This window comes from Myroides sp. NP-2, from assembly GCF_014145665.1.
Lineage (GTDB): Bacteria > Bacteroidota > Bacteroidia > Flavobacteriales > Flavobacteriaceae > Flavobacterium.
Window position 1 is genome coordinate 230,686 of sequence record NZ_JACHTD010000001.1, and the last position, 230,686, is coordinate 461,371.

General features: G+C 38.0%; 196 protein-coding genes and 8 tRNA genes (2 of these 204 running past the window's edge). 114 read left to right on the top strand and 90 right to left on the bottom strand.

Annotated elements, in window-relative coordinates:
- A protein-coding gene (locus H4K35_RS01000) for a DUF3078 domain-containing protein (protein ID WP_182625523.1) crosses the window boundary here: on the top strand, nucleotides 1-203 show its 3' end. Its footprint begins 1,015 nt before the window's first position; only the last 203 of its 1,218 coding nucleotides appear in the window; its start codon lies beyond the left edge, outside the window; the stop codon is at nucleotides 201-203.
- A 17-nt stretch (nucleotides 204-220) separates the two neighbouring features.
- A complete protein-coding gene (locus H4K35_RS01005) occupies nucleotides 221-919 on the top strand; it encodes a porin family protein (RefSeq protein ID WP_182625524.1) in 699 nt (232 codons plus the stop codon).
- A gap of 25 nt (nucleotides 920-944) precedes the next feature.
- On the opposite strand, the gene H4K35_RS01010 is transcribed toward H4K35_RS01005, so the two are convergent.
- From H4K35_RS01010 to H4K35_RS01035, 6 genes are all read right to left on the bottom strand, one after another.
- Nucleotides 945-1,556, bottom strand: a complete 612-nt coding sequence (locus tag H4K35_RS01010; RefSeq protein WP_182625525.1) for a hypothetical protein — start codon at nucleotides 1,554-1,556, stop codon at nucleotides 945-947.
- A gap of 65 nt (nucleotides 1,557-1,621) precedes the next feature.
- Nucleotides 1,622-3,076 carry an RNA polymerase factor sigma-54 gene (gene rpoN, locus H4K35_RS01015; RefSeq protein ID WP_182625526.1) on the bottom strand — a complete coding sequence of 485 codons (1,455 nt, stop codon included), beginning with the start codon at nucleotides 3,074-3,076 and terminating at the stop codon, nucleotides 1,622-1,624.
- A 111-nt stretch (nucleotides 3,077-3,187) separates the two neighbouring features.
- Nucleotides 3,188-4,621, bottom strand: a complete 1,434-nt coding sequence (asnS, locus tag H4K35_RS01020) for an asparagine--tRNA ligase (RefSeq protein ID WP_182625527.1) — start codon at nucleotides 4,619-4,621, stop codon at nucleotides 3,188-3,190.
- A 234-nt stretch (nucleotides 4,622-4,855) separates the two neighbouring features.
- Nucleotides 4,856-5,419 carry a ribosome recycling factor gene (gene frr, locus H4K35_RS01025; RefSeq protein WP_182625528.1) on the bottom strand — a complete coding sequence of 188 codons (564 nt, stop codon included), beginning with the start codon at nucleotides 5,417-5,419 and terminating at the stop codon, nucleotides 4,856-4,858.
- An 8-nt stretch (nucleotides 5,420-5,427) separates the two neighbouring features.
- Complete coding sequence (gene pyrH / locus H4K35_RS01030; RefSeq protein ID WP_182625529.1) at nucleotides 5,428-6,147, bottom strand: UMP kinase; 720 nt, start codon at nucleotides 6,145-6,147, stop codon at nucleotides 5,428-5,430.
- Nucleotides 6,148-6,193: 46 nt separating this feature from the next.
- Entirely contained in the window at nucleotides 6,194-6,988 is a 795-nt protein-coding gene (locus H4K35_RS01035; protein WP_182625530.1) for a patatin-like phospholipase family protein, read from the bottom strand.
- 70 nt (nucleotides 6,989-7,058) lie between these two features.
- On the opposite strand from H4K35_RS01035, the gene H4K35_RS01040 reads away from it, so the two are divergent.
- The gene (locus H4K35_RS01040) at nucleotides 7,059-7,661 is read left to right on the top strand and encodes a thioredoxin family protein (RefSeq protein WP_182625531.1); all 603 of its coding nucleotides are present in this window, start codon (nucleotides 7,059-7,061) and stop codon (nucleotides 7,659-7,661) included.
- 16 nt (nucleotides 7,662-7,677) lie between these two features.
- On the opposite strand, the gene H4K35_RS01045 is transcribed toward H4K35_RS01040, so the two are convergent.
- The gene (locus H4K35_RS01045; RefSeq protein WP_182625532.1) at nucleotides 7,678-8,301 is read right to left on the bottom strand and encodes a YiiX/YebB-like N1pC/P60 family cysteine hydrolase; all 624 of its coding nucleotides are present in this window, start codon (nucleotides 8,299-8,301) and stop codon (nucleotides 7,678-7,680) included.
- Between the two features lie 184 nt (nucleotides 8,302-8,485).
- Here H4K35_RS01045 and H4K35_RS01050 point away from each other — a divergent pair, with 184 nt between their 5' ends.
- Entirely contained in the window at nucleotides 8,486-9,991 is a 1,506-nt protein-coding gene (locus H4K35_RS01050) for an aldehyde dehydrogenase family protein (protein WP_182625533.1), read from the top strand.
- Between the two features lie 12 nt (nucleotides 9,992-10,003).
- A complete protein-coding gene (locus H4K35_RS01055) occupies nucleotides 10,004-10,384 on the top strand; it encodes a DUF779 domain-containing protein (RefSeq protein ID WP_182625534.1) in 381 nt (126 codons plus the stop codon).
- On the opposite strand, the gene H4K35_RS01060 is transcribed toward H4K35_RS01055, so the two are convergent.
- The 5 genes from H4K35_RS01060 to H4K35_RS01080 form a co-directional block, all read right to left on the bottom strand.
- Nucleotides 10,373-10,534, bottom strand: a complete 162-nt coding sequence (locus H4K35_RS01060; RefSeq protein WP_182625535.1) for a hypothetical protein — start codon at nucleotides 10,532-10,534, stop codon at nucleotides 10,373-10,375. The two genes, H4K35_RS01055 and H4K35_RS01060, sit on opposite strands and share 12 nt — an antisense overlap.
- Nucleotides 10,535-11,065: 531 nt before the next feature.
- Nucleotides 11,066-11,800, bottom strand: a complete 735-nt coding sequence (gene truB / locus H4K35_RS01065; RefSeq protein WP_182625536.1) for a tRNA pseudouridine(55) synthase TruB — start codon at nucleotides 11,798-11,800, stop codon at nucleotides 11,066-11,068.
- Between the two features lie 2 nt (nucleotides 11,801-11,802).
- Nucleotides 11,803-12,612: an undecaprenyl-diphosphate phosphatase gene (locus tag H4K35_RS01070; RefSeq protein WP_182625537.1), complete on the bottom strand. Its 810-nt coding sequence runs from the start codon at nucleotides 12,610-12,612 to the stop codon at nucleotides 11,803-11,805.
- A gap of 12 nt (nucleotides 12,613-12,624) precedes the next feature.
- A complete protein-coding gene (locus tag H4K35_RS01075) occupies nucleotides 12,625-12,870 on the bottom strand; it encodes a DUF3098 domain-containing protein (RefSeq protein WP_182625538.1) in 246 nt (81 codons plus the stop codon).
- 2 nt (nucleotides 12,871-12,872) lie between these two features.
- Nucleotides 12,873-13,754, bottom strand: a complete 882-nt coding sequence (locus H4K35_RS01080) for an ABC transporter permease (protein ID WP_182625539.1) — start codon at nucleotides 13,752-13,754, stop codon at nucleotides 12,873-12,875.
- A 659-nt stretch (nucleotides 13,755-14,413) separates the two neighbouring features.
- Here H4K35_RS01080 and leuS point away from each other — a divergent pair.
- Complete coding sequence (gene leuS / locus H4K35_RS01085) at nucleotides 14,414-17,227, top strand: leucine--tRNA ligase (RefSeq protein ID WP_182625540.1); 2,814 nt, start codon at nucleotides 14,414-14,416, stop codon at nucleotides 17,225-17,227.
- A 64-nt stretch (nucleotides 17,228-17,291) separates the two neighbouring features.
- On the opposite strand, the gene H4K35_RS01090 is transcribed toward leuS, so the two are convergent.
- A complete protein-coding gene (locus H4K35_RS01090) occupies nucleotides 17,292-17,627 on the bottom strand; it encodes an SPOR domain-containing protein (protein ID WP_255492327.1) in 336 nt (111 codons plus the stop codon).
- Between the two features lie 263 nt (nucleotides 17,628-17,890).
- Here H4K35_RS01090 and H4K35_RS01095 point away from each other — a divergent pair, with 263 nt between their 5' ends.
- The 27 genes from H4K35_RS01095 to tsaB all read left to right on the top strand — a co-directional run bounded on the left by H4K35_RS01095 (nucleotide 17,891) and on the right by tsaB (nucleotide 51,813).
- Entirely contained in the window at nucleotides 17,891-19,171 is a 1,281-nt protein-coding gene (locus H4K35_RS01095; protein ID WP_182625542.1) for a c-type cytochrome, read from the top strand.
- A gap of 37 nt (nucleotides 19,172-19,208) precedes the next feature.
- The gene (locus H4K35_RS01100; RefSeq protein ID WP_182625543.1) at nucleotides 19,209-22,259 is read left to right on the top strand and encodes a TAT-variant-translocated molybdopterin oxidoreductase; all 3,051 of its coding nucleotides are present in this window, start codon (nucleotides 19,209-19,211) and stop codon (nucleotides 22,257-22,259) included.
- Between the two features lie 40 nt (nucleotides 22,260-22,299).
- Complete coding sequence (gene nrfD / locus H4K35_RS01105; protein ID WP_182625544.1) at nucleotides 22,300-23,709, top strand: NrfD/PsrC family molybdoenzyme membrane anchor subunit; 1,410 nt, start codon at nucleotides 22,300-22,302, stop codon at nucleotides 23,707-23,709.
- A 6-nt stretch (nucleotides 23,710-23,715) separates the two neighbouring features.
- Complete coding sequence (locus tag H4K35_RS01110) at nucleotides 23,716-24,237, top strand: DUF3341 domain-containing protein (protein ID WP_158961518.1); 522 nt, start codon at nucleotides 23,716-23,718, stop codon at nucleotides 24,235-24,237.
- Nucleotides 24,238-24,244: 7 nt separating this feature from the next.
- Nucleotides 24,245-24,793: a cytochrome c gene (locus tag H4K35_RS01115; RefSeq protein ID WP_182625545.1), complete on the top strand. Its 549-nt coding sequence runs from the start codon at nucleotides 24,245-24,247 to the stop codon at nucleotides 24,791-24,793.
- Nucleotides 24,794-24,824: 31 nt separating this feature from the next.
- The gene (locus tag H4K35_RS01120; RefSeq protein WP_182625546.1) at nucleotides 24,825-26,129 is read left to right on the top strand and encodes a quinol:cytochrome C oxidoreductase; all 1,305 of its coding nucleotides are present in this window, start codon (nucleotides 24,825-24,827) and stop codon (nucleotides 26,127-26,129) included.
- 17 nt (nucleotides 26,130-26,146) lie between these two features.
- The gene (locus H4K35_RS01125) at nucleotides 26,147-27,316 is read left to right on the top strand and encodes a cytochrome c oxidase subunit II (RefSeq protein WP_182625547.1); all 1,170 of its coding nucleotides are present in this window, start codon (nucleotides 26,147-26,149) and stop codon (nucleotides 27,314-27,316) included.
- Nucleotides 27,317-27,343: 27 nt separating this feature from the next.
- Nucleotides 27,344-29,140, top strand: coding sequence for a cbb3-type cytochrome c oxidase subunit I (locus tag H4K35_RS01130; protein ID WP_182625548.1), 1,797 nt, complete (start codon nucleotides 27,344-27,346; stop codon nucleotides 29,138-29,140).
- Between the two features lie 84 nt (nucleotides 29,141-29,224).
- Nucleotides 29,225-30,247, top strand: coding sequence for a Holliday junction branch migration DNA helicase RuvB (ruvB, locus tag H4K35_RS01135; protein ID WP_182625549.1), 1,023 nt, complete (start codon nucleotides 29,225-29,227; stop codon nucleotides 30,245-30,247).
- Nucleotides 30,248-30,250: 3 nt separating this feature from the next.
- The gene (gene queG / locus H4K35_RS01140) at nucleotides 30,251-31,210 is read left to right on the top strand and encodes a tRNA epoxyqueuosine(34) reductase QueG (protein ID WP_182625550.1); all 960 of its coding nucleotides are present in this window, start codon (nucleotides 30,251-30,253) and stop codon (nucleotides 31,208-31,210) included.
- A 63-nt stretch (nucleotides 31,211-31,273) separates the two neighbouring features.
- On the top strand, nucleotides 31,274-33,553 hold the full coding sequence (locus H4K35_RS01145; RefSeq protein ID WP_182625551.1) for an NADP-dependent malic enzyme: 2,280 nt from the start codon (nucleotides 31,274-31,276) through the stop codon (nucleotides 33,551-33,553).
- 90 nt (nucleotides 33,554-33,643) lie between these two features.
- Nucleotides 33,644-34,225: a Holliday junction branch migration protein RuvA gene (gene ruvA, locus H4K35_RS01150; protein ID WP_182625552.1), complete on the top strand. Its 582-nt coding sequence runs from the start codon at nucleotides 33,644-33,646 to the stop codon at nucleotides 34,223-34,225.
- Between the two features lie 3 nt (nucleotides 34,226-34,228).
- Entirely contained in the window at nucleotides 34,229-41,596 is a 7,368-nt protein-coding gene (sprA, locus tag H4K35_RS01155; protein WP_182625553.1) for a cell surface protein SprA, read from the top strand.
- 57 nt (nucleotides 41,597-41,653) lie between these two features.
- Nucleotides 41,654-42,034: a glycine cleavage system protein GcvH gene (gene gcvH / locus H4K35_RS01160; protein WP_182625554.1), complete on the top strand. Its 381-nt coding sequence runs from the start codon at nucleotides 41,654-41,656 to the stop codon at nucleotides 42,032-42,034.
- Nucleotides 42,035-42,074: 40 nt separating this feature from the next.
- Entirely contained in the window at nucleotides 42,075-42,410 is a 336-nt protein-coding gene (locus H4K35_RS01165; protein ID WP_286466330.1) for a VanZ family protein, read from the top strand.
- A gap of 47 nt (nucleotides 42,411-42,457) precedes the next feature.
- Nucleotides 42,458-43,204, top strand: coding sequence for a deoxyribose-phosphate aldolase (gene deoC / locus H4K35_RS01170; RefSeq protein ID WP_182625556.1), 747 nt, complete (start codon nucleotides 42,458-42,460; stop codon nucleotides 43,202-43,204).
- Nucleotides 43,205-43,296: 92 nt separating this feature from the next.
- Nucleotides 43,297-44,211 (top strand): heme o synthase, encoded by a 915-nt coding sequence (gene cyoE / locus H4K35_RS01175; RefSeq protein WP_182625557.1) that lies wholly within the window; start codon nucleotides 43,297-43,299, stop codon nucleotides 44,209-44,211.
- Nucleotides 44,212-44,226: 15 nt separating this feature from the next.
- Nucleotides 44,227-44,811, top strand: coding sequence for a cytochrome c oxidase subunit 3 (locus H4K35_RS01180; RefSeq protein WP_182625558.1), 585 nt, complete (start codon nucleotides 44,227-44,229; stop codon nucleotides 44,809-44,811).
- 44 nt (nucleotides 44,812-44,855) lie between these two features.
- A complete protein-coding gene (locus H4K35_RS01185; protein ID WP_182625559.1) occupies nucleotides 44,856-45,830 on the top strand; it encodes a cytochrome c oxidase subunit 3 in 975 nt (324 codons plus the stop codon).
- A 21-nt stretch (nucleotides 45,831-45,851) separates the two neighbouring features.
- Nucleotides 45,852-46,211: a cytochrome C oxidase subunit IV family protein gene (locus H4K35_RS01190; RefSeq protein WP_182625560.1), complete on the top strand. Its 360-nt coding sequence runs from the start codon at nucleotides 45,852-45,854 to the stop codon at nucleotides 46,209-46,211.
- Nucleotides 46,212-46,323: 112 nt separating this feature from the next.
- Complete coding sequence (locus tag H4K35_RS01195; protein ID WP_182625798.1) at nucleotides 46,324-46,944, top strand: hypothetical protein; 621 nt, start codon at nucleotides 46,324-46,326, stop codon at nucleotides 46,942-46,944.
- A gap of 2 nt (nucleotides 46,945-46,946) precedes the next feature.
- The gene (locus H4K35_RS01200) at nucleotides 46,947-47,570 is read left to right on the top strand and encodes an SCO family protein (protein WP_182625561.1); all 624 of its coding nucleotides are present in this window, start codon (nucleotides 46,947-46,949) and stop codon (nucleotides 47,568-47,570) included.
- Between the two features lie 3 nt (nucleotides 47,571-47,573).
- The gene (locus tag H4K35_RS01205) at nucleotides 47,574-48,119 is read left to right on the top strand and encodes a DUF420 domain-containing protein (protein ID WP_182625562.1); all 546 of its coding nucleotides are present in this window, start codon (nucleotides 47,574-47,576) and stop codon (nucleotides 48,117-48,119) included.
- Nucleotides 48,120-48,125: 6 nt separating this feature from the next.
- Complete coding sequence (locus H4K35_RS01210; RefSeq protein WP_182625563.1) at nucleotides 48,126-48,350, top strand: hypothetical protein; 225 nt, start codon at nucleotides 48,126-48,128, stop codon at nucleotides 48,348-48,350.
- A gap of 101 nt (nucleotides 48,351-48,451) precedes the next feature.
- Nucleotides 48,452-49,885, top strand: a complete 1,434-nt coding sequence (locus H4K35_RS01215; RefSeq protein WP_182625564.1) for a TolC family protein — start codon at nucleotides 48,452-48,454, stop codon at nucleotides 49,883-49,885.
- A 3-nt stretch (nucleotides 49,886-49,888) separates the two neighbouring features.
- Nucleotides 49,889-51,139, top strand: a complete 1,251-nt coding sequence (locus H4K35_RS01220; protein WP_182625565.1) for an efflux RND transporter periplasmic adaptor subunit — start codon at nucleotides 49,889-49,891, stop codon at nucleotides 51,137-51,139.
- The gene (gene tsaB, locus H4K35_RS01225; RefSeq protein ID WP_182625566.1) at nucleotides 51,136-51,813 is read left to right on the top strand and encodes a tRNA (adenosine(37)-N6)-threonylcarbamoyltransferase complex dimerization subunit type 1 TsaB; all 678 of its coding nucleotides are present in this window, start codon (nucleotides 51,136-51,138) and stop codon (nucleotides 51,811-51,813) included. The genes H4K35_RS01220 and tsaB overlap by 4 nt, the downstream gene beginning before the upstream one ends.
- Nucleotides 51,814-51,817: 4 nt before the next feature.
- On the opposite strand, the gene H4K35_RS01230 is transcribed toward tsaB, so the two are convergent.
- Together H4K35_RS01230 and H4K35_RS01235 are read right to left on the bottom strand one after the other, a co-directional pair.
- On the bottom strand, nucleotides 51,818-52,585 hold the full coding sequence (locus H4K35_RS01230) for a mechanosensitive ion channel family protein (protein WP_182625567.1): 768 nt from the start codon (nucleotides 52,583-52,585) through the stop codon (nucleotides 51,818-51,820).
- 3 nt (nucleotides 52,586-52,588) lie between these two features.
- Complete coding sequence (locus H4K35_RS01235; protein ID WP_182625568.1) at nucleotides 52,589-54,586, bottom strand: thioredoxin domain-containing protein; 1,998 nt, start codon at nucleotides 54,584-54,586, stop codon at nucleotides 52,589-52,591.
- Nucleotides 54,587-54,774: 188 nt separating this feature from the next.
- Between H4K35_RS01235 and H4K35_RS01240 the strand changes: the two genes are divergently transcribed.
- Nucleotides 54,775-57,051 (top strand): inorganic phosphate transporter, encoded by a 2,277-nt coding sequence (locus H4K35_RS01240; protein WP_182625569.1) that lies wholly within the window; start codon nucleotides 54,775-54,777, stop codon nucleotides 57,049-57,051.
- A 131-nt stretch (nucleotides 57,052-57,182) separates the two neighbouring features.
- Here H4K35_RS01240 and H4K35_RS01245 read toward each other — a convergent pair whose 3' ends face one another.
- Nucleotides 57,183-58,082 carry a NifU family protein gene (locus H4K35_RS01245; protein ID WP_182625570.1) on the bottom strand — a complete coding sequence of 300 codons (900 nt, stop codon included), beginning with the start codon at nucleotides 58,080-58,082 and terminating at the stop codon, nucleotides 57,183-57,185.
- A 345-nt stretch (nucleotides 58,083-58,427) separates the two neighbouring features.
- Here H4K35_RS01245 and H4K35_RS01250 point away from each other — a divergent pair, with 345 nt between their 5' ends.
- Genes H4K35_RS01250 through H4K35_RS01260 form a run of 3 tightly spaced genes read left to right on the top strand, consistent with a single transcriptional unit; the run spans nucleotide 58,428 to nucleotide 65,993 of the window.
- Nucleotides 58,428-64,415, top strand: a complete 5,988-nt coding sequence (locus tag H4K35_RS01250) for a T9SS type B sorting domain-containing protein (protein ID WP_182625571.1) — start codon at nucleotides 58,428-58,430, stop codon at nucleotides 64,413-64,415.
- An 8-nt stretch (nucleotides 64,416-64,423) separates the two neighbouring features.
- On the top strand, nucleotides 64,424-65,434 hold the full coding sequence (locus tag H4K35_RS01255) for a type IX secretion system membrane protein PorP/SprF (RefSeq protein ID WP_182625572.1): 1,011 nt from the start codon (nucleotides 64,424-64,426) through the stop codon (nucleotides 65,432-65,434).
- 49 nt (nucleotides 65,435-65,483) lie between these two features.
- The gene (locus H4K35_RS01260) at nucleotides 65,484-65,993 is read left to right on the top strand and encodes a gamma carbonic anhydrase family protein (protein WP_182625573.1); all 510 of its coding nucleotides are present in this window, start codon (nucleotides 65,484-65,486) and stop codon (nucleotides 65,991-65,993) included.
- 84 nt (nucleotides 65,994-66,077) lie between these two features.
- Here the strand turns inward: H4K35_RS01260 and murI are convergent, their stop codons facing one another.
- The 8 genes from murI to H4K35_RS01300 all read right to left on the bottom strand — a co-directional run bounded on the left by murI (nucleotide 66,078) and on the right by H4K35_RS01300 (nucleotide 74,637).
- Nucleotides 66,078-66,857, bottom strand: a complete 780-nt coding sequence (gene murI, locus H4K35_RS01265) for a glutamate racemase (protein WP_182625799.1) — start codon at nucleotides 66,855-66,857, stop codon at nucleotides 66,078-66,080.
- Between the two features lie 63 nt (nucleotides 66,858-66,920).
- Entirely contained in the window at nucleotides 66,921-67,430 is a 510-nt protein-coding gene (locus tag H4K35_RS01270) for an OmpH family outer membrane protein (RefSeq protein WP_182625574.1), read from the bottom strand.
- A gap of 37 nt (nucleotides 67,431-67,467) precedes the next feature.
- Nucleotides 67,468-68,826, bottom strand: coding sequence for an OmpH family outer membrane protein (locus H4K35_RS01275; RefSeq protein WP_182625575.1), 1,359 nt, complete (start codon nucleotides 68,824-68,826; stop codon nucleotides 67,468-67,470).
- 29 nt (nucleotides 68,827-68,855) lie between these two features.
- A complete protein-coding gene (locus H4K35_RS01280) occupies nucleotides 68,856-71,522 on the bottom strand; it encodes an outer membrane protein assembly factor (protein WP_182625576.1) in 2,667 nt (888 codons plus the stop codon).
- An 11-nt stretch (nucleotides 71,523-71,533) separates the two neighbouring features.
- A complete protein-coding gene (locus H4K35_RS01285) occupies nucleotides 71,534-72,274 on the bottom strand; it encodes an isoprenyl transferase (protein ID WP_182625577.1) in 741 nt (246 codons plus the stop codon).
- Nucleotides 72,275-72,955, bottom strand: a complete 681-nt coding sequence (locus tag H4K35_RS01290; protein WP_182625578.1) for a DUF6089 family protein — start codon at nucleotides 72,953-72,955, stop codon at nucleotides 72,275-72,277.
- A 136-nt stretch (nucleotides 72,956-73,091) separates the two neighbouring features.
- Nucleotides 73,092-73,976, bottom strand: coding sequence for an NAD kinase (locus H4K35_RS01295; RefSeq protein WP_182625579.1), 885 nt, complete (start codon nucleotides 73,974-73,976; stop codon nucleotides 73,092-73,094).
- 1 nt (nucleotide 73,977) lies between these two features.
- Nucleotides 73,978-74,637 (bottom strand): HPP family protein, encoded by a 660-nt coding sequence (locus tag H4K35_RS01300; protein ID WP_182625580.1) that lies wholly within the window; start codon nucleotides 74,635-74,637, stop codon nucleotides 73,978-73,980.
- A gap of 94 nt (nucleotides 74,638-74,731) precedes the next feature.
- Here H4K35_RS01300 and H4K35_RS01305 point away from each other — a divergent pair, with 94 nt between their 5' ends.
- From H4K35_RS01305 to clpX, 9 genes are all read left to right on the top strand, one after another.
- The gene (locus tag H4K35_RS01305) at nucleotides 74,732-75,445 is read left to right on the top strand and encodes a pyridoxine 5'-phosphate synthase (protein ID WP_182625581.1); all 714 of its coding nucleotides are present in this window, start codon (nucleotides 74,732-74,734) and stop codon (nucleotides 75,443-75,445) included.
- The gene (locus tag H4K35_RS01310) at nucleotides 75,445-76,218 is read left to right on the top strand and encodes an alpha/beta fold hydrolase (RefSeq protein WP_182625582.1); all 774 of its coding nucleotides are present in this window, start codon (nucleotides 75,445-75,447) and stop codon (nucleotides 76,216-76,218) included. Before H4K35_RS01305 ends, H4K35_RS01310 begins: the two co-directional genes overlap by 1 nt.
- Nucleotides 76,219-77,265: 1,047 nt before the next feature.
- Nucleotides 77,266-80,208 carry a gliding motility-associated C-terminal domain-containing protein gene (locus H4K35_RS01315; RefSeq protein ID WP_182625583.1) on the top strand — a complete coding sequence of 981 codons (2,943 nt, stop codon included), beginning with the start codon at nucleotides 77,266-77,268 and terminating at the stop codon, nucleotides 80,206-80,208.
- Between the two features lie 304 nt (nucleotides 80,209-80,512).
- The gene (locus H4K35_RS01320; protein ID WP_182625584.1) at nucleotides 80,513-81,763 is read left to right on the top strand and encodes an OmpP1/FadL family transporter; all 1,251 of its coding nucleotides are present in this window, start codon (nucleotides 80,513-80,515) and stop codon (nucleotides 81,761-81,763) included.
- Nucleotides 81,764-81,781: 18 nt separating this feature from the next.
- A complete protein-coding gene (locus H4K35_RS01325; protein WP_182625585.1) occupies nucleotides 81,782-83,401 on the top strand; it encodes a hypothetical protein in 1,620 nt (539 codons plus the stop codon).
- A gap of 12 nt (nucleotides 83,402-83,413) precedes the next feature.
- Complete coding sequence (locus H4K35_RS01330) at nucleotides 83,414-83,770, top strand: phage holin family protein (RefSeq protein ID WP_182625586.1); 357 nt, start codon at nucleotides 83,414-83,416, stop codon at nucleotides 83,768-83,770.
- 98 nt (nucleotides 83,771-83,868) lie between these two features.
- Nucleotides 83,869-85,194: a trigger factor gene (tig, locus tag H4K35_RS01335; protein ID WP_182625587.1), complete on the top strand. Its 1,326-nt coding sequence runs from the start codon at nucleotides 83,869-83,871 to the stop codon at nucleotides 85,192-85,194.
- Between the two features lie 82 nt (nucleotides 85,195-85,276).
- Entirely contained in the window at nucleotides 85,277-85,936 is a 660-nt protein-coding gene (gene clpP / locus H4K35_RS01340) for an ATP-dependent Clp endopeptidase proteolytic subunit ClpP (protein ID WP_182625588.1), read from the top strand.
- A gap of 3 nt (nucleotides 85,937-85,939) precedes the next feature.
- Nucleotides 85,940-87,181, top strand: coding sequence for an ATP-dependent Clp protease ATP-binding subunit ClpX (gene clpX / locus H4K35_RS01345; RefSeq protein ID WP_182625589.1), 1,242 nt, complete (start codon nucleotides 85,940-85,942; stop codon nucleotides 87,179-87,181).
- 73 nt (nucleotides 87,182-87,254) lie between these two features.
- Here the strand turns inward: clpX and H4K35_RS01350 are convergent, their stop codons facing one another.
- The 6 genes from H4K35_RS01350 to H4K35_RS01375 form a co-directional block, all read right to left on the bottom strand.
- Nucleotides 87,255-88,661: a RagB/SusD family nutrient uptake outer membrane protein gene (locus H4K35_RS01350; protein WP_182625590.1), complete on the bottom strand. Its 1,407-nt coding sequence runs from the start codon at nucleotides 88,659-88,661 to the stop codon at nucleotides 87,255-87,257.
- Nucleotides 88,662-88,672: 11 nt separating this feature from the next.
- Nucleotides 88,673-91,789, bottom strand: coding sequence for a TonB-dependent receptor (locus H4K35_RS01355; protein ID WP_182625591.1), 3,117 nt, complete (start codon nucleotides 91,787-91,789; stop codon nucleotides 88,673-88,675).
- Nucleotides 91,790-92,275: 486 nt separating this feature from the next.
- Nucleotides 92,276-92,361, bottom strand: a tRNA-Leu gene (locus tag H4K35_RS01360).
- Between the two features lie 158 nt (nucleotides 92,362-92,519).
- On the bottom strand, nucleotides 92,520-92,873 hold the full coding sequence (locus H4K35_RS01365; protein WP_182625592.1) for a hypothetical protein: 354 nt from the start codon (nucleotides 92,871-92,873) through the stop codon (nucleotides 92,520-92,522).
- Nucleotides 92,874-92,986: 113 nt separating this feature from the next.
- A tRNA-Leu gene (locus tag H4K35_RS01370) sits at nucleotides 92,987-93,072 on the bottom strand.
- 17 nt (nucleotides 93,073-93,089) lie between these two features.
- Nucleotides 93,090-93,162: transfer RNA gene (locus H4K35_RS01375), tRNA-Gly, on the bottom strand.
- A 417-nt stretch (nucleotides 93,163-93,579) separates the two neighbouring features.
- Between H4K35_RS01375 and H4K35_RS01380 the strand changes: the two genes are divergently transcribed.
- On the top strand, nucleotides 93,580-98,043 hold the full coding sequence (locus H4K35_RS01380) for an MBG domain-containing protein (RefSeq protein WP_182625593.1): 4,464 nt from the start codon (nucleotides 93,580-93,582) through the stop codon (nucleotides 98,041-98,043).
- A gap of 52 nt (nucleotides 98,044-98,095) precedes the next feature.
- On the opposite strand, the gene H4K35_RS01385 is transcribed toward H4K35_RS01380, so the two are convergent.
- The 4 genes from H4K35_RS01385 to H4K35_RS01400 all read right to left on the bottom strand — a co-directional run bounded on the left by H4K35_RS01385 (nucleotide 98,096) and on the right by H4K35_RS01400 (nucleotide 101,673).
- A tRNA-Leu gene (locus H4K35_RS01385) sits at nucleotides 98,096-98,181 on the bottom strand.
- A 15-nt stretch (nucleotides 98,182-98,196) separates the two neighbouring features.
- A tRNA-Gly gene (locus H4K35_RS01390) sits at nucleotides 98,197-98,269 on the bottom strand.
- Nucleotides 98,270-98,480: 211 nt separating this feature from the next.
- The gene (mutS, locus tag H4K35_RS01395) at nucleotides 98,481-101,081 is read right to left on the bottom strand and encodes a DNA mismatch repair protein MutS (RefSeq protein ID WP_182625594.1); all 2,601 of its coding nucleotides are present in this window, start codon (nucleotides 101,079-101,081) and stop codon (nucleotides 98,481-98,483) included.
- A gap of 79 nt (nucleotides 101,082-101,160) precedes the next feature.
- On the bottom strand, nucleotides 101,161-101,673 hold the full coding sequence (locus H4K35_RS01400; RefSeq protein WP_182625595.1) for an aromatic acid exporter family protein: 513 nt from the start codon (nucleotides 101,671-101,673) through the stop codon (nucleotides 101,161-101,163).
- A gap of 200 nt (nucleotides 101,674-101,873) precedes the next feature.
- Between H4K35_RS01400 and H4K35_RS01405 the strand changes: the two genes are divergently transcribed.
- Nucleotides 101,874-102,413, top strand: coding sequence for an RNA methyltransferase (locus H4K35_RS01405; protein WP_182625596.1), 540 nt, complete (start codon nucleotides 101,874-101,876; stop codon nucleotides 102,411-102,413).
- A 58-nt stretch (nucleotides 102,414-102,471) separates the two neighbouring features.
- Here the strand turns inward: H4K35_RS01405 and folK are convergent, their stop codons facing one another.
- Nucleotides 102,472-103,608, bottom strand: a complete 1,137-nt coding sequence (folK, locus tag H4K35_RS01410) for a 2-amino-4-hydroxy-6-hydroxymethyldihydropteridine diphosphokinase (RefSeq protein WP_182625597.1) — start codon at nucleotides 103,606-103,608, stop codon at nucleotides 102,472-102,474.
- Nucleotides 103,609-103,730: 122 nt separating this feature from the next.
- Here folK and sppA point away from each other — a divergent pair, with 122 nt between their 5' ends.
- Nucleotides 103,731-105,488, top strand: coding sequence for a signal peptide peptidase SppA (gene sppA / locus H4K35_RS01415; protein ID WP_182625598.1), 1,758 nt, complete (start codon nucleotides 103,731-103,733; stop codon nucleotides 105,486-105,488).
- Nucleotides 105,489-105,578: 90 nt separating this feature from the next.
- Entirely contained in the window at nucleotides 105,579-108,215 is a 2,637-nt protein-coding gene (locus H4K35_RS01420) for an AsmA-like C-terminal region-containing protein (RefSeq protein ID WP_182625599.1), read from the top strand.
- 61 nt (nucleotides 108,216-108,276) lie between these two features.
- On the opposite strand, the gene H4K35_RS01425 is transcribed toward H4K35_RS01420, so the two are convergent.
- Nucleotides 108,277-109,074 (bottom strand): DUF2797 domain-containing protein, encoded by a 798-nt coding sequence (locus H4K35_RS01425; protein WP_182625600.1) that lies wholly within the window; start codon nucleotides 109,072-109,074, stop codon nucleotides 108,277-108,279.
- A 108-nt stretch (nucleotides 109,075-109,182) separates the two neighbouring features.
- Between H4K35_RS01425 and H4K35_RS01430 the strand changes: the two genes are divergently transcribed.
- A complete protein-coding gene (locus H4K35_RS01430) occupies nucleotides 109,183-110,709 on the top strand; it encodes a GH3 auxin-responsive promoter family protein (protein WP_182625601.1) in 1,527 nt (508 codons plus the stop codon).
- A 50-nt stretch (nucleotides 110,710-110,759) separates the two neighbouring features.
- Here H4K35_RS01430 and H4K35_RS01435 read toward each other — a convergent pair whose 3' ends face one another.
- The 3 genes from H4K35_RS01435 to H4K35_RS01445 all read right to left on the bottom strand — a co-directional run bounded on the left by H4K35_RS01435 (nucleotide 110,760) and on the right by H4K35_RS01445 (nucleotide 115,166).
- Nucleotides 110,760-110,978, bottom strand: a complete 219-nt coding sequence (locus tag H4K35_RS01435) for a hypothetical protein (protein WP_182625602.1) — start codon at nucleotides 110,976-110,978, stop codon at nucleotides 110,760-110,762.
- A 127-nt stretch (nucleotides 110,979-111,105) separates the two neighbouring features.
- On the bottom strand, nucleotides 111,106-113,262 hold the full coding sequence (locus tag H4K35_RS01440) for a S46 family peptidase (protein WP_182625603.1): 2,157 nt from the start codon (nucleotides 113,260-113,262) through the stop codon (nucleotides 111,106-111,108).
- A 656-nt stretch (nucleotides 113,263-113,918) separates the two neighbouring features.
- Nucleotides 113,919-115,166 carry a 3-deoxy-D-manno-octulosonic acid transferase gene (locus H4K35_RS01445; RefSeq protein WP_182625604.1) on the bottom strand — a complete coding sequence of 416 codons (1,248 nt, stop codon included), beginning with the start codon at nucleotides 115,164-115,166 and terminating at the stop codon, nucleotides 113,919-113,921.
- A 164-nt stretch (nucleotides 115,167-115,330) separates the two neighbouring features.
- On the opposite strand from H4K35_RS01445, the gene H4K35_RS01450 reads away from it, so the two are divergent.
- Nucleotides 115,331-116,461: a DegT/DnrJ/EryC1/StrS aminotransferase family protein gene (locus tag H4K35_RS01450; protein WP_182625605.1), complete on the top strand. Its 1,131-nt coding sequence runs from the start codon at nucleotides 115,331-115,333 to the stop codon at nucleotides 116,459-116,461.
- A 53-nt stretch (nucleotides 116,462-116,514) separates the two neighbouring features.
- On the opposite strand, the gene H4K35_RS01455 is transcribed toward H4K35_RS01450, so the two are convergent.
- The 7 genes from H4K35_RS01455 to H4K35_RS01485 all read right to left on the bottom strand — a co-directional run bounded on the left by H4K35_RS01455 (nucleotide 116,515) and on the right by H4K35_RS01485 (nucleotide 123,891).
- Complete coding sequence (locus H4K35_RS01455) at nucleotides 116,515-117,696, bottom strand: multidrug effflux MFS transporter (protein WP_182625606.1); 1,182 nt, start codon at nucleotides 117,694-117,696, stop codon at nucleotides 116,515-116,517.
- A gap of 69 nt (nucleotides 117,697-117,765) precedes the next feature.
- Entirely contained in the window at nucleotides 117,766-118,638 is an 873-nt protein-coding gene (gene fabD / locus H4K35_RS01460) for an ACP S-malonyltransferase (protein WP_182625607.1), read from the bottom strand.
- Nucleotides 118,639-118,746: 108 nt separating this feature from the next.
- Nucleotides 118,747-120,840 (bottom strand): peptidylprolyl isomerase, encoded by a 2,094-nt coding sequence (locus tag H4K35_RS01465; RefSeq protein ID WP_182625608.1) that lies wholly within the window; start codon nucleotides 120,838-120,840, stop codon nucleotides 118,747-118,749.
- A 284-nt stretch (nucleotides 120,841-121,124) separates the two neighbouring features.
- On the bottom strand, nucleotides 121,125-121,325 hold the full coding sequence (locus H4K35_RS01470) for a hypothetical protein (protein ID WP_182625609.1): 201 nt from the start codon (nucleotides 121,323-121,325) through the stop codon (nucleotides 121,125-121,127).
- A gap of 3 nt (nucleotides 121,326-121,328) precedes the next feature.
- The gene (gene lptC, locus H4K35_RS01475) at nucleotides 121,329-121,886 is read right to left on the bottom strand and encodes an LPS export ABC transporter periplasmic protein LptC (protein ID WP_182625610.1); all 558 of its coding nucleotides are present in this window, start codon (nucleotides 121,884-121,886) and stop codon (nucleotides 121,329-121,331) included.
- Nucleotides 121,887-121,898: 12 nt separating this feature from the next.
- Complete coding sequence (locus H4K35_RS01480; RefSeq protein WP_182625611.1) at nucleotides 121,899-123,164, bottom strand: hypothetical protein; 1,266 nt, start codon at nucleotides 123,162-123,164, stop codon at nucleotides 121,899-121,901.
- Nucleotides 123,142-123,891, bottom strand: coding sequence for a type III pantothenate kinase (locus H4K35_RS01485; protein ID WP_182625612.1), 750 nt, complete (start codon nucleotides 123,889-123,891; stop codon nucleotides 123,142-123,144). The genes H4K35_RS01480 and H4K35_RS01485 overlap by 23 nt, the downstream gene beginning before the upstream one ends.
- Nucleotides 123,892-124,018: 127 nt before the next feature.
- On the opposite strand from H4K35_RS01485, the gene H4K35_RS01490 reads away from it, so the two are divergent.
- From H4K35_RS01490 to H4K35_RS15645, 9 genes are all read left to right on the top strand, one after another.
- Nucleotides 124,019-124,091 (top strand) — tRNA-Phe (locus H4K35_RS01490).
- Between the two features lie 33 nt (nucleotides 124,092-124,124).
- A tRNA-Phe gene (locus H4K35_RS01495) sits at nucleotides 124,125-124,197 on the top strand.
- Nucleotides 124,198-124,222: 25 nt separating this feature from the next.
- Nucleotides 124,223-124,295, top strand: a tRNA-Phe gene (locus tag H4K35_RS01500).
- 236 nt (nucleotides 124,296-124,531) lie between these two features.
- Nucleotides 124,532-126,619, top strand: a complete 2,088-nt coding sequence (locus tag H4K35_RS01505) for a type VI secretion system Vgr family protein (protein ID WP_182625613.1) — start codon at nucleotides 124,532-124,534, stop codon at nucleotides 126,617-126,619.
- Between the two features lie 2 nt (nucleotides 126,620-126,621).
- On the top strand, nucleotides 126,622-127,479 hold the full coding sequence (locus tag H4K35_RS01510; protein ID WP_182625614.1) for a hypothetical protein: 858 nt from the start codon (nucleotides 126,622-126,624) through the stop codon (nucleotides 127,477-127,479).
- Nucleotides 127,472-128,962 (top strand): PAAR-like protein, encoded by a 1,491-nt coding sequence (locus tag H4K35_RS01515; RefSeq protein ID WP_182625615.1) that lies wholly within the window; start codon nucleotides 127,472-127,474, stop codon nucleotides 128,960-128,962. The genes H4K35_RS01510 and H4K35_RS01515 overlap by 8 nt, the downstream gene beginning before the upstream one ends.
- 27 nt (nucleotides 128,963-128,989) lie before the next feature.
- The gene (locus H4K35_RS01520) at nucleotides 128,990-129,526 is read left to right on the top strand and encodes a hypothetical protein (protein ID WP_182625616.1); all 537 of its coding nucleotides are present in this window, start codon (nucleotides 128,990-128,992) and stop codon (nucleotides 129,524-129,526) included.
- 29 nt (nucleotides 129,527-129,555) lie between these two features.
- Nucleotides 129,556-129,846 carry a hypothetical protein gene (locus H4K35_RS15640; protein ID WP_220497637.1) on the top strand — a complete coding sequence of 97 codons (291 nt, stop codon included), beginning with the start codon at nucleotides 129,556-129,558 and terminating at the stop codon, nucleotides 129,844-129,846.
- Nucleotides 129,809-130,066, top strand: coding sequence for a hypothetical protein (locus H4K35_RS15645; RefSeq protein WP_220497638.1), 258 nt, complete (start codon nucleotides 129,809-129,811; stop codon nucleotides 130,064-130,066). Before H4K35_RS15640 ends, H4K35_RS15645 begins: the two co-directional genes overlap by 38 nt.
- A 297-nt stretch (nucleotides 130,067-130,363) precedes the next feature.
- On the opposite strand, the gene H4K35_RS01530 is transcribed toward H4K35_RS15645, so the two are convergent.
- From H4K35_RS01530 to purH, 7 genes are read right to left on the bottom strand one after another with little or no spacing between them, the layout of a single operon-like run.
- A complete protein-coding gene (locus H4K35_RS01530) occupies nucleotides 130,364-130,846 on the bottom strand; it encodes a hypothetical protein (RefSeq protein WP_182625617.1) in 483 nt (160 codons plus the stop codon).
- Between the two features lie 45 nt (nucleotides 130,847-130,891).
- The gene (gene rodA / locus H4K35_RS01535; RefSeq protein ID WP_182625618.1) at nucleotides 130,892-132,145 is read right to left on the bottom strand and encodes a rod shape-determining protein RodA; all 1,254 of its coding nucleotides are present in this window, start codon (nucleotides 132,143-132,145) and stop codon (nucleotides 130,892-130,894) included.
- Nucleotides 132,145-134,007: a penicillin-binding protein 2 gene (gene mrdA, locus H4K35_RS01540; protein ID WP_182625619.1), complete on the bottom strand. Its 1,863-nt coding sequence runs from the start codon at nucleotides 134,005-134,007 to the stop codon at nucleotides 132,145-132,147. The genes rodA and mrdA overlap by 1 nt, the downstream gene beginning before the upstream one ends.
- Nucleotides 134,004-134,525: a rod shape-determining protein MreD gene (locus H4K35_RS01545; RefSeq protein WP_182625620.1), complete on the bottom strand. Its 522-nt coding sequence runs from the start codon at nucleotides 134,523-134,525 to the stop codon at nucleotides 134,004-134,006. Before H4K35_RS01545 ends, mrdA begins: the two co-directional genes overlap by 4 nt.
- The gene (gene mreC / locus H4K35_RS01550; RefSeq protein ID WP_182625621.1) at nucleotides 134,518-135,351 is read right to left on the bottom strand and encodes a rod shape-determining protein MreC; all 834 of its coding nucleotides are present in this window, start codon (nucleotides 135,349-135,351) and stop codon (nucleotides 134,518-134,520) included. The genes H4K35_RS01545 and mreC overlap by 8 nt, the downstream gene beginning before the upstream one ends.
- Before the next feature lie 8 nt (nucleotides 135,352-135,359).
- A complete protein-coding gene (locus H4K35_RS01555; RefSeq protein WP_060872609.1) occupies nucleotides 135,360-136,388 on the bottom strand; it encodes a rod shape-determining protein in 1,029 nt (342 codons plus the stop codon).
- A gap of 54 nt (nucleotides 136,389-136,442) precedes the next feature.
- Complete coding sequence (purH, locus tag H4K35_RS01560; protein WP_182625622.1) at nucleotides 136,443-137,969, bottom strand: bifunctional phosphoribosylaminoimidazolecarboxamide formyltransferase/IMP cyclohydrolase; 1,527 nt, start codon at nucleotides 137,967-137,969, stop codon at nucleotides 136,443-136,445.
- 181 nt (nucleotides 137,970-138,150) lie between these two features.
- On the opposite strand from purH, the gene H4K35_RS01565 reads away from it, so the two are divergent.
- Nucleotides 138,151-139,401, top strand: a complete 1,251-nt coding sequence (locus H4K35_RS01565) for an ABC transporter permease (protein ID WP_182625623.1) — start codon at nucleotides 138,151-138,153, stop codon at nucleotides 139,399-139,401.
- A 93-nt stretch (nucleotides 139,402-139,494) separates the two neighbouring features.
- On the opposite strand, the gene accD is transcribed toward H4K35_RS01565, so the two are convergent.
- Genes accD through H4K35_RS01580 form a run of 3 tightly spaced genes read right to left on the bottom strand, consistent with a single transcriptional unit; the run spans nucleotide 139,495 to nucleotide 144,077 of the window.
- The gene (accD, locus tag H4K35_RS01570) at nucleotides 139,495-140,352 is read right to left on the bottom strand and encodes an acetyl-CoA carboxylase, carboxyltransferase subunit beta (RefSeq protein WP_182625624.1); all 858 of its coding nucleotides are present in this window, start codon (nucleotides 140,350-140,352) and stop codon (nucleotides 139,495-139,497) included.
- A 45-nt stretch (nucleotides 140,353-140,397) separates the two neighbouring features.
- Nucleotides 140,398-141,465: a class II fructose-bisphosphate aldolase gene (gene fbaA, locus H4K35_RS01575; protein ID WP_182625625.1), complete on the bottom strand. Its 1,068-nt coding sequence runs from the start codon at nucleotides 141,463-141,465 to the stop codon at nucleotides 140,398-140,400.
- 47 nt (nucleotides 141,466-141,512) lie between these two features.
- Nucleotides 141,513-144,077 carry a BamA/TamA family outer membrane protein gene (locus H4K35_RS01580; protein ID WP_182625626.1) on the bottom strand — a complete coding sequence of 855 codons (2,565 nt, stop codon included), beginning with the start codon at nucleotides 144,075-144,077 and terminating at the stop codon, nucleotides 141,513-141,515.
- A gap of 42 nt (nucleotides 144,078-144,119) precedes the next feature.
- On the opposite strand from H4K35_RS01580, the gene H4K35_RS01585 reads away from it, so the two are divergent.
- Nucleotides 144,120-144,860: an RNA methyltransferase gene (locus tag H4K35_RS01585; protein ID WP_182625627.1), complete on the top strand. Its 741-nt coding sequence runs from the start codon at nucleotides 144,120-144,122 to the stop codon at nucleotides 144,858-144,860.
- Here H4K35_RS01585 and H4K35_RS01590 read toward each other — a convergent pair.
- The 7 genes from H4K35_RS01590 to H4K35_RS01620 all read right to left on the bottom strand — a co-directional run bounded on the left by H4K35_RS01590 (nucleotide 144,847) and on the right by H4K35_RS01620 (nucleotide 153,143).
- Nucleotides 144,847-145,644 (bottom strand): porin family protein, encoded by a 798-nt coding sequence (locus H4K35_RS01590; protein WP_182625628.1) that lies wholly within the window; start codon nucleotides 145,642-145,644, stop codon nucleotides 144,847-144,849. The genes H4K35_RS01585 and H4K35_RS01590 overlap by 14 nt on opposite strands.
- Nucleotides 145,645-145,646: 2 nt before the next feature.
- Nucleotides 145,647-146,375 carry a bifunctional demethylmenaquinone methyltransferase/2-methoxy-6-polyprenyl-1,4-benzoquinol methylase UbiE gene (gene ubiE, locus H4K35_RS01595; protein ID WP_182625629.1) on the bottom strand — a complete coding sequence of 243 codons (729 nt, stop codon included), beginning with the start codon at nucleotides 146,373-146,375 and terminating at the stop codon, nucleotides 145,647-145,649.
- Nucleotides 146,376-146,488: 113 nt separating this feature from the next.
- Nucleotides 146,489-147,055: a GNAT family N-acetyltransferase gene (locus H4K35_RS01600; protein WP_182625630.1), complete on the bottom strand. Its 567-nt coding sequence runs from the start codon at nucleotides 147,053-147,055 to the stop codon at nucleotides 146,489-146,491.
- Nucleotides 147,056-147,113: 58 nt separating this feature from the next.
- Complete coding sequence (locus H4K35_RS01605) at nucleotides 147,114-148,553, bottom strand: sodium:alanine symporter family protein (protein ID WP_182625631.1); 1,440 nt, start codon at nucleotides 148,551-148,553, stop codon at nucleotides 147,114-147,116.
- Between the two features lie 416 nt (nucleotides 148,554-148,969).
- The gene (locus H4K35_RS01610; protein WP_182625632.1) at nucleotides 148,970-149,497 is read right to left on the bottom strand and encodes an inorganic diphosphatase; all 528 of its coding nucleotides are present in this window, start codon (nucleotides 149,495-149,497) and stop codon (nucleotides 148,970-148,972) included.
- An 85-nt stretch (nucleotides 149,498-149,582) separates the two neighbouring features.
- Entirely contained in the window at nucleotides 149,583-152,075 is a 2,493-nt protein-coding gene (locus H4K35_RS01615) for a DUF5686 and carboxypeptidase-like regulatory domain-containing protein (protein ID WP_182625633.1), read from the bottom strand.
- 90 nt (nucleotides 152,076-152,165) lie between these two features.
- Nucleotides 152,166-153,143: a pyruvate dehydrogenase complex E1 component subunit beta gene (locus tag H4K35_RS01620; protein WP_182625634.1), complete on the bottom strand. Its 978-nt coding sequence runs from the start codon at nucleotides 153,141-153,143 to the stop codon at nucleotides 152,166-152,168.
- A gap of 540 nt (nucleotides 153,144-153,683) precedes the next feature.
- Between H4K35_RS01620 and H4K35_RS01625 the strand changes: the two genes are divergently transcribed.
- Nucleotides 153,684-154,055, top strand: a complete 372-nt coding sequence (locus H4K35_RS01625; RefSeq protein WP_182625635.1) for a hypothetical protein — start codon at nucleotides 153,684-153,686, stop codon at nucleotides 154,053-154,055.
- A gap of 639 nt (nucleotides 154,056-154,694) precedes the next feature.
- On the opposite strand, the gene H4K35_RS01630 is transcribed toward H4K35_RS01625, so the two are convergent.
- A complete protein-coding gene (locus H4K35_RS01630) occupies nucleotides 154,695-155,396 on the bottom strand; it encodes a nucleotidyltransferase domain-containing protein (protein ID WP_182625636.1) in 702 nt (233 codons plus the stop codon).
- Between the two features lie 5 nt (nucleotides 155,397-155,401).
- Nucleotides 155,402-156,571, bottom strand: coding sequence for an ATP-binding protein (locus H4K35_RS01635; protein WP_182625637.1), 1,170 nt, complete (start codon nucleotides 156,569-156,571; stop codon nucleotides 155,402-155,404).
- Nucleotides 156,572-157,292: 721 nt separating this feature from the next.
- Here H4K35_RS01635 and H4K35_RS01640 point away from each other — a divergent pair.
- The 8 genes from H4K35_RS01640 to H4K35_RS01675 all read left to right on the top strand — a co-directional run bounded on the left by H4K35_RS01640 (nucleotide 157,293) and on the right by H4K35_RS01675 (nucleotide 162,900).
- Nucleotides 157,293-158,039, top strand: a complete 747-nt coding sequence (locus H4K35_RS01640) for an electron transfer flavoprotein subunit beta/FixA family protein (RefSeq protein ID WP_182625638.1) — start codon at nucleotides 157,293-157,295, stop codon at nucleotides 158,037-158,039.
- A gap of 32 nt (nucleotides 158,040-158,071) precedes the next feature.
- Nucleotides 158,072-159,040, top strand: a complete 969-nt coding sequence (locus H4K35_RS01645; protein ID WP_182625639.1) for an electron transfer flavoprotein subunit alpha/FixB family protein — start codon at nucleotides 158,072-158,074, stop codon at nucleotides 159,038-159,040.
- A gap of 101 nt (nucleotides 159,041-159,141) precedes the next feature.
- Nucleotides 159,142-159,753 carry a bifunctional nuclease family protein gene (locus H4K35_RS01650; protein WP_182625640.1) on the top strand — a complete coding sequence of 204 codons (612 nt, stop codon included), beginning with the start codon at nucleotides 159,142-159,144 and terminating at the stop codon, nucleotides 159,751-159,753.
- A gap of 18 nt (nucleotides 159,754-159,771) precedes the next feature.
- Complete coding sequence (locus H4K35_RS01655; protein ID WP_182625641.1) at nucleotides 159,772-160,596, top strand: thymidylate synthase; 825 nt, start codon at nucleotides 159,772-159,774, stop codon at nucleotides 160,594-160,596.
- 19 nt (nucleotides 160,597-160,615) lie between these two features.
- The gene (locus H4K35_RS01660; RefSeq protein ID WP_182625642.1) at nucleotides 160,616-160,996 is read left to right on the top strand and encodes a 2TM domain-containing protein; all 381 of its coding nucleotides are present in this window, start codon (nucleotides 160,616-160,618) and stop codon (nucleotides 160,994-160,996) included.
- 4 nt (nucleotides 160,997-161,000) lie between these two features.
- A complete protein-coding gene (locus tag H4K35_RS01665; RefSeq protein WP_182625643.1) occupies nucleotides 161,001-161,486 on the top strand; it encodes a dihydrofolate reductase in 486 nt (161 codons plus the stop codon).
- A 2-nt stretch (nucleotides 161,487-161,488) separates the two neighbouring features.
- Entirely contained in the window at nucleotides 161,489-162,280 is a 792-nt protein-coding gene (locus H4K35_RS01670) for a hypothetical protein (RefSeq protein WP_182625644.1), read from the top strand.
- Nucleotides 162,280-162,900, top strand: a complete 621-nt coding sequence (locus H4K35_RS01675; RefSeq protein ID WP_182625645.1) for a deoxynucleoside kinase — start codon at nucleotides 162,280-162,282, stop codon at nucleotides 162,898-162,900. The genes H4K35_RS01670 and H4K35_RS01675 overlap by 1 nt, the downstream gene beginning before the upstream one ends.
- Before the next feature lie 38 nt (nucleotides 162,901-162,938).
- Here the strand turns inward: H4K35_RS01675 and gldA are convergent, their stop codons facing one another.
- Genes gldA through H4K35_RS01690 form a run of 3 tightly spaced genes read right to left on the bottom strand, consistent with a single transcriptional unit; the run spans nucleotide 162,939 to nucleotide 165,132 of the window.
- Nucleotides 162,939-163,850 carry a gliding motility-associated ABC transporter ATP-binding subunit GldA gene (gene gldA / locus H4K35_RS01680; protein WP_182625646.1) on the bottom strand — a complete coding sequence of 304 codons (912 nt, stop codon included), beginning with the start codon at nucleotides 163,848-163,850 and terminating at the stop codon, nucleotides 162,939-162,941.
- 37 nt (nucleotides 163,851-163,887) lie between these two features.
- Nucleotides 163,888-164,277: a DUF1634 domain-containing protein gene (locus H4K35_RS01685; protein WP_182625647.1), complete on the bottom strand. Its 390-nt coding sequence runs from the start codon at nucleotides 164,275-164,277 to the stop codon at nucleotides 163,888-163,890.
- Between the two features lie 12 nt (nucleotides 164,278-164,289).
- The gene (locus tag H4K35_RS01690; protein WP_182625648.1) at nucleotides 164,290-165,132 is read right to left on the bottom strand and encodes a sulfite exporter TauE/SafE family protein; all 843 of its coding nucleotides are present in this window, start codon (nucleotides 165,130-165,132) and stop codon (nucleotides 164,290-164,292) included.
- A gap of 157 nt (nucleotides 165,133-165,289) precedes the next feature.
- Between H4K35_RS01690 and H4K35_RS01695 the strand changes: the two genes are divergently transcribed.
- On the top strand, nucleotides 165,290-166,363 hold the full coding sequence (locus H4K35_RS01695) for a chorismate mutase (protein ID WP_182625649.1): 1,074 nt from the start codon (nucleotides 165,290-165,292) through the stop codon (nucleotides 166,361-166,363).
- A gap of 91 nt (nucleotides 166,364-166,454) precedes the next feature.
- A complete protein-coding gene (gene rsgA, locus H4K35_RS01700; protein WP_182625650.1) occupies nucleotides 166,455-167,420 on the top strand; it encodes a ribosome small subunit-dependent GTPase A in 966 nt (321 codons plus the stop codon).
- A gap of 54 nt (nucleotides 167,421-167,474) precedes the next feature.
- Here the strand turns inward: rsgA and H4K35_RS01705 are convergent, their stop codons facing one another.
- Complete coding sequence (locus tag H4K35_RS01705; protein WP_182625651.1) at nucleotides 167,475-168,338, bottom strand: hypothetical protein; 864 nt, start codon at nucleotides 168,336-168,338, stop codon at nucleotides 167,475-167,477.
- A gap of 646 nt (nucleotides 168,339-168,984) precedes the next feature.
- On the opposite strand from H4K35_RS01705, the gene H4K35_RS01710 reads away from it, so the two are divergent.
- The 9 genes from H4K35_RS01710 to H4K35_RS01750 all read left to right on the top strand — a co-directional run bounded on the left by H4K35_RS01710 (nucleotide 168,985) and on the right by H4K35_RS01750 (nucleotide 178,723).
- The gene (locus H4K35_RS01710; RefSeq protein ID WP_182625652.1) at nucleotides 168,985-170,967 is read left to right on the top strand and encodes a DUF3857 and transglutaminase domain-containing protein; all 1,983 of its coding nucleotides are present in this window, start codon (nucleotides 168,985-168,987) and stop codon (nucleotides 170,965-170,967) included.
- 17 nt (nucleotides 170,968-170,984) lie between these two features.
- Nucleotides 170,985-171,437, top strand: a complete 453-nt coding sequence (dtd, locus tag H4K35_RS01715) for a D-aminoacyl-tRNA deacylase (RefSeq protein WP_182625653.1) — start codon at nucleotides 170,985-170,987, stop codon at nucleotides 171,435-171,437.
- Nucleotides 171,437-171,643 (top strand): hypothetical protein, encoded by a 207-nt coding sequence (locus H4K35_RS01720; protein ID WP_182625654.1) that lies wholly within the window; start codon nucleotides 171,437-171,439, stop codon nucleotides 171,641-171,643. Before dtd ends, H4K35_RS01720 begins: the two co-directional genes overlap by 1 nt.
- A gap of 141 nt (nucleotides 171,644-171,784) precedes the next feature.
- Nucleotides 171,785-172,111 (top strand): nucleotide pyrophosphohydrolase, encoded by a 327-nt coding sequence (locus tag H4K35_RS01725; RefSeq protein ID WP_182625655.1) that lies wholly within the window; start codon nucleotides 171,785-171,787, stop codon nucleotides 172,109-172,111.
- A 12-nt stretch (nucleotides 172,112-172,123) separates the two neighbouring features.
- Nucleotides 172,124-173,371 carry a 3-phosphoshikimate 1-carboxyvinyltransferase gene (locus H4K35_RS01730; protein WP_182625656.1) on the top strand — a complete coding sequence of 416 codons (1,248 nt, stop codon included), beginning with the start codon at nucleotides 172,124-172,126 and terminating at the stop codon, nucleotides 173,369-173,371.
- 112 nt (nucleotides 173,372-173,483) lie between these two features.
- Nucleotides 173,484-174,533 carry a tRNA preQ1(34) S-adenosylmethionine ribosyltransferase-isomerase QueA gene (queA, locus tag H4K35_RS01735; protein WP_182625657.1) on the top strand — a complete coding sequence of 350 codons (1,050 nt, stop codon included), beginning with the start codon at nucleotides 173,484-173,486 and terminating at the stop codon, nucleotides 174,531-174,533.
- Nucleotides 174,534-174,657: 124 nt separating this feature from the next.
- Entirely contained in the window at nucleotides 174,658-175,938 is a 1,281-nt protein-coding gene (gene kynU, locus H4K35_RS01740; RefSeq protein ID WP_182625658.1) for a kynureninase, read from the top strand.
- Between the two features lie 61 nt (nucleotides 175,939-175,999).
- On the top strand, nucleotides 176,000-177,082 hold the full coding sequence (locus H4K35_RS01745; protein ID WP_182625659.1) for an agmatinase family protein: 1,083 nt from the start codon (nucleotides 176,000-176,002) through the stop codon (nucleotides 177,080-177,082).
- A gap of 294 nt (nucleotides 177,083-177,376) precedes the next feature.
- Nucleotides 177,377-178,723: an NAD(P)/FAD-dependent oxidoreductase gene (locus H4K35_RS01750; protein ID WP_182625660.1), complete on the top strand. Its 1,347-nt coding sequence runs from the start codon at nucleotides 177,377-177,379 to the stop codon at nucleotides 178,721-178,723.
- A gap of 4 nt (nucleotides 178,724-178,727) precedes the next feature.
- On the opposite strand, the gene H4K35_RS01755 is transcribed toward H4K35_RS01750, so the two are convergent.
- Nucleotides 178,728-180,290 carry a helicase HerA-like domain-containing protein gene (locus H4K35_RS01755; RefSeq protein WP_182625661.1) on the bottom strand — a complete coding sequence of 521 codons (1,563 nt, stop codon included), beginning with the start codon at nucleotides 180,288-180,290 and terminating at the stop codon, nucleotides 178,728-178,730.
- 336 nt (nucleotides 180,291-180,626) lie between these two features.
- On the opposite strand from H4K35_RS01755, the gene H4K35_RS01760 reads away from it, so the two are divergent.
- The 8 genes from H4K35_RS01760 (at nucleotide 180,627) to H4K35_RS01795 (ending at nucleotide 189,315) form a co-directional block, all read left to right on the top strand.
- Nucleotides 180,627-181,463 carry a MotA/TolQ/ExbB proton channel family protein gene (locus tag H4K35_RS01760; RefSeq protein WP_182625662.1) on the top strand — a complete coding sequence of 279 codons (837 nt, stop codon included), beginning with the start codon at nucleotides 180,627-180,629 and terminating at the stop codon, nucleotides 181,461-181,463.
- 61 nt (nucleotides 181,464-181,524) lie between these two features.
- Nucleotides 181,525-182,154 carry a biopolymer transporter ExbD gene (locus H4K35_RS01765; protein ID WP_182625663.1) on the top strand — a complete coding sequence of 210 codons (630 nt, stop codon included), beginning with the start codon at nucleotides 181,525-181,527 and terminating at the stop codon, nucleotides 182,152-182,154.
- Nucleotides 182,155-182,176: 22 nt separating this feature from the next.
- On the top strand, nucleotides 182,177-182,722 hold the full coding sequence (locus H4K35_RS01770; RefSeq protein WP_182625664.1) for a biopolymer transporter ExbD: 546 nt from the start codon (nucleotides 182,177-182,179) through the stop codon (nucleotides 182,720-182,722).
- 26 nt (nucleotides 182,723-182,748) lie between these two features.
- Complete coding sequence (locus H4K35_RS01775; RefSeq protein ID WP_182625665.1) at nucleotides 182,749-183,603, top strand: energy transducer TonB; 855 nt, start codon at nucleotides 182,749-182,751, stop codon at nucleotides 183,601-183,603.
- Between the two features lie 374 nt (nucleotides 183,604-183,977).
- Entirely contained in the window at nucleotides 183,978-184,931 is a 954-nt protein-coding gene (locus tag H4K35_RS01780; protein ID WP_182625666.1) for a PstS family phosphate ABC transporter substrate-binding protein, read from the top strand.
- A 35-nt stretch (nucleotides 184,932-184,966) separates the two neighbouring features.
- Nucleotides 184,967-186,646, top strand: coding sequence for a tetratricopeptide repeat protein (locus tag H4K35_RS01785; RefSeq protein WP_182625667.1), 1,680 nt, complete (start codon nucleotides 184,967-184,969; stop codon nucleotides 186,644-186,646).
- A gap of 114 nt (nucleotides 186,647-186,760) precedes the next feature.
- Complete coding sequence (locus H4K35_RS01790; protein WP_182625668.1) at nucleotides 186,761-187,930, top strand: glycosyltransferase family 2 protein; 1,170 nt, start codon at nucleotides 186,761-186,763, stop codon at nucleotides 187,928-187,930.
- A gap of 83 nt (nucleotides 187,931-188,013) precedes the next feature.
- Nucleotides 188,014-189,315, top strand: coding sequence for a dihydrolipoamide acetyltransferase family protein (locus H4K35_RS01795; RefSeq protein ID WP_182625669.1), 1,302 nt, complete (start codon nucleotides 188,014-188,016; stop codon nucleotides 189,313-189,315).
- Between the two features lie 98 nt (nucleotides 189,316-189,413).
- On the opposite strand, the gene H4K35_RS01800 is transcribed toward H4K35_RS01795, so the two are convergent.
- Both H4K35_RS01800 and H4K35_RS01805 read right to left on the bottom strand, forming a co-directional pair.
- Nucleotides 189,414-189,920, bottom strand: a complete 507-nt coding sequence (locus tag H4K35_RS01800; protein WP_182625670.1) for a DUF1648 domain-containing protein — start codon at nucleotides 189,918-189,920, stop codon at nucleotides 189,414-189,416.
- A gap of 175 nt (nucleotides 189,921-190,095) precedes the next feature.
- Nucleotides 190,096-191,118 (bottom strand): YafY family protein, encoded by a 1,023-nt coding sequence (locus H4K35_RS01805; protein ID WP_182625671.1) that lies wholly within the window; start codon nucleotides 191,116-191,118, stop codon nucleotides 190,096-190,098.
- A gap of 132 nt (nucleotides 191,119-191,250) precedes the next feature.
- Here H4K35_RS01805 and H4K35_RS01810 point away from each other — a divergent pair, with 132 nt between their 5' ends.
- The 5 genes from H4K35_RS01810 to H4K35_RS01830 all read left to right on the top strand — a co-directional run bounded on the left by H4K35_RS01810 (nucleotide 191,251) and on the right by H4K35_RS01830 (nucleotide 197,220).
- Complete coding sequence (locus tag H4K35_RS01810) at nucleotides 191,251-191,814, top strand: GNAT family N-acetyltransferase (protein WP_182625672.1); 564 nt, start codon at nucleotides 191,251-191,253, stop codon at nucleotides 191,812-191,814.
- 796 nt (nucleotides 191,815-192,610) lie between these two features.
- Nucleotides 192,611-193,705: a slipin family protein gene (locus tag H4K35_RS01815; protein WP_255492328.1), complete on the top strand. Its 1,095-nt coding sequence runs from the start codon at nucleotides 192,611-192,613 to the stop codon at nucleotides 193,703-193,705.
- Between the two features lie 212 nt (nucleotides 193,706-193,917).
- Nucleotides 193,918-194,670, top strand: coding sequence for a nucleotidyltransferase domain-containing protein (locus tag H4K35_RS01820; protein WP_182625673.1), 753 nt, complete (start codon nucleotides 193,918-193,920; stop codon nucleotides 194,668-194,670).
- Nucleotides 194,667-195,728, top strand: a complete 1,062-nt coding sequence (locus H4K35_RS01825) for a nucleotidyltransferase domain-containing protein (RefSeq protein ID WP_182625674.1) — start codon at nucleotides 194,667-194,669, stop codon at nucleotides 195,726-195,728. The genes H4K35_RS01820 and H4K35_RS01825 overlap by 4 nt, the downstream gene beginning before the upstream one ends.
- 58 nt (nucleotides 195,729-195,786) lie before the next feature.
- Nucleotides 195,787-197,220, top strand: coding sequence for an RtcB family protein (locus H4K35_RS01830; protein WP_182625675.1), 1,434 nt, complete (start codon nucleotides 195,787-195,789; stop codon nucleotides 197,218-197,220).
- Nucleotides 197,221-197,265: 45 nt separating this feature from the next.
- Here the strand turns inward: H4K35_RS01830 and H4K35_RS01835 are convergent, their stop codons facing one another.
- The 4 genes from H4K35_RS01835 to H4K35_RS01850 all read right to left on the bottom strand — a co-directional run bounded on the left by H4K35_RS01835 (nucleotide 197,266) and on the right by H4K35_RS01850 (nucleotide 200,171).
- A complete protein-coding gene (locus H4K35_RS01835) occupies nucleotides 197,266-197,913 on the bottom strand; it encodes a DUF4272 domain-containing protein (protein WP_182625676.1) in 648 nt (215 codons plus the stop codon).
- A gap of 44 nt (nucleotides 197,914-197,957) precedes the next feature.
- Nucleotides 197,958-198,833, bottom strand: a complete 876-nt coding sequence (locus H4K35_RS01840) for an alpha/beta fold hydrolase (RefSeq protein WP_182625677.1) — start codon at nucleotides 198,831-198,833, stop codon at nucleotides 197,958-197,960.
- Nucleotides 198,834-198,847: 14 nt separating this feature from the next.
- On the bottom strand, nucleotides 198,848-199,279 hold the full coding sequence (locus H4K35_RS01845; RefSeq protein WP_182625678.1) for a MarR family winged helix-turn-helix transcriptional regulator: 432 nt from the start codon (nucleotides 199,277-199,279) through the stop codon (nucleotides 198,848-198,850).
- 175 nt (nucleotides 199,280-199,454) lie between these two features.
- Nucleotides 199,455-200,171, bottom strand: coding sequence for a DUF1963 domain-containing protein (locus H4K35_RS01850; RefSeq protein ID WP_182625679.1), 717 nt, complete (start codon nucleotides 200,169-200,171; stop codon nucleotides 199,455-199,457).
- Nucleotides 200,172-200,220: 49 nt separating this feature from the next.
- Between H4K35_RS01850 and H4K35_RS01855 the strand changes: the two genes are divergently transcribed.
- Nucleotides 200,221-200,676, top strand: a complete 456-nt coding sequence (locus tag H4K35_RS01855) for a hypothetical protein (protein ID WP_182625680.1) — start codon at nucleotides 200,221-200,223, stop codon at nucleotides 200,674-200,676.
- Here H4K35_RS01855 and H4K35_RS15715 read toward each other — a convergent pair whose 3' ends face one another.
- Together H4K35_RS15715 and H4K35_RS15720 are read right to left on the bottom strand one after the other, a co-directional pair.
- Nucleotides 200,677-201,060, bottom strand: a complete 384-nt coding sequence (locus H4K35_RS15715; RefSeq protein WP_255492329.1) for a hypothetical protein — start codon at nucleotides 201,058-201,060, stop codon at nucleotides 200,677-200,679.
- Nucleotides 201,045-201,338: a DUF6266 family protein gene (locus H4K35_RS15720; protein WP_255492330.1), complete on the bottom strand. Its 294-nt coding sequence runs from the start codon at nucleotides 201,336-201,338 to the stop codon at nucleotides 201,045-201,047. The genes H4K35_RS15715 and H4K35_RS15720 overlap by 16 nt, the downstream gene beginning before the upstream one ends.
- Nucleotides 201,339-201,793: 455 nt before the next feature.
- Between H4K35_RS15720 and H4K35_RS01865 the strand changes: the two genes are divergently transcribed.
- Nucleotides 201,794-202,333 carry a hypothetical protein gene (locus H4K35_RS01865; RefSeq protein WP_182625681.1) on the top strand — a complete coding sequence of 180 codons (540 nt, stop codon included), beginning with the start codon at nucleotides 201,794-201,796 and terminating at the stop codon, nucleotides 202,331-202,333.
- 442 nt (nucleotides 202,334-202,775) lie between these two features.
- On the opposite strand, the gene H4K35_RS01870 is transcribed toward H4K35_RS01865, so the two are convergent.
- The 3 genes from H4K35_RS01870 to H4K35_RS01880 form a co-directional block, all read right to left on the bottom strand.
- On the bottom strand, nucleotides 202,776-203,300 hold the full coding sequence (locus H4K35_RS01870; protein ID WP_182625682.1) for a DUF4252 domain-containing protein: 525 nt from the start codon (nucleotides 203,298-203,300) through the stop codon (nucleotides 202,776-202,778).
- A 6-nt stretch (nucleotides 203,301-203,306) separates the two neighbouring features.
- The gene (locus H4K35_RS01875) at nucleotides 203,307-203,525 is read right to left on the bottom strand and encodes a hypothetical protein (protein WP_182625683.1); all 219 of its coding nucleotides are present in this window, start codon (nucleotides 203,523-203,525) and stop codon (nucleotides 203,307-203,309) included.
- Between the two features lie 155 nt (nucleotides 203,526-203,680).
- Nucleotides 203,681-204,709, bottom strand: a complete 1,029-nt coding sequence (locus tag H4K35_RS01880; RefSeq protein ID WP_255492331.1) for a YncE family protein — start codon at nucleotides 204,707-204,709, stop codon at nucleotides 203,681-203,683.
- Between the two features lie 776 nt (nucleotides 204,710-205,485).
- On the opposite strand from H4K35_RS01880, the gene H4K35_RS01885 reads away from it, so the two are divergent.
- From H4K35_RS01885 to dnaB, 8 genes are all read left to right on the top strand, one after another.
- Nucleotides 205,486-206,271 (top strand): lipopolysaccharide kinase InaA family protein, encoded by a 786-nt coding sequence (locus tag H4K35_RS01885; protein ID WP_182625685.1) that lies wholly within the window; start codon nucleotides 205,486-205,488, stop codon nucleotides 206,269-206,271.
- A gap of 187 nt (nucleotides 206,272-206,458) precedes the next feature.
- The gene (locus tag H4K35_RS01890) at nucleotides 206,459-207,598 is read left to right on the top strand and encodes an ABC transporter substrate-binding protein (protein ID WP_182625686.1); all 1,140 of its coding nucleotides are present in this window, start codon (nucleotides 206,459-206,461) and stop codon (nucleotides 207,596-207,598) included.
- 2 nt (nucleotides 207,599-207,600) lie between these two features.
- Nucleotides 207,601-208,611 (top strand): iron ABC transporter permease, encoded by a 1,011-nt coding sequence (locus H4K35_RS01895; protein WP_182625687.1) that lies wholly within the window; start codon nucleotides 207,601-207,603, stop codon nucleotides 208,609-208,611.
- Between the two features lie 74 nt (nucleotides 208,612-208,685).
- On the top strand, nucleotides 208,686-209,816 hold the full coding sequence (gene tgt / locus H4K35_RS01900; protein WP_182625688.1) for a tRNA guanosine(34) transglycosylase Tgt: 1,131 nt from the start codon (nucleotides 208,686-208,688) through the stop codon (nucleotides 209,814-209,816).
- 37 nt (nucleotides 209,817-209,853) lie between these two features.
- Nucleotides 209,854-210,927, top strand: a complete 1,074-nt coding sequence (locus tag H4K35_RS01905) for an LptF/LptG family permease (RefSeq protein WP_182625689.1) — start codon at nucleotides 209,854-209,856, stop codon at nucleotides 210,925-210,927.
- The gene (locus H4K35_RS01910; protein ID WP_182625690.1) at nucleotides 210,914-211,807 is read left to right on the top strand and encodes a DMT family transporter; all 894 of its coding nucleotides are present in this window, start codon (nucleotides 210,914-210,916) and stop codon (nucleotides 211,805-211,807) included. The genes H4K35_RS01905 and H4K35_RS01910 overlap by 14 nt, the downstream gene beginning before the upstream one ends.
- A gap of 63 nt (nucleotides 211,808-211,870) precedes the next feature.
- Nucleotides 211,871-212,824 carry an acetyl-CoA carboxylase carboxyltransferase subunit alpha gene (locus tag H4K35_RS01915; RefSeq protein WP_182625691.1) on the top strand — a complete coding sequence of 318 codons (954 nt, stop codon included), beginning with the start codon at nucleotides 211,871-211,873 and terminating at the stop codon, nucleotides 212,822-212,824.
- Between the two features lie 152 nt (nucleotides 212,825-212,976).
- Complete coding sequence (gene dnaB, locus H4K35_RS01920) at nucleotides 212,977-214,518, top strand: replicative DNA helicase (RefSeq protein ID WP_182625692.1); 1,542 nt, start codon at nucleotides 212,977-212,979, stop codon at nucleotides 214,516-214,518.
- Between the two features lie 83 nt (nucleotides 214,519-214,601).
- On the opposite strand, the gene H4K35_RS01925 is transcribed toward dnaB, so the two are convergent.
- The 7 genes from H4K35_RS01925 to rsfS all read right to left on the bottom strand — a co-directional run bounded on the left by H4K35_RS01925 (nucleotide 214,602) and on the right by rsfS (nucleotide 220,144).
- Complete coding sequence (locus H4K35_RS01925; RefSeq protein WP_182625693.1) at nucleotides 214,602-215,357, bottom strand: superoxide dismutase; 756 nt, start codon at nucleotides 215,355-215,357, stop codon at nucleotides 214,602-214,604.
- A complete protein-coding gene (locus H4K35_RS01930; protein ID WP_182625694.1) occupies nucleotides 215,354-215,623 on the bottom strand; it encodes an acyl-CoA-binding protein in 270 nt (89 codons plus the stop codon). The genes H4K35_RS01925 and H4K35_RS01930 overlap by 4 nt, the downstream gene beginning before the upstream one ends.
- A gap of 2 nt (nucleotides 215,624-215,625) precedes the next feature.
- Nucleotides 215,626-216,276: a phosphatidylserine decarboxylase family protein gene (locus tag H4K35_RS01935; RefSeq protein ID WP_182625695.1), complete on the bottom strand. Its 651-nt coding sequence runs from the start codon at nucleotides 216,274-216,276 to the stop codon at nucleotides 215,626-215,628.
- A gap of 3 nt (nucleotides 216,277-216,279) precedes the next feature.
- Nucleotides 216,280-217,068 carry a phosphatidate cytidylyltransferase gene (locus H4K35_RS01940; protein ID WP_182625696.1) on the bottom strand — a complete coding sequence of 263 codons (789 nt, stop codon included), beginning with the start codon at nucleotides 217,066-217,068 and terminating at the stop codon, nucleotides 216,280-216,282.
- A 3-nt stretch (nucleotides 217,069-217,071) separates the two neighbouring features.
- Nucleotides 217,072-217,644: a lactate utilization protein gene (locus H4K35_RS01945; protein WP_255492332.1), complete on the bottom strand. Its 573-nt coding sequence runs from the start codon at nucleotides 217,642-217,644 to the stop codon at nucleotides 217,072-217,074.
- Nucleotides 217,645-217,789: 145 nt separating this feature from the next.
- Nucleotides 217,790-219,754 carry an ATP-dependent zinc metalloprotease FtsH gene (gene ftsH, locus H4K35_RS01950; RefSeq protein ID WP_182625698.1) on the bottom strand — a complete coding sequence of 655 codons (1,965 nt, stop codon included), beginning with the start codon at nucleotides 219,752-219,754 and terminating at the stop codon, nucleotides 217,790-217,792.
- An 18-nt stretch (nucleotides 219,755-219,772) separates the two neighbouring features.
- A complete protein-coding gene (gene rsfS, locus H4K35_RS01955; RefSeq protein WP_182625699.1) occupies nucleotides 219,773-220,144 on the bottom strand; it encodes a ribosome silencing factor in 372 nt (123 codons plus the stop codon).
- A 102-nt stretch (nucleotides 220,145-220,246) separates the two neighbouring features.
- On the opposite strand from rsfS, the gene H4K35_RS01960 reads away from it, so the two are divergent.
- Complete coding sequence (locus H4K35_RS01960) at nucleotides 220,247-220,978, top strand: biotin--[acetyl-CoA-carboxylase] ligase (RefSeq protein WP_182625700.1); 732 nt, start codon at nucleotides 220,247-220,249, stop codon at nucleotides 220,976-220,978.
- A gap of 41 nt (nucleotides 220,979-221,019) precedes the next feature.
- Here the strand turns inward: H4K35_RS01960 and msrB are convergent, their stop codons facing one another.
- On the bottom strand, nucleotides 221,020-221,412 hold the full coding sequence (gene msrB / locus H4K35_RS01965; RefSeq protein WP_182625701.1) for a peptide-methionine (R)-S-oxide reductase MsrB: 393 nt from the start codon (nucleotides 221,410-221,412) through the stop codon (nucleotides 221,020-221,022).
- Between the two features lie 12 nt (nucleotides 221,413-221,424).
- Nucleotides 221,425-222,303 (bottom strand): alpha/beta hydrolase, encoded by an 879-nt coding sequence (locus H4K35_RS01970; protein WP_182625702.1) that lies wholly within the window; start codon nucleotides 222,301-222,303, stop codon nucleotides 221,425-221,427.
- Nucleotides 222,304-222,566: 263 nt separating this feature from the next.
- Here H4K35_RS01970 and H4K35_RS01975 point away from each other — a divergent pair, with 263 nt between their 5' ends.
- The 7 genes from H4K35_RS01975 to H4K35_RS02005 all read left to right on the top strand — a co-directional run.
- Nucleotides 222,567-223,376 (top strand): M48 family metalloprotease, encoded by an 810-nt coding sequence (locus H4K35_RS01975; RefSeq protein WP_182625703.1) that lies wholly within the window; start codon nucleotides 222,567-222,569, stop codon nucleotides 223,374-223,376.
- Nucleotides 223,377-223,444: 68 nt separating this feature from the next.
- Nucleotides 223,445-224,746, top strand: coding sequence for an MFS transporter (locus H4K35_RS01980; RefSeq protein ID WP_182625704.1), 1,302 nt, complete (start codon nucleotides 223,445-223,447; stop codon nucleotides 224,744-224,746).
- A gap of 92 nt (nucleotides 224,747-224,838) precedes the next feature.
- A complete protein-coding gene (locus H4K35_RS01985; RefSeq protein ID WP_182625705.1) occupies nucleotides 224,839-225,858 on the top strand; it encodes a hypothetical protein in 1,020 nt (339 codons plus the stop codon).
- A 187-nt stretch (nucleotides 225,859-226,045) separates the two neighbouring features.
- Nucleotides 226,046-228,514, top strand: coding sequence for an endopeptidase La (gene lon, locus H4K35_RS01990; protein ID WP_182625706.1), 2,469 nt, complete (start codon nucleotides 226,046-226,048; stop codon nucleotides 228,512-228,514).
- Nucleotides 228,515-228,708: 194 nt separating this feature from the next.
- Entirely contained in the window at nucleotides 228,709-229,731 is a 1,023-nt protein-coding gene (gene porQ / locus H4K35_RS01995) for a type IX secretion system protein PorQ (RefSeq protein ID WP_182625707.1), read from the top strand.
- 17 nt (nucleotides 229,732-229,748) lie between these two features.
- Nucleotides 229,749-230,432 carry a (d)CMP kinase gene (cmk, locus tag H4K35_RS02000; RefSeq protein ID WP_182625708.1) on the top strand — a complete coding sequence of 228 codons (684 nt, stop codon included), beginning with the start codon at nucleotides 229,749-229,751 and terminating at the stop codon, nucleotides 230,430-230,432.
- 75 nt (nucleotides 230,433-230,507) lie between these two features.
- On the top strand, nucleotides 230,508-230,686 hold the 5' end (the start) of the coding sequence (locus tag H4K35_RS02005; RefSeq protein ID WP_182625709.1) for an MFS transporter. Its footprint extends 1,156 nt past the window's final position; the window shows 179 of its 1,335 coding nt (coding positions 1-179); the start codon lies at nucleotides 230,508-230,510; its stop codon lies beyond the right edge, outside the window.

The window sequence follows — 230,686 nt, forward strand, 5'->3', positions numbered from 1 at the left end:
ATCAATTTGGCAATATTGATGTCATGTGGGATTTGAAACTGGATATGAAGGTCAATAACTTTGTTCGCGCCAATGTAGGGATTAACTTAATCTATGACGACAACGTAAAAAACAAAGTGGAACGCGGTGGAGTACAGGTGATTGAAGGACCTAAAATCCAATTTAAACAAACCTTAGGAGTAGGCTTAGTCTATTCGTTTTAATTTTATAAATTAGCGCTATGAAGCATCTTTATTTCCTTTGTTTTTTCTGTTTGATCAGTTCTTTTTCTTTTGCACAACAAGTGGAAGTAGATGAAGTAACCCGTAAACAGGATAGCATAGCAGCACTAGATTTTAAGTATAGAGAAGATCAGTTTTACTTTGGAATTTCTCACAATCTAATGCAGGGAAAACCCAAAGGTTATGCTTCTAGTACTGTTTCACTTGGGGTTGATTTTGGTTTTTTGAGAGATTTTCCCCTCAATAAAAGCCGAACGATCGCCCTTGCACCGGGTGTTGGATTTTCGTATCAGAATTTGCGCAATAACTTTGGTCTAACAGCAGACGGAGCCTATACCGTAGTAGACAATCAAAAGCGAAATAGTCTGTCGCTGCATATGCTAGATTTTCCCCTTGAATTGCGTTGGCGAAATTCAACCCCTGCTAGCCATAAGTTTTGGCGTGCCTATGTAGGAGTTAAAGCCAGCTATGTTATGGGGAGTCGATTGAAAACATCTACAGATGAATACTCGGTAACCTTACGCGGCGATGACAACATCAACAAATGGCTGTTTGGTATGTATGTAGGTGCTGGGTTTAATACTTGGAATTTTTACGCCTATTACGGGTTAAATACCATCTACAAAGACGCTCCAATTAAAAACGATCCTGAGAAGTTACGCCTGTTTAAAGTCGGCGTTATCTTTTATATTTTATAAGGAAAGAGCTTTCAAGCTCTTTTTTTTATGGCCGTAAAAGCACCCAACAAGCCAGTTGAGGCAGTAGGCCAATCAACCCACCAACAATCACCTCATAGGAGGTATGTGCACGCAAATACAAGCGGGCACTCGCCGTTAATCCCGTGATGAGAATACAACTAATCAACAAAATTAAAGCTGGGGTTTTTTGGTGAATGAGCAAAAGCGTGAAGAACGTTAAGCCTCCTGTGAGCATAGCCGTGTGTACGCTGAATTTTTGCCTAAAGATTGCGCCTAGTAACAAAAGGGAGTAGGTGACGATTAACCCCCAAAAATACAGCTTTAACTCATAGGCACTATTGTTGTATAATACCAGTGTTTTAAGGACGTAAAGCAAAGCAATATTGATGGCAAATGGAAAAATGCGCTCTTTGGTATCACTGACCATTACACTGGATTTGAGTACGCGCAAAGAACGCATCAAATAGTAGATAGAGATGGGAATAAAAAAAGTAACGATAGCCACTTGACTTAGGATAATGGATAGTTCTATCGGAGTAAAATAGTAGTACTCGATAATAAAATACAACCCAACCGTCTGTAAAGGCAATACTATGGGATGAAAAAGATAGGAAACAAGTTGAGCTAATTTTTTCATAATTGCCGACCATTTTTAGCGGTATCGTTTGTTTTTCAGTCTTTTTTAATCTGATTTTCCGTTTTTTAAATTCTCTTTCTCATACGCGCAACGGGAATATCCAGTTGTTCGCGGTATTTTGCAATCGTTCGCCTTGCAATGGGATAGCCTTTTTCTTTGAGTAATTCAGCTAATTTATCATCAGGATATGGTTTTTTCTTGTCCTCTTCTGAGATAATCGTTTCCAATATTTTTTTGATTTCAATGGTTGATACTTCTTCTCCTTGGTCGTTCATCATTGCTTCAGAGAAGAAGTTTTTGATCAATTTCGTTCCATAGGGAGTTTCGACGTATTTGCTGTTGGCAACACGAGAAATAGTAGAAATATCTAGGCCAACTAAATCGGCGATATCTTTGAGAATCATCGGTTTTAGTTTAGTTTCATCTCCAGTTAAAAAATATTCTTCTTGGTAGTGTACAATGGCGCTCATTGTCACATATAACGTTTCTTGACGCTGTTTGATGGCGTCGATAAACCACTTAGCCCCATCTAACTTTTGCTTGATGAATTGTACGGCGTCTTTTTGAGAAGCACTGGCTTGTGTTGAGTCTTTATAGGTCTGCAACATCTCTTGGTAATCACGAGAAATGTGAAGTTCAGGCGCATTTCGATTGTTTAAGGTCAATTCAATTTCGCCATCGACAATTTTGATTGTAAAATCGGGAATGACCTGTTCGATATATCGATTGGTACCAGTATAGGCCCCCCCGGGTTTGGGGTTGAGTTTTTCAATTTCGTCAATCGCTTTGCGCAATTGATCTTTGGTAATATTGTAGCGCGACAACAACTTGTCGTAATGTTTTTTGGTAAAGGCATCGAATTGATTTTCAATGATATCTTTGGCTACTGTAATGGCGTCGGTTGGAGTTTTGTGTTTGAGTTGCAACAATAAACACTCTTGTAGGTTACGTGCACCCACTCCGATCGGTTCTAATTCGTGTACAAGAGCTAGGATCTGTTCTACCGTTTCTGTATCGGTATAAACACCTTGAGTAAACGCAAGATCATCAACGATGTCTTGAACCTCTCTGCGGAGATAGCCCATTTCATCAACACTGCCCACTAAAAATTCTGCAATGATGCGCGCCTCTTCCGAAAGGATAAAGGTGTTTAATTGATTGATGAGGTTTTGGTGAAATGATTCTGTTGCAATAATTGGGGCTTCATAGTCCTCATCATCCGAACTGTAGTTGTTCGCCTGTAATTTATAATCGGGAATTTCATCATCGCTCAAGTAGTCATCAATATTGATGTCTTCTGCGTCGATGCGCTCGCTGTCAAAATCGTCGAACTCATTGTCCAAGCTATCAAACTCATCAGTTGAATCTTCTTTACCTGTTTCTAAAGCGGGATTTTCAATTAACTCCTCTTTCAACCGTTGTTCAAAGGCTAAAGTAGGTAATTGAATCAGCTTCATCAACTGGATTTGTTGAGGAGATAGTTTTTGGGATAGTTTAAGTTGTAAACTTTGTTTTAGCATGCTAAATAAAATTAACGAAATAAAAATGTTTACTTTTAATCATTGTTCTTCCTAATTTACAGAAAAAAAACGATAAAAGTAAACATTTAAAGGGTTTCTTTTTATGAATAATTAAAACGCTGCATTTTGAGGCGTTCTAGGGAAAGGAATCACGTCTCTGATGTTTGTCATTCCAGTAACGAATAGCACTAAACGCTCGAATCCTAGTCCAAATCCACTGTGTGGAGCTGTACCGAATTTACGCGTGTCTAGGTACCACCATAGTTCCTCTTTATCAATGCCCATTTTCTCAATTTTGTCCAATAAAACCTCATAGCGTTCCTCGCGTTCTGAACCACCTACAATTTCTCCAATTCCAGGGAATAAGATATCCATAGCGCGAACCGTTTTACCATCTTCATTCATACGCATGTAGAAGGCTTTGATATCTGCAGGATAATCAAATAAGATTACCGGACATTTGAAGTGTTTTTCAACTAAATAACGCTCGTGCTCACTTTGTAAATCAGCACCCCATTCTTCAATGATATAGTTGAACTTCTTGTTTTTATTCGGTTTAGACGCTTTTAAAATATCAATAGCTTCTGTATAACTAACGCGCTTGAAATTGTTTTCTGTGATAAAGCGAAGTTTTTCAAGCAAAGCCATTTCACTGCGTTCTGCTTGTGGTTTATTCTTTTCTTCCTCTAGTAAACGAGTTTGTAAAAAGGCTAAATCATCCGGACATTTTTCTAGGGTGTAGTTGATTACATACTTGATGAAATCTTCTGCTAGATCCATGTTGTCCGCCAATTTGTTGAAGGCAACTTCAGGTTCAATCATCCAGAATTCAGCTAAGTGACGCGAAGTATTTGAGTTTTCTGCGCGGAAAGTAGGTCCGAAGGTATAAACCGAACCAAGTGCCATGGCATAGGTCTCTGCTTCTAGCTGTCCTGAAACCGTTAGATTCGTCGCCTTTCCAAAGAAGTCTTCAGAAAAATCAACGCTTCCATCCTCTTTTTTTGGCAGCTTATTTAAATTGAAATTTGTTACTTTAAACATTTCTCCAGCACCTTCTGCATCCGAACCCGTGATGATCGGCGCATTGAAGTAGAAGAAACCATTGTCTTGGAAATACTTGTGTACCGCGTACGATAACGTACTTCTTACACGCATAATCGCACCAAAAATATTCGTTCTAATTCGCAAATGCGCATTTTCACGTAAAAACTCTAAAGAGTGTTTTTTCGGCTGAATTGGGTATTCCTCTGGATTCGATTCACCATAAACTTTTAAGTTTTCAACTTGGATTTCTACATTTTGCCCAGCTCCTCTACTTTCAATTAAGGTACCTCTTACAGAAATAGCTGCTCCTGTGTGAATCTTTTTTAATAACTCAGCAGGAAACTTATCTAAGTCAACAACACATTGAATGTTATTGATTGTCGATCCGTCATTTAAAGCAATAAATTGGTTGTTTCTAAATGTTTTTACCCAGCCTTTCGCTTTTACTTCATGCAAAAGTGCCTTTCCGGTAAGCAGATCGATAATTTTGGTGTGTTTCATTTTTGATTATATTTTTATTACCTAGTAGATCAAATCTTTGAATTGAAATACGAACAAATGTACTAAAAAAACAATAGATATTGATGTAAATAAACGGGTTATTCATCAAAGATTACACACCAAAACTAGCTTTTTATATGGTTTTGAATTGGCGTTCATTTGAAAAGTAGAAGAAGTAGCTTAAAATATCAGAAAAGTATATAAATTAAAAAAGCCCGCATCAGCGGGCTTTCTTTATACTTTAAGAATTTCTTCTTCTTTTCTCACTAAGATTTCATCAATCTTTTTCACAAAAGCATCTGTTAACTTTTGTACTTGCTCTTCAGCTTCTTTACAAACGTCTTCAGAAACACCATTTTTTTCTTCTTTTTTGATATCGTTGTTAGCGTCTTTACGCGCATTTCGAATACCAATTTTGGCATCTTCTGTTTCTGCTTTAGCCTGTTTTACTAATTCTTTACGTCTTTCTTCTGTTAACGCAGGAATATTGATGATAATGTTTTCTCCATTATTCATTGGATTCAACCCAAGATTGGCAATCATAATTGCTTTTTCAATTGGTTGTAACATGCTTTTCTCCCATGGAGTAACAGTTAACGTACGTGCATCGGGAACGTTTACACTCGCTACTTGAGAAAGTGGCGTTTGAGAACCGTAGTAGTCCACAAAAACACTACCAAGCATTTGCGGTGATGCTTTTCCTGCACGAATATTTAATAACGATTTTTCTAAGTGAGCAATAGAACCGTCCATTGCCTCTTTTGCACTCGCAATAATTAAATCGATTTCTTCTGTCATAACGTTTATTAATTAAGGTTTACGGAAACAGTAGTTCCTACTGTATCATCTCCTTTGCAAACTTTTAGTAAATTATTTTCTTTATTCATGTCGAATACCACAATAGGTAATTCGTTTTCTCTACTCAAGGTAAATGCTGTGGTGTCCATGACATTCAATCCTTTAGTTAGTACGTCGCTAAAAGTGATTTTTTCAAATTTAACTGCTGTAGGATCTTTTTCTGGATCTGCATTGTACACGCCGTCAACACGTGTTCCTTTTAAAATAACATCGGCATTGATTTCAACGCCGCGCAATACAGCCGCTGTATCAGTTGTGAAGTAAGGGTTTCCTGTTCCTGCACCAAAAATAACAATACGTCCTTTTTCTAAGTGACGAACCGCTCTTCGCTTGATGTAAGGCTCAGCTACTGCTTCGATTTTTAAGGCTGTTTGCAAACGAGTAAGCATGCCCGCATCTTCTAATGCGCCTTGAAGTGCCATACCGTTGATGATGGTAGCAAGCATCCCCATATAATCGCCTTGAACGCGATCCATACCCACACTTGCACCAGCTACTCCTCTAAAAATATTACCACCACCAATAACAATAGCTATTTCAACACCCAAATCATGTACTTTTTTTACTTCAGCTGCGTACTCAGCTAATCTCTTAGGGTCAATGCCATATTGATTCTCTCCCATTAAAGCTTCTCCACTTAATTTAAGCAGAATTCTTTTATATTTCATGGATATGATATTTTTAAAGTTTTGCAAATATAAAGATTATATACTACTATAAAATAGCTTTTGCGAATTTATCCTGATGAATTTTAAAGGTTCTCGCTGCCGCTTGGTATCCCAACTCAAATATTTCATCCATCCGCTGCTTATTGCGCTCAAAGGTTGAATATTGTGTAATGTGATGGGATTCAATTAACCAATCGCATAAAGCTGATTGGGTTCGATTGTGATTAGCAGCCATTAAATCATAGGCGCGAATCGCAACCGAGCGCAGTGAATTGAGGTTTTTCTTCTCCAGCTGTTCGATCGGACATACATTGCTCCCGATTAAAAAGTCGCAGTCCTTTCGAATTAAATCTGTCGCAAAATTATTGAGGATCCCACCATCACTGAACAATTGATCGTCAATCGTATGAGGAGAAAATATAGCAGGAAACGCACTGGAAGCCAGTATAGCGTCGATTACTCGGGTAGTAGGACTAAACACGTGGACTTCCCCTTTGGCAATATCAGTGGTATTCACCAATACTTTGATCGGCAAGTCATCGAGGGTACGGTTTTCGAACACGGAAAACAAATACTTTTCAAATGCATTCGAATCAATAAGTCCCGCTTTCTTAAACGTGAAAAAATGCCAATTTAAAATATTGACCGACTTGAAAAAATCCAAAATTTCACGTGGAGTCAAGCCCATTGCATACAAGCAGGCTACAATTGAACCTGCGCTTGTTCCTGCCAAGATTTTAGGTTGAATTTCTTGTTCTACTAAAAAGGAAAGAACACCTGCATGTGCAATCCCCTTATAGCCACCTCCAGACAAAGCCAAACCTATTTTAGGTGTGATCATAAATAAAAGTATTGAAAGATTTGTGTTTAAAAGATTAACTTTGAATTCAAACTAATAAAATTACACAAAAATGAACAAAGTCGACCAAAATGTATTGAATAATAGTTTTACGTATGATGCATTTCGTTCCTATGTAACAGAGGCTTTGCAAAATAATCCGGAGAAACTCCAACTAACAGCTGATTATTTGCCTTATGCTGAATTAAATGAAGCGCGCTTGCATCGCTTGGACAAAACCCTAAACGTAGAGCCTGAAGTGGCAGAAGTTATGGAAAATCTTAACAAGGAGTACATCTGGTTAGTGATTTCTGAGAGTTGGTGCGGGGATGCTGCTCAATCGGTACCTATGTTGAATAAAATGGCTGCTATTACCGATAAAGTGGATTTGCGCATTGTGTTTCGCGATCAAAATTTAGATCTGATGGATCAATACCTTACCAATGGAGGAAGAGCGATTCCCAAGTTGCTAATTGTCAATAAAGAAAGTAGAGAAGTACTTGGTGATTGGGGACCTCGCCCTGCTGATGCGGTACAGTTGGTCAACGACTACAAAGCAGAACACGGCAAGTTTGACGAAGATGGAATCATTGCGTTAAACAAATGGTATACAAAAAATAAAGGTCAACAAGTGCAACAAGAAGTGGCTGCGCTGATGACCGATATTGATCAATAAAGTAATAATACAATCACTATTGTACGATAGGTCCGACAATAGTGATGTTTTTGGACAAAGACATCCCTGCAGGATTGCATCCTAATGCACCTTCAGGGATGACTTGACCTAATTTCTCAAAGTAATCCGCCCAAACGGGGAAAGTTTCTCCTGTATATTTTGAACGATACGTCATCGGATAAAGGTGAAAGAACTCTTTGTTTTTATTCGCCGATTTAAAGGCGTCGTACAGCAATTCTGAACAATAGTATTTGCCGTTGGCATAGAGGTAATTGTCGTCATAGGGAGTGCCAATTTGTTGTAAGGCAAAGGCCTTCGCTTGGGGAATTAACTTCTCATATCGCGCTAATAGCCTTCCCAAATACATCGTTTCTGGTGTTTTGGCTAAAAATTCATTCAATGGGGTGAGGCAAACTTCTGGCCAAGTGGCTTCAATCACTTGAAGGGATCCTTCGTGCTCAACGACCATTCCAATGTGGTTAAAATTTAATCCTTCGTGTCCAAAGGTCACTTCGTTAATCGCATCACATAGAGGACCACATTTTAGGTTTTGAAAGATTAAATCTCCTTCTTTAAACGTCGTTTTTTGGGCGTAGCTCATGGTGCAAAGCAACCCAAGTAAAGCAATTATTTTTCTCATATTCATTTGTCGTTTGTACAAAAATAGAACTATCCCCCTAGATAAACAATCGAAGAGGCCAAGGTTTAGTCGAGGAAAAAGCCTTTTTTTTGAATTGTTAAAGTTTATAAAATGATTCGATCTCAACTAGTGACGAACTGTAATTAATTGTATATTAGGTGGATTAACCATAAAAATATACTATATGTCACAACATTTTCCATTTCCAGCATTCAAAGAAAAATATGGAAACTATATTGGAGGTGCATTCGTACCACCTGTTAAGGGGAGATACCTCGACTCTATTACTCCAATCAACGGAACGGTATTTGCGCAGGCGGCTCACTCTACGGAGGAAGATTTGATTTTGGCTATTGACGCAGCAGATAAGGCTTTTGAAACGTGGAGCAAAACTTCTGCAACAGAACGCAGTAATATCTTGTTTCGCATTGCCGATCGCATGGAGCAAAACTTGGAGTATATCGCAAAAGTGGAAACCATTGACAACGGAAAGGCTTTACGCGAAACACTAAATGCCGATATTCCATTGGCAATTGATCACTTCCGTTATTTTGCTGGTGTGATCCGCGCTGAAGAAGGATCTGTAGTTGAATTAGACGAGCACACGGTTTCGATGATTGTACACGAACCCCTAGGCGTTGTCGCTCAAATTATTCCTTGGAACTTTCCGATTTTAATGGCGGTGTGGAAACTAGCTCCTGCTTTGGCAGCTGGAAACTGTGTGGTGCTTAAGCCTGCAGAAAATACTCCAATTTCTATTTTGGTCTTACTGGAGTTAATTGGTGATTTATTGCCTGCTGGTGTAGTGAATATCGTCAATGGATCTGGTGCTGAACTAGGACAAAAATTAGTTGCTAATCCAAAAATTAGCAAAGCAGCTTTTACTGGTTCTACTGCTACGGGTCGTTTGGTGATGCAGTATGCAACTGAAAATATCATTCCAGTAACTTTAGAATTAGGAGGGAAATCGCCTAACGTATTTTTTGAGTCTGTCATGGATCACGATGATGAATACCTAGATAAAGCAATTGAAGGGGCTGTATTATTTGCGTTTAACCAAGGGGAAGTGTGTACATGTCCTTCGCGTTTGTTGATCCAAGAAAGTATTTACGACAAGTTTATCGCTCGTGTTATTGAACGCGTAAAATCAATTAAAGTCGGAAATCCATTGGATCCTACCACTATGATGGGGGCACAAGCATCAAAAATGCAATACGACAAAATTAGTTCCTACCTTAAACTTGGAAAAGAAGAAGGCGCTGAAGTATTAGTAGGAGGGGATGTCAATCACCTAGGGGGTGATTTAGAGCAAGGATATTATATCCAACCTACCTTGCTAAAAGGACACAATAAAATGCGCGTATTCCAAGAAGAAATTTTCGGACCTGTATTGGCTGTTACAACCTTTAAAGATGAAAAAGAAGCCATTGAAATAGCTAATGATACGCTATACGGATTAGGTGCGGGTGTGTGGACACGTGATGCACATCAGTTGTACCAAATTCCACGCGCTATTAAAGCCGGACGCGTTTGGGTAAACAATTACCACAATTATCCTGCGGGTGCTCCTTTTGGAGGCTACAAACAATCTGGTATTGGACGTGAAAATCACAAAATGATGCTCGGCCACTACCGTCAAACTAAAAATATGTTGATCTCGTACAACAAGAAAAAAATGGGATTCTTCTAAAATATATAAGAGATGTCGAAAATTAGCCGCATTGATGTTACGGAAAAAGCCAAGGCTTTGATTGAAGAACTGCATGCAGAACACGGAGATTTGATGTTTTATCAATCTGGAGGATGCTGTGAAGGCACACAACCCATGTGTTTTGTCAAAGGAGGTTTCCCTTTAAGGCTTCGCGATGTGAAAATTGGAGCGGTTTGTGGTTTTGACTTTTGGGTAGATCGCGATTTATTTGAGTATTGGAAACACACTCATTTTACATTAGACGTAGCCGATGGTTTCGGAACGGGCGGTTTTTCCTTGGAAATTCCCAAACAAAAAACATTTCAAATACAGTATCGTATGTTTACACCTGAAGAGTTGAATCAACTTGAGGAGGTAATTTTAAATGAATAATTGCTTTAATACGATGAATGTGAGGAGGCTATACGAAAGTATAGCCTCTTGTTGTTTTAGTCTAGGTCGATTACTTTTTAGTCGTATAATCATCTGTTGTGTTGTTCCTTTTCCTTTTTCCTGATCGCGCGGATTTGCAATCAGTGGCATCGGACAAAGAGTTTTGTTTCTTGCAGTACAACGGAAAAGGATTGGGTTTTGTTTGGGTCTTGTTCGAGTCATGTTCGAGTCAGCTTCGGTAAATGGGGGTTAAACCCCCGTAAATACGAAGGTTTGTCGAAGAAGACTCGAACAAGAGTAAAAGCAAACCAAATAAACGACTGAATAACAGTTGTTTGTATTGTTTGTTGACGGAAAAACAAACCCATTTGTGCTTTTGCTTTCCAAATAGTGGAAAAACGCGGAAGATATTCAGGTTAATTTCGTCTGATGTTGGTTTGTCGTGTATTCGTGCAGCTTGTGAATAGCAAAGAACGATTGTAAAAGAATAGTAACCAGTAAACCAGGTAAATTAGGGCAGATATTAAAAGAGGAATTTTAGGTGGCCTACGTGGGAAGGTAGGTGCAGTAGGTGCAAATGCGCGTCATCAGAGTTTTATACAATACATAAGAGGGTGTCCTTTTGGGACACCCTCCTTGTTATTTTAGTTTTGGTCGATTATTTTTTAGTCGTATAATCATCTATTGAGGGAGTTGTTCCTTCTCCCTTTTCCCATCTCCACTTTCTATTACACGGTCTTCAAATTCCTCTATACTCAATGCGTTTTTCACGTCATATTCCCCTATTTTAGTACGACGCAAGGCTGTTAGATGCCCTCCACTGTTCAATTTTTCTCCAAAGTCAAATGCAATAGAGCGGATATAGGTACCCTTTGAACAAGCGATTCTAAAGTCGATCTCAGGTAATGCCACACGCGTCAGTTCAAAGTCAGAAATACTAATTGGACGGCTGCTAATTTCTACTTCTTCTCCTTTGCGAGCGTGTTCGTACAATCGCTTGCCATCTTTTTTAAGGGCGGAGAAAATAGGGGGGCGTTGTAGGGTTGTACCCAGAAAACTCCCGCGGGTTTGTTCGATCATCTCCTCCGTAATATGCGCGATTGGAAAGGTTTGATTGATTTCAGTTTCCAAATCATAGGATGGTGTAGTGGCACCCAGCTGAATTGTACCGGTATATTCTTTTTCTTGTCCTTGTAATTCCGTAATGGTTTTAGTGGCTTTTCCCGTGCAAATCAACAATAATCCTGTTGCCAAGGGATCTAAAGTTCCGGCGTGACCGACTTTTATTTTTTTTAGCCCGTATTCTTTTTTCAATAGCCATTTAATTTTGTTAACGGCTTGAAACGAAGACCAATGTAAAGGTTTGTCAATGAGTAAGACTTGACCTTCTTGAAATGCTTCTGCTGAAAATTGCATGTTTATTTTTTTAAGTATCCGAAGTAAACTAGTAGGATTATCCCAGCGATGATGCGGTAATATCCCCAAGGTTTAAATCCGTATTTTTTGATAATTCCAATAAAAAATTTAATGGCAACAATAGAGACAATAAACGCTAAAACGTTGCCTAAAAGGAATAATTTTAAGTTGTCGCTGTTTTCGAAAAGTAGTTCGTACCCCATTTTTCCTGATTCGTATTTTTTTAATACGATCGAATACACGGTTACAGCTGCCATGGTAGGCACGGCTAAAAAGAAAGAGAATTCTGCCGCTACCTGACGAGATAACCCTTGTTGCATCCCTCCAATGATAGATGCTGCAGAGCGGCTTGTTCCTGGCATCATAGCTAAACACTGCCAGAATCCAATGCTTACCGCTTGTTTTACGGTAATGTCTTCTTCGCGTATTGTTTTTGGGTTTTTGAAGAATTTATCTATGAAAATAAGAACAAATCCCCCGACAATTAACATGATAGCAATGTAGATGGTTTCTCCAAGTACAGCGTCTATTTTTTCGTCTAATATTTTCCCTAATACTAAGGCGGGAAGGACGGCGAGCACTAATTTTTTATAGAACGAAATACGAGTGAAATCAAAAAACTTACGCCAGTAAAGTACTACAACAGCTAAGATTGCTCCAAATTGAATGGCGGTTTGGAAGAGTTTGACGAAATCGTCATCCTGAATCCCGTAATACGAGCTCAAGAAAATCATGTGGGCTGTAGATGAAACTGGTAAATATTCCGTAAGTCCTTCTACTATAGCTAGAAGGATGGCTTGTATTAAATCCATAAAATTAGTTTGTTATGATTGCTTTTTATCTTTTTTAAAAATGGAATAGATGGCTACACCAATACCGATAAAAAACACAGCCGGTGCAAGGTGAATTCTTCTGAAGCTGTAGATGGCTTCATTGAATTTTGTTGGGTCATCATTCGAAGCACCTCCCATAAGGATGAAACTCAGGGCTATAATGGCGAAGCTCGCCAATAGCAACGTGTAGTTTTGTTTGGAAAACAAAAAGCCAGAAGGGTTGTTGTCTTTTTTCATATTTAATAAAGTTCGTCTGATTTAAGGTTTAAGAATCGCTGTGTAGCGAAAAATGTACTAATTGTTGTGATGATAATTCCCGCTAAAATTAAGCCCAGTCCCACGATGACCAAAGGCATATAGTTTGTCGTAGGCGAAAGCTCTAAATCTGGGAATTTTTGATCGAGATAAAACGTTAAGGCCACCAGAGCAATAACGGCTAAAATGGATCCAATAAGCCCCAAACGCATGCTGTGCCAAATGAATGGACGACGAATAAAGGTCTTAGTCGCACCTACCATTTGCATAGTCTTGATCGTAAAACGACTGGAGAAAATTAATAAGCGCAGGGAACTGTTGATTAACAACATAGAAATAATGGTTAGCACTCCTGCAATGAGCAGTACCCAGTTGGTAATTCGCTTGATGTTTTCATTAACAAGTTCAACGAGCTGTTTATCGTAGGTTATTTCAGCTATATTCGGTGTTTTGAGTAGTTCAGCTTCAATTTTTGCCAAGCTGTCGGTTACAACATAATCTCCATTAATATAGATGTCATACGAGTTTTGAAGAGGGTTATATCCTAAGAATTCAAGGAAATCCTCTCCTAAATCTTCTTTTTGTGTCTCGGCCGCTTCTGCTTTAGAAACAAATTTGAAAGACTTTACATAAGGTGCTTCGCCTAGTTTTTTTGAAAATAAATCAAACTCTTTTTGGGTGGCATTGTCACTAAAAAAAAGATTGATCGGAATATTTTCGCGAAAATTATTCGAAATTCTCTCTGAATTAATGACAAATAAGCTCAAGGCTCCCAATAAGGAGAGAACCAAGAATATACTTAGTATCACAGAAAAATAAGACGAAATTAGTTTTCGCTTTTGGTATTTTTCATACGTTGACGTCATAGTGCAATTTTTAAAGCTGTAAAATTAAAAAACAAAAGTGTTTTTAAAAGATAATAACGATTAAACTTTTCTAATTGATATAAATATAGTTTATTTCTTTGTATTTTGTATGAGATCGGACAAAGAATACGCATTTGTTCGTTCAATTCTTATTTTATACTGCTACATTGGTATAGTTCTTCGATTCTTTTGGGTATACAGGTGTTAGATGTATCAAAAATTGAGCCTTAGATGTTGAAAATCAATTAATAAATGGGATGAAACAAACGGAAAAACGCAGGTTTATACTACATACCTTATTTTCTTCTTTATTTTTAGGGGGAATGTGCTACTTCTTCTTTTAAGAAAGGGAGATTGATAGTCATTGAAGAAGGTTGCTTACGCGAAGGAAAAAAAAGGAACTTAGCAGTGTTTTTCGCTAGCCGATTGGATCAGGTCGGCGTGCAACCAACAAGGTCTATTCCCAGTGAGGAGGCCTTGGATTATGTGCTTAAAGAACTGATCGGAAAAAGTGTGAAACCCAAAGAGTAGTCGTTTTATTGGTAGGAAGTGAATTAAAGTTTTCACTTTGTTATAAATATAGTTTATTTTTGCGTCAAGATGGCGTTTTTTTTCGAGCTCCTCGAAGAAGAACTGGTGTAATAAATGATATTTGTACTATGAAATACAATCCAAGCGAAATCGAAGCAAAATGGCAAAAGTTTTGGAAAGAAAATCAAACTTTTAAAACCTCAAATCAATCCGATAAACCTAAGTATTATGTCCTAGACATGTTTCCTTATCCTTCTGGAGCAGGACTGCATGTAGGTCATCCTCTAGGGTATATTGCCTCGGATATTTTTGCACGATATAAAAGACACAAAGGATTTAATGTATTACATCCTCAAGGATACGATAGTTTTGGATTACCTGCAGAGCAATATGCAATTCAAACGGGTCAACATCCTGCAATTACAACAGAAGTAAATATTGCGCGTTACAGAGAACAATTGGATCAAATTGGTTTCTCTTTTGACTGGTCTCGTGAGATTCGCACGTCAAATGCAGATTACTATAAACACACCCAGTGGATTTTCATTCAGTTGTTTAATTCCTGGTATAATAAGGAGTCAGATAAAGCGGAGTCGATTGCTACTTTGATTGCTTTATTTGAACAAAGTGGAAATGCGACGGTTAATGCTGTGTGTGATGAGTCGATTGTGGCTTTCACTGCACAGGAGTGGGCTTCTTTTTCTCCAGAAGAAAAAGAGCACCTCTTATTGGGGTACCGTTTGACGTATTTAGCAGAGACAGAAGTAAACTGGTGTCCAGCTTTGGGAACTGTTTTGGCGAATGACGAAATTAAAGACGGTTTGTCAGAGCGTGGAGGTCATCCAGTGGTGCGCAAGAAAATGAAGCAGTGGAGTATGCGTATCTCAGCTTATGCAGAACGCTTACTAGAAGGACTAAATACAATTGATTGGACAGAGAGCTTGAAAGAGAGCCAACGCAACTGGATTGGAAAATCGGAAGGTGCAGCTGTGGTGTTCAACGTAAAAGATTCAGCGGAAACGATCGAAGTATTTACCACGCGCCCTGATACAATTTTTGGTGTTAGTTTTATGACTTTGGCACCGGAGCACGATTTAGTGAGAAAAATTACAACGCCAGAAAAAAGTGGTGCAGTAGAAGCGTATATCGATGCAACTTCAAAGCGAAGTGAGCGCGAGCGTATGGCGGATGTGAAAAAGATTTCAGGTGTATTTACCGGAGCATATGCTGAACATCCATTTACCAAAGAGCCAATTGAAATTTGGATTGGCGACTATGTGTTGGCTGGTTATGGAACGGGTGCTGTGATGGCAGTTCCTGCTGGTGATACCCGTGACTATGCGTTTGCCAAGCACTTTGGTATTGAAATTAAAAATATTTTTAATCAAGATATTAGCGAAGAGGCTTTTTCAGAAAAAGAGGGATTTGTTTTAGAAAATTCAGATTTCTTGAATGGATTAGCTTATAAAGAAGCTTCGGCTAAGGCCATTGAAGCTATCGAAGCTTTAGGGCAAGGAAAAGGGAAAACAAATTACCGCTTGCGCGATGCTGTGTTTTCTCGTCAACGCTATTGGGGGGAACCATTTCCCGTGTATTATGTCAATGGTTTGCCGAAGATGATTGACAAGGCGTATTTGCCTATTCTATTGCCAGAAGTTGAAAAGTACTTGCCAACCGAAGACGGTCAACCTCCTTTGGGGAATGCGCATACTTGGGCTTGGGACACAGTAAATAACAAAGTGGTTTCCAATGATTTAATTGATGAAGTTACTGTATTTGGATTAGAGCTAAATACAATGCCTGGATGGGCTGGTTCTTCTTGGTATTGGATGCGTTATATGGATCCTACAAATGAAGAGGCTATCGCTTCAAAACAAGCCTTGGAATACTGGCAAAACGTCGATTTATATATAGGAGGAAGTGAGCACGCAACAGGTCATTTATTGTATAGCCGCTTTTGGAATAAATTCTTAAAAGACATTGGCGTGGCACCGACAGAGGAACCTTTTGCTAAACTGATCAATCAAGGGATGATTTTGGGTACTTCAGCTTTTGTATATCGCGTGGAAGGAACGAATACGTTCATTTCAAAAGATATGATTAAAGATGAAAAAGTACAGCAATTATACGCTTATGTTGGGTTAGTAAATAACTCGTCTGAATTGGATATGGAAGGGTTCAAGGCGTGGAGACCTGACTATGCAGAAGCAACTTTTATTTGCAATGCGAACGGAAAATACATCGTTGGACACGAAGTAGAGAAAATGTCTAAGTCATATTTCAACGTAGTAAATCCAGATGATATTTGCCAGGAGTATGGAGCAGATACGCTTCGTTTATACGAGATGTTCTTAGGTCCATTGGAGCAGGCAAAGCCATGGAATACTGCAGGTATTTCGGGAGTATTTGGTTTCTTGAAAAAACTGTGGAGATTGTATGCGGATGATACTGCTGTGGTGGTAGTGGATAAAGAACCAACAAAAGAGATGTACAAGTCTTTGCACAAAACGATCAAAAAGGTAGAAGAGGATATTGAAGGTTTTTCTTTTAATACTTCGGTTTCTCAATTTATGATTTGTGTAAATGAGTTAGGACAGCAAAAATGTCACCACCGTGCCATCTTAGAGCCTTTGGCGATTTTGGTTGCACCATATGCGCCACATATTGCAGAAGAACTATGGAGTATGCTCGGACACAAAGAGACGATTGCTGATCAACCGTTTCCTGAGTTTGTTGCAAGTTACTTAGTAGAAGATGCAAAAGAATACCCAGTTTCATTCAATGGGAAAATGCGTTTTAAAATTGAATTGCCTTTGGATTTAAGTGTTGAAGAAATTGAGAAATTAATTTTAGCAGACGAAAGAACCCAAGCGCAATTACAAGGACGCGAACCGAAAAAGTTAATTGTGGTGCCAGGAAAAATTATCAACATCGTGGGGTAAACAACCTGGAGCAAAGGAGTATAAAAAAAATCCCGTTGTAGTCATACAACGGGATTTTTTAGTTTTATTTTCCTGGACGTAAGAGCAAGGCGCTATCGAAATCTTTTTTGATGGATTTGAGGTAGCGTTCTGCTTCTAAACGCGTTTTGAAATTTCCTGCCAAAACTTTATATGAGGGATTGGAATAAATGACAGTTGCCTCCATGTCTGGATACATTCTTTTGAAGCGATTTAGGGCTTCTTTTGCTTGCTGGTTTTTACCGTAAAAAATCTGAATATTGTATTTATCCGTATTCAAGGTAGAGCTTGTTGTAGCTCTTTTGGCATCAACGAGCTTTTTTATGGCTAAAGACTCTTGAATCGCACTGTTTTTCTCTTGAGCATAACTTATTGTATGCATAAAAAACAAGCAAAAAAGGACTGGAAATATTCTTAAATTTCTCATAATGAAATGTATTTGAAGCAAATTTACAATTATTCTTGAAAATTGCGTGAGATCGCTTTATTTAGAACGCGTATAAATTAAAGATTAAGGTCGTTAAAGGTTTTAAGAGTTATCCATAAATTGTATTTTTGTCGGAGTTTGTAAATAAGGTGTATTGAATAATAGTTGATTATCACTGTTATTAAAAACCAAGTTTAGTTGAAAATCAATTTATAACTATGAAAAAAGTGGGTAACCATAATTCGTTTTCAAAGATTTTATTCTTTTGTTTAGCATTAATGCTATCGTTTTCTACAATTTCGTTTGCTCAAGATGTAGCAAAGGGTAAGGAATTGTTTAATTCTAACTGTGCGGCATGTCACAAGTTAGACGGGGCTTCTACTGGACCTGCACTTCGTGGAGTTGTTGAACGTCACGACGGAGATGTAGAATGGCTACACAAGTGGATCAAAAGTAGTTCGTCTTTGATTAAATCTGGCGACGCTCGTGCAGTAAAACTGTTCAATGAGTGGAACAAAGTTGTGATGAACGACTTCCCAGGTTTATCTGACCAAGATGTAGATGATATCTTGGCGTATGTATCTGAACCAAAAGCTGAGGCTCCGGCTGCTGCTGCAACTGCAGGTGGTGCTCAAGGACAAGGTGGTGGAGATGCGGTTTCTAATATGATTGTATTAGGTGCACTAGTAGTGGTGTTGTTATTATTGGTAACGATGCTTTTCCTTGTTAAGAAAGTACTGAATAAAGTTGTTGAGGCTAACGGATTAACTGAAGAGGTTCGTCAAACTGTTCCGTTGTGGAAAGCGTTTGTGAAAAATCAATTCTTGGTGATTTGTTCTACAATTGTATTTGTTCTAATTGGTTCGTATTTCGCTTATGGCTTTATGATGCAAATTGGAGTAGATAAAGGGTATGAACCAGTTCAACCTATCCACTTCTCACACAAAATTCACGCGGGAGACAATGGTATTGATTGTAAATACTGTCACTCTTCTGCAAGATCAAGTAAAACTTCTGGAATTCCTTCGTTAAACGTTTGTATGAACTGTCATAAAAACATCAGTGAATTCACTGGAGATGAAGGTGCAGATTACGGTAAATACACGCCAGAATTTTACACTGCTGAAATTCAAAAGTTATATGACGCTGTAGGATGGGATCCTGCGACTCAAAAATATACTGGTAAAGAGAAGCCTGTTAAATGGGTTCGTATTCATAATTTACCTGATTTCGTTTACTATAACCACTCACAACACGTAAATGTTGCTGGTTTAGAATGTCAAACTTGTCACGGACCTGTGGAGGAAATGGAAATCATGAGGCAACACTCTCCATTGACAATGGGATGGTGTATTGACTGTCACAGAACAACGGATGTTAAGTTGAAGGATAATGCGTACTACGCTAAAATCCACGAAGAACTTGCTAACAAATACGGTGTTGAGAAATTGACAGTTGCTCAAATGGGTGGACTTGAGTGTGGTAAATGTCACTATTAAGAATTATTTAAGAATAAGAAGCTAATATTTATATACAATGGCATCAAACAAAAAATACTGGAAAAGTGTTGAGGAGCTGAATGATAATAGTTCTATTGTTGAGACGCTAAGAAACAATGAGTTTGTTGAGGAAATTCCTACAGATGAATTTCTTGGAGACAAAAACAAATTGTCTTCTTCTTCAACAACTCGTCGAGACTTTTTGAAATATGTTGGTTTTTCAACAGCTGCAGCAACTTTAGCTGCTTGTGAGGGACCAGTTATAAAATCAATTCCTTACGTAGTTCAACCAGAGGAAATTATCCCTGGAATCGCGGATTACTATGCGACTACAATCGCGGATGGTTTTGATTTTGTGAATGTTTTGGTTAAGACTCGTGAGGGTCGTCCAATCAAAATTGACAATAATAAACTTGCAAACGCCTATTCAGGTGCGAATGCGCGTGTACATGCCTCTGTGCTTTCAATGTATGACAGCATGCGTCTAAAAGCGCCGAAAATCGAAGGGAAAAATGCTTCTTGGGATGAGGTAGATGCTAAAGTAAGAGCAAGTTTACAAGATGCTAAATCAACAGGAGGAAGCGTAGTTGTGTTAACGAATACAATGGCGAGTCCTTCGACAGATAAATTGATCGGAGAGTTTATTGAAACATATCCAAACGCTAAACACGTGATCTATGACGCTGTTTCATCATCTGCAGCAGCAGATGCTTATGAGCAAGCGTACGGTAAACGCGGATTAGCAGATTACGATTTTGGAAAAGCAAGCGTTATCGTTTCTGTTGGTGCTGATTTCTTAGGAGATTGGCAAGGTGGAGGATACGACTCTGCTTACGCTCAAAAACGTATCCCTAAAAATGGTGTTATGTCTAAGCACATTCAGATTGAAGCTAATATGAGTCTTTCTGGAGCTAATGCAGACGTTCGTATGCCATTGTCTGTTGCAGAACAAAAAGCAGCTTTAGTTAAATTGTACAATGTAATCGTTGGAGGATCTGTTTCTTCTGCTACTACAGCATACGATGAGGCTATTAATAAAGCAGCAAAACAAGTAAAAGCAGCAGGTTCAAAAGGAGTTGTTGTTACAGGTTTAGAAGATGTAAACGCACAATTAGTTGTATTGGCAATTAACGAGGCATTACAATCAGAAGCTTTCTTGCCAGAACAAACAAAATATGTAAGACAAGGAAATGCTGCAAAAGTAGCTGAGCTAATTAAAGAGATGAACGCTGGTAAAGTGCATACTTTAATTATGTCAGGTATTAACCCAGTGTATACTTTGGCAAATAGCGCTGCTTTCGTTGAAGGATTGAAAAAAGTAAAAACTTCAGTGAGCTTCGCATTAAAAGAGGATGAAACAGCTTTAGAGACTACAATCGCTGCTGCTGCACCTCATTATTTAGAGGCTTGGGGTGACGTAATGATCAAAAAAGGTCACTACTCTATTACTCAACCTACAATCAGACCTTTATTCGATACAAGACAGTTCCAAGAAGCTTTATTGTTGTGGAATGGAAATAATACAGCGTATTATGACTATATCAAAGCAACAAGCGCATCTTATGTTTCTGGATTAACTTGGAATCAATTGGTTCACGATGGTTTTGCTGTAACAGGTGAAAAAGCGAAAATCTCAGCTTCTGCTGATTTCTCTTCTGCTGTTTCTGCATTGAGCAAAGCTAAAAAAGGAGAAGGTCTTGAATTAGTATTGTATACTAAAACAGGAATGGGAGACGGACAACAAGCAAACAACCCTTGGTTGCAAGAGTTCCCAGATCCAATCACGCGTGTATCTTGGGATAACTACTTAACAATCTCTCGCGCTGATGCTGAAGCTTTAGGTATTGTAAACTTCCACGTTGCTAACGGTGGTTTAGACGGAAGCTATGTTACGATCCAAGCAAACGGCGTTACTTTAGAAAATGTACCTGCATTAATTCAACCTGGACAAGCAGCTGGAACAGTTGGTTTAGCTTTCGGTTACGGAAGAAAAGCTAGCTTAAAAGAAGACATGCAAGTTGGGGTGAATGCTTATACTTTATATCACAACTTAGATAACGTTCAACAAGTTACAGTAGAAAAAGCATCAGGAAACCACGAGTTTGCTTGTGTTCAGTTGCAAAATACTTTAATGAGTAGAGGTGATATCGTAAAAGATACAACGTTAGAAATTTTCAACACAAAAGATGTAGAAGAGTGGAATATCTTCCCAGTGGTTTCTTATGATCACCAAGAAGTAAGAGCTTCTTCTGTAGATATTTGGGAATCTTTCGATCGTTCTGTAGGTCACCACTTCAACTTATCGATTGACTTAAACGCTTGTACAGGATGTGGAGCATGTGTAATTGCATGTCACGCAGAAAACAACGTACCAGTAGTTGGGAAGTCAGAAGTAAGAAGAAGTAGAGATATGCACTGGTTGCGTATCGATAGATACTATTCATCAGAAGATACATTCTCAGCGGATGTAGATAAGAAAGTAGCAGCAAAAGGATTCTCAGAAGCTCGTTCTGCTTATATGGAATTAGAGCATCCTGCAGATAATCCACAGGTTGTATTCCAACCAGTAATGTGTCAACATTGTAACCACGCACCTTGTGAGACTGTATGTCCGGTAGCGGCTACATCACACGGACGCCAAGGACAAAACCACATGGCTTATAACCGTTGTGTTGGAACAAGATACTGTGCAAACAACTGTCCTTATAAGGTAAGACGTTTCAACTGGTTCTTATATGCTCAAAATGATGAGTTCGATTTCCACATGAATGACGATTTAGGACGTATGGTATTAAACCCAGACGTAGTAGTTCGTTCAAGAGGGGTAATGGAAAAATGTTCATTGTGTATTCAAATGACACAAGCAACAATCTTACAAGCGAAGAATGAAGGTAGAGCGGTTCGTCCAAACGAATTCGAAACTGCTTGTTCTGCAGCATGTTCTAGTGGAGCTATGGTATTTGGAGATGTTAATGAAAAAGAATCAGAAATTACTAAATTAGCTGAATCAGATAGATCATACCACTTATTAGAGCACATTGGTACAAAACCAAATGTTTTCTATCACGTTAAGGTTAGAAATATCTAGTTTAAAAAGAATTATTAATTAAAGAAACATATAAAGGATTATGTCGTCACATTACGAAGCACCCATTAGAAAACCTTTAGTTATCGGTAAGAAATCTTACCACGATATAACTGTGGATGTGGCTAGACCTGTTGAAGGACGAGCAAATAAATTATGGTGGAGAGTATTCGCTATAGCTTTGTTAGCTTTCTTATGGGGAGTAGGCTGTATGGCTTATACTGTAGGAACAGGTATAGGTACTTGGGGATTAAATAAAACCATTGGATGGGCTTGGGATATTACCAATTTCGTTTGGTGGGTTGGTATCGGTCACGCTGGTACATTAATTTCTGCCGTATTATTATTATTTAGACAAAAATGGAGAATGGCTATTAACCGTTCTGCTGAGGCTATGACAATTTTCTCAGTAGTTCAGGCTGGTTTATTCCCGATTATACATATGGGGCGCCCTTGGTTAGCGTACTGGGTATTACCTATTCCAAACCAATTCGGTTCGTTATGGGTAAACTTTAACTCGCCGCTATTATGGGACGTATTCGCGATTTCTACGTATTTATCAGTATCATTAGTTTTCTGGTGGACTGGTTTACTTCCTGACTTCGCTATGTTACGTGATAGAGCTATCACTCCATTTACAAAAAGAGTATATTCAATTTTATCTTTCGGTTGGTCTGGAAGAGCAAAAGATTGGCAACGTTTTGAGGAAGTTCACTTAGTATTAGCTGGTTTAGCTACGCCACTTGTACTTTCTGTACACACGATTGTATCTTTTGACTTTGCTACGTCAGTTATCCCTGGATGGCATACCACGATCTTACCGCCTTACTTCGTTGCAGGTGCAATCTTCTCAGGATTCGCTATGGTTAATACCTTGTTGATCATCATGAGAAAAGTATCTAACTTAGAAGACTATATTACAGTTCAACACATTGAGTTGATGAACATCATCGTTATGATTACAGGATCTGTAGTTGGGGTGGCCTATATTACAGAGCTATGGGTAGCTTGGTATTCAGGAGTAGAGTATGAACAATACGCTTTCTTAAACCGTGCTTCAGGTCCATACTGGTGGTCATACTGGTTGATGATGACATGTAACGTAATTTCTCCACAAGTGATGTGGGTGAAAAAAATTAGAACAAACATCATGGCTTCGTTTATCATTTCAATCGTTGTAAACGTGGGGATGTGGTTCGAGCGTTTCGTAATTATCGTTACCTCGTTACACAGAGATTACTTGCCATCATCTTGGACAATGTTCCAACCAACATTCGTAGATGCTGGTATTTATATCGGAACAATCGGTTTCTTCTTCGTACTATTCTTGTTGTATTCTAGAAGTTTCCCTGTAATTGCGCAAGCAGAGGTGAAAACTATCTTGAAATCATCAGGTGAATACTACAAAAAAGAAAGAGATAGTAAAGAAGGTCATCAATCATTAAATCACTAATTCGTTATGAGTAATAAGTTTATTCACGCAATATACAATGATGATGATGTGTTGTTAGATGCAGTTAAAGAAACAAGATCTGCTCACCATCACATTGAAGAGATATACACGCCTTTCCCAGTTCACGGACTAGACAAGGCGATGGGATTAAAACCAACTAGATTAGCTATTTGTGCATTCTTGTACGGTTTAGTAGGTTTAGCATTCGGAACAAGCATGATGTATTTTATCATGATTGTGGATTGGCCACAAGATATTGGAGGTAAACCTAGTTTTAGTTTTATCCAAAATATGCCAGCTTTTGTGCCTATTATGTTTGAGATGACTGTATTGTTTTCTGCTCACTTAATGGTGTTAACATTCTTCTTTAGAAGTAAATTATGGCCATTTAAAACAGCTGAAAACCCTGATGTAAGAACAACTGATGACCATTTCTTAATGGAGGTTGCTTTAAAAGGAGACGAGGATACTGCAATTGAATTCTTCAAAGGAACAGGAGCAGTTGAAGTTAAAGTAATTGAAAAGTAATAGTAGCATGAAATCGATATATAAAATAGTAACTTTAGCGGGTGTAGCTGTTTTGACTACGTCTTGTTTTAACAAAGAGCGTCCTAACTATCAGTTTATGCCTAATATGTACGAATCTGTAGCCTATGAAACATATGCAGAGGTTCCTACTACAGTTTTCAAAAATGGTAAAGAAGGACAACTTCCTGCAGAAGGATCAGTACCTCGTGGATTTCAACCGGAAGAGTATGCAGATACACCAGAAGGATTAGCTGAAGCGAGATTACATTTAAAATCACCCCTAACTGCAGAAGAGAAAGATCTAGAGAAAGGTAAAGCGTTATATGCAATTTACTGCTCAGTTTGTCACGGTGCAAAAGGAGATGGAAAAGGTAATTTGGTAAAAAGAGAAAAATTCTTAGGGGTTCCTAACTATCACGATAGAGAACTTACTGAAGGAGGTGTTTACCACGTTATTACTTATGGTTTGAATTCAATGGGAGCGCATAAAAACCAATTAACGCAACACGAGCGTTGGTTAGTTACTGATTATGTGCTTAAATTGAAATCAGAATAATAAATTGTAAAACTTAGTTGAAAGTTTAGATATGTACACATTATCAAAAAATTTGAAAACCTTTGCGTTAGTCCTGATGGTTCTAGGATTAGTAGGGATTGCGTATGGGTTTTTCAGTGCACCAAAGACAACTGCTGATGTAGAGCAGATTTTAAATGAGCAAGCGCACCACGGAGGTGGTCACCATGCCGATCATGGCGAGGTTTCGGATGCAGATCACGAAGCGCACCAAAAACATTTAGAGCATGTGTTGACGCAGATGCAAAATAAACCTTGGACAGCTGTATATGTGGCTTGTATTTTTGTAATGCTTGTTTCTCTTGGGATTTTAGCTTTTTACGGAATCAATTACGCCGCAGCAGCAGGATGGTCGCCAGTTCTTTTCCGCGTTATGGAAGGATTAACGGCTTATCTATTGCCTGGGTCTATCATTTTCTTACTACTTTTAATCGCAAGTGCTGCAGGAGGTAACCACCTATTTATTTGGATGGATCCTACCATTGTAGCGAACGACGCATTAATCGCTGGAAAAACTGGATATTTGAATATTCCTTTCTTCTTTATAAGAGCGATCATCTTCTTAGGTGGTTGGAACTTATATCGAGTGTATATGAGAAAGCAATCGTTGAAATTAGACGAGACAGGTGACTTAACATTCCACAAAAAAATGTTCAAAGCATCTGCTGGTTTCTTAGCTTTCTTTATTGTTACTGAATCAATGGCATCTTGGGACTGGATTATGTCTATCGATACGCACTGGTATAGTACATTATTCGGATGGTATGTATTCGCTAGTTTCTTCGTAACTGGTATTACAACAATCGCATTCGTTACCTTGTATTTAAAAAGCAAAGGTTATCTGGAATTTGTGAATACAAGTCATATTCACGATTTAGCTAAATTTATGTTTGGTTTAAGTATTTTCTGGACTTATCTTTGGTTCTCACAATTTATGTTACAGTGGTACTCTAACATTCCAGAGGAGGTTACTTACTTTATCTTCAGAATTCAAGAATATAACTTACCGTTCTTCGGCATGTTATTGTTGAACTTTGTGTTGCCTTTATTACTATTGATCAATACAGATTTCAAACGTCTATCTTGGATTGTTGTTATGGCTGGTACATCTATTATTGTAGGTCACTATTTAGACTTCTTTATTATGATCAGTCCGGGTACAGTTGGTGGATCTTGGTTTATCGGAATTCCTGAAATTGCAGCGTTAATGTTCTTCATCGGATTGTTTATCTATGTTGGATTTACAGCAATTTCTAAAGCTCCTTTATTAGCTAAGAACAACCCGCTAATTGAAGAAAGTAAACATTTTCATTATTAATAATTAAAAATAAACCAATGACTAGTTTATTAATAGTAGCGATAGTTGTATTATTGGGAATTGCAATCTGGCAATTGACAAAGATATTTGATTTAACGCAAGTAGGGTCTGGTCCTGATGACTATGAATCTCAACTAGCTAATCCAAAAGATAACAACATACAAGGATATGTAGTTTTCGGATTCTTAGCTTTTATTTATGTATTCACTATCTATTGTTTAGTAGAATACGGAAGTTTTCCATTAATGAGTGATTCAGCATCAGAACACGGAAATACAGTTGATAATCTAATGTGGATTTCAATGGCGTTGATTTTCTTTGTTCAAATTGTTACTCAATTCTTATTACACTACTTCGCATTTAAAGCTCGTGGTGTTAAAGGAAGAAAAGCAAGATATTTTTCTGATAATGATAAATTAGAAGCAGCTTGGACAATCATCCCAACCATTACTTTAACAGGTTTAATCCTTTACGGTTTGTTCGCTTGGAATGATATCATGTTTGTTAATGAAGAGGAAGAAGTTATCAACATCGAAGTATACGCAAAACAATTTGCTTGGGATGTTCGTTATGCAGGTCCTGATAATACATTAGGAAAAGCTAACGTTCGTTTTATCAAAGGTGTAAACGTGGTAGGTGTTGATATGACTGACCCGAATGCACAAGATGATAAAATGGCAAAAGAACTTCACTTACCAGTTGGAAAGAAAGTTGTTTTGAAATTTAGATCACAAGATGTATTACACTCTGCTTATTTGCCTCACTTTAGAGCGCAAATGAACTGTGTACCTGGAATGGTGACTCAATTTGCTTTTGTACCTAGCGTTACAACAGAAGAAATGAGAACACGTGAGTCGATTGTTAGTAAAGTGAATAATATTAACAATATTAGAGCTGATAGAAGTCAAGAGCTTATTGCTGAAGGTCATGAACCTTTAGATCCATATACATTTGATTACCTATTATTGTGTAACAAAATTTGTGGAGCTTCTCACTATAACATGCAATTAAAAGTTGTTGTGTCTACAGAAGAAGAATATAACGCTTGGTTAAAAGAGTTACCTACTTTAGCAGAACAAGTAGCTGCTGAAAATGGGGCTAAAGAAGAAGAAGTAACTGCACCTGCTGAAACAGAAGTTGTAACAGAAGAAGTAGAAACTGAAGCTATCGCTCAAGTAGTAAAATAATTCACGTATTTAATTAAAACTTATACTATGTCAGCAATAGGACACGAAATAATTAATGATCACGATCACGATCATCACGATAAAGGTAATTTCTTCACTAAATACGTATTTAGTTTAGATCACAAGATGATTGCAAAACAATACTTGATTACAGGTATTATTATGGGAATCATCGGGATTGTAATGTCCCTTTTATTTAGAATGCAAATCGCGTGGCCTGAAGAATCTTTTCAGGTATTCAAATGGTTATTAGGAGAAAAAATGGCTCCAGACGGAGTTATGCGAAATGATATTTACCTTGCTTTGGTTACCATGCACGGAACAATCATGGTATTCTTCGTATTAACTGCTGGTTTAAGTGGTACGTTCTCGAACTTACTTATTCCATTGCAAATTGGAGCACGTGATATGGCTTCTGGATTCATGAACATGTTATCTTACTGGTTCTTCTTTGTTTCTGCGGTATTAATGGTTATTTCAATCTTCGCAGAAGGTGGACCTGCTTCTTCAGGATGGACAATTTATCCTCCTTTAAGTGCACTTCCACAAGCAATCCCAGGATCAGGTATGGGAATGACATTATGGTTAATCTCTATGGCTATCTTCATCGTTTCCTCTACAATGGGATCGTTGAACTACGTAGCAACAGTAGTTAACTTGAGAACAAAAGGAATGACAATGACTAGAATGCCATTGACAGTTTGGGCGTTATTCGTTACAGCTATCATCGGTATCGTATCTTTCCCTGTTCTTTTATCTGCTGCATTATTATTGATTTTCGATAGAAGTTTTGGTACTTCATTCTTCTTGTCAGATATTTATTTAGCTGGAGAAGTTTTACATTACCAAGGAGGATCACCAGTATTGTTTGAACACTTATTCTGGTTCTTAGGTCACCCTGAGGTATATATCGTAATCTTACCTGCAATGGGTATTACATCAGAAATTATCGCAACTTCTGCACGTAAACCAATCTTCGGATACCGTGCGATGATTGCTTCAATCTTAGGTATTGCGTTCTTATCAACAATCGTTTGGGGTCACCACATGTTCGTATCGGGTATGAACCCGTTCTTAGGATCTGTGTTTACCTTCACAACATTATTGATCGCTATTCCTTCCGCTGTAAAAGCGTTCAACTATATCACTACAATTTGGAGTGGTAATATCCAAATGAACCCTGCTATGTTATTCTGTATTGGTTTCGTATCTACGTTTATCACAGGAGGTTTAACAGGGATTATCTTAGGAGACTCAACACTAGATATCAACGTGCACGATACGTACTTCGTTATCGCTCACTTCCACTTAGTAATGGGTATCTCTGCACTTTACGGAATGTTTGCTGGTATCTACCACTGGTTCCCTAAAATGTTCGGAAGAATGATGAATAAAAACTTAGGTTATATTCACTTCTGGGTAACTGCAGTTTGTGCGTACGGAGTATTCTTCCCAATGCACTTTATCGGATTAGCAGGTTTACCTCGTCGTTACTATTCAAATACAGCATTCCCATTATTCGATGAATTCTATGATGTGAACGTATTAATTACTGTATTTGCTTTAGTAGGATCGGCATTCCAATTAGTATTCTTATGGAACTTCTTCGTTAGTATTTTCTATGGTAAGAAAGCACCTCAAAACCCTTGGAGATCAAACAGTTTAGAGTGGACTACACCAGTAGAACACATCCACGGAAACTGGCCTGGTGAATTACCAGTGGTTTACAGATGGCCATATGACTACAGCAAACCTGGTTTACCAGAAGATTACGCACCTCAAACTATGCCTTATATGGAAGGTGAGGAGCAATTACACCACTAAAATTATTTAGTTTAGATATAAAAACGCCATTCATTTTTGAATGGCGTTTTTTTGTATCCCTTTTTTTGAATTATCTTTGTTTCTATGAATGAGCATCTAGATCCTACAACCAAACATTTCAACCAAGAAGAATTTGACGTTGAAAAAAAACTTAGACCCCTGTCTTTTGACGATTTTGCGGGTCAGGATAGTGTGTTGGAAAATTTAAAAATCTTCGTGGCTGCTGCTAATCAAAGGGGAGAAGCACTTGATCATGCTTTGTTTCACGGACCTCCGGGACTCGGAAAAACTACTTTAGCTAATATTTTAGCCAATGAATTAAATGTAGGTATCAAGATTACTTCTGGACCAGTGTTAGATAAGCCAGGAGATTTAGCAGGTTTATTGACAAATTTAGAGGAGCGTGATGTGCTTTTCATTGACGAGATACATCGTTTGAGTCCCATTGTAGAGGAATACTTATACTCTGCTATGGAAGATTTCAAGATTGATATTATGATTGAATCTGGGCCAAATGCGCGTTCGGTTCAAATTCACCTCAATCCCTTTACGCTCGTAGGTGCTACCACGCGCTCAGGATTGCTTACGGCACCGATGCGTGCGCGTTTCGGTATTCAAAGCCGTTTACAATACTACTCTAAAGAATTATTAGCCACTATTATCGAACGCAGTGCATCCATTCTCCAAGTGCCCATTGATCTCGAAGCTGCAATTGAAATTGCTGGACGCAGTCGCGGAACACCGCGTATTGCTAACGCATTGCTGCGTAGAGTGCGCGATTTTGCCCAAATTAAAGGAAATGGTACCATTGATATCGAAATCTCTAAATATGCCTTAAATGCCCTGCATGTCGATGCACGTGGTTTAGACGAAATGGACAATAAAATCCTTTCGACAATTATCGATAAATTTAAAGGTGGGCCTGTAGGTCTCTCGACCTTAGCTACTGCTGTATCTGAAAATGCTGAAACCTTGGAAGAAGTTTACGAACCTTATTTGATTCAAGAGGGATTCATTATTCGTACTCCCCGTGGTCGTGAAGCGACGGAATTGGCATTTAAACACCTCGGTCGTTCTAAATCTGTAGGCGGATTATTTGATTTGTAAGCAATGAAGGATAAACGCGCCCTTGATATCGTCTCTACTAGCGCTAAAGCTGCCCATTATGCTACCCTCATCAAAGCCGAAGCCAAGCGCTTGGGATTTATGTCTTGTGGTATCTCTAAAGCAGGTTTTTTAGAAGAGGAAGCACCGCGTTTGGAACAATGGTTGCATGCTAATATGCACGGTAGTATGCAATACATGGAGAATCACTTCGATAAACGACTAAACCCAACCTTGTTAGTAGAAGGAGCAAAAAGTGTCGTTTCTTTGCTTTTTAACTACTATCCAGAACAGACACAAAACGCAGATGCATTTAAGATCTCCAAATACGCCTATGGTGAGGATTATCACTTTGTGGTTAAGGATCGCTTAAAAGAATTGTTGCATTTTATTCACGAGCACATCGGTGACGTAGATGGGCGTGTTTTTGTCGATTCTGCCCCAGTACTAGACAAAGCTTGGGCCGCAAAAAGCGGATTGGGATGGATTGGTAAAAACAGCAATCTCATTGCCAAACAAGCGGGTTCTTTCTTTTTTATTGCCGAATTGATTATCGACTTAGATCTCGAACCCGATGGTGCAACCACCGATCACTGTGGTAAATGCACCCGTTGTATCGACGCCTGTCCTACGGGAGCCATAGAAAGTGCTTATGTCGTCAATGGATCTAAGTGTATTTCCTATTTTACCATTGAACTAAAAGACGATATTCCCAAAGAATTTTCGGGAATGTTTGACAATTGGATGTACGGTTGCGATGTCTGTCAAGACGTTTGCCCGTGGAATCGCTTTGCAACCCCCCATAAAGAAGCCCGATTTACTCCTAAGGATGAGTTAATGAACTTTTCCAATCGAGAGTGGGAAGAACTTACTAATGAGGTTTTTAATGATATATTTAAAAAATCCGCAGTAAAAAGAACGAAATTTACAGGATTAGTGCGAAATATTAAATTTTTAAAGGAATAAAATTCTAACAATAAATTATCTTTAAAAAGAGGTAACTTTGTTTATTCGGTTAAAATTATTTTTATGAATAAAGAAAGCTTACGCAGGGAAGCGTTGTTATATCACGCGAAACCAACGCCTGGAAAAATACAAGTTTTACCTACAAAGAAATACTCTTCTCAAAGAGATTTAGCCTTGGCTTACTCACCAGGAGTTGCCGAGCCTTGTTTAGAAATCGCTAAAGATGTAAATAACGTTTATAAATACACAGCAAAAGGAAACTTAGTTGCTGTTATTTCCAATGGAACAGCCGTTTTAGGATTGGGTAATATCGGTCCTGAAGCTTCTAAACCCGTTATGGAAGGAAAAGGTCTTTTGTTTAAGATTTTTGCAGATATAGATGTGTTTGACATTGAGGTAGATACCACGGATATCGACAAATTCATCGAAACGGTGAAAAATATCGCCCCAACTTTTGGAGGGATTAACTTAGAAGATATTAAAGCGCCAGAATCGTTTGAAATCGAAAGACGATTAAAAGAAGAATTGAATATTCCCGTAATGCATGACGATCAACACGGAACAGCAATTATTTCTGCAGCAGCTTTATTGAATGCTCTCGAACTGGCAGGAAAAGAGATTGACCAAGTGAAAATGGTGGTTTCTGGTGCTGGATCTGCTGCAATTGCATGTGCCAACTTATACGTTGCCTTTGGTGTGAAACAAGAAAATATACTCATGTTCAACAGTAAAGGGGTATTGAAGAAAGGGGATGACCGCATTTCGGATATGCAACGCGTTTTTGCGGTTGACTATGATATTTCCTTAAAAGATGCCATGAAGGGAAGTGATGTCTTCATCGGACTTTCAACAGCGGATGTTGTAACACCAGACATGTTATTGGGGATGGCAGAGAACCCTATTGTATTTGCAATGGCTAATCCAAAACCAGAGATTGATTACAACTTGGCGGTAGCGACGCGTAAAGACGTAATTATGGCAACGGGTCGATCAGATTATCCGAACCAAGTGAATAACGTTTTGGGATTCCCTTATATCTTTAGAGGGGCATTGGACGTTCGTTCAACAAAAATCAATGAAGAAATGAAGATGGCAGCCGTAGTTGCACTTGCTAAACTAGCAAAAGAACCGGTGCCAGAACAAGTAAATATCGCTTACGGAGAAACTAAACTTAGCTTCGGTCGCGAGTATATTATCCCTAAACCATTCGATCCACGCTTAATTGCCGTTGTTCCACCAGCAGTAGCTAAAGCAGCTATGGAGTCTGGATTAGCTGAAGCGCCAATTACAGACTGGGACAAGTATAAGCAAGAGTTAGAAGAACGCATGGGTTCTGATAACAAATTGGTGCGTATGTTGTTTAATCGCGCTAAAATTGATGCTAAACGCGTAGTCTATGCTGAAGCTGACCACTTGGATGTGTTGAAAGCGGCTCAAATCGCCTATGAAGAGGGAATTGCTATTCCAATCCTTTTAGGAGATAAAGAAACAATTCTTGAACTTAAGAAAGAAATTGAGTTTCACGCAGACGTAGAGATCATTGATCCCAAAGCAGATAGCGAAAAAGAAAGAAGAGCAACATTTGCAGATTTATACTGGAAAACAAGACAACGCAAGGGTATTACACATTACGAAGCAGCTAAACTGATGCGCGAGCGCAATTATTTTGCTGCCATGCTTGTAAATACAGGACAAGCAGATGTATTACTAACTGGATATTCACGTAGCTACCCAACTGTAGTGAAACCAATTTTAGAACTTATTCCTCGTGCACAAGGTGTAGATAAGATTGCTACGGCAAACTTAATGATGACCAAAAGAGGCCCTATGTTCTTAGCTGATACGGCAATTAATCCAAACCCTACAGCAGAAGAGTTGGCTAAAATCGCCGTTATGGTGGAGAAAACCGTGAAATTATTCGGATTAGACCCCGTAATTGCGATGCTGTCTTATACGAACTTCGGATCTGCACAACATGCCTCTCCTACAAAAGTAAAAGAAGCAGTGAGAATCTTACACGATCAACACCCTGATATGGTTGTAGATGGTGAAATTCAAATTGACTTTGCATTGAATAATGAAATGCTGAAATCTAAATTTCCATTCTCTAAATTGGTGAACAAAAAAGTTAATACGCTTGTGTTTCCTAATTTAGATTCTGCGAATATTACTTATAAAATGTTGAAAGAATTGAACAAAGCGACGTCAATCGGCCCAATTATTATGGGACTTGAAAAAGCAGTTCACATCTTCCAACTTGGAGCAAGTGTAGATGAAATGGTCAATATGACGGCAGTAGCTGTAGTGGATGCTCAAGTAAGAGAGAACCGCAAGAAAAAATAAAAAATAAAATAAAAATCTTCCTTGATCTGAGTGTCATTATGTTAGTAAATAGTTAAAATTATTTACTATTTTTGATGAAAATTAAAGACTATGATTGCGCAGATCCAAGGAAGATTGATTGAAAAAACACCTACAGAAGTAATTGTGGATTGCCACGGTGTAGGCTATCAAATAAATATATCTCTTTATACGTATTCGCTTATAGGTAATTCTGAGAACCTAAAGCTGTATACTTTTCTTCAAATAAAAGAGGATGCGCATACTTTATTCGGATTTATAGACAAAGTAGAGCGCGAACTGTTCAAGCTTTTAATCTCCGTATCTGGAGTAGGGGGGAATACCGCTCGTAATATTTTGTCGTCTACTGTACCCAAAGAATTATTGCAAATGATTGCCAATGCTGATGCGAAAGGCATTCAGCGAATCAAAGGTATTGGTGCAAAAACTGCCCAACGAATCATATTAGACTTACAGGAAAAGGTAATAAAACTTTACAATATAGACGAAGTTTTACCTACGATTAACAATACAAATGCGGATGAAGCGTTATCTGCTTTAGAGGTGCTTGGTTTTGTTCGCAAAACAGCAGAAAAAGTGATTGATTCGATTTTAAAATCGGATCCCAATGCCTCTGTTGAAGATATTATTAAACAAGCATTAAAAAAATTGTAAGTCTTGGGAGGTTTCTTAGTTTTTCACCGTAAGCTGGCTTTCTGTTTACTTTTTATTTTGTGTGGAGTCTTACCTGGACTTGCACAGCCTGTGGTATTGGATCAAGCAAACGATTCTCTGCCTCAACCCGCTTATGATTTTGGCAATATCGAACTGCCAGATCCAGAAATTATCAAGGAATCTTATCGCTATGATCCACTAACGGATCAATATTACTATTCGAAAGTGGTGAGTGATTTCAATTTGAGTTTACCTCTTATTCTCACCCGTGCAGAATACGAAAAGATATTAATGCGCGCCGAAATGCGTCGCTATTTTGCCCTTAAATTCAACGCCGTTAATGGAACTTTAGATGATCCGCAGGCTCAACGCGATATGTTGCCGCGTTACTACGTCAACTCCAAACTGTTTTCTGGCATTTTTGGATCGAATGAAATCGATGTTAGACCTTCGGGATCGGTTGAGTTTGACATGGGAATTCGCCATACGAAGCAGGAAAACCCATTAATGTCCAGCCGAAATAGAAAGTCTACGACTTTCGACTTCGATCAGCGAATTAGTATGGGATTGCAAGGTATGGTTGGTACGCGATTGGCGGTGAATGCCAATTACGATACCCAAGCGAGTTTCGATTTTCAAAACATCATGAAGCTAGAATATAGCCCAGATGAAGATGATATTGTACAAAAAGTAGAAGTAGGTAACGTCAGTATGCCAATAAGCGGTTCTCTTATTCGAGGAGCGCAAAGCTTATTTGGGGTGAAAACAGAATTAAAATTCGGAAAAACAACCATTACTGGGGTATTTTCTGAGCAAAAATCTCAAACTACGTCCGTCAATGCAGAAGGTGGTGGAATGTTGGAGGATTTTGAATTGTACGCCTTAGATTACGATGAAGATCGCCACTTCTTCCTCTCTCAATACTTTAGAAGTAAGTATGATGAAGCCCTAAAAAATTACCCTTATATCAACTCACGTGTGCGTATTACCCGCGTTGAAGTCTGGGTGACCAATCGCTACAATCGCGTGAATCAAACTAACAACAACTTGAGAAATATCGTGGCGATTCAAGATTTAGGGGAAGGTTTTTTGCGCAATGTTAAACCGGAAAATATCTTCTCGCCTCGCGTGGATCCTGCAGCATTTGTGTTGAACAAAACTATTGATGCTCCCGTAGATAACAAAAATAACCAATACGACCCTGGAAAAATTGGCAGTAACTATCTGACACCTTCCATTCGAACATCGGGGATTGGTGGAAGCGGGTTTACCAATAACGTACAGGAAGGATTGGATTATGCCCGTTTGGAAAGTGCGAGAAAATTGAGTCCTAATGAATTTACCTTCCACCCGCAATTGGGTTATATCTCCCTTCAACAACGGTTGTCCAACGATGAAATACTAGCAGTTGCCTTCCAATATACCATTGGAGATAAAGTATATCAAGTAGGTGAATTTGGAACCGATGGAGGTAGTTCAAATGAGCAAACAAGTATTCCAGGGCAAACAGACCCAGAGGCACAGGTGCCTTTAGCGCAAGCTTTGGTCGTGAAAATGTTGAAGAGCTCCTTGACTTTAACGAGTGCGCCTGTTTGGAATTTGATGATGAAAAACATTTACCAAATTCCCAATGCGATGAATATCTCTCAAGACAAGTTTCGCTTTAATTTATTGTATACAGATCCGAGTCCGCTGAACTACATCAGTCAGGCGGGGGATGTTCCATTGCCAGAAGGAGTCGATCGTACACCGTTATTGAAAGTGTTTCACCTCGATCGCTTAGACTCATCCAACAACCCACAGAACGGAGGAGATGGATTTTTCGATTACTTGCCACAAGGAAGTGCAACTAATGGATTAGACCCATCAACAGGTAGTTTTGGCACGAACAACAGCGGTGGCTATGGTGGGAATAACTCCTATGGAGGGGGCTATGGCAATAACTCCAATCGAAATCAGTACAACAGCAACTCCTTTGATGGAATTACTATTGATGCCGTGAACGGGCGGATTATCTTTACTACTGTTGAGCCTTTCGGTTCGCATTTGTTTGATAAATTAAAAAATAAGGTAGATGAAGATTATGAAGTGTCTGCCTCTTATAACTCCAATCAAAAGAAATACGTATTCCGCGAATTGTATGCCAATACTAAATCATCGGCAATACGCAACCAAAGTAGCAAAAACAAGTTCCAATTAAAAGGGAAGTACTCAAGCGTTAGCGGACAAGGAATTCCTATTGGAGCATTTAATATTGCCCCGGGATCTGTAGTGGTTAATGCCGGTGGTCGAATTTTGTCAGAAGGCGTTGACTATACCGTTGACTATACCGGTGGTCGCGTGATGATTTTAGATGAAGCCCTATTGGCATCTAATACGCCAATTAATATTTCTGTTGAGAATAACACCATGTTTGGCCAACAAACGAAACGCTTTTTTGGATTGAATGTCGATCACCAATTCAACAAAGATTTTAAAATTGGCGGTACGTTTTTGCGCTTGTCTGAAAAGCCAATGACGCACAAATCGATGTATGGACAAGAATCTGTGAATAATACGATCTGGGGATTCAACACACAATATTCGACAGAAGTTCCCTTCTTGACTCGACTAGTAAATAAATTGCCCAATATTGATACTGATGTTGAATCGAGAGTGTCATTGCGTGGAGAATTTGCGTACTTACAACCAGGAACGTCGAAAAATGACCAAATGAATGGAGAAGCAACCGCGTATATTGACGACTTTGAAGGCGCTCAATCTCGCATCGATATTCGCTCTCCTTTGGCTTGGAAATTATCGAGTACACCAGTGGGCTTCTTTAAAAAAGATAGCGACACTTATGAAGATCCAAATCAGTTGCCGCAGTCTATAGAAGATGGGTTCCGTCGCGGAAAATTATCGTGGTACACCATTGATCCAACTTTTTATGTGGGAGCAAAACCTACCGGAGTTGGTGAACGCGATATGTCATCTAACAGAACTAGAAGAATCTATAGCGAAGAGTTATTCGCAACAAAAGATATTGCCTATGGAGAAAGTAGGGTGATCACGACCTTGGATATGACTTATTATCCTGCAGAACGCGGTCCATATAACTTTAATCCAACCTATCTCAATAGCAGTAAATCAACTACTCCACGCAAAAACTGGGGAGGGGTAATGCGCGGATTGGCAACGACGAACTTTGAACAGGCAAATATTGAATTTGTGGAATTTTGGATCCTCGATCCTTATGTAGGTAGAGCCAATGACGTGATGCCAGATCGAAATGATGGAGAATTGCGCTTGAACTTTGGATTCATTTCGGAAGATATTTTGCGCGATGGATATAAACAGTATGAAAATGGTTTGCCAGGAGTAGGAAGTACAGTAGCAACCATTGAAACAATTTGGGGTAAAGTTCCTGCAGCTCCTTCGCTAATTTATGCATTTGACGTAAATTCCGAAAGTCGACGCCTTCAAGATGTTGGATTGGACGGATTGAATGACGAAGAAGAGAAAATTAAATTCAAAGACTTTGCAGGGTTCCCTGATCCCGCTGCAGACAATTTTGTACACTACTTGGATGCAGAAGGAGGAATCTTAGAGCGATATAAAGATTATAACGGGTTAGAAGGAAACTCACCTGTCTCTGGAACTAGAGGTGGAAATAATCAACCCGATGCTGAAGATATTGATGGTGACAACACCATGAATACTATTGATGCTTATTTTGAATACGCCGTAAAAATTAAAGCCAATCCAGAAGTTGGTGAAAATTATGTAACTGATATTAGAAATACAACCGCTCAATTAGCTGACGGATCTGTGACCCCAGTTCGTTGGGTCCAATATAAAGTGCCAATTGACGAAAATGGAAAGAAAATTGGAATGATTGACGACTTTCGATCCATGCGTTTTATGCGTATGTATTTAACGGGATTTGAAAGCGATATTACCTTGCGTTTTGGAAGTTTGGATTTAGTGCGTTCAGATTGGAGAAGATATAATGCAAGCTTACAAAATGACAAAGACAACAACCCTTTGCCTTTACAAGCTAATACAGGTTTTGATGTTACCTCTGTTGGGGTGCAAGACAATTACGACAGAAAACCTATTCCTTACGTAGTGCCACCAGGAGTAAAACGCGAACAGTATTATGTTAATAATACCATTGTAGCACAAAATGAGCAATCGCTATCTTTAAAAGTATATCCTGTAGAAGCAGGAAAAACTCCAGATGGATTAGCCCCAGGTGATTCAAGAGGGGTGTATAAAAACTTTAATTTGGACCTTCGTCGCTATAATAAGTTGCGCATGTTTATTCACGCAGAAGCACTTGAAAATAGCGCTGTGCGTTTACGTGATGATGAAATGGTTGCCTTTATTCGTTTAGGAACAGATATTACGGATAACTTCTATCAAGTGGAAATTCCATTGAAAGTAACCAATCTAGGTGAGGCAAATCCCGATTTGATTTGGCCAGAAGCGAATGAATTGGAACTGCAATTAGAACTCTTAACTAAGTTGAAAGTTCTCTTTATGAATGAAGTTGGAAAACAAGAACGCTTAACGGATATTTTCTTTAAAGAAGAAGATGAATTGTCGAGTGGAGCTTCGCGACCAAATAAGTTGCGCTACGGAATAAAAGGAAATCCAAATCTCGGAAATGTACGAGTAATCATGATCGGTTTGCGCAATGACCTGGATCGCTATGGAGCAACGGGAGATTTAGCTGGTGAGTTTTGGTTTGATGAATTAAGAATGTCCGATATGGACAATCAAGGCGGATGGGTAGCTACCTTGAGTATGGATGCAAACTTAGCAGACTTCGCCAATATTTCGGCAACAGGAACAAAGCGAACCATCGGATTTGGTGGATTAGAACAAGGACCAAACCAAAGAAGTAAAGAAGATTTTAAATCCTATAGTATTGTAACCAATATGAATTTGGGGCAATTACTCCCGAAAGATTGGAGAATCAATTTGCCGTTTAATTACGCTATTAGTGAGGAGTTTATTACGCCTGAGTTTGATCCAGCTAATCCAGATGTAAAGCTGAAAACGATGAAGTCAGTTTCCCCATCTTCCGCTATGGCTGAAGAAATTGAAAAACGCGCAACGGATTATACCAAACGCAGAAGCATTAACTTCATTGGGGTGAATAAACAGAAAAACCCAGAAAGTAAAAAGAGAGTCTATGATATTGAAAATATCACCCTCTCACATTCCTATAATGAAGTGGTTCACCACGATTTTGAAGTGGAATCTATGATTGATCAGCAAACGCGTTCATCAGTAGATTATGCCTATAGTTTTGAAGCAAAACCAATAGAACCTTTCAAAAAAGTAAACTTTATGAAGGGAAGATATTGGCAAGTATTGAAGGATTTTAATTTCAATTATATGCCTTCTAACATCATGTTTAGCAGTAATATTATGCGTCAGTACAATAGACAACAATTCCGCTTAATTGACGTGGAAGGAATTGGTTTAGATCCCTTGTATAGACGTAACTATTACTTCAATTACAACTATGGATTCAATTTCGATTTGACCAAATCACTGCGTTTAAATTATGTAGGAGGAAGTAATAATATCGTTCGAAATTACTACGATAGTCAGTATAATATTATTGAAAGTAGCACCATTTGGGATGACTATTTTAATACAGGAGAACCGAATCAGTTCACGCAACAATTGACGTTGAACTATGATTTGCCATTGAATAAGATTCCATTCTTGTCTTTTGTTCGTTCTACCTATGCGTATACAGGAACATACAACTGGCAACGCGCTTCTGATGCTTTTAGTCATATTGAATTTGACGGAATTGAATACGGGCTAGGAAATACTATTCAGAACTCCCGCAACCAACAGTTGAATACTACCTTTAGCATGGAAACTTTGTATCGCTACGTTGGTTTAGTAAAGACCAATAAAGCCAAGCGTTCACCTGCGAAAAAAGCAGCGATTGTGCCGGGGCAAAAAGTGGTACAAACCAAAGGGGATGAAAAAGAAGGAGCAGGAACGGCATGGAAAGATTTTGCTATCGGTTTGTTAACCTCCGTAAAAACGATTCAGATTAACTATTCCGAAAATAGCAGTACTGTTTTACCAGGTTATATGCCAAGTGTTGGGTTCTTTGGAACTGCCAAACCAACGATGGGATTTGTTTTTGGAGATCAAGCAGACGTGAGATACCGTGCAGCAAATAGTGGTTATTTGACCGATTTTCCAGAGTTCAACCAAGAGTTTACACAAGTGACAAATAAAATGTTGAATTTTACTGCAAGTGTAAGCCCTATTCCAGATTTAACAATCGACGTGACAGGAAGGCGAATGAAGTCCGAAAACTACACGGAGCAATTCCAGGTAATTGACCGTGAATACCAATCGCAATCGCCATATAATTATGGGAATTTCAGTGTGTCAACCATTATGTTAGCTAGTGCATTCTCTAGTAATTCCCTTGAGTATTCAGCAGCTTTTGAAGAGATGAAAGAAAACCGTTTGATAATCGCAAATCGTTTAGCTACAGCTAGAGGAATAGATATCAACGATCCAAACAACTTAGATAAGGATGGGTTCCCAATTGGATATGGCAAAGGAAATCAAGAAGTGTTGTTACCTTCTTTCTTAGCCGCTTATACCGGTCAAGGCGCTGGTAAAGTTTCTACGAGTATGTTTAGAGATATTCCATTGCCAAACTGGAATATGCGCTATACGGGATTAATGCGCATTCCTTGGATTAAAGATAAATTTAGAAGATTCTCCCTACACCATGGCTATACGGCTACCTATGCTTTGGGATCATTTACCTCTAACTTTGAATATCAGGCTAATCCAGATGAGATTAATCAATACGGAAATTATCCAGCTGAAACGGTCGTTAATAACGCAATTTTAACTGAGCAATTTAATCCGTTAATCCGCTTTGATTTAGAGACCAAATCGGCAATTAAAATTTTGGCAGAAATCCGAAGAGACCGTACCTTAGCATTGAGTTTCGACAACAACCTCTTAACGGAGACCACAGGACACGATTACGTGATCGGATTGGGGTACCGCATTAAAAATGTCGGTTTCAACTCGATGTATGCTAACAATGGAATGGGAGGGCGTATTGAGAGTGATATCAATGTTAAAGTTGATTTAACTCTAAGCCAAAGAGAGACAATCGTACGTTATTTAGATTACAACAACAACCAAGTGGGTGGAGGACAAAATATGTGGAAGCTTTTGATTACAGCAGATTATATGTTGAGCAAAAATCTAACTGCCATTTTCTTCTACGATCACTCGTTTTCTAAAGCAGTTATTTCAACTATGTACCCTATAACAAATATTCGCACGGGACTGACTATGCGATATAGTTTTGGAAATTAGTTGAATTTGTTTCGAAATCTATAAGATTATTATACATTTGCTAAAAAATATTACAAAATGAATTTACCAGCTAATTTAAAGTACACAAAAGACCACGAGTGGGTAGCTATCGAAGGTGATATTGCTACAGTAGGTATTACAGATTTCGCTCAAAGAGAGTTAGGCGACATCGTATATGTTGAAGTAGAAACGTTAGATCAAACGTTAGATAAAGACGAAGTGTTTGGTACAGTTGAGGCTGTAAAAACAGTATCTGATTTATTTTTGCCTTTATCAGGAGAAGTAATTGAGTTCAATGAAGGGTTAGAAACAGAGCCAGAATTAGTTAACCAAGATCCTTATGGAGCTGGATGGATGATTAAAATTAAAATTGCTGATTCAAGCGAAGTAGATACTTTGTTGTCAGACGCTGAATATAAAGAATTAATTGGCGCGTAAGGTATACTTTCTTGCCGGTCTGTTGTGGACGTGTTTCATTGTGTATGCATGTCTAGCAGAAGCAAGCACTATCCCTAAAACGAGCTTTTTCAATATTCCAAATAGAGATAAAATTGCGCATTGCGCCTTTTATTTTGTTTTTTCACTGATCTGGTTTTTATTTCACAGTAAAAAAAATACAGATAGAAGGACAAAAAGAAGAATAGGAATAGTTATCTTTACTATTGCAACGTTCTTCGGTGGGTGTATCGAGTTATGTCAATACTATTTCACCAGTTCTAGAAGTGCTGAATGGGCAGATTTTTTTGCGAATTCTTTAGGAAGCGCAGTAGGAATTATATTTGGTTTATTTATAACAACGCATAAAAAAAAATAGAGCCCCAGTACTGGGGCTTTTTTTATTAATATAAAGTACTTACAACTATGAGAGATTTGAGAGAATTTATGGATTCTACGTATTTGAAAACTGCAGAACAAGCGGGTTTGTCTGAAGTGGAGAATAAAAGAGTAGTAACCCAACTGATTCAAGAAGCCATCGACGAGCATTTTAAATTGGCGATGATTCGACCAGAAGAAGTAAAAGAGGGTAGAGTATTAGTTGATCAGCACAACGCCAGTGTTTTAATAGGTACAGTTATCGACTTTCCTTTAGGTGACGGAGGATTAGAAGCAAAGTTAGCTGAGGCAAAACAAGCGGTTGCTGATGGCGCAGATGAATTGGACTTTGTTGTGGATTATAAGGCTTTTCAAAACGGTTTAATCGATCAAGTGAAGGAAGAGGTTAAAGTGTGTACAACGTATGGTTTACAAGCTGGAAAAGTGGTGAAATGGATTATTGAAGTCGCCGCCTTGTCCCACACTGATATCATTAAATTGACCACGCTGATCAAAAATGTAGTGTTGAGCAATTGCAAAGAAACAGATTACGACAAAGTATTCGTTAAATCATCTACTGGTTTTTTCAAAACAGAGGGCGGTAAACCCAACGGTGCAACTATGGATACCTTGGTTCTTATGCTCGAAAACGCAGGCCCACTACCTGTAAAAGCTGCTGGAGGTATTAGAGATCGTGAAACGGCTATTGAAATGATCACTTTAGGCGTTAAAAGATTGGGAACTTCTGCTGCAAAAGTTATTGTTGAGGGGACGGGAAGTACTGAAAATTACTAAAAGATTAAAATAAGTGAATATTCAAAGCTCTAACAGATGTTTATAGGTGTAGTTCTAAAAATTGGATTATATTTGCAACTCATTAAAAACAAATGAAAACAGCTTTGAATATTTCTTCTGAAAATAAACAATCGGTTTCTATCCTTAAGGAATTTAAAGAAATGACTAAGATGGGACTTGCCCTGAGCGTAGTGTTTTCCACTTTGGCAGGTTATGTTTTAGCAGTTCCGGATATTAGAAGCATCAATTATATGACCATTCTCGCTCTAGCAATAGGGGGATATTGTATGGTTGGAGCATCAAACGTGTACAATCAAATCATTGAACGCGACTTAGATGCAAAAATGAACCGCACGGCCAACAGACCGATCGCTTCAGGTCGAGTTAAGCCAACACCCGCTTTTATTCTAGCAGTGGTGCTCACACTTTTGGGAATTGCAATCTTATATGCTATTAACCCCAAAACGGCCATGTTTGGCGCCATCTCTATCTTTTTATATACAAGTGTTTATACGCCACTGAAAACCATCACGCCTTTATCGGTATTTGTCGGTGCTTTTCCAGGGGCAATTCCTTTTATGTTGGGATGGGTAGCGGAAACAAATAATTTCGGTATCGAAGCAGGAACCTTATTTTTAATCCAATTTTTCTGGCAATTTCCACATTTCTGGGCAATCGGATGGTTCTTGTATGATGACTATAATCGAGGGGGATTCTCGATGTTGCCAACAGGAAAAAAAGACAATAAAACACTAACGCAAATTATCTTATATACCATTTGGCTGATCATCGTTTCCATCTTCCCAGTGTTTAACGTGACAGGACGACTATACTTAACGCCGATCGCAGCTGGTTTGGTGTTGCTCGCTGGTATTTGGATGCTTACAGCAGCTGTAAAACTCTATAAGCAAAGAACAGATAAAGCCGCTCGTAGATTAATGCTAGTAAGTGTGACCTACATCTCGTTAATTCAGATTATTTACGTGTTAGATAAAATTTTACGATAGTTTATACAAATGAATATGGAAAATAGTATAGCGCAAGAACAGTATGAGAAAAAAGGCAAAGCATTAAAAGTAATGCTCTTGTTCGCCATTGGGAGTATTGCCATGGTGTTTGCTGGATTGACAAGTGCTTACGTAGTAAGTAAATCTAGACCTGATTGGTTGGCAGACTTCGTTTTGCCCGTTGACTTTACAATTAGTACCGTTGCTATTGTTATCAGTAGCTTAACAATGCATCTCGCTTTGAAAGCAACTAAAGACGGAGAGACGAAAAAAAGTACGATTTATTTAATTTCTACTTTGATTTTAGGTCTCTTATTCGTTTTTTTGCAATTCAAAGGATTTGGACAAGTAATTAGCGAAGGCTACTTCTTTACAGGAAGTGAGAGTACTATTACAACATCATTTTTATATGTCATTGTAATTGTGCATATTGCACACTTGTTTGGAGGGATGATTTCATTACTAGTAGTAATTTATAATCATTTTAAACAAAAGTATAATGCTGAGCAATTCGTTGGATTACAGCTATGTGCATGGTTTTGGCATTTCTTAGATTTGCTTTGGGTGTACTTGTTTTTGTTTTTTACATTCTTTAAATAGAAAATTTAAATTAAATTTGGGAACTTTATAACTAATAACTTTTTATGGGAGCGACAGTTACTACAGAAGCTACTGAAGTAAGAGGCGATGCAAGAGGGCCTCTAAACGTAAGCTACGGTAAAATGATGATGTGGTACTTCATATTATCAGATTCATTAACATTTTGTGGATTCCTTGTAGGATACGGTTTTACAAGATACAAGTTTGTTGATACTTGGCCGATTGCAGACGAGGTGTTCAATCACTTTCCTTTCTTACATGGTGTAGATGCACCAATGTACTATGTGGCCTTAATGACCTTTATTCTTATTTTCTCATCGGTAACTATGGTGTTAGCCGTTGATGCTGGTCATCAAATGAAGAGAAAAAAGGTGGCAACGTATATGTTTTTAACAATCTTAGGTGGTTTAGTGTTCGTTGGATCACAAGCTTGGGAGTGGAAAAACTTTATCACAGGAACATATGGCGCTGTAGAAACTAGAGGAGGATCAATCTTACAATTCGTTGGAGAAGATGGAAAGCAAATTGCATTAGCTGATTTCGCTATAGTAGATCCAAATAGAGGTGAAGCTACCTTAACAAGAGCAAAAGCAACATGGTTCGTAAACGGACCTAGTCAATCGACCTATTCGTTAGCTGAAGTTCAAGCTGGTTTTGACGCAAATCCAAATATTAGAATCCGTACACAAAAAACAACAGAAACAAAACACAAAGAAATTCTTACTAGAGAAGCTTCTGTTGAGCGTTTGAAAGATGCAGTCTTAGTTGTTGAAGGTGCAAACTTAATCCGCAACGAATACGGACATAAAACATTCGCTGATTTCTTCTTCTTTATTACTGGTTTCCACGGATTCCACGTTTGTACAGGTATCTTGATTAATATCATTATTTTCTTTAATGTATTGTTGGGAACTTACGACCGAAGAGGGTCATACGAAATGGTTGAAAAAGGAGGATTATATTGGCACTTCGTAGATTTAGTATGGGTGTTCGTATTTACATTCTTCTATTTAGTTTAATGATATAAAATAATATTTGATATGGCAGCAGAAACAACAGCACATCACTCAGGTGCAAAGAGAATCTGGACAGTATTCTTTATCTTATCCGCTATTACAATCGTAGAGGTTGTTCTCGGGATTTTTAAACCAGAAAGCATTCACCACGTGCACATCTTTGGATTGAGTTTGTTAAATTATATCTTCATTATTTTAACAATCTGGAAAGCGTATTATATCATGTGGGCATTCATGCACTTGGAACAAGAGAAAAAAGCATTTAGATGGACCGTAGCGGGAGTTTTAAGCTTCTTATGTGTTTATTTAATTACTTTGGTTTTGATTGAAGGAGATTATGTTTATGAAGTATTCCAAAACGCACAATATAAGTGGATATTTTAATAAGTTATTATAATTTAAAAGGCGGTTTATTAACCGCCTTTTTTTATTTTTGTCTAGCTATTTAATTTATTGTAAAGTGAAAAAATATATCATACTCGTTTTGCTCTTTGTCATGCCGATCTGTGCATACCTTTTTTTCGCTACCGGCGTTAATCAATTTCAACGATTACCAATCATCAGCGAAAATGTCAATGAATTGCCTATAGGTGAAACTTCACTTGGAAAGCAACCCGTTTTAGAAGGGCGTATTACTGTGCTAGGGTTTCCTGGGGGACATCTTTACCGTGACCGCGGTGATGCCTTTAATCTAAACCAAAAAATATACAACCGCTATAAAGACTTTGACGATTTTCAATTGGTCATGGTACTGCCAAAAGGCTCAGAAGCCGAAGCTAAAAAAGTCGTTGACGACTTGAGTCCTATTTCGGATATGTCCAACTGGAACTACCTATTCCTAGAACCCGCAGAAATCCAATCGTTCTACAATAGCCTCGGGCTCGTTGGTAAGCTAGATGACGATTTAGCGAGTATCAATGTATATATCATTGATAAAGATAGAAACCTTCGCGGTCGTAAAGGAAAAAACAAAGCTGGTGAAACCGAATACAAAGAGGGCTATTCTACTATTTCGGCTGCTGAGTTACACAACGATATGATGGATGATATGAAAGTAATTTTAGCGGAATACAGATTAGCACTAAAAAGATATAAACGCATTAATAAAGAAGAATAGAAATGAAGGATAAATCATATATATGGATTTCTTTAGTAGTACTGGTTTTTGGTATTTGGGCGGTGCCTAAAATCATTCAGAAATTCCAAAAATCCGACTTAGTTGTTATTGGACAAGCCCCTAGTTTTGAGCTTGTGAACCAAAACAATAAAACAATTGACAATGCAAGCTATAAAGGAAAGGTTTACGTGGTTGAATTTTTCTTTGCCAACTGTCCAACTATTTGTCCTATTATGAATCAAAATATGTTGAAGTTGCAAGATGCTTTCCGTCCTCATATGGACTTCGGTATTGCTTCAATTACGATTGATCCTAAAAATGATACTGTGGAAGCATTAAAAGCTCATGCAGATGAATTGGGTGTGAAGATTCCGCATTGGAATATGTTGACAGGTGACGCAAAGTACATTTACGACTTAGCCGCTAAATTCAACTTGTATACGGGAGTAAATCCTGATGCGCCTGGAGGATTTGAACATTCAGGACTCTTTGCTTTAATTGACAAAGAAGGAAATATTCGCTGTCGCGCCGACCAATATGGCAACCCAATCTTGTACTATGACGGAACTTCAGATGAGGGGGTGCAATGGATTAAAGAAGATATTAAATTATTGTTAGCAGAATAAGACATGGAAAATTACAAAGAATTAGAGCAGAAATACACAAAGTGGATTTGGATCTTATCTATCGCAATTCCAATCGTAGTGGCCATTTTGTTTGGAGTGAATTTGCAAAAGTTAGGCTATGATGTTCAACCATTGAGTTTTTTACCCCCTATATACGCTACAATTAACGGCATTACAGCAGTTTTATTGGTTTGGGCAGTAGCTGCTATCAAAAAAGGAAATAAAACGCTACACGAGCGTTTAATTAAATTGTGTATTGGGTGTTCGATCGCTTTCTTAGCTATGTATGTTGCCTACCACATGACCTCTATCGAAACCAAATACGGAGGAGAAGGATGGATGCGTTATGCGTACTTCTTTATCTTGATTAGCCATATATTGCTGTCGATTATTATTATCCCCTTTGTTCTCGTTACGTTTGTACGTGGTATATCGGGTTCTTACCAACGCCACAAGAAACTTGCACGCATTACCTACCCCATGTGGTTGTATGTCGCTGTAACAGGGGTGATTGTGTATTTGATGATTTCTCCATACTACGTAAACTAAACGACAATGAAAAAAATTGGACTATTACTTACATTCTTTATGCTCGCTTCCGTTCAAACTGCAACAGCACAATGTGCCATGTGTAGAGCAGTTCTCGAAACTGAAGACGGTGGAGTAAAAGCAGAAGCCGTAAATAACGGTATTGTGTACTTGATGATATTTCCCTATTTACTCGTTGGATTTGCTTTGTACTTTAGCTACAAAATCTATAAAAAACAGAAAACTAAATAGGATTCAATATAGTAAACCGCCTACACAGGCGGTTTTTTTATTACCTTTAATGTAACATAAAGGCCAATTATACGTCTTATGGTTTATATAATTAACTTGCAATGAAGTCAATAAAAATTTACGGTTCTCTTTTGTTTTTTATGCTGAACTTGTCTGTCGAGGCACAGGATAAAAAATGGACGTTGGATGCTTGTATTCAACATGCCATTGACCACAACATTAGCGTAAAGCAAATCGAAATTAACGAACAAAACAAAAGTGTGAATCTCGATTTAGCGAAATACGATTTCCTTCCGGTTGTCAGCGCTAACAGCAATCACTCCTGGACCTTGATCGATCAGGCTGACGTACAATCGGGAATCATCAGTCAACGTACCCTACAAGAAACTACCGTTGGGCTGAATATTGGCATTGACATTGTTGACGGATTACAGAAGCAAAAAAAATTAGCAAAAGCGCGATTGGAACACCTAGCTTCCATCTACAGTGTTCAAAAGGTCAAGGAAGACATCGCCTTATCTGTAATTAATTCCTACTTGCAAATTATTTTCAATAAAGAGTTGGTTTACACCAATCAAGCCCAATTAGACTACGATAAAGCCGAAGAGACCCGCGTGCAAGAGTTGGTGGCTGCAGGTGTTGTACCAGCCGGGGATTTGTTGGATGTCAAAGCTACTGTAGCTTCGTCTACCCAACGGCTAATCAGTGCTGAAAACGAGCTGATCATTGCCAAACTCAATTTAGCCCAACTGTTGCAAATTCGAGACTACGCGAACTTTGATGTAATCGATTCGGATTATCCAATCAACGAATCCGAATTGATGATGTATACGCCAGAAGACATTACCTTGCGTGCCTTCGAATCTTTAACCAACATCAAAACAGCCGAAGTCAATGTTGCATTAGCAGAGAAAAACGTTCAAATCAGCAAAGGAGCTTATTACCCTAAGCTGACGGGGTTTTACAACTTTGGGTCTAATGTTCGCTACCAAGATCGAATCGTGGGCAGTGTAGCTACAGGTCGCTTGGATCAGGTGGGCTTTGTAGAAGGATCAGGACAACGTGTAATGCGAGAAGGACAAATGACAGTGTACGGCGGACCAGAATCGTTTTTTAGTCAATTGGATCACAATAAAAATTCTACCTTTGGCTTGAGCCTAAGTATTCCTATTTTCAATGGGATGAAGGCGAGAAAAACTGTGAAACTCAATCAATTGGCATTGGAGCAAATGCAGTATGAAAAAGAAGCAGAAGAGCTCAAATTGGAACAACTGGTTTTCAAAGCCTATACCGATACCAAAAGTTCCTTTCAGTCCTATGAAGCAAGTGTTGTAACCTTGGAATCGCGTGAAAAATCACTGGAGTACGCTAGAGAACGGTATGCTGTGGGCTTGATCAATATCTTCGAACTAAATCAAAATCAAAATTTATATGTAACGGCACAATCTAATTTGCTCAAAGCAAAGTACGATTACATTTTTAAAAATAGAATATTAGAATACTACTTTGGCGTACCGTTGTTTAAAAGTAATTAAGTTATGAAAAAAAAATACATATTTATCGTTTTAGCACTTGTAGTTGGGATCTTTATTGTGCTGAAGTTCTTTACAGGTAAGGATGATGCTACAGTTGTTGAACTGACAACGGTCGATCAGATTAACTTGGTGGAGACCGTTTCGGGTACGGGAAAAATTCAGCCAGAAATTGAGATTAAAATAACACCAGAAGTATCTGGAGAAATCATAAATTTGCCAGTCAAAGAAGGACAGGTTGTCAACAAAGGCGATTTACTCGTGGTGATTAATCCCAATTTATATGAATCTAATTTGGATCGTATGGTAGCGATGTTGTCAACTAGCAAGGCTGGTCTAGAACAAGCAGAAGCCCAATTGAAAGAGACCAAAGCGCTGTATGCGCGAAATAAAACCCTTTTTGAAAAAGGCGTTATTTCAGGGTCTGAGTGGGATCAAGTCGTTCGGTCATATGAAGTGGCAAAAGCCAGTAAGAATTCGGCTTATTACAACGTAGAAAGTTCAAGAGCAGCTGTGGAAGAAGCAAAAGTAAATTTGTTGAAAACCACAATTTACGCGCCAAGTTCAGGTACGATTTCTCGTGTGGATGTCGAACTAGGAGAGCGCGTACTAGGAACACAGCAGATGGCGGGAACAGAATTGTTGCGCGTTGCGAATTTGAACAGCATGGAGGTGGAAGTAAACATCAACGAAAACGACATTGTCAAAGTCAAAGTAGGGGATCAAACGAACATCAATGTCGATGCTTTTTTGAAGAAAGAATTTAAAGGGGTGGTGACGAGTATTTCCAACTCTGCATCTAATCAAACCTTGTCTGCGGATCAAGTGACGACGTTTAAAGTCAAAATCAAAATTCTACGCGAGTCATATGAAGATTTACTCGATGGAAAAATGGAAGACTATTCGCCATTTCGTCCGGGGATGACAGCAGCAGTGGATATTGTTACCAATCAAAAGAACAAGGTAATCGCAGCGCCAATTAGTGCATTAGTCATGCGAACGCCAAGTGATACGCTGGTAGGCGAAACAAGCAACACCGTTGTACAATCAACTGAGGTGCTCAGAGAAGCTGTGTTTGTGGAGTCAGCAGGTGTTGCCAAATTGCGCTTTGTGAAAACCGGAATCCAAGACGATAAAAATATTGAAATTGTGCAAGGGTTGAAAAAAGGAGATGTCATTATCACAGGGCCTTATTCTGTAGTAAGTAAAACGCTGAAGCACAACGATAAAATTAAGAAAGAAGAAACAAAAGAATGATTGTACTATTGAATATAGAGACAGCAACGAAAAATTGTTCCGTCTCTTTGTCTGTAGACGGTACGCCAGTTGGTGTTAAAGAAATAGCAGAAGAGCATTTTTCGCATGCCGAAAAATTACATGTATTTATTGAAGCTCTGTTGAAAGAAAACGGGTTTCAAATGAAGGACCTATCGGCGATTGCCGTGAGTCAAGGACCTGGATCGTATACGGGATTGCGCATCGGGGTTTCATCCGTCAAAGGTTTGTGCTATGGCTTGTCTATTCCGATGATTGCCCTAGATACGTTGCAAATTTTAGCCAAGCAATTGCAAGTGACAAGCGGATGGATTATTCCAATGATAGATGCAAGGCGAATGGAAGTGTTTTGCGCGACGTTCTCCCATGACGGCAACCTAGTTAAGGCAATTGAAGCAAAAGTGGTTGATGAGTCTTCTTTTGGCGAATTGAAAGGTGATACACCTGTCTACTTCATCGGTGATGGAGCAATGAAATGTGCGGAAGTACTGCAAGCACCGAATTTTCATTTTTGCGAAGCTGTTGTTTACCCTTCAGCAAAAGAAATGGTCGGTTTGAGTTACCAAAAATACCTCGACCAAGATTTTGTCGATGTCGCTTATTTTGAGCCGTATTATCTGAAAGATTTTGTTTTGCCCGCGAAAAAACAGAAATAAGTGATTATAATTGATCACTTATTTCTCTTGCTTTCAATAAAATAAAAGAATTTACAGCCGTAAAATTATCATTGTCCACCCAAACTTGAACCACATAAGTAATCTTCGTATCGAGGAGTTCTTTGATGAGAACCCGTGGTTTGGGTTGAGACAAAATCTTGTCATTCGCTTGGAGTGCATCCAACAATTGAGCTATAAAATCATTGGTATTTTTCGCTAGATTAGTCTGTACCAAAACTTCTGATCTCCTCAAGTTATTTTGAGAGATATTCTTGATTTTACTGTTGGACAACACCCCGTTGGGAATGTAAATCACATTGTTTTGATAGTTGACAATTTGGGTGGAAAAGATGTGAATACTCAGCACTTTTCCCGCTTCACCTTGGGCTTCAATGATGTCGCCAATGCGAAAGGGTTTAAAGAGAATAATCAAAACACCCCCGGCAAAATTACTCAAAGATCCCTGTAAGGATAGTCCAATGGCTAAGCTCATTGCTCCGATGATCGCAACAAAAGAGCTGGTTTGGATTCCCAATTTCGAGGCGATGATGACGAAGAGCAAAATGCGAAACCCCCATAGTAATGCGTCAAGGATAAAGCTGTTAAAAGTTGGGTCAATATTGCGCTTAGTAAGGATTCGCTTCGCTATTTTTTGCGATAACTTAATCACCCATAGTCCCAAGGCTAGAATCAACAAAGCTGTTACAATTTGAGGGATATATGCAATGGTGTTTTCGATATATGAGGTCAATAAATGATCAAATTTTTCCATAGGCTACAGTTTAATAAATTTACTTAACGCTGATGTAGGGGTTAAACAATGTCTGTTTTCACAGAGGTAGTACTGTGTGTCAATAGTTGCTGTGTATTTTTCGAAATAGGGGATTGTACTCGGCTCATTGATTGGAAAAATAAACGTTTTACTGATCAAATTCGCTTGTATGCGCAAGCTGTCTTCCAAGGCATTTTCACCTACAATTGCTAATTCAGCAGGTGATTCGCTGTACAACATTGCCAATAACCACTGGGAATATGCTGAAGGATAATCCAGTTGAGATTGCATGATTTCAATCATTTGATGAGCGAGTTCACTGTAGTATCGGTTTTCAAAAGCAACACCCAAATACAGTAAGCTATACGCCATAATGGCATTGGCGGATGGAATGACATTGTCTTCCGTTTCAATACTCCTCAAAATCATATCGGCCTGTTGCTCTTGACTGAAGTAAAAGAATGTGCTCTTGTCATCCAAAAAAAGATCTAAACTAGCATCCATCATTCGTTTGGCTTCCCATAAGTAGGTCTGTTTTGCTGTGTGTTCAAACAAGCGAATTAACGCTTGAATATAAAAAGCATAATCGTCTAGATAGCCAAGTGTTTGTGCCTTTTGGTGATGAGATGAATGGAAAAGCCCGCCTTCTTCTTCTACTAAATACGTTTGAATATAGTTGTCTATACGCACGGCTTGTTGCAGATAAGCTGTGTTTTGCGTAGCGCTGTAAGCATCGAGTAAGCCCGTGATTAACATGGCATTCCAGCTCGTAATAATCTTGTCGTCAAGCAGGGGTTTTGCCCTTAGATTTCTCTCTTGTAACAGTTTTGATTCCCACTGTTTTTTGCGTTTTTGTAACTCAAATTCTGAAATAGCATGGGTTGCAGCAAGAGAGGTTAACGGTTGATTTTGTATGAGTACGTAATTTCCCTCTTCCCAGTAACCATCCTTATTTATGTTGAATACTTGAGCGAATAAATCAAAATCTTCTCCTACAATACGGCGCAAATCCGGTTCTGTCCAGACGTAATAGGCTCCTTCTTTTGAAACACCTGCAGGGTTTAAGCTATCTGCATCTAAGGCAGAATAAACCCCACCCCAAGGAGATTGCCAATTGGTTTGGATAAACTGAGTTGTTTTCTCAATGATTTCCAAATACAGTGGGTTTGAAGTGCGTTTATACGCATCGCTATACACGCTCAATAGTTGCGCATTGTCGTAGAGCATTTTTTCAAAATGAGGAATATGCCACTTAAAATCAACGGAATAGCGGGAAAACCCGCCTTCGATAACATCAAATATCCCACCCCAAGCCATACGAGTCAATGTAAGATCAATATAATTGAGTAAGGCTTTATCTCGGTTTAGATCGCCTAGTTTTTGCAAGTAGAGTAAATTGGTAGGCATCATGAATTTTGGTGCACGTTGATAGCCGCCGTACTCTAAATCAAAGCTCTGTTTCCATTTATCTAGGAGCATCGTTAAATTGAACCGTTGCTCTTCCCTTGCAGTTGGCGCTAATCCCATGATGTAGATCCCTTCTTGTAGTTTTTCTGCAAATTCAAGGGTGGCCTCTGGTTTATTTTGATACAATTGTGCGAGTTGCTCTAAAGCGTCCAGCCATGTTTGTTTTGGGAAATACGTTCCGCCCCAAATCGGTCTACCATCAGGTAAACAAACCACATTTAACGGCCATCCTCCTTGTTTGGTCATCAGTTGTACTGCCTTCATATAGTAAGCGTCCACATCGGGATGTTCCTCTCGATCAACTTTGATTGAAATAAAATGGCGATTCATAACTTCTGCAACGGCTACTGCCGTAAAACTTTCGTCCTCCATGACATGACACCAATGGCAAGTTGAATAACCAATACTGACAATAACGAGTTTGTTTTGTTCTTTTGCCGTTTCGAAAACAGCGGTATTCCATGCCTTCCAGTGAATAGGATTGGTTGCATGCTGCTTTAAATAAGGATTCGAGCTGTGAATGAGTTCGTTCATATGTTGCGTTTGAAAAACAAAATTAGGGAATTATTTGCTTTGTTGCCGGTTTTGGGGCATAACCGATAGATTTTGCCAAGCCTTTTAAAATCTCAGAACCTAGGAAATATGGAAAGGATAACATTAAGTTAACGTTGGATTACGGAAATATAATGACTTTTGCAGTACGCTAAAAAATAAAAGAATAAATGGAACAAATTTTTATTGTAATGCTGATAGCCCTTGGGATATTAGCGATAATAGATTTGACTGTTGGGGTAAGTAATGATGCCGTAAACTTTTTAAATTCTGGAATCGGGTCGAAAGCAATGTCCTTTAAAGGGATTATGTTGGTGGCTTCACTGGGAATCATCGTCGGAGCCGTCTTTTCGGGTGGGATGATGGAAATTGCTCGGAGTGGGATTTTTGTCCCTAGCATGTTTACCTTCAACGATGTAATGATTATTTTCCTAGCAGTAATGATCACCGATGTCTTGCTGTTAGATGTATTTAATACCTTGGGACTACCTACATCCACAACGGTTTCTATCGTATTTGAATTACTAGGAGCAGCAGTGTGTTTGGCTGTAGTGAAAATTATTACCAGCGACGATAGTTGGTCTACGTTATCTTCGTATATCAATACGAAAAAAGCATCCGAAATTGTGGTCAGTATACTACTGTCTGTAATTTTGTCCTTCACCTTAGGGACAATCGTGCAATACGTTTCCCGTTTAATCTTTACCTTTCAAGTCGAGCGCAAGTTAAAGTATTTTGGCGCCTTGTTTGGAGGAGTTGCAATCAGTGCGATTTCGTTCTTTATCTTGATTAAAGGACTCAAAGGATCAAGCTTTATAACCCGTGAAACATCTGATTGGATCGATCACAATCAATTTTTAATATTGGCGGGAAGTTTTGTCTTTTGGACCATCTTCTCTCAGGTAATCATGTCGGTGTTCCGCGTAAATATATTGCGCGTCATTATTATCATCGGAACCTTTGCTTTGGCTTTAGCCTTTGCAGGTAATGACTTGGTGAATTTTATTGGTGTTCCAATTGCCGCTGTACAATCGTATGGCTTTTTTCAAAGCTCAGGTCAAGCAGCTGATGTTTATATGATGGGTAAATTAGCGGAAGAAAACGTAGTTGCTCCGTTTTATTTTCTATTAATTGCAGGAGGAATCATGGTTTATACCTTGTGGACATCGAAAAAAGCGCGTAATGTAATTGAGACAGAAATGAATTTAGCGCGTCAGAGTTCTGATTCGTCAGATGAGAAGTTCTCTCCCAATATCTTGTCTAAAGTAATTGTTCGCGCCATGGTTATTTTGGGTGGTATTGTCAATTACTTTTTGCCTAAATCATGGCAAATTCGAATGGATAAGCGCTTTGAACAACCTGTAAATACAACAAAAAACAAACAAGAAGAACCAGCATTTGACATGGTACGTGCTTCAGTTAACCTAATGGTGGCAAGTATCTTGATCTCGATTGGTACGTCTATGAAATTGCCGTTGTCTACTACCTATGTAACCTTTATGGTGGCAATGGGTACCTCTTTTGCCGATCGCGCTTGGGATAGAGATTCTGCTGTATATCGCGTGGCTGGAGTATTCAACGTAATCGGTGGTTGGTTTGTAACAGCTATTGTTGCCTTTCTCGCCGCTTTTATTACGGCTTATATCTTATATATAGGAGAGGTTTATGCTTTAGTAGCGATGTTGATCTTAGTAGGTATCTTATTATACCGCAGCAATAAAACGCATCAACGCTTGGAACAAGAGAAAAAATTGAAAACCGAAAAACTCAATAAGTTTGACATTGTTACCATTCACGAAGTAGCGTCAGAAAGCTCCGCACAAATCGCCAAAGTAATCGTTCGCACCAACGAATTGTATACGCGCGTAATTGATGGCGTAGCACTTCAGGATCACGCGGATTTAAAAGCGTGTAGAAAGAAGTTAAGACAGCTGGAGAAAGAGGTTGATAGTTTAAGAGGAAATGTGTATTTCTTTATCAAGAACTTAGATGAAACGACTGTAGGAGCGAGTAAGTTCTATGTACTCACCTTAGGGTTTTTACAAGATATCATTAAATCGGCTTTGTTTATCACACAAAATAGTTATACCCACGTGGATAACAACCACAAGAAGTTGAAGTTCAATCAAGTTCGAGATCTAAAGTTGATTGACAATAAGTTGCAAATCTTCCTTGATGAGGTTGGCGCTATTTTTATGGAAGCGCGTTATGATCGCATTGGCGAGGTGTTAGCTCAGAAAGAAGAGATCACACAAACGATTGATAAGTTGATTCAAAAACAGATTGTGCGTATTCGCACAACAGAAACGAGTCCTAAGAACAGTAAGCTGTATTTCTCTATTTTATTTGAAACGGACGATTTAGTAAAAGCTACTATTGGCTTGTTGGAATTGTTCGAACAGTTTGAAATTGATCAACGCAAAAAGAAATTTACTCCCATGAGTTAGATTTGTTAACCATATAAAGACGGCAGTACGAAAGTACTGCCGTTTTTTTTAGCATAAAAAATGCCCCAAAAAGTTGATACTTTTTGGGGCAGGTTTATTAAGACGCTTATCTATTATTTAAGGATAGGGTATTAACCATTGATGGCTTCTACTACAATTTTGTCGTCTGCTAGCATATGTCTCAACATGCTTTCAATACCGTTTTTCAGCGTAAACGTAGAAGAAGGACAACCGCTACAAGCACCTTGTAAGATTACTTGAACCACATTAGTTTGTCCGTCATAGTTTTGGAAGGCGATATTACCTCCATCAGCTTGAACGGCCGGTTTTACGTTTTCTTCTAAAATATTGATAATGCGCTGTGATTTCTCGTCTAAGGAATCAAAGTGAATATCCGCTTGTTTTTCTAGTTCTTCAGTATTGATAACCAGAGATTCATCAACGGCTAAATTTCCTTGTTCCAAAAATTCTTTGATAAATGAACGTGTAGGTTGGATGTGTTCATTCCAATCAAATGCCTCGTATTTTGAAATCGAAACATAGTTTTCATCAATAAAGATTTCGCGTACGAAAGGCAATTTGAAAAGTTCTTTGGCAAGTGGTGAAGACGTGGCTTCATCAATGTTTTTAAACTCAACTCCCTGCTTGGTTAATAGCTTGTTGGCTACAAATTTAATCACCGCAGGATTAGGTGTAGATTCAGCATAAATCGTTATCGGATGTTTTTTGGCATCATCTTTAGATTCTATTAAGATTTTCTTACCTTTAGCGATGAAAGTTTGGATTTGATCTGCAACAGTATCTTGTACGTCATCCCACTCAACAATTGAAAATTTTTCAATGGCAATGAAATTATTTGCAATAAATACCGTTTTTACAAAAGGTAAGTAGAAAAGTTCTCGGGCTAAAGGAGATTTTGCTGTTTCATCAATGTTTTTGAACTCAAAATTGTCTCCCTTAGTGATAAAATCAGATAGGATAAACTTTACAATTGCGGGGTTTTGAGTATTTTGAATTTTAATCTGTGACATTTTGTTTTATTTTTTTTCAAAATTAACAAACTTATATTCTACGAATCTGTATATTTGGTTTTTTAAACATATAATTAACATATAATTAAGTATGAATTAACAGCGAGTCGATGACGTAAGTAATTCAAACGAAGAGAAATAAGTACAATTTTTAAATTTTGCAATAATGTGTAGAGAAATTAATTATGAGAAAAGTAGTTGTTGTAACTATGCGCGGAGCGATGGTTATACGTTGAATAGTGAAACAATGATTGATTTATATCATCAAAGAACCATGTACTTTGATCTTAATTAAAGTCTAAACATATGAGTAAGAGTAATATTTATATACCAATAAAATCATTTATGAAACGATTTTTATTATTTATTGTTTTTCTATTAAGTGGAGTATTAAGTGCTCAAACGACTGGAGATGCTATTATATTAGCTGACGGTCGTTTTCAAGCTTGTAGTGGAACATTGTATGACAGTGGAGGTATAGCAGGTAATTATCAAAAGGATGAGATGATTACAATGACATTATGCCCAGAAGGTACTGATGGAACTGTTCGACTGAATTTTACTAGTTTCTTATTGGGCGAGGGAGCTTCATTAGAAATCTATAATAATACAGGAGCAACTGATCCTTTTCCTGGAGGTCCATTCACAAGAGATAATCCCATTGAAAATGGAAGAACATTTATCTCAGATAATTTTGCTGGGTGTATAACACTGATTTGGAGAACAGGTGATGCTCCAACAGCACCAGGATTTAGTGCAACTGTATCTTGTAATGCAGAACCTTGTCAAGTTATTACACCAAGAGTGTTGAGAACTATTCCAGCTTTTGATCTGGGAGTAGAACCTGCATGTGAAGAAGATTTAGGGGTTATTCGTGCCTGTATAGGAGAAGAAATTCAGCTGTTTGGGGACGCTGAGTTCTCTAATAGCGACGTTGGTGCGACTTACACATGGGATTTTGATAATGGACATACGTCTAATACAAAAAACACATCCGTCATATATGACGAGAAAGGAGCTTACCGTGTTCGCTTCATAGTGAAAGATGCACTTAACTGTTCTAGAATAGTTAGTTTTGTGATTCAAATTGGTGAAAGTGAAGCTGATTTTACACTAGCGGCTGATAAGCAGTCTTACTGTGTGGGAGAATCCATCAAATTAACTGGTAGCGTTGCCCTTCGAGAAGTTATTTATGAACCAGAAGAACCTGAAAGTAATCCGATTGCCTTACCAGATGGTACAGGTGAATTGTTTTACAGTGATATTCTTTTTAATCAATTCTGTGCTAGCGCAGAAATTGAAAGTCTTGACGACATATTGAGTATTTGTATTGATATTGAACATACTTATTTAGGCGATTTAGATATTATTTTAATTGCACCGAATGGTGCACAAGTATATTTACTGGATCGAGACTCTCCTGAGACTGGCGGAGACGCTAGATCGAATGTGCTTCTTGGGGATCCGAGCAATCGTTCTGCCCAAGAACCTTTTGGTAGTCCACTTACTTACTGTTTTAGTCAAACTGCATTGAAGACGTTAAGAGGGGCTCCTGAACAACCAACCACGGGGTCTACCACTCGATTTACTAATACTAAATCCCCAGGAACATATTTACCTGCACAAAGACAAACCGGAAGACCTGCAAACACGTTGAATAATTTAATCGGCGCGCCGTTGAACGGAAAATGGAGTGTGAGAATTGAAGATAGACTTGGAGTCGATGAAGGCTTTTTCTTTGGTTGGTCAATTAAGTTTAATGACCGTTTTAACTTACCTGATTTGTCATTTGCACCTCAAGTTGTAAGTCAACGTTGGTTGCCAGCTGATGGTTTAGTTGAAACTGGAAATGGAAATGCAACGGTTACTACGAATGTTCCTGGAACCTATACTTTTACCTATGAAGTTGTTGATAATTTCGGTTGTACTTATACGGAAGACATCACTGTTGAAGTAAAAGATACTCCTATTCTAGGACAAATAAGAAACTTACAAGCTTGTATTGATACCCCAACGAAAAAGGCAACTTTTGATTTGACAGATGTAAATAGTAGTATTGACGCGTCAAATAGTTACGATATTACTTATTTTAATACAGAAGCTGATGCAAGAGCAAATCAAAATGCTTTAGGAAATTTGTATGAGTTAGATACAACAAATGGAGTTACTGAGAAAACAATTTGGGTAAGAGTTAAACACAGAAATACAGATTGTTTTACAGTAGATTCGTTTAGATTAATTGCAAGACACTGTGATATTGACTTAGTTACTTTAGATGATTTAACTGTATGTAAGAACGTAGATGGAACTATTCCTACCTTCGATTTAACTCAACAAAATAACATCGTATATCACGGTAATCCGAATTATATCGTACAATATTTCGTATCTAATGAAGATGCAATAGCGAATACTTCTCCAATTGCAAATCCAGCTAATTATGCACTTGCTCAAGGAGAAACAGACCAAACAATATATGTTCGTGTTCACAATAGAGCAGAAGTGAGTGAGTTTGCTACAACATCGTTCATAATTAAGGCTCTTGATTTACCTGTTGTCCCTACTTTAGATCCATTGTATGCTTGTCCTATGGGAGATAAACAAACAGGAATGTTCAATTTAAGTTTATATAATAATCTATTAATTGGAGGGGCTACGAACAAAGAGGTTACTTATTATAAAACAGAACAAGGAGCTATTACGGGTAATCCACAAGATCTAATTGTGAATATTACACAATACGAGTCCTTAGGCGGACGCATAGGTGTGCGTATTACCGATCTTGTTACGGGATGTTTTAACTATGGATCTATTGAATTGATGGTTGTTGACTTACCTGATTTAGATCATAATGTGGTTTCTGTTTCATGTAGTTTATCGACAGCTGATAACGGAATTGCTTCTTTTGATTTAGGTAGTTTAATACCTCAAATACTTGTAGGAAATGTAAATCCTCAGGTAGAGGTTAAGTTTTATAAAACAATTACAAATGCTGAGGCAGAGACAAATGCAATACGAACTAATACGTTTGTAAACGATGTTCCTTTTAATCAAATTATCTATGCTCGTGTTAGTTACTTAAATAGCACTTGTTTTGAGATTGTAGAAGTCGAATTAGTAGCTGCACCTAAAGTTAAAATTGACGAAAGGGTAGATATGCAAGTTTGTGTTGATAACTTGAATCGCGAGATGATAGTTGATTTAACTCAAAACGAAACAACTATATTGGATGGATTAGATCCTGCTCAATATGAAATAACATATTACAGTCGTCGCCAAGATGCAGAGGCAAAAGTTAGAAGAATTACCAACCCTACCTATTATTCAAGTATTGTTTCAAGAAGTGTATGGGTACGAGTGGAATCTAATCAAACGGGATGTTATGGAATATCAAATGTAATTTTAGTACCTGTTTTACAACCAACAGTTGCTGATTTACCTATATACTCCGTATGTGAAGAAACAGGGGGGGAAGGTCTTGCTAATTTCAATTTGAATAGTTATATACAGCAGTTATTAGGTGGAGGTACAGGTTATGGAGTATCTTTCCACAGCTCTGCTAATGATGCGAATACTAACAGTAATCCATTACCGAGTAACTATAGAAACACAACCCCGTATCAACAAAATCTTTATGTACGATTTGTTGCAGATTCTGGATGTGCTACTGTAAAACTATTAGTGTTAAAAGTTTTAGCAGAACCAGTACTTAATATTCCAGAGGAACCAGTGTCGATATGTTCAATTTCTAATGATGGGTTTGGTACATTTAACTTATTAGCCTTAGTGACTGATTTGCAAAATGGTGATCCTAGTATTGCACTGAAGTTTTATGAAACAGAGCAAAATGCTTTAAATGATACGCATGTTATTCAAAATCCAAATGCATACACGAATATTACGCCAGGAGGAAGTACAATTTATGTAAGAGGAGAATTAGCAGGTGGATGTTTCACGGTTCAGCCAATTCAATTACAAGTCATAGCATCTCCAGTACTGCCAATTGCACTTGATGATTTAGTTTTATGTTCAGAGAGTGTACTTGTCGATACTGCTGTTTTTGATTTGACTGTGCAAACAATACCAATTATTTCTGCACAAGTGGATGGGAACAACAATACAGGAAGCTTAGTTGTGCGTTACTTTTTAAACGAAGTTGATGCACAAGCAAACCAAAATGCTATCAATATTCCTACACATTATGTGAATGTAACTAATAACCAAGAAATATGGTATCGCGTTTATCATAAAGGGACGAGTTGTTTTGCTGTAGGGAAGTTCCATTTAATTGTAAATAAACCATTAGCATTAACAACTCCTAGAGAGATTTCTATCTGTCAGCCGGAGATTCCAAATACAGGACGAACAATTTTTGACCTTACCATTCGCGAAACAGAAATTTTGGGGAGAGATATTGATCGCGTTACATTCAAATATTATGAAAACTTAGCAGATGCGAAACAAGATGTAAATGCAATTGCTACACCTACTAGTTATTCGAACACGTCGAATCCGCAAACGATTTGGGTAGCTGTAACAAGTTTTAATGGTTGTCGTGATTATGTTCCTTTAGTCGTTAAAGTATCACCTCTACCAGATGTAAACGATACGCCTAGTCCTTTACATTCATGTGTGATCGATCTAGCCACGAACGCGGCTGTATTTGATCTAACAAGTAAAGCATATGAAATTGCACAGCAATCGAGTGGGTATTTCTTTAAATATTATACAACACCAGGAGGGGCAGCAGCAGGAGATCCAAATGTAGAAATCTTGTTCCCAGCAACCTTTACTAGTCCAAATACGACAGTATATGTTAGAGTAACGTTAGGAAGTTATGCAAACCCATGTTATGTTGTTGTGCCACTGATTTTAATTGCTGATCCACAACCTCGTTTTGATGATATTGTATTTGCTCATTGTTTAGAAAATGCAACAGGCTTTTCTACCTTTAATTTATTAGATAAAAAATCTGAAATTTTAAATGGTAATGATGAAGCTAACATGGATATTTTCTTCTATGTAAAAGAGGCTGATGCTCGTACTCATAATATTGGAAACGCAATTCCACCAGATTATACGTATACCAATACTACTGAAGATAGTCAAACAATTTGGGTTCGTGTGGTGAATAAAACTTCAGGATGTGCTTATGTTGGTAAAATACTATTGGTTGTTGAAGAGCAAGTTAAAGCATTCGATATTGACTTAACAGATTTAACTCGCATTCAAAAATGTGCTTCACCTACAGGACCGAATGGCGTTGCAAGTTTTGATTTAACAGCTTTTGGTCCTGAAATTATAGGCGCACAAAACATTCCTTTAGGGGAATTGGCTCTTATTTATTCGTATAACAATACTGATATTCCAGCTGCGCAATTGGCTAATTTTGAATTGCCGATTGGGACACACGAAATCATAGCTAAAGTTGTACATTTACCACAAACAGATGCTAATGGAGTCGTGACGGAGTACTATTGTACCGCTGAGGTAACTTTTACATTAACTGTAGAAGAAAGCCCAATAGCACCAGTATTACAAGGAGCAATTGTTTGTATTGACTACAATACAGGTAAATTAGTAGATCCTTACACTATTGACTCGGGATACAAAGGAGAAGATTACGAATTCCAATGGCAACATACGAGCCAAACAGGTAGATTTACTGATATTCCTGGAGCTACTAAATCGTACTACGTTGTAGAAGATACGGCACTAGGAAATACGTTCAGAGTTGTTGTGAAGTACAAAGGGCAAAAATGTTCTACGCCTAGTAGTTCAGTAGTATTGACTTTTGTTGACGAAATTCCGATCAAAGTACAAGGAGCTGATTCAACGGGAATGATCAATCAATTAGACGGAGAGGAGACGATCACAGTTACCATCACTTCACCACAAGAGTCTAGTTTATTTGAGTATGCTTTAGATGAAGGAGCTTATCAAGATTCAAGAATGTTCTATGATGTAGCAAACGGTACGCATAGAGTTTGGGTAAGATATAAAGATAACAAGTCGATTTGTCCACAATATTTAGACATATTCGTATTAGGCTATCCGAAGTTCTTTACACCAAATGGAGATGGATTTAATGATACCTGGAATATTTCAGCATTAAAAGGACATCCAGAAGCGGTAATCTATATTTATGACAGATTTGGTAAACTATTGAAACAACTTAGCCCTTCTAACGAAGGATGGGATGGAACATTTAATGGAAAATCAATGCCGTCAACAGATTACTGGTTTACTGTTGAATATTTAGAAGAACCAAGACAAGCGAATCAAGTGCCTCGAAAAGTTCAGTTTAAAGGACATTTCTCACTAAAACGATAATTTAGGATATGAAGATATTTAAGAAAAGATATTTAGCAGTGGCGTTATTAGTTACTCAAATGAGTAATGCGCAAGACGGTGGATTACCTATCTATTCGGATTATTTGTCTGATAACTATTACTTGCTTCATCCAGCAATGGCGGGGTTGAAAAATAGTACACAGGTACGAGGAGCTATAAGACAACAATGGGGAGATGTAGATGACGCTCCCCAAACCCAAACATTAACAGTTAATACCCGAATCGGTGAAAGATCGGGTATTGGTATCATCGCCTTCTCAGATAAGAACGGTTATCATGCTGAAACAGGAGCCAAGCTTACCTATGCGCATCACATTACTTTTAGTGAATCGCGTTATGAGTTGAATATGTTATCTTTTGGTATGAGTGCTGGTTTTTCACGTATCACACTGGACGAAACTAAATTTGGATCTGTTTACGACCCAATTTTAAGCGGTGGACTCGAAGTGAAAGACAGTTACTTTACTGTAGATTTTGGTGCGGCGTATCACAGAGAAAATTTCTTCTCTATGTTTACTGTTAAAAATGCAGTTACTAGTAAAAGAGAACTTTATTCAGATGTTGAAAGTGATAATTCACGCCGTTACTTATTAGGTGCAGGTTACACTTTTGGCGATGCAAAATTCAATGGTGGATGGATGTATGAGCCTTCTGTTTTAGTTCAATACGTAGAAGAAACTGAATTGAAACTCGTTGACATCAACATGAAAGTGTATAAGACATTCGAAGATGCAAAATTATGGGCAGGTGTTTCTTACCGCCGTGATTTTGACAACGCAGAATACGTAAAAGGCGGATCAACTAAAAAACAAGCCCTTCAAAGTTTAAGCCCCCTTCTTGGAGGTTCTTATAAAAACTTTAGCTTGACGTATACCTATACGCATGAACTAGGTGACCGTACGTTTAATAAAAGTGGATTCCACTTGTTTACACTCGGTGTAAATATATTTTCAAAACGCAGTTCGTTGGATTGTAATTGTCCAAACTTACACGATTAATAAAAAAAGTCCCGATATTTATCGGGACTTTTTTTTTTAGTATTAAATTATGATTATAAAAGAAATAAGAGGAAAGTATCCTCAAATCGAAGCGGATTGTTATCTCGCAGAAAATGTTACTATCGTAGGGGATGTAACAATAGGTAAGCAATGCAGTGTTTGGTTTAACGCGGTCATCCGCGGTGATGTAAACACAATTACCATTGGAGATAAGGTCAACATCCAAGACGGCGCTATTATTCACTGTACCTACGAAAAACATCCCACTGTGATTGGGAATAACGTTTCTATAGGACATCAAGCCATGGTCCACGGTTGTGTCATCCACGATAATGTATTGATTGGAATGGGGGCTATTGTCATGGATAATTGTGTTGTACACAGCAACACTATAATTGCTGCTGGAGCGGTTGTCACACAAAATACGGTAGTCGAGCCTGGAAGTATATATGCCGGAGTTCCCGCAAAAAAAGTTAAGGATATCGACGCTTCAGCCTTCGCTGGCGAAATCCAACGAATCGCCGATAATTACGTCATGTATTCGAGTTGGTATAAATAAGATGGAGTGGGGGCGGCGTTGACGAAGCAATGAGCTCATCACTCCCTTCAAAAAAAGCATGGAGAAATCGCCATGCTTTTAGTATTAGAACTGAATTTCTCGAACGAGATGTGAAGAAGGAACAAATGTTTTTAAAACAGTTGTATCCACATTGCTGTAAAAAATACAACTACCTGGAGCGGTGCTGTCATTTAGCAAATCGTGTTGCTGTAGTATTTTTTGCGTGTGTTTAGCAACGGCTGCTCCCGAATCAATAATGAGAACATCTTCGGGAATAATGGTTTTTATGATAGGAGTCAGATAGGGGTAATGCGTACACCCCAAGACCAAGGTGTCCATGCCTTGTTCAACCATGGGTATAAGATACAATTTCAAGAGATCTTTAATTTCTTGCGACTCTAACTTTCCCGCCTCGATGAGCGTAACTAAATTATAGCCGATTTGCTCAATTATTTTTACGTTAGGGTATAGTTTTAGCTTAGCGGTGAATAAATCGCTTGTAATGGTTCCTTTGGTGGCTAAAACGCCTATGGTTGAGGTTTTGGTCAGTAGAGAAGCTGGCTTGATCGCCGGTTCTATACCAATAATGGGAATAGTAAACGAAGCTCTTAGTTCGTCAATGGCGTTAGTCGTTGCGGTGTTACATGCAACCACAACTAGCTTACACCCTTGATCTACAAGGTGTTTAACGTTTTTGTGCGAAAGTGCAATGATCGCTTCTTTGGTTTGTGTACCATAAGGTGCATTTTTTTGATCCGCTAAAAATACAGTGTTTTCACTTGGCATTAATTTGTTTATTTCTTGCCATATTGTGGTTCCACCTATACCAGAATCAAAGAGTCCTATTGGATTTGTTTTTTTCATAAGTAGAACAAAAATAAAAAAGTCCGTCATAAAAACGGACTTTTTTTAGTTTATGATAGTAAATTATTTTATACCTAATTCTTTTTTAACATCAGCAGCTAAGTCTGTACCGTCAGCTAATAATACTCCAGAACCCATTGAAGAGTCTAATACGTATTGAACACCTTGTGCACGTGCTACTTTTTGAATGGCAGTTCTAGCTTTTTCGAAAATAGGTTGAGTTAAATCAACTTCTTTCTTTTGTAACTCTTGTCCAGCTGTAGTTTGGAATTGTTGGATTCGCTGTAAAAGATCTTCTACTTCTTTTTGTCTTTCTTCGTTTACTTTGTCTCCAACTGTTGCAGCTTCTGTTTGGTATTTTTGAGCTTTTGTTTGATACTCAGTTACCATTGTTCCGTATTCTTTTTGATATTTTTCACCTAATGCTTTCAATTCAGCCTCTGCTGATTTCATAGCAGGCATTTCTGTAATCAAAGCTTGAACATCGATGTGTGCAACTTTCGTTTGTGCTGTTGCTGAGCTAACGCCTAAAAACACTACTGCTGCAATCAATAAGGATTTCATTTTTTTCATTGTATTCGTTTTTTATATTATTTTACTTGTTACGTGGTTATTTATTTTTTGCGGCTTCAATTTGTCGTTTTAATTCTTCTTGTTCTTGAAGCTTTTTTTTGCGTTGTTCTTCTTGTTCTTCCTGCACGCGTTTTTTAATTTCTTCTTGTTTGCGTTGGGTTTCTTCTATTTGTCTACGACGTTGTTCTAAAGCGTCTTTTTTTCTTTGTTCTGTTTCTTCTCGGCGCTTTTCTTCTAAGGCTCTTCGCTCGGCAATAAGCTTCTCTAACTCTTCGTTTTTGTCGCTTTTTTGTTGCTGTTCAACCTCTTTTCGCTTGCGCTCTTTTTCCTCTAACAACTTTCTTTCGCGTTCTTGCTTTGCGCGTTCCGCTTCCTCTTGTTGCTGCTTGAGTTGATTCTCTCGATCTAGTTGCAGTTGTTCTCTCTTTTGCTGCTCTTCTTTCTTCTTGCGCTCAGTTTCTTCTTGTTGCTGCTTGAGCTGTTTTTCTCGTTCTAATTGAAGCTGCTCTCTGTTTTCTTTCTCCTCCTTCTTCTTGCGCTCCATTTCTTCCTGTTTTTGCAGGAGTAATTGTTTTTGAGCTTCAATCTTTTCTTTTCGGATGCGCTCTGTCTCTGCTCTTTTTTCCTCCAACTCTCTGAGTTTCTCCTCTTGCTGGCGTTTTATAGACTCTTCGCGACTTAATTGCTCATGATCCGAAGTGTTTTGCTGTTTTTGTTGCTTTTCTTCTTTTTGCTCCTGACGCATTTGGCGTTCTGCCTCTTGTCTGCGCTTTTGTTGTTCTTCGCGTCGACTTTGTCTCAGGGCAATTGCATCTTCTTCTTTCTCTTCCTTCTCAACAGCTTCTACCTGTTCTGCAGTCATGTTTTGCTTTCTGCGCGCTGTTGTCATACGACGAATGACTAAATTACTAATATCATATCGTTTATCGGCAATCAACATCGTAGTTTCTGCATTTTTATCTAATACATAATCGTACTTTCGCGCTTCAGCAATATCCTGTACCATAGCAAATACTTGATCCTGAATCGGTTTCGCTAAACTGATTTTTTGCGAAAAATACTCCCCATCCGTGCCAAAATATTTTTGTTGGTATTTTAAAAGATCGTCTTCGAGTTCGCCAATAGTCTCTTCTTTTTCGTTGATTAAATCACGAGTCAGCAGAATTCGCTCATTGGCTAAATCTGTTTTGAGGTTTTTTATCTCTTCTTTTTTCTTGTCAATTTCTTGTTTCCAGCCTTCCGCACGTGAGGATAATTGCGCACTTGCTTCTGTGTATTCTGGCACATGTCGCAAGATGAGTTCCATATCGATATAGGCAACTCGAGCAGACCCTCCTTGTGCAAAGGAAAAGGAATAACCAAAAATACTGATTAAAAAAATAAAAAGATACCTCATAAGTTGTTAAATTTTAGCAAAGTGTATCACTAAAACTGTTGTCCAAGGATAAAGTGAACCTCCCAACCATTCTTCTCACGCAATCCTGGAGGTGCGTCAAATCCATATCCAAAGTCAATACCCAATAGACCAAACATCGGCATAATCACACGAACACCTAATCCTGCTGATCGTTTTAAATCAAACGGATTGTACTCTTTAAATGAATCGAATGCTGCTCCAGCCTCTGCAAATGACAATACATAAACAGACGCACTTGGTTTTAGTGTAATAGGATAACGTAATTCTAGGGTGAATTTATTGTATATCGTACCTCCAATTTGTTCACCGTTCTGATTTATTGGTGTCAAAGCTTGATTTTTATACCCTCTTAATTGGATCACTTCACGTCCATCCAAAGAGAAGTTTGCCAATCCATCTCCACCAACGTAGAAACGCTCAAACGGCACAACCCCGCGGTTGTTGTTGTAGGCACCCATATAACCAAATTCCCCAACTGTTCTGAATACTAATTTATCGTAAATTGTCGTATACCAATCCCCTTTGAATTTTAATTTGTAAAATTCTAACCAATTGAATCGTTTTTGATCCACTTTACTAGCGTCAGCAGTTGCATCTTGCCAATTGTTTACTGGTTGTCCGGATGCGTTTAAGTAAGTGCCCTCTGGAATAACTAAGCCCGTATTCGGATCTACTTGTCCAGGTCTTGATTTGTATTTGTATTCTTGCTGATTCGCAAGATCTTTGTAATCTACATTGTTGAATAAAGAGTATGGAGGAGTGAATTTTCCACTGATACTAAAGTAAGAACCAAAAGTTGGGAAGTTAGGATCCATTCCGCGGTTATCTCTCTTTAATTCTATTTCGTACGATAAGTTTCTCGAAGAACCATCACCGAATGTAAACAATCCCGTGTTGTAGTTTTTCATATCATAGTATTGGAAACTCAACGTATGTGATAAAACGAAGAAATCATCTGGAACGCTTAATTGCTTGGCAACCCCTAAGTTAATTGTCGTAATATCAAAACCTCTACTACGGTCAGTTCTTCTGCTGTAGTAGTCGTATAAATTCTGTTTACTGTAGGCAATCGTACCAAATAAGTTTACCGGTTTCTTTTTACCTAACCAAGGTTCAGAGAAACTAATACTATACGTTTGGAAGTATGAACTTCCTTGTAATCTCAATGCCAATGATTGACCATCTCCCATAGGGAATGGGTGGTATGCTTTTTTGTTGAAGATATTGCGCAAAGAGAAGTTGTTGAATGATAATCCCAAGGTTCCGATGAAACCTCCTCCACCGTATCCTCCTTGTAATTCAACCTGGCTCGATCCCTTCTCAGCGATTGACCATTCTACATCAACCGTTCCAGCAGCTGGATCTGGATTTAAGATATCGGGTACAATAGCTTGGGCATCAAAAATATTTAATTGACCTAGGCGGCGCATTGTTTCCATAACCATGGCTTTACTCCAAATCTCACCTGGTCTTGTACGCAATGTACGGTGAATCACGTGATCATGGGTGTATTCGTTTCCACGTACGGTAATATTGTTGAAGCGCGCGATAGGTCCTTCAGTAATTCGAATTTCAAAATCAATTGTATCATTCGCTGTTTTTACCTCTACAGGGGTAATGTTAGAGAATAAATACCCGTTGTTTTGGTACTGATTGGTTAAGTTAAACCCGTCTGGATCCGTTTGATCGTTGATTCGTTTGTTCAACAAAACACCGTTGTACACTTCGCCTTTTCCAATACCCAAAATTTGGTTTAATTCCCTATTGGTATAAACCGTATTTCCAATAAAGCGGATGTCACCAATGTAGTATTTGTTTCCTTCTTCTACATCAATGTTAATCGCCATGCGATTCGTTTTTGGATCGTATGCCGTAGTATCTGCTATAACACGTGCATCGCGGTATCCTTTTTCTTTGTACTTGTCTACTAAACGACCCAAATCTTCTTCGTACTTCGTTTGGATAAATTTAGAAGGTTTGAAGATTCGCAAAGGATTAAAAGGGCTGCGTTTTTTCGTGTCTTTTAATGCTTTGCGCAATTGTTTGTCGGTTAATTGTTCATTTCCTTCAAATACAATGTCGGAAATACGAACTTTTTTACCGCGATCAATCCCAACGATTAAATCCACGTAACGACCTGTTGAATCAGTCGGTACTGTATTTAAAGTTACTTTGGTGTTGTAATATCCGTCTTTTTTATACTTGTTTAAAAGGTAGTATTTAGTTGTAGAAAGCAAGTTCTCATTGACAATTTTTCCCTTTGTCAATTTAGCTTCTTTAATTACCGTTTCTGATTTGGCCTTTTTGTATCCTTTTACTTTAGCTGCACTTAAACGAGGTAATTCGTTTAAAGACAATTCTAAGTTAATCGTATCATTAACAACCGATGTTTCGTATATGTTGATATCTTTAAAAAAACCAAGTTTCCATAGTTTTTTCAATGCATCACTTATCTCTTCTCCAGGAACAGAAATTTTTTGTCCTTTACTTAAACCTGTAAAAGTAACAACTGTTTGGGGGTTGTAATTGATTTTACCGGTAACTTTTATATCTCCTAAAATGTATGTTTTAGGGGTTTCTAAAGTAGGAATATAGTCCCCTTGTTGTGCGTGAGCACTACTACAAATTAGACCTGCAATAAACAGGGCAAAAAGTGAGATGCCTTTTTGAAACATTATTTTCGTTTTTATTTAATTTGTTCACTAGTTTTTCCATATCTTCTCTCTCTTTGTTGATACGACAGTATCGATCGATAGAGTTCTTCTTCAGAGAAGTCTGGCCATAATACCTCCGTAAAGTACAATTCAGCATAAGCGATTTGCCAGAGCAAGAAATTGCTAATTCTCTGTTCCCCGCTGGTGCGAATTAACAAATCAACATCAGGCATATTATGCGTGTAAAGATGCTCATTAATAATTGATTCGTCAATATTGTCTTCTGAAATTATATTATTTTTAACTTTAATAGAAATTTCCTTAATTGCGTGTATTATTTCTGCTCTAGCGCCATAACTTAGTGCTAAAGTTACAGTCATCCTTTTGTTTTCTTTCGTTTTGTCAATTGTTGTTGCCAAATTTTGACGTACTTTTTCTGGAAGTAACTCAAGATTTCCAATTGCGTTTAAGGCAATTTGGTTTTCCATAAAGGTAGGGAGTTCTTTAGCAAGTGATTTTACAAGCAATTCCATCAGTTTATCTACTTCAAATTTAGGTCTGTTCCAATTTTCAGTAGAAAAAGCGTAGAGTGTCAAGTATTCAATGCCTATTTCTCTGCATTTTGTAAGGGTGGTTCTCAGGGATTTAACGCCATTTTCATGCCCGATTGTTCTGAGGAATCCACGTTGTTTTGCCCATCTACCATTGCCATCCATTATAATTGCAATATGCTTTGGTAGATTGCTCATGTTTATTTGTTCTTTCAATTTCATTTAATCTGCGCAATAACAAGGATTATGTCCAAAAGTATAACTTATTGTAATTCCAGAGTAGAAAAACCAATCATTTCCGTTCTTTCCAAATCGAAAGTTTTCCAATTTTGATTCAGCAGGGTAACTCCCATCTAGATTATTTGTAAAACTATACGTAGCGGTAACTTCTGCATTAATATTAATTTGAGGATGAACCCTGATTTTCATTCCTGCTGCAAAGGGGATAGCCCCTGTATATTTTTTGTCTCCTTTAGAGAGCCTTGATCCTCTATAGTATAAATCCGTATAGCGAACACCTGATATTCCAGCAAACAAATAAGGGGTCATGGCAAAATTCTCTTGGTGTAAGTCGAACTCAAAAAAATTAAATTCAATCCCCAAGCTCAATTGCTGAATGGTGTTGTCAAAACGTAACCCCCTTGCTTTTCGGCTTTCACTTGAAGCATCAGCGTCATTGCCAACCAACTTTTGTTGACTGAAACTCACGCGATAGGAATGCCTCGGGCTTTTATTCCATCTGTAAAAAACGTTATAGCCTAGGTTCTTTGGGTTAATAAACTGAGTGGAACCAATGTCGCCCACATAGTTTGTGCCACCTAAACCGAAGCCCACTTCATGAATCTGAGCGTGTGCTAAAGGCATGCTAAGCAGTATGATAAATGTAAGTAAAGCCTTTTTCATTTTGTTAAAATAATTCACAAATATAATAATAATGCCTTCTCTTTGTTTGAAAAATAATAATTTGTTCTAAACAAATTCAAACAAATATGAGTGATAAAAAATAAATGTAATAAAAAAAAGAATGCCTCCCGTTTTTTTAATTGCGTTTATCCTCTCCCCAAAGTAGCTTATTTCGCAACGTTTTGATAAAACTTTGTTGTGGGAATTCCACCAAATTAATGGTAAATGGCGCTTTGGTAATCGTTACTTCTGTTTCGTTGTTCACCGCTTGTGTATTGCTGTCAACCGATAATAAAAACTGACTTTCTCTAGCGTTTACTTTTAGTTTGATTGTTAGATTGTCGCGTATCACTAATGGTCTTACATTGAGATTATGGGGAGCCAAAGGCGTTAGCACAAAACACCCCGTCTCTGGTTCAATTATCGGACCACCACAGCTCAAAGAATATCCCGTAGAACCCGAAGGGGTCGAGATAATCAATCCATCCGCCCAATAGGTGGCTAAATATTCGTTGTCTAAATACGTTTCTACTGTGATCATTGATGTCGTGTTCTTTCTAGAAACCGTAATGTCATTCAGCGCAAAATTGATGTCGAAATTCGAATTTGACGCCGGATCACAAGCAATGTTAAGCAAGGCTCTGCGCGATAATTTGTACGTGTGCGTAAACAAATGAGGTAAATGCTCCTCGATGTTGTCTTCCTGAACATTAGCCAAGAACCCCAAACGACCCGCATTAATCCCCACGATGGGAATATTTTTGTCTTTGACGAAATTTGCAGCGCGTAACATAGTACCATCTCCACCAATACTGATGAAAAAATTGACGTCTAACGGTAATTCATTCGCCTCGCCGAACGTCTGGTAAGTCGTTGGCAAAATGTTTTTTTCGTTTAAGAGATCATAAAAATTACGCTCAAAAATAATAGTTGGCGCATACGCTTCGAAAACGTTTAAAAGACGATGAACGATTTGTTGTACTATTGTTTTATTGGTTTGCCCGTAAATTGCAAATTTCATGCTATATGTTTAAAAATTTGTTTAGATAATTAGAGTGATCCATGAGTTTGTTTTGATGCAAATCTTCGTCGTGTTGAGAGATTATCGTAAAATCAAAACGTCGTAAGTCATAAATAATTGTCTCTATGTTTTTTTGTGTCAAGCGCAAAAGAAGTTGGGTTTTGTTTTCGTGCGTACTCAAAACAAGGATGCCCAATAGTTTATTGTTATTGCTTTCGACGATTTGCGTAATGTTGGCAAAGCTGCAAGCAACGGTATTCGTCTCGATGATTACTGTAGTGCCGGTTTCCGTCAAAAAAGTGCTTTCTTGCAAATAAACCATCAAAGCCGCTTTGGGCAACTGCCCTAGTAGGTGTTGATCTTCGTCTACAACAGGTAGTAGATTACATTTGTTTTGAATAAAAGTGTCTGCAATTTTAGCTAAACCATCCGTCGTCTTGACAAAGAAGGGTTCTGCCTGATAAAGTAGCGTTGCTAGGGTTTGAGCTTCATCAGCGTCATAGAGCAACGCAGACGCAAGATTGCCCATCCACCGTTGGTCTGCATCAACAATGGGAAGATGAGAATAATCCTGCTCGTCCAAAAAGGCAATAACCTCCGCCACCTCGGTTGAAGGGGTGAAGGCAGGTAGGTGAAGTAGTAAACTGTCTATCGTTGTCAAAATCGCTTCAATTGAATTGTGACTGCAAAATAATTAAAAATAAACCAATAAGCCTTAATTATACTTTGTATTTTTGTTTTTTAATATCTTAATTATGACAAAGCTATCTGTAAATATCAATAAAATTGCTACCTTAAGGAATTCAAGAGGAGGTAATGTACCTAATTTAATAAAAGTAGCTGAAGATGTTCAAAAATTTGGAGCAGCAGGGGTAACGATTCACCCTCGTCCAGATGAACGACATATTCGCTATCAAGATGCCAGAGATTTAGTGCAGGTTGTGTATACAGAATACAATATTGAAGGGAATCCGATGGATAACTTTTTAAAATTAGTTTTTGAATGCAAACCTACGCAAGTGACTTTAGTGCCTGATGCTGTGGATGCGTTGACTTCTAATGCAGGATGGAATACTGTGAAACACAAAGATTTCTTGACTGAAGTAATTCAAGAGTGTAAAATACAAGGAATTCGCACCTCTATTTTTGTAGATCCCGTGCTGGAGATGATCGAAGGAGCAAAAATTGTCGGTACAGATCGCATAGAGTTGTACACGGAAGAATTTGCTACGCAATATGGATTGGGAAATGAAAAGGGCATTGAACCTTATATTCGCGCAGCTGAATTGGCTGTAGCCTTAGATTTGGGAATTAATGCAGGGCACGATTTGAGTTTGGACAATATCGCTTTTTTCAAGGCGAATATACCCAATTTACTAGAAGTGTCTATTGGACATGCACTCATCGCTGAATCGCTGTATTTAGGATTAGAAAATGTAGTTAATATGTATATTCAAAAATTGAGTTAATGGAGGAGATTTTATATTCAAAAATTGAAGGAGAAGGCGGTAAGCCGATGATTGTCTTGCACGGTTATTTCGGTATGTCAGACAACTGGAATACTTTCGGTAAGCAAATGGTAGAAAAGGGGTATGAAATGCATTTGCTGGATTTGAGAAATCACGGGCGAAGTTTTCACTCCGACGCTTGGTCTTATGAAGTAATGGTTCAAGATGTCATTCGCTATATGGATCATTACAATATCACAGAAGCAATTGTCTTAGGACATTCTATGGGAGGGAAAGTTGCCATGCATTTGGCCACAAAATTTCCCAATCGCGTAGAAAAGTTGATAGTGGCAGATATTGCGCCTCGCGCTTATGCACCTCATCATCAAGATATCCTAGAAGCGTTGAATGCTGTGGATTTCTCTCAAAAACCTTCGAGAAAAGAAGTCGATGATCGCATTAGTACCTATATTAACGATGTTGGAACTAAACAGTTTTTGTTGAAAAGCTTGTACTGGAAAGAACCAGATCAATTGGCATTCCGCTTTAATTTGGAGGTGTTTAACAAAGACGAACAAGTCGTTGGAGAAGGGATAGCCGAAGATGCACGCTATGACAAACCAACATTGTTTATTCGTGGAGGAGCGTCAAAGTATATTCAAGAAAAAGACGAAGCGAGTATTGCACTACACTTCCCACAGGCTGTTATTGATACAATCCCCAATGCAGGACATTGGTTGCATGCGGAAAACCCCAAATTGTTTTTCGAGAAAGTTTTGGACTTTCTCTCTTAACTTGCTCAAGGAACAATAGCGATAAAAGTACAACCATACAAAGAGGGTGTCCCAAAAGGACACCCTCTTTGTATGGTATAAAACGCAACTTTTTCTTTGATTAATTCTTCTTGCAAGTAAAACGAATGTTAGACTCCGATCGCGCGGATTTGGCAATCCATGCTTTTAGCTATTCCGACAGCGCGGATTACTATTTTTTTACAATCGTTTTGTTCTATTCAGGTTCTGCACGAATACGCTACAAAACTATATCAGTAGGAATTAACCTGAATGACCGCCTTCCGTGTTTTTCCATTATTTGTAAAAAAAAAGCACAAATGGGTTTGTTTTTCCTTCTATATACAAGACAAACAGTTGTTATTCAGTTGTTTATTTGGTTTTGTTTTGCTTTTGTTCGGGTCTTCTTCGGTAAACCTTTGTATTTACGGGGGTTTAACCCCGATTTACCGAAGCTGACTCGAACATGACTCGAACAAAACCCAACCCGTTACCGATGTACTGCAAGAAACTAAACACTTCTTTTTCGTCTAAATCATGGAAAAACAATAATCTGCCCGATCGGGAGTCCGCGCGATCGGGACAAACAATAAAAAACCCCGTCTAAAAAAGGTGGGATTTTGTCTTTTAAGCTTTTAAGACAGCCTCTTTTTGTATGTTATAAAACGGGACTTTTCTCATGTCCCATCCTGAAATAATGGTACACAACTGCAACAGAAGTAGGATAATTCACTATTGCTTGATCGGTGTAGTCGTTGAGGTTTGTTCAATTTTATTTAGATTGATTAAATCAATGGCAAAATATGGGGGTGAGTAAGGATGAAAAACTTTTATTTTTAAATGAAATGCTTGTTTTTATGTGAATAATTATATTTTGATTGTTAAATTTTCTTTTTAATTGATATTTCATTTTGTTTATTTTTTTTGAGCTCTTGTTATTTAGTTTATTTTAACTTAATTTAGGCGGCTTTGAGAATGCCTCTTATCAAGTCAAAGGGAAGGTCTCAGGTAGAATCCTTTTTTTAATAACAAACCTTATTATACTCAATTATGAAACAGAACTACGTCTTCCTACTCGGTATTTTTTTGCTATTAAGTACTTCCGTTTATGCGCAATACTATAAAAATCATCATATTGCTCCTGCACCTTGGCAGTATTGGAGTACAGCGAATCAAATTGTAATTGGTACACTGTCATCAGATCCTGTAAATGTGACATTGAAAAAGAGCGATGGGACGAATTTGACAACTTTAACGGTTACAGTTAATAATCCGGTTACTTATCGCTTTGCTGGAGAGGCAAATACGCTGACTAGAAATGTGTTAGATACAACGTATGATGACCGGGGATTATTGGTCGAGGCGAGTGAACCTGTTTTAGTAAACCTTCGAAATATAGCTTCGGATGCTTCCGTGGGTTGGACTTCCTTAGGGGTTGAGAACATAAAGGGAAACGCTTCTCTAGTTAGTTTTGGGGAAGAAGGATTAGGAGTAGAATTTCGCTTGGGCTACTACAGACAGAGTACGCAAGGACTTTATTCCAATGCACCAGTATATTCCGTATTGGCTACGGAAGACGAAACTGAAGTTGAAGTGGAACAAGCAACGGGTGTGACTACCTTTACCTTAGAAGCTGGACAAAGTCGATTGTTTAAAGCGCCATTAGGAGCCTATTTAAAATCCAATAAATCCGTAGTTGTCAATGTGGGAAACTGGGGTGATACACCGGGCTTATGTGGTCCAGGGGGAATTAATGGTCAAGATGGAACCTTTGATCAAATTGCACCAGTTCACATGTTAGGTAATCGATATTTGGTTGTACGTGGAGAGGGAACCATTCCCAATACAACACAACGCAATCAGTTTCTGGGATCTGAACAAAGCTTAATCGTCTCAACAAAAGACAATACTACTGTAACCATTTCGAGCTTTAACGCACAGGGTGCAGCAACAGGAGCTACTATTACTCAAGTCTTGGCCAACGCAGGGGATTACTATTCATTCTATCACGGAGATGGAATAAATGCCAATTCTTCGAGCTTGATCGTTTCGGATAATGAAGTCATTGTATACGCTGGAACAGCTGTAGAATGCGAAACAGATATTTCTACCGTATTGCCAATTGGCGGGTGTGCGGGATCAATTAATATTCAAACGACAAAATTTGTCAATTACAACAATGGCGGACTGCCTTATATGGGATTTGCCATTATTGAACATCAAACAGAGGTTGTTTATCTCAATGAACAAAATATAGAAACACTGACCAACAGAACACGTACTCCTCTCGGAAATAGTGGACTCTACATGATTACATTTGATCGCACGTCTATCGGAAACCCTGAAAATATTATTTTGCGCTCTGACTTGCCTTTAACCGCTAGTTTGGTTCAGCAAGGAGACGGGTTTTCCATGTCCGCTTTTTTCTCCTCTTTTGGGCAAGCTGCACAAGTACCTGTCGAGGTGAAACAAAATGAAAATTGTACCGTGCGATTAGAATCAACAGAGGATTCTATCGAGTATGAGTGGTTCTTAAACGGAGAGCTAATAGAAGTGACAACTGAGAATTTTCTGGATGTGGCAACAAGTGGTTTGTATTCGGTGAGAATAAAAAAAGATTGTGGTTGGAGTAATCGCTCTTTGCCCTTGGATGTAATCGTTAAACCTTGTACTGACTTATCTATTACCAAAGCGGTGAAATCACAAGAAGATGGTTTTGCAATTTTTGTAATTACGGTCAAAAACTTAGATGAAATTTTTACAGATCCTCAGGTAATGATGACGGATTTATTGCCTTCTGGATACGAGTTTGTAAGTTATACTGCTGATAAAGGAACCTACGATGCTGCAACAGGAGAGTGGACAATTGGCGCACTTGCTCCTCAAGAGGAAGTGCGTATCGAAATTAAAGTAAAAATCAAAGAAGCAGGCGAGTACCTCAATAAGGCTACAGTAAAAGGAGATAATATAGACCCTCATCCAGACAACAATGAAGCACAAGCAATCGTCGCTTTAGGTAAATTGGCCTTTACTAAAAAAGTAGTTGATCGCGAATACAACCGCATTGGCGACAAGATTGAATACGAAATCCTAGTGGAGAATATTGGAGAAACAATCGTTACTAATATCGTGCTTACGGATGAAAATGCGGATGCTGCCTCCTTGAGCCCTTCGCGTATTGCTGAATTAAAACCTGGAGAATCTCAAGTCGTTGTGGCTTATCACACCATTACAGTCGAAGATTTTAGAGCTAAACACGTGATTAATCAAGCGAAACTCGTAGCGCAAACCTCAAGTGGTGCAATGGAACAAGTATCGGATGACCCAACAACACCAGAGCGCAATGATCCTACTATTGCTACTATTTTGTATCAAGCCGATTTGCACGCAACTAAAGATGATGGTATTGCTTACTATATCCCTGGACAAGAAACGACCTACACTATCACAGTAGAGAATAAAGGACCAGGATCAGCTGTAAATGTAGAAGTGGTTGACTATATGCCTGTGGGGGTACAACAAATGCGATGGTCTAGCTCTCTTGGAACTACAGGTACTGGAGATTTGATCGATATGCTATCGCTTTTAGATGTTGGAGATACCGTAACCTATGAAGTGACGTTGACTATTCCGTTAGAACACACCCAGGCGTTTATCAATGTAGTGAGTGTAGAGGCTGCTGATAATGAGGATCCTGTGGAGGCTTGTGATACTTGTATGGACATCAACTACCAAAAAGTATTTATACCGAAGGGAATCTCACCAAATGGCGATGGGTTAAACGACTTTTTGGACTTGAGTAACTACAATGTTGAGCGTTTGAAAATATACAATCGCTTAGGTAAATTAGTGTACAAAGCAGGAAAATATCAGAAAGAATGGTATGGACAATCTGAGTCAGGAAACAAGTTGCTTCCATCTGGAACGTATTTTTACGTGATGGAAAACATTTTAAATGATACCTATACGGGTTGGATTTACCTGATATATTAGAATCGTCTTTTTATATTTTTAGTTTATAGTTCAACAGAGCTGCTTTCCCTTGGGAAGGTAGCTTTTTTTATTTTGTCTTCACAAGATGTAAAGGGTTATTAAAAAAATAAAAGGCGTATGCTCAAAAGAAAGAGAGAGACTAAATAAATGGTGATAATATTGTGTGATTTTTGTATATTTTTTTAAAAAAAGAGTATAAATGTTTCTAATTGATGTTTTTTGTTGTTAAAGTGTGTATTAAAAATTTGTCAAATTATTATATATTTTTATATTTACTAGATAAGAAATAAAATAATAGTTAATTATGATAAAAAAGGTATTGTCATTATCCCTTCTAACTTTAATTACCGCCTCTACCTATGCAGGGGGTTACAGAGTTAGTATGCAAGGAAACAGACAGCTTGCGATGGGACATGCTGGAGTAGCTGTTATTAGTAGTGGTGCAGAATCACTATTTTTTAATCCTGCAGCATCGGTTTATCTGGACGATAAGTTCAATTTCTCTGCGGGGATGAACTATTTGGTCGCAGATACCAAGTTTCAAAATGAAACATATGGTTGGGAAAATGAAACGCGTAACCCAGGGACGCCCTTTTACCTCTACGGGACCTATAAGGCAACGGATTGGTTAACGGTTGGTTTAGCTGTTTATACGCCTTATGGAAGTGCAGTTGATTGGGATCGCGATTGGCAAGGATCACATTTGGTCAATAATATCGATCTAAAAGCTTTTTATTTTCAGCCGACTATCGCTGTTAAAGTAAGTAAGCATTTTAGTTTTGGTGGAGGACCTATTTTTGTCAATGGTGGCGTTACCTTTGATCGAAACGTTTCTCGCAGTATGACCAATGAAGAGGGCAAGAGAACAAGCGTAGAAATTGAAGCCAAAAATGTTACCGCTTGGGGATGGACAGCTGGATATCTCGTAAATGTCGATGACCATCTGCGCTTAGGGATGAACTACCGCTCTGAAATTATCATGAAAGAAAATAGTGGGAAAGCGCGTTTTTCCAATGCGCCAGCTTTTGGAAGTGCGATGTTTAAAGACGGCAAAATTAAAGCTGAAATGCCATTGCCTGCTGAGTTAACCGTTGGTGCTTCTTACTCTTGGGATAAATGGGTGCTTGCTTTCGACTACAACAGAACGTTTTGGAAAGTTTACGACGCTTTAGTAATTGACTTTGTTAATAGCCCATTAGGAACATCGGTAAACTCGAGAAATTATAAAGATTCGAGTACCTATCGCCTAGGAGCACAATATGCGGTAAACGATCAACTGACACTTAGAGCAGGATGGTATTACGATGAAAGCCCTGTACAAGAAGGGTATTTCGCACCAGAAACGCCAAGAAACGACTCCCGTGCCTATACTGGAGGATTGACGTATAAATTTAAAAACGGTATTGGCGTGGATCTAGTATTCTCTTACTTGCATTTTAGCGATACGCATAATTCATATGATTACTACCACGAAGATGGGCAAAATGTTTCCTTTGGAGGAACCTATAAATCTGCAGTAACTAGTGGAGGAATTGGTGTAACTTATAGTTTTTAATGATTAAATTGAATTAAGATGAAAAGAAAATATTTATATATCGCACCTCTTTTAGCTTTTTTAGTTGCTGCCTGTGAGCCTTCTATTAAAGATGAAATTAACTCAGGGACGTATTATGCTGGAGAAGCGGACTTCTCCTCTTATGTGGCTATAGGAAACTCATTGACTGCGGGCTATATGGATGGAACGCTTTACCGCTCGGCACAAAAGAATTCCTTTCCTAATATTTTAGCTCAACAATTTAAAATTGTCGGTGGCGGTGATTTTACACAACCTCCTTTAGATGACGATGCTAACGATGTAGGAGGAATGTTAGTGGCCGGTAGCCCGCTTCCAGGATTCGATACCAAACTGGTGATGAATATGTCAACCAGTAGTCCAGAAAATAAAAAAGGAACAGTAACCTTAGACGTTGCCAATAGAAGCCAAAAAGCCTATCACAATGCGGGAGTACCTGGAGCAAAAACCTTTCATTTACTCGCACCTGGTTATGGAAGCCTAAGTAATTTAACCCAAGGTAAGGCCAATCCCTACTTTGTGCGTACAGCAACTTCGGACGAAACAACCGTGATGGCAGATGTAATGACGTTACAACCGACCTTTTTTACCAACTGGATTGGAGCAAATGACGTTTTAGCTTATGCTACATCTGGTGGTGAAGGTTTAGATCAAAATGAAGAAGCAACAGGAACAGATCTTACCCAATACGGCGGGAATGACATTACCCATGTAGGGGTGTTTAAGATGGCGTATGAAGGAATTGTCAATACCTTGACAACCGGCGGAGCAAAAGGAGTAGTAGCTACTGTTCCCGATGTTACAACCATTCCATTCTTTACAACCGTACCCTATAATCCTATCACTGCGGATGCTGTAGTGAAGCCAGGACAAAATCCAGATGAGGTTTTTGGTCAAATCAATATGTTAGTTGGAATGTTCAAAGAAATCTTAGGACAGTTTGGTCAAGGCGATCGCTTGCAATTATTGGATAAAAATAAGCCAAATCCACTGTTGATTCAAGATAAAACCTTAGTTAACCTAGAACCTCAAATCGCAGCGACAATCAAGTTTTTAATTGCATCAGGAAAATTTCCGTTTGCACTGTCAGACCAAGAAATTGGATTTATTGCTAAAAGCTATGGTCAAGCGAGACACGCGACAGCGAAAGACTTAATGTTGTTGACGAGTAGAGCGCAAATTGGCGCGACTTTTACAACAGGTAATCCAGCAATGGACGCTATGTTAATCAAGGGAATTACGTTTCCAATTGAAGATAAATTTGTGTTGAATCCAGTAGAACAACAAAAAGTACAAACGGCTACAATCGCCTTCAATTCTATTATCCGTGGAATAGCAGAGGAAAAAGGATTGGCAGTAGCCGATATGAATGAATTGTTACACAAAGCAGTTAGTGGCTTGAGAGTAGAAGACGGACAAATTTATACCGCTGATTACTTTAAAGGAATGGGCAACCTAAATACAGTGCTTTTTTCATTGGATGGAGTACATTTGAATGCCAGAGGGTATGCTTTTATCGCTGCTGAAATCTTACGCGTGATTAACAGACACTATAAGTCAAATATTCCATTAGTGAATCCTGCTGTATATCCAGGACCAACCTTAGTAGTACAGAATTAAAAAAGAAAATAGATGAGTTTTATCGTTCGATTATTAGTTACAACAGCCTTAGTTGTTTTCCTTTGTTGGCTGTTGCCAGGAGTCCACGTTGAAGGGTGGACCTCTGCCCTGTGGGTAGCTGTAGTGATGGGATTGTTGAATGTGTTCTTACGACCTATTCTGGTCTTTATGACACTGCCAGCAACGATCATTACCTTAGGGCTTTTCCTATTCGTTATCAATGCCATCATCATTATGCTTAGCGCTTATTTTGTCGGTGGATTTTATGTAGACGGATTTTGGTATGCCTTATTATTCAGCTTGATCTTGTCTTTTTGTCAATCCATTGTAAATGGGATTCTCTTAAAAGGGGAACCGAGAAACGGGTGAAAAATTTAATAGTTGAAATACAAACACTTAAAAAGTTGGATGGGTTGTAAAAATAATTTATTTTTGCAACCCAATTTTATATGTAAATACATCAAAAAATGAATATTACAAGAAATAATGTAGATGCTCTTAATGCAATTGTTACTATTGAACTTGCAAAAGAAGATTACCAAGGTAATGTAGATACTGTGTTATCTAACTACAAAAAGAACGCCAATGTTCCTGGATTTAGAAAAGGTGCTGTACCTATGAGTTTAATTCAAAAACAATATGGAAAATCAGTATTGTTCGAAGAAGTAAACAAAATTTTGCAAGAGAAATTGAACAATTATCTTGTAGATGAAAAATTAGATATTTTAGGAAATCCTCTACCAGTAATGAATGAGAACTTTGACTGGGATGCTGATGTATTAAAATTTGATTTCGAATTAGGTTTGGCTCCTGAGTTTTCTTTAGACTTAGAAGCAAAAACAAATGTTACTAAATTCAACATCGTTGCTGATGAGGCGATGTTAGATGAGCAAGTAGAGTATATCCAAAAACAATACGGAAAATTAATCTCTAAAGAAGCAGTTGAAGAAACTTCTGAATTAGTAGGTACTTTCGTAAACGAAGAAGAAGGAATCAACAAAGAGGTAACAATCGCTGTTACTGATTTCAGAACAAAAACAAACCAAAAGAAATTCTTAAACAAAAAAGTTGGTGACCAAGTTACAGTAAACACAAAAGGTTTATTCGAAGACGATCACAAATTAATGGATGTTTTAGGAATCGATCACGATGCAGTTCACGGATTAGAAGTTGATGTTGTATTTACAATTAACGAAATCAACGAGTCTGAAAAGGCAGAATTAAACCAAGAACTTTTCGATAAATTATTCGGTAAAGACGTTGTTACTTCAGTAGAACAATTGAAAGAAAAAATCAAAGAAGACGCTGAAAAACAATTCGCTTCTCAAGCAGATCAAAAATACTTAAACGACGTTTTTGAGTTCTTGTTAGAAACAACTTCTTTTGAATTACCTGCTACATTCTTGAAAAAATGGTTAATGACAGCTGGTGAAACTCCAATGTCTGCTGAACAAGCAGCTGAAGAGTACGAAAAATCTGAAAAAGGATTGCGTTACCAATTGATCGAAGGAAAAGTAATGACGCAATATGAGTTACAATTAACGTTTGAAGATATTAAAGCTTACACAACTAAATTGATCAGAGAGCAATTGGCTCAATTCGGTCAAGCGGATGCTGATGATAAAACAGTTGAAGATATCGTTGCTCGCGTAATGTCAAACCAAGATGAGGTAAGACGTATTTCTGAACAAGCAATGAATGAAAAAATGTTGGCTTTATTCAATGAGAAAGTAAAAGCAACAGTGAAAGAAATTTCTTACAAAGATTTCGTTAAGGAAATGTACGGAGAATAATTCTTTCCTGAAAAATAAGTATATTTGAGCGTCTATTTGAATGAATAGACGCTTATTTTTTTAATCATAAAAGCAATAGTTTATGGACTACGGAAAAGAATTTCAAAAATATGCGACCAAGCATCACGGTATAAATAGTATGTATTACGATAAAATCGTAAGTAGTATGACTCCTTACATCATTGAAGAACGCCAAATGAATGTGGCTTCAATGGATGTTTTTTCTCGTTTGATGATGGATCGTATCATCTTTTTAGGAACGGCAATTGACGATTATGTAGCAAACATTATTCAAGCACAATTGTTGTTTTTATCAAGTGTTGATAGTGATAAGGATATCAGTATTTATGTAAATTCACCAGGAGGTGGGGTATATGCAGGATTAGGTATTTACGATACTATGCAGTTTATCAAACCAGATGTTGCTACGATCTGTACGGGTATGGCTGCTTCTATGGGGGCTGTATTGCTTTGTGCAGGTGCAGACGGAAAACGTTCTGCTTTACCACATTCGCGTGTAATGATTCACCAACCACTAGGTGGAGCACAAGGACAAGCCTCTGATATTGAAATTACAGCAAGAGAAATTTTAAAATTAAAAGACGAATTGTATCAAATCATATCGAAACACTCTGGTCAACCGATGGAAAAAGTACATCACGACAGTGATCGAGACTACTGGATGATTGCCGAGGAAGCTAAAGCTTACGGTATGATCGATGAGATTCTAATTAGAGAATAATTTATGGCTAAAGAAGAGATGAGATGTTCCTTTTGTGGACGTCCAAAATCAGAAACCAATATTCTTATAGCGGGTATTGATGCTCATATCTGTGATCGTTGTGTGGATCAAGCCTATGGTATTGTACTGGAAGAAGAAGATGCAAAACATTTAGAAGGTCTTTCCAATGAGTTGTTGTTGAAAAAACCAATGGAAATCCGCGCCTTTTTGGATGAATATGTTATCGGTCAGGATCAAACCAAAAAAGTAATGTCCGTTGCGGTGTATAATCACTACAAGCGTTTATTACAAGAAATGAATGGTGAAGATGAAGATATTGAAATTGAAAAGAGCAATATCTTGATGGTAGGCCAAACGGGAACAGGTAAAACATTGGTAGCTAAAACAATTGCAAAAATGTTGAATGTACCCTTGGCTATTGTCGATGCAACTGTATTAACAGAGGCGGGATACGTAGGAGAAGATGTAGAGGGTATTTTGACTAAGTTGTTGCAAGCCGCAGATTACGATGTAGAAAAAGCGGAACGCGGGATTATTTTTATTGATGAAATCGATAAAATTGCCCGTAAAAGTGACAACCCTTCCATTACGCGTGACGTGTCTGGAGAAGGGGTACAACAAGCCTTGCTAAAACTTTTAGAAGGAAGTATTGTCAACGTACCACCTAAAGGAGGACGTAAACACCCAGACCAAAAGTTTATTGAAGTGAATACCAAAAATATTCTCTTTATAGCGGGTGGTGCTTTTGATGGTATCGAACGTATTATCTCTAAACGCTTGAATTTCCAAGCTGTAGGGTATAGTTCAATTAAAGAAGGTGAAAAAGTAGATCGCACCAACTTGATGCAGTATATTATACCAAAAGATGTCAAAGACTTTGGTTTAATTCCTGAGATCATTGGTCGTTTACCTGTGTTAACCTATATGAATCCTCTGGATAAAGAAACGTTGCGCGCCATCCTTACGGAGCCTAAAAATGCACTAATTAAGCAGTATGAGAAATTGTTCGAAATGGACAATATCGCGTTCTCTATTACAGATGAAGCTTTAGATTATATAGTAGATAAAGCCTTATCTTACAAATTAGGGGCTAGGGGATTGCGCTCGCTTTGTGAGGCGATCCTAACTGACGCGATGTATGAGTTACCTAGTAAAGAAGATGTGACGGAATTAGTCGTAGATTTGGCTTATACCGAACAGGCATTGAATAAAAACTTAATGCAACGATTGGAAGCAGCTAGCTAAACCATCGAAGCAAAGGAACATACAAGTATAAAAAAATCCTACAGCCCAATGCTGTAGGATTTTTTTATGCCTGTTAGGTTGAGGTATTTTGCTTACGCGCATCTAGTTCTTCCTGAGGTATTGCCAATTGAAAGCGCTTGTCTTGAGCAGGGAGAGAAATAGGAGTTCGGTGATTTCCTGAACGCGTAATGCCTCTCAGTAAACGCTTGGCATCAAACCACTCCACGCCACATTCGCCGTACAATTCTTTTCTTCTTTCCAATAAGATTGCCTCCAGTACAGCTGACCCTGTGCTTGTTGTTACTGCTGCTTCCTTGTCGCGATTCTGGCGTAGGAGGTCGAGTGTCTTTTTTGCTTGAGTTTCATCCCCTAGGTGATAGTCTGCTTCAGCTTCGATCAGTATTAATTCCGGATATCGAATCACGGGTAAATCGGCTTCAAAAGTGAATGTAAATTTCGAGGTTACATAAGCTTGCCAATCACCTGCTGGTTTTTCATAGAAGTTAGAAAAGAGGTTGCGGACATCTGTCGGACTAAATTGTTTGACAAAATTATCGTTGATAAATGTGCCGTGATAAGCTACAGCAACGTGATCCATCATCGCATGTGGATGGGAGCGATAATATACAGTTTGATCTGCACTTTGAGGCAAAGCCCATAACCATTCTTTAGCGCTCATTGCATCAAAGCCAGCCGCGTATTCTTCTGGATGTAAAACGCTTTGCGGTTGACCGCCATAAGCCAAAACAGCGTTTTTCTTGGCGAGTTCCCATTGCCCTGTGTATTGATATACCTGGGCTAAAAAGGCCTGAACAACCGCTTGATTGATATAAGATTTATTGATTCTCTTTTCGTTCAAGCGTTGGGATGCGTCTTCTAAATCTCTTATAATGCGATCGAAAAATTCCTCCTTAGTCGAAAAGGGATTAGGGGTTGTAGTGGGGTGAGTATAAATAGGAGGAAAGGGGATATTTTGTTTGGACGCATAGGCATCTCCAAATTCAATTGCTAGCTGAAAATAGTAGTATCCACGTAGGGCTAGCGCTTGTCCTATTAATTCATTTTTGTCTGAAGGATTGATTTTTGTACTCGCTTCAACCCCTTGGATAAAGTTGTTTACCTGATCGATAATCTTATAAGGCAAACGCCAGGAGAATTTGGATCGCGTGCCTGTACTTAAATACACCTGATAGTCATAATCATCTCCAAACCAGATTTGCTTTTGTATTAAGTCGGCTCCTTTTACACTTCGCGCAAATAAGATACTGTGTAAACCAGAGGCCTCATCGTTGATTAGAGAGGTGCGCTGAAGGCGTAAGATTCCTGATAGAAAAGAAGTGGCTCCTTCTTTACTGCCAAAAACGATATCGGGAGAAATGCTGTCTTTGGGTTGTGGTTCGTCTAAGAAGTCCGAAGAACAGCTAATTGTAAGGCTCAGTACAAATAACAGGACAATACGTTTTATATATAATTTTTTCACTTGTTTGCTTTTTAGAAATTAATAGTTAAACCAGCAGATAAGGTAGCGGATAAGGGAACGCGATAATTAGTTACCCCGTTGATGGCTTGTTCTGGGTCGATGCCCTTATGTGATTGAAAGGTTAGTAAATTTTCCCCTTGAATATAAACACGGGCTTGTTTTAGCTTTAATTTGCCCAATTGTTCGATTGGTAGGGTGTATCCAATTGTCAGCGCCTTTAATCGCGCGTAGTCATTTTTATATAAAAAACGCGTGGAGGTCGCTGCAAAATTGTTCGACGAATTTAGGAGGATAGGCATATTAGTATTATCTCCAGGTTTTTGCCAACGGTCAGCAATATCGGGCGAACTTTGGTATCCTTTAGAAATACCGCCTAGCAAGCTGGCGTAATCGCCGTCGTAGATGTATCCACCTAAACTAAAAGAAAAGAATGCGCTAAAGTCGAAGTTTTTGTAGGATAAGCTAGTATTAAATCCTCCAACTATCTTAGGTAAGGCTGATTGGTTGTAGTAACGCGTAGCTTCATCGTAGTCTTTGGTAGTTTCTCTGCCCGTGACGCGACCATTGGCATCAACTACATCTTTATACCACAGGCCATAGCCGTCGTTGGGGTCCACACCAGCCCATTCTCTTAGGTAAAAGTCATATAAGGAACGACCTTTTTCCCAACGGTTTAATCCACTGATAAAACTGTCTTGTGTTAGGGAGGTTACCTTATTTCTGTCGATAGAGAAATTTAAAGACGCATCCCAATTCCACTCTGGCTTGCGGATAATATGTGTAGTTACACTCACTTCTAAGCCATAGTTTTCTACTGTACCTGCATTGGATAGTATTTCTAAGTTTCCAGTAGAAGACGCTTGTGGAATAGCGAACAACAAGTCAATAGACCGCTTTTTGTAGTAGTCGATCGATCCTTCCACGCGATTGTTGAACAAGCTAAAATCTATCCCAGCATTGAAGGAGGCTGTTTTTTCCCAGCTTAGCAAGGGATCCGCTAAATCTCCTAAAATAACACCAGGATTGTCTAGTTGGTTGTACCCTGTTTCAAATAAACGCAAATAAGGAAAATAGTTGTCTTTTAGATTGTTATTTCCTAATTCACCATAAGAAACCCTTAATTTAAGAAGATCGATATAAGGGCTATCAGCTAGAAAATCCTCTGATGAGGCAATCCAAGATCCTCCTATGGAAAAGAAATTGCCTGCTCGCACATCTTTGTGAAAACGCGTACTTGAATCTCGTCTGAAAGAACCTTCAGCGAAGTATTTGTTGTTATAGTCGTAGCTAAGTCGGCCTAAATAACTTGTCAGTCGATCTTCTACGGTATAGCCATTGATGTTCTCTAGCGAAGTACCGCTACCAATTTCTGAATTTCCCGGTAAGTAGCCCGTGGCAGAGGCATTGAAAAAATCCTTTTTAAATTGGTAAGCCTCTATGATTCCGTCTGCAGCAAGATGGTGATTGCCAAAAGTTTTATCATAGTGTAATGCATTGATGAAGTTGAGTGTTTCAGCGGTGTTTTTGGTTTTGTTTACTCTCCCTTTTACACTAGAGGCTTGACCGTATTGTGAATTGTTATACGCTTTGATGTCCAAGTCGTACTTCTCATAGGATAGATTAGATTTAAAGTAAAGACCCTCCGCGAGATCAATTTTTGCGAAACCATTCCACGTAATGCTACTCCTGCGGTTTACTGTTTGGTTGTTGTATAGAATTCCCACAGCATTTTCGCCACTCATAATTGGTCGTACACTATTGGGATCTTTACTCGAAGCGTTGCCATAATCATAGATAGATTGGCCTTGCGGATCATAGGCGATTTGCCCTGTAGCATCTCTTTTGTATACAGGGTAGACACTTGGCATTGCGTAAATCCAATTCATAGGGCTATATAAATCTGTACCGCTTTGAGTTGGGAAGTTTTGATTGGAAACGGCATAGGCGGTGTTAGCACCCAGTTGTAACCAATCTGTCAGTTGACTTTCTAGGTTTAGTCGTACGGTTGTACGTTCAAAGTTTGCGGTTTTAATTCTTCCATCTTGGTTGAGGTAGTTTCCTGCCAAGAAATAGGTGGTTCGATCACTTCCTCCTGTCACATTAAAATTGTATTCTTTTCTAAACGCTTGGTTGCGTTCTAATTCTCTTTTCCAATCCGTTTCCCATAGCAGGGGTTCCTTTACGGTCCAATTGCCGTTGTAATCAATAGGCTGATCGGTTCCGAAAGGGTTGTATCCAAAGTAGCTTACAAGGCCATCTGAGGCATTTTGACGGGCTGTACGTTCATCTTGTCCGATGACATACTGATAATTGTTCTTTCTGCCTTCCCATAAATAACTTGTATAATCTTGAGTGTTGAGCACTTTATGGGTTTTTACTGCATCAAAAGCTACACCTGTACTTAAGTTAATGCTTACAGCAGGTTCTGCATTGCGCTTGCCCATTTTTGTTTTGATTAAGATGACACCATTAGCTCCTCGAGAGCCGTAAAGTGCGGTAGAAGATGCATCTTTTAAAACGTTGATCGTCTCAATTTGATCTGCACTAATGGCATTGATATTCCCCATAAAAGGAGCGCCATCCAGAATGATCAAGGGATCAGCAGCGGCGTTGATCGATCCAATTCCGCGCACGCGAATAGTTGGATTTTCACCAGGTTGAGCGCTGGAATTGACGATGTTAACTCCCGATACGGTTCCTTGCAAAGCCGTAACTACTGATGTCGCCACCTGTTTTTCCAATACATCGCTCTTTACTTGACTTATTGCTCCTACAATTGCCTTTTGTTTTTGAGCGCCATAGGCGACAATTACGATGTTTTCTAAGCTGACTACATCTTCGTGTAGGGTGATGTCGATTTGACGCTTTACACCTACTGAAAGTGACTGAGATTTGAACCCTACATACTCATACTGTAAGATATCTTCTGGGGAAACTTCTATCGAATAGTGTCCGTTAAAATCTGTTTGAACCCCCTTAGTGGTGTTTTTAATAGTAACTAACACACCGGGAAGTGACTCTCCGTTGGATTCACTTACTGTTCCTGTTACCTTTACCTGTTGTGCTAATGCTATATTACACAACAAGAGCAAGCTACCAATGAGTAGCCGAAGTTTACATTTTTTCATTATTACTAAAAATTTTATTATTTTTAGCAGCAAACACATGACTATCGTTTTTTTGCTGCTATAAAAAACGATACAAAAAAAAGGAGGCTGTACGAAAGCCTCCTTTTTTGTTTTAAAACAAAAAATGCAGAAAGCTTTCCTTTATGGAATATCCATTTTCGCCATTGCTGACATAGCAAAATCAGTCCATTGAATCGACAGGGTATATTGACTTAGAAAAGGGCTTACTGTTTTTTTCATTTCATTATTTTTTTTGTGATTGGAAATCAACAGTGCAAATGTAAGTAGTAGTTTTTTTGTCTGCAATACTTATTGAAATAAGGAAAAAATATCTTTGTATTGGTTATATTTAAGTGTAAAACAATTAAAAGAACAGGCGAAAAGTGAACAATTAGAAAAAATGACTAGAAGGAGGGGTAAACTGTGTTTTATAGTTTTCGTTTTAGGGCAAAAAAAAAGTTCCAAGTATTAACTTGAAACTTTTTGTACTCGAGGCGGGACTTGAACCCGCACGAACATTACTGTTCACTGGATTTTAAGTCCAGCGTGTCTACCACTTCCACCACTCGAGCCTCTGCTCACCAGTATTAGAACTGTTTTGCGAGTGCAAAGATAGAATAAAAATAGAGCTTGACAATAAAAAAATAAAAAAAAAGCTATTATTTTTTACCTTCTATTTTTAGTTGTTGACTATCAGTATTTTGATAATTTTATTTTTTTTTGAAAAGTATTAATCTCCGGGTAAATCTCCAAAGATATCAAGTGAAAAGTCGAGTGTTTCTGCGGCAACAAAATTTTGAACTACTTCTTCAATTCCGTTTTCAAAGCGCAATTCCGTATTAAATCGGCGACTTGTTCCATAGGTATTACCGTCAATGACGATTTTAAAATAAAACTTACCACTAGGTGTTTTAAATCGGATACTCTCTACTGAGGCGAAATTGTTCTTTAAGAAATCGATTGTTTCATATACTTCGTCTTTGGTTGAGTGCTCTTGGCTGGTTAATAGGGTTCGTCCTCTACGGTGTTCAAAAGTGAACTTATAGGTTTCATTTTCTTTCTGGCTAATAACGATTGCGCTCATAATAAAAATGTAATAAATTCAATGCTTATATAGGTTGGTGCTCTTGGGTGTTATAGGGGGTATTGGTCACTACAGAGCAAAAAAAAATCCTAAGCGTTAACTTAGGACTTTTGTACTCGAGGCGGGACTTGAACCCGCACGAACATTACTGTTCACTGGATTTTAAGTCCAGCGTGTCTACCACTTCCACCACTCGAGCGTAAATAAATTTACGTGAGCGAAAAACGGGGTTCGAACCCGCGACCTCAACCTTGGCAAGGTTGCGCTCTACCAACTGAGCTATTTTCGCGAATGTTTGTATGATCGTGCATTACTTCCGTATTGCGAGTGCAAATATAGAATAGAAAAAATTGTTTTGCAAGCTTTTTTAGATATAAAAGTATGAGTCTTTCGTTTTGGATTGATAATGAAAGCCTTGGCTTTTTATTTTTTTGTTGAAATTCAATCATAATCACAGTACGTTCTCCTCCTCACTCTCCAATAAAAGGAATTTTAACGGGTAAATCGGCTGAGCAATAAGGAAAGAAATAAATGGTGTTTACTAAAATTAAGTTAAAAATTTAGGGTTATTCCTAATGGTAGTTTGGATATTAATTACTAAATTGATGGTGTTTTGCTCTCTTTGTGTATGACTAATGAATTATAAAGTTAAAACAATGAGCTTTACCTATATGTCTTTATGATAGTTTCAATTAAATAGAAAAATATGAATATCACTACTAACCAAACTATTTCTTTTGATAAAAAGGAAAAAAAAGCAAGGGGACTACACTTGTTCTTCTTGTTTGTTATTTGTTTTTGGGGACAAGTATCTTTTGCCCAGTTTCCCGCACCCTATTGTGATGTGGACGCAATAATGGTAGAGGAAATCACCAAAATTCAGTTTGCTGGATTGACCATTGTCAATACCAATGATGAGGATTTATTGCTTAATCACACCGCCAGAGTTGCTAACGTAACCCCTGGTCAATCCTACACCATTCAAGTTGAAGGAAATACGTATGGAGACTTTAATGAACTGATTGCCTTTATTGATTGGAATCAAAATGGGGTGTTAAATGATGCGGGTGAAGTCTTTTACCTTGGCGAGCTTGATGGATCTGATGGGTCGGACGGTCAACATGTTTCCTTTAGCATTCCTATTCCAGCTACGGCTTTAGCTGGGCAAACTCGTATTCGAGTTACCAAAACATGGACAGATCCCGAGTATGATGTTGCCCTTATTGAGGATCCCTGTTCCATTAGTATTTACGATTATTACTTTGAGGAAACTGGACTTTCTTATGGTCAGGCCATTGACTTTACTTTAAATATTGGCGATGGTACTACTCCTCCTGAAACATCAGAGGGCTGTGAAATTGGGATAACCTTGACCTTTCCCGAATATGGTGATGTTACTACTTGGTCATTATTAGATGCTGATGGGGTTGTTGTTCTCAGCGGTGGACCTTATGAAGAGGGGGAAGATTTTTCAATCACAGCTTCCTATTATGGCACCAATCATCCGTATGCATTGGAAATTGAAATTGATGATAGTTTCCTTGGATTTTGTGATAATGAAGTGCAATACGCTATTATTATAGGTGACGTTGAAGATCAGTCAGGAACAGTATCGGCTTGTGAAGAAGTTGTTACTGAAAACATAGTATTAGGTTCTTGTCCTCCAGGTTGTTTAAAGCCGAGTATGTTGAGTAAAACTAATATTACCCCTACGGGATTCACTCTTACTTGGATGAGTGGTGGTAATCAGTTTGAGATAGAGTATGGACCTGAGGGTTTTGTACAAGGAAGCACTGAGGGAACTGTTATTTCAGCTGTTGAAACGACTTCCTATACCTTTTCGGATTTGGACCATGATACAGCGTATGAGTTTTATGTACGTCGCATTTGTTCGGAGGAAGAAGGTGATCAAAGCCCATGGGCAGGTCCATTGACTTTTGACGAAATACTAACTACCCCATCGCCTTGGCATGAAAACTTTCAAGCGAGTGAAACTTATCCTTTAGGATGGGGGGCTATCAATAATTCGCCTTGGTTTTTTGAAGAATATGATACAGATCACCAAAGAAGTATGGGCGTGTATTTGTATGATTTTTCAATTTTTGGTAATTATTTAAAAGCAGAATTCAAAACGATTGCCGTTGGACCTATTCGCACAGGAGATGTGTTTTCATTTAACTATCTTATGCTGGATGGCTTAGAAAATCCCGCTTTTGACGAATTAGGAAAAATGGATGTTCAGCTGTCCACAGATTTTGGTACGTCTTATTCAACTATAGGATCGATTCTTAGTAATGGGGAAGCAGGGTGGCAAAACTTTTCTTTTGAACTCGATGAGTATGTAGGACTTTACGTGACCATAAAGATTACAGCTAAAATTCAGGAGGTCTTTGAAGATCTGTTTGTTATTGTAGATGATTTTGATATTTCGAGTGCTTTTACTTGTATGGAGATTGAGGAGGCTGAAATAGAAGGAGGAGGAAGTGTTGAAATACAATTGAATATTACATCTGAAGCAACTGAATTTGTTGTCGAATATGGTCCCGCAGGATTTGAATTAGGAGAAGGAACAACCGTAAATAATGTTGGATCAAGTTATGAATTTACGGATTTAGAGGAGGATACGGAATACGAGGTTTATGTGCATGCTTTGCCTTGTGGCGATTGGTATGGTCCTGTGGCTTTTTCAACGCAACCTTTGAGGTCACAAGTGATCACTGCAGCAGATGTGACCAAAACCTATGGTGATTTACCTTTTGAGCACGGGACTTCTGATAGTGAATTAGCCTTGACCTATGTTGTTGCTGATGAAACAGTAGCTAAATTTGAGCATAATACCTTTGTCATTAAAGGGGTTGGAACAACTACAGTAACCGCTAGTCAAGCTGGTAATCACCAGTTTTTACCTGCTGAGGATGTGACGTTTACCCTAACTGTAACAAAAGCAATGTTAACCGTCACTGCGGATAGTACTCTTAGTAAACAATATAATGAGGTAGATCCTATTTTTACCTATACTGTTGGGGGATTACAATATGCAGATACACCGGATGTGATCACTGGATTGTTGAGTAGAGAAGTAGGAGAGGAACTGGGTACTTATGCCATTACACTAGGAACCTTGCAAGCTGAGCCTAACTACGATATTAGCTATGTAAGTGCTGATTTTATCATTAATGCGAAGGAATTAATCGTTCGGGCTAATGCAAGTCAAAAAGTGTATGGAGAAACAGATTCAGCTTTGACCTACCAAGTGATTGGTTTGGAAGGAGGAGTTGATGCAGCAACTGTTGTAACGGGAACGCCAAGCAGAGATGCTGGTGAAAATGTGGGACGTTACACTATTGGTGTAGGAACGGTACAGCTTGTGGATGAGCATTACGTTATGGTGTTTGAAGAAAATCAATTCACAATCACCCCTGCTGTGTTGAGCTTGTATCCCGTGGCAGGGGTACAAAAAGTATATGGGCAAGCGGATCCTGCTGTATTTGAATTTACGGTGACGGGATTCAAGTTTGACGATACTCGTGAATCTGTATTACAAGGGCTTTTAGGTAGAGCAATTGGTGAAAATGTAGGAGAATATCTATATCAAGCAGGAACCTTAACCACAACACAGGGGAATTATAGTTTTGTGATGGGCAACCAAGAAAAATTTAAAATTACGGCTGCTCCTATAGCAGTTGTGGTCCATGCCAATCAAAGTAAACGCTTTGGACAAGCTGATCCTGTATTTACTTATACCTTGGAAGGATTGCGTCCAGGGGATTATCCGTCCAATGTAATGGTAGGCAATCTCGAGCGTGAACCAGGTGAAGACCTCGGCTTATATGCCATTCATCAAGGGAGTTTAACATCGCGTCAGAATTATTATATCACTTCTTTTATCGGTGCAGATTTTGAAATTTTGCAAGGCCAAATTTCAGGTGTAACCTTGCCTTCTCAAACCTTTGTTTATGATGGAGAGGTAAAATCCTTAACCTTAGTAGGTGTGACGGATCCAGAGGCAATCATTACTTATGTCAACAATGATCAAGTAGATGTAGGAGTGTATCAGGTAACCGTAACAGTGGATTATGGTCCCGCATACCAACCTCTGATTGTAGTGGGAACTTTAACCATTACAAAAGCAGATCAAGTGATTTCGTTCGGCAATGTATCGACGGTTGTGATTGAAGATACACCAACGCTTCAGCTTTATGCAATAAGCAATGTTGGATTGCCTATTTCTTATCGCATTGATAATGCCGCTGACCTTGAAGTAGCAACAGTAGAAGAAGATGGTTTGATGCGTTTCTTGAAACCAGGCGATGTAACAGTAACGGCTTACCAAGATGGGAATGCGAATTACAATGCTGCTATACCTGTTTCTAAAACCATTGAGGTTACAAGTAGAGCGGTGGAAATTGAAAATCTACTGATCGACGGCATTTCTTATGGAACACCAGAACAAGAGGTCTTTGTAGAGCTTAGTTGTGATACACAACAAGACCAAGTGATCATTGAAGTTCAGGTTGCGGAAGGTATGCAAGTTAGCCCATCGAAGTACATCGTTGTGCCTGTGAAAGAATACGGGTCTTACACACAAGAAATTACAGTAACTTCTTCTCGTGGAATTGAGCATAAAACCTATACTGTACACTTGGTGAAGCGCATAGGGACCGAATCTCTTATCTATCAGAAATACACGAATTTACTCTTGGTCAATAACAACAAAAACACCAATGGAGGGTATGTGTTTACGGCTTATGAGTGGTTTAAAAATGGCGAGTCAATTGGGAAAAAGCAAGCGTATTCTGCTGGTGAAAACTCAAGTGATGCACTAGAAGCAGGAGCTGCGTATCACGTGGTGTTGACCTTGCATTCAGGGAAGCAAATGGTGAGTTGTCCAATTTATATCGAGAATAAAACCGAAGCAAATTGGGGTGTTTATCCAAATCCAGTACAAAAAAATCAACGTTTGTTTGTTCGCTTGGATGACGATCAACAACAAGCAGTTAGCTATAGTATGTACGACCTAAAAGGGCAAGTTATCCAAACAGGTGATTTTGTTGAGGGTACTGCGGAGAAGGGAATTCAAGTACCTGCTACAGTAGCAGCGGGATCTTATTTCTTAGTGCTCAAAGGAAATGGAAAACAAAAAAGCGTTCAGTTTATTGTGAAAGAATAAGTATAGCAAATGCAAATAAAAAAAGGCTGTCTCAAAGAGACAGCCTTTTTTGTACTCGAGGCGGGACTTGAACCCGCACGAACATTACTGTTCACTGGATTTTAAGTCCAGCGTGTCTACCACTTCCACCACTCGAGCAAAAAAATACTCTCGAGCGAAAAACGGGGTTCGAACCCGCGACCTCAACCTTGGCAAGGTTGCGCTCTACCAACTGAGCTATTTTCGCAAGCGTTGTATGATCGTGCATTATTTCTGTAATGCGAGTGCAAATGTAAAATATTTTTTCACTTGTACAACTACCATAACCCGTTATTTTTTGTCTTTTTTTTCAAGCGGTTGGCAGTCAGGAAGTAAAAGCTTGTGAATTTTTATAAAAAAAACGCTTGTTCCAATAGAAACAAGCGTTTTGCCTTATTTTTTCGATCGATCAAAGCGATTTATTGGATCATTTTTTTCAATTCATGTAGTTTCATTAAAGCTTCTACAGGTGTTAAGGTATTGATGTCAAGTGCTGTTAATTCATCTTTTATACTGCTCAACAATGGATCGTCTATATTAAAAATACTCAACTGCAAGTCTTGTTCTGCTGGTTTTAATCCTAGTTCTCCTTCTGCATGGTGATTTTTTTCTAATTGTTTCAACATCTTTTGAGCACGATTAATTACCAATTGAGGCATTCCTGCCATTTTTGCTACGTGAATTCCAAAACTATGTGCGCTTCCTCCAGGAATTAATTTTCGAATAAATAGCACGTTGTCCTTCAGTTCTTTAACGGAAACATTGTAGTTTTTAACGCCCTCAAAATACTCTTGCATATCGTTTAATTCGTGATAGTGTGTAGCAAAAAGTGTTTTGGGTTTTGAAGGGTGTTGATGCAAAAATTCAGCAATAGCCCAAGCGATAGAAATTCCATCATATGTGCTCGTACCACGTCCAATCTCGTCCAATAAGACTAAACTGCGATCTGAAATATTATTCAAAATAGAAGCCGTTTCATTCATCTCTACCATGAAGGTTGACTCTCCCATGGAGATATTGTCCGAAGCCCCTACACGAGTAAAGATTTTATCAACAACGCCCATGCGTACAGCTGCAGCTGGAACAAAACACCCCATTTGTGCCAATAATACAATCAAAGCAGTTTGACGAAGAATGGCCGATTTTCCCGACATATTCGGTCCCGTTATCATAATGATTTGTTGGGTAGAATTGTTGAGAAACACATCGTTAGTAATATAGGGTTTATCAAATGGCAATTGCTTTTCAATAACCGGATGACGACCCTCTTTTATTTCTAAATCATAGCTGTCATCTAGCACCGGACGTACATAATTATTTTCTAATGCCAATTGAGCAAAAGAGGACAAACAGTCCAACTGTGCAATCAGATGCGCATTTAATTGAACCGGCTGAATGTATTGGCCACACCAATGAACAAACTCATCATATAGCCTGCTTTCAATCTGGCTAATCTTTTCTTCTGCGCCTAATATTTTGTTTTCGTATGCTTTTAATTCCTCCGTAATATAGCGCTCCGCATTGACCAATGTCTGTTTGCGTATCCAGTTTTCTGGTACTTTGTCTTTGTGGGTGTTGCGCACTTCAATATAGTATCCAAAGACGTTGTTGAAGGCGATTTTTAGCGAAGGAATTCCCGTGTTTTGACTTTCTCTTTGTTCCATTTCATCGAGGTAGCCCTTGCCTGTAGATGAAATATTGCGCAATTCATCCAACTCTTCATTCACCCCAAAAGCAATGGCATTCCCTTTGCTAACCGCTACAGGAGCTTCTGCATGAATGGTTTGCTCAATGCGTTCGCGCAACAAGCCGCAATCGTGTAATTGATCGCCAATGCTCTTTAAGGATGCGTTTTGGATTTTTAACGCTTGCTCCTTAATCGGAATAACAGCATCTAATGAATCCTTTAAATACAAGAGTTCACGTGGGGTTATTTTTCCCGTTGCAATCTTTGAGGTCAAGCGTTCTAGATCGGATATTTTTTTTATTTGCCCTTGAAAAAATGCAAGGGTATCTTGTTTTTGTGTTAGTAGTTCCACAATTTCGTGTCGATCAACAATACTGTTCTTTCTTTTCAGAGGCAATGCCAACCAGCGTTTGAGTAATCGACCACCCATAGGGGAAAGCGTTTTATCAATCACGTCAAGCAAGGTAATTGCGTTGAAATTACTGCTTTGGTAGAGCTCTAAATTGCGAATGGTAAAGCGATCCATCCAAACGTAAGCATCTTCTGCAATGCGTTGAATGTTTGAAATATGCTTGATGCGCGTGTGCTGTGTTTCTGAGAGATAATGCAATACCGCACCACAAGCAATCACGCCTTCTGTTAATTCTTCAATGCCAAATCCCTTGAGGGAATTGGTCTGAAACTGTTTGGTTAGCGACTCAAAAGCGAAGTCTTCTTTAAACACCCAATCGTCTAAAAAGAAGAGGTTGTAGGCAGAACCAAAGTGCTGTTGAAAGAGAAGTTTGTTGTTTTTCTGTACTAATATCTCGCTGGGGTTAAAGTTTTGCAGTAGCTTGTCGATGTATTCTTCATCTCCTTGTGCCGTGAAAAACTCTCCAGTAGACACGTCTAAAAACGCAATTCCTAAGGTTTTCTTAGCAAAGTGTAAGGCGCATAAAAAGTTGTTAGACTTGGATTGTAACACTTCGTCATTTAAAGCTACACCAGGGGTAACTAATTCTGTTACTCCGCGTTTAACAATGGTTTTTGTCATCTTGGGATCTTCCAACTGATCGCAGATGGCTACGCGAAGTCCGGCTTTGACCAACTTGGGTAAATACACGTTTACCGCATGATGAGGAAACCCCGCCAATGCAGTTTCACTAGACGTTCCCGCCCCGCGCTTAGTTAACGTAATACCTAAAATTTGTGCGGTTCGAACGGCATCTTCTCCAAAAGTTTCATAAAAATCTCCTACGCGAAATAACAAACAAGCATCGGGATACTTTGCCTTGATATCGTTGTATTGTTTCATTAATGGAGTTTCTTTTGTCGCTTTTTCTTTAGCAGCCATATCTTTTGTTTTTTTGGAAATAACACGAAGTTACAAATATACAGTAAGATTGGCGAGATAGCTAAAAGCAAAAGAATTTTTACGACAGCGGAATCTGATAGTATCGCTTTAAACGACGAAGGGGAAGAGAAGTAAATATAACGATTAACAGCCCAATTAAACAGCCAATAGTCACCGCCAAAAAGCGATACAATGGCGTCATTTCTGTGATGCCCGTAATGGGCTGTACCAAAATGATCACTAAAGAAACTAAGGCAACCCGCGCCATGTTTAGTATCTTGAAAAAGTAACAAATCAAAATGGTTAAAACAATGCCAAAGAGAATCACATACAGGTTTGGCGTATGAATCTCCAAGCAGATTAATCCCACTACCGATCCTACTAAATTGGACTTGAATCGTTCAATTGATAATTTCTTCGAATTTTGTCCCTCTGGGGAGATTACTAAAATGATAGAAATAATAGTCCAAAGCGTTTCGTGATCCTCAAACCGAAGAAAAAGATAATAGCCTATACAGAATCCAATTAGGCATCTAACGGTGTAAATTAGTACTGCTGAGGTAATTATTCTCTTGATTAAGTCGTGGATCATCTTCAATTTTTAACCTACAAAATTATTGAACTTCAATAGGGTGGACAAGTATTCTCTATCAAAGATTAGTTAAAAGTTGACTATTATCAGGTGTGATTTAGATAAAAACTTAGTTTTTTTACTGTTTTGTATTTTCCTCCCCTAAATAATGGACTAGTATCGCTTTAATCAATATTTTTGCAGAAATATAGTAACTACCTATGCGAAAATTAGCCAATAGCGAATTAGAGAGAAAGAGTATTGACGAGTTTAAATCATCGGATAAAACACCAATTATCATTGTTTTAGACGATGTACGAAGTTTACACAATATTGGATCGGTATTTAGAACCTGCGATGCTTTTTTGATTGAAAAAGTATTTTTATGTGGGATAACAGCGACACCACCCAATAAAGAAATACACAAAACCGCACTAGGTGCAACAGATACAGTGGAATGGGAGTATGCAAAAGACGTGGTGGAAGTAGTGCAACAATTAAAAGCAGCAGGCGTTTGTGTGCAAGCCATCGAACAGGTGGAAAATAGTGTTATGCTCAACGATTTTCAAGTACAAGATCAAACGCGTTATGCTTTGGTTTTTGGAAATGAAGTAAAAGGAGTATCTCAAGGCGTTGTTGACCTGAGTGATGGGGTAATTGAAATTCCGCAATTGGGAACAAAACACTCCCTTAATATTTCAGTAAGCGCGGGCATTGTTATTTGGGATTTATTCCAACAAATGCAACAAAAGGCACAATAGTAACAATACGATGACAGATCATAACAAAAAGCTCCAACACTTTGTATTGGAGCTTTTTTTAAGATGTTAGCTTTGCAGCTATTTGATTTAGTATATGGATGTAATCCCCTTGATTGGCGACAAAGTCTAAATCTGAGATGTCGATCAACAAGACTTTTTCAGAAGGAATAGTTTTCATAAAATTGAAGTAGCCTTGGGTCACTTTATCGAGGTATTGTCCTGAGATATCACTCTCATAGGAACGACCTCGTTTTTGGATATTTTCCAATAGACGATCCGTATTCTGGTATAGAAAAACGTATAAATCGGGTTTAGGCGTCTCTTTATACATAATGTCAAAGACTTGTTGATAAAGGCGAAACTCATCTTCTTCTAGGGTGATCTGTGCAAAAATCAACGATTTAAAGATGTAGTAATCGGCAATAATAAATTCTTTGAACAAGTCAAACTGCGCCAAATCATCCGATAATTGAGTGTAGCGATCAGCTAAGAATGACATTTCCAATGGAAAAGCATATCGACTGGCATCTTGATAGAATTTAGGCAAAAAAGGATTGTCGGCAAAACCTTCAAAAATACTCTTAGCGTTAAAGTCCTCAGCAATGCGATGCGTAAGCGTCGTTTTTCCTGCGCCAATATTGCCTTCAATAGCTACGAAATTCAACTTTCTTAACGGGTGATGTTGCAAGTGAGATTCTAGTAGATCCACTTGCTTAAAAGTCGTTACATCCGGGCATTCTGCTAGTAATTGCTTACAGCTCTTTTTGAAAATCGGATGAATCCAATCCAAGTGCAAATCATATAAAGGCTGCAAGACAAATAAGCGTTCCTGCATCAATGGATGTGGAATCGTTAAGGTTGGTGTATGGATGATGTCGTCATTAAACGCAATGAGATCAATATCAATACTACGGGCAGCATATCCTGCTTGTTGCTTGCGGATGCGTCCTAATCTTTTTTCTATGGCTAATGTTTTTTCTAGTACCTGTTGCGCATCTAAAAGACTGTGGATAACCAAAGCACAATTGTAAAAAGGCTCACTTTCAAAACCCCATGCTGGAAATTCATAAATGGGAGAAATTGTAATAACAGTACCTACTTCATTGTGAATGAAGTCTATAGCTTTATTTAGATTTGCTTTTTTGTCCCCTTGATTCGTACCAAGAGATAAAACTAGCATGTTTTGCGTATTCATGTCACAAAAGTAAGTAAAAGAAATTTTAATTAATGCTAACTTTGTGCAGATATTAAATGAAAAGTATAGGGCAATGTAACATTTGTTTGCTAGGCTCTACTAATTGGATAAAAAATAATACTATGAAGTTTTTAAGAAATTTATTAGCAACGTTACTGGGATTATGTATCTTTTTCGGCATACTGTTTGTTGGTTTTATAGCCATTATCGCGGTAGCGGGAAGTAGTGAAACTGTACTTGTAAAGAATAACTCTGTATTGGAGTTGGACTTGTCAACGGTACAATATGATTATGGAGGAAAATTTAGTTATAAAGACTTTAATTTCAACGACCAGCGTAAGGATGGTGTTTCGGATGTAATAATGGCAATTGAACAAGCAAAAAACGACGACCGTATCAAAGGAATCTCCATGTTGAATACGGTTTCTTCATTGGGATTTGTTCAGCGAAGAGAGATTAGAGAAAAATTACAAGAGTTTAAATCAAGTGGAAAGTTTGTGGTCTCTTATTCCAATGCGTTATCACAAGGTGAATACTATTTGAATTCAGTGGCAGATACTGTATTTGTTAATCCTGTGGGAGCTGTTGACTTCCGTGGATTATCAACTGAGATTTTATATTTAAAAGGATTACAAGATCAAACGGGAGTACACATGGAGGTTATTCGTCATGGGAAGTACAAAAGTGCGGTAGAGCCTTATTTAGAAAAGCAAATGAGCGAAGCCAATAGGGAGCAAATTACAGTATTCCTAAATTCAATTTGGTCTACGTTGGTAGCTGATGTTTCTAAAAGCAGAAGTATAGCAGTTGATAGTTTAAACGATATTGCGACGAACTTAGCAGCAAGAACACCAGAGCGTGCCTTAGCTTTAAAACTGATTGACAAAGTAGCCTACGAAGATGAGTACCACGCCGGCATCAAAAAAGCGTTGGAGATGACACAAGACAAAGATTATAATAAAATCAGTGTCTTAGAGTATATCAAAGCAGATAGCCCAACAAAGAAAGCTAGTACAGATCAAATTGCCGTAATTTATGCCCAAGGGCAAATTCTAAATGGTGAAGGAAATGTAAACTATATTGGAGAGGGGTCTATCAATAGAGCTTTAAAGAAAGCGCGTAATAACGACAAGGTCAAAGCGATTGTTTTGCGTGTCAATAGCCCTGGAGGAAGTGCTTTGACTTCAGAGTTAATTTGGAGAGAAGTGGAATTGACTAAAAAAGTAAAACCTGTGATTGTATCTATGGGAGATCTAGCGGCTTCAGGAGGATATTATATCGCTAGTGGTGCAGATCGTATTTTCGCTGATCCTGCGACCATTACTGGTTCAATTGGGGTATTTGGTATGTTGCCTAATTTCAGTACGCTAGCAACTAAATACGGCGTAAATGCAGAACAAGTAAAAACGCATCAAAATGCAGCTTCCTATAGTCCTTTCCGAAAAGTAGACGACTCGTTTAAATCCGAAGTAACAGAAAGCATAGAGTTTATCTATGAAACATTTGTTAATCGCGTTGCTGCAGGCCGTAATATGACGTTTGAAAAAGTAGATGAGATTGCTCAAGGACGTGTTTGGACAGGTGTTGATGCCTTAGAAAAAGGGTTAGTTGACGAATTAGGTGGATTGAACGCTGCAATTGCCTATGCTGCCAATAAAGTTGAAATCGAAGACTATAAAGTGGTAAACTATCCAGAATACGAACTAAAAATCAATGATTTGTTGCGTAATTATTTAGGCGCTTCGATCATGCAAACGCAAGATGAATTGCTGAAGGAGAAAATTGGACAAGAGAATTTTGAAATGATGGAACGTTTAAATTATTTCCAGTCGCTAAAAGGGGCACAAGCGATTATGCCTTTCGAAATTAAAATTCAATAAGATAAGATTTTCACAATATATGGAAAGAGTCAACTCATGTCATTTGAGTTGACTCTTTTTTTTGTTATTTTGTATGAAAATTAATTGATTATGAAAAAGAAAATTTGGTTGTGGATTGGTGGAATTGTCGGTGGGATTTTCCTGCTACTGCTCGCTGCTCCATTTTTGTTCAAAGGGAAAGTTCAAGATTTAGTACTTAAAACCATTAACGATAACCTCACAGCAACGGTGTCGTTTGATCAGGTGAATTTGAGCTTGTTGAAAAACTTCCCCAAAGCGACGGTAACTATTGACGGATTGACGATCGTCAATACAGCTCCTTTTGACGGAGATACTTTAGTGCATGCACAGACGATTGGCTTAAAAATGTCGGTGATGGAATTGTTCAACGGGGAGAAAGAACCCATGAATATTGAAGAAATTCTACTAAAAGAAGCAAAGATCAATGTCTTGGTGAACGAAGAGGGAATCGCCAACTACGATATTGCTTTGAAAGAAGAGGACGAAAAAGAGGAGGATAAGGATAAAGAAGACACTCCTTTTTCTTTAGCGTTAAAGCACTATCAAATTGAAAATACCAAACTTGTATACACGGATTTAAGCTCGAAAATGCAAGTAATCATTGAGGAGTTTAATCACGAGGGAAAAGGAAACTTAACTGCAAATGTGTTGGATTTAGATACCCAATCAAAAGCTAAGGTTTCTTTTGTTATGGATGGAACTTCCTATTTGAACCAAGTACAGTTAGCGCTCAATGCTATGATTGGCATGGATATGGATCAGCAAATCTACACCTTCAAAGAAAATAAAGCGCTGATCAATCAATTGCCGTTAAAATTTGATGGTCAGGTGCAATTGTTGGAAAATGGTCAAGCTTTTGACTTGTCTTTTGCTACACCTGATTCAGACTTTAAAAACTTTTTGGGTTTAATTCCGGAAGCCTATGCCGGTGGTCTAAAAGGGGTAACGACAACAGGAGAATTCAAAGTAGCGGGTAAAGTAAAAGGAAATTTGACGGAAACGACAATTCCTACTTTGGCCATTGAAATGGCCGCGAATAACGCGTCCTTCAAATACCCTGATCTGCCGAAATCGGTAGAGAAAATCGTATTGGATATGAAAATAAATAATACGACAGGGTTGATGAAAGATACCTATGTTGACTTGAATAAACTGTCGTTTAAAATTGATCAAGATGTATTCAATGCCAGTGCCAATATCAAAAACCTGACAGAGAACCCATTAGTTGATGCAAAATTAAATGGGGTAATTAATTTAGCCAATGTGACCAAGGCTTATCCCGTGAAACTCGATGTTCCTTTAACGGGAATCTTAAAAGCCAATGTTACGACTAATTTTGATATGAATTCCGTTGAGAAAAGTCAGTATCAAAACATCAAAAATGCAGGAGATATTAGCTTAACGAATTTCCATTTTGCTTCAGTTGCAATGGCTAAGCCATTGGATATTAAAGAAGCAGCTATTTCGTTTAATACCAATCATGTGAGTTTGAATAAATTTGCTTTGGCAACAGGACAAACGGATATAGCTGCTGATGGGCGTTTAGATAATTTATATGGCTTCTTGTTCAATAAACAAACGCTAAAAGGGAACTTTAACGTGCGTTCTACGAACTTTATTCTAGCGGATCTCTTGAAAGAGGATATTGGCCAAGCAGCTGAAAAACCGAAAGAAGAAAAAGCTAAACCTACTCCACAAGGAGAAGCTTTGAAAATACCTGCGTTTTTAGATTGTACAATAAATGCAGATGCTAAAACGGTAGTCTATGACAACCTCACTCTGAAAAACGTAAAAGGTCGTTTGATTGTCAAAGATGAAACCGCTCGATTAGAAAACATGACTACGGATATTTTTGGCGGTAAATTGTTGTTTGTGGGAGATGTATCAACAAAGGGAACACAACCAAAGTTCAATATGGATTTAGGTTTGAAAACCTTGGATATCAAGGATACATTTACTCAATTTGAGTTCTTGAAGAAAATTGCTCCTATTGCAGGAATTATTGCCGGTAATATCAATGCCAATGTCAAATTAGATGGACAATTGGAAAGCAATGACTTTTCACCTATACTGAATACACTTTCTGGGGATTTAACGGGAGATATTTTAAATTCGCAGGTGAATGTCGCTCATTCAAAATTGCTTTCTTCTCTAGATTCAGCAGTAAAATTTGTTGATTTAAGTAAATTAGATTTGAATAATAAACGCATCCATTTGAAGTTTAAAGACGGAAAAGTACAAGTTTCTCCTTTTGATTTGAAATTGAAAGATATGAATGTACAAGTTTCAGGAGAGCACGGTTTTGATCAACAGATGAATTACGACTTAGATTTCAACGTTCCTGCTAAAATGTTAGGACCTGATGTGGCGAATCTCTTGGCAAAATTAAGCCCTCAAGAAAGTGCCAAATACGATGCAATTCCGGTGAAAGTAGGGTTGACAGGTGATTTTAGTGCGCCAAAAGTAGGAACCAACATGAATGAGGTTATTACCAATCTAACCAAGCAAATTGCAGAAGATCAGGCTAATAAATATATTGATAAAGGAAAAGATGCTTTAAAAGATTTGTTGAGCGGTGGAAAAAAAGATAAAACAGAAGGAGAACAGGGTGGAGAAGGAGAAAAGAAGAAAACAGAAACGGAAGAAGCTGTAGATAAAATAGGGAAAGGATTGAAAGATCTTTTCGGCAAAAAGAAAAGCGAATAAAAGCATTGATCCAAAAGTAATAGCTATGCCCCAAAAAGTGTTTAACTTTTTGGGGCATTTTTTATTTTATATCTAGTTGAACAACATAGCCTTCATAGGTTCTAATATTGAACACTGTACCATCATCAAAGAGTAAGTACTGCCCTTTTACGCCTTTTAATATCCCTTGATAAGAAGGTGTTTTATCTAGGTTAAGGCTTTTTATTTTGGTGGGAAATTCCAACACAGGATAATGTAATTCCCATAGATCAGCTGTGGTTTGATCAAAGTAAGGTTGTACTTCTTCGGGCAATTTGGACGCAAGTGTATTTCGAATTTCCAAGAGATCCGTATCAATGATATCGTTTTGCAACATTTTACGCCAATTGGTTTTATCGGTAAAGAGGTCTTTTAGAGCGACTTCTGTGATTCCTGCTAAATAGCGATTGGGAACTTCTACAATGGGAATTGCACGGGAAGCGCCTTGATCTATCCAACGCGTAGGGACTTGAGTTTTACGCGTTACACCAACTTTCACATCACTTGCAGCGGCTAGGTATACAATATGTGGTTGCAACTGCACTTTACACTCATAGTCCAAATCGCGATCGGCAATACCTAAATGAGCCGTACTCAACTCGGGGCGCATAATCCAATCACCCACAGCCGGACTTGCATAAAAACAGTCATAACAAAAGCCTTGACGGAATATTTTTTTGTGCCCCCCACAGTTTAAACACTGATAATCCACAAATGAAATTGATATAGGACGATCCAATACCTGATTTAAGTTGATGAAGTTATTTTGAAACACTAGATAGTATTCAATTGGGCTACTCCATTCCGTTTGCATTTTGTTTAAAACTCCTTCGTATAGCATAAATAAAATTGTTATTTTTGGGTAAGGAGTAAAAGTACAAAAACAATTTTTATTGTTTAGTTACTCTTTTCACAAGGAAAAGGTAGTTACCTTATTAATAATATAGATATGGCGCTGACAATTGTTAATTCTATTGCATCCTGGATTCTGAAGAAGAGAATTCATCAAATAGATTTATTTCGAAAATACCCAAATGAGGTACAAAACGATGTGTTTTTAAGTTTGATTAAAGCAAATGAAAAGACACTAGTAGGAAAGCAGTATGATTATGCTAGTATTAAAAGTTATGAAACATTTTCAGAACGAGTTCCAATCTATACGTATGAGGCATTTGAACCATATATAGAAAGAGCCAGAAGAGGGGAGAACAATATTTTTTGGTCCGACCCCATTCGTTGGTTTGCCAAGTCAAGTGGAACGACCAATGCTAAGAGTAAATTTATTCCTGTAAGCAACGAAGCCTTGGAAAATTGTCATTACAAGGCGGCTAAAGATTTGCTTTGTTTGTACTTAAACAACAATGAAAACTCACAGCTGTTCACCGGAAAAGGCTTGCGTTTAGGTGGAAGTAAACAGCTGTATGAGGACAATAATACGGTCTTTGGCGATCTATCGGCTATCCTCATTGACAATATGCCGTTCTGGGCCGAATTTAGCAGTACACCATCAAACAAAACCTCGTTAATGTCAGAATGGGAAACCAAGATGAATGCTATTATTAAAGAAGTTAGGGATGAAAATGTTACTAGTTTTATGGGGGTTCCCTCATGGATGTTAGTGCTATTCAATAAAATTATGCAAGAAACGGGAAAAGGAAGTTTGCTTGACCTTTGGCCTAATGCTGAGGTGTATTTTCACGGCGGCGTTAGTTTTGAACCGTATAAAGATCAATACCACAAATTATTGCCAAGTGCTGATTTCAAATACTATGAAATTTACAATGCCTCAGAAGGGTTCTTTGCCATTCAGGATCAAAATGGATGCAACGAGCTATTGTTGATGCTAGACTATGGTATTTTCTATGAATTTATTCCCATGGATACCTTTGGATCAAGTGCGCAAAAAATCGTTTCCCTACGCGATGTTGAATTAGGGAAAAACTATGCCATGTTGATTACAACAAATGCAGGTTTAGTGCGCTATTTGATAGGGGATACCGTTCGATTCACGAGTTTATTGCCATATCGCATTAAGATCACAGGTCGCACCAAACACCATATCAACGTTTTTGGAGAGGAATTAATGGTAGAAAATACAGATCGCGCCTTAGCAAAAGCATCTGCTTTGTTTCAAGTTGAAATTGCAGAATATACGGTTGCTCCAATCTTTATGGTTGATCGAGAAAAGGGAGCACATGAGTGGATTATTGAGTTTACAAAAGCACCAGACGATTTAGCCAAGTTTGCTACAGTATTAGATCAGTGTATACAGGAAGTAAATTCTGATTACGAAGCTAAACGTTACAATAATATGACACTAAATCCTTTGGTTTTACACCAAGCGCGTCAAGGGTTATTCTATGATTGGTTAAAAGAGCATGATAAATTAGGAGGTCAACACAAAGTACCACGTTTATCCAATGAAAGAGGGATTATCGAAGAACTGCTAAAATTGAATCAAACGAAACGAGTATAAAAAAGAAAAGCTCCCACCTTGTGGGAGCTTTTTTTTATTGCTAGCTAAAATTATTTAGCAACTTCTTCAGTAGCTGGAGCTTCTTCAGTAGCTGGAGCTTCTTCAGTTACAACCTCTTCTTGAGCAGGAGCCTCCTCAACTGGAGCTACTACTTCTTCTTGAGTTGTTGTTACTTCTTCTTGAGCTGGTTCTTTTGCAGTGTCTTTACAAGAAACAAAAGATACACCCATCATAGCTACTAAAGCAATGCTTAATGCGATTTTTTTCATTTTACTAAAGTTATAAAAGTTAATTATTAATTCGATACAAATATAGAAAATAAATCATTCAATGATTTGTTTTTGTAAAATATTTTTATATAAAAATTTATTTTGCAAATACCTGAAAATCAGTTATTTATTTTTTATCATTTTTGGGATTTACCAATTTCATCTCATTTATTAGGTGTTTTGCATCTGCAAACTTGTCAATAATAAACAAAATATAGCGTGCATCGACCATAATATTGCGACAGATCGCTGGGTCATAGTAGATATCACTCATAGTACCTTCCCAAACGCGGTCAAAGTTCAATCCGATTAGGTTTCCATATGCGTCAATGGCCGGACTTCCTGAATTTCCTCCAGTTGTATGGTTGGTCGCAATAAAGTTTATAGGAAGTTTTCCATCTTCTGCATAGGCTCCATAATCTTTTGCATTATACAAGTCAATCAACTTGGCTGGTACGTCAAATTCGTAATCGCCAGGAACGTATTTCTCCATGATTCCCTCTAAGTGAGTTACAGGCTCATAGTAAATAGCATCTTTTGGAGCATAGCCATCAACTTTACCATAAGTTACGCGTAAAGTACTGTTTGCATCAGGGAAGATTCTAGCATCTGGATAAAGTTCCAATTGCGCTTTCATATACGTGCGTTGCAACGCTTTAATTTCAAGGTCTAATGCTTCGTATTTTGGCAATATATTCGCTTGGTAGTTTTGGATTAAACTTTTGGCAAATACATATCCTTTATCCGCTGCTAATGCCGATTTTACTTGGCTGGCATCACCGTGTAATAATTCTTTCAATCCTTCATAAGACGTCAATTTACTTTGGCTGTAAATTTCTTTCGTAAGGGCAGCAACGTCTGCATCAACTAAAGTTGGCGCTAAATGTTCTTTTGGTGCTTTTTCTTTATAGAGTTGAACAATTGCTTTGAACACATCTTCATCTACATTTTTATTGTAGTTTTTGTAGAAGCGCTCCTGTGATTGCAACAAATTGTTTCTTCTGCTTTGGAATTGAGCCTCGTTGTTCAACGCATTTTCTACCGCAAATAATCTCCAAGCTGTAGCTAATAACTCACCATTTCTCAAGGCAACCTCCATGAAATAATCTCTACTTAAAGCATAAGGAGCAATGTCTTGGTATAATTTTTCGAATTTAGGCAGTATAGTCGTATATTCTTTAGCGTTTTTACTTTTCTTCGCTCTTACAGTAAAGTCTTGTTCAAACGCTTTTTTAGCTGCTACTGCATGGCTCTTTTTTAAGCCTTGACTCTCGCCAATCCACTTTTTCCAGTAGTTTGCAGTTCCTGCGTATTTAGATGCATACTGAATTTTGATCGCTTGATCATTGCGCATATATTCATCCGTAATTTTTAAAGCAACATCACGTACTCCAATCTTAGCTGGATTCAAATCGTTGATGATTTGCTCAATAGCATAAGAAGGCAAGTATTCTTGTGTTTGCCCAGGGTAACCAAACACCATGGTAAAATCATCTTGTGCTACACCATCAAGTGAAATAGGGAAAAAGTGCTTGGGTGTATAAGGAACGTTGTCTTTAGAGTAGGCAGCAGGGCGGTTATTTTTGTCTGCATAGATGCGGAACAAAGCGAAGTCTCCCGTATGACGCGGCCATACCCAGTTGTCCGTATCCGAACCAAATTTCCCAATAGATGATGGCGGAGCCCCTACTAAACGAACGTCTGTAAAGGTTTCTGTTACAAATAAAATGTACTGATTCCCCTCGTAAAACGATTTAATTTTGTTCGCTTGCCAATCTTTTTTAGGGAAAGTAGCAACGGTACGAGAAATATTTGCATTAATTTTTTCTTGTTTTTGAAGTTCCGTGTCTTTGGCTTTTACTCCGTGCATTACAGCTTCCGTAACATCCTCAATGCGCACAATGAAGGTAACTTCTAAATTGTCATTCGGCAATTCGTCCGCTTTTGTTTGTGCCCAAAAGCCATCGGCCAAATAATCGTGCTCTACAGAAGAGTGCGATTGGATTTGCCCATATCCACAGTGATGATTCGTCAACAATAATCCTTGTGCCGAAATAACCTCAGAGGTACACCCTCCATTGAAATGAGGTACAGCATCTTTCATGCTCGAATGATTCACATCATAGATGTCTTGAATGGACATTTTCATTCCTAATGTCGTCATTTCTTTCTCATTCATTCCCTCTAACAATGACGGAATCCACATTCCTCCTTGTTGTGCATAAACGGGAACAATAAGAAGTGCAACGAGCAGTTTAAATGCGTGTTTAAGTCTTAAGTTCATAAAATTGTTCGTTATGTTTTTATTCGAGGCAAGATACAACTATTCGTTTAATAGGGAAGAACGTTTGATTGTACATCCTTTATTTTATGTCTATTTTGACAAAAAAATAGATGTTTGTCAAAGCAAAATAGAAGAAAATTGATATTTTAATAAGGAAGGTAAGTAAAAACGTAGTAAAACGGAGTTTGAGCTAGTGTTTTTTATACCACCTAGGTAATGTCCTGGGGCAGTGGATACTTTAGCCTGTTAAAAAAAAGAGGATATTACAGGGGTTTGCCTGTGCAGGATACAAATAAAGCGATGGGTTTCGTAAATAGAAGGGGGAACAGTAAAAATGAGAACTTCGATTCGATAGCTTCACATTATTTAGACTCGAGCTATTGTGACAATGAATATTTTGACTTATCTTGCTCGTTCGGTATTAAACTAATTTATATATACCTCTAACTTTCTATAAGTTACCTATAGTGTAATTATTAATTCATAGTATAAAAGGTAAGTAAACAACAGCGTTTACTTACCTTTTTTTATGTGCTATTCTCGTTTAACTTGGAATTTTCAGATAGTTATCAACAATTATAATACTTGTTAGTGCTAGTGGTTGTTAATAACTATGTACAAGTGGTTAGTGCGATATTTTCATTATAAGTAATTGGCTATATGTTTGTTATGTGTGTTATGATCTTAGATGTTGCCTCTTTATTCGCTAGGATAAAGTCAGAACTCACCTTACTTAATTCACAACGCAAGTCATCATTTGTTAATAACTTTGATAAATTGTTGATAAAGTCAGCTTCATTGTTAATAACTATACAACTTCCCAGTTGAATCAAGTCTTTGGCTTCTTGGAATTTCTTGTAATTAGGACCAATTAAAATGGGTACACCAAAAGTGGCAGCCTCCAATATGTTGTGTATGCCAGCGCCGAATCCTCCACCAACGTAGGCGATACTCGCATAACTATACGCTTTTGTCAATAAGCTATAAGCATCAATGAGGTAAACTTGTACATGCGTCAGATCTGTGCTTCCTGCTTGATATTGTGAATGAAGTTGCTTGGGTTTTTGAATTGATTCGTATAATTGTTTGATTTGATCGGGTTTGATATTGTGCGGAGCAAGGACTACTTTTAATTCTTGATCGGTTGTTTGATTGATGTAATCCAGGATTATTTTCTCATCTTGCGGCCAAGAGCTTCCTACCACAAGAGTTTGTTTTGTTTTTCCATGGGTCAGCTCCTCTAAAAAAGGAAGTGTATTGTCTTGTTCTAAGATCTGACTTACTCGGTCAAAGCGCGTATCGCCCACTACCTGACTGTGGTGTATGTCTAAACTAGCGAGTAATTGTTGGGACTGTTTGTTTTGTACAAAGAAGTATGTAAAGGCGGATAATGCCTTTCTATAAAAGCTGCCATACCATTTAAAAAACACTTGATCTGGTCGAAAAATTCCAGACACTAAATAGGTTTCTATTCCTTGTTTTTTGAGCTGGTTGAGGTAATTCGGCCAATATTCATATTTGACAAAAAACACTTTTTCGGGATGGGTAAGTTTTAAAAAAGTCTTTGCATTTTGTTTGGTATCCATCGGAAGGTACAGGGTTGCATCTGCCAAAGCGTTGTTTTTCTTTACTTCATAACCCGATGGTGAAAAAAAGGTCAATACAATTTTATGGGTAGGGAATTGCTGTTTTAGGGCTTCCATAATCGGTAAGCCTTGTTCGTATTCTCCCAATGAGGCAACGTGAATCCAAAATACGCGGTCTGTAGGTTGGATTTTTTGGCGTAAAATAGAAAAAGACGCTTTTCGTCCCTGAACAAATAACTTAATCTTAGTATTGAATAAAGCAACAACAGGCAAGAAAGCCGTCGCGATATGAATAAGTAGATTGTAAAGAAATAACATATAGAATAGTTTATCTAGCGAAATTACACTTCTTTTAGTAAAGAAAAGATTTTTGAAGTAAAGAAATTAGTATTTTTGTGGTTGTAAAACATATCGATAACCAAGTTATTTTGCCCCAAAACAATAAGAGGAGCAGGAGACTTAGAGATACTAAATCCAAGGCGATGAAACAAATTCAAATGGTTGACTTAAAAAGTCAATATGAAGGAATTAAAGAAGAAGTAAATCAATCGTTCCAAGAAGTGTTAGAAACTTCGGCATTTATCAATGGCCCACAAGTACACACTTTTCAAGCGAATTTAGAGCAGTATTTAGGAGTGAAGCACGTTATTCCTTGTGCAAATGGAACAGATGCATTGCAAATTGCAATGATGGGGCTAGGGTTACAGCCTGGTGATGAGGTGATTACTGCAGATTTTACTTTTGCTGCTACAGTTGAGGTAATTGCATTATTGCAACTAACACCCGTATTGGTTGACGTTTGTCCTGATAGTTTGAATATCTCTGTAGATGCAATTAAAAAAGCGATTACACCTAAAACAAAAGCGATTGTTCCAGTGCATTTATTTGGGCAAGTAGCTAATATGGAAGAAATCATGAATATTGCAGCGGAACACAATTTATTTGTGATTGAAGACAATGCACAAGGGATTGGAGCTAGCTATACGTTTTCTGATGGTAGAAAAGTGAAAACAGGTGGGATTGCACACGTTGGAGCAACGTCTTTCTTCCCTTCTAAAAACTTAGGTTGTTATGGAGATGGTGGTGCTATTTTTACAAATGACGACGCTTTAGCTCATATTATTCGCGGTATAGTAAACCACGGAATGTACGAGCGCTACCACCACGATGTAGTTGGAGTAAATTCGCGTTTAGACAGTTTACAAGCAGCGGTGTTGAATGCGAAATTACCGCGTTTAGACCAGTATAATACAGCAAGGAGAGCAGCAGCTACTCAGTATTCTGCAGCTTTGGCTAATCATCCAAACATCATTACACCAAAAGTAACAGGTGACCAAGACAGCCATGTGTTCCACCAATATACATTGCGTATTGTCAATGCAGATCGCAATGCTTTAATGGCGCACTTACAGTCAAAGGGAATTCCTTGTGCGATTTACTATCCAATTCCTTTACACAATCAAAAGGCTTACTTGGATCCACGTTACAAAGAAGAAGATTTCCCAGTTACGAATCAATTGGTGAAGGAAGTATTGTCTCTGCCAATGCATTCTGAGCTTGAGGAAGATCAAATTGCATTTATTACAGAGGAGATTAAAGCGTTTTTCGCCTAATCGTTTCAAAAGAAGTATAAAAAAAGCCTTGAGTGATCAAGGCTTTTTTGCGTTTATATTCTTTTGGTTGTTGTATTAATCAATAACGAACACAGGGCACAAGCGGCCAAGGATAAGGCTACAATGGGCATGGATCCGTTGTTTAAGGTATTCAGCAGTACCGAGGTTAAAAAGGTAAAGGCTAATTGAGACGCACCGAAAAGGGCAGAGGCAATTCCGGATTCTGCTTTAAATGGCGAAAGGGCCAATGTAGTAGATGTAGGGAAGAGCATTCCTAAGGGCAGTACAAAAAAGAAAAGGGGTACAAGCTGGTAATAAATCGATGCTTCTATCAAAATAAATCCAAGTAATAGAAGGGCAGCAATCAGCTGTATGCTCGTTCCTAAGGTGATGATTTGTTTAGGTTCTAGACGTTTTCTCAAAAAAGAAGAGGTAAGGAATGAGCCCAACATCAATCCGCAAGAATTCACCATAAAAACAAGGCTAAAAGCACTGCTGCTCAATCCCCCTACTTCCATTACTAAAACGGGTGAATTGGAAATATAGAGCATCAAGCAACTGAAGGCAATACTCCCAATAAGGGTATAGGTGATAAATGTTTTGTTTTCAAATAACTTGATATAGTTTTGGGCGATTGACTTAACTTCTAGCGTAGGTAGGCGATTCGAAAAGTCTTCTTTTAGGAAGGTAAACGTCATTGCAATACTGAATAGCGCAAATAACCCCATAGCGGTAAAAATATGCGGCCAATCGTAGTGTTCCAATACTGCATTTCCAAGGATGGGCGCAACAATAGGAGCAATGCCTCCTACGAGTGCCAAGATGCTGAATATTTTTAGGGTTTTGTCTTTGTCAAAACGCTTGTTTACAATAGAGCGTGCAATGACTAGTCCACCGCTACTTCCAAAGGCTTGTAAAAAGCGATACACCCACATCATTTTTATATCTGTGACATAAAGACAAGCAAAAGAGGTGAGGATAAAAATGCTTAGCGAAAGGATAATCGGTTTTTTCGCCCCATATTTATCCGAAATTGGCCCCCAAAAGAGTTGACCTACAGCCAAACCCCCTAAGAATGTTGACAAGGAAACTTGAACATAGCTAACCTCGGTTTGTAGATCGGCTGCTATTTTAGTAAAAGCAGGTAAATACATGTCAATGGCTAATGGTCCTAATGCTGTAAGACTCGCCAAGGTAAAAATTAATACCCACTCTTGAAGTGATAATTTCTCCACAATTTATAATGAAATAGAAAATCCTTGATGTTTTGGGATCAAGGATTTTTTGTATTGTTAATTGATTTTTTAGCTATTGAATGTTTCAGCGTCTTTGTCAATTTTCTTGATTAAGCCTGTTAACACTTTTCCAGGGCCTACTTCTGTAAAGCTAGTAGCTCCGTCAGCAATCATTTGTTGAATGGATTGCGTCCATTTTACAGGTGCAGTTAGCTGTACAATTAAGTTCTTTTTGATTACCTCAGGGTCATTTACAGCAGCTGCAGGTACATTTTGATATACGGGACAACTTGGTTGGTTAAATGTAGTTGCTTCAATTGCAGCAGCTAATTCAGCACGTGCAGGTTCCATCATTGGCGAGTGGAAACCACCACCAACAGGAAGTAATAGTGCTCTTTTTGCGCCGGCTTCTTTTAATTTTTCACAGGCTTGTTCTACTGCTCCTGTTTCACCAGAAATAACCAATTGACCAGGGCAGTTGTAATTCGCAGCAACCACTACGCCATCAATCTCCTTGCATACTTGTTCTACGATTGCATCATCTAAACCTAATACAGCAGCCATGGTAGAAGGAGTGATTTCACATGCTTTTTGCATTGCCAGGGCGCGTTGAGAAACTAAACGCAAGCCATCTTCAAAAGCTAAAGTCCCATTGGCAACTAAAGCAGAGAATTCGCCTAATGAATGTCCAGCAACCATCTCCGGCTTAAAGTTTTCGATTGTTTTAGCTAAAATCACCGAATGTAAAAATACAGCAGGCTGCGTAACTTTTGTTTCTTTTAATTGTTCTGCAGTTCCTTCAAACATAATGGCTGTAATATCGAAGCCAAGAATGTCATTTGCTTTGTCGAATAACTCTTTTGCAATCGGCGAGCTTTCGTATAAATCTTTACCCATTCCTGTGAATTGAGCACCTTGACCAGGGAAAACGTATGCTTTCATATGTATAGTATTAATATATAGGTTCGGGGGCAAAAATAAGGTATTTTTCTTAGTTAAACGAAAAGGAATAAAAAAAGCCACCTAAACATAGGTGGCTTTTGGTATGATTTATTGGATAATTCCAATGCGATTGTCTTTAATTTTTGCTTGATCTTTTAAAGCTTGTAATGCTTTACTCGAAGCACTTGCGCGAACTACGTTATCCGTTTTTGTTCTGTAGCTATTATAGTGATCTAATTCTGGTGCAGGATTAATTCTCGTTGTTTTTACCATGTAAACTCCTTTAATACCATCGATCAATTTTGAGTTTTGGTTTACAGGTGTTCCAAATGCAGTACCTACTACTAATGGTTCGTTTCCGATATTTGTAATTAATGGATTTTGTCTTGTTACATCCATGATTACTGCAACAGAAGCATTGGTTTGTTTTGATACTTCTTCAACGGTTGAAGCAGTCATTTTTTGTCTGATGATTACTGCTTTTTTCTCGTTCATTAAAATAGGTTCTACTATTTTTCTAGCCTCTTTAATCGGCAATAAACCAGTATCGTTTTTCGACGTTAATTTTGCAATGATGTATCCGTCAGGAATATCAAAACGCTTCACATCTCCGTCTTTAGAATCTTTGTTAAATGTCCATGAAACGATTTCGCTTCTAGATCCAACTGCTTGTAAGTACTCGTCAAAAGGACGAACAGTTACATCTTGTTGAACGATTGCATTTGCTTTTTCTGCTTCTGCCACAAAGTTAGCTGTGCTCGCTGCAGATTCAATTGCTGTTGCTTTTGCGAATGTTTCATCAGCAGTCGTTTCAGAAGCTTCTACTTTTCTAGCTAAAGTAGCAATTTGTACTCCTTCAGACTTTCCTAACACTTGAATCACGTGGAAACCATAATTTGTTTCTACAACACCTATTTTACCAGGGGCATTGTTGAAAATGAAATCTTCGAATGGTTTCACCATTTGACCTTTGGCAATATCTTCGTATTTACCTCCGTTCGCTTTTGATCCTGGATCTTCTGATTCAGCACTTGCTAATTCAGCAAAGTTAGCAGCAGTAGCTTTTTTCAAAATTTCGTCTGCTTTAGCTTTAGCTTCTTCTTTTGTTCTTGTTGCTGCACTTTGTGGTGCCCCAGCATAAGAAATCAAAATGTGAGCTGCGTTTACTCGAGCACCTGGTTTTTTACCTACGATACGAGAAATACAGTAGTGGTCATTAAATAAATAAGGACCGAATACTTCTCCTGCTTGAAGGTTGTATAGTTGTTCTTGGTACTCTAATGGTAGATCTTTTTTCGCGTAGTATACACTGTCAAATTTCACATCAGAATTCGCGTTAACGAAAGCAGCTAAGTCTTTAGTTGCTTTAAATCCTGGGATTGTATCGTTCTTTTTTGTTTCCGCATTGTACTGCACTGTAGGTAGTAAAAATGCTTCTACTTTTTCTTTGATCTCTTCTTTGTCTTTGTCTGACGGTTTGTTCTCGATGTAAGCGTAAGTCAATTCACGTGTAGGTTCAGATTTGAATCTATTTTCGTGTTTTTTCATGTAGCTAACGATTTCATCATCGCTTACTTTAGCTTCGTCATCGTTGATAGTGCTATAAGGAACCGTAACGTAATCAAAAGTTACTTTGCTGTTTTCTCCTTGGTATGAGTATTTCGCTTCTGTTTGAGTAGTGTAAATACCACCTTTAACCATAGCGTTATACATTTGTTGTAAACCAAATTTCTCTAGTTCAACTTCGTAATTTAACCAAGCTTGCCATTGCTCAGGACCGGCTTGTTTCATTGCCATCACCCAAGCGTTAAACTTAGCCATGTCAAATTGTCCCAATTGATTTTGGAACTCAGGACTATTAGCAAACATAGGGTTGGTTTTCACTACGTTTATTAATTGGTCTTTTCCAATTTGCAAACCTAATTTTTCGAATTCGGTTTGTAGCAGTATATTATTCACTTCGTTATTCCAAACCATTTGAAAGGCTTGATTTCTGCTCATTTGATTCCCTTGCTCTGCTTGGGAAACTTTTTGCTGAAAGACTTGCGTATTGATGTCCTCACCATTCACGCTTCCAATATTTCTCGAAGTATCAGCACCACCGCTTCTAACTACGTCTCCAATAACGAATGCTAATAACGCAATACCAATTACTGCAATTAACAGCGCCGACTTTTGTCTAATTTTTGATAAAACTGCCATGTTTTTTTATTATGTGTAATTTTTTTCAGAGAGCGAAAATACAATTATCTCTTTAATAATAAAAGGGGTAAACCCATTATTTTGAAGAAAGAATGCCTTTCTCAATGAATTTTACTGTTAAAAAATAAAATTTTTTACTTAAAGCTTGATTCTAGCTCGTAAAAATCAGTCTTTAGGTAAGGGAAAAAGATAAAATTATAAAAAATAATAGACAAGCGAATGCACAAAAAAAAATCGTCTAGCTATATATTGCTCGACGATTTCTTGATATTTTGTATTGAAAGTTATTTTTTCTTGTAGTGATCTACCATTCGCTTACTGTATTTTCTTCTGAAGAAAAACATGAAAATACACAAAGCGGCGGCGGCAAAACTCAACCAATAGGCTGAGAAAGGTTCATTTACTGCAATTTTTGTGATTGCGTCATATATGAATAGACCGGCAATGAATAGGTAAAGGAACGGTATAATTTGTAGTGCTTTCATAATCTAGTTTTCTTTTTTAATACTTTCTGCGTAGCTGTTTCTAGCTTTAATTACGTTGAGTTTTCCATCAAAATCAACGCCTACGCCTTGGGTAAAGTTTTCTTTGTCTGTCGACGCTTTATATTTTCCGTTGGTGTAAAACCAATCGCGCTTTTGATCGTAATACAGCTGATCTGACTCGAGCTTTTTATTGTCGTGGGTGGTAATAACCACATTGCCTTTTAAATCTACAAGCTCAGTTGTAGTATACTGAATAGCATAATCCGCTACAACTGTATTTTTATTGTTGGATTCGTCAAAGAACGTTAAGTGTATACCCTCAGGAAATTCAGTAAACTTGTATTTTACCGTGGAGTAATCGAGCATTTTTTTGCTCACTAGAATGGCTTTAACTCTTCCTGAATCTACAAATTGACCTTGCATATTCTCCGCGATTCCCGCAGGATAAAACGGTGCTTTGTTGTGTATTTTTTGAATATCTCTAAAATTGCTTTCACAAGACAACAAGCTAAGGACACAAAGTCCTAAAAGAATAAAAGGTGTTTTCTTAGTGAATAACATGCGCAAACGGGATTAGTCAAATTTACGTTTCATAAACCAGAAATCGTTCAAAGATAAACCAATCGATAAGTTGAAATAGTTTTCTTTGATCAATCCACTGCTTTTTGTTCCTCTGTTTCCGTATTCAAGCCCGATATTTACATTCGATAAGGTGCGTCCAAATAACGGGAATCCAGCTCCAACAGATACTGCATAGTCGTCTATACTTTGATTTTTTAACTCCAATCCCGTGTTTTCATAACGGAATCCTGCGCGATATACAACGCGATCGAAATAGCTTGTAAACGAGTTGTATTTCGGGATGTAGAACCCACCAATTGCATAGCGTTTAGTATCTTTAAAGCCAGAATAAGAAGATTGATTCCAACTATTGGCTAATTTGCTGTTTTCAACATAAGTAAATTGTCCTGAAACAAACCATTTTAAATTTTCACCAATACCAGCTCCAAGAGAGAATTCTTGGGGTTTCTTTAAGTTAGTGCTCCCGTTGAAAATTTCTCTTGCGTCAACAATTCCACCATTGGCATTTAAGATTCTTAAATTCGTCAGGTTGTCCGCAGTCAGTTTGGTCTCTGGGCTATACGTTACATTTGCTTGAAAATCATAGCCTTTCAATTTTCCTTTATATTGAACCGCTCCTCGGATTTCGTATCCTTTGTAGTCAATTCTTCGCATTTCGTTTGTGCGGTACGTCAAGGCAAAACCATCTCCAGCATCAATCATGGTTATTAAGTTCATGTGTTTGGTGTTACCAAAGAAATAGCTCGCTTGCACACCTACCTGAAAATTCTTGTTGATTTCATATCCAGCACCTAAGAAAACGCGGTTAATTCCACCTTCTCCTTCTAGTTGATTGTTGGTGATCTGGTTGAGTTCGTTGGTTTTTACACTTTCGATTTTATATCCAACATTTGAATACGGTTGCAATCCAAAAATTACGCTGTATTTCTTAGATAGGGGTAATCCTAAAGCAAAATAATCAAGAGATTGACGTTTGATATTGTCCGAACTTTGATCCGATTTGAAATTATAGAATTTTGAGGTACTTCCAACCGAAAAGGTCGTAGCCTTTAGTTGGCTAATAGCAGCAGGGTTCAGTAAGTTTAGGTGTAAACTATCTGAATAGACACTATTACCTCCCATAGCTTTATATTCATTTGTACCATTGTAACCTAAATCTCCAATTCCGTAAAACGAATAAGGAGACGCAGTTCCTTGCTGAGCGAAAGCTTGAGCGGATAAAATAAGGCTAAAGCTAAGAATGATTCTTTTTATCATTTTCAATTATGTATTGATATATATGGTTCAAACTTTCAGAAAGAAAGTTTGGATTAGCAAATATTATATTTTTTAATCTTTTTGCCAAAAAAACTGTATCACCTCCCGTTAAAATTATTGTTAAATCAGGATATTCTTTTTTATAACGGTCAATAATATTGTCAATTTCTGCAACAATTCCATTGATAACGCCAGATTGAATCGATTCGTGTGTATTTTGGCCAATGAAATACGAAATATCTTCCATTTCCAATAAAGGCAGTTTTGCGGTATAATCATTTAAGGCTTTATACCTCAGTTGCAATCCTGGAGAAATTGATCCACCGAGGTATTCATTGTTCGCATTGACAAAGTCGTACGTAATACAAGTACCTGCGTCTATAATCAATCGCGCTACCTGAGGGTATTGAATAGAGGCGCCAGCAGCAGCAACTAATCGATCCATGCCTAAGGTGTGAGGTGTTTTATATTTATTGATCAAAGGTAGGGGCGTACTAGGTGTAATTTGGGTTAATTCTGTGTTTTTTTTAAGCCAATCAAGCAAGGAAGTATCCAACTGTCCCACGCTAGCCAAGACAATTTTTGGCTTTTCGCTATTTTTTTTTAAAAAAAACAATAATTCTTTCTGAATGTTTTTCGTCGAAAGGTACTCGGTTTTTAAAAGGCTATCGTTTTCAAACATAGCGAGTTTGGTTCTTGTATTACCAATATCAAGGGTGTAGATCATGTTTACTTTGCTTTGTTGAACAAAGATAATTAAAGAAAAATTGACTTAGATGTTTTGTAAGAATAAAAAAGTATTATATATTTGCAACCGCTTAAGAGAACAAAAGTTCACTTACTAAAAGCCAATTGGTGCCTTAGCTCAGTTGGTAGAGCAAAGGACTGAAAATCCTTGTGTCCCTGGTTCGATTCCTGGAGGCACCACAAAATTAGCTTTTAGTATCTTAGTTTAAAACTGGTGCCTTAGCTCAGTTGGTAGAGCAAAGGACTGAAAATCCTTGTGTCCCTGGTTCGATTCCTGGAGGCACCACAAATTTTAAACTAAACAAGCACTGGGTGCCTTAGCTCAGTTGGTAGAGCAAAGGACTGAAAATCCTTGTGTCCCTGGTTCGATTCCTGGAGGCACCACACAAGTAAAAAACCGAAAACATTTGTTTTCGGTTTTTTTTTGTTTAAAATTTATTTAACCGTATACAAGATCTCCTATAAGTCATCCCATACCTATTTTAAGGACTTTAAAAAAATAATAATTTTTGCCAAATGCTATATTATTTCAACTATTTCTCTGTAGGGGCTTAGTTGTTGTGTTTTACTTCTAAAAAGGAGTTGTTTTTGAACAACAAACGAATAGAAGCGTAACCAATATGAAAGTAAACACACAAAAAAATCAAAGAAACAAAAGCGATCAGATCGATACAGTGTATCAGCATGATATCGAAGATGTTGTATCCCAGTTTGCAGCTTTGTCAATTCAAGATCAAGGGGAATCCAGCGCAGAACTATCTAGGGATGAATCAACTAATGCAACGGCTATTTTAGATCACTATCTGCCAGGGGTCAACCATCTTGTAGCGTTGACGATTGTTGTAGAGGGAGAGGTAATACGACAGTATAAGAAATTAGTGCTCAAACAACACATAAAAACGCATCATGAATTTGTCCTAGAACTTGCTGTTGATTCATTTAAGGATGAAACCTATGAAATGAAGCAGACTCAAAATTTGTTGGGCAAACGCATTTTAATTACAATTCATTATAAGCATATCCTGGATAAACCTGAGCGAGATTTTTATGGAGTTATTACAGACGTTTGTTTCCAGCAAGCATATGGGAGCCAAGGATATGTAGTATTAAAAGGAAATAGTCCTACTATTTTGTTAGATCGAGCTCCCAATATTCAAAGTTTTGGAGGTGATCAACCAGCTTCTCTTACCTCTATTGTAAGTGATCTATTAAGAGAAGGCTATGAAAATAACGGAAAATACAAGTCTGTTGTTCGGTCGAGTAAAAACTGTAAAATCTCTTATAGTTGTCAATACAATGAAACCCCTTATAATTATTTAGCACGCACAGCAGAAGCTTATGGAGAGCAGTTTTTTTACGATGGAGAACAGCTGTATTTCGGGGACTTGCCTGCGGGTGAAAAACCAATTAAACTGGTGTATGGGCGCGATGTTGAGAATATAGAAATTCGCATACAAGCCCGACACGTTACTCGTTTGTTATATGGGTATAACAGTGAAACAAATAAAAAATTAAGCGCTTCGAGCAATACTTCCTTGAAGCTAAAAGGGGCCTTGGCCCAAACGGCTTATCAAAAGTCAGAACGTATATTTACCACTCCTTCTTTGCAGTTAGTGCCAGTCGATGCCTCAACCGATCAAGAGGTACAACAGGCACAAAGGGGAGTCGTTGGGAGTGAGGGACTTGATGTGTTTGTTATATCAGGGGAAACAACGGTTCCTTTTCTATATCCAGGTTGTATTGTGATGCTCGATATGCTCGATGGAGTAACTAAGGAACTCAATCACTTCACCACATTGATGATTACAGCGATAGTTCATTCTGTTGACACATTAGGTCAATATCAGGGACGTTTTGAAGCAGTAGATGCACAAGCAGAGTTTATTCCGCGAATCGACTATACGTTGCCCTTAGCTGAACAGCAGATCGCTACAGTTGTAAGTCATGCAGATCCATTGCAAATGGGACGCGTACAAGTACAATTTGACTGGCAATATAGGGATCAACATACAACGTGGATCAGAGTGATGTCACCCGATGCAGGTCACAGCGATCAGGGCGGTAAGAATAGAGGTCTAGTAGCCATTCCCGAAGTGGGGGATCAAGTTATGGTGGGATTTGTGGGCAATCATCCTGATCGCCCTTTTGTATTAGGTGGATTGTTTCACGGAGAAGCTGCTGCAGGTGGCGGAAAAGATAACAACAATAGGAGCTTTAGTAGCAAAAGTGGCAATGCATTGAAATTTAACGATGCTGAGGGCAGTGTAACACTCCATGATAAAGGAACGGTAAATCAACTCTTTGATGGAGATGGAAATGCCGTTATACGAGCAGATAAAAATCATACCATTCATGCAGGTAATGCCCATATCCTATCTGTCGGGGCAACAGAAGAACAACCCCCTCAATCTGCGATTAAAGCCGATGCTGAAGGAAACATCCTCATTGAAGCAAGAACGAGTATTTCCCTTCAAGTTGGAAAAAATAGAATTTCCATCGACAAGGAGGGAGTAGTCACTGTGGCTGAATGTGGAAATATAGAAACCCTTGCAAAAAATGGAGGAATAAGTATCAAAAGTACCTCTGATAATGTAACGGTTGAAAGTGAAACAGCCGTATTATGTGTAAAAGGGGCAACGGAGACCAATTTAGGAGGCGGTTCTACTACGAATCTAACAGGAGGTGTTGTAAATACGAATGAGATATAAGGATGGAAGAGCATAAACCACATTTCAGTAGGCTGAATGAAACAAGTGAAATATTCACTTATCTCGTTCAGGGCAAATCTCAAACAAGAGTGGGAACAATCTTTATCGAAAATGAGTATTCTTCGACTGTTCATTATAAAGAGGTCGTTAGGAAAAACAAAAGGTTTGTAACTTACCAAGAAGAAGATTTCCAGCAGACTTGTACTGGACTTGTATTTCAACTTACTGCTAGATTAAATCGCATTCTTTCCAATTATGAGGTGAGATTGAACGAAAATTACGAAGTTGAAGAAATCGTTAACCATCCTGCTATTTTAGCTAAATGGAAGCTAGAAAAAAATGAACTCAAAGAGCAATTTAAGGTCATACCTGATAGTGAAGAGTTATTTGATCAGTATGAACAGGTTCTTCAAGAGGAAGAAAAACTCAGACAAATGTTGTTTTACACAGGATTCCCTCCACTTTTTTTTCCGCGTATTAAACACCTGTTAAACGCGATTGATGCGTCCAAAAAGTATGAGCGCAAGAAAGTGTTGGCAGAAAACTCATTAGGATTAGAGCTCCCCATAGTAGAGGAATTATGCATAGAGAAGATAAACCAAAAGCAATTTGTGGCTACAATAAAAGGAACATTGGATGTAGATGCAATTCCTGATGAAAAAGAGTTTTTGTTTATTTTCCAATCGCTCTGTGGAGAAGATAAAACGTTAACTGATTTACTCTTTAAATCTAAAGCATACTATGTGTTTGATGCATTTCGCTCCTATCAGACCGCTGCAATAAATGAGCACTTTGAGGTTAAAGGCATGTGCTTTAAGAAAGAGGAGTACTCATTTATCAAAAAAGGAAAACATGAGTGAAGAACATAAAAAGTACGTTCCTGAGGGAGTTTTCTTAGTCTGTGACAAAGGCGGTATGCCTTCTCAGTTAGTCGCCAATAAGCGCAATGTAAAAGTTTATGGATTAACTCAAGTAACAGCGCAAGACAATGTTTTTGGTAAAAATATACTTCCTTTTGGCAGTTGTACAACTTTACAAGGGCCATGCGCTTTTAGCCGTGTGCTTTGGTCTAAAGAAAAGAAAGGAAATTATTATATCAATGGAGAAAAGCCCCTATTAGAACATTCCGAAGCAAGTTGTTCAGTTGGAGGAGGGAGTATTAAGTTGTACTTCGATCAATACGATGCCGAAAAAGCAGGAAAGAAGAACCAGGAGCAATCCAGTGATTCAGCTGCGACATCCTCTGTTTTATTGGATGTTTTTTTAACAGGGAATCTAGCGACGATATGGAAGTTAACCTCAAGTGATTGTAGGACTGTGGAAGGAGCAAATTGTGGAGGTAAAAAAGGAATAGAAGGGGCCGCAAATTACCTAATGGAAGATATGTGGAAGACAGAAGTATGGAAATTCACCCAAGACAATCATCTAGTTGTTGGGGTGTCTTGCGCCTTATCAAGTGCTACGCCTGGAGTAGATACTTCCGATTTTTTCTTAGGTTGGCTGGATGTTAGCTGTAATGCTAACCTGACAAAGAATAAAGTTGCACTAGAAGCAGGGCTTGAACGTGCGGTTCATAAAACGATAGAAAACTACAAGCAAGAGTATTTAGAGACTGATGTCAAAACTGCGGTATTGGTAAATTACGCCGTTGTGGAAATTACAAGGGGACCCCAAGCAAGGGGAGAAGTGTCTCAAGCGTTCAAGCATTCGGCAGAAGCTTTGGTCGGTCAAGAAAGAATAGCGCAAGTATCGGCAAATGTTAGTAAATTTGTTAGAGCTGTTCGAGGGGGTATGCTGAGGGTAGTACGTGTTGGAGGAAAAGTAATTGCGTTTTTTTATCCATTGACGCAAGAGGTACTCGACGAAGCAATACGAGTTGTAAAAACTACGTCTGCCAACAATAGAGGACCCTGCTTGTCTGGTTTATATGACCCTGCTTCTAAAAAAACGTTTTATGGACTTAATTTTAAGAAAAACGCAACCGGTAAAGCGGACTATTATAAATGGATTGAAGCCCCATCTATTGAGGGTGGAGCGGATGATATCATTAAACAATTAGTTAAAGGGTATGACGAAAAAATAAAGCGGGGAGAAATTGTATTAAGTGAAGTGACGGATAGGAAGTATGCCGCACATTCAGAGCTCAGAGCTTTAGATCAGGCAATTAAAGCAAGACGAGAAGCTGGTATTCCCGTCGACCATAACGCTATAAAAGAGATGAGTCTAAGTAATAGGGATTTACAACCCAAAGTGATAGAAAGAAATAATACCCCTCCACTTAAAGCTAGATGTCAGAATTGTGAATATTTGACCAATGGCGTTCAACTTAATGGTCATAATTAAAAAAGGAAAACAGTGAATAAAAACAGCATGAGATTAGAAGATACTGACCGTTGTCTTTATGTAGAAGATGATGTAAATGGAGAATCGGTTTATTATTTAGATCCAGCCTTAACTCTGCCTTATACAGGAGTGATTTATACTACATATAGAGGAAAAATAGAAAGTGAAGCAGTTTATTTTCAAGGACTAAAGAACGGATTAGAATATGTGTATAATGAGGAGGGGGAAATAATACAAATTGATGAATGTAGAGGCAATGTACAGTTCGGAATTTCTAAAGAATTTGAAAACAATAGATTGAGCTCGATCTCTATTAATTATAATAATAGCTGGGTGAAAGTGCTGTATGTAGGGGAGAATTGTGAAATAATAGATACTCAAAAATACTACTATGATGTGACTAAAGGGGATGAAGTTCCTCAAGGAAATGCGTCTTTGACACGGATGCCCTATGAGTGTTTGCCTAGCTACATCCGATTATTGTTGGAATTATCAGATCAGGAGTTAGTTGATTACGAGTTTAAGGATGAGAATCCCTATTTAAGACCGCCATATACTATTTAGATAGAAGTATAATCACAGCTAAGAAAAATATGATCGCAGCAGTAGACGTGTATTATTGTGACACGAGAGCAAAAGTAGTAGCTGTATTGTTTGAATCTTTTCAATCAGAAACACCTACAGCAATCATAGAAAAGATGATGTCCCCTCAAAGAGCGTATGAAGCTGGGGCGTTTGATAAACGTGAATTGCCTTGTGTTCTAGCAGTACTTGATACGATTAAACAAGAGGATATTGAGGTTATCTTGATCGATGGATATGTCTATATAGATGAAGCTAAAACGGATGGTTTTAGGCAGTTATCTCTTTCAAGCTCTAGGTGAAAAAACTCCTGTAATAGGAATCGCAAAGTCTTACTTCTTTACGGCATCGAATCTTGTAAAAGAAGGGTACAGAGGCACAAGTAAAAAACCATTATATGTTACGGCAGTAGGTATTGATTTAGATGAAGCGCACCAAGCTATTCAGCAGATGTATGGTGAATATAGAATTCCCTATCTCTTAAAACTAGTGGATTCAGAAACGATGAAGGCCGAAGGCTAAAGCTTCCGTTTTTTTATTCTTATATGGACCATTGAGGTAGGAAATGCATCATGTTATAAGTGAAAAAGCATCTTTGTTGAAAGTGTAGGACCAAAGGAATAGGTATGGACATACAAATAAGTTAAGCATATTTAGCTGTTCCAATAGGCATACGAGGCTCAGTAGTACTATGAGTATAGTTCAAATGCTGTAGATATAGCAGAATAAGGCTCGGTTTAAAATAATTTTGAAAAACAACAGAAAAGCGAAAATTCATAAAAAGGAAAAGCGAAACATCAGTTTCGCTTTTCCTTTTTCTTATTTTGTTAAGGCTTCATATTTGTATTCTTCCGCTTTGATGTCAAATTCCAAATTAGCTATTTCTGTTTGGTATTTGTGCAATTTTGTTTTGATTTTTAATTCCTCAATAGGAGCAATTTTACCTAAAGCCATATCGCGATTATACGCATCGTTCTCTTTGTTGTATTTGATCGTGATTTTATTCAATTTAGCGGTTGCTTTTTGAATGTTTTTTTGCGTCTTAGCAATTTCCTTTTGCTTTTTAATTTCAGCCTTTCTCTCGCGTTCAATTTGCTTTTGCTCTTGTTTGAAAGCTTTGAGTTCAGCTGCACTCATTGTGGCCTCAGTAGTAGGTTTTTCTTCTACTTTGCTCTCCACTACTTGGTAAGCCGGAACTTCTGGTAAAACAGTTGTTTCAGTGTTTGTTTTCTCTGCTTCTTGTGCGTGAATGCTCGTTGAGCCAAGGAGTAATAATCCAGCGATAAAAAATGTTTTTTTCATTTTCTTCTTCTCTATTTTTGTTTTTATTGTTGTTCAAAGTAACTGCTACCATTCATTAATTCTATTAGCATCTAGCTTTAAAAAGATGAATAGCAATAAGGTAAAGGCAATTAAACTCGAACCTCCATAAGAAAAGAAGGGAAGTGGTACACCAATCGTAGGAAAGAGTCCTACGAGCATGGTGATGTTAAAGGCAAAGTGAATGAATAAAAAACTCACAACGCAATAACCATAGACTCTATTGAATCGTTTTTTCTGTTTTTCTGCTAAGTAAATCAAACGAAAAAATAAGCAAAGAAACAAGACGATAATTGTACTAGAGCCGACGAATCCCCATTCCTCTCCAACTGTTGTAAAAATATAATCGGTGTGTTGCTCAGGCACAAAGCCACCTTTGGTCTGAGTTCCTTGGAGGAAACCAGTGCCTTGCCATCCACCTGAACCAATGGCAATTTTCGATTGATTTAAATTATATCCTTCGGCTTGGAGGTCTACATTTTCGCCTAGTAATACGTTTATTCTATCCTTTTGATGGGGTTCAAGTACATTGTCATATACATAATCAACCGATAGAACAAAGCCGGACATTACGGTGGCTAAAATAAGATAAATAAAGGGGTTTCTATTGATGTTTTTGTTAAAATAGTAGTGTAGGAGTGTTAATAAAGCAATGGTTGTGATTATTAACGAGGGTTTTACTACTAAAGCCGCAATAAATAAAGCAATTGAAATAAAACCAGACCACAAATACCAAGAGGGAAGACCTTCTCTATATAGTACAAAAACGAGGGAAGCAAATAACATAGCACTTCCTGTGTCGTGTTTTAAGATGAGTAGGGTAGGTATTCCAATAATGATAAAGGCTGTTGCTTGTTCTTTGAACGTCTTTAGCGTTCCTTGGTGATCGGAAAAATACTTGGCCAAGAGTAGGGCAGTGGTGGTTTTTACAAACTCAGAAGGCTGTATTCCCAATCCCCCTATCTGATACCAGTTGGTTTGTCCCTTTACAGACTTACCAAAGACAAATAATCCCAAAATGGAGACTACCCCTAGGATGTAAAAGATCAAGGCGTATTTTTCGTAAAACTTAGTATCAATAGCAAGGATGACAATGATTAGGGGAATACACGTCAATATAAAGACTAGTTGTCGACCGTAAATTTGACTAAAATCAAAAATACTAGCCTCTTCACTGGGCAGTGAGGTAGAGTAAATATTTATCCACCCTGCAACAACAAGTAAAAGGTATAACAAAATCGTTATCCAATCGATGTGTTTTTGTACGCTTCCGCTTCTCATTATTTTTTCTGCTTATCGGCTAAATTGTATAATTGTAAAACTTTGTTGTATTCGCTTTCTAAACTTCCTTCTAACATTCGCTTTTCCAAATCGGGGCGAACAATTTCTGGGAGTAAATATTTTTGTATCATCAAGCTCGTAATAGGCGCGGCCCATCGTGCTCCCCAAACTCCATTTTCAATGAATACAGCCACGACAATTTGTGGATCATCAATTGGTGCAAAGGCAACGAATACGGAGTGGTCAGCTAACTGATATCGCTTTCCATTAATACGAGTAAAGTTCTCCACCGTCCCTGTTTTTCCTGCCATTTCCAATTGAGGAACCGCAACACTTCGGCCTGTTCCGATGTGGAATACTTGGTTCATCCCTTGGATAATGGGTTCAAAGTGCTTGGGATCAATAGTCGTTACTTGTTTAGTTACAAATTTTTTATCAATCTTGTGATCTTCAATATCCTTGATGATGTGAGGGGTGTAGTAATATCCGCGATTGGCTACGGCAGCTACCATATTGGCAAGCTGTATAGGCGTGGTAATTACTTCCCCTTGTCCTATGGAATTGGAAATCGTAGTTGTACTTTTCCATCCTTTGTTAGGATACCAACGATCGTAATAGTCAGAATTGGGAATGTGTCCTTTTCGTCCTTCTGGTAAATCATACCCCAAGAACTGACCCAGTCCAAAACTCTCCAAATGTTTACTCCAACGATCAATACCTTCTGCTGGCGTTTTGTATTTTTCAATGATCTTTTTATAGGTTTGTGCAAAGTAGGTATTGCAAGACAGGGCTAAGGCATGACGCAAACTCCAAGTCCCTGAATCGTGACACCCCATCCAAGCTCCACGTCCATAATAAAAGCCTCGGCTACAGCTAAATGCAGTGTGTTCATTGATTACACCTTCTTGTAAGCCAATGAGTCCCGTTAGGATTTTAAATGGTGAACCAGGGGAATACTCTCCTGACAATACGCGGTTGTACAGCGGTTTGGCTAAGGAGTCATTGTAAAGTTTGGTGTAATTTTTAGAGCGTTCTCTCCCTACTAATAAGCCCGGATCATACGAGGGTGCATTAATAAGCGCTAAGATTTCTCCCGTTTTGGGTTGAATGGCCACAATTCCTCCGCGCTTGTTATTCATTAAAAGCTCCCCATAGGCTTGTAATTCCTGATCGATGGTCAGGGTGATATCACTACCTTTGATGGATATTGTATCATAAATACCGTCCTTAAAGGAGCCAATTTCACGATTAAAACGATCGCGTTGAATGTATTTTACTCCTTTTGTTCCGCGTAGAATCTCTTCATATTGTTGTTCAACTCCTTGAATACCAATTAAATCTCCTGATCGGTAGTAAGGGTTTCTCTTGATGTTATCTTCGTTTACTTGTCGGATGTAACCAAATATATTTGCACCTGTGTTAACTTGATAGTCTCTTAACGAACGTTTTTGTACGTAAAATCCGTTGAAATGGCGGATTTTTTCTTGAAAAGCCGCATACTCTGACTTGCTTAATTGAGCTAGAAATACAGAGGGTAAGCGCGGGCTGTAAACCGTTGCTTTTTGCAGTTTTGTCTTGAAATCATCCAGGGATACATCCAATAGCTTGCACAACGCAAGGGTATCAATATCCTTTACCTCACGTGGAATAACCATAATGTCGTACGAGGGTTGATTCGCAACGAGTAATTTTTTATTTCGATCGAATATATAGCCTCTTTCAGGGTATTCATAGACGATTTTTAAAGCGTTGTTTTCCGATTTTTTGATATAGGTGTCATCTACGACCTGTAAATAGAACAGTCGAATAAGAATGGTTATAGTTACTGTAACTATGATAATAGGTAGTAATAACTTTCTCATCGCTTAGATGGTTTAATCAAGTACAAGATAAGAATACAGCTGAGCAAAGTCGATAGCGTCGTTAGCAACGTGCGCAATAAGATTTCTAAGATGAAATTAAATCGAAGAAATTCTAAGGCGAATAAAACGACATGGTGAATTACAACGGTAAAAATTAGGTAACCGAATACCTCCATCGAAGAAAATAGATCATGGGTTACTTTTTTTAGTACGTTGAGGTTGTGGTATTGGTAACTAATACCAAATGAAAATTTTAGGACCAAAGGCCTACTAAAAGCGAGTAGGAGAGAAGCGGCTGCATGTACGCCCCCAGAATTCTCAAACATGTCTATGGTAAGTCCCAATAGGAAACTCGATACATAGAACAAGGCTTTATTGCCATCTGTAGGATACAAGATGATAAAGAGAATGTAGGGAAAGGGATTTATAAAAGAAAATAAATCCAGGTTGTTAAATATTAATACTTGCGCTATTAATAAGATAACAAAGCGAGTTATATTTGAAATAGCACTATTCATTGCGCGTTGCTTCTTCTAGTTCGTTAATTTCTTCAAGGTCGTTATTTTTAATCACATATACATACCCTAAGTTTGTCATGTCATTAAAAAGTTTGACTTCAATAGTAAAGTAATTCGAGCTTTCTGTAGTATAAGCCTTTTCAATGGTACCAATGGGGATATTTTCTGGGAAGATATCTGAAATACCACCCGTAACGATTGTGTCTCCTTGAAAGAGTTCAGCTAAGCGGGGAATATCATTCAATTGAACGTATCCAGTGCTTTTACCGTCCCATTGTAGGGTTCCAAAATGATTGGAGCCTTTAATTTTGGCGTTAATTTTTGATTTGGCATTCAAAATACTTTGTACGGTAGAGTACTTTTTGGAAGATTTTTGAATAATTCCGACAATTCCGTTGCTATTGATTACTCCTAAATCTTTTGTAATACCTTCTCGTTCTCCTCCTTTGATTGTTAAATAGTTTTCTTTGGTATTGAATTCGTTTTTAATGACTTTGGCTACGATTACGTTGTAAATCTGTTCTTGTTGATCAGGAAGTGGTAATTCGATGGCCACGGAATCCAAAGCGATTGAACTATTAAAGGCTTGTTTTTTTAGTAGGGCATTTTCCAGAACTAAGGCGTCATTTTCTGTCTTTAGACGCATATATTCCTTCAAATCATTTACATTTTCATAGACGTAACCCGTCACACCATTTGCCGAACTAATAAAGGAACTCTTGTGAAAAGTATGGGTTCTCAGTACTAGGGCAAATGATATAACTAAAAGCAGCAAAAACAGTAGTTTCGTACTGTTTTTTATAAAGAAATTAATTATTTGCTGCATAGGTTAGTTTATTTTATCAATACACTTTTGTATTTGTCAATATTTTTGATTGCTAGACCTGTTCCTCGAACAACTGCACGAAGCGGATCCTCAGCAATGTATACTGGTAAATCTGTTTTTTGTGAGATGCGTTTGTCTAAACCGCGCAACATTGAACCTCCACCTGCAAGGTAAATTCCGGTGTTGTAAATATCTGCCGCTAATTCCGGAGGCGTTTGTGATAGGGTTTCCATTACGGCATCTTCGATACGTTGTATTGATTTATCTAATGCTTTTGCGATTTCACGGTATGAAACAGTCACTTGTTTTGGTTTCCCTGTTAACAAGTCACGTCCTTGTACGAGCATATCTTCAGGGGCTGTTTCCAAATCCTCTGTTGCAGCACCAGTTTGAATCTTGATTTTTTCTGCTGTACTCTCTCCAACAAACAAGTTGTGTTGTGTACGCATATAGTAAATGATGTCGTTAGTAAAAACGTCACCAGCAATTTTTACAGACTTATCACACACAATACCACCAAGAGCAATCACAGCAATTTCTGTTGTTCCTCCTCCGATATCAACAATCATGTTCCCTTTTGGCTGCATGATGTCTACACCAATACCAATAGCCGCAGACATTGGTTCGTGTATTAAATAAACCTCTTTACCATTCACTCGCTCACAAGATTCTTTTACCGCACGCATTTCTACTTCAGTAATTCCTGAAGGAATACATACAACCATGCGCAATGCAGGGGTAAACATTTTCTTTCTCAAGGCTGGAATGCTTTTGATAAAGAGGCTTATCATTTTTTCTGATGCGTCAAAATCTGCAATAACTCCGTCTTTTAAAGGGCGTATCGTTTTGATGTTACCATGAGTTTTCCCCTGCATCAAACTCGCTTCTTTACCAACGGCTATTATTTTTCCCGTTGTCCTATCTCTAGCAACGATTGATGGATTGTCAACGACAACTTTGCCATCGTGAATGATAAGGGTATTCGCAGTTCCTAAGTCAATTGCGATATCTTCCGTCATGAAATCAAAAAATCCCATAGATATAAAAGGCTTTTAGAGTTAATATTTATGTTGTTTTACAAAATTAGTAAATTAATGTTTAAAATGACGAGTTCCAGTGAAAACCATTGCGATTTTATTTTCATCGCAATACGCAATACTCAAATCGTCTTTTATTGAACCACCTGGTTGGATAACCGCTGTAATTCCTGCTTTATCTGCAATTTCCACACAATCAGGGAAAGGGAAGAAAGCATCACTCGCCATCACTGCGCCTTGTAAGCTGAAATCAAATGAATTAGCTTTCTCAATCGCTTGACGTAATGCATCTACTCTTGATGTTTGTCCCGTTCCAGATGCGCATAACTGCCCGTCTTTAACTAGAACAATCGTATTTGATTTAGTGTGTTTACAGATTTTTGAAGCAAATAGTAAATCCTCTACTTCTTTCGTTGAAGGCGTTAGTTTTGTAACGGTTGTCAGGTGATCTTTATTGTCAGTCACTGAATCTTTATCTTGTACTAAGATACCGTTTAAACAAGTACGCACTTGTTTTGCAGGTAATTCAATCTCGTTTAAGATCAAGATAATTCTGTTTTTCTTTTCTTTTAGAATTTCAACTGCCGCTGCGTCATATGCTGGTGCAATGACTACTTCGCAGAACAATTGGTTGATTTCTTTTGCCGTTTCAACGTCAATTAAACCGTTTGCAATTAAAACACCACCAAAAGCCGAAGTAGGATCGCCAGCTAAGGCATCTACATAAGCTGCTTTCATCGTGCTTCGCTGTGCAACACCACAAGCGTTGTTGTGTTTTAAGATCGCAAATGTAGGTTGCTCTCCTTTGAACTCATTCATCAAGTTTACTGCCGCATCAACATCTAATAAGTTGTTGTATGACAATTCTTTTCCGTTTAATTTCTCAAATAATTGATCGAAATTTCCAAAGAAATGCCCTTTTTGGTGTGGGTTCTCTCCATAACGTAACTCGATTCCATTAGCATGGCTGATCTTTAAGGTGTCATCTGCTTCGTTGAAGTAGTTGAAAATCGCTCCGTCATAGTGTGAAGAAACGTGGAATGCTTTTGTTGCTAATAAACGTCTTTGCGCTAATGTTGTTGATCCGTTGTTTTCAATTAACATCTGTAAGAATAAATCGTACTCGTTTACCGAAGGTACAATAACAGTGTCTTTGAAGTTTTTCGCTGCTGCGCGGATTAATGAAATTCCACCAATATCAATTTTTTCAATGATATCCGCTTCATTTGCACCGGATGCAACTGTATTTTCGAAAGGATATAGGTCCACAATAACCAAATCAATTTGAGGAATATCAAATTCTTGCATTTGTTGAACATCTCCTTCGTGGTCTTGTCTGTTTAAGATTCCTCCAAAAATTTTTGGGTGCAAGGTTTTAACTCTTCCACCTAAGATTGAAGGATATGAAGTAATGTCTTCTACTGCTACTACTGGAATCCCTAAATTCTTGATGAATGTTTCTGTACCCCCTGTAGAGTAAATAGTTACTTCGTTTTTGTGTAATTCGCGTACAATTGGTTCTAATCCATCTTTGCTGAAAACAGATAGTAAGACCGATTGAATCTTTTTAGTTGTGTTCATTGTGTGTTATTAATTAAAGGGCAAAAATAACTAATGTCTAGGTATTTATAAAGTTAATACAGAAGTTTTTATTTTAATTTTAAGATGAGTAAATTGTCTTGTTTTTTCAGAATAAAAATAACACTAAGTGTAACTTTTTAAATCTTCGACTACTAATAGGTTTGACGTTGAATTTGTTGCTATGATCGTATATTTTAGGCTTTTATATAGTAGTTTTCAATTCGCTTTTAACGCATTGAGAACAAATAAACTAAGAACCCTGCTTTCTCTTTTGGGAGTTACTGTAGGGATTTTTTCCATTATCGCCGTTTTAGCAGCTGTCGATTCAATGGATCGCACTATAAAATCGGAGTTAAGTGGCTTTGATCGCAATATGATTTATGTGTTCAATCACTCCTTTGGACCTTCTGAGATTCCGCGTTGGAAAGTGGATCAGTTCCCCAATGTTACCTATGAAGAATACGACTACTTAAAAAGAAATTTAAGAGGATTAGAGTATGCTTCGTTTAATTTTTTCGTTGGAAATGAAAATATGAAAGCGGAGCATAATTATGTCAATGGCATAATTATTCGGCCGTGTAGTTCTGATATGCAATACCTCGACAACGTTAAAATGGCAAGTGGGCGTTTTTTCAATGAATCGGAATCAGTGAATGGCAATGCTGTGATTGTTATTGGGCATGAAATTGCCCAAACGCTTTTTCCAGGTCAAGAGGCGTTGGGGAAAAATGTTCGTTTGTACGGACGTAAATTCGTGGTTATCGGTGTGTTGGAGAAACAAGGCGCTATTTCTATCGGAGGGGGACAGGATGAAACGGCCTATTTGCCAGTAAACCTATTTAGGCAAATGTTTGGCGATAATATCAAGGCTTACACCCCTGTTATTATTGTAAAACCAACTAAATCGGTAGATATCAAGCAATTTAGTGATGATATTACCCTGCGCTTACGCACTTTTAGAGGGTTAAAACCTGGAGAAGATTCGAATTTCTTCGTCAATGAATTTGGTGGATTAATGGAATTTATGGATAATATAATCGGTCAAATGAATCTAGTGGGCTGGATTATCAGTACTTTTTCCCTACTAGTCGGTGGATTTGGAATCGCCAATATTATGTTTGTTTCAGTGAAGGAGCGCACGCATTTAATTGGTATTCAAAAGGCGATTGGCGCCAAACGACGTATTATTTTACTGCAATTTTTGTTTGAATCGATTATATTGGCACTTATCGGAGGAGTAGTTGGTATTCTTTTGGTTTGGCTCATTGCCTTAGGGGTTAGTTCCTTGCTTGATTTTCAATTCGTATTGAGCTTTTTTAATATCGCAATCGGTTTGGTCTTGTCGATGATTATCGGATTGATCTCAGGTTATCTACCTGCGCGATCTGCAGCTAAATTAGATCCAGTGGAGGCGATTCGATCGGGTATGTGATTTTAGAGGGTGTAAGTAGGTAGATGAGTAAGTGGTAGTAAGAATAGTAATAGATAAAAAAAAGTCTTCCCGAAGGAAGACTTTTTTTTATGATTAGTGTCTCAATGGACGATTTAAAATCAAATCGAGATATAGATTTACGTTTTTCTTTAATTCTTTACGGTGTGTAATGAAGTCCAAGAATCCGTGCTCTAATAAAAATTCAGAGGTTTGGAACCCTTCAGGTAAATCTTTTCCTGTTGTATCTTTTACGATTCGCGGTCCAGCGAAGCCGATTAAAGCTCCTGGTTCAGCGATATTGATATCACCTAACATAGCGAATGAAGCCGAAATACCTCCTGTCGTTGGATCCGTACAAAGTGAGATGTAAGGAATCTTAGCATCACTTAGCTGTGTCAACTTCGCAGAAGTTTTAGCCATTTGCATTAATGAAAAACCAGCTTCCATCATACGTGCTCCTCCTGATTTAGAAATCATTAGAAAAGGAATGTTGTGCTTTAAAGAATAGTCAATTCCCCTAGCGATTTTTTCACCTACTACTGACCCCATCGAACCACCAATGAAAGCAAAATCCATGGCTGCAACAACTAGTTTTTCTCCTTTTGAATTACCAACAGCTACACGCACAGCATCGTTCAGTTGCGTTTTTGAAGTAGCTTCTTTTAAGCGATCTACGTATTTTTTTGTATCCTCAAATTTCAACATGTCTTTTGAAGATAAGCTTTTTGCTATTTCTTTGTAATCGCCATTATCAAAAAGAATTTCAAAATACTCTTTACTGCCAATTCGAACGTGGTAACCATCTTCTGGACTTACCCAAAGATTTTTTTCTAATTCTTCAGAGTCAATTATTTTACCCGTTGGTGATTTATACCATAATCCTTTAGGTATATCCTTTTTATCCTCCGTTGGTGTTTGAATTCCTTTTTCTTTTCTTTTAAACCAAGCCATAAATGTCTGTTTTGTTTATACTATGTTCATAGGTTTCGCAGGAAACTACAACGTGTTTACATTGTTTAAGTCTTTAAATGCCTCTTCTAAACGAGTATTGAAAGTTACTTCTCCTTGTCTTACCCATCCACGAGGATCGTAGTACTTTTTATTCGGTACATCGGCTCCTTCTGGGTTACCTATTTGTGTTTTTAAATAATCAATTTTGGAAGTCATATAATCTCTAATTCCTTCTGTGTAAGCAAATTGAAGATCAGTGTCGATATTCATTTTAATTACACCATAGGAAATAGCTTCTCTAATTTCTTCTAAGGATGAACCCGAACCACCGTGGAAAACAAAATCAACAGGATTGTGTCCTAAGTTAAATTTTTTAGCCACGTAGTCTTGTGAGTTTTTTAAGATGATTGGCGTAAGCTTTACATTCCCTGGTTTGTACACACCGTGAACGTTTCCAAAAGCTGCTGCAATAGTAAAACGAGGGCTGATTTTGCTTAGTTCTTCGTAAGCATAAGCCACCTCGTCTGGTTGTGTGTAAAGTTTTGAAGAATCAACACCTGTATTGTCTACTCCATCTTCTTCTCCTCCTGTGATTCCCAATTCAATTTCTAATGTCATACCCATCTTGTCCATGCGTTCAAGGTATTTTTTAGAAATTTCAATATTTTCTTTTATTGGTTCTTCTGATAAATCGATCATATGTGAACTGAATAACGGCTTTCCGTATTTAGCCATATGTTCTTCACTGGCATCTAGTAAGCCATCAATCCAAGGCAATAGTTTTTTAGCACAGTGATCCGTATGTAAAATCACAGACACGCCATAGGCTTCCGCTAAGGTATGTACGTGTTTTGCTCCTGCAATAGCTCCTGCGATAGCAGATTTTTGATTTTCATTTGACAAACCTTTTCCTGCCATGAAAGAAGCACCACCATTCGAAAATTGAATAATAACTGGTGCATTGAGTTTTGCTGCTGTTTCCAATACTCCGTTAATAGTACTAGAACTAGTCACGTTAACAGCGGGTAAAGCAAAACCTTTTTCTTTTGCATAGTTGAATATTTCTTGCACTTGGTCGCCAAATGCTACTCCAGGTTTAATATTGTGTGCCATAGTCGTGTTGTTTAATTTATTGGACAAAAATACTAATTATTATTTGATTAGAATGGATAATTAATACCAACATTCCAGACAGCCTCTTTCAGACTAAATTCTCCAAACCATTTGCGTTTGGTATAAATCGAAGGATCATAGGTTTTGAATCCTGCATCCAATCGGAATACAAAGAAACTAAAGTCGTACCGAATTCCCAAACCTGAGCTCACAGCCATGTCCTTTAAGGAACTTAGACCGTTAAAAGTATAATTTTTATCTTCCACATTATCAAAGACATTCCAAATGTTTCCTGCATCTACAAAAAAGGCAGCATTCCATTTTCCACTGATGTTAAAACGGTATTCTGTGCTGAAGAAGAGCTTCATATTTGCCTCGTTAAAGTCGTTGATTCCCCCACTTTTTCCTGGCCCAAGGCGATAGGACTGCCAACCGCGATTGTCGTTGGATCCTCCTGAAAAATAACTGCGGGAGAACGGAATGGAATTCGCATTGCCATAAGGCACGGCAAGACCTCCAAATAATCGAATTGCCAATACTTGTTGACGACCTAAATCCCAGTATTTGATGTAGTCTAACTCTGTTTTGAGGTACTGTGAATACTCAACGTCAAAGAGCGTTTTCTTTCCTGTGTTTCCCTCTTTGTTGCTTACGCCATTCATAAAGAGGTTGAGTAATCCACCAGCTGCCTCAACTTTGGCGCGTACCATATAGAAACTGTGATCGTTGATCCCCGTACGCGTCGAAGAATTAAAAGTGATGTTTGAGGCTAAGATCAGGTTGTTTTCAGACAGCCTAACTTTTCGCTCTTCAATACTGCGGATTTCACTGTAATCATCTGGTAGAATCCCCATCGGATTTTCCGGAGATAAGGCGTCTTTTATGAATTGATTAGCCCCTTCTCCTTGTATGGATAAATTGTCGTTTTCATCTTTATAATCCGCTGGTACATCGTATGCTTTGGAAATGCTATTTAAGGTGTTATAGGACGATTTGTAAACACTAAAATAATTGTTTGGGTTCGTGTTTCTAACATATTGAATATTAGCTACGTCTACACTAAATGAATTGGTGCGCGACGGATACCAGCTGTAGTTGATAATTCCTGTAAAATTGTCTTTGTCTAATCCAATATTTCGCTGTCTAGCAAAACCAAAACTCATTGCAGTTGTGGGTAACATCGTTTTCGGGATGATTTTATTCGAAGCAAAAGGGAATAAGAAACGAGGGAAGGTCAATTTAACATCAGCTCCATACTCCGTTACATTGAAAAAAACATCATTGGGATTGCTCATCTGACGAGAAGATCCAATGGTTCCCCTTAAACCAAATTCTAAGATCTCCGCTCCTCTAAAGACGTTTCTATACAGCAACCCCATACTTCCTCCAATACCAAAATCTTGAATATTAGAGTGGGTGACATCGAAGGATGGATTAAAAGTCATCTTCTTTCGAGATGTCAGGTAGATATTGCTAATTAGGGTATTGCCTTCTGGATCTGTTGGATCTTCTACATACTCAATAACTGGGTAGTTGAAGATGCGTAAATTACTAATGGAACGAGAGGTTAAGATACGTCTCGAATCACTAAAAGTACTTTGAGGTGTGATAAAGATGGCGTCAGTAAGCGCTTTGGGTTTGTATTGTAATTTCGTTGAACTGTAAATAGAAAAACCATTGTATTGCAAACTGTCCAATACATAGGCTTTGTTCTTAGAAACGTTGTCTGTAAAAATATTTACCTTGCTGATTTGATATATTTTAAAGGGAACTTGGGCAAGGGTGTCTCCTGATTTTACCGTTTGTTGGTCAACAATAAGCACGACATTCGCTTTGTTTTTGCTGTCTAAAATCGTGTCTACCTCATAGCGGATATTGATCTCTTGGAAGTGGTAGGCCCCGTTATTCCTAAAAATAGAGGTCAAGCGTTTGCGCTCTTCTTCAAAGTTAGTGACATCAAATACCGTATTGGTTTTGAGTGTGCTCTTTATTTTATTTTTTTCGTATAAGTCTTTTAGGGCAGGCGTAGAAATGTGATCCGTAATACTGTCAATGTAGTAAGGGGTACCCGTGGTAATATAGTAGGCATTCGTTATTTTCTGATTTGCGCTACGGTTGGTTTTGTTGCTTACTTTGGTGTCAAAATACCCTTTGTTGAAGTAGTAGTTCTTTAAACGCGCCAGTGATTTGCTCGTTTTGAGGCTGTCGTAAAGTACGGGTGGTTCACCTGTTTTGATTAAAAAATTGTTGAAACCCGAAATTATAAAAGACTCTCCTAAGCGGTTAACTTGCTTGCGTGAAAGTAATCCTTCCAAGGCTTTGTCCGTTTTAGGGTGTTTGTCTAACCAAGCGTGGTAGTTGGAATCTGCATCTTGTCGTGCTAAGTTGTATAGATTTAAGCGCAAACGAGTTCCTATCACAGGAAATTTACTATTTGGTTGCTGGTAGAGCTGATTGTGAATTTCTTCTTTTGAGGTTTTCTTATCGTTGACTACAATGGTGTTTTCCATTAATAGATCGCGGTCCTCTGGCACATTCTTCGTCAATGAACACGAAAAAAAATATGCAGAGAGTATAAGAATAAATACTATTTTTGATAAAAATTTGCCCAACTTAATTACATCGATATATACAGATCAAAAATACATTTTTTTATGGTTACCAAAAACCAAATTAAACGAATAAAAAGCCTTCATCAAAAAAAATATAGAAAAGAACACCAATTGTTTATCGCAGAAGGGGTTAAAGTTATTGAAGAACTCTTGCAATCATCTTTTGTCTTAGAGCATTTATACGTGACAAAAGACATGGGGTTTGAAGTAGCTGATAATCAGGTAACCCTTGTGTCTACAGAGGATTTGAAGAAGATGAGTGCCCTAACTACAACGCCAAATTGCCTTGCGGTTTTCCATTGTTTGGAAAGTGAAGCGATTGATTTTTCGGATTGGGTTGTCGCTTTGGATGATATTCGTGATCCTGGTAATTTGGGCACGATTATTCGCTTGTGTGATTGGTTTGGAATTCGTCAATTGCTGTGTTCTCCAGAAACGGTAGACGTTTATAATCCCAAAGTAATTCAGGCAACCATGGGATCCGTTTCTCGTGTGAACATCGTTTATACCGAACTTTCTGACTTGCTTTCTACTCAAGCAGTACCTGTATATGGAACTTTTTTGGGTGGAGAAAATATCTATGAAATGAAGGCGGTACAGCCCGGAGTAATTGTCATGGGTAATGAGGCCAATGGAATTTCATCTACCATTGAACAATTAGTTACGAGAAAAATAACCATACCGCGTTTCGGAGATTTACAACAAACGGAAAGTTTAAATGTTGCTATGGCAACCGCTATTGTGTTAAGTGAATTTAGACGTACGGTTTTTAATGCACTGTAAAGTTTAAGAATATACCTTTTGTTTTCATCGAGCTCACATGCCCCGTCCAAGGACTGTCTGGATTGCGATCGCGAATTAACTCGTCACCTAATCCAAATACACCGCGAATAGAAGGACTGAATTTAAAGTACTCGAAATAAATATCAATACCTACACCCAATTCATAATTGGTGGTCCACTGTTTCATGCGCCACACACCTTCGTAATTATCGTCGTCAGATTTGTGATTGCTACTCAGGTTTAAGTCAGCTGAAAACCCGCCCAATACATAGGGACGAATATTTCCTGTGCGCAAAGCCGAAAATTTTAATAACAAAGGGAAGTGAATCAGGGTTGTGCTAATTGATTTTGAACTGGAGTTGAGCAATTCCTGAACTGATGGAAGAGTCTCTATCGGTTTATTGGCGTAATAATCCATAATAAGTGCGCTAGGAAACTTCAAGTCTCGTTTTGAGTACACCAATCCTGGCTCGAAACGCAAGTCTAAGTATTCGGTAATGCGCAAGTTTCCAACAAGCCCCACGTTAAATCCCATGCTACTGCTAACTTGGATTTCGGTATGATCGGTGCCATACTCTTGACTTAAGTGGCGTATTTTATCGTAATACTGTTTATCGTAAGAATAATTGAAATTCAGGAAATTCGAACCAATGTAGTATCCATAGTGGACGCGTTGTTTGTCCCAATCAGCTTTGTTGCGAATGGGGTTTTTTCCAAAGATCCACTGTGCAGATACATTTGCAGAGGTGAATAAAATGATAAGTAAAATAAACAGTTTTCTCATAGCTACTTTGAAGCAGAATAAATAGTTGCAATACCCATCGTTTGCGGACGGTGTTTCACAGTCTTAAACCCAACTTTCACTAAAATATTGTTCAACTCTTGTCCAAAAGGAAAATTTTTGGCTGAATCGGATAAATATTTATAAGCATCTTGATCTTTTGAAAACATTTTTCCCATAATTGGCATGATGTTTTTTGTGTAAAAGAAGTACCCTTGCTTAAACGGAAATTTAGTCGGAACTGAGGTTTCTAAGATAATAAAAATTCCATTAGGTTTTAATACTCTTAAAATTTCTGTTAAACCTTTTTCTAAATTTTCAAAATTTCGTATTCCAAAGCCAACGGTAATTGCATCAAAGGAGTTGTCGTCAAAGGGTAAGTTTTCAGAATCACCTTGAATCATGTTAATGCGATTAGAGAGGTTAAGGGCTTCAATTTTCTTTCTTCCCACCTCTAACATTCCTGCAGATAGGTCTAATCCCGTGATTTGTTGCGCGTTTGTTTTCGACAGTAGAATTGCCATGTCACCTGTTCCAGTGGCAATGTCCAAAATGGTAGTTGGATTGGTTTCCGCAACCAGTTTTAAAACTTTTCTTCTCCAGCCTTGATCCGTCCCTAATGAGATCATTCGATTCAAATTGTCATAATTGCCAGAAATTGTATCAAACATTTGCTCAACTTGTTGTTTTTTTCCTAGCTGAGAATCTTTATAGGGCGTAACATTTTTACTCATTGTGAATATTTTTAGGCAAATATAAATAAACTCTAGTAAAAAGTAGGTTTCTAGGACGGAATAAAGCGTGGAGACAAAAAAAGGGAATATCCATTCGATATTCCCTTGTATTATTAAAATTGGATGTACATATGATAGTATTCACCTCCGACAAAATCAAGTTGTTTGCCTTGTACAAAGCCCAATCTTGAGTAGAGTTTCATTGCATTTGGATTTTCTAAATCTACAATCAATCCGATTTGTTTGTGTTGTTGCTCTCGCGCAAAATCAGCTGCCGCTTTCAACAGATGACTACCAATGCCTTTTCCTTGTGCTAAAGGAGAAACGGCTACCGTATCGAGATAGTATTCGCCTCCTTCTGTTTCTGGTTCAGGAATCATCTGGTTGTTGTATTTCGTTCGCATCAATTCGAGTACGGGCTCTCTTAGTTTGAGAAAGTCATCTCCGTTATATCCAGTAATGGATCCTACCACATTGTCTTCTTCATCCACTGCAACAAAGGTGTTTTGATAGCTGTATAGGTTATTAGGCTGTTTGAATAGGGTTGTAATAAAGGTAATGGCTTCTTCAATATCTTCTTGTTGAATGAAGCTGAATACGATGTCTTCCATCGCTTGTAGCATTAATTCAGGTACAACATCAAAATCTTCTTGCTGAGCCGGTCTAATGATATACTGCATAACTTTTCTTTTTTGTTTGCTGCAAAGGTAGGAAAGAGTTTGGAGCTCTTCAACAACTTTATTTTTCTTTTAAAAGTCTTTGCCAAACAGGACTTGCATTCTTTATCTTCAATCGCTCTGGGTCAAAAACGGGATTGCGACCTTGTTTGTGTTGTGCGATATAATCATGTAGGGCGACGATAGTAGGTTTGTGGAGGAAGAGGATTACGATAAAGTTGATCCAAGCCATGAGCCCAACGCCTATATCTCCAATGGCCCATGCGACAGAAGATTCGTTGATAGAAGCATAAAACACAGTGGCTAACAACACGAGGCGCATCAACCAACGCAAGATTTTTTTAGGTTCGTCTGTCAAATAATTAAAGTTAGATTCCGCAATAAACACATAGGCCATAATGGTGGTAAAGGCAAAGAAAGTTAAGGCTAAGGCGATAAATTGGCTGGCGATCATTGGAAAGTGAACAGCAATAGCTTTGACCGTATAGGCTGAACCAACGTCAACGCCAGGTACGTTTTCTACAATATAGTTTCCTGCTTGATCAAACACATTGTATTGGTGGGTAAACAAAATCATCAACGCAGTAGCAGTACAGACAAAAAGCGTGTCAACATAAACGGAAAAAGCTTGAACTAACCCTTGTTTTACAGGGTGAGAAGATTCAGATGCGGCAGCGGCATGAGGAGCTGTTCCTTGTCCTGCCTCATTGGAGTAGATTCCTCGTTTAACACCCCAAGCAACAGCAGCACCAAAAATACCGCTGAAGGTCGCTTCTAAATTAAAAGCAGAACGGAAGATTAAGGCAAATATGGATGGAATTTCTTTGACATTAATCGCGATGATGATTACTGCCATAATAATGTAAATCAGTGCCATAAAAGGCACGACTATTTGGGCAATATTACCGATTTTTTTGGCTCCTCCAAAAACGGTCAAACTCAAAACCACACAAATACCAAGGCCTGTTATCCATTGGGGAACATTAAAAGCATCCTTGATGCTAATTGAAATGCTGTTTCCTTGGATACTTGGTAGGAATAATGTACAGCTGATGATGGTAAGAACAGCAAAGGCGATGGCTAGTTTTTTGTTGTTTAGCCCTTTTTCGATGTAAAAGGCTGGACCACCGCAATATTGTCCATTTTTTTCTGTCTTGTATATTTGGGCAAGGGTTGATTCAACAAAAGCCGAAGCACTCCCTAAAAATGCAATAGTCCACATCCAAAATATGGCACCAGGACCACCATAGGCAATAGCTGTGGCAACACCTACTATATTTCCTACTCCTACGCGTCCCGCAATGGCTATGCTAAAAGCTTGAAAGGGACTTACCCCTTTTTCTGAAGAACCTTCTGTAAATAGTAGCTTAACCATTTGCTTGAGGTAACGCACTTGGATAAAACGCGTTTTAATAGTAAAGAATAATCCAGTTGCTAAACATAAGATGACGAAAACATCCGACCAGATTACATTGTTGATCGCTTTTATTGCTTGTTCCATGTGATTTATTTTGAACTGAAAATAGTAATTATAAATCAATTAACGTTATTTATTTGTTAATATTGTATGTAAAAGCAGTTTGATATTTGTATAGTTTACTTTTTTGTTGCGTATTCCTTGTAAAAAAATCGATTTTACTGTCTGGTTGTTGTGTAATAAGTAATTTGTCCTTAGGTTTTGCTTTGGCTTGTTGTGCTGAACAGGAGTAAATAAGGGTACGTAGAACTAAGCAAGATAAATAGAAATAAAAAGAGGCTGCCAAATAAGCCTAACAAAATAGAACCCACTTAAGTTTAGGTGGTTTTTTTGTGCTGTACAAGTTTAGTATCCTTAGTTTAGGGCGGAACCTATACAATACAAAAGAGGGTGACCTTTTGGGACACCCTCTTTTTCTATATTAAATTGCAGCTTGTTTATTAGTAGCGGATGCTGAATAAACCTTCTGCTTTGTTTTCTAATTTGTCAAAGCGATCTTTACATTCTTTGATCATTTGGATGGCAGCTGCTTTATCTCCAAAACCGTTTGTAGTCACTTGTTTGTTTTCTAAGTCTTTGTATACTTTGAAGAAATGCTCTACTTCTTTTTTGAAGTGCTCGTTTACATCGTTGATGTCGTTTAATTTGTTCATCAATGGGTCAGAAACAGGAACACATAGAATTTTTTCGTCTTGTCCTTTATCATCTGCCATATAGAAAATACCTACAGGTTTTACTTCAACAACCATTCCTGGAAGAGATGGCTCAGTAAACATAACCAATACATCAAGTGGATCTCCATCTAATGCTAAAGTTTCAGGAATGAAACCGTAGTCTGCTGGGTATCTCATGTTTGAGTAAAGTAAACGGTCGAATCTCAATCGTTTTAAATCGAAATCATATTCATATTTATTTCTACTACCTGCTGGAATTTCAACAAAGGCGTCAAAAGTTTCGAATGTACTCATATTCATTTATTTTATAATCAAATAACTTAATAATGGGGGCAAAAATACTTCAATTCGTGCGTTTTAGCAAGTATATTTTTTATTATTAGAAATAAATTGCAAATGAGCCTCGAATGGCAAACTTTCGAGCGTCAGGCATGTCCAAATAATTTCCTCTCCAGCTTAAGTCAAGTCTAAATACCTTGAATATATTACCAATTCCAACGTAGTATTCATAATAGAAGTCCTCTGGTGCTTTATAAACCAATTGAGAGGCATTGAGGTCTATGTTTTCTTGGGAGATCTTTCCGTAAATTCCCCTAAAGCCTACGATTTCTCTTAGGTTTAGGTCTCTAAACCACGGGATTCTCGAGAGTAATCGACCGCCAAAATTGTGTTCTAAGTGAATAGAAGCATATTCATTGGTTACAAACTCGTAGTAGTTTAAGTTGGCAAAGGTATTTTCGATGTTAAACCACGATTGGTTTCCGGGTACCACACTCAGTAGGCCCAGCGGTACTTCGCCAAATGTTTTTCCTGCTTCAACAGTCGTTGTAAAGGTCCCAAATCCGCCGAGTAGAATTGGTTTTCTCGCGTATAATTGCAACTTGTCATACTGGAAATTACTGTCAAAAGCCCCTTTAAATCCATGGCTATAGCGCAGGTATAATTTCAAGTATTTTTGATCTATTTCGTTTCGATCCACCCCATATCCAATAGTTCTCTTTCCAGGCGTATAGTCTACTGCCATTTCAATCTCCGATTGTTTGGTTTCATTTGAAATCAACGTGCGTTCTTTGTCAATATAGTAATCGAGATTAAAAAGATCCGAGGCTGGTTTTAGTGTTCGGTAGCTAAAGGTGGTTAAGAAACGCAAGTTCTTTACGGGTTCAATTTCCAAACCGACAGTTGATAAATTAATATCCGTCAGTTTAGAGTTGTCTCCACTAGCAAAAAGGGAGCTAGAGGCGAAACTTCGTCCCAATACGTCGTTGGTTTCCGTTAAACTTACCCCGATTTGTTCTACATCTCGGCGATTTCCTCCAAATAGAATAAATCGAGAAGGACTGTGTAGTAGGAGTCTTCCGCTCATTCCGTATTTGAATTTATTATCTTTAAAACCATAGGCCCCATAACCTTCTAACCTCCATTTGTCATTCGGTCCAAAGTACGTTCGCCCTCCTGCACGCAGGCGCAAGCCCTCAATATCATTATAACCAAAGGTGGAGAAAATCGGACCATAGTCTAACTTATACTTCGGAATGTTGTAGTAATTACTCGCGATAGTAGAGGTTAAGTTAAACAAAAACCTAAATTTTGGTACAGTTTTCAGCGTATCTAACATTTTGTAGATCCCGTATTCATCTTTACTTAAAGATTCAAAACGGTAGGTCTGCCAAAACTCATCCGATCGACTGTAGATCGACTCATCGTATTGGTTGACATCCACGCGATAGAAATCATCTGGATGTTTAATGTTGAATTGGTGATTCTGGTATATCGTGGTGCGTTTTCCGTAAATACCCTTTGATTTTTCCTTTTTTGACAGGGCAAAATCAGACATAAAATGGTCGCGTGTCAACAAGAAAACGGAATCATTTAGCACATCAAATTCCTGTTCAATATAGATTTCTTTGATCCAGTTGATGTTGGCATCTCGGCTGGCTTCCATATTGATTTTTTTGATGGCAAAGGTGGAGTCATTCACCCAAAAGTCTCCTTTAAAGGTAAGTTCCCCTTTTCGTCTAGGATAATAGACAATGTTGTAACACCATTTGTCATCAATATAAGCACTATCTGCTAATACGTAATTGTACACGTTAATTCCAGTACGCGACAAGGGGCTGACAAAGTCTTTGTCAAATATTTTAATATAGTTGTTATAGATGTTATATTCAGCATATAAATCTTTTACGAACTCAATTATGTGTTGGTTTGTATCAAATCCGGAGTTTTTGTTCCCCAGGGTTTTTTCAATTTTTTTGTTGCCTAGATTATCTCCGTAAACCTGTCCAATATTTTCATTGATAAAGATAGGAAGGTAGGTTTTACCCGTGATGCGGTTGGTATCCACTTGATCGAAGATAAATTCCATTCCCCTGAAAATTTTGCTTTTGCGATAAGCGCTGTCGATAGAGTTTAGGTCGAATTCAATTTTTTCGTATTTGTCAAATTCGTATTGATCAAACATATACAAGCCATTTTTGCGCTTGCGCTCCCATATTTTTCTTAAAATATCGAGGGCAGGGTTGTTTTTTTTGGAGGTTTTTCCCGTGAAAATACGCACCTCTTCCAACATATTATCTTCCTCTAATGTGATGGTTAAGTCAAGATTACTATGGCTTTTAAGCGGAACATAGGTTGTTTTATAGCCAACGAAAGACACCACTAGCGTATCGTAGTTTTTTTCAGTTTCCAAATAAAACTTTCCAAGCTCGTTAGCGATGACACCTTGGGTAGAATGCTTGAAATATACACTGGCATAGGAAACCTCTACATTGTTGCTATCTTTAATTTTACCACTTACTTTTGTTTGTGCAAAACCTTGGAAATGAGCAAATAAAAGGGGGATTAGGTAAAATAATATGTTTTTCTTCATAGTCAATATTAGGCATAAATACAAAAAACTCCATCCTATAAGATAAGATGGAGTAATTCAAATATACAATTTTTTTTTACTTAAAAAAGTTTATCTGTATAGTACTTTTTTCACTGCCTTGATTACGTCATTGGAGTTCGGTAACCATTGCTCTAGCAATACAGGTGAATAAGGTGCAGGGGTATCTGCAGTAGTAATTCTCTGGATTGGAGCATCTAAGTGATCGAAAGCCTGTTCTTGGACTAAGTAAGTAATCTCTGACGATACACTTCCAAATGGCCAAGCCTCTTCCAAAATAACCAAACGGTTGGTTTTCTTTACTGAAGTTAAGATGGCTTCTTGATCCATTGGACGAACCGTACGCAAATCAATTACCTCACAAGAGATTCCGTCTTTCTCTAATTCTTCAGCCGCTTTTAATGCCTCTTTGATGATTTTACCAAACGACACAATTGTCACGTCTTTTCCTTCTCTCTTAATATCAGCAACTCCAATAGGAAGCGTGTATTCTCCTTCAGGAACTTCTCCTTTATCCCCATACATTTGCTCTGACTCCATAAAAATAACAGGGTCATTGTCGCGAATTGCTGATTTCAATAATCCTTTTGCATCATAAGGAGTAGAAGGAACTACCACTTTTAAACCTGGTACGTTGGCAAACCAATTTTCAAAGGCTTGTGAGTGCGTAGCACCTAATTGTCCAGCTGAAGCAGTTGGTCCGCGAAATACAATGGGAATGTTGAATTGACCACCTGACATCTGACGCATCTTAGCTGCGTTGTTTATTATTTGGTCGATTCCTACTAAAGAGAAGTTGAATGTCATAAATTCAACAATCGGACGGTTTCCATTCATGGCAGAACCAACAGCAATCCCCGCAAAACCTAGTTCTGCAATAGGAGCGTCAATTACGCGTTTAGGACCGAATTCGTCCAACATACCTTTTGAAGCTTTATAAGCACCATTATATTCAGCTACTTCTTCTCCAATTAAATATATGGTTTCATCGCGACGCATTTCCTCGCTCATAGCTTCACATACGGCCTCTCTAAATTGAATCGTTCTCATAAGTTCTTATTTTCCGTAAAATTATTCAATAGTCACAAAAGTATGAAAAAATATCATTACAACGCTTATGTTCTATTCTGTTTTGTTTTTTTTAACTGCGTCTTTGAATTGTATAGGTTTTTGGGTGGAAATAGGGCAATTACAAGCTCGGTACTTGCAGATTTAATGGGCTTCTTTCACAAGTATCCCTCCTATTGCCCCTATACTTTTGCCTGCTGTCTGATGAGATTACCCAAGCAAAAAAAAGATGCTGTAATCCGAAATTGGATGTTTGTGACAACAAATCATCAACTACCTTATCTTGTTCAATGCTATAGGTGAGCGTATTGGTTGCTATATTAAGTAGGGATTCACTCTTTTCGTAGTGTTTTTTTTTGTTTTAGTATTCGAAGTTAACCCTGTGTTTTAGAAGAAGAATTGTGGACTTTTGTGGAAATAATACACAATATGATGTTGTTTTGCCGATTTGAATAAATTAGTTGTAAATGTTTTTTTTACTGATATATATTTGTACGGTAAAACATTAAAAAAAACAGAATTATGTTAAGAAAAGCAAAAGTAGTACTGGTTTGTGCGATGGTCTCTATGGGACTATTTTCATGTAGTAGTGATGATAATACATCGAGCAATGCTGCATATGAAGTTGTAGCTAAAACATCAGATAATGCCGTATTGAGAAATATCGTTGTTGTTGAAGGAGATGGAACAACAGAATCAATTGCCGATCTAGGTAAAAAAGAATGGTCAAAATCATTCGCAGGAAACAAAATTGTTGCGGTTTCTGTTACAGCACAAACAATTGATTCGGAAGATAATAATGGTGAATTGACGTTAGAAGTTGTACAAGGAGGGAAAGTAATCAAAACATCGAAGGCTAACGGAAGCGTGCTTGTTGCTAATATTTCGATGTAAGTAACAATTGTTTTGTACAACCTAAACCAAGGTGAAAGAAATAAAAGGAAGAGTTCAGTCAAACTGAACTCTTTTTTTGTTTCATTCTACACTACTGTTTTTAACTAAAGCAGAAATTTTTTTATAGATAAAATTAAAACATTATTCAGAAGAAAGTTCGATCTAAGCTAAATGATCTCGATCGCGTGGATTGCGTTTTGTTTGAGTCTTGTTCGAGTCATGTTCGAGTCAGCTTCGGTAAATCGGGGTTAAACCCCCGTAAATCCGCATGTTTACCGAAGAAGACCCGAACAAAAGTAAAACTATACCAAACAAACAGCTGAATAACAGTTGTTTGTGTTGTTTGTTGAAGGAAAAACAAGCCCTTTTGTGCTTTTTTCTTCCCTATCATGGAAAAACACGGAAGGGGACAGTTCAGGTTCATTTGGACTGATATAGGTTTATAGTGTATTCATGTAGAAGGCGAATAGAACAAAACGATTGTGAAAAAATAGTAATCCGCGCGATCGGAGTCTAACATTCGTTTTACTTGCAAGAATAATTAATCAAAGAAAAGAGCTCCGTTTTATACCATACAAAGAGGGTGCCCCAAAAGGACACCCTCTTTGTATGTTTCGCTCTTCATCTTTTATAATTTTTTTAGGTTGAAGGTTCAGTATGCCACTCTTGTGGCTGTATAGGAATGTCGAGTTGATAAAATAGCGCATGCAAAGCTTGAATGCGTTCTTCATTGTTTTTGGCTCTGTAGAAATCTGTAAAAATGCGTTGTAATTCAGGGACTTGAATATCTTGTATTCTAGTTTTTATTCTTGGTAGGTAGTGTTGGTGAATATTATAATAGTAGGTAATAACTTCACTTATTACTGTATTTAAAATATAAGTGCAACAGTTAGTATCTGTTTGCAAAATATCTGTAGCGTCCTCCAGTAAAGTAGTAATATAATAGCGTTGTTGTTGTAATTCTTCTGTTGAATACTTTCTTGGCGTTTGAAGATAATAATGGGCAAGTTTGAGGAGATCCTTTAGGTATTCTTGACCAAATAGAACGATACTAGTCGTTAACAGATGAGCTGTCGAAGGCCGATTCTTTTTATGCTCTTCTATAAAATAGTTCTTAATATGCTCTGGATTGTTTATGAATATATCGCAAGCAATTTGGTTGAAATATTTAAAGTGTCGCTGCCTAAATGAAGCATCATGGATTACATGAATATCCAGATCACTGTTTGTATCGTGTTGATTTCTAACAATACTGCCTCCTACAAGGATTGCTTTTGGATTAAAATTTTGGCTTATCCATTCTTGAGCTTGCTTTAATGCTTGTTTGTGTTTGCTTTCCATTATATTTAATTATTCGTGTAATACAACCATTTTTGTATTAAATGATGAGAAATTTCTTCTGTAACGCTGAATCCTAATTCTTTTATGTATATAAATGGGGATTTGTTAAGTGTCGATAAGTTTTGAAATCCATCTAGTAAGTCATATTCGAAACCAGGAATAAGAGAACTTGTAATTTGTGAAAAATAGTAAGGAATCGCTCTGTTTACTAGTTTGTCAGCATGGCGTTGTTCATAGTTTTCTAAAGAGAGTTTAGGGTAACAACCGTCAAGTATTTTTTTAGGAATACGATATAAGGGATACCAAAGTTGCGTATGATCTATTTCTCTAATAGGAAATGGAAGTGGCAATTTTCCTTTTGATACTTGAAAGATAGATTCTGCCAGTAAATCTTCTAGATTTAATCCAGTTATCATTGCTTGCGCGTTGTGGGTCTTTGAATAGTGTTGTAGCACTTCTCTTATTACAAAAGTGCCTAATACATCTAGGTCACTGTCTTTAAAAACGTCAAAAAAATCTGTATCCCAAGTAAGAGCATTCTTTTTACCTATGATCTTGCATATTTCGTTGGGAGCAACAATATTGAGTTGTATATCTGCTTCTTTGCATATGTATTTAGCTCTATCTACTGCTAGATCCCACACATCTAAACCACAACACATAACAGCGATAAGTTGAGTTTTATGGATCTTTTTTACCTGTAGTAAAGCTTTTAGTAGAGTGTTTGAGTCACCACCACCACTTATTCCAACTATGATTGGGCGATTATCTACACTAATGTTATTAAAAAAAGCTGTAACTTTTTTATAGATAAAGTCAAAACATTGCTCAGAAGAAAATTCAATGTAGGCTAAATAGTCGAAATTTTCAGATTGGAAGATGTATTCAGTTGATTTAGTGTTATTATAGCTTACGAGATAATTCTTTAGTATCACTTTCGGCAGATTTATATTTCGATTGGTCTGTAAGATTATTGCATCATAATTGTCTAAAATGTAATCATCAATTGTAGTATTAAGTGTTTTAGGAAGTATTTTTAGTCTATCTCCTTTTTGGCCATAGAAATTAATGGACTGAAAAGGTAATTTGTTTACTAGACAGATATTTTCTAACGTTTGTTGTTTATTATAGTTTAAATCAAATTTTCCTTGAGCTGTATTGAGGATTATATTCATCGTCTTTAGGTTTTTTTAGGGGAAAGCTTCACAAACCTCCCCCTTGTATTACTAATTATTACTAAGAATTATTTGTTCGAATAATTACATGGATATAATATTTGAACTTGTTCCACAAAGACAACAAATTTTAGAATCTGTTAAATATGGTTGTTGATTTTTGTACGCAGATTCAACTGTTTGAATTGCGTTGGATGGAATAGGAGCAGAACTTTCCCATTTTCTGATTTTTAATAATGTTTGCATCATATATAGATTTAAAAAATTGTATTAGGTAGTAGACTAGAGTTAAAAAATAGGAATCAAATAGGTTGCCAATTAAGGGGCAAGGGAGAGATTTAGTTGATATAGTAATACTTTTAGATGTATATATGTTTCTTTTGAATATTCGGGTCTATACTTACGTGATTTACTTTTAGAAGTAATAAGATTAGAATTAAAAAAGTATAGGATAGTCTAAGCTTTATTCTGGTTTAGTTGATGCGCTTTATTTTTATCTAGTTCGAATTAAATTGCAAACTTTTTAAATTTTTGTCTTTTGTTTCAATAAATGGATATTTGATGGGGGTAATTCCACAAAAGATATTGAATTATTGGGTGATTTAGTAAATTATTTTTGGTTAATTCAAACTAAATTAGTATGCTTGCATAGTAAAATATTGAAAATTAATTCTTATTTTCGTTCACAAGTAATATTGTAAAACAAAAAACTATAATAATAATGAAGATATTAGTTTGCATCAGCCACGTGCCTGATACTACATCAAAAATCAATTTCACGAATGGTGACGCTGAGTTTGATACCAATGGAGTGCAATTTGTGATCAATGCTAACGATGAATATGCATTAACACGTGCCATTTGGTTTAAAGAGAAACAAGGAGCTACGGTAACAGTAGTTAATGTTGGAGGCGCTGACACAGAGCCTACCTTAAGAAAAGCATTAGCCATTGGTGCTGATGAAGCAATCCGTGTAAATGCAGTACCTACTGACGGTGTATTTGTTGCAAAACAATTAGCTGAGGTAGTGAAAAATGGTGGATACGACTTAGTACTTGCAGGAAAAGAATCATTAGACTATAACGGTGGGATGGTTCCAGGTATGTTAGCTGCTATTTTAGGTTATGATTTCATCAATTCATGTGAAGGATTGGACGTAGACGGAACAGCGGTAAAAGCAATTCGTCAGATTGATGGAGGAAAAGAAACAATATCTGGAAAATTACCAGTAGTGATTGGCGGACAAAAAGGATTAGTAGACGAGAAAGACTTGCGTATTCCAAATATGCGCGGAATCATGGCTGCTAGAACAAAAGCCTTGACTGTGCTTGAGCCAGTAGGAGCTGAAGCTGCAACTAAAGCAGTAAAATTTGAAAAACCAGCTGCAAAATCAGCTTGTAAAATGATTGCTCCGGATAACTTAGATGAGTTAATCAACTTATTGCACAACGAAGCAAAAGTGATCTAATCTAGTAATTTTTAACCTTAAAAAGAAAAAGTATGTCAGTTTTAATATATGCTGAATCAGCAGAAGGAAAATTTAAAAAAGTAGCATTAGAGTTAGCTTCTTATGCGAAAAAAGTAGCAGAATCATTGGGAACAACAGTTACAGCAGTAACGGTTAATGCTTCTGATGTTAGCGAATTAGGAAAATACGGGGTAGATAAAGTTTTAAAAGTATCTAACGATAAATTAAATACATTCAACGCTAAGGCTTATGCAGATGTGATCAAACAAGCGGCTCAAAAAGAAGGCGCAAAAGTGGTGATCTTATCTTCTTCAACTGATAGTTTATATGCAGCACCAGCGGTTGCTATTGGCTTAGATGCAGGTTTTGCTTCTAACGTGGTAGCCTTGCCAGAAAGCACTGCTCCATTTGTAGTAAAAAGAACTGGTTTTTCAAACAAAGCATTCAACTTTACAGAGATTTCTTCTGACGTTAAGGTATTGGCTTTAGGGAAAAACTCATTCGGCTTAGTAGAAGCTTCAGGAGCTGCAGCAGCAGAAGATTTTGCACCAAGCTTAAACGATGCAGATTTTAGTCTAAAAGTTGAAGGAGTAGAAAAAGTATCTGGAAAAGTAACGATTGCTGATGCGGATATTGTTGTTTCTGGTGGACGTGGAATGAAAGGTCCTGAAAACTGGGGGATGTTAGAAGATTTAGCGGAAGTATTAGGCGCTGCTCTAGCTTGTTCTAAACCAGTATCTGATGTGGGATGGAGATCACACGAAGAGCACGTAGGACAAACGGGTAAACCAGTAGCGGCTAACCTTTATATCGCAGTAGGTATTTCTGGTGCAATCCAACATATTGCGGGAGTAAACTCTTCAAAAGTGAAAGTTGTAATCAACACAGATCCAGAAGCTCCTTTCTTCAAAGTAGCGGACTACGGAATTGTAGGAGATGCTTTCCAAGTGTTGCCTCAATTAGTGGAAAAATTAAAAGACTTTAAAGCGAAAAACGCTTAATAGCATTTTTTGATTTAGATAATTTACCAAGACAGTAACTAAAATCTAAAGATTGTTTATCTTTGATTTAGTTACTGTTTTTTGTTTTTATAAAAAAGATTATGAGTTTGATTAAGCTGACAGTTAAAGGAATTTCATATAGCCATTCCCAAAATGGAGCCTATGCCTTGATCTTAGATGAAGAGCACGGGGATCGAAAATTGCCTATTGTTATTGGAGCTTTTGAAGCCCAAGCCATTGCAATCGCAATTGAGGAGGAAATTCGTCCTCCTAGACCTTTAACACACGATTTATTTAAGAGTTTTGCCGATACATTCGATATTCAATTGAAACACGTGATCGTTCACAAATTGGTGGATGGCGTGTTTTTTTCAAGCTTGGTTTGGGAGAAAAATGGCATAGAAGAACTTATGGACGCCCGTACTTCCGATGCAATTGCCCTAGCTATTCGCTTTTTTGCCCCTATCTACACCTATCCTGATATCATGAACAAAGCAGGGATTATCTTAAGTGGAAGCCCTGAAGTAGAAGAAGAACCGGCAGAAGACGATATCGCCAGTCAAGTGGAACAGTTTTTAGAGCTAGACATCGAAGGAAAAGGCTATAACAAATACGGATTATCCGACTTACAGCGTTTACTCAATGAGGCTATTGGCAATGAAGACTACGAAACAGCAGCGCGAATTAGAGATGAAATTAGTAAGCGATCATAGATAAAAAGGAGTAAAGGAATGAAACAATATTTGAATTTAGTACAGGAAGTTTTAGATAAAGGCGTACAAAAAGGAGATCGCACAGGAACGGGAACAAAAAGTATTTTTGGCCACCAAATGCGCTTTGATTTAGCCGAGGGGTTTCCACTGGTTACAACCAAAAAAGTGCACTTGAAGTCTATTATACACGAACTGTTGTGGTTTTTAAAAGGAGAGACTAACATTGCTTACCTCAAAGAAAATGGCGTTCGCATTTGGGATGAATGGGCTGATGAGCATGGTGATTTAGGCCCAGTGTATGGATACCAATGGCGCAACTGGAATGGAGAGGGAATTGATCAAATTAAAGAAGTGATCGATACGTTAAAAACAAATCCAGATAGCCGACGTATAATGGTTTCTGCTTGGAACCCAAGCGTTCTACCAGATACTAGCGTTTCTTTTGCCGAGAACGTCGCAAATAACAAAGCCGCTTTACCACCGTGTCACTCGTTTTTTCAATTCTATGTTGCAGAAGGTAAATTGTCTTGTCAACTATACCAACGCAGTGCAGACGTGTTTTTAGGTGTGCCATTTAACATCGCTTCTTATGCGCTACTAACGATGATGGTAGCACAAGTTTGCGATTTAGAAGTGGGGGATTTTATTCACACTTTTGGCGATGTCCATATCTACAACAATCACATTGAACAAGTAAACTTGCAGTTGAGTCGCACTCCCTATGCGTTGCCAAAAATGAAAATCAATCCGAAAGTAAAAGATATTTTTAGCTTTACTTATGAGGACTTTACGTTAGAAGATTACGTATCACATCCCGCTATAAAAGGTAAAGTATCGGTATAAATTCTAATCCAAAAATGCTATGGAAAAAATAGAAGCAATTAAACAGTACGAGTACGCAAAGAACCGAATCAAACAACGCAAGATGTTATTATTTCACTTCGTTGTTTTTCTATTGGGTTCCCTTGTTTTATACGCAATTAATATGTGGGTAAAAGACCCGCAAATAGTTGGGGTTTGGTGGCCCTATGTCGTTGGTGCATGGGCATTGCTTTTGCTCTTTCACCTGATCAATGTAGTGGTCGTTAATCGCTTTATGGGACCTGCTTGGCAGGAACGCGAAATAGAACGACTCGTCTCACTCCAACAAGAAAAAATAAAACAGCTACGCGCGAAAGTAGAAAAAGACTTTCCTCTAGTAGATGTTAAACGAGATTTAAACCAAGAAGATACAAAATACTAATTCGATGGTCATTCTAATTGCTGCTGTAGCAGCGCATAACGTATTGGGCAAAGACAATGCAATCATCTGGCATTTGCCCGATGATTTTAAACACTTTAAAGCCTTAACTTCTCATCATCATATCATTATGGGACGCAAAACCTTTGAGTCGTTTCCCAAGCCTTTACCTAATCGAACACACGTAATTATCACTAGACAAAAAGACTATGTCGCTCCCGAAAATTGTATCGTTGTTCACAGTTTAGAAGAAGCGCTTGAACGAACCAAAAGGGAAGAACAAGTGTATGTAATTGGAGGTGGTGAAATTTATACCCTGGCTTTGCCTTTTGCAGACCAATTAGAATTAACCCAAGTACACGCTTCTTTTGAAGGAGATGCCTTTTTTCCTGAATTCTCACCCTCCGACTGGCAATTGGTCAAAGAGAGTTATCATCCCATAGATGAAAAACACGCCTACGCTTTTACTTTTCAAACCTATATAAGGAAGTAAATATGAAAAAGTTAATTGCTTTTCTCTTGCTTTGTGGTAGCATATCCACTCTTGCACAAGAAACAATAAACACCCAACTCTTAAACAGTGAATCACTGAGAGAACAAGAAGTTTTTATCAGTAAAGATATCTTTGACAATACATTTACACGAGAAGAAAATACGCTGCGCAAACGCAGTAAGTATTCTTCCGAAAATTTTAGCCTGCCCAAAATGGGGACGTTGAAAATGATTGATTTGACAAATTCACTGTTTCCTGTATTGTTTTATGTCGATTTTAATTCCATCGTCCTATTGAGTAAGGAGTTAGCTTTATTAAATACCATTGAGCTAACAGGGCGATTTTCTGCTATGGATCCCGCTTATGTTGCTAGCAGTACGCAAAAGAATTTGTGGATTGTCAATCAAGCGAATCAAAGCGTGTTGCGCTATAATTTAAGTACCTTAGAAGTGCGCAATATCTTTACCATTAAGGAAGAGATCAAAGCCTATCAATCCACCTTGAATTACCTCTACCGCATTACAATAGATAATAAGATTAAGGGAATTGACATCTACGGCAATGAAGTGCTGAACTATGCTTTGCCTTCTGACTATGACCATATTCAAATACTAAATAATAAACAGGTATTTTATTCTCATCTAAATAAGCTCTATTACGTTGATATGGAGAAGAATATGGTTTACCAAATTCAAGTGGATGCAAAAAGCATTTCAGGCTTCTTTTATAACACTCAAAAATTGAGTATTTTTACCGAACAAAAAGTAAATAATTATCAAATAAAATTACCGTAATGCACATAGCGATTGCTGGAAATATTGGGGCGGGAAAAACAACATTAACAGACTTATTAGCAAAACATTATGGATGGGAAGCACATTATGAAGATGTCGTGGACAATCCATACTTAGATGACTTCTACCATCAAATGGATCGATGGTCATTTAATTTGCAAGTTTATTTTTTGAACAGTCGTTTTCGCCAAGTACTTCAAATCAGACAGAGTGGAAAAACAATCATTCAAGATCGAACGATATATGAGGATGCTCATATCTTTGCACCCAACTTGCATGCGATGGGGTTAATGTCTAATCGAGACTTTAAAAACTATGCTTCCCTTTTCGATTTAATGCAAGAGTTAGTAGCGGCACCAGACTTGTTGATTTATTTGAGAAGTAGCGTACCTAATTTAGTAGGGCAAATACACAAAAGAGGGCGTGAGTATGAAAACTCTATTTCGATTGAGTATCTCAGTGGATTAAATGAGCGCTATGAAAATTGGATCAAAGGATACGACAAAGGAAAACTATTAGTCATTGATGTAGATCACTTGGATTTCGTAGATAAGCCAGAAGATTTAGGGCAGATTATCGACAAAATCAACGCTGAAATCAATGGATTATTTGAGATATAAGCATAAAAAAAAGAGCCATGGCTCTTTTTTTTGTTTTGTTATTCTTGACTTTCTGTTGCGGTAAAATCGTGAAAAAGCTTTTCTAAATTCTTGTTTTTCGGTTGTAGAGAAAGCGTTTTTAAGCCTTGTTGTTGAGCGAAGTCATACACGGTTGCACGATAATCTTGTCCTATTGGAAAAACCAGGTCCCATTGGGTGTCGTGTATGTGATGGGCTTGTAGCAAGTGTGGCATGCGATTGATAAATTCTATTTCAATTTTAAAGTCAAACTCAACAGAAATAATTTGCTCATTTTGATTTTCTAACAAATCGTGTAGTAATTGATCTGCGACAATTTGCCCTTTTTTGATGATGATTACGCGTTCACAAATGGCTTCTACTTCTTGCATTATATGCGTCGAAAGAAAAACGGTTTTATCTTTCCCTACGGATTTAATCAACGCTCTAATTTCAATCAATTGATTGGGGTCAAGTCCAGTTGTTGGCTCATCTAAGATCAACACTTCCGGGTTGTGTAGCAAAGCAGTAGCGATTCCCACACGTTGGCGATAGCCCTTCGATAATTGGCCAATCTTTTTATGTGCTTCTGGCGTTAAGCCCGTTTGTATAATTACTTCTTCAATGCGCTCTTTTTTAACTTTGTAAATCGAAGCGTTAAATTGCAAATACTCCCTTACGTACATGTCTAAATACAGCGGATTGTGTTCGGCCAAATAGCCAATGGATTGCTGTACTTTTTTTGCTTGTGTAGCCACGTTGTATTCATTGACATAAGCCGACCCTTCATCGCTGTGAATAAAGGTGGTTAGTATTTTCATCAAGGTCGATTTACCAGCGCCATTTGGACCTAGAAAACCGACAATCTGCCCTTTAGGCACCGAGAAATTAATAGACTGTAACGCTTGTTGTTCGCCGTAATATTTACTAATATTTTCTACTTTAATAGACATATGCAAAAAGTGGTTAGTAAAAACAAATGTAGGTAAATTAATGAGAAAAACCGAAAGACATACTGAGAATGATCACAGCCATAACGATTAAAGTAATTATGATATACAAGCTGTCTTTCTCGAGGATAAAGGAAAATAAGGACAAGATAAGACGTAGGATAGGGGTAAAAAACAAAAGTAAAATACCAAGAAAAATAATCGATTCCCCATCCCAATTCGCAACGCCCTCCAAGATGTTGTGAAAAACTTCAACTAGGTTGCGATCATTCTCGACAAAAGTGGAGAAAGAAACCGTTTGTTGTGCGTCTTTCACAAGCAGAATGATACCGCCAATCAGCGTTACAGTTAACGCACTTAAAACGCCATAACGCAACACATTTCCAATTATCGTTTGCAGTTGATTATCTGTAAATTTTGAAGTACTCATGGTGTTTAGTTTTTAGATTTTACCTGTAATTCCGTTGTAAATCATGTTGAGTGCAATGATGAAGATGAGGACAGCAAAAAACATTTTTAGCTTTTTGGTATTGGCTTTCATCAATACTTTAGCACCGACCATCGAACCAATTAATACACCAATAATAACGGGCATACAAATGGTAGGTTCGATATAACCCTTTTGGATGTAGATCACCGAACTGGCGATTGCCGTTACCCCCATCATAAAGTTACTCGTTGTAGTAGATACTTTGAAGGGAACTTTCATAATGGTGTCCATCGCAATTACTTTAAACGCTCCGGAACCAATGCCTAATAATCCTGACATCATACCTGCTACGCCCATCATGCTAAATCCACCGAGAATATTCGTCATGCTGTAGTGTACTTTCTCGCCACTCGCATGAGGATAATTTCCCGCTAATTTTAGTTTTTGAGCTAATACACTCCCTTGGTTGGGGAGGACTAGGTGATCTTCTTTTTTACGAATGGAATTCAAGGAAGAAAAAATGAGGGTAGCTCCGAATATAATAGCTAGCAATGATGTTGGTGCATTGGTTGAGAGAAGTGCGCCAACTACTGCCCCAATGGTGGTGGCAATTTCCAGAAACATACCCAATCTCATATTGGTAATCCCCTCGCGCACATAGGCAGATGCAGAACCAGATGAAGTCGCAATTACTGCAACTAAAGCTGTTCCAATGGCGTAGTGAATGTCCACGCCTAAAAATACGGAGAGTAAAGGAATTATAATAATCCCGCCCCCAAGTCCTGATAATGAGCCGATAAAACCAGCAGCAAAGGCACCTAGGAATAGGATTAAGATAAAAGTTAGTACTGACATGTAGGTTGAATTTTTGATGAAAAGTAAAAGTATTAATTATTATAAAAAACAAAGAACAAAAAGTGACTTATCTGAGAACTTGAGTTTGAACAAATGGGATTAATTCCTTTTTTTTGGAATATAACTCGTAAATTTGTATGAAATGAAAATGTAAGAAATGAGTAAAGATTGGTTAACTGCTTTTCAAGGTCAAGCGCCCGCAATTATTGCTGGTCCATGTAGTGCTGAAACACCGGAACAATTGTTGCAAATTGCTCGCTCTTTGCCCGATGAGGTAAAAGTATTTCGTGCAGGTATTTGGAAACCCAGAACTAAACCTGGTGGTTTTGAAGGGGTAGGTGCCATTGGGCTGGATTGGATGAAACAAGTAAAGGAGGAAACAGGTTTGTTATTGGCAACAGAAGTTGCCACAGCGGAACATGTGGATTTATGCCTTGCCAATGATATCGATATCTTGTGGATTGGTGCGCGTACCGCAGTAAATCCTTTTTCAGTGCAAGAAATTGCAGAAGCTTTGAGAGGAACGGATAAAATCGTTATGCTGAAAAATCCAATTAACCCCGACTTATCGCTGTGGATGGGTGGACTAGAACGACTCGAAAAAGCGAATATCAGTAAGCTAGGACTGATTCACCGTGGGTTTAGTACCTATGAAAAAACAAAATACCGCAACATACCCGAATGGCAAATACCCTTAGACATTAAAACAGAACTGCCGCATATTCCCATTTTTTGTGACCCCTCTCATATTACAGGGCGCAGGGATCGCATTTTAGCAGTTTCTCAATTGGCGCTAGATCTCAATTTTGACGGACTGATGATAGAAACACACCTGAATCCCGATAAAGCTTGGAGTGATGCCGCTCAACAAGTGACTCCCGAACAATTGAAAACCATTTTGCACACACTCAAGTTGCGCAATATGACCGACGAGACGGAAGATTATATGCAGCAATTGCAAACCTATCGCATCCAAATTGACGATATGGATAGCAAAATACTAGATTTATTGAAAAAGAGAATGATGATTTCTGATGCGATCGGCTCGCTAAAACGCGAAAAAAATGTCGCTGTTTTTCAACAAGAACGATGGAATAGCATTGTGGAAAAAATGATGAAAGAAGGGGAACATCTCGGATTTACAGATGAATTTATTCGCACGATTTATAACGCGATCCACCAAGAAAGTATTTATCGACAGGATCAAGTCATCAATAGAAAGGATGCATAGACACACATAGATGTAATAAATACAAAAGAGACAAAGTGATTTTCTACTTGGTCTCTTTTTTTTGCAGGAATATTTAAAATATATTTGCCTTATGAAAGGAACAGTTTATAAATCAACGGGAAGCTGGTATGTTGTAAAAGGTGAAGATGGGCAGTTTTACAATTGTCGCATCAAGGGAAAGTTTCGTATTAAGGGAATTAAGAGTACGAATCCCCTTGCAGTAGGAGATCATGTTGTCTTTGAACTAGAAACAACCAATGACACAACAACAGGTGTGATTCATGAGATCGCTCCTCGTATGAATTATATTGTGCGTAAATCAGTAAACTTATCCAAACAGGTGCATATTATCGCGTCAAATATCGATACTATGTTTTTGATTGTGACGATTGACAACCCTGTGACAACGACAAGTTTTATCGATCGATTCCTAGTAACTGCGGAAGCCTATGGCATTAAAACGGTTATAGTGTTCAATAAAATCGATACCTATTCAGAAGAAGCTTTGGATGAACAATTGTATTTACAATATATCTATACGCAGATTGGGTATGAGTGTTTGCGCGTTTCCGCTATTGAATCAAAGGGATTAGAACAGATTAAAGAGCGAATGATTGGGAAGGTATCCATGTTTTCTGGTCACTCAGGTGTTGGGAAGTCAACCCTAATCAATGCTATAGAACCGGGCTTGCACTTAAAAACAGCGCAAATCTCAGAGCAACACAAACAAGGGCAACACACCACCACTTTTGCCGAAATGTTTGATCTGACATTTGATGCAGCTATTATTGATACCCCTGGAATTCGCGGTTTTGGCGTGGTCGATATGGAGCCTCAAGAAGTGGGAGACTACTTTCCGGAGTTCTTCGCGTTAAAAGACCAATGTAAATTCAATAATTGTTTACATCGTGAAGAACCACATTGCGCAGTTAAAGCAGCTTTAGACAACGATGAACTTGCCTGGTCTCGCTATAAAACCTACATCCAAATCCTCGATGGGGAAGAAGAACATTATCGAACAGATATTTATAAAGACGGCAGAAACCAAGAGGAATAACCGTAGATTAGATAGAGAAGAGCTGACCCTCCTGGGATCAGCTCTTTTTTAGTTCTATTCTTTGAGGTAATACGTGAATCCATAGCGATAAGTAGCCATTTCTAACAATAAAACATCTTTAACGGTTTGTGATATAGTAGTATCTTCTACAACTGCTAGTTCCATTTCTTTAGAATATGCCGTAAATACAAAAGGATTATATAGTTTGGAAAATGTACTGGAGTACAGCTTAACTATATTTTTGTAATCGTTGAAATCTTTGGCATTGGTAAATGCAAATAGGGTAGTATAATAGGCATCACTTTGATCATTCACTGTCGTTTCAAGTGCTGTTAATACCGCAATCGCCTCTTGTTTGTCGTAGGCGGTGGTGATGTTTTGCTTTTGCGCTTGATGATACACTTTGTCGTATAGTACGCCTTTTCGCTCATTGGGACTTAGAGCGGCAAGGGTGGAGTCTTGGAGCACCTCATTGACGAGCGTATAGTGTAAATAACCTAAGTCGTCCATACTATTGGCGCGAAAGGAAGCTTCTTGGATGGTTTGTATATCGGTTAGAACAGGCAATTCTGATGGTTGAATGGCCATTGCTGTACTTTTACCAGAAAATATAGCTGCAAGTGAAGCAGACGCTCCAATGATTAAGGCTTCTTTCCAATCCGCTTTTAATCCCTTTTTAGCCAAGTACATGGCCGAGGCTTTTGCATCTGCCGAAGCAACAGGTTTGAACCATTTCCAAAAAGAAGAGGTCCTTAGTTTTGGTGTTTCGTCCCTTCGCTGCTGATAGGCAGTGGTGATGACTTCATAACGATTGGTCTCTGGGGTCGGTTGCTCCAACCGGGCGGAAGAAGCTTGATCTGAACTGCATGCCGTACCTAAAAATGCAAGGCATAGGAATAGGCCATATATCTTTTTCATGGTCGTAATGATTTGGGCAACATCAGAGCGATGTTGCAGATTAATAAATACACTGTTTAAAATCGTCTTTGGAACGCAGGAGAGACAAGTTTTACAACGTAAAAAAGCTCAATACCCTTGCGTTAAGGACAGTTTAGATTTTTTGCATAGGCGTACCATGCGGGTAATGGAGTTGAATAAGTGGACAAGTGCCGGCAACTTTATCGAAAATGCACTACTCTGTAAAAAAGTGCATCACAAATTCTAAAAAACTACAATCATATATCTATTTTCGATTGTGGTTTTTGTTTAATATTTGTGTTTTTATTGTGTTTTCGTTAAGTTTGTAATTGTAGTGTAGTTAAATATGTTGTTATTTTATATTATTGCTAAGAAGTGAGTAATATAAAGCTAAGGCAAAAAGATAGTTATATTTGTTAAAGTAAGGTTAAAATGCAGGTTAAAAATTAGCCTATTTGTTCAGCTCTTTTACTCCTAGAAAATGGAGGACGACCTACACTTTAGTTTAGAACTTGCCTTTTCTTCGTTTCTCCTATCTCTTCCTTCTCCTTGTTTTACGCCTTCTTCCTAAATCGTCGCTAAATTTGGAGGTCAAACTGTTGGAGTTTTGTATTTTTGAGATGGATAATAAAATGTAAAACACGAAATGAAAAAAGTTGTATTAATTACGCTAGGAATTTTTAGTTTTAATTGTTTGGCTCAGCAGAAGTCAATTCCACCAGCTGATCTAGTACAAACAGCACCGTCAATTCCAGTAGAAGAAGAGATGTTTAGTAAAGCTAGTGCTGTTGTATTAAATGAAGAAGGGGGAGTAGACTTTGAATTTTCAGAAGAAAGTGGATTTGCAGTTGTACAAAAAGTCAAGCGACTAATTCAAATTAATACAAAAGAGGGGATAGCCCATGCGAGCTTACTCCTGCCTTATTACGTTAATCGCTACACGACAGAGTCGGTTGAAATCGACTCGTATAAAATTTACCGCACTACCCAAGGGAAAGAGGAAGTTATTGAAGTGAAAGCTGCCGAGAATCGCTTCGTGCACGACGGCCTTTACAGTAAAGAAATTATCGTAAATGACATTCGAATTGGCGATCGAATTGCATATAGCTATACCAAAAAAATAGACAATATAGACGTGATTCCTACTTGGTATTTTCAAGGGGATATTCCAAAACTTCAAAGCAGCTATACCGTTAATATACCTGATAATTTAACCTATTTTCTAACGAAAACAGGAGGGTTGACTTTACGAGAAACAAAAACCGTAACGGAAACTGCACGTGATCTAGCTCGAAATAAATGGGGAACATCCTATCGCTATAAAGAAGCAATTTTAGGTTTTCAAGCCAAAGCGGTTCCAGCATTTGAAAATGAACCTTTTTCGATTAATGCACAGCAGAATATTAGTTCCGTTCGCTTTGATTTAATCCAATTTCAATATCCCATGAGCCCGTCTGTAGTAATTCCACACGAAAAAGAAGCGGTAGCCAAAGAAATATACAAGGATAGAAAATTTGGAAACGAATTAAAACAAGATAAATACTGGAATAAAACGCTAGAGCATATTGACCTAAGTGGATTAAATGCCATGGAGAAAGCCCAAAAAGTAATTGCCTATGTTCAGCAACACATCAAATGGGATCAGCACTATGGCTATTGGACAGATAAGGGAGTGAAAAGAGCAATGAGCCAGGGACAGGGAAATAGTGCAGATCTAAATTTGGCGCTAATAGGAGCCTTGCGCGCAGCGGGCTTTCAGGCCAATCCCATTGTCCTTAGTACACAGTCTAATGGGGTTGCCCCCATTTTATTCACGCGTTTCTTAAATCACGTTATTGTAGGACTCCAAATAGAAGATCAGTTTTATGTTCTCGATGGGACAATGGAAGACGCCCTGCTAAATGTATTGCCCTTTGAAGATTTAAACGGATATGGATGGATGATTACCGATAAATTTAGTGTGACACAAGTGGATCTAACACCAAGGCAGATTTCGTTTAAACAAGAAGAATTTCAGTTGACGCTAGATGAATCTGGACATGCAACTGGAACGATGAAAGGCCTCCTCACGCGTTATGAAGCATTGGCCTTTAAATCCAACTACGCAGAGAGTATGCTGAATAGAAGCCGCAGTGATATTGAAGGGCGTAGTTCACAATTATTTTTGAGTCATGGGGAGATCAAATTAACCGAAAACAAGGATATCGATCTAGGGTTCCAGGTGCGAAAATTTAACTTTGCAACAGTAGATCCAAAAAATAATACCTTGACCTTTACTCCTTTGGAGTTGTATCGAGATAAAGCCAACCCGTTTGAAAACCCGGTGAGACAAACCGATATTCACTTTCTTTATCCCTTTATGGATATGTATAAATTAGTGGTTCAGTTGCCTGAAGGGTATCGATTGAAATACTATCCTAAGGATGAGGTGTTTGCCAATTCAAAAATTGGGGCTAATATGATTTATGAAGTAAAGGTGTTAGAGGGGAATCAACTGCAAATAGGGTTGAGTTTGCGCCTGCAAAAAACGGTCATCCCCAAAGAAGATTACGGCGAGCTTCGCCTGTTGTATGCGATGATACAGCAGCAGATCAAAGAGCATCATGTCGTACTAGAGCGAATAAAATAATTAGAAAAATAGATACATTGAGAATAGTAATACAACGCGTAACTGAAGCCTCAGTTACAGTAGAGGGAGCGCTTACGGGAAGCATCGGCAAAGGGTTGCTTGTTTTAGTCGGAATAGAAGAAGTCGATGGAAGACAAGATATCGAGTGGTTGTCGGGAAAATTAGTGAATTTGCGTATTTTTGAAGACGAACAGGGGGTGATGAACAAATCAGTTTTGGACATTGATGGGGAAGTGTTGCTCGTCAGTCAATTTACCTTACACGCATCGACGAAAAAAGGCAATCGCCCTTCGTATATTCGCGCAGCAAAACCCAATGTAGCCATAGAAATGTATGAGAATTTTATCGCGCAACTAACACGGGATTTAGGTAAAAAAGTTCAAACAGGGCGATTTGGCGCAGACATGAAAGTGGCACTGCTCAACGATGGACCTGTAACGATTTGTATCGACTCTCAAAATAAAGAATAATGAAAAATGTAGTAATCAAATTTAGTCTGTTCACGGTAATCTATATCTTGTTTTCGTGGATCATCGCCAATGATTTTGTTTGTGCCTTAAAAGGAGATCCTTTGTGCATGCAAAACGTAGCTATCCGCTATATAATTTTCATCGTTTTGATGGTTGTGTACGAAAAATGGGTGAAAGATAAAGTGTTTAAAAGAAAAGAGAAATAGGAGAGGGGAAGGCGAAACTTAGAAAAGATCCTTCGAACGCCCAAACCAATAGAAGCTAGGTGAACGATCGGAATGAGGATGTGTCACCCCAAAGCTGAAAAGGAAGAATATTCAGATAAAACTAAATCATAACGAAAAGAAATGAAGATAGAAGACGCACAATTAGCAGTAGATACGTGGATCAAGGAACACGGGGTTCGCTATTTTAACGAGTTGACAAATATGGCTCAATTGACAGAAGAAGTAGGAGAAGTGGCGCGTATTATTGCCCGTCGATATGGAGAGCAATCAGAAAAAGAAAGCGATAAAAACAAAGATTTAGGTGAGGAATTAGCGGATGTTGTTTTTGTAGTTTTGTGTTTAGCCAATCAAACGGGAGTAAACTTGCAAGAGGCTTTCGATAAAAAGATGGACCTAAAAACCAAACGCGATCACGATCGCCATCACAACAATGAAAAATTAAAATAAGCCTCTCTAACTATGCAGGTTCACCTACGACAATCATCACTAGATGCTAGACTTGATTTTGTACCAACGGTTGTTATTTCAGGAAGTAAGTCTGAGAGCAATCGCTTGTTGCTATTGCAGCAATTATTTCCACAAATAGCTGTAGACAATATAGCGGATTCCGATGATGTTGTAGCGATGCAAGCAGGGTTGGCTGTAAAAAGAGGACGGGTAAATGTCCATCATGCAGGAACGACGATGCGTTTTCTAACGGCCTATTTTGCTTTGTGTCAAAACCAGTCGATTCAGCTAGAAGGCAGTGAACGCATGCACAATCGCCCTATTGGGATATTGGTTGATGCCCTTCGCGAATTGGGGGCTAACATTACCTACCTCGAAAAAGAGGGATATCCGCCTTTGGCCATTGATGGAATTCAAGCAACAGGAGGATGTATTCGCATTCCTGCAGGTATTAGCAGTCAGTATATTTCAGCTTTACTCTTGGTGGGAACTGCACTTAAAAACGGGATGCATCTTGAGTTAATCGGAGATATTACTTCTCGACCTTATATTGAGATGACCTTGTCTCTTATTCGAGAACTAGGGGCAGAAACAACCTTTCAAGGGCAACAAATCTCCGTTTATCCTCCCAAAAAAATAAAAAAAACACAATTTACAGTCGAAGCCGATTGGTCTTCTGCCTCCTATTATTACGCTCTAATTGCCTTGTCTCCTTTGGGAACAAGTCTCAGATTGGGTAAATACAAATCCGTTAGTTTACAAGGTGATGCCCAATTGCCTACGATATACGAACAATTAGGGGTGGAAACTGTTTTTGAAGCAAATGACTTTATTCGATTGACTAAAGTGTCATCGCCAACTACTGCTTTTCAAGGCGATTTTAACGATACTCCCGACCTGGCACAAACTGTAGTAGTTACTTGCTTTGGATTGGGAATTGCCTGTGAAATTCACGGATTACATACGTTAAAAATTAAAGAAACAGATCGTTTAGTAGCACTTCAACAAGAGTTGAAAAAACTAGGCGGAAATCTTTTCGTTACAGCAGATTCTCTTGCTTTAGCAGCTAAAAGAGAAACAAGAGAAGAGGGGGTGGTGCGAATTGCAACCTATCAAGACCATCGCATGGCCATGGCTTTTGCACCCTTATTGGTTCAAATGGATCTGATAATCGAAGATGCAGAAGTGGTAAGTAAGTCATATCCCAAGTTTTGGAAAGACCTACAAAAACTGGGCTTTTCAGTCCTTGAAACCCCTTGAAAAATAAAAAAATAGTGCTAAATACTTGACAACGCCTATCTCAAGGTTGTATATTTGTAAAACTTGAAAAGAGCTAACCTCTTTTTATTGAACTAATTAAAATTGTTTTTCAATGAAGTTATCAAACTTTAATTTTGATTTGCCAGAAGAATTATTGGCAGAATTTCCAGCTGAGAATAGAGATGAAGCTCGTTTAATGGTGGTTGACCGCAAAACGGGAACGATCGAACACAAGCTATTCAAAGATGTGGTGGATTATTTTGGAGAAGGTGATGTGATGGTTTTGAACAATACGAAAGTATTTCCTGCACGTCTTTATGGAAATAAAGAAAAAACAGGGGCTAGAATTGAAGTTTTCTTACTACGCGAATTGAATGAAGAACAACGTTTATGGGATGTTTTAGTTGATCCAGCGCGTAAGATTCGAATTGGAAATAAATTGTACTTTGGAGAAGACGATTCATTAGTTGCTGAAGTAATTGATAATACAACGTCTAGAGGTAGAACGTTACGCTTCTTATACGACGGTTCTTACGAAGAGTTCAGAGCAAAATTGCAGGAACTTGGAGAAACACCAATTCCAAAATACATCAATAGAGAAGTTGTTCCAGAAGATGCAGAACGCTACCAAACCATTTATGCAAAAGAAGAAGGTGCTGTTGCTGCTCCAACTGCGGGATTGCACTTCTCTAAACACTTGATGAAGCGTTTAGAAATCAACGGAATTAAATTTGCAGAAATTACGCTCCACATCGGATTAGGTACCTTTAATCCAGTTGAGGTAGAAGACTTGTCAAAGCACAAAATGGATTCAGAAGAATTCGTCGTGTCTCAAGAAGCTTGTGATATCGTTAATTTTGCGAAAGAAGAAAAACACAGAGTTTGTGCAGTAGGTACGACTTGTATGCGTGCATTAGAAAGCTCGGTTTCTTCTAGTCAAACCTTAAATCCATTTGTAGGATGGACGAATAAATTTATCTTCCCTCCTTACGATTTTAGTATTGCTGATTGTATGATAACAAACTTCCACATGCCAAAATCAACACTATTAATGATGATTTCTGCATTCTGTGGACATGATCTTATGATGAAAGCATATAAAGAAGCTGTAGAAGAAAGGTACAAATTCTATTCTTACGGTGATGCAATGTTGATTTTATAAAATCAACCTACAAAAGATAGTATTAAAAAATCCTTTGCTGTTTTAGCAAGGGATTTTTTATACCTTGAAAATGGTGTAAATGTTGATAAAAATTCTACTTTTACAAAAACCAAAATTATAAACCATGAAATTTGAGAATACGTTAGCCTTTGCTCAAAGTCTCGATGCTAAAGATACCTTGGCAAACTATAGAACTGAATTTAACTTCCCTAAAGTAAATGGAAAACAAGTTATTTATTTTACGGGTAATTCACTAGGACTTCAACCTAAAAGAGCGGTAGAGTATGTGAATGAAGTAATGACAGACTGGGCGGAGTTAGCGGTTGAAGGCCATTTTTATGCGGATAAACCTTGGTGGGATTACCACGAAAGATTTAGTGAACCTTTGAGTAAAATCGTTGGAGCAAAGCCATCAGAAGTAACGGTAATGAATACTTTAACGGTTAACCTTCACTTGTTGATGGCTACGTTTTACCAACCTTCAGGAAAACGCGTCAAGATACTATGCGAAGAAAAAGCATTCCCAAGTGACCAATATTTAATCCAATCCCAAGTAAAATGGCATGGACTCGATCCTAAAGATGTCATTGTAGAAGTAAAGCGCAGACCTGGAGAACACAATTTTAGATTAGAAGATATCCTTGCTAAAATCGAAGAAGTAGGCGATGAGTTAGCTTTAGTTTTGATGGGAGGATTGAATTACTATACAGGACAAGTATTAGATATGAAAACCATTACTGCAAAAGCACACCAACATGGTGCTTATGTAGGATGGGATTTGGCACATGCCGCAGGTAATATCAATTTAGAACTACACGATTGGGATGCGGATTTCGCCGCTTGGTGTAGCTATAAGTATATGAATTCAGGACCAGGAAATGCTTCGGGTTGCTTTATTCACGAAAAACACCACACCAACAAAGATCTAGTTCGCCTAGGTGGATGGTGGGGACACAACAAAGAAAGACGCTTTTTGATGGAGCCTGTTTACGATCCAATTGAAAATGCACATGGATGGCAAATTAGCAATCTTCCCATCTTGTCTTTGGCACCTTATTTGGCTTCCGTTGAGCTTTTTGCAGAAGTAGGAATGCCTAGATTAATCGAAAAAAGAGACCTGATAACCGCTTACTTAGCGTTTATTATCAATACCATCAGTGCAGAAGTTGGAGGGAATTTCGAAATTATTACGCCAACAGAACAAAGCGAACGCGCAAGCCAGTTGTCGATCTTGTTGCACGGAGAAGGTAGAGCGCTGTTTACCTACTTAATGGAAGCCGGAGTAATTGTCGATTGGAGAGAACCTAATGTGATCCGCTTAGCACCTGTACCCTTGTACACGAGTTTCGAAGATATGTATCACTTCGGACAAATTTTAAAAGAAGGGATTCTAAGTCAGAAATAATTTAGATAGTAGGGCTGTGATTTAATTTATAAATTTGCAGCGAAAAATAACAGCAGTATATATGTCAACAAAGCAGCAAAAAATAGAGACTTTTGATCCGTCTCAACCAGGGTTAGCAGATGCAACAATCTACGGATTACCTTTTACAGCAGAAGAAAGTGAAATTATTGTGGTTCCAGTTCCATGGGAAGTAACGGTAAGTTACGGAGCGGGTGCATCAGAAGGACCGCAAGCAATTTTAGAAGCTTCTTATCAAGTAGATTTGTTACATCAAAAATATCCAGAACTGTGGAAGTTAGGAATCTATTTTGATGAAGCACCTGCCCATTGGCAAGAGCAAAGTGCCAAATATAAAGCAATGGCACAACCAATCATCGAAGCATTAGAAAATGGAGAAAATTTAGAAGATCACCCTGCTTTACAAGCGAGTTTAGCTACGATTAATCAGGTTTGTGACACCCTGCACAAAGAAGTAGAAGCTAAAGTTGCAAATTGGATGAGTCAAGGAAAACGCGTGGTCCTATTAGGAGGAGATCACAGTACGCCATTTGGCTATTACAATGCCGTAGCAAAACACCATGAGTCATTTGGAATTTTACACTTTGATGCACATATGGATTTAAGAGACGCTTACGAAGGATTTACCTATTCCCATGCTTCGATTATGTTCAATACTTTGAAATTGCCTCAAGTAGAAAAAATTGTTCAAGTGGGAATCCGCGATTTCTGTGAACAAGAAGTTGAGGTTGTGAAAGCCTCAGGTCGCGTTTTGGTACATACGGATGCAGATTTGAAAAAAGACGAATTTGAAGGTATGAGCTGGAAAGATAAATGTGACCAAATCATTGCTTCTCTACCGCAAAAAGTAGTGATTAGCTTTGATATTGATGCTTTGTTACCTTGGTACTGCCCCAATACAGGAACGCCCGTGCCAGGTGGTTTGACCTTTGAACAAGCAACTTATTTAATCACGAGACTTTCTGAAACCAATAAAGAAATCATCGGAATGGATTTAGTAGAGGTTGCACCAGGAGAAGACGATTGGGACGGAAACGTTGGCGCACGACTTTTGTTCCACATGTGTGGGGCATTTGCTAAATCCCAAGGATTGACCGTTGGAAAGGAATTAACGTTTGAAAAATAATATAATAATCCCTTGAAAAAGGGATTATTTTTTTTGACCCTCTTTCAAAACCAGATTGAGTAAGGTTAAAAGTATTGCCAGTGTAAGTAAACTATACACAAGCAATCCTTCAAAATAAAAGATGAACTGACAGATATACCAACAGCCAGTCAGTATAGTAACGATGATCCAAATTAAGTTTTTCATTATTGTTAAGAGTGTGGTTTAAAGTTAATCGTTAATCGATAGAGCTAAAAACACTAATCAAATATTAATTAGGTAATTAAATTAAATATTCAAATATTTAAGAGGAGTATGGGGAAAAGTATTGCAATTGTAGGAAGCGGTTTAGTAGGAACGGTGTTGGCCATTGCATTAAAACAACAAGGACACCAAGTTTTTGTTTATGAAAAAGGAGATGATATTCGCACGCTTGATTTCTCGGGACGGTCGATTAATTTAGCACTTTCTGCACGAGGCTGGAAGATGTTGAATCGCGTGGGCTTAGAGGAAAAGATTCGTCAATTTGGAATTCCAATGTATCAACGCGCTATTCATCATTTAACGAAAGAAGAGAAGCAACCCTATGGAATTCACGGAGAAGCAATTTGGGCAGTTTCCCGTGGTGGATTAAATAAGAAACTCGTTGAGTGGGCGGAAGAAGTAGGCGTGGAGTTTGTTTTTAATACGCCTATTTGGAGTGTAGATAGTAAAAGAGGAATCCTTTATACGAGTGAACAGGAACAACAAGAGTGGAGAGCCATTACACATGATGTGATCTTTGGTGCCGATGGTGCGTATTCCAAGGTGAGAAGTAGCCTGCAAAGACGCAGTCGATTTGAGTACCAACAATCGTATTTACCTATTGCGTATAAAGAACTTGTTATTCCTGCTAAAAATGAAGGCGGATTTGCGATAAATGAAAACTCCTTTCACATTTGGCCTAGAAAAGACTTTATGCTCATCGCTTTACCTAATATGGATGGTTCGTTTACTTGCACACTGTTTATGCCTTATACAGGAGAAGTGTCTTTTGATTCTATCAAGACGGATACCGAAGTTACTGCGTTTTTTGACGCATATTTTCCCGATGCTTTGCAGCTAATGCCAGATTTAGTGGAGCTATATGCGGCTAATCCGGTTAATTCCCTGGTAACAACGACTTGTTTCCCGTGGGTGTATAAAGATAAAGTAGCGCTCATTGGAGATGCAGCTCATGCAGTAGTTCCTTTTTATGGACAAGGATTGAATGCCGGTTTAGAAGATGTCAACGTATTGTTAGATTGTTTGGCCGCTCATCCACAGGATTGGGAAGGAGCACTTGATGACTATCAACATGCGCGAAAAGTCAATGCTGATGCAATTGCAGAACTTTCGTATCGCAATTTTAGAGAAATGAGTGAACTGACGGCGAACCCGATGTTTTTACTGCGCAAAAAGATAGAAAGTGCCTTTGCAAAAAAATACCCTGATCTATGGTTGCCACTATATGACCGTGTAACCTTTAGCGAGGGAAGTTACCAAGAAGCACTAGCTATCGGAGATCAACAAGCCCAAATCATGGATGTTATTATGGCAATGACAGCTATCGAAGAAAAATGGGATAGTCCAGAAATAGAAGAGAAAATAAAACAACTGATAAAAGAAAATAGAGGATTTTAATCCTCTATTTTCGTTTTCTAGTAGACGATGTTTTCGTCGTTTTAGTTGATCGAGATGACGTATTCGATCCATTCATTACTTTGCTAAGTAAACTAAAGGCTCCTTTGATGAAAGTTGCGCTTGTTACAACTTTTAAGATGCTTTTAGTTAGTGTATTGTCTTCTTTCTTTGTTTTGGCCGTCGACGTATTTTTAGGAGAATCGCTTGGTTCACTCGTGGGAACAGTGCGTTTTTCTAATTTTTCAAAGGCACTTTCCCGATTGACAGTCTCGTTGTACTTTTTGACCAATTTGGACTGTGACAGTATGCCTTCAATTTCGACTTCTGTCAATATATCCATGCGACTCATTGGTGCGCGTAAGGTGCAAACGACTAAAGGTGTAGGGATTCCCTTTTCATTTAAAGCCGTTACTAGGGCTTCTCCTGTTCCCAATTGAGTGATGATCTCATTGGTAGTGTAATATGATGTAGAAGGGAAGTTTTCCGACGCCGCTTTAATCGCTTTTCTGTCTTTTTCGGTGAAGGCACGCAGGGCATGTTGGATTTTTAATCCTAGTTGAGCCAATACACCATTGGGAATGTCCGTTGGATTTTGGGTAATGAAGTATATACCAACCCCTTTAGAGCGAATTAACTTAACAATGGTTTCAATTTGACTTAACAATGCCTTACTAGCTTCGTTGAAGATGAGGTGAGCTTCATCAATAAAAATAACCAATTCTGGCTGTCCGCTATCTCCTTGTTCCGGTAGTTGATTGTAGACTTGGGTCAAGAGGTTTAGCATAAAAGTCGAGAATAGTTTGGGCTTATCCTGAATATCGGTTAAGCGCACAATGTTGACAAAACCCTTACCAGTTTCGTCATAGCGCATTAAATCGCCCACGTCAAAAGAGGGTTCTCCGAAGAATAATGCGGCACCTTGCTGTTCTAATTCGATCACTTTTCTCAGTATTGCATTGGTAGAAGCAGGAGAAATGCGACCGTATTCGTTTTCAATTTCCTCTTTTCCTTCATTTGTTAGGTATTGTAGAAGCTTTTTAAAGTCCTTTAAATCGAGGAGTTCTAACTGGTGATCGCTGGCAAATTTGAACAATAAAGCAACAATCCCTCCTTGGGTGTCGTTTAATTCGAGGATACGACTGAGCAAAATAGGGCCGAATTCGGCTATTGTAGTGCGTAAACGCACGCCGTTTTGATGAGAAATAGTCATCAATTCAACGGGAAAAGCACTTGGTTCAAAGGGTAGATTCATTTGTGCATGGCGATTATTGATGAAATCATTCGCCACCCCCGCTTGGGCAATCCCACTAAAATCCCCTTTTATGTCCATCATCAGCACGGGAATCCCTTTGCTCGATAATTGTTCGGAGAGAACCTGGATGGTTTTGGTCTTACCCGTTCCCGTTGCACCAGCGATCAAACCGTGGCGGTTTAAGGTTTTGAGCGGAATGTTGATAAACGTATCAGCGACAATGTTTTGATCCAAATTAGCACAGCCAATGGTAATAAAATCACTTTTATGAGTATAACCATTAATGATGTCAGTTTTGAAATTTTCTAGGCTCATTTTGTATATTTTATATAATTAAAGAGGAATATTAGTCAAATAGTCAAGTAAATATGTATAAATATTAAGATTATTAAATGTTAAATATGGTCTATACGGTGAAATAAAGATAGTAAAATTCAACAAGACTTATTATCTTTACCACTGCTTACTTTTTTTCTAATGTTAAGGTAAGTATAAAATATTCTTGTGTTAAGTCAAGGTTAGCTTATTTTAAAAAAATGGATTTTAATTTTTTTATTTCATCTAAAAACATAAATTTGCGACACTGATGACTTTAAAAAGTGAAAAAAGTAATAAGTAATAATTGAAAAAAAAGAATTAAATTTTAAAAAGATGACAAACGTATCAAACGAATCAGTTGAAAAAGTAGGGTCAAGCTCAGGAGCAAGTAGATTATTTGCATCGTTAGCTGTAGTATTATGTATTGTTTTTGGTTATATCATTTGGGAATTCGTGATGGGTAATCCAGCGAACTTCGAAAATGGTGATCCAGCAGGGCACCCACTACCAGGTAACTTTATGGGAATGGTTTATAAAGGAGGTCCTGTAGTTGCTGTGTTAATTGGTTTATTAACTATGACAATTGTTTTCTCAATCGAGAGATTTTTAGTGATTTCTAAAGCTTCAGGAAAAGGAGATGTTGGGAAATTCGTAAAAGAAATCCAAGTTTCAATTAATGAAGGAAGAATCGAAGAAGCTATGGAAGCTTGTGATACTCAAAAAGGATCAGTAGCTAACGTTGTTAGAGCTGGATTAGTGAAGTATCAACAAATGAAAAAAGAAGGATACAATAGCGAAGAAGCTACAGAAGCTATCCAAAAAGAAATCGAAGAAGCTACAACGCTTGAAATGCCAATGTTAGAGAAAAACATGATCGTATTGGCTACGTTAGTATCTATCGGTACATTATGTGGATTATTAGGTACAGTAACAGGGATGATCAAAGCGTTCTCGGCTTTAGCTACATCTGGTACTCCTGACTCTGCAGCATTAGCAACAGGTATTTCTGAGGCGTTAGTGTGTACTGCAACAGGTATTGGTACTTCAACATTAGCGATTGTAATGTATAACTCATTTACTACAAAAATTGATAGATTAACTTATTCAATTGATGAGGCTGGATTTGCTATTACTCAAGCATACAGAAGATTCAAAGGATTAGTAAAATAATTTTAGAATAAGTATTAATATCTTATATTGAAAGATATAGGAGCTTTAAAAGAATTTATCAATGGCTAAAGGTAAAATGAAAAAGAAGAGTATGAGCGTAGATATGACCGCAATGTGTGACGTGTCATTCTTACTCTTAACATTCTTCGTATTAACATCGACAGCAAAGCTTCCGGAGCCATTACCAGTAGATACACCCAATTCAACCGTTCAAACGAAGTTGCCAGAAAGTAACTTAGCAACAGTTACAATTGGAGGAGAACCAGGTAAAGAAAAGGTTTTCTTCGGAGTTTTAGGTAAAGAAGATCGTATTGCTACGCTTGAAAAAATGGGTGGTCGTTATCAGATAGAGTTTAATGATAAAGAAAAAGAAGTATTTGCTTATACTGAAGGTATCGGAACTCCTATTAACGAATTGAAGAAATTTTTAAATCTACCTGCAGATGTTAGAAACAAAGTTGGTGCAGACCAACCAGGTATTCCAACAGATTCTGTAAATAATCAATTAAAAGATTGGGTAGAGATGGCACGTATTGTTGCAAAAGAAAATAATAACAAAGTGTTAGACGTTGCAATTAAGGGAGATGCTGAGGCAAATTACCCTGCAGTGAAAAACGTTATCGATATCTTACAAGAGCAACGCGTAAATAGATTCTTCTTAGTTACAGGACTTAGAAACGAAGATTTTTAATCATTAAAAAATTAAACTGTAAATGGCTGAATTAAATACAGGCGGCGGAGGCAATAAGGACAAAAAAGTAAGAAGTAAGAAACAAAATGCCGGAGTAGATTTAACTGCGATGGTGGATTTGGCCTTCTTATTGATTACGTTCTTTATGTTGACAACATCTATGAATAAGCCTCAGTCAATGAATCTTGCAATGCCAGACAAGGATGCGGATACTGAAATTGAGGAAGAAAAAACAAAAGTAGATGAGAACCGTACAATGACCATACTGATTGGCGGGGATAACAAACTGAAATGGTATATGGGGATGGTTAACAACCCATTAGAAGAACCAACAGATCAAACCTATGGAAAAGAGGGAATTCGCCAAGTCTTGTTAGAAAAAGACAAAGCGGCTTTAGCTTATTCGCAAAAAGCGGATCAAGGATTGATCGTAATCATCAGAGCAAGTGAAAAAGCTACATATCGCAACTTAGTTGATATTTTAGATGAGATGGCTATCTCAGGTATTAAATCATATGCACTAGTAGATATCACGCCTGAAGATTTAGAAATATTAGGTGAGAAGTAGTTAACGTTCTGAGAAATTAAGAAATTATGTCAAAATTAAATATCTTTAAAAAGGATTGGGTTGATATTATCTTCGAAGGACGTAACAAGTCTTACGGAGCATATCAATTGCGATCTGAAAACCCAAAAGTGACAACCGTAGCGTTGTTTTCAGGTATTGCTTTGTTCGGTTTAGCATTGGTTTCACCTATGTTAATCGATATGGCAAAGGGAACTTTTGGAAATAATAAGGTGGATAAGTTGGATAAAGTTATCGAAATGGAAAATATCAATTTACCAGATAACACACCACCCCCTCCACCACCACCACCTGAGGATGTGCCACCACCACCGCCACCACCACCAGCAGATGAGGTTAAATCAATAAACGATACAAAAAAGTTTACTGAACCAGAAATTGCGAAAAAGGAGGAAGTGAAAGAAGAAATCGCTAAACAAGAGGACTTCAAAGATGCTGAGGTAGGGAAAAAGGACATGAAAGGGGATAAGGACAAAGGGGAAATCAAAATCACCGAGAAAACCGGAGAAGCTGACAAAGGAACAGGTTCAGGAGGCGATGGAGATGGAAACGAAGTTTTCATTGCTGTACAAGTACCTGCTGAATACCCTGGAGGAATGCAAGCGTTTAATAAACAATTTATTCAGCGTTTTAGAACTCCAGAAATTGATTCAGGTGTGAAGTCAATCCGTGTTATCGTAATGTTTATCGTTGAAAAAGACGGTTCATTAACGGATATCAAAGTAGTACGTGACCCAGGTTACGGTGCTGGAAAAGAAGCAGTACGCGTATTGTCTAATATGCCGAAGTGGAAACCAGCTGTACAAAATGGTAAAACAGTTCGATCTCAGTTTACATTACCAATTACAATTCAAGTTCAATAGTAATGTTTAACAATAATTTTAAACAAAAATCGCTTTTACAGCGATTTTTGTTCTTTTTTGGACTATTGTTTTTTCTGCTCTATTTGTTTTGTGGTATCGCTTTGATTGTAAATAAATCCATACCCTTTCAAATGGAAGATTCGCACCGAATCTTATTCGGTATCGTATTAATAGTCTATGGTTTTTTTAGGTTCTACCGATTGTGGAATACTAATATGGGAAAAGATTAAAAAAAAGCTTCGAATCACTCGAAGCTTTTTTTATTGTCTGCAATTTATGTTAAAAACTACTTTTATTTTTTGCTTCTTACAAAGAATATCTATCTTAGACGAAAGATAATGAGCGTACTAGGTTGTGCTCTAAATTTGTTTTATATGATTCGAAGAAAAAGCGCCGCTAGAATAGGTATTTTAGTTGGTGTTTTAGCAACAAGTAGTTTGTTCTTTCAATGTAAGGATAAGCATACGCCATCAAACGAAGCTGGTAGTGAACCTGCAACGCAAGAAGAAACTTTACTCAGTGGTACACTCACACTTGGAGTGGATGAGTCCGTTTTTCCAATCGTTGAAGATGTAGCGATTCTTTACGAAAACGAGTACAAACGCGCCAAACTACATTTGCTACCAAAGTCAGAACGAGAAGTGATTCAGCTATTGCTATCCGACTCTATTCGCGTGGCTGTGTTGCCTCGTATGATGAATGCTGAAGAATTGAAACATTACGAAGGCGTAGTTGCACCTAAACAAACCCATTTTGCTAGCGATGCAATCGTATTTGTGACCAACAAATCAGCTACTGATTCTATCGTCGACTATCAAAATATTTTAAAACAAATTGAACACGGAGGTGCAAAAGACACCGATTCTTTTTTAGTGTTTGACAATTACAATTCTAGCGTTTCTTCCGCATTTCGCCAGGCCACTGGTTTTGATTCTTTTCCAAAAGATTATGCCTACTTCCTCAATACAACAGAAGAGGTAATTGATTATGTGGTGAAGAACCCAAAAGCAATTGGGGTTATTGGTCTGAATTGGTTGACACAACCTACTAAAGCAATTCAAAAACACATCGACCAGGTAAAAGTATTAGCCGTAAAAAATCCTAAAGATGCTCACTATTATAAACCCAGTCAGAACAATATTGCAGAAGGTACTTATCCGTTAATTCGTAAATTGTACGTTTGGGATATGCAAGGAAAAAATGGACTAGGAACAGGTTTTGCCTCATATATCGCCGGCTATAAAGGACAACGCGTGGTCTTAAAATCGGGATTATTCCCTTTCAATACACCACCAAGAGAAATCGTGGTAACCAAAGAAATTAAATAAACACACATATACTTATAAAACAATAACGATATATTATGAATAAAAAGTATTCTATTTCATTGTTGACTTTAGCTTTAAGTAGTTCTTTTGCTTTTGCTCAAAGTATTAATGAAGCAAAAACAGCAATCAATGCAGAGCAATTTGATAAGGCTAAAGAAATTTTAAAAGATTTAATCAGTAAGAAACCTGCAGAGGGAATCAACTACTATTATTTAGGAGATGTGTTCTTAAGAGAAGACCAATCGGATTCGGCACGTTACTATTTTGATCAAGGACTTCTTGCTAAAACAAAAGGATCTTTGAATTACGTGGGTCTAGGGCAAATAGAATTAGATAATAATCGTGCGGCAGAGGCTGTAGCTAATTTCTCAAAGGCTGAAAAGGAAATGAGAAAAAAAGATTATGACGAGCAATTGTTAGTAGCCGCTGCTTATTTGAATTCTAAAATGCCAGATGCAAAGGCAGCTCAAAAAATTGCAGCTGATGTTGTTGCGAAAGATTACAGCAATCCAACAGCTCACTTGCTTTTAGGACGTGCTTTTTTAGAGCAAAAGAATTTGAACGATGCGTATTCTTCTTTTAGAAACGCTTATGATTTAGATAATTCTTTGGTAGAGGCAAAATTGCAAATGGCCATGATTACTAAACGCGCACGTGCCTATGCCGATGCAATAAAGGCATGTGAAGAGATATTAGCTACGACACCAAATTATGCACCTGCGTATAGAGAAATCGCTGAGATTTCATATATGTGGTCCAAAGTAAATGCTAAACAGGAAAAAGAATTAATCGCGCAAGCGGGAGAAAACTATAAAAAGTTCATCAAAGCTACAGATAATTCCATCGATTCTCAAATGCGTTATGCAGACTTTTTAGTACTGACAGAAAACTATGTAGAACTAGAAAGAGTGGCTACTCAAATGAAAGATATTAAAGGTGTAAATCCTCGTATTCATAGATATTTAGGGTATGCAGCTTACGAAAATAAAAATTATGACGTAAGTGCGGATGCTTTAGATAAGTTCTTAAAAGTTTATTTGAAAGAGTCTAAAAGTTTAAACGCCATTGGTAGAGATTACTTGTACTTAGGGTTATCTGAAATTGGTCAATCGAACTATGGGGAGAACAAAGAAACCTACCACAAAGGGTTGAACCACTTAAAAGATGCAATCAACGTTGAGTTGGCTATCGCTGGAGAATTCAACCGTTTCGGATTGGATTTATTCAGAGAGAAAAAATACCAAAACGTAATTGATATCTTGAGTATTTCGGCTGATTTTAAAGAGTCAAGTGGGTATATTTACGATAATTACTACGTAGGATATTCATACTACCTATTAGGGTCTGAAGATCGTCCAGATAGTGAAGAGCTTTTGAAAAAAGCAGATGCGTATTTAGCTAAAACGATTGAGGCTTCTCCATTAACACAAGAAGCTTATTTCTACAGAGCACGTGCAAATCGTTACATTGATCACGTAGATGCTTACGATAGAATGTTTGAGTCATACCAAGGATTCTTAAAAGTATTAGCAGAGAAGAACGAATTGAAAGATCCTTCGAATAAAGAACAAATTATCGAAGCGCATACGTCAATCGCTACTTACTACGCAAACAAAGACAAAAACACAGAAGCTATTGCAGAATTCAAAAAAGTATTAAACTTGGATCCTACGAATAGTTTTGCTAAGAAAACAATCGAAGCAATCAGTAAATAAATAATAGGTATACCAACTATACCTAGTGGTAAAAGGCTAATTACATCAAGTAATTAGCCTTTTTTTTTTACACTATATCTATTGAAGTTTTCTTAATCCTACTATATTTGCCACATGCAATTATCTATAATTATTTTAAACTACAACGTTCGTTTCTTCTTGGAGCAATGCATTAAAGCTGTGCAAGCCGCAACTACGGCAATTGAAGCAGAGATTATCGTAGTGGACAATAATTCTCAAGATGGTAGTGCAGAGATGATGCGACAATTATTCCCTGAGCTTTTATATATCGAAAATAAAGAAAACATGGGTTTTCCCAAAGGGAATAATATCGGAGTTCAGGAGGCAAAAGGGGAGTATATCTGTATTCTCAATCCAGATACTGTGGTAGCAGAGGACAGTTTTTTAAAGCTCTTGCACTTATTTAAAAGCAGGGAAGGCCTCGGTATTGTAGGTTGTAAGATGATTGATGGTCGAGGGGAATTTTTACCCGAATCAAAAAGGGGAATTCCGACCTATTGGCGGTCTTTGATGAAGGTAACGGGGTTTTATAAGCTCTTTCCTACTAGTTCGATTGTTAATGGCTATTATGCCGCCCATTTATCCCAAAACACTAGTGGAGCAGTGGAAATCTTAGTCGGAGCTTTTATGTTTATGCCCAAACACCTCTATTTAACTCTAGGAGGATTTGACGAGCGTTTCTTTATGTATGTAGAGGATACTGATTTGTCCTATGCAAGTTTAAAAGCAGGCTATGAAAACTTTTACTTTGCTGACACCACAGTGATTCACTACAAAGGAGAAAGCACTATAAAAGATTTGGAATACGTCAAACGATTCCATCGAGGCATCCAGATTTTTTATGAAAAACACTTTCGAAAATCCTATTTGTTCGACCTCTTAATGCGCCTTATTACGTTTGTTTTTCTATTGTTTAAGCAAAAGAAACACAGCCCTAAATTGGATATTGTATCGCATACCATAGTCGTTAGCCCAAATAAGCATTTTAAAAAACAAGTAGAACGCGCGTTAGAACGAAGCATTGAACATGTTGAACAACTGGATAAACTTCAAGAAATCCTTCATCAAAAAGTTCAGTCGAATGGCGATTTATTGGAAATTGTCTTCGATGGCGATTATTTAACTAATAAAGAGATCATTACCTTTATGCATAAAAATTATAGATCAGAAATAATTTATAAAATTAAACCTGTAAATTCTTTGTTTTTGATTGGTAGTAATGATAGTAATAGTAAAGGTTCGGTAATAATTTTAGAAGAATGATAATTTTATCTTTACGTGGAATAAGTCCGAAATATTATTAAATTTGTAATCTGAATTAAGAAACACAACCTTAGGTTATAAATATGGCAAAGTTCGAATTGAAATTACCCAAAATGGGAGAAAGTGTTGCGGAAGCAACCATTACAAACTGGTTGAAGAATGTAGGGGATCGCATTGAGGCTGATGAGACAGTATTAGAAATCGCAACGGATAAAGTTGACAGTGAAGTTCCATCAGAAGTAGAGGGAACTTTGGTAGAAATATTATTTCAAGTAGACGATGTTGTTCAAGTAGGACAAACGATCGCTATTATTGAAACTGAAGGAGGAGAAGTTGCTTCAACTCCAGCGGCTACAGCAACTCCAACTGTTGCAGCAGTAGAACAAACAGTACAGGTGGCACAAGACGTTGCTGCTCCAGTAGATTTTTCAGCTTCTGAAAAATTCTTTTCACCTTTAGTAAAAAATATCGCAAAAGAAGAGGGGATCTCTTTGAGTGAATTGGAAGCAATCCAAGGAACAGGGAAAGAAGGCAGAGTGACGAAAAACGATATTTTAGCTTATGTTGAACAAAGAGGCTCTCAGCCACAAGCAGCAGCTCCAGCAGCGGTTGCTAAAGCTCCAGCAGCTCCGGCTCCAGCAACAGCTACTAAAGCAGTTCCAGTATCAGTAAACGGTGGAGATGAAATCGTTGAAATGGATCGTATGCGTAAACTGATTTCAGGATACATGGTACAGTCTGTTCAAATTTCAGCTCACGTACAGTCTTTCATCGAAGTGGATGTTACTAATATCGTAAACTGGAGAAATAAAGTTAAAAATACTTTCGAAAAGAGAGAAGGTGAGAAACTAACGTTCACACCAATCTTTATGGAAGCAGTGGCTAAAGCATTAAAAGACTTCCCAGGAATGAATATTTCTGTAGATGGTGATTTCATCATCAAGAAAAAGAATATCAACTTAGGAATGGCTGCAGCATTGCCAAATGGAAATTTAATTGTACCTGTAATCAAAAACGCAGATCAATTGAATTTAGTAGGTATGGCTAAAGCGGTAAACGACTTAGGAAACCGTGCAAAAGCTGGTAAACTAAAACCAGACGATACACAAGGTGGAACGTATACGGTAACAAACGTGGGTACATTTGGAAGTGTATTTGGTACGCCAATCATCAACCAACCACAAGTAGGTATTTTAGCTTTAGGAGCTATTCGCAAAGTACCTGCAGTTATTGAAACTCCAGAAGGAGATTTCATCGGTATCCGCCAAAAAATGTTCTTATCACACAGTTATGACCACCGTGTGGTAGATGGTGCTTTAGGAGGATCATTCGTGAAACGCGTAGCTGATATCTTAGAAGCTTGGGATATCAATAGAGAAATTTAATTTAGTTTACAGTTGACGGTTTACAGTTGACGGTAGATTTAAAAAATAGTAGGGGTTGTCTTGTATAAGATAACCCCTTTTTTTGGTTGTAATTTGTTTTATTTGGATGTAATTTGTTTCTTTTTGGATGGGAGTAAGAAGAGCAAAGGCAATAAAGAGACCGCCAAGATGATCACCAAAAAATACGAACCCAATCCTTCACTACTCCCCAAAGCCGTCTGAATGGTTTGGTATTGGAGATAAAAGAAAATGACTAGGGTAATAAGGTTCAAAAAACGCATCATGCGCACGGCTTTGGTGTACTGTTCCTGAGCATTTTCTTCTGTTATTGTGGTCGGATAATTATAGAGGTGGGGCTTAGTTTGAAAGTAACGCAATAAAATAAAAATAAAAAGGGCGATTCCCACTAACAGAAAAAGAGAAGCTTTATGACCATAGGCATCAGGTTCTCCCGCAGCATTGTAGTGCGTAGGAATGGTTTCAGGTAATGACGCATAATAATATGCTGTTAGACCGAGGAAGGCAACTAATAGCAGTAAGCTGATTCCATCTATACAACGATCTAATGAGGTTGAAGTGATTTTTAAAATAGGATTTTTGGCCATAAGGTGTAGTGTATTTAGTTTTTGAATTAAAGGAATTATACATAGATTATTTCAATTTATGTAAATTTCTCATCCTATGTGTGAGGTTGAATTACTTCAGTCTAAAACAGCTTGCGATCGTTTTCTTTTTATTTGAGTTGAAGGCTGTACAACAGTGTTTATATGTTGACGTAGATTAGCGTTCTTCTTTCAAATAATGCTGATGCATTTTCTCTACGCGTTTGGCAATCTGGCGTTGTAAATGGCGAGGGGAAAGTACTTTAATCGCTTCGCCAAACCCCAAAATCTCGCGTTCTAGTTCAAAATTGAGTACCACGTCTAATCGTATTTTAATTCCTTTTTCATTTTCTTCTAGCAGTTGTTGAGAGCTGTGAATCGGTTTGGTTTTGACATAAGGCGCGTGATAGTGATTCACCCATAAAATAACTTTCTGTGCGCGATCTTGTTCTGTTTTCGTTACCCCTAATACATCTTCAAAGTAGCGGTCGAAATCAACTCCTTGGTATTCTTTATAAGGTTCATTGGCCAAAGTATATACATGGGTAATGCGATCTAGTGCCAAAGTAAGTAAATGTTTGTTTTTACTACTTCGGGTAATCAAAAACCAGCGGTTGCGGTATTCTTTCAACAGATAAGGGTAGTAAAATTGTTTGGATGCTTCTTTGGACTTGAACGACTTGTATTCAATAAGCAAGGTCTGTTTATTTTTAATCGCTTCGTACAACGGGCTGATAAACTTGATTCCCTTCAACAACGGATTGCCTTCCATCTGAATGTAGTTGGGTGCTTTTGTACTTCGCGTTAATAAGCTGTTGTCCAATTTGGCTATGACTTCACTCATCTCATCGACCTGACTAAATCCGTTTAAGTGCTTTAAGATGGCAACGACTTCTTTGAGTTTCTCCATATCGGCATCATTAATCGGAGAGTTTTTGATGCTGTATTGGGGATCTTCATAGGTGTAGTATTTGCGGTCTACAACCACAATAGGAGCGTTATACCCCAAGCTATCGCTTCGCATGGTTTGTATGTCCATTTGGATAGTGCGCTTGCTGATTCCTGTATCAATTCCTTCGTACTCATATAGCCCATCGGCAACTTTTTCGATTAGGTCGTCTAACGTCCACTTTCTGAATCGGTTTTGTAAACATTCATCAAGAATGCGATAGCGCAATAAGGCAAGTTTGTTTGTAGCCATAGCATTGAATTTAAAATACAAGTTCAAAAATAAGTAAAAAGAAAGGATTGCGCATAGGGATTGCGCAGTTGTTAAAACAAAATCAAGAGGTGTGAATTAAAAGTGTATATTTAAGTTCTAAATCCGAATGAGATGTTGAAATCCTTTTCTTTTATCCCACAAACCTGCCTTTTAAAGCAAGAAGATGCCGTAATTATTAGAGAAGCCCAAGTAGAAGATGCTGAGGCTTTAAATCAATTAATTCGAACGTATTTACAAGACAGTGATTATATTCCTTTAGAAGTAGAGGAATTTACTAAAACAGAGGAGGAAACCAAACAATGGATTATTTCTTTACAGCAAGCCTCAAATTCGCTTTTATTGGTTGCAGAGCATAACGGACAATTAATCGGAAATATAGATGTAACAGGCAGTTCAAGAAAAGCACTGCAACATACTGCAATTATAGGTATGGGAATCTCAAGAGATTGGAGAGGCTGTGGTTTAGGAACCTTACTTGTTCAGCATGTTATAGATTGGGCAAAATCTACAGATTGCTTGGAAATTTTGTGGCTTCAAGTGTACGAAGAAAACAAAGCAGCTGTTGGTTTATATCATAAACATGGTTTTGAAGTTATGGGACGTATGCCCGATTTTATTAAAGTGAGGAAGTGTTATTACACCAATCAAATCATGCAGAGGCAAATAAAAGAATAGATATACGATTCGAGAAGTAAAAAGGGAGTGTTTTTCATAAGAAAAATGACTCCCTTTTTGTTTTTCTTTCCTTTTAGCCTTTTGTTCGTTGTTTTTTTAGTCACATTTTTCTTTAACTACGCAGTATATGTGCGTACCTAATAAATCAGTACTGTAGTTTAATATTTTAAACTATTGATAATAAATGTTTTGAAATAATAGTGTAAAATATTTTAATCTACGCAGATTGTTTGCGTAGTTAGGTGTGCATCTTTGTACTGTTCGAAAGATACAAACCTAGGAAGCGTTTCTGTATAGCGCGGAAGTAAGGGACAATCGTTTACCTTATTCTGTTTGGTCAAGTAGAAAATGAGGTTCGACTCCTCACGTTCTTTAGTAGAATGACTAGTGGTTTAGTTTCAATATTCGGGTCGTAGGTTCGAATCCTACCATTGCAATAGCAATGTAACTCAGTGGGTAGAGTAGAATATCAATTGCCTTAAAAGCAATCTTTGGAGAAGCTGGAGAACTTCGTTAAAAATCTCCACCATGGAAAAGTTCAGTCCATTAGTGTTTCTGTTTGCTGCTGTTCTTCTTGGAGAAGGACGCAATAAACACTTCGCTCAAGCTTGTAAAGACAAGGTAGAGGATAGGAAGAGAATTAGGGATCATATAGGTCGAATCACTTGCTTGCTGAGGGATTCCAGACTATAGACAAATAATTCGATTGTTTCGTCTCCTTCTTTTTCCGCTGATGGTGAAGGAAACCTAATAGGATTGTTCTTTTATAAATGATATAAAAAAATAAAAATAATTGATGATGAGAAAGTTACAAGTAAAAACCAATCACGTGGCCTTAGTATTTAAGCAAGGCGAATTGCAAAAAGTATATACCGCTGGTCAATACTGGTTGTGGGGAAAAAAAGAGGTGGTAGAATACAATCAGGCAGAACTATTTCCGATGCGTAGAGATATGGATGCACTGTTGAAAAATGAAGCATTACTGGCTTTGTTAGAGGTGGTAGATGTGATGGATAATGAAGTAGTTTTGGTCTATCGAAATAATATTTTTCACACAGCATTAGCTGCGGGGCGCTATATCTATTGGAAAGAAGCACAATTGTATACCTTTGAACGGTATGCGATTGACGGTTTGGAAGTTCCTTCAACAATTGCGCGAAACATTAGAACGAAGGGGAATATGCTCAACTTCTTGCGTGTGTATACCGTTGGTGCAAATGAAAAAGGCTTGTTGTTTGTCGATGAACAGTTTCAAGGTATTTTGAATGCAGGTGACTACTGCTATTGGAAGAATGAAATTAAAGTTCAGCTTCTCTCTGTCGATGTGCGTCAGCAAACAATGGATATGAATGGACAAGAAATTTTGACCAAAGACAAAGTGCAGTTGCGCATCAATTTCAACATTGTGTATCAAGTACGCGATTTGTTATTGGCTTATGTGGAAAATAAAGAGGTAGAGAAGCAAATGTACAACAGCGTGCAATTGATGTTGAGAGAAAAAGTCGGGCGTATGTCGTTTGATGAATTGATGGAAAACAAAGAAAATGTCTCTCAAGCCATTTTTGATGAAGTACACAATCAAATTTCAGCCTTGGGCATTAACCTTAAAGCTTGTGGTATCAAAGATATTATCTTGCCGGGGGATATTCGAGAGATTATGAATCAGGTTTTGATTGCTGAGAAAAAGGCACAAGCCAATATGATCACGCGAAGAGAAGAAACAGCTGCTACCCGAAGCTTGTTGAATACCGCCAAATTAATGGAAGAAAACGAAATGCTGATGCGATTGAAAGAGATGGAATACCTAGAGAAGATTGCAGATAAAGTAGGCGAAATCAGCTTGTCTGGCGGTGGTAATGTATTGAAAGAATTGAAAGCGTTGTTTGGTTAATAGTGAGTAGTGAGTAGTGAGTAGTAAGTAGTGAGTAGTGAGTAGTGAGTAGTGAGTAGTGAGTAGTGAGTAGTGAGTAGTGAGTAGTAAGTAGTGAGTAGTAGTAAGTAGTAAACAGTTTACGGTTTGCAAATCGAGCAAAGAGCAAAGCACAAAGAGCAAAGCACAAAGAGCGAAGAGCCACTTACCACTCACCAATTAAAAAATGAAAAATGAAAAATATAATACAACAAAAGATAAAAGAGATCGAATCCTCCCATGGTATAGAAGTACTATATGCCTGCGAGTCGGGAAGTAGAGCTTGGGGATTTGCCTCTGTAGACAGCGATTATGATGTGCGTTTAATCTACAAAAGAAAACAAGCAGATTATGTAAGTGTTTTGGAACCGTCAGATTTTTTACAGTTACCTATGGATGGGTTATGGGATTTTAATGCCTGGGATCTCAAAAAGGTATTGGGACTGTTGATACGATCAAATACGACGGTTTTCGAATGGATTCAATCGCCTATAGTATACAGAGAAACTAGTTTATTTAAAGAAGAACTGTGGCAATTGTGTCAAAATTACTATTGCCAACAAACCCATACGTATCATTATTTGGGATTGGCAAAAAAGAAAATTTTGGAGAATCAAGAAGAACAAATTAAGTACAAATCCTTATTTTACATTTTACGCGCGTTGCTTTCTGCTCAATGGAATGTTCAGTTCAATTGTATTGCTCCCATGGAGTTTGCTCCGCTCTTAGTATTAGTTCAGGATGAAGCCTTGAAAGAGGATATCCTACAGTTGATGAAGGAGAAAGAAAGTTTGACAGAAAAAGAGATGTATTTTTGGAGCGCTAATTTAAAAGCCTATATAATGGCATTGTATGACTCCTTATCAAAAGCAACCGTTCATAAAAGTAAAAACGATTTTGATCAGGAACAGATCAACTTTTTCTTTAGAAAGGAGGTAATGAAATGACGATAGAAGAAATGAAAGCCAAAGGGCTTGTGCTCTTTGAGTGTATCAGTGGAAGTAGAGCCTACGGATTGGCAACCAAAGATTCGGATACCGATATACGTGGGGTTTTTTATCTGCCCAAGGAACTTTTTTATGGACTGACTTATATCCCTCAAATTAGCAATGAAACCAATGATGTTGTGTATTATGAGTTGGGGCGTTTTATAGAATTGTTGAGCAAGAACAATCCGAATATTTTAGAACTCTTAGCCACACCTGAGGCGTATGTGTTGTACAAACACCCTATACTAGAAAAGGTTCGTTTAGCTGATTTTTTATCTAAATTAACCAAAGATACTTTTGCCGGTTATGCCTTGAGTCAGATGAAAAAAGCCAAAGGATTAAATAAAAAAGTATTTCAACCTATGGATAGGGAACGCAAAGATCTTTTAGATTTTTGCTATGTTCTAGAGGAGAAAAAAACCGTAGCGCTAAAAAACTGGTTAGTACGCAGGAGTAAACAGCAAGCCCAATGTGGTTTGGCAAAGGTCGATCACATGAAAGGATTATACGCTTTGTATTACGATGAGGATAGAAACAAAGGCTATAAGGGAATTGTTTACTCGGATATGTCTAATCAAGTGTGTTTGAGCAGTATTCCCAAAAATGATCCTATAGAAGCCTACTTCCTGTGTAAAATGGATGAGTATTCCAGTTATTGCAAGCAGTATAAAGAATATTGGGATTGGATAGAGAAGCGAAATGAAACGCGCTATCAAACGACAGTCCAACACGGCGGAGGATACGACAGTAAGAATATGATGCATACCATGCGATTACTGCTGATTGCTCGAGATATAGGCAAACAGGGAACGCTAGAAGTTTTTACCCCTTACCGAGCAGAATTGCTCCAAATAAAGGCTGGACACTTTACGTATGAAGAGCTACTCGAACGGGTAGCGGCCCTACATGAAGAAATAGAGCAACTGTACGAAACTTCTTCTTTAATGGAAAAACCAGTGCTAAAGAAGACGGAGGAATTGTTGGTCGAAATGAGAAACGAGTTGTATAGCAGTTAACAGTTGAGGGGCAGTAACCCGCGCAAAGAACAAAGCGCAAAGAACAAAGAAAAAAAACATGAAAGAAAATAAACAAATAAACGGAAATGATTTACTAGCCTTAGGATATCCTGAAACCAAGTTGTTGGGGATTGCCTTAAAGGCAAATAAAAAGCGAACTGGGCTAACACGTGTTGAAATGTTAGCTCACTATAAAATGGTTTTAGCTAATGCGGAGGATTATATCAACCATAAAGTATTTGGAAAATTAGCCACGGCAATTATTGAAGGAGTAGGACAGCCAGAAGAGGAGGAGGAAACAATCCCTTTAAAAGAAACCCCTGTAGCCTATAGTATTTATGGCGCTGATCAGATTGAAGAAGGAGCGATGAAGCAGATGGAAGTTGCCGTGAAATTACCCGTGGCTGTTGCAGGGGCTTTAATGCCCGATGCACATCAAGGATACGGATTGCCAATTGGAGGAGTATTAGCCACAGAAAATGCTGTGATTCCCTATGGTGTTGGTGTGGATATTGGCTGTCGAATGGCGTTGTCCATTTTTGATATTAAGGGAATTGAATTTTATGGAATGGAAGCCGTATTGAAGGAACAATTGGTGAAGCATACGAAGTTTGGTGCGGGCCATGGATTCTTAGGGCAGTATAAAGCCCAACATGCTATCTTGGATAGAGGGGAATTTAACTTGAATCCCTTTATCAAGAATCTACAAGATAAAGCCTGGGCACAATTGGGATCTTCGGGTGGAGGAAACCACTTTGTAGAATGGGGGATTGTGGAGTTTGCTCAACGCGATGAGGTGTTGAATATTGACCAAGGAACGTATTTGGCGTTATTGACCCATTCAGGTTCTCGCGGAATGGGGGCGATGATTGCGGGTCGATACACTCAGATTGCCAAAGATTTGTGTAAGTTGCCTCAGGAAGCGAAGAATTTAGCGTATTTGGATCTGAATTCAGAAGCGGGTCAAGAATATTGGACGTTAATGAACTTAGCAGGAGATTATGCTTCGGCTTGTCACGAGGTGATTCACGATAAATTGACGAAGGCGATTGGGGCTGAGGTCTTAGCAAAAATTGAAAACCACCATAACTTCGCTTGGAAGGAAATGTATCAAGGAAAAGAGGTAATTGTTCACCGAAAAGGAGCGACTCCGGCAAGTAAAGGCGTGATGGGAATTATCCCAGGGTCCATGACGGCACCGGGGTTTTTAGTCCGCGGAAAAGGAGAAGAAGAAGCCTTGAACTCTGCTTCCCATGGAGCAGGACGACAAATGAGTCGAACACAAGCCATAAAAACGCTAAAAGCTAAGGATATCCAGGCCGTTTTAGAGGATCATGGAGTTGACCTAATCGGAGCAGGTAAAGATGAAGCACCGATGGCGTATAAAGATATTCATCAAGTGATGGCCGCCCAGGGCGATTTAGTAGATGTGGTAGCGATGTTTACCCCTAAAATTGTCCGAATGGCTGATGACGGAAGTAGAGAAGATTAAACAAAAGAAAACCTCTTGTGCATCACAAGAGGTTTTTTATTTTTACTAGGTTCCCATTTCGATTGCATCCCAATCCGATTCTGCATTGAGCAGCCATTCTAATGCACGACGGCGTTCGTATACAATGCCTTCATTGACTTTGGCTTCTTTACCCGCTAGGCGTTCGTCTACACAATACCAATGTAGGCGATAGTAGAAATCGAGCATGCTGTACAGCTCTTCGACTGAGTGCATGGTTGTGATCTGATCTAAGCGATTGTTATCTTCTCCTTCTTCTAGATTAGGTAACATCGCAGCCATCGATTCGTCATTCCATTCTGTTTCGTCTAAATCCGGAATCATTTTAGCCGCCCACATCAGTGCCCATAATCCTTCCAAATACCAACGCAGCGTATTGATTTCATATTGATCTAAATCCTCTTGTGTTTTCGATAGGATTTCTTTTTCCCAAGCCGATAAGTGTTTGGTTAAATTTTGTTTTTCAATCCATTGCTGGATAATGTGTACCGGAGCTTCGAAAGAAATGTTAATCAAAGCATTCATCACAGACATACGCCCAATTAACTCTTCTTGTGTTCGCAATTGTGGCTGTTCCAAAATAGGAAGCCAATCGATGTAGCGATAGTTCTTTTCAGCAATACGAGTAATATTGTGCGTTTTGATAGCAATGCGTTGTTCTTCTGTAAGTTTCATAGTTTTTTTTGTAAAGATAGCGGAAATAGCCCTGTTTTGCATCCCTAGATTTGACTAAATGCGTTGAGAACCTTTTGGAATCTTGCAGGGTGCAAATCGTGTCCCATATGTTCTATTAACAATAGTTTGGAATGAAAGATAGCAGCATGCAAATCTAAACTATGTTCTTGGGGGAAAATAGGATCGTTGGTTCCGTGAACAATGAGCGTAGGACAACTGATATTCGCCGTAATTTCTGGATTATAAGGTGTAAATCCGATAGCACATACATGAAGTAAGGTATTGTTTGGTTTTGCATTGCGCTGAAAGTCTTCTTCGATGAGCTGAATCTCTTCTTGTTCATTCAAGGGTAAGTCGGTACTACCAATCCGTTGAAGGAAGGCCAGTCGCGCTTGAATGTGTTGTTCTTTATCTGTGAAATAATTCGGTAGTGGTGCCATCATTTGTTGCATCACTTCGGGAGATGTTTGAGGCAGAATAGGATTGAGCGAAGTAGTCATGATGAGGGTCAACGACAAAACGCGGTTGGCATAGGTACTCGCTAACAGCTGTCCTACAATTCCTCCCATAGAACGCCCCATAATATGAGCCTTTTCAATTTGGAGATAATCCAAGAGGTGAATAGCATCAGCAGCTAAATCGTATAAGGTATAAAAAGGAGCTTCAGCCTTTCCCTTTTGGAGTACATCCATCACTTCTCCTGTATGAGCAAACGAATGAGGCGTAAAAGAAGAGCATCCCGTATCGCGTTGGTCATAGCGAATAACATAATAGCCTCGTTCTACCAGTTGTTGACAAAACGGAAGGGTCCATCGCGTTAATGCTGTCCCCAATCCACTGAGGAGGAGTATGGCAGGGTGTTTTGATTGCCCAAAGGTTTGGTAACACAGTTCTATATTGTTTATTTGTACTTTTTTCATACCAGGACATAAAATTAAAAAGAAGTGAATTCAGGGTCAATTTGTTTAAATATAGCCGTGATTGCTTGAAGTTGATTCATTGTGATTTTAGGAAGTATATCGTTTGCTAAGGCATCTGCAGTAACTTTAGCCTCTTCGTAAACGCGTTGGCCCGTTGCTGTTAGAACAACATAACTCACTCGTGCATCTCTGGCATTGCTTTCTCGTCCTACCAATCCATTTTTTTCTAAAGGACTCAATAAACGAGTTACCCCTGATGGAGTTAGTCCCATACGACTGGCCAAGTCAATGCGACGCATTTGTTGCTCTGATGTAGAAGCAAGGAGGTGTAACAGCATAAAATCAGTATAACCTAAACCGTGCATACTCAGTCGATCAAATTTTCGCTGTAAAAGGGATTGAGTTTTTGTCAGGTTAAAGAGTAGAGACAAAGATTCATTTTTCATTTGATATATGTTTGATTAGTCAAATACTTTGCAAATATAGAAGGAAAATTTAATAAAAAAATGCCAAGGATAGTTTGCTTCCTTGGCATTTTTTTAGTTGTTCCGTGTAGAGCAGTAAGAGCGGAGCTACCCAAAGCTTTTTCTGCGCTTATGAGATAAAACAAGAAAGTATAACCTAAGACTGTGCCCAATAAAAGGAACAACGATCAAAATGGCGATTCTTTAAATCGTCTTTGTCTATTAATATAGAGAAAACCCCTTCATCATTAAATTCATTTTCACCCACTTGAAAGAGAACAACTTGATTCGAAGCCACTACTTCTTCAATTTCCTCTTTTCCCAACTGGCAATGGGTGAAAAAACCAAAGATCTTGGAGCGCAAAGTACCGCCAAAATAATCCCAGTAGTATCCGTGTTCATCCGCATCGTCTTCTTCGTAATCTTCTTCAGGCAGGTAGTAGCGGTCGCTCCATTGGTCTACATCTGCATAGATACGATCGATTAAAACCCCGTAGAAAAAATTATCATCGTGTTCAGCAATGATTCGAACTAAATCTTCATTTTTTACATCTGCATAGATGACTTTGCCTTCTTCTGTCATGATATCCACAAAAAAGAGCAGTTGTCCCGTTTTGGGCAGTAATCCGTACGGATCAAGAGGTGCAAATTGAGTGAGGTCCAATTGACCAGCGAAGCGCAATCCTTCGGGATGTTCTACTCCAGGGGGTAAATCAATGACCGGACCTCCGTAGCGAGAATGTCCTAAAGGGATTTCAACTTCCGTATGGGGAACATCGCGTTCCTTCATCCAATTTTGTCGACCCAAAAATACGGGATAGTATTGCTGTTTCGCTGCTTCAAAGCGGATAATATCGATGGTTTTATCGTACATTCGTTTATATTTAATAATAAAAATTAAAGATAATTAGTTTTACTTCAAGATGAACCGTCCCCAAACTAAAAAAACACGCTGGACTACTGCCTTTTTTCACCTTGTACTCTTTATAGGGTTGGGGTATATGCAAGCCCTCTTATCCATGACTCCCTTTAAAGATCAACCGTCGAGCAATCTTTCCTATGCTTTTTATACGGATGTGTTTTGGGCGGTGACCTTGACAAGTGTGCCCTATTTTTTGTTGCAACTCTTGCTCTATCGCGTACAACCACACAAGCTGCAATTCACCTTGCATCTGTTTTTGGTAGGTTTACTGTGGTTCTGGATCAATTTGGGGGTATTCCTCGATCGAGAAGCGGGCTGGAGCACGTATACAACGGTGGAATCACTCTACGCTACGTTGAGGTGTAGTGCTTGGTTGGGTGTAGGCTTGGTGGCTTTTGGATGGGGAAGTTGGAGAGTGAATCATCACCGTAGTAAAGAAAAAGTAGGCCAAAAATAGTTAACTAGTACGCTCAGGTTTTGAATCAAAGAGATGGTACTGACTCGTGCTATTTCTTTTCTGCTCGGCAGATTCCCAAATACTCCACAAGTGAAGCCGTTCTATTCCCCAATGAGAAGGCAGTGAAAAAAGCAGTTGTCCCTCATGTCGTGTTCCTATTTTTTGAAAGATATAAAACTCGTCTAGTTTATCGTGATACACAAGTAAGGTAACTTGATCATCCGGTTGGCTGAGGATATTACTCAATCGAGTATCCCAAGTGAATAAAAAGGTGTGTTGCTCCTGTTGTTGAAATTGCTCCTTCGTTGCTGCGGGTAAAGTACCTATAGCGAGTAAAATCCGATCGAGAACGAGGTAAGGCGTACCCGCTAATACGGTGAACATTGCTTCATGAGCAAGGAAATGAGTTGTTCCTTTCCTGATAGGCGTTTGTTATTGATTTGAAGTTCGACGGAATACAAATTCACCACATCTCGAACTTTGTTTACAAAACTAGAAACCAAACTGAACTTTTCTCGCTGTAGCTGTTGAGCAGGGGAGGCTTTTCGTTTAATAGATCTTGGATTGGTGCGCAATAAGTTTTTGCCTCTCCACTGATACCCCACCATATTGCCAATTTTACCTGATACCCCACCTAAAATACCGTCTTTTATTTCTGCCATCGTTGCTTTTTTTTATTTTCTAAGATAGTAAGATGAATGCCAAAAAACGTGTAGTATTCAAAACTGGTTTGTAATTGTAAGTAGTTGTTTTTTACTTGGTTATTTTGTATTTAATCCAAAAGATAAAGGAATCAACGAACCCTTTTCGGTAGTCAAGAAGAAGATATGAAGTGTTTTTATTTGAGATAAAGGATACTTTAGGTTAGAAGCTAGTTGAAGTTTGAACAGAGGATGCTTCGAGTGTGCTTCGACCCTGCTTCGACAAAAAGGGCTTTTTTCCAGATATACTCGGAGGGGAGTCGGAGAAGTGTTGGAGGGGAGTAGAGGAGTGGTGATTGATACACCGGAAACGACAACTGGAAAGGAAGTTTTATATCATTATTTAAATCGATTAAATAAAGGGGAATAATCTATTTATATAGAAGAAATTCTACCTTTGTTAGAAAACAAAGCATATGAAAAAACTATTTACTTTAGCCCTATTGGGCTTACTTACTTTAGGGTGTAAACAAGGGGAAAAACAAGATAATCCGATTAAAGAAGAGCCTACTGGAATTGCCGTTTCACAGGTATTTGAGCAAAGTGAAGCACTGAAAAAAATCAGCAGCGAATTGCTGATTCCCATGGAAATCGTAGAGCCCAATGCAAAAGAGGTAACCACCAAATACGGATTAGAATTTGGAGGAAATTGTTATGCTTGCGATGTGGCAAATATTTTAATTGACGGAGAAATGATTACGCTGATGAATGCGTGTGATCTAAATAGTCAAATCTCTTTTATCATTGAATCAGTCGAGGAACAAGGACAGCAGATTAATATCCGCACTAAATTGCACACTTTTGTATTTGAACAAGTGGATGATTATCCTGTGTATAGCCTAAAAGTGATAGGAGAAGAACTAGATGAATCTATATTTAGAGAAGGAGCCTTCTATACGTTGCGCAGCTTATTGCAAACTTTTGAAGTACACGATTGTGAAGATTTTGAAGGATAGGCTTTAGCCACTTCTAATTGATCGAAGGAATATCAGGCGGTTAATAAAGAAGGAGCCTTTGGTATAAAGCACAACAAGTCTTAGCCCTTTTTGGACCAAAAGAAGAAATTGTGATGGTCGCTCATCACAATTTTTCTGATTCGTTCTGTATCGCTATTACCCTCTATTCTGGTTGATCCTCATCATTCTTTTTAGAGCTTCCTCCCATAAACATGAAGATCGCCACAACAAGACCTACACATACTAATCCAAAGATAATGATCATAAATGTGCCATTAGCAAAATTGTACAGTGGTAAATTCATTAAGTTCATAATACGTGTTTATTTATGTTATTCTGTACTAATTTATGAAAAAAAATAATAATACAGTATGATAAATGTCAGTATATTATGACGAATAATAAAAAACGCCTCTTTTTTTTTAAAAGAGGCGCTGTTTTTTTATAGTTTATCTAAGGTATTTCCTAAGGGAAGATTCATTTTCTTTGTTAAGGAAGACAGCTCGTTTAAGCTGAAATTTCCTGTGATTAGGACTAATACTGTTTCTTTGGAAGGATCTACACTTTCGTTTAGCATGACTAGCTCAGCAATGTTCTGGTTGCTACCCGATTTATCAATGTAGATGACGATTTTTGCGTCATTGTCTTTTTTATTTATGAGCTCTTTTAGTCCATTAGCTTGTATATATTCCTGAACCGCTGTAGTCATCGCTTTTTTATCCTCTGAGGATTTGGTGTTGAATACCCGTAAACTCGTCAATTTCTTAATTAGGTCAAAGTAGCGTTTTTCTTCAACATTTGTCGCTTCTACCTTCACATTGGCCATCATCTCAAACATCTTCTTATTTACGACTACATTGTTGATGCTCTTGCTCTTTTCAAATTTCGAAAAGCTGTCTTGTCCAAAGGCTACATTTGCGGTGAAAATAACAAAGCAGAGAAAGACATATGATATTATTCGTTTCATACTATTCTAATTAGTTGTATCGCTAGTATTTAAGGCTTTAGAAACCTCCGATAAAATGGTTTTACACTCCTGGTAAGCCACTTCTGGATTGGTAAAAGTACCAAGGCTGGTTTCTGGGGCTGCTGATTTTGTAGTATTCAAGTATTGAGATTGTACAACCAATACAAGTAAACTTACAAGCAGTATCCCACCAATGAAGTAGGTGAAGTTTCTTTTGTTCTTCATTATTCTTGCGAACTAAATTAATATTATTGTAAAAATATAAAATATAATGGAATAATTACCATCTATTACTAATATAGTGTGAAAGCAGTATAATAAAAAATGCCCCAAAAAGGGTTTAACTTTTTGGGGCATGTCTATTCAGACTCTTATTTTTATTACTTATAGTTAGCGTAAAAGTTGTTCGTCATAATTCCCGCTGTGAAGCTACTTACTTTTTTACCTTGTCTATAAACATTTACTTTACTAGGCTCGTTCATATCTCCTGCGTCTCCGACGTAAATGACTTTGTTAATTACATTAAACCCGTAAAAGGATGATACTTCGTTGAATGTTTCTGCTTCCAGGCTTAAAACTGGTGCTGTTTGTACGTAGGTGTCATTAGGTTTCCAATTGTATACCTCATTCTTACTCGTATAGTATAAATCGTTGTTGTCTAAACGGAGGTTTTTTGCGTTAGCATTTCTCGTTGAGAAGAATTCTAAAACCTTTTCATCTGTATGTGCATCAAATTTAAGGAAGAAAGACTTGTCTTTAGTAGACGATATCGCGTAAACAAAATCACCTAATGTAGCTATTCCTTGCAATTTGTTGTCGATCGCTATTTTTTTCGTAATCGCAAATTCTGCGTTGATTACCACAATCTCACTTTTGGTTTCTGAAATATTCTTTTGTACATACAATTTAGTATTCCAGGCTAAGATTTGCCCTACTGGTGCATCCATTGGTATTTCATGAATGAATTTGTTGTTTGCATCATATACAGCAACCGATTTTCCCTCTTCGTTAGTTACGTATAGGTTATTGTTCGCAAACGCAATATAAAGTGGTTTGTTTAATCCTTCTTTTATCGCACCTAGGTGTTTAAACGTATAGCGATCAAAGATTTCGATCGTATTTGAACCTTTTAAAACTACATAGGCTTTATTGTCTTTAAAAGCAATACTATGCGCTAGATCTCCTAATACTTTTTCTGGCGTTTTTGCAATGTTTTCAAAGTACTTGTCGTAAGTAAAAGATGAAAATCCTATAGACGCATCATTTAATTGAAAACCTCCCTCGTTTAATATAATTAATCCGTTCTCAAGATTCGGACCTGGTTCTACCTCTACAAAAGGATCATCCGCTGTACTACAAGATGTTGAAAGGATTGATAATGATAGTGCTAGAAATAAAAGTTTTTTCATATTTAGTTGCATAGTATTAGTATTACACGAAAGTGAAAGTTTAATAAAATGTTAATTTTTATCTTTCTCAAAATTAGTTTTTATTCTGAAATAAACAAGAACTAAACTATAAAATTTATGGGCAACCCCCTGAATTAACGCTGAAATACGAATAGTAAACCGCATTGTGGAATTAAAATCAAGGATCCCATGGTGTTTTTAACACGATTTTCTCTGGTTTTGCTCCTTATTTGATGCTTTATACTAACGAATAAATTCCTCCTATCGTATGTATAATGGTAAAAAAGGAGGAAATAGTTTCGATTGAAAAGGGGATATTGTAGTCCTAGACCTTTGTTAAAATGCAAAATGTGAAAGAGAAAAATTAGTTTGTAATTTTTAATATCACTTTTTACTTCGGAATGTTCAGAACTAAAGCTGTGTTTTTTGTATGGATTTTACCCTTTTGTCGCGAAAAATGATTGATAAGGTGACAAAGAAGACTAAATTGGTAAAAATGATAAAAACTAAAAAGAGCATACTGCAAGCTCGCTAAGACTAGAAAAGATGTAACTAAAGTTCAAAGAAGGTTTCTTTTTCAAATTATTGGTTGTTTTTACTAGGGAAAATCACAAGAATGTTCTTAATTCGATTGGACTCAATGAAAAGGAAATTATTCGTTTTTTGATTTTTTTAAACAATTCAAGTTGTTGTAAATGAGTTGTTTGTGTTTTTTGTGCTGAAAAATGGGTTTCCTGTGAAAGCAGTAACTTGGCAGTAACTAAAATAACAATAGTATGACTCAACTAAGGGTAAAAAAAGAAATACATCCCTTATATCAAAAGCAACAAGAAGAATTAACAAAACTTATCGAAAACTATGATGCATTAACTACTTATCTTTTTAAAGGCAATCGGAACACCATTAAACTGGCCACCTTATCAACAGGACAATGCGTAGCGATTAAAGCCTTTAAAATACCAAATGAATTTAACAAACGCGTGTATAAATTTTTTAGAAAACCAAAAGGGTTGCGATCATTTGAACATGCTGAAAAGTTAAAAGAACTTGGCGTAGCTAATCCACAAGCTGTCGCATACTTTGAGTACAGTACGGCCACAACGATTCGAAATACCTATTATATTTCTGAATTTGTGGATGCTGAACTGACGTACCGCGATCTACTTACGAAAAAGAATTATCCTGATCGAGAGGTGATTTTAGAAGATTTTGTTCGATTTTCTTATGGATTGCATGAAAAGGGAATTATGTTTTTGGACCATTCCCCCGGAAACACCTTGATCCAAAAACAAGAGGATGGAACCTATATATTTTATTTGGTCGATTTGAATCGAATGAAATTCAATCAAACGATGTCTTTTTCGCATCGAATGAAAAATTTAGCCCATTTAACCACCAATATCCATGATATTGAAAAAATGGCAGAGCATTACGCTCGACTAATCGGAAAAAATTCCAAAGAAGTGTTTATCCGTTTATGGCTTGAAACAATTAAGTTTCAATTTAGATTTTACAAAAAGAAAGACATTAAGTTTAAAATTAGACGGTTTTATTTTAATTAATTTTTATTTCAACTGAGGGCTTTCAAGAAGACTCAGAATATAAAACCCCAGTCCAAACTGCTGGGGTTTTTTCATGCCATATGCTAAAGGGGCACCCGTTCTAATAAAACGCAACCTTTTTTTAAGATAGGTCAGCTCACTTCAATCGAATAAATAAGTTTATTTTTGTAGACAAACAGTCGAATACATGAAGAAATTGGTTTTTTACTTGATGGGATGTACCTTGTTTGTATTTTGTAGCAGTTGCAAGCAACAACTAAAAGAAGAGGAGATACAACAGACAGAGCAATCGAATATTGACTATGCAAAAGGCTTTAACTTTACCAGCTATGACGATGTCTACGTGGTGAATATCACCCAACCTTGGGCTAATGCCAATACGCGTTTTACCTATGTTTTGAAAAGAGCAACCGCTCAGGTTCCTGATTCGCTTCAAAAGTATCCACAGATACAAATTCCAATTCAATCTCTTGTAGCCACTTCTACGACGCATATTCCTGCTTTGGATGTACTTAATCAAGTACCTTCTTTGGTTGGTTTTGCAGGCTTAGATTACGTTTCAACCCCTGCTGTTAGACAGCAAATTGACTTGGGGAAGGTTAGAGAAGTAGGGCAAAATGATGCGCTAAATGTTGAGGTTATTTTAGATGTACAACCCGATGTTTTGATGGCTTTCGCCATGAATAAAGAAGATAAAAGTCTGCAAACACTTGCCAATGCGGGTATTCCCATTTTGTACAATGGCGATTGGACCGAACAAAACCCCTTGGGCAAAGCGGAGTGGATTAAACTTTTCGGACTATTATATGACAAGGAAAAAGAAGCCTCTGCCTTTTTTGATCAGATTGTCATAGATTATACCGCTGCCCTTCAATTGGTGAAAGCGGTAACGAAGCAACCCACTGTGATGAGTGGAGTCATGTACGCAGATGTTTGGTATTTACCAGAAGGGAAAAGCTGGGCTGCTGTTTACTTTAGCGATGCACAAACCGATTATTTATGGAAGGATACTCAAGGAGTAGGGAGTTTAGCGTTGTCTTTCGAGCAAGTGCTAGAAAAAGCCCAACATGCAACGTATTGGATTAACCCAGGGCATTATGAATCCCTAGCTGAATTAGCTCAAGCAAATCCTCATTACAAAGAGTTTGAGGCTTTCAAAAACAAAAATGTCTATTCTTTCGCTCCGACAAAGGGGCCAACAGGGGGATCTTTATTTTATGAAATAGGCGGAATGCGACCTGATTGGGTTTTAAAAGATCTCATCCATCTGGTCCACCCTGAGGTATTACCCGAATATGAACCACACTTTTATAAACAATTGAAATAAGCATGAAACAAAAACTGGGCTGGGGGCTTGGAATTTTGTTGCTCCTATTTTTGTTTGCATTAAATCTCTCCTGGGGAAGTGTAAAGATTCCTCTAGCCTCGGTATGGGATATTCTCACAGGACATGAGGGAGTAAAATCCTCTTGGGAATATATTGTTTTACACTATCGTTTGCCAAAAGCTTTGGTCGCTATGCTTGTAGGCATCGCCCTTTCTGTGAGTGGATTGTTGATGCAAACTTTGTTCCGAAATCCCATGGCCGAATCATATGTGCTAGGTGTTAGTGCAGGAGCTGGACTCGGAGTGGCTCTCGTATTAATGGGAGGTGCACTCTTACCCGCTTTTATTTCGCCTTTGTTGACTTCGAACTACACTCTACTCCTCACAGCAGTTTTGGGTAGTCTCGTGCTGTTACTCCTTATATTAGCCGTTTCAAAACAGGTGAAAAATTCCATAACAGTACTCATCGTCGGGTTGATGTTCGGCAGTTTTGCCAATGCAGTGATTGCTATATTGAGTTTTTTTAGCGAAGCAGATCAGCTCAAAAAATATGTGGTTTGGATGTCAGGAAGTTTGGGGAATCTCACCCAAGAGATGATTTTGCTCTTCGGCCTGGTAGTGGGTTTGGGGGTTGGATTAGCCCTCTTGTTGATTCGACCATTAGATGCCTTGTTACTGGGAGATACTTACGCTGCTTCTTTGGGAATTAAGGTCAAGCAAACCCGTAATTTGATTATCATTACCGCAAGCTTGCTTGCAGGGGGGGCAACGGCTTTTGTAGGGCCAATTGCTTTTATAGGACTGGCTGTTCCTCATATGGCGCGTATGCTATGTAAAAAAAATACCCATCGCAGCCTATTGTTTGCGTGTATGTTACTGGGAAGTACCCTGATGTTGCTCTGCGACATACTTACCCAGGTCAATGCAAATGCCGTACTGCCTATTAACGCCATTACAGCAATTTTTGGAGCACCTATTGTACTTGTATTGGTATTCAAATACCGCATTATTTAGAAAAGAGAAAAAAAAATTAAAACTAAGGTTGATGACTAGTTTTAAATTATCTTTGCAAGCTGTAAATAGATAATATGAAGTTCGAATTATTACATACTGATGTACAGTCACGTGCGCGTGCTGGAAAAATTACTACGGATCACGGCGTAATTGAAACACCTATCTTTATGCCTGTTGGAACAGTTGCAACGGTAAAAGGTGTACACCAAAGTGAGTTGAAAGAGGAAATTAATCCCGATATTATTTTGGGAAATACCTATCATTTATACTTACGACCAAAAGTAGAAATTTTAAAGCAAGCAGGTGGTTTGCATAAATTTATGAATTGGGACCGCAATATTTTGACAGATAGTGGAGGGTTCCAAGTGTATTCTCTATCGGCAAATAGAAAAATTAAAGAAGAAGGAGTGAAATTCAAATCGCATATTGATGGATCTTATCACTTCTTTTCGCCAGAAAATGTAATGGAAATACAACGTGCGATTGGCGCTGATATCATCATGGCCTTTGATGAGTGTACGCCTTATCCATGTGATTACCGCTATGCGAAACGTTCCATGCACATGACACACCGTTGGTTAGACCGCTGTGTGACGCATTTTAATAATACACCTGAACTGTACGGATACTCCCAAGCGTTGTTTCCAATTGTTCAAGGAAGTACATATAAAGACTTACGTCAGCAATCTGCAGAGTATATTGCTAATGTTGGTGCCGAAGGAAACGCCATTGGTGGATTATCCGTTGGGGAACCAGCAGAAGAAATGTATGCGATGACTGATGTGGTAACTTCAATTTTACCAGAAGACAAACCCCGTTATTTGATGGGGGTAGGAACGCCAATCAATATTTTGGAAAATATTGCTCTTGGAGTAGATATGTTTGACTGTGTGATGCCAACACGTAACGCAAGAAACGGTATGTTGTTTACGGCCAACGGAATCATGAACATGAAAAATAAAAAATGGGAAAATGACTTCTCTCCAATTGATGAAATGGGGCATACTTGGGTAGATACGGCATACTCTAAAGCGTATTTACGCCACTTATTCGCCGCCAATGAATCTCTAGGGAAGCAAATTGCCTCCATTCACAACCTTGGTTTCTATATGTGGTTAGTACGTGAAGCACGTCAACAAATCTTGGCGGGAACTTTCGCCACGTGGAAAAATAAAATGGTAAAGCAACTGGGAGAAAGATTGTAATAATCAACGAACGTCTAATAGCAAAAGTAGTTTACAGATGAAAATTATAGATTGGTATATTTTAAAGCGATATTTAGCCACTTTTTTTGTGATGCTCTTGCTGTTTGTACCCATTGGTATTGTTATTGACGTCTCAGAAAAGATTAATAAAATCCTCGAAAATAAAGTGCCGTTGCAAGCAACAGTACTCTACTACTTGGACTTTACTGTTTATTTTGCCAATATGCTTTTCCCTATATTTCTGTTTATTTCCATTATTTGGTTTACCTCCAAATTGGCTAATAACACAGAAATTGTGGCTATCTTAAGTTCGGGAATCTCTTTTACTCGATTCTTGCGACCTTATTTAATTGGAGCAACTTTAATTTCCCTCCTGTCACTAGCGATGTCGATGTATATCGTTCCTCGGGCAAGTGCTGGATATAACGACTTTCGGTATAAATACTTAAAGAGAGATGAAGTACGCGAGAGTCAGAATGTATTCAAACAGATCAATGCAAACGAATTTATCTTTGTGAGCAATTTTAATTATAGTACCAATACGGGATATAATTTTACTATTGAAGAGTTTGACGGAAATTCCCTTGTTTCTAAAATTGAGGCCAAACGCATCGAGTGGAATGCAGAAACTAAAATGTATACGCTTTACGACTACTTTAAACGCGAAGTTGGCGAAGCCAATGATATTTTAGAATTTGCCGACCAAAAAGAATTGCAATTGGAATTTGATATTGATGATTTGAGTCCTGTGGTATATGCTGCAGAGACGATGACATTAGGTCAATTAAAGCGATTTATTGAGAAAGAGCGCATGCGTGGTTCATCGAACATCAATGTGCACTTGGTGGTGTTGTACAAGAAGTACAGCGTGCCCGTATCAGCCTTTATTTTGACAATTATCGCCGTATCCGTATCTTCCATGAAGCGAAGAGGGGGGATGGGAATTAACTTAGCCATTGGTATCGCCCTGGCTTTCATATATGTTTTCTTTGACAAAATATTTAGTGTACTAGCGGAAGCCTCTAGTATGTCACCTTTGGTGGCTGTGTGGATTCCCAATGTTACCTTTTCAATTTTAGCTATATTTTTATTACGAAATGCTCGGAGATAATTTTAAGAGTCATCTGTTGTTACACCTCATTGTTTTTATTTGGGGGTTTACAGCTATTTTGGGTAACTTAATTACCTTGGAAGCGTTGCCATTAGTCTGGTATCGCATCGTAATTGCCGTGATTACCTTGATGTTGTTGTTTGCTTTTAAGGGGCAGTCGATCAAAGAAAGCAAGGGCAAAATCGGCATATTTTTAGCCGCTGGAGTAGTGATTGCCATGCATTGGCTTACGTTCTTCTGGGCAATTAAAGTATCAAACGTTTCCGTTACACTGGCTTGTCTGTCAACGGGTGCTTTTTTTACTTCCATCTTGGAACCTATTTTCTATAAACGCAAGGTGATCGGATACGAAGTGTTCTTCGGATTTATCGTTGTATGCGCTTTAGCACTTATTTTTAGCGTGAGTACCGAATATGTGGAAGGAATCATTTTGGCCTTAATCGCCGCTTGCTTATCCGCCATATTCTCGATTATTAACGGTAAATTAGTACACAAGTCCTCTGCCTCTGTTATTACTTTTTATGAAATGGTAGGCGGGTTACTTATCTTATCCATCTATTTGTTTTTTAGTGGTGGATTTACAGCCTCATTTTTTGAGGTAACAACTTCAGACTGGCTCTGGTTGTTGGTGTTAGGAACTTTTTGTACTGCTTTTGCCTTTATTGGATCCGTCTATGTAATGAAAGATATCACGCCGTTTACTGTGATGTTAACCGTGAATTTAGAACCAGTTTACGGTATCCTTTTGGCGATTCTCTTATTTAAAGATAGTGAGAAAATGAGTGTCGAATTTTATGTCGGCGCTTTGTTAATATTGAGTACTGTCGTGTTAAACGCGATTGTTAAAAACAGGAAAAAGATAAAAGTTGCCAAAATATAGAGGTCTATATAGAGGAAAATTTTATCTTTGTCATTAGTAATTGAAACTAAAAATTATTCATAAATGGAATATTTAGATTTTGAGCTTCCTATTAAAGAACTTGAGGAGCAGTTAAAAAAATGTACGTTAATCGGTGAAGAATCTGATGTAGATGTATCGACAACTTGCTCACAAATCGAGAAAAAATTAGAAGAGACAAAGAAAGACATATATAAAAATTTGACCCCTTGGCAACGCGTACAATTGTCAAGACATCCAAACAGACCGTATACTGTTGATTATATTAAAGCGCTTTGTGGAGATACTTTTTTAGAACTATTTGGGGATAGAAATGTAAAAGATGACAAAGCAATGATCGGTGGATTAGGGAAAATCGGAGATCAAAGTTTTATGTTTGTGGGTCAGCAAAAAGGATTCAACACAAAGACTAGACAGTATAGAAACTTCGGGATGGCCAATCCAGAAGGATACAGAAAAGCTTTGCGTTTAATGCAAATGGCTGAGAAGTTTAATATTCCAATTGTTACGTTGATCGATACGCCAGGGGCATACCCAGGATTAGAAGCGGAAGAAAGAGGACAAGGAGAAGCTATTGCACGCAACATTTACGAAATGTTCCGTATCAAAGTGCCAATCATCTGTATTATTATTGGTGAAGGGGCTTCTGGTGGAGCGTTAGGTATTGGTGTAGGTGACCGTGTAACTATGTTAGAAAATACATGGTACTCTGTAATTTCACCAGAATCGTGTTCTTCAATTTTATGGAGAAGCTGGGAGTATAAAGAACAAGCCGCTGACGCATTGAAATTGACTTCCTATGACATGAAAAAGAATAAGCTCGTAGACGATATTATTGCTGAACCACTTGGTGGTGCACACTCAGATCGCGAAGCTACATTCGAATCTGTACGCAACTACATTGTAAAAACACATAAAGAGTTAGCTAAAACTCCTCTAGACAAATTACTGAACCAACGCATGGAAAAGTATTTTGAAATGGGAGAATACAAAAGTTAATTCAACTTGTTGAACTTATAAAAAAATCCGAGCCTAGGCTCGGATTTTTTATGCTTTAATAGTTCTGTATTCAATTATAAAATCTGTATTTTTATTAAATGTAAAGATTTAAATAGCAACAGTAGTTTAAAAAAAAGAAGTATTTTCGCACTATGGAAAAAGCAAAAGATATACGTACCTATCCCAGCGCTTTTTCTAAAGATGTTATCGCTTTAGAAAAAGGAAAAATACCACCTCAAGTTACTGATTTTGAGGAGGCTGTTTTAGGTGCAATGATGATTGATAAAAAGGGGATTGACGAAGTAATTGACATACTTCAGCCAGAAGCTTTTTATAAGGAAGGACACAAGTATATTTTTGAGGCTATTGATCAATTATTTGTCAGCAATCAACCCATTGACTTATTGACCGTATCGGCTCAATTGAGAAAAAATGCAAAGTTGGATATTGCTGGAGGCGATGCTTATTTAGTTAGCCTAACGCAAAAAATTAGCTCCTCAGCTCATATCGAATTTCACTCTCGTGTTATTCTTCAAAAGTTTATTCAACGCAGCTTAATTCGAATTTCGAATGAAATCATCGAAGACGCTTACGATGAAACGACGGATGTTTTTGACTTACTCGATAAAGCGGAAGCTAAGCTATACGAAGTGACGCAGGGGAACATTAAAAAGAGTTCTGAGACGGCTCAAAGTTTAGTGGCGCAGGCGAAAAAGCGAATTGAAGAGATTAGTACCAAAGAAGGATTGAGTGGATTGGCTACGGGTTTCCACAAACTAGATGAATTAACTTCTGGCTGGCAGCCCAGTGATTTAATTATTATTGCCGCTCGTCCCGGGATGGGAAAAACAGCCTTTGTACTTTCTATGGCGCGTAATATTGCCATTGCATCGGGGGCTGGTGTTGCCTTTTTCTCTTTAGAGATGTCTTCTGTTCAGTTGATTACCCGTTTGATTTCATCGGAAACCGGACTTTCATCTGAAAAACTCCGTACAGGTAAGTTGGAAAAACACGAATGGGAGCAATTAAACGTTAAGGTGAAAGACTTGGAGCGCGCACCTTTATTTATTGACGATACTCCTTCCTTGTCTATTTTCGATTTACGTGCAAAAGCAAGACGTCTTGCCTCTCAATACGGTATTAAACTAATTGTGATTGACTACTTGCAGCTAATGACCGCAGGGGGAAGCCAAAAAGGAGGAGGAAACCGCGAGCAAGAAATTTCTACTATTTCGCGAAACCTTAAAGCATTGGCAAAGGAACTAGATATTCCCGTTATTGCTTTATCACAGCTTTCGCGTGCCGTTGAGACCCGAGGTACGTCAAAACGTCCCTTGCTATCCGATTTAAGGGAGTCTGGTGCGATTGAACAAGATGCGGATATCGTATCGTTTATCTACCGTCCTGAGTACTATAAAATCGAAGAATGGGATGATGAATTCCGCTCACCAACAGCTGGTCAAGCCGAGTTTATTGTGGCTAAACACAGAAATGGTGGTCTAGATAATATTCGCTTGAAATTCTTGGGTATGTTTGGTAAGTTCGACAACTTAGATGAAGATGCTCGTATGGAAGGATTTGTTGGTAGTGATGGTGTGTTCTCTTCTGCAATTAATAACGGAGGAGGAGCAAATATGACCCAAAATTTACCACCAGCACGAGATGTGTTTAACGATGATGATGTTCCGTTCTAATGTATTTATGATAAACGGTAAACGAAACGTTTAGTGACTATAATAACAAAGGCGAAGGATGATTAAAACCTTCGCCTTTGTTATTATTTTAAATTAGCATTAGCAAATTCCCAATTGAGGTGAGGAAGCAATGCTTTGATGTATTTTTCTTTGTCATTTTTATAGGATGGCAAATAAGCATGTTCCCATAAATCAATTGCTAATAAAGGTTTGCCTAATCTCAAGGTAATGGGATTGGCATTGTTTTCTGTAGTGATCAAGGTTAGTGTATTGCGGTGATCAACCAATAGCCATAACCAACCAGAACCTTCAAATTCAACCGACATACGCAAGATTTCTGCTTTTAAATTGTTGTAGGACCCAAAATTCGAGTTAATCAAGGTAGATAAATTCGTATCGGGACTCGTGGTTGTATTTTTGTGTATAGATTGCCAAAAGAAATTGTGATTGTAATACGCTCCAGCTAGATTGCTTATTTCTGCTTGTGCGGGTGTTACTTTCGTTAGAATACCTACAAGGCTATCAGTGACAAAAGAACTGTTGTGAATCGCTGCATTCAAACGGTTGGCATAACTTAAATGAATTTCGCCATAGTGTAAAGCCAAATCCTCCGGTTTAAATAGATCTTCAATTTCCTCATAGGAAAAAGAAAGGGGAAGCATGTCAAATGGACCTTGTTTGGTTTTGACCTTTTCTTGCCCAAGCACCGATTTTTTCTCTACGATAAATGTCTCCCTTTTAGGAATCTCAACTTCTATGCGTTCGCTTTTCTTGCCACAAGATGTCGCTAAAACTACAGCAAAGAGTAAGGTAAGGTTTAACGACTTTATTGTTTTCATTGTTTGGCTAAGATTGTTTTGGCAAGTTTAATATATTCTGTTTTAGCTTGTGTTGTGGACAAATGACTCACTTGTGTCCACGCATTGAATTTGAATGCCTTTTTTAAATCATGCGACATATGCTCGAAGTCTTGGTGACTTAGTCCATTAGTCGCTTGTTTGTAATAGGCGTATATCCGCAGCATAACATCGGGAGCTAAATTTCTTGCTTCTTTAGAAATTCGCTCGTAGGCTTCTAAAAAGTCTTTGTCTAGTTGCTCGTTCATTCCTATTTTTTTGCAATTACCGTTTTGTTACCAATCGCTTTTTGGTTTAACACCACATCTACTTTTGTTCCAAGCGGTAAATATAAATCTACGCGAGATCCAAATTTTATAAAACCAGCATCTGTTCCTTGAATGGCTTGCATACCTGGCTTTGCGTAGTTTACAATACGCTTCGCTAGTGCACCAGCGATTTGACGGTACATCACTTCTCCAAACACCTTGTTTTCTATTACAACCGTTGTTCGTTCATTTTCTTCACTAGCTTTTGGATGCCATGCTACAAGGTATTTCCCTGCATGATATTGGCTGTATTTGATCAATCCGCTTAATCCATATCGCGTTACGTGTACGTTAATAGGAGACATGAAGATTGATACCATTAATCGCTTGTCTTTAAAGTATTCAGGCTCATAAACTTCTTCGATTACAACAACTTTTCCATCTACAGGAGCTACAATGACAGCGTCATTGGGAACAATGGTTCGGTCCGGATTTCTAAAGAATTGTAACACTAAGATTAGCAGTGCTAGAATAATAGATGACAACGTCATTCTTAACCAATCAATCGTTATGAAATAATCAAAAACTACAATAATGATTACAGCGACTACTAACGAGAAAAAAATAATTTTAGTTCCTTCTTTATGAAACATGGCTTATAAAATTTGAAAAATGATATACAAAAAGGGTGAGATAAACAAGATGCTGTCTAAGCGATCTAAAATACCTCCGTGTCCAGGCATGATATTGCCACTATCTTTTACACCAGCTTCTCTCTTGAAATGCGATTCAACTAGATCTCCAAGTGTACCAAATAATCCTACAAAAATAGCACTTGCAATCCAAATATCCACACTTAATGAAGTAAAAAACTGATATAATACCAGAGAGGCTAGAATGGCAAAGACAATTCCGCCTACTAATCCTTCTATAGTTTTTTTGGGTGAGATACGTTCAAAGAGCTTGTGCTTACCAAAACGTTTACCTACAATATAAGCAAAAGTATCGTTGGTCCACACAAGAATTAATATACCGATAACAATTTGCGGATCATACCCTGCTGCGGTATATGGCAGATGTAGAAAAGCGAGAAAACTTCCTATTATATACCCGAGAAAAATGATGATTTTTACGGGAAGACTGCGATTGGGTTTGCGCGTGGTAAATAATTCGGCTGTTATGGCTAGTAGAATTAAAAAAGTAAGAATCACTATGGTTTGCATTGGCAAGGCAAAAGCCGACTGAAAAATTGCCAATACGGCAACCAAGCTCAGGCCAACACAAAGGGATTTGGGTAAATCTATTAAACGAGCAAATTCATAAGCTGCTACGATCATAAAGAATCCAAAAAGTAGTTTAAACGTAAGTACATCGTATAAGGTTGCACTTAGTAATAGAACAATATAGACAATGCCGGATATCGTTCTTTTAAGGGTTTCTGACATAATTTAGAGATCTTCTAATAAAAGTAAATATAAGTTTTTAGGAGATCTGCCATAGCTTAAGAAATCTTGATTGGCAGAAGGTTTAAAGCAGTTAATCGCCGTGATGTTTGTAGGTAATGCGCTGCTGTATTTTCTTTTGATTTCGCGAAGTCCATCACTTTTTGTACGCGTAATCTGGCTAGTTGTTGCGATAATGATGATGTTGTCAGGAATTTCATGTGGTTTGTAATCCCTTAATTGTTTTTCGCAAAATAAGATTGCTCCATCGTCTGCAATTAAACTCTCACAAGACGATACAAAAAAGACCGGTTGTTTGGAATTGATGTAGTGAATGTTATTGTCTCTTAAAAGCGCATGGAATTGACTCTCATGGGTTAATGCCTCTTTTTCAAACCAATCATTCTCTAATAAAACATTGACAAAGGTTTCGTGTAGTTCTGCTTGTGTATCGCAGTATAAAAATTTACCGCCGTTATTCCTGAAATTTACTGTAAATAAATCATCAACAGGCATAACAGTCTCAGGAAGATATTGACTTCTTTGATTGTTAGCCTCTTCGTTACTTTGTTTTGACATAAATCCGCTAATTAACTTCTTTAGAAAGCTCATAGGTTAAGTGTCGAAATATGATGGTTTGTAATATCTTCAAAGATAAAAAAAATCTTAACTTAAATGAGTCTTTAAGTTAAGATTTTTATATAGATTCTTATCGATTGCTTGATTAAGCGATTGTTTCTTCTGTATCCGATTGAGGTTGAATTGTGTTTTCTACCGTTTCGGGCTGATCGAAAGGTCGTTTACCAAAGATATTTTCTAGATCTTGTTGGAAAATCACCTCTTTTTCGCAAAGTAAATCTGCTAATTGGATCAACTTGTCTTTGTGTTCAGTCAAAATGGCTTGTGCACGTTCGTATTGTCCTTCAATTAACTTCGAAATCTCTTCGTCAATCACCTTGGCAGTATCTTCAGAATAAGGTTTGCTAAAGTTGTATTCACTTTGACCAGATGAATCGTAATAGGTAATGTTTCCGAGTTTTTCGTTCAATCCGTAAATGGTCACCATAGCACGTGCTTGTTTAGCTACTTTTTCAAGGTCGCTTAACGCACCTGTAGAGATTTTGTCAAATACAATTTTCTCTGCTGCACGTCCTCCCATGGTCGCACACATTTCGTCTAGCATTTGTTCCGTGCGAACGATTTGTCTTTCTGCTGGTAAGTACCAAGCAGCACCTAAGCTTTGTCCACGTGGTACAATGGTTACTTTTACTAGTGGAGCCGCGTGTTCACACATCCAGCTTACGGTAGCGTGACCAGCTTCGTGTATCGCAATGGCGTATTTCTCTTCTACTGTAATGATTTTGTTTTTCTTTTCTAAACCACCAATAATTCGGTCAACAGCATCCAAGAAGTCTTGCATATCTACTTCTTTTTTGTCTTTACGCGCTGCAGTTAGAGCAGCCTCGTTACAAACGTTAGCAATATCTGCACCTGAGAATCCAGGTGTTTGTTTTGCTAAGAAGTCGATATCTAAGTTGTCAACGCGCTTAATGTTGCGCAAGTGTACGTTGAAGATTGCTTCTCTTTCTTTAACGTCTGGAAGATCAACATAAATTTGTCTGTCAAATCGTCCAGCACGTAAAAGTGCTTTATCTAGGATTTCCGCACGGTTTGTCGCTGCTAATACAATAACATTGGTATGCGAACCAAAACCGTCCATTTCCGTCAATAATTGGTTTAATGTGTTTTCTCTCTCGTCGTTTGACCCAGAGAAATTGCTTTTTCCACGTGCCCTACCCACAGCGTCAATCTCATCAATAAAGATAATGGCTGGTGATTTTTCTTTGGCTTGCTTAAACAAGTCGCGAACACGAGATGCCCCAACTCCTACGAACATTTCCACGAAATCAGAACCTGAAAGTGAAAAGAAAGGAACTTTAGCTTCTCCTGCTACTGCCTTAGCCAATAGTGTTTTTCCTGTTCCTGGAGGACCTACTAAAAGCGCTCCTTTTGGAATCTTACCTCCGATAGAGGTGTATTTTTCTGGGTTCTTTAAGAACTCTACGATTTCTACAATTTCTTCTTTAGCTCCTTCTAATCCAGCAACATCACTAAACGTTACCTTAATGTCATTCTTTTCATCGAAGAGTTTTGCTTTCGATTTTCCAATAGAGAAAATCTGTCCGCCACCGCCAGCACCACCGCCACCAGTCATTCTTTTCATCATGAATAACCAGAATCCAATGATAATGATGATCGGTAAGAAACTAATGAAAATGTCTCCCCAATTGCTCTCAGCTTCAGATTTATATTCCAGAAGTTTGCCTTCTCCAGCAGCCTCATCTAATTTCTTTTGGAAAATCTCAGAGTTACCGATTTCAGTTACAAACTGTGGTCCTGTACTTTCTTTTCCTAAGATTGACTTGCGTTGTAACTCTTCAAAATCTTTGCTTTGTAAAGCGTCTTTTGTCAAATATACCTTAGCAACAGAACGATTAAATTCTACTTTCTCCACTTTACCTTCTTTCAGGTAATCGAAAAATTTAGAAAGACTCAGTTGTTTGGAATCTCCAACACCACTTCCGTTCGATAAAAAGTTTATAACCAATACGATAACCACAATGCTCACGTATAAAATCCACGGGCTAAATTTGGGTTTGTTTTGGTTCGGTTTTATGTTTCCCGCCATGAAGAATAAATTTTAAGTTTAATATTGGCTGTTGATAGTCGTAATCTTTGCGTCTCCCCACAAACTTTCTAAGTTGTAGAATTCGCGAATTGATTTTTGGAATACGTGTACTACAACATTAATGTAGTCCATCAATATCCACTCAGCATTTATCTCGCCTTCAACATGCCAAGGTTTGTCGTGTAATTCTTTTGATACAATTTTTTGGACAGAACCCGCGATCGCATTGACCTGTGTATTAGAGTTCCCATCACATATAATGAAGTAATCACAAGGTGTGTTATCTATTTCTCGTAAATCTAAAATTGTTGTGTTTTCCCCCTTTACAGCTTCAATTCCTTTGATAATATTAGCAATCAATTCGTCGTTGTTGATAGTTTTGTTTGTCATTTATTGATTTTATCTAAATTTCTTCAAGTTAACAAAAATATGTTTCCTAATTTTGGGTTCAAATATAGTGAATCGCTTCTGATTAGACTACAATAATTTTATATGAATATTATCAAACTCGATGCCACTGCATCTACAAATACCTATTTAAAGAATTTGTTAACAACTTGTGATTTAGAAAATTTCACCACGGTTGTGACTGAAAATCAATTTGCAGGTAGGGGGCAGCGCGGGTCGGATTGGCTATCTGAAGCGGGTAGTAACCTGACCTTTAGTGTGTTGTTGAAAACAACTCCTGTGTCGATGCAAGGTATTTTTGATCTTAATGTTATGGTTGCTTTGGCTGTTATTCACGCTTTAAAAAAAATGTATAATCTGCCATTTTTTGTCAAATGGCCAAATGACATTTTGTCTTGTAATAAGAAAATTGGTGGCATATTGATCGAAAACATTCTCAAATCGCAGGGTAATGTATGTTCGATTGTTGGAATTGGAATCAACGGTAATCAACAACATTTTCCGAAAATGAGCAAAGCGAGTTCGCTAGGTATATTAACAGGAGGGGTGATCAACAAAGAAGAGCTGCTGCAGTCAATTCTGAGTGAATTGGCCACTGGATTTGCCGTGTTAGAAGCAGGTGATGTAGACGTTTTATGGGAAAAGTACAAAGCTTGTCTATTTCGAAAAGATGTAGTTTCTGTCTTTGAAATACCGGAAGGAAAGCGGTTTAACGGTATTATACGCGATGTTACCCGCCACGGTAAATTAGTGGTGGAAACTGAAGAGGAGGCTATGGTATCCTTTGCCCTAAAAGAAGTACAACTATTGTATTAGTTCAAAATAAGGAACCCCTTATTTTGAACCTAGGAATTCCTTTATTTTTGATGTTTAATTGAAATGGAGTTGATGCAATAACGGTGTCCCGTTGTATCTTGTGGACCATCGGGAAAAACATGGCCTAAATGTCCCTGACAATTCGAACAAACTACTTCTACGCGGACCATGCCATGAGATAAATCTTTAATATAAGTTACGCTACCCTCTATTGCTTGGTCAAACGAAGGCCAACCACAATGCGAATTGAATTTGGTGGTTGAATCAAACAAAACCTGACCGCAACCCGCACAGACATAGTGTCCTGCTTCATAAAAATCATTGTATTCGCCTGTAAAAGGGCGCTCTGTTCCTTTTTCTCTCAGAACGTAGAATTCTTCAGGGGTTAGTATTTCCTTCCATTCTTCTGCTGTGGTATGTTTGTCTTTTTTCATTTTTCTGTGGTATTAATGGGTTTCTTGTGTGAAATCGCGAATGCGTTCAATTACTTTTTTATCACCTAATACTTTGCGGTGTCCTAGTCCAGTTGTTACCATCAACTGACTGTTTGGCGCGTGTTTCTTAATTTGGTAAGCCGCTTTGATTGGAACATCTATATCGTCCTCATCGTGTATAATCAACAAGGGAATATGGATGGCTTCTGCTGCTTTGTGGACGCAGTAACTATCCATTGTGCGGTTAAATTGTTTTTCAAAGCGCTTTTTAATTATATCGGCAATTTGGGGTTTGAGTTGAATTTGCTTGACAAAATCTTCAATGACGTCTTCTACCACGTCTCCACTGCCAATAATGACTGCTTGTTTGGCTTGTAGCCCGTCGCGCAAGGCATTCATCGTTGTCATGCCCCCTAAAGAATGCCCGACAATGAGGTCAAATGCACCAAATTGTTTTTCGATTTCAAAGGCAGAAGCAATAAACTCCGTCAAATTTGTTTTCGTTTTTGGCGCAAAACCATGACCAGGTGCATCAAAACTGACAATGTCATAGCCTTGACGAATTAAAATATTGGCAATGGTAACCAATTGGGTGCCTCGTCCGTTCCAACCATGAATTAAAAGCGCTTTTTTATTGGCTTTTTTATTGATGCCGTATTCGTATACCACAATGTCTTTTTTGATTGCTGGTACAAACAACTTATTTTTCTTGCTCTTGGTCAGCATCTCTTTTTCCCTCTTTGGGGTTTTGAATTTAATCGGTGTAATAAAGAGATTCTGCGCAAATTTTGCCGCTAAAGATTGGGAAAAAAATTGTAAAAACTTCCCGGTCCATATGATTGATTTAGGTACTTCTAATGAGCGTTTTACCTTTTTAGAATTGTCTTGCATTAGTGAAAAGCATTTCAAACAAAAGTACAAAATATTAAAAAGATATTGTTTACTTCAGCACTCCCGTTTTTTTGTTGGCTGATTATCGGGTGTTTTTTACTTTTGTTTTTGCTTGGCTTTCTGTGTAAATTATAGTTTTTTCTTATGAAAACTTGATTACTAGATCAAAAAGAGGGAAGAAGTAAAAAATACATCCCTAAAAAAACAAAAAGTAAAACGCAGTGAAACCTAAGAGAATAATTTTAATTTTGAATAAAAAAAATATGAGAAAAATAGCACTATCCTTGGGGGTAATCCTTTTGTTAACTGGGTGTAAGACAAACCCGTTTAGTGGAAAAAGCACCATGGCATTTGTTTCGGATGCTTCGTTGTTTCCGTCGTCTTTTCAGCAGTATAACGATTTTTTGAAGGAACACAAAGTCATTAAAGGGACGGCAGATGCAAAGCGCATTGAGGATATTGGCAACAAAATTCGCATTGCCGCAGAAAAGTGGTTAACGGCTAATGGGTATCCGAAGTATTTAGATGATTACCGATGGGAGTACAATTTGGTCGATGATAAAGAGGTGAATGCATGGTGTATGCCAGGAGGTAAGATTGTATTTTTTACTGGAATTTTGCCAATTTGCAAAACGGATGCGGGTATTGCTACGGTAATGGGGCACGAGGTATCACACGCTTTGGCGAATCACGGGCAGCAACGCGTAAGTGCCGCTATGTTACAACAAGCGGCTGCCATGGGGTTGGATGTCGCTACTTCAGGGAGTAAAGAATCAACCAAACAAGCGTTAGGTATGGCTTTTGGTTTAGGAAGCCAGTACGGTGTAATGTTGCCTTTTAGCAGAAGCAATGAAAGTGAAGCGGATAAGATAGGGCTGACCTTAATGGCTATTGCAGGCTACAATCCCGAGGAAGCTGTTGCTTTTTGGAGTCGTATGGCGGCCAATAGCGGGGGAGGAGGAGGATCGTCCTTTACTAGTACGCACCCGTCAAATCAACAGCGCATTGACGATTTGAAAAAGCTGATCCCAGCTGCAAAAGCAGAAGCCGCTAAATTTGGCGTAACCTTTTAAAATAAATAAGAAAAAGCAATCGACACCGATTGCTTTTTTCTATTTTAGTGGATTATTTAGATTGTAGCATGAAAAATTTTGAAAAAGGGAATCCTAAGCTATTAAATGCTTGGGCCTTTTACGATTGGGCTAATTCAGTTTATGCCCTAGTTATATCTTCTTCTATCTTTCCTCTGTATTACGGAATGTTGTTTCGAGCAAGAGAAATTGATCGCTATTCCTTTTTTGGAATTGAAATGAATAGCGAAAGTATTATCAGCTATGTTACAGCTATTGGTTTTTTAATCATTGCCTTTATTTCCCCTTTATTGTCGGGAATCGCAGATTATCTCGGTACAAAAAAGTTTTTTATGAAGCTTTTTTGCGGTATTGGAGCTGTATCTTGTATGCTGCTGTATTTCTTTAGTTTAGATTATTTTGGTTTGAGCTTGTTTATCTATATGATGGGCTTAATTGGCTTTTGGGGCAGTTTAGTTTTTTATAATTCCTATTTGCCTGATATCGCTTTCGAAGAACAACAAGATCGCATTAGTGCCAAAGGATATGCCCTAGGGTATATTGGGAGTGTACTCTTGCTGATTCTAAATCTTGGCTTGGTGATGAATGCCGAAAAGTTGGGCTTTGAAGATGCAACACAAGCCATGCGCGCTTCCTTTATATTAGTAGGAGTTTGGTGGATTGCCTTTAGTCAAATTACCTTTCGCAAACTCCCAGACTTTAAAAACGACAAAAAACTGACTAGCGGTATTTTCTTCAAAGGTTTTAAAGAGTTGAAAAAAGTGTGGGGTATCCTTGGAGAACACACCGTTTTAAAACGCTATTTGGCTGCCTTTTTTGTTTATAGTATGGCCGTGCAAACCGTAATGATCATCGCCGCCTTTTTTGGTGAAAAAGAAATAGCATGGGCCGATGATCAACAACGCAGTATGGGGTTAATACTGAGTATTATGTTAATCCAATTAATCGCTATTGTTGGGGCTTTTGCTACTTCAAGCTTGTCTAAGCGCATAGGCAATATTTATACCCTATGTGTGCTAAATGTACTGTGGGTTTTTATCTGCATCTATGCTTATACGATTATCACGCCCAACGAGTTTTACATCGCAGCCGCTTTTGTCGGATTAGTAATGGGGGGAATACAATCGCTCTCTCGTTCTACCTATGCTAAGTTATTGCCCCAAACAACAGACACAACATCGTTTTTTAGTTTTTATGACGTAACAGAAAAAATAGGAATCGTCCTAGGGATGTTTGTCTACGGTTTAATTAGCGATATAACAGGGAAAATGCAAAATGCGATTTTATTCCTTATTTTATTTTTTATCGTTGGTTTTTTTCTGTTATTGCGTGTAAAAGAGAAGAAGAAGTAGAAAGGGCGGTTTATGTTAATTTTTTTTTGTTAAAAAAGTTTTAAAATATATTAAAATCTATATATTTGGAATTGTAATTAGAATGTAAAATCATGAAGAAATTTTATTCAATATTAATTGGTTTAAGTTTGTTGACAATCGGAGGAGGTTTGTTGTCATCTTGTAGTAGTTCAGATGATAACGATTTTTCTAGCGACCCTTCATATAAAGGACCTACTTATGTTTCCCTAACTTTGCCAGATACAACGCGTATTGAAACGGAAAAGTTTATAGCTACCTTAGATGCAAACGGAGAGTTTCGTTTACTAATGGATGATATTGAAGGGGGAAATCACATATTTGGATTTACTTTATTGCGATTCCAAGAAGGGAATTTTCCAACCAATTTAAACGTGATTGAATATATGTTGCGCACTGGAGAGGTTACCTATGACACTTTTAGTTCCTTAGATCCAAATGATCCTAGACGAAATAATGGAATGATTAAAATCTCTAAGATTGATAAAGAGTCCATGCTCGTAAGTGGAACATTTAGTAGTGCAATGGTGCCTTCACCGCTGAATCAAAGTGGAATGAGAACGTTTACCGTTTCAGGAGAGTTTAAAAATATACCATATAAAAGAATAGGTTTAATTAGCGAATACGGATTCGTATATGCGAGCTTGAATGGCAACGATATTAATGATTTAATGGTTGTCTCAGATGCCAAAGGAGATGTTGTTGACGGTAGAGTAGTTATCGCAGCTGAAAGTAAACCGATGCGCAAAAGAGCGATTAAGTTTAGCTTCCCAAAAGAAGCTGCTGTAGGTAACTATAAGTACGATCAAGTACAAGTAGAGTACATTTCTGAAAATGGAGTGAAGTACTTTTCGAATGCAGAAGATCAAAGCTTAGCCGAAAGTGTGTTGAAAATAGAACAAATAGGAACATTACCAGGTATCCCTAATCGCGCTACCTATAAGGGTAAATTTACATTTAAGTTAAAATCAAAAGACGGACGTGTGCTGACTTTAAATTTTGGCGACTTTAGCGCTGATATTTCGTTAAAAGAAGTGGTAACGCCAGGACCTGGCCCTGGACCAGGTGAAGGTGGAGGACCGATTGAATTGTAATCCAATAGCGATAAATAACTGACAGAAGACCTTGCATAAAGCAAGGTTTTTTTATGGCATAAAGATTGAACTACTAGTGTAGTATGAAACTAATATGTAGCTACTTTTGCTGATTACTAGAGACTTATGGTTTTTGTAGTCAATAGTGAAATTGGGGTTACTGACAAAATGACGTGATATTTATAATATGGCAAACCAAAAAATAATAACATTAGATAATTTGATGCTTGATGATTTCTTAGATGGTGATTCTGAATTCATTCCTTTGTTAAGTCAAGAAGACGAAGAGGAAATGAATAACGAAGAACTCCCAGTAGAATTGCCGATTTTGCCTTTGCGTAATATGGTTTTATTTCCTGGCGTTGTTATTCCAATTACAGCGGGAAGAGATAAGTCGATCAAATTGATTGAAGCAGCAAATAAAAAAGGCAAAAGCATTGGAGTTGTTGCTCAACTAAACGAAGATACAGAAGATCCTAGTATACAAGATATTCACCACCAAGGTACTGTGGCGCGTATCATTAAGGTGTTGAAACTACCTGATGGAAACGTTACCGTTATTCTACAAGGAAAAAAGCGCTTTGAAATTGTAGAACTTGTTAGTGAGAAACCTTACCTAACGGCAAGCGTAAAAGAATGTGATGAAATACGACCACAAGCGGATGATCAAGAATTCTTAGCTGTTGTAGATTCGATCAAAGAACTCGCTGTTGAAATCATAAGAGAAAATCCAAATATCCCTACAGAGGCTTCTTTTGCCGTGAAGAATATCGAGAGCAATTCGTTCTTGATCAACTTTGTGTCTTCCAACCTAAACTTAACGGTAGAAGACAAACAGCAATTGTTGCGCATCAATGATTTAAAAGCTCGTGCTTACGAAACCTTGCGTTTGATGAATGTGGAACTGCAAAAGTTACAGTTGAAAAACACGATTCAATCCAAGGTGCGTATTGACTTAGATCAGCAACAAAAGGAGTATTTCCTACATCAGCAAATGAAAACCATTCAAGAAGAATTGGGTGGATTTTCCAATGAAGAGGAATTTGAAGAAATGCGCAAAAAAGCCAAGGAGAAAAAATGGACCAAAGAGGTGCGTGAGCGTTTTGAAAAGGAATTGATGAAATGGCAACGCATGAATCCTCAGGTGGCTGAATTTGGTATTCAACGCAATTACTTAGAGCTTTTGTTAGAGCTACCTTGGCAAAAATATTCTGAAGATAAGTTTGATCTCAAGCGATCTCAAAAAATTCTAGATAAAGATCACTATGGCATTGAAGATGTTAAGAAAAGAGTAATTGAACACATGGCCGTTTTAAAACTGCGCAATGATTTAAAAGCTCCTATTTTGTGTTTATACGGACCTCCAGGTGTTGGAAAGACTTCTATTGGAAAGTCTATTGCCAAAGCGTTAGGTAGAGAATATGTACGCATTTCTTTAGGAGGATTGCGAGACGAAGCAGAAATTAGAGGACACCGTAAAACCTATATTGGCGCAATGCCAGGGCGTATCATCCAAAGTTTGAAAAAAGCAGGAACGTCAAACCCTGTATTCTTGCTCGATGAGATTGACAAATTGTCGGTAAGCAACAATGGAGATCCATCATCTGCTTTGTTAGAGGTGCTCGATCCAGAACAAAACAGCGACTTCTACGACAACTTCCTCGAAATGGGATACGACTTGTCTAAAGTGATGTTTATCGCTACCTCTAACAGCTTGTCTACGATTCAACCTGCCTTGAGAGACCGTATGGAAATCATTGAGATGACAGGTTATACGATTGAAGAAAAAGTGGAAATCGGAAGACAGTATTTGTTGCCTAAACAATTGGAAGAGCACGGTTTAACAGCAAAAGATTTGGTGATTGGCAAAAAGCAAATGGAGTTTATTGTCACTCATTATACGCGCGAGTCTGGCGTACGTGGATTGAATAAACAACTAGCGCATGTGGCTAGAGGCATTGCCAAAAGCATTGTAATGGAAGAAGAATTTAATCCTAAGGTAACTGAAGAAGATATCCAAAAAATACTAGGAACGCCTCGATTTGAAGCGGATAAATACGAAAATAACGACGTAGCTGGTGTGGTAACCGGTTTAGCTTGGACGAGTGTTGGAGGAGATATTTTATATATTGAATCCATTGTCTCTAAAGGCAAAGGGGGACTGAGTATTACGGGTAATTTAGGTACGGTAATGAAAGAATCAGCAACCATCGCCTTAGAGTACATCAAAGCACATGCAGATGAATGGGGAATTTCCTCCGATGTATTTGACCACTATAAAATCCATATTCACGTGCCAGAAGGGGCTACACCCAAAGATGGACCAAGTGCAGGTATTACCATGTTAACGTCTATGGTATCCTCCTTTACACAGCGCAAAGTAAAGAAAAACTTAGCTATGACAGGAGAAATTACCTTGAGAGGTAAAGTATTGCCAGTAGGGGGAATTAAAGAAAAGATTCTAGCGGCAAAACGCGCCAATATCAAAGAAATTATCTTGTGTAAAGACAATAGAAAAGATATTGAAGAGATTAAAGAGGACTATATCAAAGGATTGACTTTCCATTATGTGGATCGCATGGATGAAGTATTGAAAATTGCCTTACTAGATGAAAAGGTGAAGAAAGCAAAGAAATTCACCGTAGAAAAAGCATAAAACGAACGGTCATTTTCCTAAAATAAACAAAAGAGCAGTAGTATAATAAAATGTACTACTGCTTTTTTTTTGGGGTAAAATCGATACATCGTATGCAACTAAAAAAAAGACAAGCAGAAGTCCGCCGGCAATATATCCTTTTTTAGCATTGTTTTTGAAAATGTAATATATTAGCGACGTAATATCAATTGCTCATGAGGAATTCATTATTGTGGATGGGAGTCACCATACTCTGCTTGCTATCGCATAAAAACTATAGCCAAGTGGGGGCTGATTATACCTATCAGTTTTTGAATTTACCCTCTTCGCCTGTGCAGGCAGCACTTGGAGGAAAAAACTTTGCTTCTTCTAACAGCGTCAGTCAAGTATTTTGGAATCCTGCGAGTATAAATGAATCGATGGCTAACCAGGTAGATGCGAGTTTTAGTCGGGTGTATGGCGTGGCTAACTACGGTTCTTTGGGCTATACCAAAACCTTTCGATCCAAGCGAAATCTATTCGTAGGAGTGAATTTCATCAACTATGGGGATATGGAAGGCTATGATGAGTTTGGGACTTATACCGGAAACTTTCACGGTAATGAAGTTGCGCTCACTGCGGGTTCGTCCTATCAAATTGAGCAATCCGATTGGTATATAGGAGCAAATGTCAAATTCGTTTTTTCCTCGTTGGAATCCTATCAATCTATTGGGGCAGCAATTGACTTAGGGGTGCTGTATAAAGATGAAATTGGCAAGTGGGATTTTGCCTTCACCATTCGAAATATGGGGGCTCAGCTAAAAACCTATGCCGATTATCGAGAAAAATTGCCATTAGATGTCGCAATTTCTGTTTCGAAAGAATTAGAAAACGTACCTTTGCGCTGGCACATTACAATAGATAATTTACAACAATGGGATTTGTCCTTTTCAAACCCCAATAGGGGCACTACGTCTATAGACGAAGAATTCAAAGAAGAAAAGGTCAGTTTCTTTAATAATGCACTACGACATTTCATTGTTGGAGTAGAACTCTTTCCACAAAAGAAGTTTCAAGTCCGTTTGGGCTATAACTTCCGAAAAGGAGAGGAATTGCGCATTGTCGACAATCGACATTTCGCAGGGATAACTGCGGGCGTGGGTTTACAACTCAAACGCTTTAAATTCGACTATTCTTATGCACGCCAAACCTCGGCAGCAAACACAAGTATGTTTGGTGTTCGTTTTGATATGAATTAATTGTAAATTTTTCAAATTTGAAAAAGATAACTATAGCGATTGACGGTTTTTCCTCGACAGGAAAAAGTACGTTAGCCAAAGCACTAGCCAAATCATTAGGTTATATCTATATTGATACGGGTGCCATGTATCGCGCCGTGACGCTTTTTGCCATGCGCAAAGGTCTAATCTCTGCCAAAAACTTTGATCAAGCAAGGTTAGTAGAGCTATTAGACACCTTCGATCTACACTTTGAATACAATGTAGCCAAAGGATATGCCGATATCTATCTCAACCAAGAAAATGTCGAAGAACTCATCCGTACCTTGGAGGTTTCTCAGTTTGTAAGCCAAATTGCTGCCGTTTCAGAAGTGAGAAAAAAATTAGTCGAACAACAACAAATCCTCGGTAAATCAAAAGGCGTTGTAATGGATGGTCGAGATATTGGAACTGTTGTTTTTCCCGATGCAGAATTGAAAATTTTCATGACTGCTTCTCCAGAAATTCGCGCCCAACGTCGCTTCAAAGAATTACAAGCGAAAGATAGTAAGGTGGTATATGAAGACGTCTTGCACAACGTAATAGAACGCGATCAAATCGACACTTCTCGCCAAGACTCGCCTTTAGTAAAAGCCGATGATGCTGTAGAAGTCGATAACTCAAACTTATCGCGAGAAGAACAGTTTGACCTAATCCTACAATTAGTAAAAGAGAGAATTTAATATGATCTGTGGAAATTCGTCCTTAGATCATCTTATTATCTATAGGCGTATTTCTACCACTTACAAGATAAAACTATGAATGTAAAATTGAAACTAACGGGTATGAATTTCCTCGAATTTGCCGTTTGGGGAGCATATCTAACGTCTATGGGAAACTATTTAGGTTCTATAGGCTTAGGACCTAAAATCGGTTCGTTTTATGCGATGCAAGGAATTGTGTCAATATTTATGCCTGCTATTATGGGGATCGTGGC

Bases quoted from the DNA above. Each gene is read 5' to 3' on its own strand.
- H4K35_RS01005 (WP_182625524.1), top strand. From the start codon at position 221: ATGAAGCATCTTTATTTCCTTTGTTTTTTCTGTTTGATCAGTTCTTTT.
- H4K35_RS01010 (WP_182625525.1), bottom strand. From the start codon at position 1,556: ATGAAAAAATTAGCTCAACTTGTTTCCTATCTTTTTCATCCCATAGTA.
- rpoN (WP_182625526.1), bottom strand. From the start codon at position 3,076: ATGCTAAAACAAAGTTTACAACTTAAACTATCCCAAAAACTATCTCCT.
- asnS (WP_182625527.1), bottom strand. From the start codon at position 4,621: ATGAAACACACCAAAATTATCGATCTGCTTACCGGAAAGGCACTTTTG.
- frr (WP_182625528.1), bottom strand. From the start codon at position 5,419: ATGACAGAAGAAATCGATTTAATTATTGCGAGTGCAAAAGAGGCAATG.
- pyrH (WP_182625529.1), bottom strand. From the start codon at position 6,147: ATGAAATATAAAAGAATTCTGCTTAAATTAAGTGGAGAAGCTTTAATG.
- H4K35_RS01035 (WP_182625530.1), bottom strand. From the start codon at position 6,988: ATGATCACACCTAAAATAGGTTTGGCTTTGTCTGGAGGTGGCTATAAG.
- H4K35_RS01040 (WP_182625531.1), top strand. From the start codon at position 7,059: ATGAACAAAGTCGACCAAAATGTATTGAATAATAGTTTTACGTATGAT.
- H4K35_RS01045 (WP_182625532.1), bottom strand. From the start codon at position 8,301: ATGAGAAAAATAATTGCTTTACTTGGGTTGCTTTGCACCATGAGCTAC.
- H4K35_RS01050 (WP_182625533.1), top strand. From the start codon at position 8,486: ATGTCACAACATTTTCCATTTCCAGCATTCAAAGAAAAATATGGAAAC.
- H4K35_RS01055 (WP_182625534.1), top strand. From the start codon at position 10,004: ATGTCGAAAATTAGCCGCATTGATGTTACGGAAAAAGCCAAGGCTTTG.
- H4K35_RS01060 (WP_182625535.1), bottom strand. From the start codon at position 10,534: ATGCCACTGATTGCAAATCCGCGCGATCAGGAAAAAGGAAAAGGAACA.
- truB (WP_182625536.1), bottom strand. From the start codon at position 11,800: ATGCAATTTTCAGCAGAAGCATTTCAAGAAGGTCAAGTCTTACTCATT.
- H4K35_RS01070 (WP_182625537.1), bottom strand. From the start codon at position 12,612: ATGGATTTAATACAAGCCATCCTTCTAGCTATAGTAGAAGGACTTACG.
- H4K35_RS01075 (WP_182625538.1), bottom strand. From the start codon at position 12,870: ATGAAAAAAGACAACAACCCTTCTGGCTTTTTGTTTTCCAAACAAAAC.
- H4K35_RS01080 (WP_182625539.1), bottom strand. From the start codon at position 13,754: ATGACGTCAACGTATGAAAAATACCAAAAGCGAAAACTAATTTCGTCT.
- leuS (WP_182625540.1), top strand. From the start codon at position 14,414: ATGAAATACAATCCAAGCGAAATCGAAGCAAAATGGCAAAAGTTTTGG.
- H4K35_RS01090 (WP_255492327.1), bottom strand. From the start codon at position 17,627: ATGCATACAATAAGTTATGCTCAAGAGAAAAACAGTGCGATTCAAGAG.
- H4K35_RS01095 (WP_182625542.1), top strand. From the start codon at position 17,891: ATGAAAAAAGTGGGTAACCATAATTCGTTTTCAAAGATTTTATTCTTT.
- H4K35_RS01100 (WP_182625543.1), top strand. From the start codon at position 19,209: ATGGCATCAAACAAAAAATACTGGAAAAGTGTTGAGGAGCTGAATGAT.
- nrfD (WP_182625544.1), top strand. From the start codon at position 22,300: ATGTCGTCACATTACGAAGCACCCATTAGAAAACCTTTAGTTATCGGT.
- H4K35_RS01110 (WP_158961518.1), top strand. From the start codon at position 23,716: ATGAGTAATAAGTTTATTCACGCAATATACAATGATGATGATGTGTTG.
- H4K35_RS01115 (WP_182625545.1), top strand. From the start codon at position 24,245: ATGAAATCGATATATAAAATAGTAACTTTAGCGGGTGTAGCTGTTTTG.
- H4K35_RS01120 (WP_182625546.1), top strand. From the start codon at position 24,825: ATGTACACATTATCAAAAAATTTGAAAACCTTTGCGTTAGTCCTGATG.
- H4K35_RS01125 (WP_182625547.1), top strand. From the start codon at position 26,147: ATGACTAGTTTATTAATAGTAGCGATAGTTGTATTATTGGGAATTGCA.
- H4K35_RS01130 (WP_182625548.1), top strand. From the start codon at position 27,344: ATGTCAGCAATAGGACACGAAATAATTAATGATCACGATCACGATCAT.
- ruvB (WP_182625549.1), top strand. From the start codon at position 29,225: ATGAATGAGCATCTAGATCCTACAACCAAACATTTCAACCAAGAAGAA.
- queG (WP_182625550.1), top strand. From the start codon at position 30,251: ATGAAGGATAAACGCGCCCTTGATATCGTCTCTACTAGCGCTAAAGCT.
- H4K35_RS01145 (WP_182625551.1), top strand. From the start codon at position 31,274: ATGAATAAAGAAAGCTTACGCAGGGAAGCGTTGTTATATCACGCGAAA.
- ruvA (WP_182625552.1), top strand. From the start codon at position 33,644: ATGATTGCGCAGATCCAAGGAAGATTGATTGAAAAAACACCTACAGAA.
- gcvH (WP_182625554.1), top strand. From the start codon at position 41,654: ATGAATTTACCAGCTAATTTAAAGTACACAAAAGACCACGAGTGGGTA.
- deoC (WP_182625556.1), top strand. From the start codon at position 42,458: ATGAGAGATTTGAGAGAATTTATGGATTCTACGTATTTGAAAACTGCA.
- cyoE (WP_182625557.1), top strand. From the start codon at position 43,297: ATGAAAACAGCTTTGAATATTTCTTCTGAAAATAAACAATCGGTTTCT.
- H4K35_RS01180 (WP_182625558.1), top strand. From the start codon at position 44,227: ATGGAAAATAGTATAGCGCAAGAACAGTATGAGAAAAAAGGCAAAGCA.
- H4K35_RS01185 (WP_182625559.1), top strand. From the start codon at position 44,856: ATGGGAGCGACAGTTACTACAGAAGCTACTGAAGTAAGAGGCGATGCA.
- H4K35_RS01190 (WP_182625560.1), top strand. From the start codon at position 45,852: ATGGCAGCAGAAACAACAGCACATCACTCAGGTGCAAAGAGAATCTGG.
- H4K35_RS01195 (WP_182625798.1), top strand. From the start codon at position 46,324: ATGCCGATCTGTGCATACCTTTTTTTCGCTACCGGCGTTAATCAATTT.
- H4K35_RS01200 (WP_182625561.1), top strand. From the start codon at position 46,947: ATGAAGGATAAATCATATATATGGATTTCTTTAGTAGTACTGGTTTTT.
- H4K35_RS01205 (WP_182625562.1), top strand. From the start codon at position 47,574: ATGGAAAATTACAAAGAATTAGAGCAGAAATACACAAAGTGGATTTGG.
- H4K35_RS01210 (WP_182625563.1), top strand. From the start codon at position 48,126: ATGAAAAAAATTGGACTATTACTTACATTCTTTATGCTCGCTTCCGTT.
- H4K35_RS01215 (WP_182625564.1), top strand. From the start codon at position 48,452: ATGAAGTCAATAAAAATTTACGGTTCTCTTTTGTTTTTTATGCTGAAC.
- H4K35_RS01220 (WP_182625565.1), top strand. From the start codon at position 49,889: ATGAAAAAAAAATACATATTTATCGTTTTAGCACTTGTAGTTGGGATC.
- tsaB (WP_182625566.1), top strand. From the start codon at position 51,136: ATGATTGTACTATTGAATATAGAGACAGCAACGAAAAATTGTTCCGTC.
- H4K35_RS01230 (WP_182625567.1), bottom strand. From the start codon at position 52,585: ATGGAAAAATTTGATCATTTATTGACCTCATATATCGAAAACACCATT.
- H4K35_RS01235 (WP_182625568.1), bottom strand. From the start codon at position 54,586: ATGAACGAACTCATTCACAGCTCGAATCCTTATTTAAAGCAGCATGCA.
- H4K35_RS01240 (WP_182625569.1), top strand. From the start codon at position 54,775: ATGGAACAAATTTTTATTGTAATGCTGATAGCCCTTGGGATATTAGCG.
- H4K35_RS01245 (WP_182625570.1), bottom strand. From the start codon at position 58,082: ATGTCACAGATTAAAATTCAAAATACTCAAAACCCCGCAATTGTAAAG.
- H4K35_RS01250 (WP_182625571.1), top strand. From the start codon at position 58,428: ATGAAACGATTTTTATTATTTATTGTTTTTCTATTAAGTGGAGTATTA.
- H4K35_RS01255 (WP_182625572.1), top strand. From the start codon at position 64,424: ATGAAGATATTTAAGAAAAGATATTTAGCAGTGGCGTTATTAGTTACT.
- H4K35_RS01260 (WP_182625573.1), top strand. From the start codon at position 65,484: ATGATTATAAAAGAAATAAGAGGAAAGTATCCTCAAATCGAAGCGGAT.
- murI (WP_182625799.1), bottom strand. From the start codon at position 66,857: ATGAAAAAAACAAATCCAATAGGACTCTTTGATTCTGGTATAGGTGGA.
- H4K35_RS01270 (WP_182625574.1), bottom strand. From the start codon at position 67,430: ATGAAAAAAATGAAATCCTTATTGATTGCAGCAGTAGTGTTTTTAGGC.
- H4K35_RS01275 (WP_182625575.1), bottom strand. From the start codon at position 68,826: ATGAGGTATCTTTTTATTTTTTTAATCAGTATTTTTGGTTATTCCTTT.
- H4K35_RS01280 (WP_182625576.1), bottom strand. From the start codon at position 71,522: ATGTTTCAAAAAGGCATCTCACTTTTTGCCCTGTTTATTGCAGGTCTA.
- H4K35_RS01285 (WP_182625577.1), bottom strand. From the start codon at position 72,274: ATGAAATTGAAAGAACAAATAAACATGAGCAATCTACCAAAGCATATT.
- H4K35_RS01290 (WP_182625578.1), bottom strand. From the start codon at position 72,955: ATGAAAAAGGCTTTACTTACATTTATCATACTGCTTAGCATGCCTTTA.
- H4K35_RS01295 (WP_182625579.1), bottom strand. From the start codon at position 73,976: ATGAAATTTGCAATTTACGGGCAAACCAATAAAACAATAGTACAACAA.
- H4K35_RS01305 (WP_182625581.1), top strand. From the start codon at position 74,732: ATGACAAAGCTATCTGTAAATATCAATAAAATTGCTACCTTAAGGAAT.
- H4K35_RS01310 (WP_182625582.1), top strand. From the start codon at position 75,445: ATGGAGGAGATTTTATATTCAAAAATTGAAGGAGAAGGCGGTAAGCCG.
- H4K35_RS01315 (WP_182625583.1), top strand. From the start codon at position 77,266: ATGAAACAGAACTACGTCTTCCTACTCGGTATTTTTTTGCTATTAAGT.
- H4K35_RS01320 (WP_182625584.1), top strand. From the start codon at position 80,513: ATGATAAAAAAGGTATTGTCATTATCCCTTCTAACTTTAATTACCGCC.
- H4K35_RS01325 (WP_182625585.1), top strand. From the start codon at position 81,782: ATGAAAAGAAAATATTTATATATCGCACCTCTTTTAGCTTTTTTAGTT.
- H4K35_RS01330 (WP_182625586.1), top strand. From the start codon at position 83,414: ATGAGTTTTATCGTTCGATTATTAGTTACAACAGCCTTAGTTGTTTTC.
- tig (WP_182625587.1), top strand. From the start codon at position 83,869: ATGAATATTACAAGAAATAATGTAGATGCTCTTAATGCAATTGTTACT.
- clpP (WP_182625588.1), top strand. From the start codon at position 85,277: ATGGACTACGGAAAAGAATTTCAAAAATATGCGACCAAGCATCACGGT.
- clpX (WP_182625589.1), top strand. From the start codon at position 85,940: ATGGCTAAAGAAGAGATGAGATGTTCCTTTTGTGGACGTCCAAAATCA.
- H4K35_RS01355 (WP_182625591.1), bottom strand. From the start codon at position 91,789: ATGAAAAAATGTAAACTTCGGCTACTCATTGGTAGCTTGCTCTTGTTG.
- H4K35_RS01365 (WP_182625592.1), bottom strand. From the start codon at position 92,873: ATGAGCGCAATCGTTATTAGCCAGAAAGAAAATGAAACCTATAAGTTC.
- H4K35_RS01380 (WP_182625593.1), top strand. From the start codon at position 93,580: ATGAATATCACTACTAACCAAACTATTTCTTTTGATAAAAAGGAAAAA.
- mutS (WP_182625594.1), bottom strand. From the start codon at position 101,081: ATGGCTGCTAAAGAAAAAGCGACAAAAGAAACTCCATTAATGAAACAA.
- H4K35_RS01400 (WP_182625595.1), bottom strand. From the start codon at position 101,673: ATGATCCACGACTTAATCAAGAGAATAATTACCTCAGCAGTACTAATT.
- H4K35_RS01405 (WP_182625596.1), top strand. From the start codon at position 101,874: ATGCGAAAATTAGCCAATAGCGAATTAGAGAGAAAGAGTATTGACGAG.
- folK (WP_182625597.1), bottom strand. From the start codon at position 103,608: ATGAATACGCAAAACATGCTAGTTTTATCTCTTGGTACGAATCAAGGG.
- sppA (WP_182625598.1), top strand. From the start codon at position 103,731: ATGAAGTTTTTAAGAAATTTATTAGCAACGTTACTGGGATTATGTATC.
- H4K35_RS01420 (WP_182625599.1), top strand. From the start codon at position 105,579: ATGAAAAAGAAAATTTGGTTGTGGATTGGTGGAATTGTCGGTGGGATT.
- H4K35_RS01425 (WP_182625600.1), bottom strand. From the start codon at position 109,074: ATGCTATACGAAGGAGTTTTAAACAAAATGCAAACGGAATGGAGTAGC.
- H4K35_RS01430 (WP_182625601.1), top strand. From the start codon at position 109,183: ATGGCGCTGACAATTGTTAATTCTATTGCATCCTGGATTCTGAAGAAG.
- H4K35_RS01435 (WP_182625602.1), bottom strand. From the start codon at position 110,978: ATGAAAAAAATCGCATTAAGCATTGCTTTAGTAGCTATGATGGGTGTA.
- H4K35_RS01440 (WP_182625603.1), bottom strand. From the start codon at position 113,262: ATGAACTTAAGACTTAAACACGCATTTAAACTGCTCGTTGCACTTCTT.
- H4K35_RS01445 (WP_182625604.1), bottom strand. From the start codon at position 115,166: ATGTTATTTCTTTACAATCTACTTATTCATATCGCGACGGCTTTCTTG.
- H4K35_RS01450 (WP_182625605.1), top strand. From the start codon at position 115,331: ATGAAACAAATTCAAATGGTTGACTTAAAAAGTCAATATGAAGGAATT.
- fabD (WP_182625607.1), bottom strand. From the start codon at position 118,638: ATGAAAGCATACGTTTTCCCTGGTCAAGGTGCTCAATTCACAGGAATG.
- H4K35_RS01465 (WP_182625608.1), bottom strand. From the start codon at position 120,840: ATGGCAGTTTTATCAAAAATTAGACAAAAGTCGGCGCTGTTAATTGCA.
- H4K35_RS01470 (WP_182625609.1), bottom strand. From the start codon at position 121,325: ATGAAAGCACTACAAATTATACCGTTCCTTTACCTATTCATTGCCGGT.
- lptC (WP_182625610.1), bottom strand. From the start codon at position 121,886: ATGTTATTCACTAAGAAAACACCTTTTATTCTTTTAGGACTTTGTGTC.
- H4K35_RS01480 (WP_182625611.1), bottom strand. From the start codon at position 123,164: ATGATAAAAAGAATCATTCTTAGCTTTAGCCTTATTTTATCCGCTCAA.
- H4K35_RS01485 (WP_182625612.1), bottom strand. From the start codon at position 123,891: ATGATCTACACCCTTGATATTGGTAATACAAGAACCAAACTCGCTATG.
- H4K35_RS01505 (WP_182625613.1), top strand. From the start codon at position 124,532: ATGAAAGTAAACACACAAAAAAATCAAAGAAACAAAAGCGATCAGATC.
- H4K35_RS01510 (WP_182625614.1), top strand. From the start codon at position 126,622: ATGGAAGAGCATAAACCACATTTCAGTAGGCTGAATGAAACAAGTGAA.
- H4K35_RS01515 (WP_182625615.1), top strand. From the start codon at position 127,472: ATGAGTGAAGAACATAAAAAGTACGTTCCTGAGGGAGTTTTCTTAGTC.
- H4K35_RS01520 (WP_182625616.1), top strand. From the start codon at position 128,990: ATGAGATTAGAAGATACTGACCGTTGTCTTTATGTAGAAGATGATGTA.
- H4K35_RS15640 (WP_220497637.1), top strand. From the start codon at position 129,556: ATGATCGCAGCAGTAGACGTGTATTATTGTGACACGAGAGCAAAAGTA.
- H4K35_RS15645 (WP_220497638.1), top strand. From the start codon at position 129,809: ATGGTTTTAGGCAGTTATCTCTTTCAAGCTCTAGGTGAAAAAACTCCT.
- H4K35_RS01530 (WP_182625617.1), bottom strand. From the start codon at position 130,846: ATGAAAAAAACATTTTTTATCGCTGGATTATTACTCCTTGGCTCAACG.
- rodA (WP_182625618.1), bottom strand. From the start codon at position 132,145: ATGAGAAGCGGAAGCGTACAAAAACACATCGATTGGATAACGATTTTG.
- mrdA (WP_182625619.1), bottom strand. From the start codon at position 134,007: ATGAGAAAGTTATTACTACCTATTATCATAGTTACAGTAACTATAACC.
- H4K35_RS01545 (WP_182625620.1), bottom strand. From the start codon at position 134,525: ATGAATAGTGCTATTTCAAATATAACTCGCTTTGTTATCTTATTAATA.
- mreC (WP_182625621.1), bottom strand. From the start codon at position 135,351: ATGCAGCAAATAATTAATTTCTTTATAAAAAACAGTACGAAACTACTG.
- H4K35_RS01555 (WP_060872609.1), bottom strand. From the start codon at position 136,388: ATGGGATTTTTTGATTTCATGACGGAAGATATCGCAATTGACTTAGGA.
- purH (WP_182625622.1), bottom strand. From the start codon at position 137,969: ATGAACACAACTAAAAAGATTCAATCGGTCTTACTATCTGTTTTCAGC.
- H4K35_RS01565 (WP_182625623.1), top strand. From the start codon at position 138,151: ATGATCGTATATTTTAGGCTTTTATATAGTAGTTTTCAATTCGCTTTT.
- accD (WP_182625624.1), bottom strand. From the start codon at position 140,352: ATGGCTTGGTTTAAAAGAAAAGAAAAAGGAATTCAAACACCAACGGAG.
- fbaA (WP_182625625.1), bottom strand. From the start codon at position 141,465: ATGGCACACAATATTAAACCTGGAGTAGCATTTGGCGACCAAGTGCAA.
- H4K35_RS01585 (WP_182625627.1), top strand. From the start codon at position 144,120: ATGGTTACCAAAAACCAAATTAAACGAATAAAAAGCCTTCATCAAAAA.
- H4K35_RS01590 (WP_182625628.1), bottom strand. From the start codon at position 145,644: ATGAGAAAACTGTTTATTTTACTTATCATTTTATTCACCTCTGCAAAT.
- ubiE (WP_182625629.1), bottom strand. From the start codon at position 146,375: ATGAGTAAAAATGTTACGCCCTATAAAGATTCTCAGCTAGGAAAAAAA.
- H4K35_RS01600 (WP_182625630.1), bottom strand. From the start codon at position 147,055: ATGCAGTATATCATTAGACCGGCTCAGCAAGAAGATTTTGATGTTGTA.
- H4K35_RS01605 (WP_182625631.1), bottom strand. From the start codon at position 148,553: ATGGAACAAGCAATAAAAGCGATCAACAATGTAATCTGGTCGGATGTT.
- H4K35_RS01610 (WP_182625632.1), bottom strand. From the start codon at position 149,497: ATGAGTACATTCGAAACTTTTGACGCCTTTGTTGAAATTCCAGCAGGT.
- H4K35_RS01615 (WP_182625633.1), bottom strand. From the start codon at position 152,075: ATGAAGAAAAACATATTATTTTACCTAATCCCCCTTTTATTTGCTCAT.
- H4K35_RS01620 (WP_182625634.1), bottom strand. From the start codon at position 153,143: ATGAGAACGATTCAATTTAGAGAGGCCGTATGTGAAGCTATGAGCGAG.
- H4K35_RS01625 (WP_182625635.1), top strand. From the start codon at position 153,684: ATGTTAAGAAAAGCAAAAGTAGTACTGGTTTGTGCGATGGTCTCTATG.
- H4K35_RS01630 (WP_182625636.1), bottom strand. From the start codon at position 155,396: ATGGAAAGCAAACACAAACAAGCATTAAAGCAAGCTCAAGAATGGATA.
- H4K35_RS01635 (WP_182625637.1), bottom strand. From the start codon at position 156,571: ATGAATATAATCCTCAATACAGCTCAAGGAAAATTTGATTTAAACTAT.
- H4K35_RS01640 (WP_182625638.1), top strand. From the start codon at position 157,293: ATGAAGATATTAGTTTGCATCAGCCACGTGCCTGATACTACATCAAAA.
- H4K35_RS01645 (WP_182625639.1), top strand. From the start codon at position 158,072: ATGTCAGTTTTAATATATGCTGAATCAGCAGAAGGAAAATTTAAAAAA.
- H4K35_RS01650 (WP_182625640.1), top strand. From the start codon at position 159,142: ATGAGTTTGATTAAGCTGACAGTTAAAGGAATTTCATATAGCCATTCC.
- H4K35_RS01655 (WP_182625641.1), top strand. From the start codon at position 159,772: ATGAAACAATATTTGAATTTAGTACAGGAAGTTTTAGATAAAGGCGTA.
- H4K35_RS01660 (WP_182625642.1), top strand. From the start codon at position 160,616: ATGGAAAAAATAGAAGCAATTAAACAGTACGAGTACGCAAAGAACCGA.
- H4K35_RS01665 (WP_182625643.1), top strand. From the start codon at position 161,001: ATGGTCATTCTAATTGCTGCTGTAGCAGCGCATAACGTATTGGGCAAA.
- H4K35_RS01670 (WP_182625644.1), top strand. From the start codon at position 161,489: ATGAAAAAGTTAATTGCTTTTCTCTTGCTTTGTGGTAGCATATCCACT.
- H4K35_RS01675 (WP_182625645.1), top strand. From the start codon at position 162,280: ATGCACATAGCGATTGCTGGAAATATTGGGGCGGGAAAAACAACATTA.
- gldA (WP_182625646.1), bottom strand. From the start codon at position 163,850: ATGTCTATTAAAGTAGAAAATATTAGTAAATATTACGGCGAACAACAA.
- H4K35_RS01685 (WP_182625647.1), bottom strand. From the start codon at position 164,277: ATGAGTACTTCAAAATTTACAGATAATCAACTGCAAACGATAATTGGA.
- H4K35_RS01690 (WP_182625648.1), bottom strand. From the start codon at position 165,132: ATGTCAGTACTAACTTTTATCTTAATCCTATTCCTAGGTGCCTTTGCT.
- H4K35_RS01695 (WP_182625649.1), top strand. From the start codon at position 165,290: ATGAGTAAAGATTGGTTAACTGCTTTTCAAGGTCAAGCGCCCGCAATT.
- rsgA (WP_182625650.1), top strand. From the start codon at position 166,455: ATGAAAGGAACAGTTTATAAATCAACGGGAAGCTGGTATGTTGTAAAA.
- H4K35_RS01705 (WP_182625651.1), bottom strand. From the start codon at position 168,338: ATGAAAAAGATATATGGCCTATTCCTATGCCTTGCATTTTTAGGTACG.
- H4K35_RS01710 (WP_182625652.1), top strand. From the start codon at position 168,985: ATGAAAAAAGTTGTATTAATTACGCTAGGAATTTTTAGTTTTAATTGT.
- H4K35_RS01720 (WP_182625654.1), top strand. From the start codon at position 171,437: ATGAAAAATGTAGTAATCAAATTTAGTCTGTTCACGGTAATCTATATC.
- H4K35_RS01725 (WP_182625655.1), top strand. From the start codon at position 171,785: ATGAAGATAGAAGACGCACAATTAGCAGTAGATACGTGGATCAAGGAA.
- H4K35_RS01730 (WP_182625656.1), top strand. From the start codon at position 172,124: ATGCAGGTTCACCTACGACAATCATCACTAGATGCTAGACTTGATTTT.
- queA (WP_182625657.1), top strand. From the start codon at position 173,484: ATGAAGTTATCAAACTTTAATTTTGATTTGCCAGAAGAATTATTGGCA.
- kynU (WP_182625658.1), top strand. From the start codon at position 174,658: ATGAAATTTGAGAATACGTTAGCCTTTGCTCAAAGTCTCGATGCTAAA.
- H4K35_RS01745 (WP_182625659.1), top strand. From the start codon at position 176,000: ATGTCAACAAAGCAGCAAAAAATAGAGACTTTTGATCCGTCTCAACCA.
- H4K35_RS01750 (WP_182625660.1), top strand. From the start codon at position 177,377: ATGGGGAAAAGTATTGCAATTGTAGGAAGCGGTTTAGTAGGAACGGTG.
- H4K35_RS01755 (WP_182625661.1), bottom strand. From the start codon at position 180,290: ATGAGCCTAGAAAATTTCAAAACTGACATCATTAATGGTTATACTCAT.
- H4K35_RS01760 (WP_182625662.1), top strand. From the start codon at position 180,627: ATGACAAACGTATCAAACGAATCAGTTGAAAAAGTAGGGTCAAGCTCA.
- H4K35_RS01765 (WP_182625663.1), top strand. From the start codon at position 181,525: ATGGCTAAAGGTAAAATGAAAAAGAAGAGTATGAGCGTAGATATGACC.
- H4K35_RS01770 (WP_182625664.1), top strand. From the start codon at position 182,177: ATGGCTGAATTAAATACAGGCGGCGGAGGCAATAAGGACAAAAAAGTA.
- H4K35_RS01775 (WP_182625665.1), top strand. From the start codon at position 182,749: ATGTCAAAATTAAATATCTTTAAAAAGGATTGGGTTGATATTATCTTC.
- H4K35_RS01780 (WP_182625666.1), top strand. From the start codon at position 183,978: ATGATTCGAAGAAAAAGCGCCGCTAGAATAGGTATTTTAGTTGGTGTT.
- H4K35_RS01785 (WP_182625667.1), top strand. From the start codon at position 184,967: ATGAATAAAAAGTATTCTATTTCATTGTTGACTTTAGCTTTAAGTAGT.
- H4K35_RS01790 (WP_182625668.1), top strand. From the start codon at position 186,761: ATGCAATTATCTATAATTATTTTAAACTACAACGTTCGTTTCTTCTTG.
- H4K35_RS01795 (WP_182625669.1), top strand. From the start codon at position 188,014: ATGGCAAAGTTCGAATTGAAATTACCCAAAATGGGAGAAAGTGTTGCG.
- H4K35_RS01800 (WP_182625670.1), bottom strand. From the start codon at position 189,920: ATGGCCAAAAATCCTATTTTAAAAATCACTTCAACCTCATTAGATCGT.
- H4K35_RS01805 (WP_182625671.1), bottom strand. From the start codon at position 191,118: ATGGCTACAAACAAACTTGCCTTATTGCGCTATCGCATTCTTGATGAA.
- H4K35_RS01810 (WP_182625672.1), top strand. From the start codon at position 191,251: ATGTTGAAATCCTTTTCTTTTATCCCACAAACCTGCCTTTTAAAGCAA.
- H4K35_RS01815 (WP_255492328.1), top strand. From the start codon at position 192,611: ATGATGAGAAAGTTACAAGTAAAAACCAATCACGTGGCCTTAGTATTT.
- H4K35_RS01820 (WP_182625673.1), top strand. From the start codon at position 193,918: ATGAAAAATATAATACAACAAAAGATAAAAGAGATCGAATCCTCCCAT.
- H4K35_RS01825 (WP_182625674.1), top strand. From the start codon at position 194,667: ATGACGATAGAAGAAATGAAAGCCAAAGGGCTTGTGCTCTTTGAGTGT.
- H4K35_RS01830 (WP_182625675.1), top strand. From the start codon at position 195,787: ATGAAAGAAAATAAACAAATAAACGGAAATGATTTACTAGCCTTAGGA.
- H4K35_RS01835 (WP_182625676.1), bottom strand. From the start codon at position 197,913: ATGAAACTTACAGAAGAACAACGCATTGCTATCAAAACGCACAATATT.
- H4K35_RS01840 (WP_182625677.1), bottom strand. From the start codon at position 198,833: ATGAAAAAAGTACAAATAAACAATATAGAACTGTGTTACCAAACCTTT.
- H4K35_RS01845 (WP_182625678.1), bottom strand. From the start codon at position 199,279: ATGAAAAATGAATCTTTGTCTCTACTCTTTAACCTGACAAAAACTCAA.
- H4K35_RS01850 (WP_182625679.1), bottom strand. From the start codon at position 200,171: ATGTACGATAAAACCATCGATATTATCCGCTTTGAAGCAGCGAAACAG.
- H4K35_RS01855 (WP_182625680.1), top strand. From the start codon at position 200,221: ATGAACCGTCCCCAAACTAAAAAAACACGCTGGACTACTGCCTTTTTT.
- H4K35_RS15715 (WP_255492329.1), bottom strand. From the start codon at position 201,060: ATGTTCACCGTATTAGCGGGTACGCCTTACCTCGTTCTCGATCGGATT.
- H4K35_RS15720 (WP_255492330.1), bottom strand. From the start codon at position 201,338: ATGGCAGAAATAAAAGACGGTATTTTAGGTGGGGTATCAGGTAAAATT.
- H4K35_RS01865 (WP_182625681.1), top strand. From the start codon at position 201,794: ATGAAAAAACTATTTACTTTAGCCCTATTGGGCTTACTTACTTTAGGG.
- H4K35_RS01870 (WP_182625682.1), bottom strand. From the start codon at position 203,300: ATGAAACGAATAATATCATATGTCTTTCTCTGCTTTGTTATTTTCACC.
- H4K35_RS01875 (WP_182625683.1), bottom strand. From the start codon at position 203,525: ATGAAGAACAAAAGAAACTTCACCTACTTCATTGGTGGGATACTGCTT.
- H4K35_RS01880 (WP_255492331.1), bottom strand. From the start codon at position 204,709: ATGAAAAAACTTTTATTTCTAGCACTATCATTATCAATCCTTTCAACA.
- H4K35_RS01885 (WP_182625685.1), top strand. From the start codon at position 205,486: ATGACTCAACTAAGGGTAAAAAAAGAAATACATCCCTTATATCAAAAG.
- H4K35_RS01890 (WP_182625686.1), top strand. From the start codon at position 206,459: ATGAAGAAATTGGTTTTTTACTTGATGGGATGTACCTTGTTTGTATTT.
- H4K35_RS01895 (WP_182625687.1), top strand. From the start codon at position 207,601: ATGAAACAAAAACTGGGCTGGGGGCTTGGAATTTTGTTGCTCCTATTT.
- tgt (WP_182625688.1), top strand. From the start codon at position 208,686: ATGAAGTTCGAATTATTACATACTGATGTACAGTCACGTGCGCGTGCT.
- H4K35_RS01905 (WP_182625689.1), top strand. From the start codon at position 209,854: ATGAAAATTATAGATTGGTATATTTTAAAGCGATATTTAGCCACTTTT.
- H4K35_RS01910 (WP_182625690.1), top strand. From the start codon at position 210,914: ATGCTCGGAGATAATTTTAAGAGTCATCTGTTGTTACACCTCATTGTT.
- H4K35_RS01915 (WP_182625691.1), top strand. From the start codon at position 211,871: ATGGAATATTTAGATTTTGAGCTTCCTATTAAAGAACTTGAGGAGCAG.
- dnaB (WP_182625692.1), top strand. From the start codon at position 212,977: ATGGAAAAAGCAAAAGATATACGTACCTATCCCAGCGCTTTTTCTAAA.
- H4K35_RS01925 (WP_182625693.1), bottom strand. From the start codon at position 215,357: ATGAAAACAATAAAGTCGTTAAACCTTACCTTACTCTTTGCTGTAGTT.
- H4K35_RS01930 (WP_182625694.1), bottom strand. From the start codon at position 215,623: ATGAACGAGCAACTAGACAAAGACTTTTTAGAAGCCTACGAGCGAATT.
- H4K35_RS01935 (WP_182625695.1), bottom strand. From the start codon at position 216,276: ATGTTTCATAAAGAAGGAACTAAAATTATTTTTTTCTCGTTAGTAGTC.
- H4K35_RS01940 (WP_182625696.1), bottom strand. From the start codon at position 217,068: ATGTCAGAAACCCTTAAAAGAACGATATCCGGCATTGTCTATATTGTT.
- H4K35_RS01945 (WP_255492332.1), bottom strand. From the start codon at position 217,644: ATGTCAAAACAAAGTAACGAAGAGGCTAACAATCAAAGAAGTCAATAT.
- ftsH (WP_182625698.1), bottom strand. From the start codon at position 219,754: ATGGCGGGAAACATAAAACCGAACCAAAACAAACCCAAATTTAGCCCG.
- rsfS (WP_182625699.1), bottom strand. From the start codon at position 220,144: ATGACAAACAAAACTATCAACAACGACGAATTGATTGCTAATATTATC.
- H4K35_RS01960 (WP_182625700.1), top strand. From the start codon at position 220,247: ATGAATATTATCAAACTCGATGCCACTGCATCTACAAATACCTATTTA.
- msrB (WP_182625701.1), bottom strand. From the start codon at position 221,412: ATGAAAAAAGACAAACATACCACAGCAGAAGAATGGAAGGAAATACTA.
- H4K35_RS01970 (WP_182625702.1), bottom strand. From the start codon at position 222,303: ATGCAAGACAATTCTAAAAAGGTAAAACGCTCATTAGAAGTACCTAAA.
- H4K35_RS01975 (WP_182625703.1), top strand. From the start codon at position 222,567: ATGAGAAAAATAGCACTATCCTTGGGGGTAATCCTTTTGTTAACTGGG.
- H4K35_RS01980 (WP_182625704.1), top strand. From the start codon at position 223,445: ATGAAAAATTTTGAAAAAGGGAATCCTAAGCTATTAAATGCTTGGGCC.
- H4K35_RS01985 (WP_182625705.1), top strand. From the start codon at position 224,839: ATGAAGAAATTTTATTCAATATTAATTGGTTTAAGTTTGTTGACAATC.
- lon (WP_182625706.1), top strand. From the start codon at position 226,046: ATGGCAAACCAAAAAATAATAACATTAGATAATTTGATGCTTGATGAT.
- porQ (WP_182625707.1), top strand. From the start codon at position 228,709: ATGAGGAATTCATTATTGTGGATGGGAGTCACCATACTCTGCTTGCTA.